General features: G+C 48.1%; 180 protein-coding genes and 2 pseudogenes (2 of these 182 running past the window's edge). 100 read left to right on the top strand and 82 right to left on the bottom strand.

Annotated features, from left to right (window positions below; genetic code table 11):
- From infB to GJR95_RS13525, 3 genes are all read right to left on the bottom strand, one after another.
- Window positions 1-2951, bottom strand: partial view of a translation initiation factor IF-2 gene (gene infB, locus GJR95_RS13535; protein WP_162386368.1) — the 5' portion only. The gene continues 526 nt to the left of window position 1, outside the view; the window shows 2951 of its 3477 coding nt (coding positions 1-2951); it begins with the start codon at window positions 2949-2951; its stop codon lies beyond the left edge, outside the window.
- A gap of 164 nt (window positions 2952-3115) precedes the next feature.
- Window positions 3116-4360, bottom strand: coding sequence for a transcription termination factor NusA (gene nusA / locus GJR95_RS13530; protein ID WP_162386367.1), 1245 nt, complete (start codon window positions 4358-4360; stop codon window positions 3116-3118).
- 80 nt (window positions 4361-4440) lie between these two features.
- On the bottom strand, window positions 4441-4953 hold the full coding sequence (locus GJR95_RS13525) for a ribosome maturation factor RimP (protein WP_162386366.1): 513 nt from the start codon (window positions 4951-4953) through the stop codon (window positions 4441-4443).
- Between the two features lie 137 nt (window positions 4954-5090).
- Here GJR95_RS13525 and GJR95_RS13520 point away from each other — a divergent pair, with 137 nt between their 5' ends.
- On the top strand, window positions 5091-6272 hold the full coding sequence (locus tag GJR95_RS13520) for an endonuclease/exonuclease/phosphatase family protein (RefSeq protein ID WP_232541182.1): 1182 nt from the start codon (window positions 5091-5093) through the stop codon (window positions 6270-6272).
- Window positions 6273-6369: 97 nt separating this feature from the next.
- On the opposite strand, the gene GJR95_RS13515 is transcribed toward GJR95_RS13520, so the two are convergent.
- The 9 genes from GJR95_RS13515 to GJR95_RS13475 all read right to left on the bottom strand — a co-directional run bounded on the left by GJR95_RS13515 (window position 6370) and on the right by GJR95_RS13475 (window position 15442).
- Window positions 6370-6780 carry a molybdenum cofactor biosynthesis protein MoaE gene (locus tag GJR95_RS13515; protein ID WP_162386365.1) on the bottom strand — a complete coding sequence of 137 codons (411 nt, stop codon included), beginning with the start codon at window positions 6778-6780 and terminating at the stop codon, window positions 6370-6372.
- A 74-nt stretch (window positions 6781-6854) separates the two neighbouring features.
- Window positions 6855-7103, bottom strand: a complete 249-nt coding sequence (locus GJR95_RS13510; protein WP_162386364.1) for a MoaD/ThiS family protein — start codon at window positions 7101-7103, stop codon at window positions 6855-6857.
- 151 nt (window positions 7104-7254) lie between these two features.
- Window positions 7255-7536, bottom strand: a complete 282-nt coding sequence (locus GJR95_RS13505; protein ID WP_162386363.1) for a hypothetical protein — start codon at window positions 7534-7536, stop codon at window positions 7255-7257.
- Window positions 7537-7600: 64 nt separating this feature from the next.
- Entirely contained in the window at window positions 7601-8623 is a 1023-nt protein-coding gene (locus GJR95_RS13500) for a S1C family serine protease (protein ID WP_162386362.1), read from the bottom strand.
- Window positions 8624-8685: 62 nt separating this feature from the next.
- Entirely contained in the window at window positions 8686-9276 is a 591-nt protein-coding gene (locus tag GJR95_RS13495; protein WP_162386361.1) for an RNA polymerase sigma factor, read from the bottom strand.
- On the bottom strand, window positions 9273-9596 hold the full coding sequence (locus tag GJR95_RS42095; RefSeq protein WP_232541181.1) for a hypothetical protein: 324 nt from the start codon (window positions 9594-9596) through the stop codon (window positions 9273-9275). The genes GJR95_RS13495 and GJR95_RS42095 overlap by 4 nt, the downstream gene beginning before the upstream one ends.
- Window positions 9597-9950: 354 nt before the next feature.
- Window positions 9951-10214, bottom strand: a complete 264-nt coding sequence (locus GJR95_RS13485; protein WP_162386360.1) for a hypothetical protein — start codon at window positions 10212-10214, stop codon at window positions 9951-9953.
- Between the two features lie 113 nt (window positions 10215-10327).
- On the bottom strand, window positions 10328-12067 hold the full coding sequence (locus GJR95_RS13480) for a RagB/SusD family nutrient uptake outer membrane protein (protein WP_162386359.1): 1740 nt from the start codon (window positions 12065-12067) through the stop codon (window positions 10328-10330).
- An 84-nt stretch (window positions 12068-12151) separates the two neighbouring features.
- Window positions 12152-15442 (bottom strand): SusC/RagA family TonB-linked outer membrane protein, encoded by a 3291-nt coding sequence (locus tag GJR95_RS13475; protein ID WP_162386358.1) that lies wholly within the window; start codon window positions 15440-15442, stop codon window positions 12152-12154.
- Window positions 15443-15753: 311 nt separating this feature from the next.
- On the opposite strand from GJR95_RS13475, the gene GJR95_RS13470 reads away from it, so the two are divergent.
- The gene (locus GJR95_RS13470; protein WP_162386357.1) at window positions 15754-17430 is read left to right on the top strand and encodes an NFACT RNA binding domain-containing protein; all 1677 of its coding nucleotides are present in this window, start codon (window positions 15754-15756) and stop codon (window positions 17428-17430) included.
- Window positions 17431-17473: 43 nt separating this feature from the next.
- Here the strand turns inward: GJR95_RS13470 and GJR95_RS13465 are convergent, their stop codons facing one another.
- The 10 genes from GJR95_RS13465 to GJR95_RS13420 form a co-directional block, all read right to left on the bottom strand.
- A complete protein-coding gene (locus tag GJR95_RS13465; RefSeq protein WP_162386356.1) occupies window positions 17474-18688 on the bottom strand; it encodes a glycosyltransferase family 1 protein in 1215 nt (404 codons plus the stop codon).
- A gap of 148 nt (window positions 18689-18836) precedes the next feature.
- Window positions 18837-20441, bottom strand: coding sequence for a sensor histidine kinase (locus tag GJR95_RS13460; protein ID WP_162386355.1), 1605 nt, complete (start codon window positions 20439-20441; stop codon window positions 18837-18839).
- Window positions 20442-20756: 315 nt separating this feature from the next.
- Complete coding sequence (locus tag GJR95_RS13455) at window positions 20757-21215, bottom strand: VOC family protein (RefSeq protein WP_162386354.1); 459 nt, start codon at window positions 21213-21215, stop codon at window positions 20757-20759.
- Between the two features lie 15 nt (window positions 21216-21230).
- The gene (locus GJR95_RS13450; RefSeq protein ID WP_162386353.1) at window positions 21231-23237 is read right to left on the bottom strand and encodes a M1 family aminopeptidase; all 2007 of its coding nucleotides are present in this window, start codon (window positions 23235-23237) and stop codon (window positions 21231-21233) included.
- Between the two features lie 55 nt (window positions 23238-23292).
- Window positions 23293-23946, bottom strand: coding sequence for a DUF4230 domain-containing protein (locus GJR95_RS13445; RefSeq protein ID WP_162386352.1), 654 nt, complete (start codon window positions 23944-23946; stop codon window positions 23293-23295).
- Between the two features lie 181 nt (window positions 23947-24127).
- Entirely contained in the window at window positions 24128-25738 is a 1611-nt protein-coding gene (rny, locus tag GJR95_RS13440) for a ribonuclease Y (RefSeq protein WP_162386351.1), read from the bottom strand.
- A gap of 105 nt (window positions 25739-25843) precedes the next feature.
- Window positions 25844-26131 (bottom strand): cell division protein ZapA, encoded by a 288-nt coding sequence (locus GJR95_RS13435; RefSeq protein ID WP_162386350.1) that lies wholly within the window; start codon window positions 26129-26131, stop codon window positions 25844-25846.
- A 47-nt stretch (window positions 26132-26178) separates the two neighbouring features.
- A complete protein-coding gene (locus GJR95_RS13430) occupies window positions 26179-26517 on the bottom strand; it encodes a coiled-coil domain-containing protein (RefSeq protein ID WP_162386349.1) in 339 nt (112 codons plus the stop codon).
- 90 nt (window positions 26518-26607) lie between these two features.
- Window positions 26608-29052 (bottom strand): phenylalanine--tRNA ligase subunit beta, encoded by a 2445-nt coding sequence (gene pheT, locus GJR95_RS13425; RefSeq protein ID WP_162386348.1) that lies wholly within the window; start codon window positions 29050-29052, stop codon window positions 26608-26610.
- Between the two features lie 105 nt (window positions 29053-29157).
- Window positions 29158-29793, bottom strand: a complete 636-nt coding sequence (locus GJR95_RS13420; RefSeq protein WP_162386347.1) for a DUF1684 domain-containing protein — start codon at window positions 29791-29793, stop codon at window positions 29158-29160.
- Between the two features lie 194 nt (window positions 29794-29987).
- Between GJR95_RS13420 and GJR95_RS13415 the strand changes: the two genes are divergently transcribed.
- The 8 genes from GJR95_RS13415 to GJR95_RS13380 all read left to right on the top strand — a co-directional run bounded on the left by GJR95_RS13415 (window position 29988) and on the right by GJR95_RS13380 (window position 37137).
- Window positions 29988-30395, top strand: a complete 408-nt coding sequence (locus GJR95_RS13415) for a sugar 3,4-ketoisomerase (RefSeq protein WP_162386346.1) — start codon at window positions 29988-29990, stop codon at window positions 30393-30395.
- Window positions 30392-31483: a DegT/DnrJ/EryC1/StrS family aminotransferase gene (locus tag GJR95_RS13410; RefSeq protein ID WP_162386345.1), complete on the top strand. Its 1092-nt coding sequence runs from the start codon at window positions 30392-30394 to the stop codon at window positions 31481-31483. Before GJR95_RS13415 ends, GJR95_RS13410 begins: the two co-directional genes overlap by 4 nt.
- Before the next feature lie 4 nt (window positions 31484-31487).
- Window positions 31488-32426, top strand: a complete 939-nt coding sequence (locus tag GJR95_RS13405) for a glycosyltransferase family 2 protein (protein ID WP_162386344.1) — start codon at window positions 31488-31490, stop codon at window positions 32424-32426.
- Entirely contained in the window at window positions 32423-33196 is a 774-nt protein-coding gene (locus GJR95_RS13400; RefSeq protein WP_162386343.1) for a class I SAM-dependent DNA methyltransferase, read from the top strand. Before GJR95_RS13405 ends, GJR95_RS13400 begins: the two co-directional genes overlap by 4 nt.
- 69 nt (window positions 33197-33265) lie before the next feature.
- Entirely contained in the window at window positions 33266-33859 is a 594-nt protein-coding gene (locus GJR95_RS13395; RefSeq protein ID WP_162386342.1) for a riboflavin synthase, read from the top strand.
- A gap of 140 nt (window positions 33860-33999) precedes the next feature.
- Window positions 34000-34779: a PASTA domain-containing protein gene (locus GJR95_RS13390; RefSeq protein ID WP_162386341.1), complete on the top strand. Its 780-nt coding sequence runs from the start codon at window positions 34000-34002 to the stop codon at window positions 34777-34779.
- Window positions 34780-34802: 23 nt separating this feature from the next.
- A complete protein-coding gene (locus tag GJR95_RS13385; RefSeq protein WP_162386340.1) occupies window positions 34803-36770 on the top strand; it encodes a T9SS type A sorting domain-containing protein in 1968 nt (655 codons plus the stop codon).
- Window positions 36771-36843: 73 nt separating this feature from the next.
- Complete coding sequence (locus GJR95_RS13380) at window positions 36844-37137, top strand: rhodanese-like domain-containing protein (RefSeq protein ID WP_162386339.1); 294 nt, start codon at window positions 36844-36846, stop codon at window positions 37135-37137.
- A 54-nt stretch (window positions 37138-37191) separates the two neighbouring features.
- Here GJR95_RS13380 and miaA read toward each other — a convergent pair whose 3' ends face one another.
- Window positions 37192-38091, bottom strand: coding sequence for a tRNA (adenosine(37)-N6)-dimethylallyltransferase MiaA (gene miaA, locus GJR95_RS13375; protein WP_162386338.1), 900 nt, complete (start codon window positions 38089-38091; stop codon window positions 37192-37194).
- Between the two features lie 629 nt (window positions 38092-38720).
- Here miaA and GJR95_RS13370 point away from each other — a divergent pair.
- Both GJR95_RS13370 and GJR95_RS13365 read left to right on the top strand, forming a co-directional pair.
- Window positions 38721-39059 carry a winged helix-turn-helix transcriptional regulator gene (locus GJR95_RS13370; protein ID WP_162386337.1) on the top strand — a complete coding sequence of 113 codons (339 nt, stop codon included), beginning with the start codon at window positions 38721-38723 and terminating at the stop codon, window positions 39057-39059.
- A gap of 68 nt (window positions 39060-39127) precedes the next feature.
- Entirely contained in the window at window positions 39128-39736 is a 609-nt protein-coding gene (locus GJR95_RS13365) for a hypothetical protein (RefSeq protein WP_232541180.1), read from the top strand.
- 69 nt (window positions 39737-39805) lie between these two features.
- On the opposite strand, the gene GJR95_RS13360 is transcribed toward GJR95_RS13365, so the two are convergent.
- Window positions 39806-40582 carry an outer membrane beta-barrel protein gene (locus GJR95_RS13360; protein WP_162386336.1) on the bottom strand — a complete coding sequence of 259 codons (777 nt, stop codon included), beginning with the start codon at window positions 40580-40582 and terminating at the stop codon, window positions 39806-39808.
- Between the two features lie 226 nt (window positions 40583-40808).
- Here GJR95_RS13360 and lysM point away from each other — a divergent pair, with 226 nt between their 5' ends.
- From lysM to GJR95_RS13345, 3 genes are all read left to right on the top strand, one after another.
- On the top strand, window positions 40809-41282 hold the full coding sequence (lysM, locus tag GJR95_RS13355; protein ID WP_162386335.1) for a peptidoglycan-binding protein LysM: 474 nt from the start codon (window positions 40809-40811) through the stop codon (window positions 41280-41282).
- A gap of 138 nt (window positions 41283-41420) precedes the next feature.
- A complete protein-coding gene (locus GJR95_RS13350; protein WP_162386334.1) occupies window positions 41421-42332 on the top strand; it encodes a DUF937 domain-containing protein in 912 nt (303 codons plus the stop codon).
- 261 nt (window positions 42333-42593) lie between these two features.
- Window positions 42594-43478, top strand: coding sequence for a S1 family peptidase (locus GJR95_RS13345; RefSeq protein ID WP_162386333.1), 885 nt, complete (start codon window positions 42594-42596; stop codon window positions 43476-43478).
- A 64-nt stretch (window positions 43479-43542) separates the two neighbouring features.
- On the opposite strand, the gene GJR95_RS13340 is transcribed toward GJR95_RS13345, so the two are convergent.
- Window positions 43543-43797 carry a hypothetical protein gene (locus GJR95_RS13340; RefSeq protein WP_162386332.1) on the bottom strand — a complete coding sequence of 85 codons (255 nt, stop codon included), beginning with the start codon at window positions 43795-43797 and terminating at the stop codon, window positions 43543-43545.
- Window positions 43798-44044: 247 nt separating this feature from the next.
- On the opposite strand from GJR95_RS13340, the gene GJR95_RS13335 reads away from it, so the two are divergent.
- The 9 genes from GJR95_RS13335 to GJR95_RS13295 all read left to right on the top strand — a co-directional run bounded on the left by GJR95_RS13335 (window position 44045) and on the right by GJR95_RS13295 (window position 56916).
- On the top strand, window positions 44045-44488 hold the full coding sequence (locus tag GJR95_RS13335; protein WP_162386331.1) for an OsmC family peroxiredoxin: 444 nt from the start codon (window positions 44045-44047) through the stop codon (window positions 44486-44488).
- Window positions 44488-45129, top strand: a complete 642-nt coding sequence (locus tag GJR95_RS13330) for an SDR family NAD(P)-dependent oxidoreductase (RefSeq protein ID WP_162386330.1) — start codon at window positions 44488-44490, stop codon at window positions 45127-45129. The genes GJR95_RS13335 and GJR95_RS13330 overlap by 1 nt, the downstream gene beginning before the upstream one ends.
- Before the next feature lie 60 nt (window positions 45130-45189).
- On the top strand, window positions 45190-46275 hold the full coding sequence (locus GJR95_RS13325) for a M20 family metallo-hydrolase (protein WP_162386329.1): 1086 nt from the start codon (window positions 45190-45192) through the stop codon (window positions 46273-46275).
- Window positions 46276-46411: 136 nt separating this feature from the next.
- On the top strand, window positions 46412-47062 hold the full coding sequence (locus tag GJR95_RS13320) for an RNA polymerase sigma-70 factor (protein WP_162386328.1): 651 nt from the start codon (window positions 46412-46414) through the stop codon (window positions 47060-47062).
- Between the two features lie 44 nt (window positions 47063-47106).
- Window positions 47107-48159 (top strand): FecR family protein, encoded by a 1053-nt coding sequence (locus GJR95_RS13315; RefSeq protein ID WP_162386327.1) that lies wholly within the window; start codon window positions 47107-47109, stop codon window positions 48157-48159.
- A 28-nt stretch (window positions 48160-48187) separates the two neighbouring features.
- Window positions 48188-51778, top strand: coding sequence for a SusC/RagA family TonB-linked outer membrane protein (locus GJR95_RS13310; RefSeq protein WP_162386326.1), 3591 nt, complete (start codon window positions 48188-48190; stop codon window positions 51776-51778).
- Between the two features lie 18 nt (window positions 51779-51796).
- Window positions 51797-53230, top strand: coding sequence for a RagB/SusD family nutrient uptake outer membrane protein (locus tag GJR95_RS13305; protein WP_162386325.1), 1434 nt, complete (start codon window positions 51797-51799; stop codon window positions 53228-53230).
- A 140-nt stretch (window positions 53231-53370) separates the two neighbouring features.
- The gene (locus tag GJR95_RS13300) at window positions 53371-54534 is read left to right on the top strand and encodes a glycoside hydrolase family 88/105 protein (RefSeq protein ID WP_232541179.1); all 1164 of its coding nucleotides are present in this window, start codon (window positions 53371-53373) and stop codon (window positions 54532-54534) included.
- Window positions 54535-54615: 81 nt separating this feature from the next.
- Window positions 54616-56916: a GH92 family glycosyl hydrolase gene (locus tag GJR95_RS13295; protein WP_174260204.1), complete on the top strand. Its 2301-nt coding sequence runs from the start codon at window positions 54616-54618 to the stop codon at window positions 56914-56916.
- Window positions 56917-57030: 114 nt separating this feature from the next.
- On the opposite strand, the gene GJR95_RS13290 is transcribed toward GJR95_RS13295, so the two are convergent.
- Window positions 57031-57543 carry a DUF2911 domain-containing protein gene (locus GJR95_RS13290; protein ID WP_162386323.1) on the bottom strand — a complete coding sequence of 171 codons (513 nt, stop codon included), beginning with the start codon at window positions 57541-57543 and terminating at the stop codon, window positions 57031-57033.
- A 106-nt stretch (window positions 57544-57649) separates the two neighbouring features.
- Between GJR95_RS13290 and GJR95_RS13285 the strand changes: the two genes are divergently transcribed.
- The 4 genes from GJR95_RS13285 to GJR95_RS13270 all read left to right on the top strand — a co-directional run bounded on the left by GJR95_RS13285 (window position 57650) and on the right by GJR95_RS13270 (window position 63699).
- Entirely contained in the window at window positions 57650-58918 is a 1269-nt protein-coding gene (locus tag GJR95_RS13285) for a hypothetical protein (protein ID WP_162386322.1), read from the top strand.
- 58 nt (window positions 58919-58976) lie between these two features.
- Window positions 58977-61088, top strand: a complete 2112-nt coding sequence (locus tag GJR95_RS13280) for an outer membrane protein assembly factor BamB family protein (protein ID WP_162386321.1) — start codon at window positions 58977-58979, stop codon at window positions 61086-61088.
- Between the two features lie 100 nt (window positions 61089-61188).
- Window positions 61189-62553, top strand: coding sequence for an alpha-L-fucosidase (locus GJR95_RS13275; protein WP_162386320.1), 1365 nt, complete (start codon window positions 61189-61191; stop codon window positions 62551-62553).
- Between the two features lie 165 nt (window positions 62554-62718).
- Entirely contained in the window at window positions 62719-63699 is a 981-nt protein-coding gene (locus GJR95_RS13270; RefSeq protein ID WP_162386319.1) for a type I phosphomannose isomerase catalytic subunit, read from the top strand.
- A gap of 107 nt (window positions 63700-63806) precedes the next feature.
- Here the strand turns inward: GJR95_RS13270 and GJR95_RS13265 are convergent, their stop codons facing one another.
- From GJR95_RS13265 to GJR95_RS13255, 3 genes are all read right to left on the bottom strand, one after another.
- Complete coding sequence (locus GJR95_RS13265; protein ID WP_162386318.1) at window positions 63807-64163, bottom strand: nuclear transport factor 2 family protein; 357 nt, start codon at window positions 64161-64163, stop codon at window positions 63807-63809.
- Between the two features lie 115 nt (window positions 64164-64278).
- On the bottom strand, window positions 64279-65838 hold the full coding sequence (locus GJR95_RS13260; protein ID WP_162386317.1) for an FG-GAP repeat domain-containing protein: 1560 nt from the start codon (window positions 65836-65838) through the stop codon (window positions 64279-64281).
- 110 nt (window positions 65839-65948) lie between these two features.
- A complete protein-coding gene (locus tag GJR95_RS13255) occupies window positions 65949-67103 on the bottom strand; it encodes a glycoside hydrolase family 18 protein (RefSeq protein ID WP_162386316.1) in 1155 nt (384 codons plus the stop codon).
- A gap of 309 nt (window positions 67104-67412) precedes the next feature.
- Between GJR95_RS13255 and GJR95_RS13250 the strand changes: the two genes are divergently transcribed.
- From GJR95_RS13250 to GJR95_RS13240, 3 genes are all read left to right on the top strand, one after another.
- The gene (locus GJR95_RS13250) at window positions 67413-68624 is read left to right on the top strand and encodes an ROK family transcriptional regulator (protein WP_162386315.1); all 1212 of its coding nucleotides are present in this window, start codon (window positions 67413-67415) and stop codon (window positions 68622-68624) included.
- Between the two features lie 141 nt (window positions 68625-68765).
- A complete protein-coding gene (locus GJR95_RS13245) occupies window positions 68766-70238 on the top strand; it encodes a gluconokinase (protein ID WP_162386314.1) in 1473 nt (490 codons plus the stop codon).
- An 86-nt stretch (window positions 70239-70324) separates the two neighbouring features.
- Window positions 70325-70636, top strand: a complete 312-nt coding sequence (locus tag GJR95_RS13240; protein ID WP_232541178.1) for a hypothetical protein — start codon at window positions 70325-70327, stop codon at window positions 70634-70636.
- Between the two features lie 96 nt (window positions 70637-70732).
- On the opposite strand, the gene GJR95_RS13235 is transcribed toward GJR95_RS13240, so the two are convergent.
- The 3 genes from GJR95_RS13235 to aat all read right to left on the bottom strand — a co-directional run bounded on the left by GJR95_RS13235 (window position 70733) and on the right by aat (window position 73829).
- Window positions 70733-71983, bottom strand: a complete 1251-nt coding sequence (locus tag GJR95_RS13235; RefSeq protein WP_162386313.1) for a glutamate-5-semialdehyde dehydrogenase — start codon at window positions 71981-71983, stop codon at window positions 70733-70735.
- An 84-nt stretch (window positions 71984-72067) separates the two neighbouring features.
- Window positions 72068-73102, bottom strand: coding sequence for a glutamate 5-kinase (proB, locus tag GJR95_RS13230; protein ID WP_162386312.1), 1035 nt, complete (start codon window positions 73100-73102; stop codon window positions 72068-72070).
- Window positions 73103-73187: 85 nt separating this feature from the next.
- The gene (gene aat / locus GJR95_RS13225; protein WP_162386311.1) at window positions 73188-73829 is read right to left on the bottom strand and encodes a leucyl/phenylalanyl-tRNA--protein transferase; all 642 of its coding nucleotides are present in this window, start codon (window positions 73827-73829) and stop codon (window positions 73188-73190) included.
- Between the two features lie 505 nt (window positions 73830-74334).
- Between aat and GJR95_RS13220 the strand changes: the two genes are divergently transcribed.
- The 5 genes from GJR95_RS13220 to GJR95_RS13200 all read left to right on the top strand — a co-directional run bounded on the left by GJR95_RS13220 (window position 74335) and on the right by GJR95_RS13200 (window position 81902).
- The gene (locus tag GJR95_RS13220) at window positions 74335-76368 is read left to right on the top strand and encodes a DUF3857 domain-containing protein (protein WP_162386310.1); all 2034 of its coding nucleotides are present in this window, start codon (window positions 74335-74337) and stop codon (window positions 76366-76368) included.
- 7 nt (window positions 76369-76375) lie between these two features.
- The gene (locus GJR95_RS13215) at window positions 76376-78286 is read left to right on the top strand and encodes a DUF3857 domain-containing protein (protein ID WP_162386309.1); all 1911 of its coding nucleotides are present in this window, start codon (window positions 76376-76378) and stop codon (window positions 78284-78286) included.
- A 56-nt stretch (window positions 78287-78342) separates the two neighbouring features.
- Entirely contained in the window at window positions 78343-78960 is a 618-nt protein-coding gene (locus GJR95_RS13210) for a hypothetical protein (RefSeq protein WP_162386308.1), read from the top strand.
- 278 nt (window positions 78961-79238) lie between these two features.
- On the top strand, window positions 79239-80276 hold the full coding sequence (locus GJR95_RS13205; protein ID WP_162386307.1) for a DUF6807 domain-containing protein: 1038 nt from the start codon (window positions 79239-79241) through the stop codon (window positions 80274-80276).
- A gap of 96 nt (window positions 80277-80372) precedes the next feature.
- Window positions 80373-81902: a hypothetical protein gene (locus GJR95_RS13200; protein WP_232541177.1), complete on the top strand. Its 1530-nt coding sequence runs from the start codon at window positions 80373-80375 to the stop codon at window positions 81900-81902.
- Between the two features lie 60 nt (window positions 81903-81962).
- Here the strand turns inward: GJR95_RS13200 and GJR95_RS13195 are convergent, their stop codons facing one another.
- A complete protein-coding gene (locus GJR95_RS13195; RefSeq protein WP_162386306.1) occupies window positions 81963-82358 on the bottom strand; it encodes a hypothetical protein in 396 nt (131 codons plus the stop codon).
- A gap of 223 nt (window positions 82359-82581) precedes the next feature.
- Between GJR95_RS13195 and GJR95_RS13190 the strand changes: the two genes are divergently transcribed.
- Together GJR95_RS13190 and GJR95_RS13185 are read left to right on the top strand one after the other, a co-directional pair.
- Window positions 82582-84087 (top strand): 4Fe-4S binding protein, encoded by a 1506-nt coding sequence (locus tag GJR95_RS13190; RefSeq protein ID WP_162386305.1) that lies wholly within the window; start codon window positions 82582-82584, stop codon window positions 84085-84087.
- A 158-nt stretch (window positions 84088-84245) separates the two neighbouring features.
- Window positions 84246-84938 carry a type 1 glutamine amidotransferase domain-containing protein gene (locus GJR95_RS13185; RefSeq protein ID WP_162386304.1) on the top strand — a complete coding sequence of 231 codons (693 nt, stop codon included), beginning with the start codon at window positions 84246-84248 and terminating at the stop codon, window positions 84936-84938.
- 60 nt (window positions 84939-84998) lie between these two features.
- Here the strand turns inward: GJR95_RS13185 and rfbC are convergent, their stop codons facing one another.
- The gene (rfbC, locus tag GJR95_RS13180) at window positions 84999-85544 is read right to left on the bottom strand and encodes a dTDP-4-dehydrorhamnose 3,5-epimerase (protein WP_162386303.1); all 546 of its coding nucleotides are present in this window, start codon (window positions 85542-85544) and stop codon (window positions 84999-85001) included.
- A gap of 115 nt (window positions 85545-85659) precedes the next feature.
- On the opposite strand from rfbC, the gene pyrF reads away from it, so the two are divergent.
- Entirely contained in the window at window positions 85660-86511 is an 852-nt protein-coding gene (gene pyrF, locus GJR95_RS13175) for an orotidine-5'-phosphate decarboxylase (protein ID WP_162391692.1), read from the top strand.
- Between the two features lie 51 nt (window positions 86512-86562).
- Here the strand turns inward: pyrF and GJR95_RS13170 are convergent, their stop codons facing one another.
- Window positions 86563-86997 carry a cytochrome B gene (locus GJR95_RS13170; protein WP_162386302.1) on the bottom strand — a complete coding sequence of 145 codons (435 nt, stop codon included), beginning with the start codon at window positions 86995-86997 and terminating at the stop codon, window positions 86563-86565.
- 61 nt (window positions 86998-87058) lie between these two features.
- On the opposite strand from GJR95_RS13170, the gene GJR95_RS13165 reads away from it, so the two are divergent.
- The 12 genes from GJR95_RS13165 to GJR95_RS13110 all read left to right on the top strand — a co-directional run bounded on the left by GJR95_RS13165 (window position 87059) and on the right by GJR95_RS13110 (window position 110964).
- Window positions 87059-87361, top strand: coding sequence for a DUF4286 family protein (locus tag GJR95_RS13165; protein WP_162386301.1), 303 nt, complete (start codon window positions 87059-87061; stop codon window positions 87359-87361).
- Between the two features lie 240 nt (window positions 87362-87601).
- Window positions 87602-92101 (top strand): endonuclease/exonuclease/phosphatase family protein, encoded by a 4500-nt coding sequence (locus GJR95_RS13160; RefSeq protein ID WP_162386300.1) that lies wholly within the window; start codon window positions 87602-87604, stop codon window positions 92099-92101.
- A 293-nt stretch (window positions 92102-92394) separates the two neighbouring features.
- A complete protein-coding gene (locus tag GJR95_RS13155; RefSeq protein WP_162386299.1) occupies window positions 92395-92742 on the top strand; it encodes a WYL domain-containing protein in 348 nt (115 codons plus the stop codon).
- Between the two features lie 301 nt (window positions 92743-93043).
- Complete coding sequence (locus tag GJR95_RS13150; RefSeq protein WP_198424841.1) at window positions 93044-95365, top strand: glycosyltransferase family 4 protein; 2322 nt, start codon at window positions 93044-93046, stop codon at window positions 95363-95365.
- A 94-nt stretch (window positions 95366-95459) separates the two neighbouring features.
- The gene (locus GJR95_RS13145; protein ID WP_162386298.1) at window positions 95460-96953 is read left to right on the top strand and encodes a glycoside hydrolase family 130 protein; all 1494 of its coding nucleotides are present in this window, start codon (window positions 95460-95462) and stop codon (window positions 96951-96953) included.
- Between the two features lie 560 nt (window positions 96954-97513).
- Window positions 97514-100774 carry a SusC/RagA family TonB-linked outer membrane protein gene (locus GJR95_RS13140; protein WP_162386297.1) on the top strand — a complete coding sequence of 1087 codons (3261 nt, stop codon included), beginning with the start codon at window positions 97514-97516 and terminating at the stop codon, window positions 100772-100774.
- A gap of 49 nt (window positions 100775-100823) precedes the next feature.
- On the top strand, window positions 100824-102308 hold the full coding sequence (locus GJR95_RS13135; protein WP_162386296.1) for a SusD/RagB family nutrient-binding outer membrane lipoprotein: 1485 nt from the start codon (window positions 100824-100826) through the stop codon (window positions 102306-102308).
- 260 nt (window positions 102309-102568) lie between these two features.
- Entirely contained in the window at window positions 102569-105805 is a 3237-nt protein-coding gene (locus GJR95_RS13130; RefSeq protein ID WP_162386295.1) for a SusC/RagA family TonB-linked outer membrane protein, read from the top strand.
- A 21-nt stretch (window positions 105806-105826) separates the two neighbouring features.
- Window positions 105827-107374: a SusD/RagB family nutrient-binding outer membrane lipoprotein gene (locus GJR95_RS13125; protein WP_162386294.1), complete on the top strand. Its 1548-nt coding sequence runs from the start codon at window positions 105827-105829 to the stop codon at window positions 107372-107374.
- Between the two features lie 803 nt (window positions 107375-108177).
- Window positions 108178-108699, top strand: a complete 522-nt coding sequence (locus tag GJR95_RS13120) for a hypothetical protein (RefSeq protein ID WP_162386293.1) — start codon at window positions 108178-108180, stop codon at window positions 108697-108699.
- Between the two features lie 89 nt (window positions 108700-108788).
- Window positions 108789-109172, top strand: a complete 384-nt coding sequence (locus tag GJR95_RS42090) for a hypothetical protein (RefSeq protein WP_232541176.1) — start codon at window positions 108789-108791, stop codon at window positions 109170-109172.
- 154 nt (window positions 109173-109326) lie between these two features.
- Entirely contained in the window at window positions 109327-110964 is a 1638-nt protein-coding gene (locus GJR95_RS13110; protein ID WP_232541175.1) for an ArnT family glycosyltransferase, read from the top strand.
- Here the strand turns inward: GJR95_RS13110 and GJR95_RS13105 are convergent.
- From GJR95_RS13105 to GJR95_RS13090, 4 genes are all read right to left on the bottom strand, one after another.
- Complete coding sequence (locus GJR95_RS13105) at window positions 110941-112452, bottom strand: PQQ-dependent sugar dehydrogenase (protein ID WP_162386292.1); 1512 nt, start codon at window positions 112450-112452, stop codon at window positions 110941-110943. The two genes, GJR95_RS13110 and GJR95_RS13105, sit on opposite strands and share 24 nt — an antisense overlap.
- Window positions 112453-112528: 76 nt before the next feature.
- Window positions 112529-113599, bottom strand: a complete 1071-nt coding sequence (locus GJR95_RS13100; protein ID WP_162386291.1) for a plastocyanin/azurin family copper-binding protein — start codon at window positions 113597-113599, stop codon at window positions 112529-112531.
- 205 nt (window positions 113600-113804) lie between these two features.
- Window positions 113805-114800 carry a methylmalonyl Co-A mutase-associated GTPase MeaB gene (meaB, locus tag GJR95_RS13095; RefSeq protein WP_162386290.1) on the bottom strand — a complete coding sequence of 332 codons (996 nt, stop codon included), beginning with the start codon at window positions 114798-114800 and terminating at the stop codon, window positions 113805-113807.
- 5 nt (window positions 114801-114805) lie between these two features.
- Window positions 114806-115681 (bottom strand): LysR substrate-binding domain-containing protein, encoded by an 876-nt coding sequence (locus tag GJR95_RS13090; RefSeq protein WP_162386289.1) that lies wholly within the window; start codon window positions 115679-115681, stop codon window positions 114806-114808.
- Between the two features lie 114 nt (window positions 115682-115795).
- On the opposite strand from GJR95_RS13090, the gene GJR95_RS13085 reads away from it, so the two are divergent.
- Window positions 115796-117238, top strand: coding sequence for a pyridoxal phosphate-dependent decarboxylase family protein (locus GJR95_RS13085; RefSeq protein WP_162386288.1), 1443 nt, complete (start codon window positions 115796-115798; stop codon window positions 117236-117238).
- A gap of 39 nt (window positions 117239-117277) precedes the next feature.
- On the opposite strand, the gene GJR95_RS13080 is transcribed toward GJR95_RS13085, so the two are convergent.
- The 3 genes from GJR95_RS13080 to GJR95_RS13070 all read right to left on the bottom strand — a co-directional run bounded on the left by GJR95_RS13080 (window position 117278) and on the right by GJR95_RS13070 (window position 119553).
- Window positions 117278-117961 carry a 2-C-methyl-D-erythritol 4-phosphate cytidylyltransferase gene (locus GJR95_RS13080; protein ID WP_162386287.1) on the bottom strand — a complete coding sequence of 228 codons (684 nt, stop codon included), beginning with the start codon at window positions 117959-117961 and terminating at the stop codon, window positions 117278-117280.
- Between the two features lie 68 nt (window positions 117962-118029).
- Window positions 118030-119073, bottom strand: coding sequence for a tRNA preQ1(34) S-adenosylmethionine ribosyltransferase-isomerase QueA (gene queA, locus GJR95_RS13075; RefSeq protein WP_162386286.1), 1044 nt, complete (start codon window positions 119071-119073; stop codon window positions 118030-118032).
- 120 nt (window positions 119074-119193) lie between these two features.
- The gene (locus tag GJR95_RS13070) at window positions 119194-119553 is read right to left on the bottom strand and encodes a hypothetical protein (protein WP_162386285.1); all 360 of its coding nucleotides are present in this window, start codon (window positions 119551-119553) and stop codon (window positions 119194-119196) included.
- Between the two features lie 308 nt (window positions 119554-119861).
- Between GJR95_RS13070 and GJR95_RS13065 the strand changes: the two genes are divergently transcribed.
- On the top strand, window positions 119862-120875 hold the full coding sequence (locus GJR95_RS13065; RefSeq protein ID WP_162386284.1) for an SMP-30/gluconolactonase/LRE family protein: 1014 nt from the start codon (window positions 119862-119864) through the stop codon (window positions 120873-120875).
- Between the two features lie 86 nt (window positions 120876-120961).
- Here the strand turns inward: GJR95_RS13065 and GJR95_RS13060 are convergent, their stop codons facing one another.
- Window positions 120962-121600 (bottom strand): 3-keto-disaccharide hydrolase, encoded by a 639-nt coding sequence (locus GJR95_RS13060; protein WP_162386283.1) that lies wholly within the window; start codon window positions 121598-121600, stop codon window positions 120962-120964.
- Window positions 121601-121782: 182 nt separating this feature from the next.
- On the opposite strand from GJR95_RS13060, the gene GJR95_RS13055 reads away from it, so the two are divergent.
- Together GJR95_RS13055 and GJR95_RS13050 are read left to right on the top strand one after the other, a co-directional pair.
- On the top strand, window positions 121783-122691 hold the full coding sequence (locus tag GJR95_RS13055; RefSeq protein WP_162386282.1) for an LEA type 2 family protein: 909 nt from the start codon (window positions 121783-121785) through the stop codon (window positions 122689-122691).
- Window positions 122692-122761: 70 nt separating this feature from the next.
- Complete coding sequence (locus tag GJR95_RS13050; RefSeq protein ID WP_162386281.1) at window positions 122762-124228, top strand: dihydrolipoyl dehydrogenase family protein; 1467 nt, start codon at window positions 122762-122764, stop codon at window positions 124226-124228.
- Between the two features lie 3 nt (window positions 124229-124231).
- Here the strand turns inward: GJR95_RS13050 and GJR95_RS13045 are convergent, their stop codons facing one another.
- From GJR95_RS13045 to GJR95_RS13025, 5 genes are all read right to left on the bottom strand, one after another.
- A complete protein-coding gene (locus tag GJR95_RS13045; protein WP_162386280.1) occupies window positions 124232-125797 on the bottom strand; it encodes a DUF1501 domain-containing protein in 1566 nt (521 codons plus the stop codon).
- A gap of 101 nt (window positions 125798-125898) precedes the next feature.
- Complete coding sequence (locus tag GJR95_RS13040) at window positions 125899-127449, bottom strand: DUF1800 domain-containing protein (protein ID WP_162386279.1); 1551 nt, start codon at window positions 127447-127449, stop codon at window positions 125899-125901.
- A gap of 192 nt (window positions 127450-127641) precedes the next feature.
- Window positions 127642-128364, bottom strand: coding sequence for a hypothetical protein (locus GJR95_RS13035; protein ID WP_162386278.1), 723 nt, complete (start codon window positions 128362-128364; stop codon window positions 127642-127644).
- Between the two features lie 123 nt (window positions 128365-128487).
- Window positions 128488-129351: a LytR/AlgR family response regulator transcription factor gene (locus tag GJR95_RS13030; RefSeq protein ID WP_162386277.1), complete on the bottom strand. Its 864-nt coding sequence runs from the start codon at window positions 129349-129351 to the stop codon at window positions 128488-128490.
- Between the two features lie 96 nt (window positions 129352-129447).
- The gene (locus GJR95_RS13025) at window positions 129448-130698 is read right to left on the bottom strand and encodes an MFS transporter (RefSeq protein ID WP_162386276.1); all 1251 of its coding nucleotides are present in this window, start codon (window positions 130696-130698) and stop codon (window positions 129448-129450) included.
- 434 nt (window positions 130699-131132) lie between these two features.
- Here GJR95_RS13025 and GJR95_RS13020 point away from each other — a divergent pair, with 434 nt between their 5' ends.
- The 6 genes and pseudogenes from GJR95_RS13020 (at window position 131133) to GJR95_RS12995 (ending at window position 135646) form a co-directional block, all read left to right on the top strand.
- Window positions 131133-132266: a Gfo/Idh/MocA family protein gene (locus tag GJR95_RS13020; protein WP_162391689.1), complete on the top strand. Its 1134-nt coding sequence runs from the start codon at window positions 131133-131135 to the stop codon at window positions 132264-132266.
- An 80-nt stretch (window positions 132267-132346) separates the two neighbouring features.
- Complete coding sequence (locus GJR95_RS13015) at window positions 132347-132724, top strand: four helix bundle protein (RefSeq protein WP_162386275.1); 378 nt, start codon at window positions 132347-132349, stop codon at window positions 132722-132724.
- A gap of 50 nt (window positions 132725-132774) precedes the next feature.
- Window positions 132775-133920 (top strand): Gfo/Idh/MocA family protein, encoded by a 1146-nt coding sequence (locus GJR95_RS13010; RefSeq protein ID WP_162386274.1) that lies wholly within the window; start codon window positions 132775-132777, stop codon window positions 133918-133920.
- Between the two features lie 124 nt (window positions 133921-134044).
- Window positions 134045-134214 (top strand): annotated as a pseudogene (locus GJR95_RS42795) (DUF433 domain-containing protein); the annotation flags it as partial.
- A pseudogene (locus GJR95_RS42085) lies at window positions 134211-134564 on the top strand (DUF5615 family PIN-like protein). The pseudogenes GJR95_RS42795 and GJR95_RS42085, both read left to right, overlap by 4 nt.
- Window positions 134565-134593: 29 nt before the next feature.
- Window positions 134594-135646, top strand: coding sequence for a sugar phosphate isomerase/epimerase family protein (locus tag GJR95_RS12995; protein WP_162386273.1), 1053 nt, complete (start codon window positions 134594-134596; stop codon window positions 135644-135646).
- A gap of 545 nt (window positions 135647-136191) precedes the next feature.
- Here the strand turns inward: GJR95_RS12995 and GJR95_RS12990 are convergent.
- Both GJR95_RS12990 and GJR95_RS12985 read right to left on the bottom strand, forming a co-directional pair.
- Window positions 136192-136827 carry a Uma2 family endonuclease gene (locus tag GJR95_RS12990; protein ID WP_232541174.1) on the bottom strand — a complete coding sequence of 212 codons (636 nt, stop codon included), beginning with the start codon at window positions 136825-136827 and terminating at the stop codon, window positions 136192-136194.
- Between the two features lie 144 nt (window positions 136828-136971).
- Window positions 136972-139404: an endonuclease MutS2 gene (locus tag GJR95_RS12985; protein ID WP_162386272.1), complete on the bottom strand. Its 2433-nt coding sequence runs from the start codon at window positions 139402-139404 to the stop codon at window positions 136972-136974.
- Window positions 139405-139629: 225 nt separating this feature from the next.
- On the opposite strand from GJR95_RS12985, the gene GJR95_RS12980 reads away from it, so the two are divergent.
- The 3 genes from GJR95_RS12980 (at window position 139630) to GJR95_RS12970 (ending at window position 142082) form a co-directional block, all read left to right on the top strand.
- Entirely contained in the window at window positions 139630-139935 is a 306-nt protein-coding gene (locus GJR95_RS12980; protein WP_162386271.1) for a hypothetical protein, read from the top strand.
- A 232-nt stretch (window positions 139936-140167) separates the two neighbouring features.
- Window positions 140168-141103: a polysaccharide deacetylase family protein gene (locus GJR95_RS12975; protein ID WP_162386270.1), complete on the top strand. Its 936-nt coding sequence runs from the start codon at window positions 140168-140170 to the stop codon at window positions 141101-141103.
- Window positions 141104-141221: 118 nt separating this feature from the next.
- The gene (locus GJR95_RS12970) at window positions 141222-142082 is read left to right on the top strand and encodes a polysaccharide deacetylase family protein (RefSeq protein ID WP_162386269.1); all 861 of its coding nucleotides are present in this window, start codon (window positions 141222-141224) and stop codon (window positions 142080-142082) included.
- Between the two features lie 57 nt (window positions 142083-142139).
- Here the strand turns inward: GJR95_RS12970 and GJR95_RS12965 are convergent, their stop codons facing one another.
- Genes GJR95_RS12965 through GJR95_RS12955 form a run of 3 tightly spaced genes read right to left on the bottom strand, consistent with a single transcriptional unit; the run spans window position 142140 to window position 146872 of the window.
- A complete protein-coding gene (locus GJR95_RS12965; RefSeq protein ID WP_198424840.1) occupies window positions 142140-142982 on the bottom strand; it encodes a ThuA domain-containing protein in 843 nt (280 codons plus the stop codon).
- Between the two features lie 21 nt (window positions 142983-143003).
- Window positions 143004-144029, bottom strand: coding sequence for a sugar phosphate isomerase/epimerase family protein (locus GJR95_RS12960; protein ID WP_162386268.1), 1026 nt, complete (start codon window positions 144027-144029; stop codon window positions 143004-143006).
- Window positions 144030-144082: 53 nt separating this feature from the next.
- Window positions 144083-146872, bottom strand: a complete 2790-nt coding sequence (locus GJR95_RS12955; protein WP_232541173.1) for a PQQ-dependent sugar dehydrogenase — start codon at window positions 146870-146872, stop codon at window positions 144083-144085.
- An 86-nt stretch (window positions 146873-146958) separates the two neighbouring features.
- Between GJR95_RS12955 and GJR95_RS12950 the strand changes: the two genes are divergently transcribed.
- Entirely contained in the window at window positions 146959-147732 is a 774-nt protein-coding gene (locus GJR95_RS12950; protein WP_162386267.1) for an NUDIX hydrolase, read from the top strand.
- A gap of 117 nt (window positions 147733-147849) precedes the next feature.
- Window positions 147850-148809, top strand: coding sequence for an ABC transporter substrate-binding protein (locus GJR95_RS12945; RefSeq protein ID WP_162386266.1), 960 nt, complete (start codon window positions 147850-147852; stop codon window positions 148807-148809).
- Between the two features lie 75 nt (window positions 148810-148884).
- On the opposite strand, the gene moaA is transcribed toward GJR95_RS12945, so the two are convergent.
- Window positions 148885-149865 carry a GTP 3',8-cyclase MoaA gene (moaA, locus tag GJR95_RS12940; protein ID WP_162386265.1) on the bottom strand — a complete coding sequence of 327 codons (981 nt, stop codon included), beginning with the start codon at window positions 149863-149865 and terminating at the stop codon, window positions 148885-148887.
- Between the two features lie 200 nt (window positions 149866-150065).
- Here moaA and GJR95_RS12935 point away from each other — a divergent pair, with 200 nt between their 5' ends.
- The 8 genes from GJR95_RS12935 (at window position 150066) to GJR95_RS12900 (ending at window position 160489) form a co-directional block, all read left to right on the top strand.
- Entirely contained in the window at window positions 150066-150842 is a 777-nt protein-coding gene (locus GJR95_RS12935; protein ID WP_162386264.1) for a DUF2490 domain-containing protein, read from the top strand.
- Between the two features lie 90 nt (window positions 150843-150932).
- Window positions 150933-151472, top strand: coding sequence for a hypothetical protein (locus GJR95_RS12930; protein ID WP_162386263.1), 540 nt, complete (start codon window positions 150933-150935; stop codon window positions 151470-151472).
- A 263-nt stretch (window positions 151473-151735) separates the two neighbouring features.
- Window positions 151736-152857 (top strand): hypothetical protein, encoded by a 1122-nt coding sequence (locus GJR95_RS12925; RefSeq protein WP_162386262.1) that lies wholly within the window; start codon window positions 151736-151738, stop codon window positions 152855-152857.
- A gap of 182 nt (window positions 152858-153039) precedes the next feature.
- The gene (locus GJR95_RS12920; protein WP_162386261.1) at window positions 153040-155262 is read left to right on the top strand and encodes a TonB-dependent receptor family protein; all 2223 of its coding nucleotides are present in this window, start codon (window positions 153040-153042) and stop codon (window positions 155260-155262) included.
- Between the two features lie 70 nt (window positions 155263-155332).
- Window positions 155333-156229 carry a hypothetical protein gene (locus GJR95_RS12915; protein WP_162386260.1) on the top strand — a complete coding sequence of 299 codons (897 nt, stop codon included), beginning with the start codon at window positions 155333-155335 and terminating at the stop codon, window positions 156227-156229.
- An 11-nt stretch (window positions 156230-156240) separates the two neighbouring features.
- Window positions 156241-157788, top strand: a complete 1548-nt coding sequence (locus GJR95_RS12910) for a phosphatase PAP2 family protein (RefSeq protein ID WP_162386259.1) — start codon at window positions 156241-156243, stop codon at window positions 157786-157788.
- Between the two features lie 199 nt (window positions 157789-157987).
- Window positions 157988-158899, top strand: a complete 912-nt coding sequence (locus tag GJR95_RS12905; protein WP_162386258.1) for a hypothetical protein — start codon at window positions 157988-157990, stop codon at window positions 158897-158899.
- Between the two features lie 105 nt (window positions 158900-159004).
- Window positions 159005-160489, top strand: a complete 1485-nt coding sequence (locus GJR95_RS12900; protein ID WP_162386257.1) for a phosphatase PAP2 family protein — start codon at window positions 159005-159007, stop codon at window positions 160487-160489.
- Between the two features lie 73 nt (window positions 160490-160562).
- Here GJR95_RS12900 and GJR95_RS12895 read toward each other — a convergent pair whose 3' ends face one another.
- The 5 genes from GJR95_RS12895 to GJR95_RS12875 form a co-directional block, all read right to left on the bottom strand.
- Window positions 160563-161846, bottom strand: coding sequence for a lanthionine synthetase LanC family protein (locus GJR95_RS12895; protein WP_162386256.1), 1284 nt, complete (start codon window positions 161844-161846; stop codon window positions 160563-160565).
- 9 nt (window positions 161847-161855) lie between these two features.
- Window positions 161856-162842: a T3SS effector HopA1 family protein gene (locus GJR95_RS12890; protein WP_162386255.1), complete on the bottom strand. Its 987-nt coding sequence runs from the start codon at window positions 162840-162842 to the stop codon at window positions 161856-161858.
- On the bottom strand, window positions 162839-164047 hold the full coding sequence (locus GJR95_RS12885) for an aminoglycoside phosphotransferase family protein (protein WP_162386254.1): 1209 nt from the start codon (window positions 164045-164047) through the stop codon (window positions 162839-162841). Before GJR95_RS12885 ends, GJR95_RS12890 begins: the two co-directional genes overlap by 4 nt.
- Complete coding sequence (locus tag GJR95_RS12880) at window positions 164044-164817, bottom strand: hypothetical protein (RefSeq protein WP_162386253.1); 774 nt, start codon at window positions 164815-164817, stop codon at window positions 164044-164046. The genes GJR95_RS12885 and GJR95_RS12880 overlap by 4 nt, the downstream gene beginning before the upstream one ends.
- A gap of 135 nt (window positions 164818-164952) precedes the next feature.
- Window positions 164953-167127 (bottom strand): hypothetical protein, encoded by a 2175-nt coding sequence (locus GJR95_RS12875; RefSeq protein WP_162386252.1) that lies wholly within the window; start codon window positions 167125-167127, stop codon window positions 164953-164955.
- Window positions 167128-167439: 312 nt separating this feature from the next.
- Here GJR95_RS12875 and GJR95_RS12870 point away from each other — a divergent pair, with 312 nt between their 5' ends.
- Window positions 167440-169554 (top strand): alpha-1,4-glucan--maltose-1-phosphate maltosyltransferase, encoded by a 2115-nt coding sequence (locus GJR95_RS12870; RefSeq protein ID WP_162386251.1) that lies wholly within the window; start codon window positions 167440-167442, stop codon window positions 169552-169554.
- Window positions 169555-169618: 64 nt separating this feature from the next.
- Here the strand turns inward: GJR95_RS12870 and GJR95_RS12865 are convergent, their stop codons facing one another.
- A complete protein-coding gene (locus GJR95_RS12865) occupies window positions 169619-170854 on the bottom strand; it encodes a M16 family metallopeptidase (RefSeq protein WP_162386250.1) in 1236 nt (411 codons plus the stop codon).
- 30 nt (window positions 170855-170884) lie between these two features.
- Between GJR95_RS12865 and GJR95_RS12860 the strand changes: the two genes are divergently transcribed.
- Window positions 170885-171904, top strand: coding sequence for a glycosyltransferase family 9 protein (locus GJR95_RS12860; RefSeq protein WP_162386249.1), 1020 nt, complete (start codon window positions 170885-170887; stop codon window positions 171902-171904).
- Between the two features lie 54 nt (window positions 171905-171958).
- On the opposite strand, the gene GJR95_RS12855 is transcribed toward GJR95_RS12860, so the two are convergent.
- The 3 genes from GJR95_RS12855 to GJR95_RS12845 all read right to left on the bottom strand — a co-directional run bounded on the left by GJR95_RS12855 (window position 171959) and on the right by GJR95_RS12845 (window position 178177).
- A complete protein-coding gene (locus tag GJR95_RS12855; protein ID WP_162386248.1) occupies window positions 171959-173551 on the bottom strand; it encodes a hydrolase in 1593 nt (530 codons plus the stop codon).
- Between the two features lie 211 nt (window positions 173552-173762).
- A complete protein-coding gene (locus GJR95_RS12850) occupies window positions 173763-175304 on the bottom strand; it encodes a sensor histidine kinase (RefSeq protein ID WP_162386247.1) in 1542 nt (513 codons plus the stop codon).
- 227 nt (window positions 175305-175531) lie between these two features.
- The gene (locus GJR95_RS12845) at window positions 175532-178177 is read right to left on the bottom strand and encodes a DUF7133 domain-containing protein (protein WP_162386246.1); all 2646 of its coding nucleotides are present in this window, start codon (window positions 178175-178177) and stop codon (window positions 175532-175534) included.
- A 561-nt stretch (window positions 178178-178738) separates the two neighbouring features.
- Here GJR95_RS12845 and GJR95_RS12840 point away from each other — a divergent pair.
- From GJR95_RS12840 to GJR95_RS12815, 6 genes are all read left to right on the top strand, one after another.
- Entirely contained in the window at window positions 178739-182083 is a 3345-nt protein-coding gene (locus GJR95_RS12840) for a SusC/RagA family TonB-linked outer membrane protein (RefSeq protein WP_162386245.1), read from the top strand.
- 92 nt (window positions 182084-182175) lie between these two features.
- Window positions 182176-183771, top strand: coding sequence for a SusD/RagB family nutrient-binding outer membrane lipoprotein (locus GJR95_RS12835; RefSeq protein ID WP_162386244.1), 1596 nt, complete (start codon window positions 182176-182178; stop codon window positions 183769-183771).
- 99 nt (window positions 183772-183870) lie between these two features.
- On the top strand, window positions 183871-184698 hold the full coding sequence (locus GJR95_RS12830) for a tyrosine-protein phosphatase (RefSeq protein ID WP_162386243.1): 828 nt from the start codon (window positions 183871-183873) through the stop codon (window positions 184696-184698).
- 318 nt (window positions 184699-185016) lie between these two features.
- Window positions 185017-185496, top strand: coding sequence for a hypothetical protein (locus GJR95_RS12825; protein ID WP_162386242.1), 480 nt, complete (start codon window positions 185017-185019; stop codon window positions 185494-185496).
- Window positions 185497-185604: 108 nt separating this feature from the next.
- On the top strand, window positions 185605-185799 hold the full coding sequence (locus GJR95_RS12820) for a hypothetical protein (RefSeq protein WP_162386241.1): 195 nt from the start codon (window positions 185605-185607) through the stop codon (window positions 185797-185799).
- Window positions 185786-187945, top strand: coding sequence for a xanthine dehydrogenase family protein molybdopterin-binding subunit (locus GJR95_RS12815; RefSeq protein WP_162386240.1), 2160 nt, complete (start codon window positions 185786-185788; stop codon window positions 187943-187945). The genes GJR95_RS12820 and GJR95_RS12815 overlap by 14 nt, the downstream gene beginning before the upstream one ends.
- A 74-nt stretch (window positions 187946-188019) precedes the next feature.
- Here the strand turns inward: GJR95_RS12815 and GJR95_RS12810 are convergent, their stop codons facing one another.
- The 6 genes from GJR95_RS12810 to GJR95_RS12785 form a co-directional block, all read right to left on the bottom strand.
- On the bottom strand, window positions 188020-189060 hold the full coding sequence (locus tag GJR95_RS12810; RefSeq protein ID WP_232541172.1) for an endonuclease/exonuclease/phosphatase family protein: 1041 nt from the start codon (window positions 189058-189060) through the stop codon (window positions 188020-188022).
- Window positions 189061-189255: 195 nt separating this feature from the next.
- Window positions 189256-190206, bottom strand: a complete 951-nt coding sequence (locus GJR95_RS12805; RefSeq protein WP_162386238.1) for a hypothetical protein — start codon at window positions 190204-190206, stop codon at window positions 189256-189258.
- 76 nt (window positions 190207-190282) lie between these two features.
- Window positions 190283-191668 carry a sensor histidine kinase gene (locus GJR95_RS12800; protein WP_162386237.1) on the bottom strand — a complete coding sequence of 462 codons (1386 nt, stop codon included), beginning with the start codon at window positions 191666-191668 and terminating at the stop codon, window positions 190283-190285.
- Window positions 191668-192348, bottom strand: coding sequence for a response regulator transcription factor (locus GJR95_RS12795; protein WP_162386236.1), 681 nt, complete (start codon window positions 192346-192348; stop codon window positions 191668-191670). Before GJR95_RS12795 ends, GJR95_RS12800 begins: the two co-directional genes overlap by 1 nt.
- 435 nt (window positions 192349-192783) lie before the next feature.
- Window positions 192784-194286, bottom strand: a complete 1503-nt coding sequence (locus GJR95_RS12790; RefSeq protein WP_162386235.1) for a catalase — start codon at window positions 194284-194286, stop codon at window positions 192784-192786.
- Between the two features lie 197 nt (window positions 194287-194483).
- Window positions 194484-195188 carry a lysoplasmalogenase gene (locus GJR95_RS12785; RefSeq protein ID WP_162386234.1) on the bottom strand — a complete coding sequence of 235 codons (705 nt, stop codon included), beginning with the start codon at window positions 195186-195188 and terminating at the stop codon, window positions 194484-194486.
- 149 nt (window positions 195189-195337) lie between these two features.
- Between GJR95_RS12785 and GJR95_RS12780 the strand changes: the two genes are divergently transcribed.
- A complete protein-coding gene (locus tag GJR95_RS12780) occupies window positions 195338-195640 on the top strand; it encodes a hypothetical protein (protein WP_162386233.1) in 303 nt (100 codons plus the stop codon).
- An 84-nt stretch (window positions 195641-195724) separates the two neighbouring features.
- Here the strand turns inward: GJR95_RS12780 and GJR95_RS12775 are convergent, their stop codons facing one another.
- A complete protein-coding gene (locus tag GJR95_RS12775) occupies window positions 195725-197269 on the bottom strand; it encodes a serine hydrolase domain-containing protein (protein WP_162386232.1) in 1545 nt (514 codons plus the stop codon).
- Between the two features lie 179 nt (window positions 197270-197448).
- On the opposite strand from GJR95_RS12775, the gene GJR95_RS12770 reads away from it, so the two are divergent.
- Together GJR95_RS12770 and GJR95_RS12765 are read left to right on the top strand one after the other, a co-directional pair.
- A complete protein-coding gene (locus tag GJR95_RS12770; RefSeq protein ID WP_162386231.1) occupies window positions 197449-197853 on the top strand; it encodes a BlaI/MecI/CopY family transcriptional regulator in 405 nt (134 codons plus the stop codon).
- Window positions 197854-197859: 6 nt separating this feature from the next.
- Window positions 197860-199860, top strand: coding sequence for a M56 family metallopeptidase (locus GJR95_RS12765; RefSeq protein ID WP_162386230.1), 2001 nt, complete (start codon window positions 197860-197862; stop codon window positions 199858-199860).
- A 19-nt stretch (window positions 199861-199879) separates the two neighbouring features.
- Here GJR95_RS12765 and GJR95_RS12760 read toward each other — a convergent pair whose 3' ends face one another.
- The 4 genes from GJR95_RS12760 to GJR95_RS12745 all read right to left on the bottom strand — a co-directional run bounded on the left by GJR95_RS12760 (window position 199880) and on the right by GJR95_RS12745 (window position 204215).
- Window positions 199880-200197, bottom strand: coding sequence for a DUF3817 domain-containing protein (locus tag GJR95_RS12760; protein WP_162386229.1), 318 nt, complete (start codon window positions 200195-200197; stop codon window positions 199880-199882).
- An 18-nt stretch (window positions 200198-200215) separates the two neighbouring features.
- Window positions 200216-200683, bottom strand: coding sequence for a hypothetical protein (locus GJR95_RS12755; RefSeq protein ID WP_162386228.1), 468 nt, complete (start codon window positions 200681-200683; stop codon window positions 200216-200218).
- 71 nt (window positions 200684-200754) lie between these two features.
- Entirely contained in the window at window positions 200755-201669 is a 915-nt protein-coding gene (locus GJR95_RS12750; RefSeq protein WP_162386227.1) for a helix-turn-helix domain-containing protein, read from the bottom strand.
- Between the two features lie 2 nt (window positions 201670-201671).
- Entirely contained in the window at window positions 201672-204215 is a 2544-nt protein-coding gene (locus tag GJR95_RS12745) for a M1 family metallopeptidase (protein WP_232541171.1), read from the bottom strand.
- A gap of 380 nt (window positions 204216-204595) precedes the next feature.
- Between GJR95_RS12745 and GJR95_RS12740 the strand changes: the two genes are divergently transcribed.
- The 6 genes from GJR95_RS12740 (at window position 204596) to GJR95_RS12715 (ending at window position 211286) form a co-directional block, all read left to right on the top strand.
- Window positions 204596-205786 carry an asparagine synthetase B gene (locus GJR95_RS12740; protein ID WP_232541277.1) on the top strand — a complete coding sequence of 397 codons (1191 nt, stop codon included), beginning with the start codon at window positions 204596-204598 and terminating at the stop codon, window positions 205784-205786.
- A 281-nt stretch (window positions 205787-206067) separates the two neighbouring features.
- Window positions 206068-207150 carry an aldo/keto reductase gene (locus tag GJR95_RS12735; protein WP_162386225.1) on the top strand — a complete coding sequence of 361 codons (1083 nt, stop codon included), beginning with the start codon at window positions 206068-206070 and terminating at the stop codon, window positions 207148-207150.
- An 80-nt stretch (window positions 207151-207230) separates the two neighbouring features.
- Window positions 207231-208025: a helix-turn-helix domain-containing protein gene (locus tag GJR95_RS12730; RefSeq protein WP_232541170.1), complete on the top strand. Its 795-nt coding sequence runs from the start codon at window positions 207231-207233 to the stop codon at window positions 208023-208025.
- A 403-nt stretch (window positions 208026-208428) separates the two neighbouring features.
- Window positions 208429-209097: a class I SAM-dependent methyltransferase gene (locus GJR95_RS12725; protein WP_162386224.1), complete on the top strand. Its 669-nt coding sequence runs from the start codon at window positions 208429-208431 to the stop codon at window positions 209095-209097.
- A gap of 166 nt (window positions 209098-209263) precedes the next feature.
- Window positions 209264-210166 carry a 3-keto-disaccharide hydrolase gene (locus GJR95_RS12720; RefSeq protein WP_162386223.1) on the top strand — a complete coding sequence of 301 codons (903 nt, stop codon included), beginning with the start codon at window positions 209264-209266 and terminating at the stop codon, window positions 210164-210166.
- Window positions 210167-210320: 154 nt separating this feature from the next.
- The gene (locus GJR95_RS12715; RefSeq protein ID WP_162386222.1) at window positions 210321-211286 is read left to right on the top strand and encodes a Kelch repeat-containing protein; all 966 of its coding nucleotides are present in this window, start codon (window positions 210321-210323) and stop codon (window positions 211284-211286) included.
- 61 nt (window positions 211287-211347) lie between these two features.
- On the opposite strand, the gene GJR95_RS12710 is transcribed toward GJR95_RS12715, so the two are convergent.
- Entirely contained in the window at window positions 211348-212688 is a 1341-nt protein-coding gene (locus GJR95_RS12710; protein WP_162386221.1) for a Gfo/Idh/MocA family protein, read from the bottom strand.
- A 205-nt stretch (window positions 212689-212893) separates the two neighbouring features.
- On the opposite strand from GJR95_RS12710, the gene GJR95_RS12705 reads away from it, so the two are divergent.
- The gene (locus tag GJR95_RS12705; protein WP_232541169.1) at window positions 212894-213481 is read left to right on the top strand and encodes a Uma2 family endonuclease; all 588 of its coding nucleotides are present in this window, start codon (window positions 212894-212896) and stop codon (window positions 213479-213481) included.
- Between the two features lie 118 nt (window positions 213482-213599).
- Here GJR95_RS12705 and GJR95_RS12700 read toward each other — a convergent pair whose 3' ends face one another.
- Together GJR95_RS12700 and GJR95_RS12695 are read right to left on the bottom strand one after the other, a co-directional pair.
- The gene (locus tag GJR95_RS12700) at window positions 213600-215216 is read right to left on the bottom strand and encodes a catalase (protein ID WP_162386220.1); all 1617 of its coding nucleotides are present in this window, start codon (window positions 215214-215216) and stop codon (window positions 213600-213602) included.
- A gap of 141 nt (window positions 215217-215357) precedes the next feature.
- Window positions 215358-215963 (bottom strand): 2,3-bisphosphoglycerate-dependent phosphoglycerate mutase, encoded by a 606-nt coding sequence (locus GJR95_RS12695; RefSeq protein WP_162386219.1) that lies wholly within the window; start codon window positions 215961-215963, stop codon window positions 215358-215360.
- A 261-nt stretch (window positions 215964-216224) separates the two neighbouring features.
- Between GJR95_RS12695 and GJR95_RS12690 the strand changes: the two genes are divergently transcribed.
- From GJR95_RS12690 to GJR95_RS12680, 3 genes are all read left to right on the top strand, one after another.
- Complete coding sequence (locus GJR95_RS12690) at window positions 216225-217223, top strand: type I glyceraldehyde-3-phosphate dehydrogenase (RefSeq protein ID WP_162386218.1); 999 nt, start codon at window positions 216225-216227, stop codon at window positions 217221-217223.
- Between the two features lie 189 nt (window positions 217224-217412).
- A complete protein-coding gene (locus tag GJR95_RS12685) occupies window positions 217413-218363 on the top strand; it encodes an alpha/beta hydrolase (RefSeq protein ID WP_162386217.1) in 951 nt (316 codons plus the stop codon).
- A gap of 171 nt (window positions 218364-218534) precedes the next feature.
- The gene (locus GJR95_RS12680; RefSeq protein ID WP_162386216.1) at window positions 218535-219347 is read left to right on the top strand and encodes an MIP/aquaporin family protein; all 813 of its coding nucleotides are present in this window, start codon (window positions 218535-218537) and stop codon (window positions 219345-219347) included.
- A 27-nt stretch (window positions 219348-219374) separates the two neighbouring features.
- On the opposite strand, the gene GJR95_RS12675 is transcribed toward GJR95_RS12680, so the two are convergent.
- On the bottom strand, window positions 219375-220415 hold the full coding sequence (locus tag GJR95_RS12675) for an endonuclease/exonuclease/phosphatase family protein (RefSeq protein WP_162386215.1): 1041 nt from the start codon (window positions 220413-220415) through the stop codon (window positions 219375-219377).
- A 186-nt stretch (window positions 220416-220601) separates the two neighbouring features.
- On the opposite strand from GJR95_RS12675, the gene GJR95_RS12670 reads away from it, so the two are divergent.
- A complete protein-coding gene (locus GJR95_RS12670; RefSeq protein WP_162386214.1) occupies window positions 220602-221390 on the top strand; it encodes a ThuA domain-containing protein in 789 nt (262 codons plus the stop codon).
- Between the two features lie 40 nt (window positions 221391-221430).
- The gene (locus GJR95_RS12665) at window positions 221431-223275 is read left to right on the top strand and encodes a glycoside hydrolase family 9 protein (RefSeq protein ID WP_162386213.1); all 1845 of its coding nucleotides are present in this window, start codon (window positions 221431-221433) and stop codon (window positions 223273-223275) included.
- A 233-nt stretch (window positions 223276-223508) separates the two neighbouring features.
- On the opposite strand, the gene GJR95_RS12660 is transcribed toward GJR95_RS12665, so the two are convergent.
- The 4 genes from GJR95_RS12660 to GJR95_RS12645 form a co-directional block, all read right to left on the bottom strand.
- Window positions 223509-224909, bottom strand: coding sequence for a PQQ-dependent sugar dehydrogenase (locus GJR95_RS12660; protein ID WP_162386212.1), 1401 nt, complete (start codon window positions 224907-224909; stop codon window positions 223509-223511).
- Between the two features lie 66 nt (window positions 224910-224975).
- Window positions 224976-226748, bottom strand: a complete 1773-nt coding sequence (locus GJR95_RS12655; RefSeq protein ID WP_162386211.1) for an ABC transporter ATP-binding protein — start codon at window positions 226746-226748, stop codon at window positions 224976-224978.
- Window positions 226749-226933: 185 nt separating this feature from the next.
- Window positions 226934-227224 carry a protealysin inhibitor emfourin gene (locus GJR95_RS12650; protein ID WP_162386210.1) on the bottom strand — a complete coding sequence of 97 codons (291 nt, stop codon included), beginning with the start codon at window positions 227222-227224 and terminating at the stop codon, window positions 226934-226936.
- 15 nt (window positions 227225-227239) lie between these two features.
- Window positions 227240-228274 (bottom strand): M4 family metallopeptidase, encoded by a 1035-nt coding sequence (locus GJR95_RS12645; protein WP_162386209.1) that lies wholly within the window; start codon window positions 228272-228274, stop codon window positions 227240-227242.
- A 469-nt stretch (window positions 228275-228743) separates the two neighbouring features.
- Between GJR95_RS12645 and GJR95_RS12640 the strand changes: the two genes are divergently transcribed.
- The 3 genes from GJR95_RS12640 to GJR95_RS12630 all read left to right on the top strand — a co-directional run.
- A complete protein-coding gene (locus tag GJR95_RS12640) occupies window positions 228744-229301 on the top strand; it encodes an RNA polymerase sigma factor (protein WP_162386208.1) in 558 nt (185 codons plus the stop codon).
- 36 nt (window positions 229302-229337) lie between these two features.
- Entirely contained in the window at window positions 229338-230345 is a 1008-nt protein-coding gene (locus GJR95_RS12635; RefSeq protein WP_162386207.1) for a FecR family protein, read from the top strand.
- Window positions 230346-230506: 161 nt separating this feature from the next.
- On the top strand, window positions 230507-230686 hold the start of the coding sequence (locus GJR95_RS12630) for a SusC/RagA family TonB-linked outer membrane protein (RefSeq protein ID WP_162386206.1). Its footprint extends 3270 nt past the window's final position; the window shows 180 of its 3450 coding nt (coding positions 1-180); its start codon is at window positions 230507-230509; its stop codon lies beyond the right edge, outside the window.

The raw sequence follows: 230686 nt of genomic DNA, 5'->3' as shown, positions 1-230686 counted from the left end.
TCTTCCGTTGAGAGCTGTAGCAGCGAATCCGACAAGGCTTCAACTGAACCATCCACGTCACCCTTCACAATCACATTGAGCTCTTTGAAAGTACCAATCGCTTTCCGGCGACCAATTTCTTCAAGCGTAATGTGCTTGCGTGTGCGGAGTGTCTGTTCACGCAGGAGTTGCTCCCGTTTGTTCGCAATTTCGCGGGCCTCACGGTCCGTTTCCATTACGTTGAATTTATCCCCTGCCTGTGGAGCACCTGGAAGACCAAGAATCTGAACCGGCGTTGATGGTCCTGCTTCTTTAATCCGTTCTCCCCGGTCGTTAGTCATCGCCCGGATACGACCGTAGTGCGCACCGACAAGCATGATATCTCCCTGATGAAGCGTTCCATTTTCAACCAGTACGGTCGAAACATAGCCACGCCCTTTATCCAGTGATGCTTCGATAACTGTACCTAACGCACGGCGATCCGGATTGGCTTTTAATTCGAGCAGTTCGGCTTCAAGCAAAACTTTCTCAAGCAATTCGTCAACCCCCATCCCCGACTTCGATGAGATCTCCTGCGCCTGGTATTTACCACCCCATTCTTCAACGAGAAGGTTCATCGAGGCCAGCTCTGATCGTATTTTTTCGGTATCGGCTCCTGGTTTATCCACCTTCGAAAAGGCGAATACGATGGGAACACCAGCTACCTGGGCATGGTTGATAGCCTCACGGGTTTGCGGCATGACACTATCGTCAGCAGCGATAACAATGATAACGACGTCGGTTACCTTCGCACCCCGAGCCCGCATCGCCGTAAAGGCTTCGTGACCCGGTGTATCGAGGAATGTGATCATACGGTCGTCGCTGGTTTTCACGCTATAGGCACCAATGTGCTGCGTAATACCACCGGCTTCACCGGCTGCCACTTTTGCCCGACGGATATAGTCAAGCAAGGATGTTTTACCGTGGTCAACGTGACCCATGATCGTTACGATCGGAGCCCGTGGCTGTAATTCATCCGGCTCATCTTCACCAACATCGATACCCGCTTCGGTTTCATCTTCAGCCGATACAAACTGTACGTCGTAACCAAATTCATCAGCAATGACTGTGATCGCTTCGGCATCCAGTCGCTGGTTGATCGAAACGAACATTCCCAGGTTCAAACAAACCGAGATAACTTCGTTGATCGATACATCCATCAGGGAAGCCAGATCGTTAGCCGATACGAATTCGGTAACTTTCAGGATTTTTGCTTCCAGTTCCTCCTGTTCGCTGGCCAGGCGGTCCCGTTCGGCGCGGTCGGCACGACGATCCCGTCGGCGATCAGCACCCCGGTTGGGCGTATTGCCCTGCATCCTGGCGTTGGTCTGCTGAATGGACTTCCGTACGTCAGCCTGGGTTGGCGCTTCCCGGCGATTACCACCCCGGTCGCGGTTGTTGGTATTAGTATTACCCCCCCGGTTGGCATTATTGCCACCCGAGCGATTATTATTATTGTTGTTATTACCTCCGCCACCACCGGTCCGGTTGTTGGTGTTTGCACTGGCATTGTTTTGACCACCCCGGTTGGCCGGGTTCTGGTTATTACCCTGACCCTGACCTTGTGGCTGGCCATTGCCTGCTGCTGGATTGGCTGGCCGATTGGCATCGCGCTGACCACCTCCCTGATTGCGATCGCCTTGTGGACGATTACCATCCCGTTGTTGACCACCTCCCTGATTACGGTCGCCTGCTACCCGGTTGGCTGGTCCGCGATCGCCCTGACCCTCACGTGGGCCACGGTCGTTGCGAGGGCTATTGGTATTGCCCTGCCCTTGTGGCTGGTTACCGCCCTGGTTAGGTTGGTTGGTACCACCGACGGCTCCTTCGCGACCACCGCGAATTCGCTTCCGTTTTTTCTTGTCAGCATTGCTGTTTCCTCCCTGACGCGGATTGTTGACCGGCAGTTCGATTTTACCAAGAATTTTCAGACCGCCAAGTTGATGGCTACCAGCTGCCCGAATCGTTTCGGTTTTAGCGGTTGGCTCATCGACATCATTGGTAGCTGCTGGCGGTGTCGCCTGAGGGACATTCGCTTTGGGCTGATTGCTTATGGGTTTCTCGCGATCCTGCTGACGGGGCTGGGGCTGTTCAGCTTTGGGAGCTGGCGGGCTTACGGGTTCAGCTGGTTTAGGCGGTTCCACACGTGGCGCTTCTGTACGAGCTGATGGCTGTGGCTGCACTGGTTCAGGTTTCGGCTGAACGGGAGCAGTCTGTATTGGTTCGATTTTAGGCTGAGCTATTATTGGCTGTGGGGTTTCTACCTTAGGAACTTCGACAGGAGCCGGAGCTACTGTGGGTTGTGTAACGGCAGGTTTTACCTCTGTTGGCTGAGCTGGCTTCGGAACTTCTGCCTGTACCGGGGGCTGAACAGCTACCGGCTGAGGAATCACAGGCTTAGGAGTTTCCACCTTAACTGGCTCTGCACGAGGTGTTTCTACTGGCTTCGCTTCCTGCGGAACCGGTGCTTTCGCTACCGGAACAGGTGGCGGAGTTGGTTTTGCGTTAAGATCAATTTTGCCGATCACTTTTAACCCTGGTAAACCGGTTGAAACGGTTTCCGGGGTTGGTTTTGACTCGGTTGGCGCTGGTTTAGGCGCATCTACCCGAGGGACGTCTGTTTTAGGGGCGTCCGCCTTCGCGTCCACAATAGGACGGCCTGCGTCATCACGACGGTACAAAATGACATCTTCCTCCCGACGATGCGGTGGCTCGGCGACCGCAACCGACGGTTCGGCCCGGCGAGCTCCGTTCAGGAGTTCCGTTGATTTATACTCCTTCGCTAACACCTCCAACTGTTCCGTGTTGATTTTGGTGTTAGGATTAATTTCAACCTTAAACCCTTTGGCAGACAGACTATTCGCAACAGAGGAAAGCCCTTTGTTGAGAATTTTTGCCACTTGGCTTAGGCGCATTGACTTATCTTCTGCCATACGTTCGGTCTATATTCGGCAAATTTAATGGTTGTTGATATGGTATGAACAACAGTTTCTGCAATAAAAATCCCGTCTTTTTAAATGTAGAATGAATAATGTAGAATGGGCGATGCAGATTTGTCGATCATTTCCCATTTTCTATTATTCATTCTCCATCAATTTTATTCAAATTCCTGTTTCAGAATATTCAGAATCTCCTCCACGGTATCTTCCTCCAGATCCGTACGGCGAACAAGTTCTTCTTTGTTTAGGGCCAGAACACTCTTTGCCGTGTCGAGACCAACTTTGCGAAGCTCATCGATCATCCATTCGTCGATCTCATCCGAGAACTCCATCAGATCAACGTCTTCGTCGTCCTCGTGGCCTTCGTTATCGCGGAATACATCAATTTCCATGTCTACTAACCGACCCGCCAGTTTAATGTTCTGACCGCCCTTACCGATTGCCAGGGAAACCTGATCGGGTTTGAGAAAGACCGATACACGCTTTGCCTCCCGGTCGATCTGCATCGAACTGATTTTGGCGGGACTCAATGCCCGGCTAATTAATAGCTCGAGGTTTTCGGTATAGTTAATGACATCGATATTTTCATTCCCTAGTTCCCGTACAATGCCATGTATACGTGACCCTTTCATACCGACACAGGCACCAACGGGGTCGATGCGGTCGTCGTACGATTCAACGGCTACTTTGGCACGCTCACCCGGCTCCCGAACGATTTTCCGAATCGAAATAAGACCATCATAAATTTCCGGCACTTCAATTTCGAACAGGCGTTCCAGAAAAACGGGCGATGTGCGTGATAACACGATTTTGGGTGTACCATTCAGCATATCAACCCGGCTCACAACCGCTTTTACGGCTTCGCCTTTCCGGTAGCGATCTTTCGGGATCTGCTCCGTACGGGGCAGACTCAGTTCATTGTTCTCTGAGTCAACCAGAATGATTTCGTGCTTCAGGAGCTGATACACTTCAGCGCCGATCAGGTCGCCAACCTGATCTTTATATTTCTGATAAAGGAGCTCTTTCTCCATGTCCTTTATCTTCTGAATCAGTGTTTGGCGCGCCGTTTGTACAACCCGCCGACCAAAGTCTTCGAGCTTTACTTCTTCAGCAACCTGTTCACCCACTTCGAAGTCATCCTGAATTTTACGAGCTTCGGTGAGTGGTATTTTGTCGTAATCCCAAATGTCTTCGGAGTTGTCGTCCACGATTTCGCGTGTTCGCCACATTTCCAGGTCGCCACTTTCGGCGTTAATAATTACGTCGAAATTTTCGTCAGTACCGTATTTTTTACGAATCATCGTCCGGAAGACTTCTTCCAGAATAGCGATCATTGTAGGCCGGTCAATATTTTTCGACCGTGCGAAATCGGCAAACGATTCGATTAATAATCCACTGGTCATTTTCAAGTTAGCAGTTTACAGTTCACAGACAGCAGTTGTTCAGTAGAAGCGAATGCTTACTGGCAACTGCCTGCTGCCCACTATTTAAATGATACTTCTACATTAGCTTTCTTAATCTGCTCAAACGGAATTGGCGTAGGGCCAACCGCTGGAGCTTCAATAGACAAACTCACTTCTTTTTTCTTTTTACTCTTCGACTTTTTCTCTGGCTCAATTACCAACACAATGGAGGTGTCGTTTATAGACTCCAATTGACCTTTATATACGGTCCCATTCATCAGCGTAACGAGTAGATTCCTGCCTAAGTTACGAACATATTGACGCGGAAACAGCAGCGGATAATCTACACCGGGTGAAGAAACTTCAAGTGTAAAGGCAGATTCGCCAAAGAAATTTGACTCATCCATTTGCAAACCAAGACGACGGCTGATATCTGCACATTCGTCAATGGTTATACCGGCATCGCTGTCTACTAAAATTGTGACTTTGATTCGGCCACCTTGTCGACCAACTACCTGAACATCAACAATGTAAAACTGGCCATCGTTCAGATATGGTTGCAGTAGTTCGGTTATACGTGCTTTATCGTCCATAAGGTAGGGCTAACAAAAAAGGGAGTCCGACTCCCTTTCTTTACTAACGCCATACGGTAATTATGTCACAAATATACGACATACTTTAGTGTTTTGCAACCTCGCTTACTGTAGTGTATAGCGGGTTTGCGTGGCTAATGCCTAATTTTAGCCCGAAAACGAATTTTTGGCTGCTCAATGATGCTATGGCGGTAGGTGCTCAAGTTAGTCGGTTCATTACTTTTTTCTTTCGATCTTTATTCTGGTCGCTGAATTTACTCCTTGCTTTATATACTCTATTAAGCTACTGGCTATTGTATGCGCTGCCGATTCAGCACTGGTCGGCGGGAATGGTTATGATTTCGATTCCAGTTGCGTGGATCTTCAATCTCGTATGTGTCCTGATCTGGCTTACTATACGTCCCTGGCGAAGCTGGCTGTCGGGCCTTGTTCTTATTAGTGGTATCGTCCTGTTTGGTCAGCGTACGTTTGTCTGGAATTCTCCGGGTAAGCTAGTGAGTGCCAACACGCCACTAAAAGTATTTAGCTATAATGTTCAGTCATTTGGACTGGATAATGCATGGGAACGGAGCCATAGTTCGCCCAGAGTTCGTCGTATCATGAATTACGCCTTACGCTACGATGCGCCCGTAAAATGCTTTCAGGAGTTTTACACATCCACTGCTGTGACAGACTATGACGTTGTTCGTCGATTCCGTCAGAAGGGTTATGGATATTCGGCTTTCTTACACCCCGAACTGGCTGAAACGGCTGATGGTGGTGTTGGCGTAGCGATCTTTTCGATTTACCCGATTCTTCATTCTGGTCGGGAAGTATTTAGCCGGGGCAATGGGCTGGTGTGGGCTAATATAAAAGTCGGCAATGATACGATACGGATCATCAATGTACATTTACAATCGATGGGCATCCGGGTTGGTAAAGTATTGGATCAGGAAAAACTTACCGGTGTTCGACACGAAACAAGAGGAGTGTTGAGTGCCTTGCGGTTCGGATTTATTGAACGAGGGCAACAGGTTCAGCGGGTTGAGCGGCATATCCGTGAGAGCGAATTTCCGGTAATCGTCACGGGTGACCATAACGATACGCCTTATAGTGTTGTGTATGAACGGCTGCGACGGTTATTGCCGAACAGTTTTGAGGATGCAGGTCGTGGTTTTGGCTTCACCTATAACCGTCTACCTGGCTTCATTCGCATCGACCACCAATTTCATGATCCCAAATTGCCGCTACTAGATTTCGAGACAATCAATTATATCGCGTACTCCGATCATTATCCGATTGTAGGGACATATCTGTTAGGTCGGGCCGCGAAGAAATAAATGACTCGTTTGGTTAGTAGAAAATTCAGGGCTGCTTTTTCGTAACCAGGGGAATTCAGGTTCATTGCCTATTGATTCGACTTGCCCGATTCCTGACCTACGGATGGGCATTTACCCACACTTCGCCATCGGTAAAAACTTCTTTCTTCCAGATCGGTACAGTTTGTTTTATCGTATCGATTATGTACCGGCATGCCTCAAAGGCATCAGCGCGATGGGCTGTTGCTACACCAATTAGTACGGCTATTTCGCCCGTGAGTAATGTGCCTTTCCGATGAATAATCGTGTAACGCAGGATAGGCCAGCGACGGTGGGCTTCATCCGCAATTTTCTGCATCTCCATGATCGCCATACGGTCGTAGGCTTCATATTCGAGCCGATCAACCGGGCGCTCCTGCGTATTATCGCGTACAACGCCCAGAAATAAGTCGAGTGCTCCAGCCTGATCGGTTTGTAGGTAGCTCAGTGCCGAAGCTACATCAATTGGATTCGTAACAAGTGAAATCATCGCAGATTGGTAATTAGCAGCCTACAGTGGTAGCTTATAGATAAATTCGGTAAGCTTACCGGTGTTAATCGGATTTATCCTCCGCTAACGGGTGGAATCAGGGCAATTTCGTCTTTACTGGTGAGTAGCTGATCTGTTTCGGCATATTCGCCATTGACTGCTACCAACAATGATCGAATACCCGAAAGGCTGGGATACGCTTGATAGAGTTGGTTTAGCAGATCACTCACGCGGGCTCCTTCGCCAACCGGCACTGAAACGGCCGACTGGCCGGTCAGATCACGGGTTATACCAAACAGAAGTACTGAAATAGGGGTGCTCATTAGTCAAAATAACACTTTAAAGGAACAGCAAACAATTGTATGCTGGTAACGTAATAATCGTTTAATGAAGTTTCTCGTAACCAATAAAAATGGTGACACCACCGTGAGGTAATGTCACCATTTTTATTGGGAGAGCCAGAAAAATTGCCGATTAATTGGACTTATCTAGCTTACGCTCAGTCTTTTTTAACTTTTTGTCGGTTTTGTCGAGCGCTTTATTCGTACCGTCCTTTACGTCTTCTTTCGTATTTTTAGCCGCTCTCGATATTTTTCGCCCTGCTTTTTTGGTCTCACGCCCAGCTTTATCGGCAGCTGCGTCAACTGTTTGACCAGCCTGCTTGGCTGTTTCTTTAGCTTTCTCTTTTGTATCCTGAGCCCAGGCAACAGACAGGGTAAAGACCAGCGCTGCGGCTAGCGTCATTAACTTTTTCATAGTCATTGAGTGTTTGCGAATTTACGCCTTTACAACCGCTCAACGCCGTTAATTGTTTAATGAGTTATTCTTTATGCTTGAAAACTTTTACCTGATAAACATAAGACTGCATCCGTTTAATCTGCAGTTTGCGTGGTAGCCGGGCAAGGGTACTTTTCCGGTTCAGTCGTAAAGGCAGACCCTTTAAGGAGTCAACCGGTATGTTATTCAGCGCTTTAAGGAGATAATTGGTTTTTACCGCAAAGCTAACTCCTTCCGATGTTGTTTGCTTACCGCTGATAATACCAATCACATTGCCTTTTTCATCGAGCAAGGGTCCACCCGAGTTGCCTGGGTTAACGCCAATCGCTACCTGATAAGCCGTCGAATCGCCCCGGTAGCCAGTACCAGAGCTTAGATAACCTTCACCATAGACAATTTCTTCGCGGGGATAACCGAGTGTGTAGACCCGCTCACCCAGATCTGACTGGTGTGCATCGAAACTGTAGGGAACTGGTGTGAGCGCCCGGAACGCACTGTCGTCGCAGAGTTGTAGAAATGCCAGATCGTATGTTTGATCGGCATGAACAACACGCGCTTTGTATACCTCTCCAGTAGGGCTTTGTACGTACACCGAATCAGCATCCCGGATGATGTGGTTATTGGTAACCATATAGCCGTCGGCTGTCAGCATAAACCCTGACCCTGAAACCTGGGCCGGATTAACAGAGAGAGCCCGGCCTCTGCCGTTAAGATCGCTTAGTAATTTGCGCTGAGATGATTTAACGGCCTGAATCTCTTTACTTAATAAGCTGTATTGCTGTTCCTGCTGTCGATGGCTCTGTTGATAAGATCGGTACAGGAAAATCGAGCCGAACGTCGTAATAACGGCAACAGAGGCCGCAACGGCCAGTGTAGTACGATAGGTGCGCCAGAGCGAACGAATCTGACCTGATTGCTGTGCTTCGACCTGGTATAAACCAGCCTCCTCACGTACCGCGTCCATATCCAGACTGGTGTGAATCGCGGTCAGCTTCTGCTGAAGCCGAACTCGTTCGCCATACGCTCGCAATGTGCTTTCAATGTCTTTTTCGTCATTAGTCTCCATTGTTGTTGTGCAGACTTTGCAGTCAGTTAAGTATAACGGTTGGCGGAGGTGCCGAAGCACCCTTAGCTTTGTTTGTACTCGGAAAAAAACAATCGCTTAAGCCGCATCAGGCATTTATACTTCTGCGTTTTTGCGTTGTCAGGATTCGTATAGCCAAACTTGTCGGTTATAGCCTGCATACTCAGATGCCGGATATAAAAATCTTCCAGCAGTGTGCGGCAGGGTTCCCCAAGTCGATCGAGCGAATCAGCCATTAAATCGAATTGCCGATCCCGCTCTTCGTGTTCAGTTAAATCAGCATCGATTTGCTGCCCCGCAAAATCATCAGCGGCAGGCGTTTCTATATCGCGTACCATGAATCGATTACGTTGCGTCAACTGCTTCAGCCAAAGACGACGACCAACAGAATACAAGTATGTCTTTAGTTGGCAATGCAACTCCAGCGTACCACTCTGTGCTTTTTCGTATAGTATGACGATGGTTTCCTGATAAATGTCTTTAGCATCGTCTTCGCTACCGCTATTGCTGGTTACGAAGTGTAAGACCATCGGAAAATACCGTCGATACAATTGGTTCAGCACATCGTCGGAACCAGTTGACAGGCCCGCCAGCAATTCATCGTCGGTTAATACGGGCCGCCTACTTTCCTTCATTGCATTGCTTCATTACTTAATACAAAATCGCTCCGAACGTAACCCAAAAAAAAATTAAAAAAAATTGGGTTACCTTTTTTCCAATGGCGTATTAACGTTGACATTGTTCCATTAATCACACGTAAACAAAAACACCCCAAACTTATGAAAGCAATCACGAAATCTGCCTTCTTTTTCATGGCTATGATCGCCCTTGCAACCTCTTGCAGCTCGAAAAAGACTGAAACTGAGACGACTTCGACCGATTCTACTTCGACCATGATGTCTGACTCGACGACCGCTACGGACTCGACGATGGCTGGTGATTCGGCTTCGACCATGTCGTCGGATAGCGCGAAGTAATTTTTGCTAAGGCACAACTGCCGGTAATAATACCGACAACGCTATAAACGATTGGAAGCCCCTCGATAGTCGAAGGGCTTCTTCTTTTTTATATACATTACAAGAATAAAGTAAAAGACGTTCGCGGTAAAGCAGGAGCCGACAGGTATTGGCCTACGCATAAATCGTACCGATTATAGCTAATACAGAACGTTTATCAGTCGGTGCCTATTTTTTATAGATGCCCAATCTTCACTTCTTCAGGTAAACGTTTTGTCAGCTATAACAACTGGTAAAGGTCTACTAAGACGAATGGTGACCGATAATCAGGCCACCATTCAGTATCTTATCCGCTAATGCTTCCGACTGCCATTTCGGCTATCGCTATGCCCGGAGTGGCCATGACCTCCTCGTTCTTCGGCTAATTCGCTTTTGGTCTTACCCTCTACGTTATGCTCCTCTTCGGGACCTTGTTTGCTTTTATTGGCATTGGTCATCGTTCGCTCGCCATTAGGACGTTGACCGCCTGTATCGTGAGCATTCTGATTACGGGTCCGACCATCATTTGGCTGCAAATTATTGGAGCCTGGTTGGTTCGTGGTTTTGTTGTTAGCCATGATTTTAGTCTTTTGTTGAGTAAACTAAAAACTGGCTGGCATCTGAAATGTTCATAAACAAAAAGACCCGCCTTGCAGCGGATCTTTTTGTTTATGACTACTGAACACTACGATTAGTAGCCAGGATTCTGTTTTAGAATGCCTTTCTGATAGTCAACCTGAGTTTGTGGAATTGGCATATACTCATCTTTACCGGCGGTGAATTTTCCTCCGCCATAAGCTACCGTCAACCGTGCGCCTTCGTATGCTAAGAATGCGTTAAGTGAAGTAGCAGCGATGCCCCAACGAACAAGGTCATAGAAACGGTGGCCTTCGCCCGATAGTTCTAGTTTACGTTCAAACTGAACGGCGGTGCGAGCAGCTGCCTTATCGGCAAAGGGGGCCGTATAGTTAGCGATCAAATAATTGGCCGCTGGCTTACCATCTGCACCTTTCACAAAACCGTCGGCATTGGCTGCCCGAGTACGAACCTGGTTAACATATTTACGAGCCGTTTCTAAACTACCCACTTCGACTTCGGCCTCTGCCGCCATCAGCAGTACGTCAGCATAACGGATAATGCAGTAGTTAATCGCTGAATAGCCATCGGTCCAGGAGCTACCATCGGTAAGGGTTTTATCCTGCGATTTGTAGAAGACGAACTTTTTAGGTGAATAAGGGCCAGCAAAGCTCTGATCACGAATCCAGTCAAGGCCTGGGTGAACCATCCAGTCAAGATAAGGAATACCACGACGTCCGATAGACCAGTCTAAACGTGGATCAACCGTACCAGCGTCTGGTGTAAAGGCAGCGCTTGACGCAAGACCCTGATCTGTTTTCAATTGATTAGCTCCTGTATTATAAGAGCCGTCCAGCAAAGGAAGCCCTTTGGCATCCACCCGGAAAGAATTACCTAACTCGAAACTCGGTGCAAAGAAACCGCAGCAACCAGCAGGGCCATTAGAACCCGTGTTGTACGGGAAGTTCAGAACCAGATCGGGGTTGGCATTGTCGGAGCTACCGGTATTGGCCGCAGCCTGCGTTGCAAAAATCGATTCCTCATTGTTATCGTTTGCCGCATTGAAGACCTGAGCATACTGAGGCACCAGACCATATTTTTTGCCGTTGGTTGTTTGACCACTGGCAATAATCAGATCGAACAGCGCTTTGGCTTCCGCATACTTCTTTTGATATAGGTATGTTTTCGCCAGGTACGAAGCAGCCGCCCATTTATTGGCACGACCAGCAGCCGTCTGTGTTTCGGGCAAATTGTCATACGCAAATTTGAAATCGGCTTCAAGCTTAGGCCAGATATCTACATCGTTCTTGACCTGATCGATACCCGTTCCATAATCAACTGTTTCGTCGACGTAAGGCACCATGTTGAAGGCTCTCTTCAACTCGAAGTAATAGTGACCCCGCAGAAAACGGGCTTCACCGGTGAGCCGTGTTTTATCGGTAGCTGTTACATCTGTCCCAGCTGAAGGCAGCGAGCGAAGAACGATGTTAGCGCGGCTTACTCCTTCATACATGGCGTTCCATTTGGCGTTTACTTCACCGCTGGAAGCAAGGAGCTGGTACGTGCCGTAGGGAGTTAGTGCGTTAAAATCGCCGGAGTTTGAGCCTTTGTTCGCATCTCCGCCTGAGATACTACCCCGAACCCAGTTATAGGAGCTGGCCGACTGGCTAAAGCCCCGAGCGTTTAACTGCGCATAAGTAGAGAGCAATAGTCCTTCAAAACCCGCTTTAGACGTTAACTGGGTACTGGCTAACTGGCCGGTGGCCGGCACTTCTAAGAATTTTTCTTTGCAAGAAAACGTAGCCAACATGAGCACTGCTGTGGCTATGGTTCCTTTTGTAATAGGATTTTTCATAGTGAAATGTACCTGAAAAGTTAGATTTGTAGATGGGGAGATTACCCGATGTCAGTTAAGCTCCCCATTTCTTACCAAAGTCGTTTAGAAACCAAAGCTCAAGCCAACGTTGTAGCCGCGAGTGACTGGATAGTTACCAACATCAATACCAAAGTTAGTATCGGCTGATCCACCTACGGCTGGATCTAAGCCAGCGTATTTCGTGATGGTAAACAAATTGGTAGCCGAAGCCGATACACGCAACCGGCTAAATTTGATCTTGTTCAGCAAAACAGCAGGGAACGTATAACCAACATTGAGGTATTGCATCCGGCCATACGAGCCATTTTCCACGTAGTAAGAATTGGCCTGTGTATTCGTGCTGAAGTTCGATGTGTTTTCGAAAATGGGGACACTCGTATCCGTGTGTGTTGGCAGCCACGAATCTTTCACCCGAGCGCTAACCGCAGCTCCCGTAAATGAAGGATAGAAATCTGTAAACCAGCGTTGGTTGTTAAAGATCTTATTGCCCAACGATGCATACAGGTTTGTGTTCAGATCGAATCCTTTGTATTTCAGAGTCAGCGTTAAACTACCCGTAAATTTAGGAATCGGGCTACCCAGATACTGCCGGTCATTGTCGTCGATCTTGCCATCGTTATTCGTATCGGCGTAGCGGAAACGGCCAGGAGCTTTACCATCTTGTGTTGGAGCAGCAGCAACTTCCTCTTTGCTATTGAACAAACCAATAACTTTATAGCCATAGAACGAAGACAGATCATGACCAGGCTCATTCCGAACAACAGGAGTACCCAGGCGTGTACCACCACCCGTAAAATAGGGAACCGATGGAGCAATAGCCGTGATTTTGTTATCCAGAATACTACCAATGGCCGTAACCTCATAGTTCAGGTCGCCGGTAATGTTGCCACGTGTTGTAATTAAGAGGTCAATCCCTTTGTTACGCATACTGGCAACGTTAACATAAGGGGCATTGGCACGTACACCCACTACACCAGGAAGAGCCAGCGGATAAAGCAGATCCTTGGTATCTTTTTGCCACAGATCGAGTACAACTTCTAATTTATTGTTGAAAAACGCTCCATCGATACCGATGTTAGACGTGACGCTGGTTTCCCATTTAGCATTGGCATTACCAATCTGGCTCCGGAAGAAACCAGGAGAGATTGATGTATTGGCACCGCCAATGTCATAACCATTCCCTGCGTTAGAGGCAAAAAGGTTATACTGGTTGGTAGAGCTCAGGTAATTTGAGTTACCCATCAATCCATAACCGCCCCGAATTTTCAGATCGGATACCCAGGGGAGGTTTTTCATGAAATCCTCCGACGAAAGCCGCCAGGCTACCGAAGCCGCCGGGAAAACCCCATACCGATTGTTGGCACCAAACTGCGACGAACCATCACGACGAACAACTCCTGTCACAATGTATTTATCATTGTAGGTATACTTGAGTTGGCCAAACAGCGAGTAGAAATTGTTGCCTAAGCTATAATAACTACCAACCTGGCGCGTAGCTCCTGGAGTGGTTGTACTGATCGTTACGTAGTTTGGATCGGTTATGAAGGGGTTTAAACCCGAACCACTAACACCCCGACCTTTTCCTGTATTCAGGGCTTCGATACCTGCTAAAGCGCTAACATCGTGAATGCCGAATTTTTGCTTGTAAGAGGCCGTATTGGTAAACGTCCAGGCTAAGCCAACGTTCGAGCCTTCGCTATAGGTATAGTTCGTATTATTCTCGGAGTTTTCGTACTGGGCACGTGAGTAGTTATTGCTGTAATTACTGAAGTACGTGCCACCGATGCTACTGCGGAGTGTTAATGCTGGAATAACATCGTACTCTAAGTAAGCATTACCAAAGCCAAACACCGTGAAGTTTTTGTTATTGGCAGCTGCAATCCGGTTAGCTACTGGGTTCCGTGCATTGTTGAAACCAGGAGCAGCCGTTCCTGCATAACCACCAAACGCGTTATAAACCGGAATGATTGGTGGCATCCGGAAAGCTAACAGAATGTCATTTTCATCAGACGATACACTCGAGTTGTTGTTGGTGTTGTTACCAAGTAATCCCCCGGTGCCGCCCTGTAGACCCGTTGCCGAGACATAGGCAAACTGGATGTTTTCACCAAAACGTAATTTCTTCGTAATGTCAAATTCCGTGTTTGCCCGGAAGTTGTAACGAGAGAAATTGTTATAGGTGATAATCCCTGACTGCTGTTGTACACCAACGCTGATGTAGTAACGGCTGGATTCGGTGCCTCCCGAAAAGCCTAATGTATGCCGGGTCAGTGGAGCTACGTGGGTAATTTCCTTATACCAGTCTGTACCTTGCTTGTTGGCGGCTATAACATTGTAAATAGCTCCGTTGGCTGGGTCGGTATTGTATTTTAGTTTTTCAGCAGCTAAATCAACACTACTGGCAGCCAGACCTGACCGGCCGCCTACCAGGATGTAATCGGGTAGAACTGGAGTCTGACCGGTGCCATACTGATTACTGGAAATACCCGTAAAACTATCCGGTCCAATAGGGGTGCCGGTCTGGAAATTATCATTTTTGCGAGCCTGCCATGTCCAATCGGCTTGTTCTTGCGGAGTCAAAATTTTGGGACCGTGTCCTGGATCTGTAACACCGTATAATCCATCGTAACTAACGCTTAGTTTTTGGGCCCGGCGCTGACCTTTCTTGGTCGTTAAAACAATAACCCCAGCCGCAGCACGCGCTCCATAAATAGAAGCCGAAGCGGCATCTTTCAGTACGGTGGTTGTTTCGATGTCATCTGGTGCAATGAACTGAGAAGTCTGGGTAGGAACACCATCGACAACATATAAAGGCTGGTTACCACCAAAGGAGCCAAAGCCCCGAACCCGAACCTGGCTGGTCGTACCAGGCTGTCCGTTTGTGATAACGGTTACCCCGGCAACACGACCCTGTAGCTGTTGCTCAACGTTTGTTGAGGGAACAACTTTAAGTTGTGCTGGCTTAACGGTCGAAACAGCACCGGTAACATCCCGGCGATTTTCGGTCGAATAACCCGTTACTACTACTTCGCTCAGGGCGGTGGATTCGTCCTCAAGCGTAACGTCTACGGCCGTGCGATTACCCACGGTTACCTCCTGCGTTTTAAAACCAATCGCGGAAATAACGATTATCGGGGCAGCACCCCGAACATTCAAACTGTAAGCACCATTTGCATCGGTGGCGGTACCCGTAGTTGTTCCTTTCAGAACGACGTTGGCACCTGGAACTGGTCCATCTGCGCCGGTGACTTTACCCGTCACCCGACGGTCTTGAGCGGAAGCATTTAAGCTCCACAGCAGCATGACTGCACCTAAAATTGAGGCATGCAGAAGTCTGTAAAGTGTTGACTTCATAGGTTGGCAAAAATTGGTTTAAAGGGTTGTACTAATTCTATAGAGAAAATAATCTTACAAATATTATAGCTGTTTAATCATATTCCAAAGTAGAATCAGAATAAAATTTAGCGTATCGGCCTTCGCGAAGTACAAATTCTAGGTAATATCACTTATTGTATTTTTGCAAATACCTGAAAAACAATCAATTACTATATAGTAGGTATAGATAATGCACTATCAATGAATTTTTAAAATTTCTAATAAAATATTTCAGAAGGTGGCAGAAGGGCCGAGGATTGGCTGTTTTGACGGTTTACCTTTGTCAACTTATGCATACTAATTATTATTTTCTTCGCCAGCTTGCGCCTGCTCTTGACATACAGTTAGCAGGGCTTCGATTTGTCGAATGCTTTAGTCAGGATCGCGACGAAGTCGTGCTCGTATTTGCTCAGGCGAAGGGGAGGCTGAATTACTATAAACCCTTTTATATCAAGGCAACACTACGCCCGGACTTTTCGGGTTTATTGTTTCCGGAACGAGTGCAGCGCGCCCGGACCAATAGTATCGACCTGTTTGAGGAGGTGATCAATCCTGTGCGAACACATGAGCATGATCAATTAGCCAGCAATGTTGCCGAAGAAGCTACTGCCAATCGACCCGGACGAGCGGTGGTCAGTGTTCGTTTTTTTCTGAACGAACGTTGTCTGGCAATTTTGCTCGAGGATCACTATACGTTGCTGTTTAAGTTTTTTGGTAATCGACCCAATTTGCTGGCCTTTCACGAGAATGCAGTTATTGACCTCTTTAATCAGAAGCTAGCCGCTGACCAGCAACTCGTACTCGACGCTTTTGACCGGCCTATCGATCAATCCTGGGAGGCATTTGTTCGGGCAGAATTCGACTACCGAAAACTCTTTCCGACATTTGGCAGAGTAGTAAATGAGTGGATTTCGCAACAAAAAGCAGGGCGTGAAGAGAAGATAGGACCACAGGAAGAGTGGGAAATAATTCAGCAAACGTTACGCCAGCTTGAACAACCCCGCTACTACCTGACCCGGCTAAATCACAGACCAACCCTTAGCCTGGTGCCCCTTGGCGAGATACAGCGTGAATTTGATAATCCGATAGAGGCTGCCAATCGCTTTTTTATCTCCTATAATGGCTTAAACATCTTTGAGCGCGAAAAAGGGGATTTATTACGATTACTTGAAAAAAGGAGGAAACGAGCTGAGTCACTAATTGAAGTCAATCTTCAACGAATGATTGATCGGGAGGATGGGACTAGCCATGAAGAAATAGGCCATATCCTAATGGCCAATTTACACGACATTCCGAAAGGCTCAGGAACGAAGTCGCCTGAGACGGTAACGTTGGTCGATTTTTATCGTGATCAACCGATTACAATCAGACTAAAGCCCGATCTAAGTCCGCAGAAGAATGCCGAAAATTATTACAGAAAAGCCAAGAACGAGAAACTGGAGGCAGACTATCTAACAGCACAGGTAACGGCCCGTGAGGAAGAAATTATTCGACTTGATCGGCAAAAAACCGATCTGGAAGCTATTCAGACATTAAAAGAATTACGCCGGTATACTAAACAGTATAATCTACTGGGCGATCAGCCGGGCAAGGGAATAAATGAGGATGGCACCATTCAGCTTTTTAAGGAAGTTACAGTGGATAATTTCCGAATTCTGATTGGGCGCAATGCCAGGAACAACGATTTATTAACGCAGAAGTACGCCTATAAAGACGATTTGTGGCTTCATGCCCGCGATGTGGCTGGCTCACATGTTATTATAAAACATCAGGCTGGTAAGCCATTTCCTAAAAACGTGATCGAGCGGGCCGCTGAATTGGCCGCTTGGTACTCTAAACGCCGAACGGATAGCCTGTGCCCGGTTATTGTGACGCCTAAGAAATTCGTTCGTAAGCCAAAAGGGCTGGCTGAAGGGCAGGTGATCGTAGAGAAAGAATCTAGTATACTGGTCGTACCTAAAGAATAAATCAGTACGTGAGCAATCCGGATTGCTCACGTACTGAGCATCACTACTGCTCTACAGAGAGGCTCATTGTTGCAACGATAAGCCGGTTCATTTCACTCCAGGTATGATCCCAGGAGTTTTCCATGAGGAATTCGTCAATGGCGGTCCAATCCGTTGGATGTCCACCCGTAAGGGCTGTTTCAATTGCTGATTCGAAGGCTGATGCCGAATCGGCAATTTGTACAAAGTCGGCATTACCATACGTTCGTACAACGTCGCGGATGGGCGTTGATACGACTGGTAAGCCAGCCGCCAGGTATTCAGGCGTTTTAGTCGGGCTAATAAACCGGGTCGAGTTGTTAAGGGCAAATGGCAGCATGGCAACATCCCAGTTGCTGAAATAGGCGGGCAAGTCTTTATAGGACTTCATACCCAGATAATGTACATTGGAGCTACGGGGCAGTATAGCCGGGTTAATCTTGACGATTGGACCCAGCAGCATAAACTGCCACTGTGGTCGGCGTTGTGCGAGTTCGCGTAAAAGCTCATAATCGAATCGTTCGTCAATGACACCGCTGAAGCCAATACGTGGCCTGGGTAATGCCTGTTGATCGATCGGGTCAGGCTGTGGCTGTCGAGCTACTGAGAAATGTGAAAAGTCGATGCTGCTTGGAAACGCAAATACATCTGAATGCCGATTACATTTCGCTTCATAAAGGCTGTGTCCGCCAGTAAAAACAATATTGGCCCGCCCCATGAGCCGTTTCTCCTGTTCCAGCAATTGCGGGGGTGCTCCCCAAAATGCCGATAACTCATCCATACAGTCATAAACGGTTAGTCGGGGAGTAAGATGGTCACTGAACAGAAGAGCCATCGGTGTGTAATACCAGGCTATGAAGTTGCTAATGCGTTCATTCGCCATGAAGGTATCGATCAACTGTCGTTGTAAGCGAATTGCTTCGGCAGGCTTGGTTCCGTGGGGTAAATGAGGTACCAGAACCGTCAGACGATCGGTTTGATGGCAACGGGTAAGTGTCAACTGGTCTCCCCAAATTGGCTCTTCAATAAACCAGACCCGGTAGTTTCTGGTAGCCCGGTTTAACAAATGCTGAGGCCGCTGATACACAAAATTCCAGCGGAGGTGAGAGAAACAAATCAAATCCTGGACATCATCGACTGGGAATGAAGTGGAACTGTGATTTACTGTAGCCGGGTTGAGCTGCCGACTGGATAGATTAACTACCTTCGTTGAATCAGGTGTTGATTCCGTTATTTCCATAAACAGGTTGTAGAAGAAAATTGATTGAATAGTCTGACCAGAACTTGATTAGACATATATTCCTCCAATTTAAAAAACCTGACCGTATATGAAATGTTGATTGGGGAAATAATTAATTGAGGGAGTGGCCAGCGCCTACTCCCGTGGCCTACATCATGGGTAGGAAGATGCTGAAAGTTGCTCCATTTCCTTCCTGGCTTGTAGCTGTAATATGCCCGCCATGAATATCAACTACCTTTTTACAGATAGCTAAACCCATGCCTGTTCCGGCATATTGCATCCGTCCGTGAAGCCGTTGAAAAATAGTGAAAATGCGATCCAGGTACCGTTCGTCAAATCCAATACCATTGTCGGAAACAGTTAGTACGGCAAAACGACGACCTGCCTGCGACACATCCGATTGGGATAAGGCCGCAGGTAGTTCAGACTCAGTGGCTACGTAACCGCTAATACTAACTCGGGGAGGTATTGGCCCGCCAGTCGGATTGATATTCTGAAACTTGAGCGCATTACTTAATAAATTCTGGAATAATTGCCGAAGCAGAGAGGCATCACCCCAAACGGCTGGCAAGATATTAATCGTCAACTGGGCTTTTCGATCATAAATTGTTAGTTCAAGATCGTCGGCCACCGATGCGACCAGATGATTGAGATCCACTAAGCCAAACGTAGTTGAATTGCCCGACAATCGGGAGAAAGTCAGTAAATCCTGTACCAATGATCGCATGCGCCCGGCTGATGTCTGCATTCGCCGGATCAGGTCAGCTGCTGATTCGCTCAATTCATGGGCAAACTGATCGTTCAGTACATCGCCAAAGGAAACAATCTTACGCAAAGGCTCCTGCAAATCGTGTGAAGCTACGTAGGCAAATTGCTCCAGATTATGATTTGAACGATGGAGTTCCTGAACCGTAACTTCGAGTTGCTGGTGCATCTGTTTGGCCGTCGTAATATCCTGAACAGTAGCCACAAAGCCATCGTTGAGGTGATTCAGCGTAACATCGAACCATCGGCCCAATGCTGGCACAAATTCTTCAATCCGGATCGTTTCGTCAGTGGCCAGCATTTGCCGCAATCGATCCATGCGCTGGGGTTTAAGCGGATAGATATCGGTTAATAACAGACCCGTAAAGCGCATATCAGCTTGCCCGACAAGTTCGTCAAACTGCCGATTCGTGAGTGTTATTTTAAAATTAATAATTTCCTGTTGAGCATTACGAACTGCTTCAAACACCACAATGGCATTAGGCGATGAATTCAGAACTCCATTGAGCAGCGTAGTTTGCCGGGCAAGTCGGCGGGCAGTCTGGTGTAAATCACTCGTTTCGGTATAGGAAAGCAATAGACCATCCCGACCAAATGGAGCAGCTGATTGAACTACCCAGACCTCTCGATCGTCAATCTTGTAATTCTGTTCGATGCGATGCGCTTCGCCTGTTTCGATCACCTTAAGGTAGGTTTGCCAGAGTTTTGTTTCACGGACGGAAGGGAAAAAATCAGTCAATAACCGCCCTATAATATCCGTTTTTTCGCTCTGGCTACCAGGAAACGTGTCTTTCAGTGCTGTTTGGTTCGCAAAATGATATTGAAAATTAATGATTGGCCCATCAGGAGAGGAACCTTCACGGACGGCTATCAAACCAACTAATCCATTAATTGAATGAGCCAGTACCTGTTGCCAAAGGAATGCCTGCTCTTCGGTGGATAGCTCAAATCCAGGAGGAGCTGCATTAAAAGGAGATAGTTGATTCATGAAGGTTACGGTATAGTTAAGGATAGATACGCATCTATAGAACTTCAGGATTTATAAATTTGGTATAAAAAAAACAATAAAATCAGGAGAAATGCGTACTGTTTGCCCTAAAAAAAATGCCCTGGCACTCTCAATGAGCGTTTTGGGCATTGTGTTGATAATGAATGCGTTGTTACTTGGTTCTAATCGCCCTATTTAGCAGAAATACCGTTAAATAAATGAATGAAAATTGCCCATAACCAAGTTTCTATCGAGCTATGCGTCGACGCAACTTGATGGTATAACAGTAACAGTATTCGGGCAGGGACAAACGGATCAGGACCCTGGCGTCAATTTTTTACCTTCATTCAGTTCAAACAAATAGCCATCAAGGTCAGAAAAGTATACCTGGACCACGCCATCGAAACGCACCTGTTTGTGAAAGGGTATGTTCTGGGCTTTCAGATATTGTTCTGCCTTGCTAATATCTGCGACAAACAGCGCAAAATGGCTTCCGTTTTTGTCGTGCGTAATTTGTTCTGTTCGACCGTCCATGAGGTGAATCTGCTGACCATCACCTAAATCGAACCAGGCACGGATCGCTTTCAAATTATCGGGAACAGGAATTGGCTTTAAACCCATAACATCGCGGTAAAAAATGGCACTCTTCGCTACATCTTTTACGTGAATAGCCAGGTGATTGTGCCGGATAATCCCAAGTTTATCCTGGCCGAAAAGTGTACCGGATGTTAAGCCAATACATACCAATAGAAATAAAACGAGTCGCTTTTTCATAGTCCACGAAAGTAATCAATGAATTAAAACGACTTGGGTAGATTGACTATTTTTTTGATCAATTTTAAGCATATAACGCCCGGACGGAAGCCCGCGTAAATTAACTGTTCGGGAATAATCGCCAGAGCCGGGAATTGACTCGGTTTCGGTTCGCAGCCGCTGCCCGAGCATGTTCGTCAGCGTTAATGTGACAGGCCCGGCCGACTGAGCTGAAAAATCAATGGTCAACGTTTCGGCTGTTGGATTCGGGTATACGCGTATTGGACTCGACACGGGTTCGTTGATCGCCGTTATGGGGGATAGAACAACAGTTTCTACCGTTTTCAGAATTAAATTGCCCGGATCTATCAACACGCCCGTTACCGCTCCGCGCGTAGGTAAAGTATAGATCTGATCGGCTTGATCGTTAAAGACTGTTACGGTTGTATCGCCTGAGGCCGATTGCACCCGTATTTGAACCGGCATTGTAAACGAAGCAGGATTAGTGGCAACCGTATTTCGTTGTTCAAGCCGTAGTTGTATTGTACGGGACCCATTAACGATCGAAGCCGTAGCGCGGTAGGTTGGATACCCTTCGCCGTAAATCCACTGCTGGAAGAAATAGCCTAATTTTTGGCCAGAAACCTGTTCTGCAACAGCCTGAAAATCGTCTGTTACGGCCGATTTGTAGGCAACGGCTGGTGAAGCTGCGTATGCACGAAGAATCTTGAAAAATGTCTCCTCACCCACAACACCCCGGAGCATATGCAGGACAGTTGCTCCTTTTGCATAAGTGCGGTTACCATCGAAAATATTCCCGAAGTTGGTAATATTCTGGACGTAAATGGAGCCACGGGCGTTACGGGCACGATTCATGAAATTAGTGATGGCCGTTTGGTATCCCGTCATTCCAGTTGTCGATTCGGCATAGATTGCTTCGGCATAAGAAGCAAATCCTTCATTAAGCCATATATTCTGCCAGTCGCGGCAGGTGATCTTGTCGCCAAACCATTGGTGGGCCAACTCATGAGCGATAACATTCGGAGTGAGCGCCCTCTCTTCCATCGATGAAATCGTTTGATGCTCCATTCCACCCGTATTCAGGCCAATCTGGGCATGGCCATATTTTTCGCGCAAAAATGGGTATGGCCCGAAACGATCGGTAAATAACTGAATCATGGCGGGTGTCTGATTCAGGGCAGCTTTAACCTTCGGTAAGGTTTCCGGATAAATGTAGTGGGTAATTAGTAATGGTGGCCCACCCGTTGGGAGCGTTGCCGGGGTGTCGTAACGCTCGTAGTTTGTCAGCGCAATTGAGATCAGGTATTGGGCAATTGGGTAGCTGTTTCGCCAGCGATAGGTTCGGGTGCCATCAGGGTTGTCGGTGGTGCCGATCAGGATTCCATTGGAAACGGATACAAATCGGGCGGGTGCCGTAATGCTGACCGCTGACGAATCGGCTTTGTCGCCGGGAGTGTCTTTGCAGGGGAACCAGTCCGGCGCACCGTAAGGCTCGCTTAAACTCCAGATTACCGGATCGGCGGTCGATTCGTGTTTGCTGAATACAAAAGTGCCTAAGTCGCGGCTATTGGGAATGCCCTGATAGTAGACAGTTAACGTCAGGGCTTGCCCAGTGGCTAATGGTTGCGAAGGAGTAATGGTTAGTTGATTTCGTGCATGCTGATAGGTGAGTTTCTGGTTACCGGCTTTTACGGAATCAACGCGTAATCCCTGTCCTGTTGGAATCGTGGTTGAGTTCAGATCCAGAAAGAAACTACTGATTGAGGTTGTGCTTTTGAGGGTAATCGTGGCTACTCCCTTCAGGTAATTTGGCGTATGAGTCAGAGAAAGATCAAGGCCATAATAGGTAACGTCGATGGTCGGATCGCCAGCATAGGCAATACGCGCTTTAGGATTCGTGGCTAATCGATCATAATAGCCAACTTTACCTGCCCGACAGGCGACTCCGCCGTCATCAAGTGTGTCGGTCTGTGCCTGAGTAAGATGCGAAAGTAAAAGAAAGATAATAGTGACTAAACACATATAGAACCGCACTTATTGACGTGCTATACCCGAAAACGCTAAAACGAACGGAAAGTTATTGGCCTGATGATAGTTGTTTTTGCTCCTTTGCTTTTTCTTCTGCCCGTGCCTTCAAGACATCGAGTTGTCGCTGTTCAGCTTCGGGGAGCTGGAGTTGCCAGCCCATAGAACTGGCGAGTTGATACATCATGTACTGAATCTGATTGTTGGCAATTTTAGGCAGATCGCTTTGTAAGGCCCGATCATTCATTGCCTGCTTGGCTTCATCTAAAATCTGCGTATAATCGGCTCCGCTAAAGTGATTCAGGATACCCGCCTGAATGTCATAGAATTTGTAGTCGGTATCAATTGACAGCACTTCTGGCTCCGGAAACGATTCGATGATTAATTTCTTATCGCCAGTATCGGATGCCCGAAACCGGACTTTAGCAAAGTCAAAGCCAACCAGAACCTTTGATTTCGCAATGACCATTGCCTTTTTGGGGTCATTGAGCAGATAAAGAATTTTCTTTTGATCCTGATAATTATAAATTTCCGAGAAGTACCCTTCGGCCATAACGACCTTGAACACTTTCTCGATGCGTTCCAGCAGGAGGGTTGATTCATGCCGGACATCTGTGACACCTGAACGATTACGCAGAACATTCGCGAGAGTAATACCTCCGCCTGCGCCGACAATAAGAAGAAGTACGGTGGTTAAGAAATCCATTGGGTTAAAATCAAGTTATCGTTTGACGACTTACGCTTCCGGGTGTCACTCGCTGATTGGCAAAAAACAGGAAATAGCCGGACTTATGCGTTGGCAAAGAAACGGATTTTGCGCGGGTTTGTTGAAAACAAAAAGGGGCCAGCAATGACCCCTTTCGTATCTACAGATTTATCGCTGACGACTACTTCGCGTAGGCCACCGCCCGCATTTCCCGGATAACCGTCACTTTGATCTGGCCAGGATATTGCATTTCCTTTTCGATCTTCTGCGAAATTTCGTAAGATAATACGCCTGCCCGCTCATCTGAAACATGATCGGCATCGACCATAATGCGTAGCTCACGACCAGCCTGAATGGCGTAACATTTCGTTACACCGGGAAAATTGCCTGCTAGTTCTTCCAGTTCTTTGAGCCGTTTGATGTACGATTCCATCATTTCACGGCGGGCACCCGGCCGTGAGCCCGAAACAGCATCACAAACCTGCACGATCGGCGAGATCATACTCGTCATCTCGATTTCATCGTGGTGGGCGCCAATGGCGTTGATTACTTCGGGGTTCTCTTTGTATTTCTTGGCTAACTCCATGCCCAGAATGGCGTGGGGCAGTTCAGCTTCTTCGGGCCATACTTTGCCAATATCGTGAAGGAGACCGGCACGTTTAGCGAGCTTGGCATTCAGCCCTAACTCGGCAGCCATGGTGGCGCAGAGTTTGGCTACTTCGCGGGAGTGCTGGAGAAGGTTCTGACCATAGCTGGACCGGAAGCGCATCCGCCCAACCATCTTGATCAATTCGGGGTGAAGACCATGAATGCCGAGATCAATAACGGTTCGCTCACCGATCTCAACGATTTCATCTTCAATATTTTTGCGGGTTTTGGCAACAATTTCTTCAATGCGAGCCGGGTGAATACGTCCGTCCTGCACGAGTCGGTGGAGTGATAACCGGGCAATTTCGCGCCGAACCGGATCGAAACCGGAAATAATAATTGCTTCGGGCGTATCATCGACAATGATTTCGACGCCGGTTGCTGCTTCGAGGGCTCGGATATTACGACCTTCGCGACCAATTACCTTCCCTTTTACATCGTCGGATTCGATATTGAAAACCGAAACGCAGTTTTCGATGGCGTGTTCGGTAGCTGTCCGCTGGATGGTTTCGATAACCACCTTTTTGGCTTCTTTGGTAGCCGTTAGTTTGGCTTCCTCAACGATATTTTTGATGTACGATGACGCCCTGGTTTCAGCTTCGGCCTTTAGCGTATCAACAAGCTGTTCACGGGCCTGATCGGCGGAGAGGCCAGCTATTTTTTCGAGTTGCGCAACCTGATCGGCCAACATACGGTCGGCTTCCTGCTGACGGCGGTCAACATCTTCTTTCCGGCGGTTAAGCGCATCGATTTGCTGCGATAGGCTATTTTTTTGTTGCCCGAGTTCGTTCCGTTGCTGGTTTAATTCGTTTTCACGGTTTCGCTGCTGATCGGCCTGTTGGCTAAGTTGTTGCTCGCGCTGCTTGAGTTTTGTTTCGTTCTGAAGAAGTAGATTTCGTTTCTGATTGGTTGTCTCTTCAAATTCGGCTTTCAGCTTAAGGTATTTTTCTTTCGCTTCCAGCATCCGATCTTTTTTAATTGTTTCGGCCTGTAATTCTGCATTTTTCAATATAGAAGCTGCTTTTTCTTCAGCTTCCTGTTCGCGTTTGGCATGAGCGCCCGCCATCATCCGGCGGCCGATCACTAGCCCGATTCCGCCACCCGCAAGGGCGGCAAAGACGGCTAACCAAAGTGGGATATCCATTGTACTTATATCGTTTGGGGTGAACAAATAAACCATTCAACCTGCCGCGATACGAGTGCCCAGTATATGACCCGGGGCATTGTGGGGTGGGTGACCCGCCGTTTTTTATGTTGTTATGGCCGGCGTGACGACCTGATCTAACTGAGTTATTTTGTCAAACACCATTTGTTGTAATCGTTGCACCTGTCGTTCTCCTCTGAGCTTGGTAATCAGGCAATCGAAGGCTATCCGCGCTAAAGCATCCTGCGTATCGCTGATGCCCAGATCCCGATATTGCTTCAGTTCATCCTGAAGCAGTTTGGCGGCCTCGCGCACGATTGCTTCCGACTCCGATTCTACAAACAGTTTGTAATATCGGTCGGCAATTTTTACGCGAATAGACAGTTCTTCCATCGCTGCGGTCGGCTCAGAATAGGCTTAAGCCTGGAGCCAATTTGGGTTTATGACAAACTACTCAAGTGAGCTATACACCGTTCTAATTCCCGGATATACTCGTCGAGTTGTTTTTTTAATTCGGCATTCGTATCTGTCTCTGACAGATTGGTACTTACAATAATACCAAAGTCTTTTGACTTTAGTACCTTTTTCTCTGAATTATCTAATTTTTTCTGTAACTCTTTTGTTTGGGTTTGTTGTTCCTTCAGGCGATTATTTAGGTCGTTATTCTGACTTTCCAGTTGCTTGATACGCCTTTTTGCATCATCATATACATCTTTTAGCAACCCGATTTTGCGTTCGAGTTGCTCTACCAATGCCACGATTTGATGCTCACTAACCACGGTTTATTTGAGTAATTACGTAAATAAGTGATTGATCCATTGATTAGTGTACTCTCCCAAAATGCAATTTCTCTCGCACTTATTTACTCATTATTTACGAATCACCGCGCCCAGATCACGCTCAAAACCAGTCATGAGCCGCTGCATGGTTTTTTCGATAACTGCATCAGTCAGTGTCTGGGTCGGGTCTTGCAGCGTAAAGCTTACAGAGTATGATTTTTTACCCGCGCCCAGGCTTTCTCCCTCATATACATCAAAGGCATTTATCGAACGTAGCAATTTACGTTCCGTTTGATGAGCCAGTCGGCTGATCTGTTCAAATGTAACTGCCTTATCGAGCACTAGTGATAAATCACGCCGAACTTCAGGAAAACGGGGTACTTCTGCGTATCGGGTTTTAGTATTAGCCAGCTTCAGCAAGGCACTCCAGTCGAAATCGGCGTAAAATACGGGTTGTTTCAGATCAACCAGTTTGGTTAATTTTGGTTGTACCAGCCCCAAACTGACCAGTGGTTTCTTGTTAACCAGATAAGTCAAGCCATACTGGAATATAGCAGGGTCAGCTGGCTGTGTATCAACTGATTTTATTCGGAATAGATTCAATACTCGCTGAGCTGCCGTTGCTATATCATGATAGGCTACTGCCTGACCTTTTTGCAGCCAGCTTTCTGCTTCCTGATTACCAGACACTGCCAGGCTGAGCCGCATCCGCTCATTGTATTTACTGGTTCCATCGTCGTTCTGGATCTTGTGGTAAACCTTGCCAAACTCAAATGTCTTCAGATCTTTCTGCCTGCGGTTCAGGTTATAGACCAGCGTTTCGAGTGATGAGAACAACATTGTCTGCCGCATAACCGATAATTCCTCGCTCAGTGGATTCAGTAACGTGACGTCCTCACCAGGCAGCGTAGACCGGATTGCATCATTATAAGCTGGCCGGGTAAGCGAGAGTGTCAGAATTTCGTAGAAACCATTAGCCGCCAGAAGTTGACCCACGCGGCTTTGCCACTGATTTGGGTCGGTTTTGGGGAATTCAGATAGCGAGTCGGCCGAAAGCGTGACCGATAACGGCACATTGTCTAACCCGTATATCCGCAATATTTCTTCAATAACGTCGGCTTCGCGCGTAACATCTACCCGGTAAGGAGGAACAACCGCCATGAAACTGTCGGCACTCATTTCGCCAGCCTGAATATCGAGCGCGTTCAGGATACGGTGAATCTCTGTCCGGTCAATCGCTATGCCAATCAGCCGATCAATGTTTCGATAGCGTACCAGCACCCGGAACGGTTCTATGGGGTCTGGATACAAATCGGTTATTTCAGAACTCACCACACCGCCTGCCACTTCCTGAATCAGCAAAGCAGCACGTTTCAGCGCGAACACGGGTATATTGGGATCGGTACCACGCTCGAATCGGAAGGAGGCATCGGTTTTAAGGCCGTGATACTGGGCCGTTTTTCGAACGGATGTCGGTGAGAAGTAAGCTGACTCCAGAAAGATGCTTGTCGTCTCGGCAGTTACCCCTGAATTTTGTCCGCCGAAAACCCCTGCAATACACATCGGTTTTTCGGCATCACAGATCATGAGATCGGTAGCGCTGAGCTTACGCTCGACGCCATCGAGGGTTACGAAGGGCGTTCCTTCCGGCAACGTTTTAACGATAACCTGAGTACCTGCAATCTTACCCGCGTCGAAAGCGTGGAGCGGTTGCCCAAGGTCATGACAGACAAAGTTGGTCACATCCACAACGTTGTTGATCGGATTGAGGCCAATGCTGATCAATCGTTTCTTTAACCAGTCTGGCGATTCTCCAACGGTCAGCCCGGTAATGGTCAATCCTGCGTAACGTGGGCAGGCCGCAAGGTCTTCTACACGTACGTCGAGCGTAAGATCACGATTATTCACCGCAAAATCGGCCACTGATGGCATGGTCAGTGGTCGGTTCAGGGCGGCTTTCAGGTCGCGGGCAGTGCCGAAGTGCGAAGCGGCATCGATGCGGTTCGGAGTCAGACCGATCGCAATCTGGTAGTCAGCTTCAAGATTAAAATAGCGGGCGGCTGGTGTTCCATTGGGTATCTGAGCTGCGGGGCCGTTCGTGTCCAGCACAATAATGCCCGCATGAGAAACGCCTAATCCGATTTCATCTTCGGCGCAAATCATTCCCTCCGAAGCAGCCCCACGAATTTTGGCTTTCTTGATTTGAAATGGTTCACCCGATGTTGGGTGCAAGGTTGCGCCCACAAGGGCAACCACCACTTTCTGTCCAGCCGCAACGTTGGGCGCTCCGCAAACAATTGAAAGCGGTTGTTCGGCACCGACATCCACTGTTGTCAGACTCAGTTTATCGGCGTCGGGGTGGGGAGTGCAGGTCAGTACTTCGCCAATGACGACGCCTTCCAACCCACCAGGTATGGCCTCAATTTTCTCGACTCCTTCAACTTCAAGACCGGTTCCGGTCAGTATTTTGCCTACTTCTTCGGGTGACTCGGGTAAATTAATATACTCTTGCAACCATTTATAGGAAATCTCCATACGATGCCAATGCGATAAATGTCGCAAAGGTAAGGAGAAATAGGAACAAGGGGAGTGGAGTAGAAAGAACTATTTGCCCGGCTTGGCCAGTCTTGTCTTTTCTGTTTAATGATAGCGTTCTCCCGCTTTTACGGCTATAGGTAGTTTATTTTCGGCGGGAGGCAATGGACAGGCAAAAGTAGGATTGTAGGCACAGTAGGGATTGTAGGCCGAATTAAAGTCTAATAATGCCTGTGAATCTGTCAGTTGGGCCGGTGCAAGCTCCAGATAACGGCCTCCGCCGTAAGTTTCAGTCCCAGAGGTCACATCGCGGAAGAGTATCGAATAGGTCTTTTGGACTCTTACAATAAGTAGCCTGCATGTTTCGCCATTTAGGCTAAAAACGGCATGGGCAAATTTATCATATACTTCCTCAGAACCATCACTCATCCGAACAACGAGCTTCTGCGTTTTATCGGCGAAAGGCTCAAGTTTGGCGATTACCCTGAAGTTCGGATCAGACGGAAAGTAGGAGAGTCCTTTGAAATTCGCTTTATCGGTGATCGGTGAGTCGGCACCGTTTTTGAAAAGCTGATCCTTTTTTTTGCGTTCCTGCTGTAGTTGTCGATTGTATTCTTTGGGTTGAACGGACGCATTCAGCCCTTCTGATGAACCCGATGGATTACCATCGAAAAAGCTGAAATACAGAACGAGCAGGACAAGAAATGAAAGGCCAATTAATAAATATTTGTTCGTCAACATAATTGCAAACGTGCGAAATTTTATTTATAATGTGCTAAAATCATATAAATAAATCGCGCAACACTACACTTTCTTTGTGTAAAAATGAGTATCATTACAAATGATGATTTTTACTTAATTTAGTTTTTAATCCTACTTTAATATCTTTGGAGGAAATACAGCCTTCCTCTCTTGCTTATATTCCACATTAACCAATGGCTAAACTCTACGAGCTAAAAACATTTGTTTCTGATAACGGAAACCTGACTGTCTTCGAAAACGTGATTCCGGGGACAATTCAGCGGGTTTTCTATATATATGGAGCTGGGCAGAATCCACGCGCAGGCCACCGGCATGTGCGTGCCTGGAATGCGCTTATTTGTCTGAATGGAAGTTGCCGTGTATACAATCATAACGGAAAGGTAGAAACTACTTATTATCTGGACGACCCGCGGCAGTGCCTTGTTCTGGAGCCTGAAGACTGGCATATCATGGATGAATTTTCGGACGATGCGATTCTGCTCGTTGTTTCGAATGAGCTTTACGATAAAGACGACTATATCCACGAACCCTACCCGAACAGCCGACGTACTGATGAGTCGGTACTAGCCGATTCAGAATGATTCCTTTTCTGGACTTAAAGCGTATTAATCAACCCCATCTGGAGCGGATACGTGAAGCCAACGAGCGGGTATTGCATTCGGGCTGGTATATTCTGGGGCAGGAAGTTGAGCGCTTTGAACGCCAGTTTGCTGATTTTTGCGGAACACGTCACTGCATTGGTGTTGCCAACGGGCTTGATGCACTCACGCTGGTACTGAAAGCGTGGGACTTCCCGGCCCATAGCGAAGTAATCGTACCGGCCAATGCCTATATCGCATCCGTCCTAAGCGTTACACTGGCTAACCTAATACCTGTCTGGGTTGAACCCGATCCGAATACCTATCTGCTTGACCCTGTCTGTATTGAAGCGGCTATTACCGACCGTACCAGAGCGATTCTCCCCGTTCATTTATACGGGCGTTGCTGTGATATGGGGCCGATTCGTGAGGTAGCAGCGAAATATGGCCTGACTATTCTGGAAGATGCCGCACAGGCCCACGGGGCTACTTATAACGGAAAACAGGCAGGGAATCTTGGAGATGCTGCCGGTTGGAGTTTTTATCCCAGCAAAAATCTGGGTGCTTTAGGTGATGCCGGTGCCATTACCACCAATGACGATGTTCTGGCTGAACGGATCAGGGCGTTGCGAAACTATGGGTCGTCGCAGAAATACGTCAATAATTTTATCGGGCATAATAGCCGCCTGGATGAACTACAGGCTGCTATTTTGGCTGCCAAATTACCATCACTGATACCGGAAAATAAACGACGCAGAACATTGGCAGAACTGTATCTGACGGGTATTGCCAATCCTGATGTGCTATTGCCACCGGCCGATCAGCTTGAACAGGATGTTTGGCATTTGTTCGTGATCAGACACCCCCGACGCGACATACTGCGCACATTTCTGCTTGAACGAGGTATTGGTACGGATGTTCATTACCCAATTCCTCCTCACAGACAACATGCTTACAAACAGTATGCTCACTGCTCGCTGCCAATCTCGGAGCAATTACACCACGAAGTACTCAGTTTGCCGCTCAACCCATCGCTGACGAACGATGAAGTGATTTATATAATTGACACGATAAATCAATTTAGCGACTGATGACATGGAGTTAAGCATCGTTATACCAGTCTACAATAGCGAGCGGACAATTGGGCCACTGGTAGAACGGTTGCAGGCCTGTATAACGCAGCATACGTTTGAGGTGGTATTAGTGAACGATGGTAGTGCTGATGGTTCAGAAGCCGTTTGCTTACAAGTTGCCGAGAAGTATGCCAACGTTCGCATTATTTCATTACGCAGAAATTTCGGTGAGTTTAACGCCGTCATGTGTGGACTCAACCAGGCAAAAGGCCAGTATGTCGTTATTATTGACGACGATTTTCAGAACCCTCCTGAAGCCATACTGACCTTGCTCACGGAAGCGACAGTTGGTAACTACGATGTGGTTTACAGTTATTATGCCCAGAAACAACATCACTGGTTCCGAAATGCAGGCAGTTGGCTGGTTAACGCGCTGACTACGTATTCGCTGGGTAAACCCCGCGATTTGTATCTGTCCAGTTTCAAGCTCATTCGCCGTGAAGTTGTCGATGAGATAATCAAATACACAGGGCCTTACCCGTATATTGACGGGTTGATTTTTCGGGTTACAGCTAACATTGGCCGGGTAGAGGTACCCCATCATAGCCGTACGGAAGGTCGCTCAAACTATACGATCAGGAAACTGGTCGCTCTGTTTTTGACTGTATTTATTGGGTATTCGCTCTGGCCAATTCGTGTCTTTACGATGGTGGGCGTTAGTTTGTTCGGTCTGGGAGTAATGACTGGTACCGGGTTGTGGATAGGCTGGCTGACTGACCTTATAAACCCTGCCGGATGGGTCATGGTCAGTTGGGCAATTGGAACCGCCACCGGACTTCAACTCCTCTTTTTAGGTGTGCTAGGGGAGTATCTGGGCAAACTCTTTATGGCCTACAGTGGGTTGCCGACCTATGTAGAAAAGAAACTAAACCATCGAAACCCGACTGACGATTCACAATGATTGGGCATACCGACGAATACGAAAAAATGTTCCGGCTGGAAGGACAGTTATGGTGGTATCGTAGTCTGCATGAGCGTGTAGCTACGACCATCAGGAAGCATTTTGGCGAGCGCCGGGACATACAGATTCTAGATGCGGGCTGTGGAACGGGGGGCTTGCTGGACTTTTTGCGTAAACGCGGCTATACACATCTCAAAGGAATCGATGGATCGACGGATGCCGTAGCGTTCTGTCACGAGCGCGGGTTACCCGTTGTATTTATAAATCTGAATGAGCTGGCTGGCTTTGAGCCGGACGTGCGTTACGATGTCATTGTCTGTAACGATGTTTTTTGTTATTTCAGCGATGACGATTTGCCTAATTTAGTTAAAGCGCTGGCTCATCGACTTAAACCCGACGGCCTACTGATCAGCAACAACAACGCCTTCAATATATTTCGGGGAGAGCACGATCTGGCTGTAGGCAGTGGCCGACGGTTTGTTCAGTCCGATTTTGATCAGTTGATGTCAGATGCTGGATTACGCATCAGGAAAGCAACGTATTGGAGTTTTATTTTGTCACCGCTCATCCTGGCGATCCGGCAGTGGCAAAGCTGGCAGCTCCGATTTGGCTGGATAAAGCCCGAAAATGTCCAGTCGGATGTATATTTGCCCAGTACATGGCTTAACGAAACGCTTTATACGATTGTCAGCACCGAAGCAAAAATCCTTCCCCGAACCCCATTTGGAAGTTCACTGTTTATAGTTTCGAAGCCAGATTCTGCCGATTGAGGTGGTTTGCAGGATGCAACAATCAACGAATAGGTATAAGGCTGGAAGCTACGTAATTAACGATTAGAAATGTTTACTGGAATCATAGAAACCACTGGCCTGGTGGCAGGTATCGAATCTGAAGGCACTAATTTGACCTTTCGTATTGAATCGTCGCTGGCTACTGAATTGAAAATTGATCAGAGTGTCAGCCATAATGGCGTCTGCCTGACAGTTACGAGCGTTGCCGATGGAAGCTATACGGTAACGGCCGTTGACGAAACTCTGAAAAAAACCAATCTGGGGCAGCTTCAGATTGGCGAACGGGTCAATCTTGAGCGATGCATGCCTGCCAATGGCCGGTTTGATGGCCATATCGTTCAGGGTCATGTCGACCAAACGGGAATCTGCACCAATGTGCAGGATCTGGATGGAAGCTGGTTGTTCGATTTTCAGTACGATCCCGATATAGCGGGCAATGTAACGGTTGAAAAAGGGTCAATTTGTATCAATGGAGTGAGTCTAACCGTTTTCAATTCACAGGACGACGGTTTTCGGGTAACAATTATACCCTATACGTATGAACACACGAGTTTTCGGGATCTGAAACCCGGAGATATTGTTAATCTTGAATTTGACGTTGTAGGAAAGTATATTAAAAAAATGCTGGTGGGCTATCGGTAAGCGTTTTCAGATTCTGCTACTTTTGTGACCATTGGTAACTAATAAAATAAGAGGATACATAAATAGTAGTAGATTTCTTGTGACTTCGTTGACCATCCATCGTTTACTATTTATCCCTAATTCCGCAATTTATCACCTGAATGGCTAAAATCAGCACCCGCTCCCTTCCTGACCTGCTGATTCAGATTGGCATCATCCTGGCTCTGGTAGCCGTTTTATTTCTGGGTTTCTTTTTTGTGTATTTGCCATTTACGACCAATCATGGCCAAACGATCACCGTTCCGGATGTTTCCAAGTTGAGTTTTGACGAGATGAAAAATATCCTGAACGACCGTAACCTGCGCTATGAAGTCAGTGATTGTACATTTGTGGCGGGTGCGCAGCCACTGACGGTCTTTCAACAGTATCCGCGGGCCAATTCAAAGGTGAAAGAAGGTCGTAAAATCTACCTTACGCTTATCAAGCGCGTGCCACCGATGGTATCGATGCCTAATCTGGTCGACATGATCGACCGTAGCGCAGCCCGAACCTTGGAATCGCTTGGATTGGTTGAGGGCGAGCGGACCTATGTGCCAGATGTCGCCAAGAATTCGGTACTCCGCCAACTCTATAATGGCAAGGAAATTGTACCCGGTACTCCTGTGCCAAAGGGTGCCCGAATTGATCTTGAAGTTGGCGATGGATTAGGGAATACGATGTTTGAGGTTCCTAACGTTGTAGGATTACAACTTGATGAGGCCGAAGCGGCTATTCGTGGCTCGAATCTTAAAGTTGGCACGAAAATTTCCGTAGAAGATCCTGAAAAGGAAGTTGGTACGGTTGTTCGGCAACGTCCCGAAGCCCGATCGGGTGAGCGAATCCGCGTTGGCGAAACAATGGATTTGTGGGTTGTAGGACCAATTGAACCAAATCAGGAATAACCCGTTTCGGGAACCGATTATACATGGATATTGCGCTACCTGTTATTCCGCATCGATACATTCGTCGGGTGTTTTTATGCGGTTTTCTGCTTTGGGCTTGCTTGTTGTCAGCATCGGTTGGCTTGGCCCAAACGTCGTTGAACTTACCTTTCTTCGATGATTTCGCGAAACCATCCGGTGCAACAGGCGAGCAGCCGAATACGGCGCTCTGGATGCCGGGCAGTGGCGTTTACATCAACAATACGATGGGTATCAATCAGCCCACCGTCAACGTAGCCACCTTTGACGGACTTCGGGCCAATGGATTACCCTATATTCAGACAAATCAACTCGCTCAGGATTATACCGATACGCTCACATCCCGGCCTATTAATCTGGGAGCTATGACCGCCGGTAGCGGTGTTTATCTTAGTTTCTTTTATCAGATTAAAGGCTTAGGCGAGCAGCCCGATGGAGGCAGTATATCCATATTGCCAAGGAAGAGTGTTGTTCCCGGTGATACGACTACGAAATTTGATACCATCGTGAATCAGCCAGCCGATTCGCTATTGCTTCAGTTTCTGGGAAAAGACAATGTATGGCGAAATGTATGGGCAATTGCGGGGGATACAACCAACAATAATTTTATTCAGGCATTTGTATCAATAACTAATCCCATCTATTTCCACCCCGGCTTTGCTTTTCGATTTCGCTCGTTTGGGAGGGCATCCGGCCCATTCGATACCTGGCATATCGATTACGTATACCTGAATAAAGGTCGCTCACCGAACGATAAATTTGTGCTTGATGCGGCTATGCGACAGGCACTGAGCCCGTTTCTAAAACGATATACGGCTATGCCGCTGGCACAGTATCTGGTTAAGCCGGATGCTGAAACGGCTGACACGATTACAACCGATGTCAGGAACCTGAACAATGTATTGAACAACCTGAAATACAATTTCATCGTTCGTGATGAGGTCTCGGGCCGGGTTTTACAGGCCGATACATTAGAAGCTACGAACCGATTTCTGATTGGAGAGTCAGCTTTACTGCGTAAAACTGTCCGGCCGGTTTCGGCCAAGAGCCTGAGTGGGGCTACCCGCGCTGTTTTGCGGTATGAGTATAGCATAAAAACGTCCGATGAGCAGAATCCAACTATTCCAGGACGTGTACTGAAACAGAATGATACTATTTCAACCAGGGCGGTACTCGATAATTACTACGCTTACGACGATGGAACCTGGGAGTATGGCCTGCAGCTTGGACCACGCGAACGGGTTGCTGTGCGCTTTATCCTGAACAAACCCGATACAATGGCTGGCGTTCAGGCCTGTATCGTGCCGTTCCGGACCAATCAGACTGGTCAGCCATTTGTGATTACTGTGTATGGTAATTCTGGCCGAATCAATAACGGAAAGGTTGATGGGCAACCCGGCCCAGTCCTCTATCAAAAAGCCTTCACCATGCAGTATCCAGCCTCTCGTAATGGGTTTATAAACTTTCAGTTTGACAGAGGAATTACCGTTAACGATACGTTCTATATTGGTTATCAGCAGATAAGTACGATTGATACAACATTTCTGCGATTGGGTTTTGACAAAAACAGCCCCTTCGGTTCGCAGATTTTCTATAATGGAGGAAGCCTCTGGGAACAGAATTTAGCGAAGGCGACTAGCCCCAATAATGCAGGCGTGAATTTGCCCGGTGCGTTTATGCTTCGTCCAGTAATGGGTGGTAAAGGAACGGGCCTTGTAACGGCTATTGACGAACCTAAACCGCAGATTCCACTACAGGCCTACCCGAATCCTACAGCTGGCCTTATTCATTGGGACAGTCAACGAGTAAATCGGTTGGACGTAATCAATCTGACTGGCCGAATCCTGCATTCAGTCGAACCAAGTCGGGGGCAGCAAACGTTAGACCTGAGTCATCTGCCCGATGGTTTGTATCTGCTTCGATTCGTTGAGAGCGATCGGTCAGCTGTTCAAAAAGTAATTATTCAACACTAAACAGGTTGTTGTTTAAGGTTGCACTTTTCCGGGGCATAACCCCAAACAGAACATTTTATTGCTTAAGATAAACATGGATATTACAGTACAGGAATTGAAAGAACGTCTTGAGAAAGGCGAAAAATTGAACCTTATCGACGTCCGGGAGCCAAATGAATACGAAGCTGATAACATTGGCGCTCAGCTTATACCATTAGGCGATTTGCCGTATCAACTTGACGAACTCGACGGCCTTCAGGACGAAGAAGTAATTGTTCATTGCCGGTCGGGTAAGCGTAGCGCGATGGCTCAGCAAATTCTGGAACAGAACGGTTTCAACAATGTCCGCAATGTTATTGGCGGCATGCTGGCCTACCGGGCACAATAAACAACCGACAGTAGGCAGCGTTCAGTGAGCAGTAAGCAATGAGTATCAGACTGCCTACTGAAGACTGCCTACTGCCAATTCATAAATCGCTTTATCATCTTCAGGACCAAACCAGTGATAGTCGCCCTGATTATGAAACCAGGTGAGTTGCCGTTTGGCATAACGCCGGGAGTTGCGTTTAAGTAAACGTACCATCTCGTCGTAATCATAATCACCATCCAGATAAGGGAAAATTTCCTGATAGCCCACCGTTTGGAGTGCAGACAGATGCCGATAGGGAAGGAGTAATTGAGCTTCATCAACTAATCCGGCGTTGAGCATAGCATCCATTCGGGCATCGATGCGGTCGTAAAGTTCTTCGCGCGGTCGGTCGAGCGCAACAAACATCGACTGGAAAGGGCGGCTGGCCTTTCGTTTTTGTCGAAACGATGAATAGGGTTTTCCCGTTGATAAACATACCTCAAGCGCGCGTAATACTCGGGCGGGGTTTTGCATATCGGCAGTTTCTACATAGGTAGGATCGAGCCGACGCAATTCATTCTGAAGCACTTCTAACCCTTCTGTTTGCCACCTGAATCGTAATTGCTGGCGTAGGTTCGGGTCTACGGGAGGCATATCATCCAGACCAAAACATACGGCATTGATGTAAAGACCGGTTCCGCCCGATAAAATTATAATGTCTTTTTCCTGAAAGAGCTCATCTAATAAAGTCAGGCATTCACGCTCATAACGGCCCGCATTTACGGCGTCGGTTATCGAATGTGAATCGATAAAATAATGCCGGACACCCTGCATTTCATCAGGCGTGGGCTTGGCTGTACCAATGTTCAGTTCACGATATAGCTGCCGTGAGTCGGCAGAAACGACGTCGGTATGGAGTAACCTGGCGAGCCGGACGCAGAGAGCCGTTTTACCTACAGCTGTAGGCCCGGCTACGATGAGCAATGTCTTCAACTACTATAAATACGAAATACCAGAAAAGACAAAAATAGCAGCTTTTAAGCGTAAGGGCTCTATATGAATCTCGTTGTATTGCATCGGTATGGCTATCAGGTATTTACTGTTTTGCTCCGCAGATTCCTGAGAAGAATTGTAAATAAAGTGTATCAATTAAGGCTACACAATCTCTTAATTTCCATGGTTAATTATACTTATTTAGTTTAAAAAGATTAGCTCAGTTAAACGTATTTATTGTGGATTTCGAGTCTATGAACAATGGGAAATCTATCAGAAATTTATACGATAATAAGGGTCATCTAGTCAGAAATAGTGTTATGATCCATCTCTGATATGTAACTGTTATTTTCAAATTTTACATTAATTATTTTGCGTGATTTTTTAACTATATCCGAAGATGCCAGTTTATACAGATAACTACTAAAAAAAACGCTTTTTGCTGCTTACTTAGCTAAAGGGCTTTCTGCTGAATGGTAGGTAGTTATAAGTGCTTTTTTTGATATGGCTCAATCTGAGATTTTGTCATATATAATAAAGTTGGCATAATCATTTATATTTGCTCATGTTGGTACAATTACCTACTAATCAGTATGTTGCACACCAAAAGGTTAGTGTGATCCTTTCCCATGAACGATAATACCCATACACAAATCTTCTCTGACGTCTCGCATCCGGTTCTGAAAAAAACATTGGATATCATTTGCGGCAAATGGCGCCTTTACATTATTTTTCAATTAAGTGAACAGGATCGACGATATGGTGAATTGCGCCGAATGGTCCCTGATGTTAGCGAAAAAGTATTGATCCAGGAGTTGAAAGCTTTAGTAGCACTAGGGGTGCTACAGAAAAAATCGTATAACGAAGTGCCGCCACGTGTTGAATACGGTCTTACCGAAAAGGCACGGGAAGTTTTACCTATTTTACAACAGATAATGGTCATTGGAAAAACGTTTCTTGTGCCATAGTTGTAAGGACGTAACTATTTTTGGCTTCGTATCGTTATTCGATCTGAATCGCTGGGTACGAAGAATACATGAAACTTTTGATTAGCAGTTTTTTGGCGGGTGTGTTATGGTTGCTGAGGCCAAATGTTGCTCCTATTCAGAGCAACATTCATCGCCCGGCTACCACTGCTACAACTGTTCTGTATGAAACCTCATTACGTTTTAACATTTATACATTCACCATTACGGCTACTGACAGTGGTGCCGTTCGCGATCTGGCTGTAAAAGCGTATCGGGGCACTTTATTGCTCACCAATTTCCGCACTCGCGTCGATGGAGCAGTTACGGGTGCTGAAGTCGCCGATCTGGATAACAACCGATTTCCTGAGTTGTATGTCTACAGCACCAGCGATGGCAGCGGGTCATTTGGGCGAGTATATGGCTGGCAGTTCCTGCCCGAACGAATGGCTGCAATTCAAACCCCAAACTGGTTAAAAGGCTTTGAAGGATACATGGGCCATGACAGTCTGTGGGTCGAGCGGGACGTTCTGTGCCGTAAATTCCCGATTTATAATTCGGGGGATGCCAATGCTGAACCAACCGGCGGAGTAAAGATGCAACGCTACCGGTTGCGGCCGGGTGGGCAGTCATTTACGCTTGTTCCAGATCAGCCGACCGACCAATCGGCTGGCAGATAGTTCATATGTTTCAGGAAAAAGAAAACGCAGCCGTACGGCCGCGTTTTCTTTTTCCTGAAACTTCTCTTCCTAAAATAATCGAATGCCAAGTGATAATGTGGCAATACCCAGGTAACCGGTAATGTCTTTGTTTTTATAGATTCCGCCCACTGGGGCCGCATACCGGGCGTCGAGATCCAGGCGATTGAAGAATGTATACCCTACACCAATTTCGGCCGCGTAGGTAAATGACTTAACCTCCAGAATACTTTCCGTTGGGCTTTGCGGGTTCGGATTTTTTAGATCTGACGTCGTTTCCGGCGTTGGAATGCTAAGCGACAGAATTGTGGCTGTCGACGTTCGTTTAGCTTGGGCTTTGGTTGTAAACAGCAGATTTGGCCCAATGAATGCCCGTACTTTACCACCTGCCCATTTTTTTCCAAATAAGATTGGAACATTAACGGATTCAAGCACTGATTCCGAAACGGTATTGATGCTGGCGGGGGTTGAAGCCGGTATTTGTGCAGGAAGCGTTTGTCCCGCCAGAACGGCAGCAACGGCTGCGGGTACGGTGAAATCCGTTTTCTGATTGAGAACGAACCTATTGTAGTCAACTTCAACCTGTATAAAGAATTTGTTGAAATTCTGGCGACCCCAAAGCCCGAACGAATAGCCATAGCCAACCCCGTTATTCTGGTTGTTCAACTGAGGAATCGCAAGCGAAGCGGAGAGGGGGACTGACGGGATTGTCGTGTGACCATGTGTGAATGTGGCACCTCCTTTAAGGCCACCTTCAAAATTACCCTGAGCTAATGCAGTCACCGTACTCGTGAAGAACACCAGCGCAGCAAGTTTTAGTCGTTTCATGAATGAGTCAGCTAAACTACCAATAGTAAAAAAATGAGAAATAATTGACGTTGAAGCGCGAAAATAAGCGTTCCTGCATCTAGAACGGGCTTTATTATCGAATTGTTATTAGCCTTTCTGGCAAATAGAGTAAACATTAACAGAGTAGGATGGTTGTTTGAAATAGATTTATTGGCTTATTTGCCAACCGTTAAATTGATGTTTCACTATAAACCACGCTAAACGAATGGGTCTCTTATCGTTTTTCAAAGGAGTTGGAGAAAAGATCTTCCATAAGGAGCAAACGGCACCGCCCGCTGATCCGGTACAAGCCGAAAAGGTCGAGCCAGTACGTGCCCAGGCATTACTTGACCATGTCAAACAATTGGGATTGTCGTATAACAGTCTGACTGTTAAAACGAAAGGGGATACTGTCACACTGACGGGTTCTGTTAAGTCGCAGGAAGACTCAGAAAAGATCGCTTTAGCTGTTGGTAATGTAGAAGGTGTTAGCGCAGTTGATAACCAACTGCAAGTGGATGAGCCAACGCCAGAAGGTAAATATTATACCGTAAAATCAGGTGATTCATTGTCAAAAATCGCTAAGGAGGTTTATGGTGATCCAATGAAATACGGCGTTATTTTCGAGGCTAACAAGCCAATGCTAAAAGATCCTGATCTGATCTACCCGGATCAGGTATTGCGCATTCCTACGTTGTAATTGTATTGAAATTTTTTTTGGCGGTGGCGTTATCTGTATAACGCCACCGCCCTTTTTCTTTTATAGTGCATTGAATAGCCTTTCCGAACATTCATACGAATGGACCAGTTTTAGTAATCTCAACTGTATGAAAGACTTATGGCTATTCATTTATTATCCTACCTGAAAGAGCAGTTCACACCGGGCGTAATTGATCAGCTCAGTGGCGATCTTGGCGAAACACCTGCAGGCACCCTTAAAGCTGTTACGGGTTCGTTACCCACGTTGCTGGGTGCTTTGACCCGGCGTATTCAGACAACCGGGGGGGCTATGGCAATTATTAGTTTTCTGGAAAAAGGCGATTACGGCGATACGCCCCTCGATGTGGGGCAGGTGACCGATTCTCGGCCGAAAACTGCCGACACATCTGCCGCTGGACGTGCTTTTCTTGATGCGGTTTTTGACGATAAACTCACCCGAACCACCGGCCTTATCAGTACATACAGTGGGGTGAAACCAGAGTCGTCGCTGATAATTCTGGAATTAGCAGGCTCTGTACTAATGGGCGTTCTGGGCAGGCAGGAGCAGGAAAAGGGCCTGACCGCCAACAGCCTTACCACATTGTTGCAGGGACAGGCTTCCGATTTCAGAACGGCGCTGCCCAGCGGCCTGGATGCCGTTGGTAGTTTGCTTGGGTTTGACGAACTGGTAACAACATCAGGACCAACAACCGAAGTGCAGGGTGAAGATAATTTCAGTGGCACGGTTCTAAATCCTAATATTCCAAAAAGCGATGAAGGCGACCGCCGACGTGAAAACGTTAGCTGGTTGCGCTGGGTTATGTTTGCCATTGCCGCTTTGGTTCTGGCCTTACTCGTGCAAAAGTGCCGCGAAAACCAAAACGGTGTCGATGGTATTAGTACTGACTCAACCAGTCGGGTCGAATCAAATGCTGTAGAAGATACGTCGGCAGCAACAAAGCAAAGTATAAAGGAAGCCCACGGACAGGTTGATGATTCAACCGCTTCTGGCCCATTAGGGAGCCGTGATTCAGCTCGGTCCCGTCCATAAACAAAGGCTATGACGTTAAAGTAGGAGACAGCCCTGACTGTAACAGCAAACAGACTAACCTGCGATCATGTTTTCGTCGTCAGGTACTACTATGCGCTCAAGCATGAACGCGCCCATTCAGGCCCCTCCCGATAGTGCCGATGCTCGGGGAGCCGTTGTGCCTGCCGAAATTAACGTGAAAGCGAAGAAATAACCCCAGGAGTCGGTGAGTCAATCCCTATATGACCTATATTGCCGTCTGATTGACTTACCGACTTCATTATGTTTGTTGACGCCATTGAGCGCATTGATCTCTTTACCCGACCTCTTCATTCCATTGTCCGGCTATATGGCCACAACGAAATTGTACCGGGTAGTGCCACCCTGTTTTTTGTAAACGAACAAGGCTGTGCTGTTACCTGTAAGCATGTTGCCGAACTGGTTGCCAAAGCCGATGCCATTTATCATAACTATCGCGATTTTCAGGGTGCGCGTCGGGACGTTCTGCGCGAAAAAGATGCAGCACAGCGAATTAGCCAGCTGGAGGTAAAATTCAAGCTCCAGTCTGAAACGATTATCCGGGTCCGGAATAGTTTTGTGGGATGCGTTGATCAGTATAAAGAACTGACCATTGATATGCACCCTACACAAGATCTGGCTCTTCTACGGTTCAAAGGGTACAATCGATTGCTATACGGTTCCTATGCCACGTTTCTGGGTGATAGCAACCGGGTAAAACCTGGCCGGAGTCTTTGCCGCCTGGGTTACCCATTCCCTGAATTTACAAATTTTCGCTATAACGCATCCGTTGACGATATTGAATGGACGGCCGATGGTCGTGTAACATCACCCCGCTTTCCAATCGATGGTATCGTAACCCGATTACTGAGTGAAAACGGTGGTATAACCGGAATCGAACTAAGCACACCGGGTCTTAGAGGACAAAGTGGCGGACCTTTATTTGACACCAATGGCCTGATCTATGGCATGCAGTCAGCGACTCGCCACCTCCATCTCGGATTTGATATCGAAGACCGCGAAGTATTGGTCAATGGCCGTAAAAGCCGGGTGTCGAACTATCCATTTCTGAATGTCGGGCAATGCGTTCACGTTGATGTGATCAAGACATTTTTACGGGAACGTGGAGTGAAGTACTACGAGGGATAAAGTTGAGTTAAGCGCTTTTACGATACTTTTCATACCAGATGAGTGAAACAGTACCCTTACCTATTTAATGAATTGGCCTGGCTGGTTCTGTCGCAATCAGTTGGCCGTCGTTACCAAATACAGCTACAACGGGCTTGCCGCGCTGCGTAAAATGAGCAAATGAATAGTCGGCGTTTTCGGTCCAGTTAATGGCAGAAACATTACCGAATTTTTTGACGAAAGCCTGCTCAACTGTTGCGTTGGGTTTATCGGCCGATGAGCAGCTCACAAGCCAGCCACCGATCAGGAGACTGACAACCCACTTTTTTATTGCATTCATAACAAAATCAGTTTATTGAATTCTTGAATCGTTCAACGCATCAAAAGTGGCAAAATGGTCTTAAATGGCTTTTAAAATAAAGTTAAAAGGCTCTTAAAGTGAATGGATTAGCCGCATTTTTCAGGCGGATAGCTTAGCTATTTCAAGCAAATAATGGGATGGGTATTCGATCAGTGCCTCGAAAACCCTCGATAGCTTTTGGCAGTTAACAGGTTGGATGTCACTAATGCACATTCACTACTGAAACATGTTAAAACGCAGAGGTTCGGCCGTTTGGAAAGGTGGCTTACAGGACGGTACTGGTATTATTTCTTCTTTTAGCGGTGTGCTGAATAACACGCCGTATTCGTTTAAAACCCGGCTCGTTAGCGAAGATGGTAAAGCCGGTACTAATCCCGAAGAGCTGTTGGCCGCAGCCCACGCGGGTTGTTTTGGTATGGCCGTCAGCGCAGTGCTGGGGCAGGCTGGTTTTACCGCCGACGAACTGAGCGTTAATGCTACACTGACATTGGAAACCGATGGCGTGCCCAAAATAACAGCTGTCGACTTGCAGATTACGGGCAAGGTGCCTGGTATTTCGCAGGAGCAATTCGAGAAAATCGCATCGGATGCTTCCAAAACGTGTATCATTTCCCAGGCGCTGAACCCCAACATTAACGTAACGAAAGTTGCAACGCTCGAAGCGTATTGATGAAAGTACTGTCGATTATTGGTGTCGGACCAGGCATTAGCCTGGCCGTGGCACGTCGGTTTGCGCGCGAAGGTTTTGCCGTCGCTCTGATCTCACGTAATAGGATCAAGTTGGAGGGCTACATTCGCGATCTGAAAGCTGATGGAATTGAAGCCGCAGCTTTTCAGTACGACTCCTCTGATTCAGCCTCGCTCGAAACGGCTCTCAAACAAATTGAACAACAACTTGGACCAACTACTGTGCTTCATTATAATGCGGCTTCTCTCCATAATGGAAGCCTTGAGCAGGAAACGGCCGATTCGCTTATTGCCGATTTCCGGGTTAATACGGCAAATGTAGTTGCGGCTGTTAATGCGGTGCGTGGGAAAATGGTATCGGGCGAGGGGGGCATTCTGCTAACAGGTGGCGGACTGGCGTATATGACCGCAACTGATTACCTGTCGCTGACATTAGGCAAGGCAGCAACCGTAACGCTGGCAAACCTGTTAAATAAAACATTGAAGCCTGCGGGTATATTCGTAGGCACCGTAACCGTCAGCGGGAGTGTGCACCCAACTGCTCAGAAACACACGCCCGATAATATTGCTGAAGAATTCTGGAAATTGTATTCGGATCGCAGTACGGTGGAAGTGCGGTTCTGATCGGTTAGTGAACGAACAACCGGGTGTTGGCTGTATCTTTGAGCGGCCAACACTTTTTTTATGTCCGAACTAACAACGCTGACCTCCAGGCAAACGTCCCTTACGACCGACGCGCTTGCGTTGCTTAAACGTCTCATTGCAACCCAGTCGTTTAGTCGCGAAGAGGATCGAACGGCAGTTTTGATTGACGATTTTTTTCGCCAAAAGGGGATACCGTTTGAGCGGCTCAGGAATAATATCTGGGCCAAAAATCGCTATTTCGACGAACACAAGCCAACCGTGCTGCTTAATTCGCATCACGATACGGTTAGACCCAATAAATCCTGGACACTTGACCCGTTTGAGCCGCTAGAACGCGACGACAAACTATACGGCCTTGGCTCTAATGATGCAGGAGGCTGCCTGGTGTCGCTCCTGGCCACATTCGCCTATTTCTACGATCGGTCCGACATGGCTTATAACCTGGTTATAGCCGCTTCGGCAGAGGAAGAAATCTCGGGGCGCGATGGGTTGGAATTACTGCTTCCAGAACTACCCCCAATCGATTTTGCTATTGTCGGTGAGCCGACCGAAATGCAGTTGGCCGTTGCCGAAAAAGGCTTGCTCGTGATCGACTGCACCGCCCATGGCATCAGTGGCCATGCCGCCCGCGATGAAGGTGATAATGCTATTTACAAAGCGATTAAGGATATTAACTGGCTTACCACCTACCAGTTTCCGAAGGTGTCGCCAACGCTCGGGCCGGTAAAACTATCCGTCACGATCATTAATGCCGGTACTCAGCACAACGTTGTCCCCGATACGTGCACGTTCACGATCGATGTGCGCGTTACGGAGCAATACACGCTGGAAGAGGTTATTGAAACGATACAGGCCAATATCGAATCTGAAGTCAAACCACGCTCCATTCGGCTGAAACCGTCGAGCATTCCGATCGATCATCCTATCGTGAAAGCGGGCCTTGCGTTGGGGCGGCATACGTATGGCTCACCGACTACCTCCGATCAGGCTGTACTGAACTGCTTTTCGCTTAAATGCGGCCCCGGTCATTCGGGACGCTCGCACTCGGCCGATGAATTTATCTATCTTCGGGAAATTGCCGAAGGAGTGGATGGCTACATTCGGATGCTTGAACAGGTGTTGTAAGACCGTTTTCCGGAAGGTACCTACGGCTGTATCGCTTTTTTGTGAAAAAATCAGGAATATTTTTAATCAAATCGATAGATTAGACTAAGGGTAAGCCTTCTTGTTCGTGTCATTCTGGTATCTGACCGCCTAACCGATGACTGAATCTGAAGGCCAACCTCTATCTAATCAAGGCAATTTCCCGCGTCCGTTCCAGACACCTGACCGTGTTACGTCGATCGTGGATAACGAACATATTGTCCGATCTGCCTTTACCAACTCGCCCCAAAAGGGGTTCGAGGCATTATTCCGGCTTTATTATCTGCCTCTTTGCAGCCACGCCGTACGCTTTGTTTATACCCGTGAAGTCGCCGAAGATATTGTCGGCGAAGTGTTTTACCAGCTTTGGAAAACAGGTAGTTATGCGACGATTCAGCACACCTACCGAACATACCTCTACGCAGCCGTTCGGCATCGGGCCTATAACTACCTCCGCGACGAACTAACGGGTAATCGAACACCAGCGTCGCTCGACGACATAGGCGAAACAAGTCTGGGTGAAACGCCCCAAACGCTCATTGAATACGATGAGACATTCCAGCGGGTAGAAAAAGTAATTCACGAACTGCCACCGCAATGCCAGCGGATATTCCTGATGAGCCGCTTCGAGAATCGCAAAAATCAGGAAATCGCCGACGAACTTGGCCTGGCGCTCAAAACCGTTGAAGCGCATATGGCTCGCGCCCTTCAGCAATTGCGTCGAGTGTTTCTACCGATTGGTCTGTTTCTTTTTCTCCCATTTCACTAAGGGTAACGCTATTCGCTTGTGTCAAAATAAGCAAACGTCTGTTCATGGAAGACATCGTCAACAAAGCGGTTCTGTTCGACTATTTTTCGGGTCGGGTGAGTCCGTTACAGAAGAAGTCAGTGGAGAGCTGGCTATCCGTCTCAGGTAATCTGGAGCTCTATTATCAGTGGCTCCATGAGTGGGAACTGAACCGATTACAAACCAATGCCAACTGGCAGCATGCCTACGAAAGAACGTCGATGCGGATCACCGACACATCGGCTATAGGTCGGCAGGAAAATCAGCAGCCGCCAACCAACTGGCGATCTGGACGCGTGATGCAGTGGATAAGCCATGTCTGGTTAGCGGCTGCCTCCATAATGCTGGTACTGGGCCTGGCAGGCTGGCTGTTTCGCGATGTGCTATTGTATCAGACGATTCGCACAGAGTTTGGTGAAACAAAAAGCGTAACCTTACCCGACGGTTCGGTCGTAACGCTTAATGCGAATTCATCACTCCGTTTCCCGCGATGGTTTGACACACCGATTGGCTTTGGCAAGTGGACGATCAATACCGATGCCTCCCGTCAGAATCAGCGAACGGTGGAACTGACCGGTGAGGCCGATTTCTCGGTCCGGCATCTGCCGAATCACCAGCGATTTGTGGTGGTGACACCTAAAGGGCTGAACGTGATCGTATTGGGAACACAGTTTACGGTCTTCAGCCGCGAACGGGCTACGCGGGTTGCGTTACGGTCAGGCCGGGTTCAGCTAACTACACAGCAAAAAAACGAACCCCCACTCATCATGCACCCCGGCGATCTGGTAACGCTTAACCGACAGGGACGACTGGCGCTGACCCGGATTACGCATCCGGAAGCAATGGCTTCCTGGAAAGACCATCGGTTTGTATTCGAGCAGACACCCCTGCGAGAAATTGCCGATATGCTCCACGAGAACTATGGTCTGGCCGTAACTATCGAAAATTCGGAGCTGGCTGGCCGGACTATTTCGGGCTCATTTACCGCCCGAAACGCGAATGAAGTACTGCAACTGATCGCGCAATTACTACAAATAAATTATATCCGCGAGAATAACCGTGTCTCGTTCACTGATTGACTCCTAACCACAAAAACCAATCACTTAAATGATGTACTCTGTACGCGTATTCCGTGCCTTACTGATCAGTTTGCTGCTGGCAGGAGGCCGTCCCGGACTGGCACAATTTGTGGCAACAGCCAAAGCATTTCCCCGAACGACCCATCAGGCCGAACGCCCTCAGACCCAACAACTGCGTGAGGTGTTGAATCAGTTTAAAGTTCGTTATCAGGTTGATATTCTGTTTGAAGATCGCCTGGTAAGCGACCAACTGGTCAATCCCGGCCTAATTGATCTGTCGGCTTCGCTGGAAAAAAACCTGACGAAACTGTTAAAGCCACAGGGGCTTCGCTTCTCGAAAGTGAAAAACGGCGTCTATGTCGTACTGGAAGAGAACAAAGCCAGAAAACAGACATCAATGGCGGATATCAATACGCTGCCAATGGCCGTAGCAGCGTCTAACGAACAACCGCAACCCATACAGCCGGGACAGATCCAGACCAAAGAACTGACGCTAACTACCGTCGATCAGACAATAAACGGGCAGGTGACCGACGGCGCAACGGGTAATGGCCTGCCCGGAGTAAGTGTAGTTGTGAAGGGAACGAGCCGGGGAACCACAACCGATGGCGAAGGAAATTACCGGGTAAATGTACCGGACCAGAATACCGGTAGCACGTTGACGCTGGTGTTCTCCTTCATTGGTTATACCACGCAGGAAGTCGTTGTTGGGAACCGGAGTTCGGTGAATGTGACGCTGGCCAGCGACGACAAAACCCTGAACGAGGTTGTGGTTGTGGGGTATGGCACCCAAAATCGGCGTGAATTAACCGGTTCTGTGGCTTCTCTGCAAACACAAACCATTAAAGATCAGCCCGTAACGAATGTGGTTGAGGGGCTTACGGGCCGAATGCCGGGTGTTTTGGTACAACAGAATACGGGAGCACCGGGCAATGCGCCTTCTATTAAAGTACGCGGATTAGGGTCGATTAGCGCGGGTAATGGCCCGCTGGTGGTCGTCGATGGACAGCCGCTCAACTCGGGTGGACTAACCAATGCGGGTGGTCTAAACCAACTCAATCCGAATGATATTGAGAAGATCGACGTGCTCAAAGATGCGTCGGCAACGGCTATTTATGGGTCGCGTGGATCGAATGGCGTGGTAATGGTTACGACCAAACGGGGAAAATCGGGGCAAAGCCGGATCAACTTCGATTACTTTACCGGTACGCAGCAGGTGAGCAAGAAAATGGATATGCTCAATGCACAGCAGTTTGCGGAGTATTCAAAAGAAGCCTTTAATACGGCTTATCTGGAACGCGTTCCGGGCGCAAAAATTACCGACCCGAACAGTGCCCGACCCGCCCTGCTACGTTATCGGTACCCAAGGGGTGAATTTCCAGGTGCGAATTTCGACGATCCGACCAGCTTAACGTCCTACGATTATCAAGATATGATTTTCCGGAAAGCACCCATCAGCAACTACCAGTTGTCGGCTTCGGGAGGTACTGAAAAAGTACAGTATTTCATCTCCGGAAATTACCTGAAGCAGGATGGAATCATTAAAAAGTCGGGCATCGACCGCTACACAGTTCGTTCGAATATTGACGCACAGCTCTCTTCCAAACTTAAAGTAGGCTTGAGTTTCAGTCCATCGTTCATGGCCGAAAATCGGGTCAACTCCGATGGTCACTGGGCCAGCAATGGGGTTATCAACGCGGCTCTTTCGTTACCACCGTTTATGCCGATCTATCAGGCAAACGGCACCACTTACAACTCTCAGGCATTTTATGCGGCCCCCTACGACTGGCCCGGCATTACCAACCCGGTTGCTAACATAACCGAAGTCGATAACCGTGTAACACAGCTTCGGTTGCTGGGTAACGCATACGCCGAACTATCGATCTGGAAAACGCTCCGTTACCGGGGAACCATCGGGGGCGATCTGAACTACCTTCGCCAGAATCAATACCAGACATCGGCAATACCCCTGAACCAGTTGCTGCCGCCAAACGTAAGCACCGGTTCGGCTTATACCAACCAGAACATCAACTGGGTCACAAACCATACGCTGAGCTACACGCTCGATCTGGGAACGACCCACCATCTGGATGCGCTGGTTGGTCTGGAGTCGCAGCGAAACGATTATGAAGAGAGCCGGGTGAATGCCAATAACTTCCCCAATGATATTGTTCGCTCGGTCAATGCGGGTACTATAATAGGAGGAACTTCCTACCGGGATCAGTGGTCGCTGGCATCGTATTTCGCCCGTGTCACTTATAGCTACAAAGACCGGTATCTATTCAATGCCTCTGTTCGGCGGGATGGTTCATCGCGGTTTGGGCAAACCAGCCGTTTCGGTACATTCCCCTCGGCTTCAATTGGCTGGCGGGTTATTGAAGAGTCGTTTATGAAAGCGGTGCCACTTATTTCGGAGCTGAAACTGCGGGCCAGTTATGGCTTATCGGGCAATAATGCGTTCCGGAATAACGACGGCTCCACGAACAACTACCCGGCCATTGGTGTGCTGAGTAAAGACAATTATGTATTGGGTAGTGCACTGGCAAATGGCCTGGCCACCAGCAGTATTGCCAATCCACAACTGAGCTGGGAAAAAAGTCGGCAGACGGATGTTGGCCTTGATCTGGGGCTCTTTCAGAACCGCATTCTGTTGACGGTGGATTATTACAAACGCATCACCACCGATTTATTGCTCGAAGTTCAGGTGCCAACGCTGACTGGCTTCTCAACGGCCGTTCGAAACATTGGACAGGTTGAAAACAAGGGCATGGAGTTTGCCTTGTCGACCCGGAATATCAATGGATCGGGTGCGGGTGCCTTTACCTGGACAACAGACCTGAATATTTCCTTCAACCGGAACAAAGTACTGGCACTCGGACCCACGGGCGATCCAATCCGGAGCGGCACTGGTGTAGGCGAAACCAATATCACGGTTATTGGTCAACCACTGGGGAGTTTCTTTGGTTACAGGCAGTTGGGCATTTTCCGCGATCAGACCGATCTGGATAGTTATCCGCACTTTGCCGATAGCCGACCCGGCGATGTGAAATTTGAGGATGTGAACGGGGATAAAAAGATTGATGCCAATGACCGGACAACGATCGGCAACAACCAGCCTGATTTTATATACGGTATCACCAACTCATTGTCATTCAAAGGGTTCGATCTGAACATTGTTGCGCAGGGTGTTCAGGGTGGTCAGATTCTGAACCTCTCCCGCCGATTCTACGAAAACCTGGAAGGGAATGCCAACGAGCTAACGACCGTACTAGGTCGCTGGCGTTCTCCGCAGGAACCCGGCGATGGCGTAACCCCACGGGCCAATACGCGCTCAACGGGTAACAACAATCAGGTGTCGAGCCGCTGGGTAGAAAGTGCGACCTATTTCCGGATTCGGAACATCACCCTGGGCTATAACGTGCCGCGGCCTTTCCTGCAAAAAATTAAAGTGCAGTCGTTGCGGGTCTACGCCGGTGTGCAGAACGCCTTGACTGTTTCGAAATACCTGGCCTACAATCCGGAAGTGAGCGGCTACGAAGGACCACTGACGGGCGGTGTCGATTACGGATCGTATCCGCTGGCGCGTACCTATACCATTGGTTTAAACCTGGGCTTTTAATCCTTCTTTCTGATCATCATGAAAACAAAATATATCCTTGCGGGTCTGCTGATGCTAAGCCTGACAGCCTGCAAAGAGCAGTTTCTGGATCTGTCGCCGGTTTCTGCGGTTGGTACCTCTACTTTTTTTAAGACCCAGTCCGACGTGCTAACGGCCCTGAATGGCGCTTACGGAGCGTTGCAATTCAACGGGCAGTATGGGCAACTGTATGTCGTTTCGGAGATCCCCTCCGACGATACCAGCCCGGTTTTGTCCGGGTCAGTAACGGACCAGGATGAGTTTGATAAATTCTACGTCCGGACAACAAACCCTTACACACTGGCTCGCTGGAATGATGGCTATAAGGGTATTTATCGAGCCAACGCTGTTATCGAACGGATCGGCGGGGTTACGATGGACGAAACCCTCAAAAAACGAATTGTTGGTGAAGCCAAATTTTTGCGGGCGCTGATGTATTTCAATCTGGTTCGTGTTTTTGGTGATGTTCCGCTGGTGCTGACCGAAATTACCGATCCCCTGCAAGGCTACGAATATGGCCGGACTCCGGTTGCCGATGTATATACCCAGATCATCAAAGATTTGAGCGATGCCGAAGCAGTTCTCTCGGTTAGTTATACGGGAGCCGATGTGGGCCGCGCCACGGCGGGTGCCGCCAAGAGTTTACTGGGCAAAGTGTATCTGACCCAAAAACGGTATGCCGATGCGGTTACCAAACTCAAAGAGGTGATCGATAAGGCCACCTATTCGCTGTTGCCTGCCTATGCCGATCTGTTTAAAGCGGCTAATAAAAACGGCAAAGAGTCGGTATTTGAGGTACAATACAAGAAGGGGAATATTGGCGAAGGAAGCCCATTTGCCAATTCGTACGCACCCGAAAATTCGGGTAATGCGGTGATTACGTTTGGTGGCGGAGGCAATAATCACCCAACGCCCGATCTGGATAATAGCTACGAAACCGGCGATCCCCGCCGGAATGTCTCGATGGCCAGTAGCTACGTGAACACTAGCGGAGTTAAGATCGATTACTATTACATCAAAAAATACGCTGATCCACCGGTTGTAAACGGTGATTCGGACGATAACTGGTATGTGCTTCGCTATGCCGATGTGTTGCTGATGTATGCCGAAGCGCTGAACGAAACCAGTAAAACCGCCGAGGCATTACCCTATTTGAATCAGGTACGGAAGCGGGTTGGGCTGGCAGACAAAGCCATTACCGCTCAGGCCGATCTGCGACTGGCTATCGAGCAGGAACGACGGGTCGAACTGGCCTTTGAAGGACATCGCTGGTTCGATATCGTTCGTACAGGAAGAGCTTTGCCAATTTTACAGGCTAAAGCAACGTCGATTGGGATCAAAACGGCTTTGACGGAGAATAATCTCATATTCCCAATTCCCCAAAGTCAGATCGATATAAACCCAACCAAGATCAAGCAGAACCCCGGTTACTAATCCCTGAATAGGTAGGAAGGGAGCAACGACTGCCATGACGGTTAAGTTATGGCAGTCGTTGTTTTATCTCGCCGGGCATTTTACCGGATGAGTAGTCTCTGCCCCAACTTATTCTTTCTCGGAGAAATAGACGATTGAAAATGGATAATTTGCCGAGCTTTAAACGATTATTGATTGCAGTTCTGAGTGTAACTCTACTCGTTGGAACGGGATTTGGCAATGTGCCAAAAGAAAAAGGTCGGAATCCCATCCCGATGCGCCGAAATGGGGTTCGTGATGAAGTTTTTTCTCCGAAATACATTAAAGAAGTCCTGCTGAAAACAACGCAGTGGCAATTGCAGCATCCCAAGCACAGCCCAACCGACTGGACCAATGGAGCGTTCTATGCAGGTATTTTTGCCGCTTATGAAACTACTAAATCGCCACTGATTCTGGATTCATTGATGGCGATCGGTGAGCGAAATCAGTGGCGTCCCGGCAAACGCTTCGACCATGCCGATGATATAGCGGTTTGCCAGATGTATATCGATTTGTACCGGCTTAAAAAAGATCGGCGGATGATTCAGCCAACGATCGATACGGTCCAGAAAATGCAAAAAGTGGCAGGGCCCGAACTTGCCAAACATGGCCAGACCTGGTGGTGGTGTGATGCCTTATTTATGGCACCGCCCGTGCTGGCAAAATTGAGTACGACGTTAAACGATCCTGCCTATAATACCTTCTCTGATTCGTTGTTCAAACAGACGTATACTTTGCTTTACAACCAGCAGGAGCATTTGTTTGCCCGCGACGCGAATTATCTGGTCGATGCAAACGGTGTTGGAAAGAAAGAAGCAAACGGTCAGAAAATTTTCTGGTCGAGGGGCAATGGCTGGGTTATGGGTGGCCTGGTGCGCGTTTTGGAGGAACTTCCCGCCAAACACCCAAGCCGACCTTTTTATCTGACCCTATATCGGCAGATGAGCGAACGCCTGCTGGCACTTCAGCAAGCCGACGGATTGTGGCGTGCCAGTTTGCTGGACCCGGCTGCCTATCCGGGTGGCGAAGCGAGTGGTTCTGGTTTCGATTGCTATGCCCTCGCCTGGGGTATCAATCAGGGAATTCTGCCCAAGAAAACATACCAGCCCGCTGTCGAAAAAGCATGGGTTGCGTTAACAAAGCTGGTTTCGCCCGAAGGCCGGGTAGGGTGGGTACAGCCCATTGGCGGAGATCCCCGTCGTAATTTCAGCGAAGACAGCTGGGAGGTTTACGGCACGGGTGCTTTTCTGCTGGCTGGTTCACAAATTATCAAGTTAAAACCGTAGAGATGCCCTACGGAAGCGGCAAGGTATCATGTCTCTACAGAAATGGTTTGTATGACCTTGTTTAGCTCAAGTCAACGTCAAATGCGTAAAATTCTCTTCCTGTTTCTGCTGGCTGGACCACTCTTTGCCCAGACAAAACAGCCGGTTGACTATGTTAATCCGCTGATTGGATCAGCACCCAGTCAGACACCGACCGCCAAACGCCATAGCGAAGCGGGAAGTGAACTGAAAGGGCAGATTGCTCCCGCCATCGGGCGACCGCACGCCATGACAACCTGGACACCGCAGACACAGGCAACAGAAACCAAGTGCATTGCTCCCTATTATTACAACGACCCCAAAATCAATGGGTTTCGCGGAACACACTGGCTCAATGGTAGTTGCGTTCAGGATTATGGTAGCGTCAGCATTATGCCAGTTTCCGGGAAACTCGCGTTACGTCCGGCTGAACGAGGGTCGCGCTTCGATCACAAAACCGAAACGGTTACGCCTGCTTATTACGATGTTCGGTTAACCGATTCGAATATTCGGGCAGAGTTGTCGGCGCATACACGAGCGGGACTGTTGCAGTTTACGTTTGGTACGGGTGGCGACAACGCTATTCTTGTTGAACCGAACAGCGATGAAGGGGAAGGGTATGTCGAAATTCACCCTGAACGGAACGAGATCGTAGGCTATAATCCGGCTCACCGAATCTATCAGGGTGCGGGGCAATCGGCAGGCTTTAGCGGCCATTTTGTGGTGCAGTTCGACCGGCCGCTCACCACCTTCGGAACCTGGACAAATTATGAACCATCGGCCGGATCGAAACAGGCCAAAGGAGTCGGCAGGAAAGAGTCCGTTGGCGCTTATGTTCGCTGGAATCTGAAACCGGGCGACGTTGTTCGCGTTCGGGTTGGAACATCGTTCGTGAGTGAGGCTGGAGCACGGAAAAACCTGCAAACCGAACTGTCTGACTGGAATCTCGCTCGCGTTCGTCAGCAAACCGAGGCAGCCTGGAATGCCGAACTTGGCCGGATGCAGGCTACGGGGCGCGATACGGATAAAACCATGTTTTACACGGCTCTTTATCATGCGAATCTGACGCCCCGTATCTTCTCGGATAGTGATGGAGCCTATCCTGGTTTTGCGGATGATACGGCCATTCACAAGGCCAGCGGCTTCGACTATTATTGTGATTTTAGCCTTTGGGATACCTTTCGGGCCTGTCAGCCGCTGCAAAATCTGCTGAATCCGAAACGGTCGGGCGATATGATGCAATCGCTGGTGAAAAAGGCCGAACAGGGGGGATGGATGCCTATTTTCCCCTGCTGGAATAGCTATACTGCGGCCATGATCGGCGATCATGCGCAGTCTGCTATTGCCGATGCTTACAGCAAAGGAGTCAGGAATTTTGATGTAAAAGGGGCTTATAAGTACCTGCGTAAAAACGCATTTGATGTAAACAGCGATCCCAAAAGCTACGAAGCCGGTAAAGGGCGACGAGCGCTGGCATCCTACCTTCAATATAAGTACATTCCACTTGAAGATTCGGTCTGGCAGGCATTTCACAAGCGGGAACAGGTTTCGCGGACCCTCGAATACGCATACGATGACTTTTGCCTTGGCCAACTCGCTAAAGCGCTTGGTCAAACGAGCGATGCCACTATCCTGAATCAGCGTGCCCGAAACTACCGGAATGTGCTGGACCCGGCAACGGGCTATGTACGTGGACGTTATGCCGATGGACGATGGATTGCCCGATTCGATCCGTTTGCGTTGCGCGTGTCGTTTATTACCGAAGGTTCGCCCGCTCAGTACACGTTCTTTGTTCCGCAGGATGTGCAGGGGCTTGCCAGACTCGTTGGCGGACGAGAGCGGTTCGTGGCCAAACTGGATACTCTGTTTAACGACGGGCACTACTGGCATGGTAATGAGCCGAATAACCAGATTTCATACCTCTACGCCTGTGCTGGTGCTCCTTACAAAACACAGGCTCGCGTTCGTCAGCTTGTTCAGGACGAATACGATACGTCGCCGGGGGGCTTGAGCGGAAATGAAGATGGCGGACAGATGTCGGCCTGGCTGGTGTTTAGCATGGCGGGACTGTATCCTGTATGTCCCGGAACGCCATATTACGTGCTGGGCAGCCCGACGCTCGATGCCGTAACGATCCGGCCGGGGGCAGGCAACGCTTCATTTACAATCAAAGCGCTGGCTAATTCATCCCAGAATGTCTATATCCAATCGGCTACACTGAATAGAAAGCCATTTAGTCGTACTTATCTGACCCACAATGAGCTAGTGCAGGGTGGAGAGTTGGTTCTTCAGATGGGCCCTTTGCCGAATAAGAATTGGGGAAGTAAGCCCGAAGAGGCCATGCCATCGGTTTTGCCGGAATAAATAGACTGGTTAGAGTCTTGTTGTGGTCTCAGAGTTGAGGATAACGCCCTTTGAAACCACAACAAGATCCTAACCGGTCTATTCAGGATACGAATACACTACATTGTTTCTAAATCACTTTACCGTAAAATCGACTTTTGCGTTGCCCCATACCAGCGATACCACACCCTTGGGCGAAATCGAGAATGCCATTTTTTCGGCAAATTCTTTTGACTGTTTCACGGGTACATTGACCCGTAACACATCTTCATCCTGTTTATAGGTGAAAGCGCCCCATTTGATGGTTTTGTTAATGATAATCGTCCATTCTTTTTCATTCGGAATGGTGAACAGCGCATAGCGGCCTTTGGCAAGTGGTTTACCTTCGAGCGTTACATTGTCCGAAAAGTCGATGGAGGTAGTTTCGTTGGCACCCGTACGCCATACCTGACCATAGGGAACGAGTTTCCCCCAGAGCTCCCGCCCTTTCACCGAGGGCTGGCTGTAGTTTATCGTGATGGTTTTACCACCAACTGTCGCTTTAGCCTGTGCAGGTGGACTGGGTCGTTTGGCCGGATCGTCCTGAGCGTTGATCGTTAAGGTAGCCAGGAGGCAGGCAAGGGTGAGCAGAAGTTGCTTTGCGTTCATTTTGTTTATCTTTGTTTAAGAACCTCACAAAGGTGTTCTGCCATTATTGAAGTGAGGTAAGCAGGTGTTGTTCATGTTTATTCAAGTGCGTTCACACTGATTAATAATGATTTCTGAAGAGGATACTTGGATACGTTGCCGTCGGCTGGTAGAACAGAAAGTTGGCTGGGGCGATAGTGAACACTGGCAGAACCGCGACTTTGAGCAACTTAGCGAGCTGATCCTGGCCGAAACGGGTGTGTCGTTAAGCGTCAGCACGCTAAAGCGGCTTTGGGGGCGCATACGCTACGACAGTGTACCTACACCCACTACCCTCGATACCGTCGCTCGTTTTGTTGGATATGACAGCTGGCGATCTTTCCGGCAAAAGGACACCAGCAGCCAATCCATAGGTATTCCTGAACCTCAGAAAGAGCCTTTGCCAGAACCAACGGTGTTGCCCGTCATCCCTCGCCCTGCCATCGGGCGCTGGCTGACGGGATCATTGCTGGGTTTACTAGTGGTTATTTGCATCGTATGGGCATATCGCCAGCGGGATACTACCCTGCGGTATGGCCCGGTGTCGTTCGTGAGCCGCCCGGTGGCAAAAGGTGCACCCAACACGGTTATTTTTCAGTATGATGCGACCGACTCCAATGCCGATAGCGTTTTTATTCAGCAAAGCTGGGACCCCAGGCTCCGTGCCCGTGTCGATAAAGCAGGTCATACGTACACCAGTACTTATTATTATCCCGGTTATTATCGGGCTAAATTGGTTCTGAACGATTCGATCGTGCGGGAACATGATGTTTTTGTTGCTTCAGCAGGTTGGCTTGGCACTGTCGATCGGGAGCCGATTCCACTCTATCTTCGTGCAAACACGGTTAAAAAGTCGGGCGAGATATCGATTACGCCAGCCGACCTACAGACAGTTGGTGTATCACTAACAGGTGAGGTACCCGAAACAAATCTGTTTATGGTCGATAGTACAGGGATCGTCGATGGAAAGCATTTTGTGTTTGAAACAGCCGTACGAAGCACATTTAGCCAGGGGAAAGCGGTTTGCCAGCCCGTTAGCATAGCGCTGTTATGTTCAACTGGGTTCCATCGAATTCCGTTATCAGTGCCGGGTTGTGTGGGCGAACTGCGACTGGTGACAGGGAACACGATAGTTAGTGGTCAGACCACCGATTTGTCTGGTTTAGGGGTAGATTTCAGCCGTTGGGTGCTTGTTCGATACGAGGTCAATGGGAAAAAGGCTTCTGTCTACGTCAACGATCGACTGGTTTATCAGGGCAACGAAAGTGGTGAGGTTGGACAGGTCGTCGGACTGCGTTTCGGATTTCTGGGAACAGGAGCCGTAAAATTTGCCCGTTTTCAAAATCTAGACCTATAAGGTTTTGGAAACCTTATAGGTCTAGACGAACCTTACAAGTCTAGACATTTTTCGTTGCATGAAACACCTGCTACTGTCTGCACTGACTATTGGCGCTTTTGTTTTCCTGGGAAACCAGTTTCGGCTTGAGCCTACTCCTGATACCAACTGGGCCGAATATAATGGTGACGGCACCCGCAGTCATTACTCCCCGCTTACTCAAATCGACCCGCAGAATGTCAATCAGCTTCGAATAGCCTGGACATATTCATCGGGCGGAGCCGATACGGTGCTGAATCGTACTCAGATGCAATGCAACCCTATTGTTATTGATGGTACATTGTATGGTGTTTCGGCGAATACGCAGGCATTTGCACTGGATGCGGCAACCGGCCAGGAACGCTGGAAGACGAGCATCAGCGATAACGGCGGAACAACGAGCCGTGGTGTAACCTACTGGACCAACGGTTCACCGAATGCAGACAATCGCATTTTTTTTGGTGCCGGTAGGGGGCTCTATGCGCTCGATGCCCGTACCGGCAAACCGATTGAATCGTTCGGTGAGCAGGGACGTATCGATCTCAAAAAAGGCATTGAGCGACCCGGTGCCGACAATTATGTGCTGTCAAATACACCCAACACAATTTTCAAAGACCTCATAATTGTTGGCGTACGAGTGGCCGAAAGCGAAACCGCCTTACTGGGCGACGTTCGGGCTTACGATACACGAACGGGGAAGCTAGTCTGGACATTTCATACGATTCCACAAGCTGGCGAGTTTGGTTATGAAACGTGGTCACCCCAACCGGCCCGGCAGCACATTGGCGGGGCAAATGCCTGGGCCGGAATGGCCATTGACCGCCAGCGTGGCATCGTTTATATACCGACTGGCTCTGCTGCTTATGATTTTTACGGCGGCAACCGGAAAGGGAATAACCTGTTTGCCAACTGCCTGCTGGCTCTGGACGCCAGTACGGGCAAACGGCTCTGGCATTATCAGCTCGTTCACCATGACGTTTGGGACCGAGATCCGCCCGCACCGCCCAATCTGCTCACGATTGTGCAGAACGGCAAGCGCATCGATGCGGTGGCTCAGATCACCAAACAAGGTTATGTTTTCGTCTTTGATCGGGTAACGGGCAAGCCACTATTTCCGATCAATGAACAGGCCGTTTCTCAGCAGGCCATAGCCGGTGAACAACTGAGTCCAACACAGCCAATTCCGGTAAAGCCGTATTTTTCCCGGCAGTCGTTCACCGACAAAGACTTTAATTCATTCGCGGCTAACCGCGATTCACTTTTTACTGTCCTGCGAAAAGGGCATACTGGGAAAGCCTACATTCCGCTTACGCAGGATATGACCGTGTTTTTCCCCGGTACGGATGGGGGTGGACAATGGGGTGGAGCGGCTACGGATCCAGAAGGAACCCTCTATGTTCCGTCGAAGGAGATTCCGGTCTATACATCGTTAGTGAAGCGGGAACAGAATACCGGTGGAAGCGCATTGACCGGGGCAAAATTGTATAGCCTTCGTTGTGCCGCCTGTCATGGAGCCGACCGTCGCGGTAATCACGATGGTTCCTATCCGTCGCTTATTGCCATCGATAAACGACTTTCCGACGGGCAGATTAATCAACTATTGTTGAAAGGACGCGGTATGATGCCTTCTTTTGGGCACCTACCCGAAGCAGAACGGAAAGCAATTATCGACTTTCTGGATCAGAAAGCTGTGCAATCGACGGTGGCAACGACTCAGCAGACCGACGTTCCATATCAGCACACGGGTTATAATCGATGGTATGACGCCAATGGATACCCTGTCAGCACCCCGCCCTGGGGAACGCTGACCGCTATTGACCTGAATACGGGCGATCGTCGTTGGCAGGTGCCCTTGGGTGAGTATCCGGAACTGACAAAGCGGGGTATTCCGCTGACCGGGACGGATAATTACGGTGGACCATTGGTTACGGCCAGTAAACTGCTTTTTATTGCTGCCAGTCGTGATGAGCAGTTTCGGGTGTTTGATGTAAAGACGGGTAAGCAACTGTGGCAGACAAAGTTACCCGCAGCTGGTTATGCCTCGCCCAGCACGTACTCGATCAAAGGAAAACAGTTCGTAGTTATTGCCTGTGGGGGCGGCAAGTTGAATACGAAGTCTGGCGACAGGTATGTGGCCTTTGCGCTGCCGTAGGATGCGGTAAATTGTTTTTTCCGGGAAGAAGCCTCATCACACTGAATTTATTGGCTTCTTTGTAGTTCATACAAAACCGCTCTACTTTTTTTTTGACTCTATGACACCAGTATGTCGTGTGGGCTTGTTTTTGATCAGCCTGCTATTCGAAACGGTATGCCAGGCGCAAACCAGTCCTGCGTTACCCCGTCCATCTGCCCGCCAGCTTGCCTGGCAACCCCTTGAAACAACGGCCTTTCTGCATTTCACTGTCAACACCTATACCGACAAGGAATGGGGTGATGGCACCGAAAGTCCCAGCATCTTTAATCCAACTAAACTCGATGCCCGGCAGTGGATTAAAGCACTGAAGGATGCGGGTTTCAAGATGGCTATTATTACTGCCAAGCACCACGATGGATTTTGCCTGTGGCCATCGAAAATGACGGAGCATTCGGTTAAAAACAGCCCCTGGAAGAACGGGAAAGGGGATGTTGTCCGGGAAGTAGCTGATGCCTGCCGCGAATTTGGGTTGAAGTTTGGGGTGTATCTTTCGCCCTGGGACCGCCATGAGCCGCGTTACGGAACGGCCTCATACAATGATTATTACAAAAGCCAGCTGCGCGAACTGCTGACGAACTACGGCCCCATTTCGGAGGTCTGGTTTGATGGTGCTAAGGGTGAAAACGCTAAAGACATGACCTACGATTTTGCGGGTTACTGGGCTCTGGTTCGTGAATTACAGCCCAATGCTGTGATGTTTTCGGATGCAGGGCCGGATGTTCGGTGGGTAGGTAACGAAGCAGGAAATGCGGGTGAAACCTGCTGGTCGACCATCAATACCGAAGGGCTGGCTCCGGGTAAGGCAGACTCAAAATACCTGAACCGGGGCGATGCAACGGGTAAACAATGGGTACCAGCCGAGACCGATGTATCGATACGTCCGGGTTGGTTTTATCATGCTGCTGAAGACGCTAAGGTACGGTCGGGTAAGAATCTGGTAAGCCTGTATTATCAGTCCGTTGGGCGGAACAGCCTCCTGTTGCTCAACGTACCACCGAATCGGGATGGGTTGTTTTCGGAGCCAGATATTGCCAGCCTGCGGGAATTCCGGAGCATTCTGGACGAGACATTCAAAACCAATCTGGTGGCTAAACAGCCTAAGCTGACCGATAAACAACTGAATACCTTCTTAACCGTGTCGGCTAACCAGCCATTGATTATTGAGCTTGGATCGGAAAAATCCTTCGATCGGATGTCGATTCAGGAGAACATCGCCACTGGCCAGCGGGTGGCTAGCGGCCGGGTTGAGTATTGGAATGGCACCGATTGGCAACCCCTCCAGACTTTCACGACTGTAGGTTATAAGCGTCTTCTGCGGTTCCCTGAGGTGAAATCATCGAAACTCAGACTGTTCATTACCAACGCAAATGGCCCTGTTCAACTGGCTGAGGTTGGCGTATTTAAGGCATCGGCACGGGAATAAAATTGACTACATGCATAGGCCCAATGAGCGTGGAGAAAGTAACAGCTCCGCATTTGTTGGGCTTATGTATTGAAAAAACTACCTTTAAAAATACATACAGACGGTAACAAATGCCGTTCTTTGGAGTTATTCTTCATTGTTCATTATACATTTCTCAAGTACATCATGCTATATCCTCTTACATTCGAGACCATTTTTAAAGACAAAATCTGGGGTGGACAGAAAATAAATACCATTTTGGGGAAAGACTTTTCGCCACTGCCAAATTGTGGTGAAACCTGGGAAGTTTCTGATGTAGAAGGTAATGTGTCCATTGTAAAAGAAGGCGTTTTGCAGGGAAAATCCCTTCGCGAGTTAGTGGAGCAATACAAAGGTGAACTGGTCGGAAAACATGTTTACGATACCTACGGCAACCGTTTTCCTTTGTTGATCAAGTTCATTGACGCGAATGATGACCTTTCGATTCAGGTGCATCCAGATGATGAATTGGCAGCCAGGCGCAAGAGCGGTTTCGGCAAAACCGAGATGTGGTATATCATGCAGGCCGATGAAGGTGCGAAACTCAATTCGGGCTTTAATCGGGAAGTGACAAAAGACGAGTATGTTAAAGCCGTCGCTGACAACACCATTCAGAATATTCTGAACATCGAACCAGCCAAACCGGGCGACGTATTTTTTCTGCCGGCTGGTCGCGTTCACTACATCGGCAAAGGGCTTCTGTTGGCCGAAATTCAGCAGACGTCCGATACCACGTATCGAATTTATGATTTCGATCGAGTCGACGCTACGACGGGCCAGAAGCGCGAACTCCATACTGAACTGGCGGTCGATGCGATCGATTACCACCATTACGATCACTACAAAACGCAATACGAAAAGAAACTTAACGAAAGTGTAAACACCGTAGCGAGTGATTATTTCGTTACGAACGTGCTCAATTTCGATGAAGAGGTAGAGCACGATTATACGCATATCGACTCATTTGTGGTCTTGATCTGTGTTGATGGTTCGCTGACCATTGAGACGAAAGGAGGCTATAGTACACCCCTCAAAATGGGCCAGTGTGCACTCATTCCGGCCTCTGTCGATATTGTTACACTCGTTCCCGATGGGTCGATGACGGTTCTGGAAACCTATGTGCCGTAGTTGACGTGCAAAAAGATAGAATCTAGCCTGAGATAAAACAGGGGCAGAGACACGATATGTCTCTGCCCCTGTTTTTATACACTGCTGTTTTGGCGAAAAACTTTGCCTCAGCTTTTTTTTGCTGCTGCCTCCAGAACGGGCCGTGGGTCAAAAAGCACCTTGAACTGCGTAATTTTCCCGTTCTCGACCTGATACCAGCCGGAGCTTAAAACCTTAACTCCAGACATATCGATCTCATACCACAGGCAGACGTCCTGTTCGTCTACGAAGACTTTCTGGATGGTGTATTTCAGTCTCATTTTTTTCATGTCCTCGATATAGGTATCCCCGCCCTGGCGAGTGCCTAAGACACCCACGAACGTCAGATCATCGCTAATCCAGTTATGGGCCTCATCAAAGTTCTCATTGTTGAGTGCCGTTATAAACGCAGATACTACCTCTTTTACACCTGTTTTGCTCGCCATGTTTATAACTCTTTAGTCGATTAAAAACACAAAGTTGCAGCACAAGAGTGACAGCCCTATGTCAGTATAATCACCAGATCTACTGTGTTAAATGCCTGGCAGGAATTATAAACGCTTACTTTTTTAGATTATTCTTGAGCAACAGAATACCCGTTCCCGGTTTTCTCCAGCGATTCATTAAGTCCATGTGTTCGGGACCGGTTGGCCGGAAAAATGAGCCAAGCAGAATATCGTCATCACCATCCTGATCCACGTCGCCAGTCTCCATGATTAACCAGCGACCCCGTTCTGCATCCGGGAATGTTCGGGGCAAAAAACGTAGATTCCCCTGATTTTCGAAATACACGAAGCCTTCATTGGGCTGGTGCGAAAAATCAGGGAAATGAGCAATTGTAGCAATGTCATCGTCGCCATCCTGATCGAAATCCCGGACAATGGTCTGCGTTACACCATACATCGGATAAAACCACGCCTGTCGAAAGTGAAATCGGCCGTCGTTCAGAAAAATACGAATACCGTGGTAGGGCTTCAGTACGATGGAATAATCGGCATTGTCGCCGTTCGTATAGATCAGGTCCAGGTCGCCATCGTGATCAACGTCTGCCACAGCAAGGTCACTGGAGCCATAAACAGACGGGAAACGCAAAACGGTTTCTTTTCTGAATTGACCATTTCGCTGATTATAATAAACCGAAACCTGTTCATTGCCCTGAGTGAGCAGGGCAATGATGTCGGGCCACTGGTCATTATTAAGATCCCGAATAATAAGTTGCCGTGCGCCGGGCAGGCTATCAAGTACGTGCTCACGATACCCTTCGGGCAGTCGTTCATGCCAGGTTAGCTTGCCTAAATGATTGCCGAACTGGCAGATAACTACATCGTCCAGCCCATCGCGGTTCAGGTCGGTTGGTATAGCCCGAACGGGACGTTGCAAGCCGCTCAGTAGGGCAGGAGGAACGATACCTGTTTGCGTGAAATGCCGCCATGTTCCCATTTGCCGGTCATTGGGGTTTAATACGCCTACCGTAAGCAGATCAAAACTACCATCCGACTGAGGGTGCAGATCGGTTGCCGGACTGTCCAGATGCACAGAATCCATCCGGATTAGATTCTGATTGAGGGCATATAGATTAGATCGTCCATCGCCAACCCAGATACGGTGCGAAATTGAATCAAAGCGAAGAAGCGTTACGAATGCATCGATGGCCTGCTTCGACTGTTGCACCTGAAAGAGCGGCAAGCCCACCTGCACAGCTGTATGAGCGGGTTGTGGTAGGAGTTTTGCTGGTGCTTCAGATGCATAATAATCAACGATTTTTTGCCAATCGGTGGTGTGGAGTAAGGGTGTTTCGGGAAATACCTTTGCTTCCATGAGCCGCGTCAGTTCATCGGCATGACTAATGCGCATATATTCCGCCATCGAGTTGCCCGATTGCCCCATCCGTAAGGCCATCTGGGGTAAGACACCCCGTTGCCAGGTTACTTTATCGAGCAATGACGGTTCCGGAAACTGGTGACAACTCCCACAGTAGCTCTGACTGAGTTGCTTGCCCGTAAGCTGAGTGGCCACCGGCGGGGTAGCCGGACTGGACGTTTCGTTTGACGAAGTTGACCGACAGGACGCAACTAACAGGAAGCTATAAAGGATGATGACCGCCAATCGGAGCTGAAACATAGTTTAACGTAAAGGCTACAACTTCATACTAAAGCCTCTGGCAATTAAAGTATACCATAACACTCCGTTTGCCGGTCATACGGGCAAATAGTCGATCAGCATGGCTTCCGTTATTTGCCCAAATCCTTAACCAATTTATTCAGGAGTTTCTGTTGGTGTAAATCATAGATGTATTCCCAGAACATCACACCAGCGAGGTGTTTTGACTTGACATAAGCAATTTTTGGCTCGAAAGACGCTTCGTCTGCGTAGGAAATGAACGTTCGCGTCGTTGGATTCCAGAGGTAGGGCGCTTTGGCGTCGTCGTCCCAATAGCGAACAAAGCCGTTTTTACCAATGTATTTATCCGCCAGTTCGTCGTAGCTAATGAACGAGTGCTTACCCGTTGACGGTTGGTAGAGACCGTTATCCTTTGGGTTAACCTCAGCCCAGCCCCGTCCATAAAACGGAAGACCCAGAACGATTTTGCTGGCCGGAACACCGGCTTTAATATGCCCGTCGACGCCATCGGCTGAGCTGTTTCGCGACTGGTTCCCCTTTTTCGACTGATAGAGATTGCTGTGGTGGCCGGTTACTTTATCGTTACCATGATGGATATCATACGTCATGATGTTGATGTAATCCAGGTACTTCTGTGCTTTGCCCAGCTCGGTGTGATTCACGAAAGCGGTATCGACTCCAGTAGCCGTTGTGAGTAGATAGTGATTGGCTCCTGTGCGATTATCCTGCTTGCCTGCTTCGTCCAGGCGTTCACGCAGGGCCTTAAAGAGGAGCGTGTAGTTCTGTTTGTCGGCGGGCCGGAAGATGTTATTATCGCCAATTTGGTCGGGATACTCCCAATCGATGTCGACGCCATCCAATTTGTGTTTTTTCAGCAAAGCAACCGCGCTCTTCGCGAATTTGAGACGGGATGCTTCAGTGAGGGCTGCATCGGAAAAATACTTGCAACCGCCCCAGCCACCGATGGAAATTAAAATTTTCAGGTTTTTATTGTCGGCTTTTAGCGTGTTTAGCGTTGCCAGATTTTCGGCATCTTTGGCGCTCAATGGGGCCAGTTCTCCATTAGCGGCCGGAACGGCAAAAGCATAATTGATGTGAGTAAGTTTCCGAGCTTCAATCTGGTTCTTTGTCCAGCCATTTCCACTAATGTAGCCAATAATGACGTAAGGGGAGGTCGGTGCTGACTGCGCTGATGCCTGATACGGGTAGTTGATGAAGAAGAATATAAGGATGATAAGCGAAAGAACGCGAATTTGATTTTTCATGCATTTAAGTTAAAAGAACATTGTACGAACAAGCGGTAAACGCAAAATAAGGTACTATACCGATATCAAGTGTATTTTTTGGGGAACAATAAAATAGGATATAGGCTAAAACCCTTTAGAAAAAAAACGAATATTTGGTAGAAGAATAGTAGAAAAGAAGGGTATTGAGCCTACCTTGTAGTGTTTATAGTTTAAGAGAAATGTTCTTCGAAAGAATCGTTTGCAAACTGCTTGCGGAGAAGATTTCGTAAATTCCAATAAAACCGGCAAGTGCAGGGTCGGTAAAATGACTTATTGCGCTATCTATATATGCAGGATAATGTCTTCTTTTCCGTCATAGATGCGAAAAAAAATAAGCTGAAACGCCAGATTATCACAGAATTATATCGTTCTGAGTCGCGTACTATTTCGCAGCTGGCTAATCGGTTACATACCAGTATTCCATCGACCACATCGCTGATCGATGAATTAAGTCTGGCCCATTGGGTACAGGGAATTGGCACCGGAGCGGCCCAGTATGGGCGAAAACCGTCGCTGTTTGCGCTCGATACCACTCAATTTGTGACCGTGGTTGTCGACATTAATATTCATGATACGAAACTGCTGGTTTTTAATCTGGCCAACCAGGTCGTGCATCGTCTGGAGGTAGATTTACGTCTGGATAAATCCCCTGCCTTGCTAAAAATACTGGCGGAACCGCTGGAACAACTAGCCCAGCGAATCAAAACCGACAAACTCCAGGTGATTGGCGTGGGGGCTGTCTTGCCCGGTTTGGTAAATCCCTGGGAAGCGGTTAACCATACCTATCCAAGTATAAACAGTCCTGATCAGCCTCTGGACCAGCTCCTGCAAACGATATTCAATGCTCCGGTTTACCTGATCAACGACACAAAGGCGACCATTTTTGGGGAGCACCGGTTTGGTCTGGCACAGGGTAAAAAACACGTATTGTCCGTCAATATTGACTGGGGTATTGGGTTAGGTGTTATTACCAACGGTGAGATTTTGCAAGGATCGGCGGGATTTGCCGGAGAACTGGGCCACATCCAGATGAAAACAGACGGTGAACTATGTAGCTGCGGCAAAGTAGGCTGTCTGGAAACGCTTGCATCGGCTTCTTCGCTGATTCGGAGGGCTAAAGAAGGGTTAGAGGAAGGTCGGGTATCGCTACTATCCGAAATGGATACGAATACCATTGATATAGAGAGTATTATCGCTAAAGCAAATGCTGGCGATGCGTTTTCCATTGATCTGCTTAGCGATGTCGGGAGTGCGTTAGGGAAAGCCTTATCGACTGCTGTACATTTATTCAACCCCGAACTGATTATTGTGAACGGTGTGCTGGCCAAAGCCGAAAAGTCGATTACACGGCCAATTGAGCAAGCAATCGATAAATACTGTTTGCCTAATTATCGGGATAATCTCTCCATTGAACTCTCCAAATTGGGGGAGATGGCTAAGTTTTATGGAACCCAGGCTTATGTTGTCCAGAATTTACTGCAACAGGAGTTGATACCGTAAAAATAAACCTTCGATAAGCAGTTCGCAAAGAACAGTAAATTGAAAACTGCTTATTGACGGTTGCCTGCTTTTTTCACTCTTTCGCAGCGATGAATCGGAAAAATACGTTGCTTTGGCATTTCGTAAATTATTTCTTGTTCTATGACTTGTCTGCTCGGCGTAGATATCGGCACCACCAACGTTAAAATCCTCGCTGTCACTCCCCACGATTGGAAGATCATTGCTCATACATCGTTGCCACTAACGACGCTGTCGCCCGAGCCAGGCTATGCTGAGCAGGAGCCTGAGGCCGTTTGGCAGGCGGTTCGGCAGGGGTTGAGTGAAGTGGTTATTGGCGCAAAAAGACAACAGGCTAGTATAAAGGCGCTTAGTTTCAGCGCTGGAATGCACAGCCTGTTGGCGGTTGACAGTGCAGGCAAACCGTTAACAAACGCACTGCTGTGGTCCGATAACCGGGCTGAACCACAGGCGACCGAGCTTCATACGGATCAAAAGGCACTGGGTGATTCTATTTACGCCCAAACGGGAACACCCATTCATCCGATGATTCCGCTTTGCAAACTAGCCTGGTTTCGAGCTAGTCAGCCTGACTTATTGAAGCAGGCCGCAAAATTTATTTCGCTGAAAGAATACGTCTGGTGGAAGCTGACCGCTCGCTATGATATCGATTATTCGATGGCTACGGCCACTGGATTGTTTGATATGGAAAAGCGAACCTGGTTTCAACCTGCCCTTGATTTTGCGGGTATTCGGCCTGGCCAGCTTTCGGAGCCGCAACCAACCACCTTTGTCGTAAACTATGATCCAGGCAAAGAAGGCGTTGTGAAAACGGCATTGCCTGCGGGGGTGCAATTATTTCCTGGTGCATCGGATGGGGTTCTCGCTAATCTTGGATCTGGCTGTATTGAGCCTGGTATCACGACCATTACGATCGGTACGAGCGGTGCGGTTCGACAGACGGTTCATAAACCTCAGCGCGATCCGCACGGACGGCTGTTTTGTTATTATCTGGACGAACGGAATGAAACCCCATACTATGTCGTTGGTGGACCGACGAACAATGGGGCAAACGTGCTGCAATGGCTGGCTGAAAAGTTGACGTTGCAGGAAACCGATGAGGTACTGACCGAAGCTGACACGATTCCGGTGGGTGCGGAGGACCTCCTTTTTTTACCCTATCTGTATGGCGAACGTGCCCCCCTTTGGGATGCCTCTGCGCGGGGAGCCTACCTGAACGTCGATTACAGGCATACACGGGCGCACTTTGTTCGGGCTGCGTTGGAGGGGGTTATGTTCAATCTGTTAAGTATCGAGAAGTTGCTGGCGAAGCAAACAGGTCCGACGCGCATGATTTATGCGAATGGCGGCTTCGCCAAGTCAACGTTTTGGGTGCAGATGATGGCCAATGTATTTGGTGTACCCGTACGGCTTAATGCCAGTAACGAAAGCAGTGCAATGGGCGCTGTTTTGTTAATTTCGGACCTGACCACATCGCTGGAAAAACTGGCCGGTGAGGTATCATTCGGTCAGGAGTTTGAACCAGATCCAGAATGCCACAAACGGTATCAAACGGTATTTGAGCAGTGGGAAAATGCTTTACAGAAACGGATATAAATCGTTTTTAGGTTAATCATAAATTTAGTGTTTCCGTTTTGTTAGGGTAAGGCGACTAATCAGGTGCACATAAACCCTTATATACTATGGCACTTCGATTTATTCGCGATCGGGTCGTATTCGATCCAACTCAGGGTCAGGTCCAAAATGAACCCCGGACGGTTAGTTTTCCTAGCCAGGTCCGCACCGCTCATATTGCCTTAAATGGCTTTGATGTTCGGTACACGAACGGAGACCACCACATTCTGAGGCAGATTGTGGACATTAGCGATCCTCGGATCAATGGTAATGCAGTAAGTTATGATGTAACCCTTTTGCTCAGAGATAGCTCGGGCAATATTGATGACCGTTACCAGGGAACAGTAGATACGCTTATCATTGCTGATACTGTTAATTAAGATTTGTAAACAGAACGTGGAGTCGAGTGTTCAAACCCGACTCCACGTTCTGTTTACAAAGAAAAAATTTTCTTATGGATTAGACGCCTGCTTTTACTACCATCTTACCTGCCCATCGCCGACAACTACCCATTTTTCGGTCACCAGCTTTTCGAGGGCAAAGGGCCCGCGGGCGTGTAGCTTCTGAGTCGAAATGCCAATTTCGGCCCCCAATCCAAACACCCCTCCATCAGTGAAACGGGTAGATGCATTGGCATAAACAGCAGCGGCATCAACTTCAAACAGAAAGCGGTCAATAAGCGACTGATCCTGCGATAAAATTGCTTCGGAATGCCGCGACGAATACGTCTGAATATGTGACAACGCGTCTTCGAGTCCGGCAACGACCTTCACGGCGAATTTGTAATCCAGAAATTCACGTCCGAAATCGTCAGGGCGAGCGTGCTGTAGGTTTTCGTATCCGGCTTTCTCGAAAATGTTGTATGATGGTTCGTCGGCAAAAACTTCAACGTTCCATTTCCTGAAATCATCCGTCAGCATGGGCAGAAAGGTATCCGCAATGGCTTCATCGACAAGGACGCAATCGAGCGAGTTGCAAACCGACGGACGTGAGACGCGCGCGTTAACAACAATGGCAGCCGCTTTGTCCAGATCCGCCGTTTTTTCAACGTAGGCATGACAGACACCAGCACCCGTTTCGATAGTAGGCACCAGCGAGTTTTTACGAACAAACTGAATCAGCGATTCGGAACCGCGGGGAATGATTATATCGACATAGCGCGTCGCCGTCAAAAGCTCATTAACAACGGCCCGATCGGGCGGCAACAGTGTTACAGCCGCTTTGGGGACGCCAAATTCTTCGAGAACGCCCTGAATTAGCCCGACCAGATAACGATTCGAGAAATCAGCTTCTTTACCGCCTTTTAGAACACAGGCATTACCCGACCGCAGGCAAAGCGATGCCACATCGACCGTTACATTGGGGCGGGACTCGTAAATGACCCCAACAACGCCCAGCGGAACCGCAATTTTTTTGAGTTGCAGCCCCTGTTCGATCGTACGCTCGAAAATGATTTCTCCAGCCGGATCGGGTAGCAGAGCCACATCCCGCAGACTTTTGGAGAGGTCAGCTATTCGGGGTTCTGTCAGCTTCAGCCGGTCGTATTTCGGGTCAGTTTCCGGCATTCGGTCAAGATCTTTCTGATTTTCAGTAATGATCTCAGCCGTATGAGATGTCAGAACGTCGGCAAGCCGGTTCAGGAGCTCGGCCTTCTGTTCGGAACTAAGCCGTCGAACAGCCGCAGAAGCCTGTTGCGCATCCTGAAGGAGTGGGGTGATCGGTGTCATAAAAGTAACCCGGACGGCTATGTCCGAGCGTAAAAGTCAGGCAACTAGTTGTATTACAACCGGACGTGACCATCCGGGCAACGGTTACAAAAGTACAATATCATTTGCATTTGCTACCTCAACATTTTGCTGATTAAGCTGTTGCGCCAGCGTTGCAGAAGAGATACGGGCTCGCGCAACAGCAATAGTCATTTCCTGTTCATCCAGAATTTCGACCATTTCGCCGGTAGCAAATTCACCGATCACGTCACGTACACCAACTGCGAGTAAGCTCCGGCGTTTTTGTAGAGCTCGTACCGCGCCTGCATCGACTCGTATCTGCCCGACAGCCAGGCTACCACTGCCCAGCCAACGATTACGCGCCGACAGGGTTGTTGGTTGAGGTGAAAATTCGGTTCCAATTTCACTTCGCAAGGCTTTTCCCAGGCTATCGGGTTCGTTAAGCCCAAAAATGACGACTCGAATTCCCATGCGTGTAGCGAGCTTGGCAAACGTCAGTTTAGACGCCATTCCGCCAAGGCCCAGTGATGATTTCTCGGTTCTGACGACACCGAAGATTCGTTCATCGAAGTTGGTGACTTGCCGGATAATCTGTCCCTCTGCATCCAGCAATCCACCAACGGAAGTGCATAACATCAGGGCTTCTGCCCCAAAACCAACAGCGATTAGTGTAGCCAGCTCGTCGTTATCCGAAAACTTAAGCTCGCGATTGCTGACAACGTCGTTTTCGTTGGCAATGGGAATTATATCATTGGCCCAAAGCTCTTCGTACGTTTGTTTGAGTTGCAGAAACTGGTCACGGTTGGCAAAGTGGTGACGTTCGCAAAGGCTTTGCGCAATGGAAATGCCGTAAATTGAAAAGAAGCGAGAGTATTGATTGAGTAGCAACAGATTACCAACTGCCGCAGCGGCTTTACGTTGACTGATATCACCTCGATAATCCCGGATCTGAGCTTTGCCCGCACCGACTGCGCCCGACGATACCAGTACAATTTTATAGTAGGGGTGCAGTGCCGCAATTTGCCGGGCAATGTCCACCATAACAGGTTCATTCGGTTCGCCCGTTGATTTCGTAATGGACGCCGTTCCGAATTTAAGTACAAGAACAGGTTTTGACATCTAAAAACCCTTTTGTTTAGCGAAGATGTTCCTGAACAAAAGGGGCACAAAAATAGTGATTGCTGGCAAGATGTGTGTATGCAGGCTATTCAGTTACCGAATCATCGGCATGGTTTCTGAATAAATGCTCCAGCACAGGTTCGGTAAAGCGGGCTTTCTTACGGAGGGCTGATTTGAGTTGTTTCATGTAATCCGTTTTGGGAATTTCAATAGCTCCATAGCGCCGAACATTGTCGTTAATGAACTGAGTATCAAGAAGTTCAAATTTCTGCTCACGAAGCGTCATGATCAGGTAATGAAACGCGACTTTTGAGGCATTATCGACAAGATGGAACATCGATTCGCCAAAAAAAACGGCTCCCAACGATACACCGTACAATCCGCCAACTAAACGGTTGTCTATATACGTTTCGATACTGTGAGCAAGGCCCATACGGTGTAATTCAGTATAGGCTTCAATAATTTCTTCTGAAATCCAGGTGCTGTCTGTCTCCGATCGGGGCAGCGAACAGAATCGCATAACCTGTTCAAAATCAGCATTTACCCGAATATCAAAATGCTTTTTATTTAATACAGGACGTAGCGAACGGGCGGGTTTGTAGGTATCGATCGGAATTACAGCACGCGGGTCGGGCGCATACCAGTAGAGCGTACCGTCTGCGTCGGCCATCGGAAAAATACCGTGGATGTACCCGTAAATCAGGTCGTCGGCGGTCAGCTTGTTCATTAAAATTGACGGTGCGTTCCAGGACAAAGATAGCGATTTCCATGAACAGTTATCATGCCTTTTGCGGCCTCTATTCGTGGAATAAAGGCATTTTTTTGAAGCGGAAGTAATAAATCGGGCATCTGGTATAAAATTTCAATTATAGCTACCTATTGCCAGCCTTATTTATCTGGTTTTTAGGGAAATCGTTATTTTTACTCTTTCTGACGGCTAGTTATTACTTAACTAAAGCTGATTTTACTACTCAGCTTAAATCAATGTAAGCTTTGGTGGCGAGGTAGCATTCGTCTCTAATTACGTCGACTATCGGCATTCTATTTTACATTGTCGATCAGTTGTTATTTTCATGAATATAGTGCTCAGGTTTTTTACAATTGATCGGCCAATGCAATTGATATATAAAGTAAAAATGGATAAATGATAAGTAAGCAGTGTGCTTTGTTTTGAGATAAGTTAACAAAATAATATCTTTCCGCCCGTAATTAATTTATATAACCCACCATTTATGTCCCCTTCTTTTACCTGGTATCGTCTACCTATAGTAGCCGTGTGTTTTTGGTTGTGCCTTTCTTTTGCATTTGCCCAGAAAAAAATCGACCCAGGACCAGCCATTAAATTTGGTAAGATCACCCCCGACCAGTTTGCTCATTCCATTTCAGATTCCAGTGCAGAGGCTGTGGTACTTTACGATTACGGAGAGGTAACCTTTGAACATAATGCCAGTGCTTTATGGCTTGTATCCCAGCATCATATCAGGCTCCAAACCCGTAAAAAATCGGCCTATGATCGGGCGACTATCGCACTCCTTACCCGTCGCGGAAAGGCAGGGCAGCATGAATTTGTCACGGATTTTGAGGGCTATACCTATAATCTTGTCAATGGAAATGTGTCTTTTGACCGACTGACCGATGCTGGCCACTTTACCGAAAAAGCATCAGATCAGTTTTGGATTGAAAAATATACGCTGCCCAATGTCCGGGAGGGGGCTATTCTTGATTATAAGTATACCGTTCATACGCCCTTTAGTGTTAACCATAATCCTCGAACGTGGCGATTTCAGCAGGATATACCGGTTAGCTGGAGCGAATATCGCATTACGATTCCTGATTATTTCTATTATAAAATGCTGATGAGTGGCTACCTGAGCATGACGGTTAATGAACATAAAAAAAGTTCTATTGATCTCCTGCCGGGCCAGGGGAGTGTGTCGGCCTCCTCCTATCGGTTCGCCATGAAAGATGTACCAGCTTTCAGAGACGAAGCTTACATTACGACTAATGATGATTATCTGTCCAAGATTGATTTTGAACTGGCCAGCTATCAGTTACCCGGCGCTGGTGGTATTCGGAATCATAATTTATCGGTTGGCTGGGATGCTATGGATAAAACGCTCCTTACTGAGGCCAATTTTGGCGGGCAGATTAAGCGGGCTGGTTTTATGCGGGAAACGGCCAAATCATTACTGGCCCAACAGGCAGATACGCTCTCGCGCATTAAAGCCGCGTATGATTTTATACGGAAAACCGTCAAATGGAACGATGAGGCCTCGCTATGGTCAATAGATGGCATTAAAAAGGTGTTCGATAACAAAAAAGGGAATGCCGCCGATATTAACCTGATGCTGATTGCGCTCCTGCGTGAAATGGACATCAGTGCCAATCCGGTTATTCTTAGTACCCGGTCGCATGGTCGAATTAGTGAAGCCTACGCGTTATTGAAAAAGTTTAATTACGTTATCGCTCAGGTTTCTGTTGGCGGGAAAGATATGCTGCTGGATGCTACCGATCCTTATCTAACACCCGGAATGCTACCCGTACATTGCCTGAATGGAACCGGACGACTTGTTCATGAGACGAACTCCCGTTTTATACCCTTGCTGGCGCTGGAGCGCGATGTTGATATACATACGGGTTCATTTACAATTGATGCTGAAGGAGAAGTATCGGGTAAGTTGCTCCATTCGTATGGCGGCTATAGCGCCTGGAAGGCCCGCAAGAAATTTGCCAAAGAAGGGAAATCGAAATTTCTTGAAAGCATTCAAAAAACAAGGCCTGCCTGGCAGATCGAGATGGCTGATTTTTCGGGAGCTGATGTATCGAGTAGTGCATTTAACGTCGATTATACAATGGCTATTCCTGAGGCCTGTTCCAGAGCGGGAGATCGGCTCTACTTCAGACCTATGCTGACTGAAGCATTCGCGGCTAATCCATTTAAGGAACTAGAACGACTTTACCCGGTCGATTTTGGCGTACCAATGGAGAAGACGTACTCAGTTACTTATACATTACCGACCGGCTTTCTGGTAGAAGAAATGCCAAAGCCAGTATCCATGATCCTTCCTCAGGATGGCGGACGATTTCTCTATCAGGTATCCGTCAATGCGGCTAATCAACTTCAGATTGTCAGCCGAATTGTGCTACGTCGTCAAATTTATCTCACCGAAGAATATGCCTCTTTACGGGAGCTGTTCAGTCGAATTGTGGCGAAACATGCCGAGCAGGTTGTTCTGAAGCGTGGAACTGTAGCCGAGAAGAAATAAGTAAAAAATGAAAAAACTTCTATTACTAGCCCTGTTGGTTAGTCAAACGGTCTGTGCCCAGGTAGAATACCAGGCCGGCGTAGTAGAGGCTGCGCTAAAAGAAAATGCACACGGTGTGGTTCGTCGGCACGAAACAACATTTACCGTCAAATCAGCAGGAGAGGCTACCCAGCGCGTGCGTAGTGTTATCACTGTGCTGGATGAACCGGGTGATGAGCATGCCAAAACGGTAGTCGGTTATGATAAATTGTCGAAAATAACCAACCTGGAAGGGGCTTTATACGATGCATCGGGGAAGTTGATCAGGAAGCTTAAAAAGGCTGATATTGAGGATTATAGTACCTATTCAGACTATAATTTATTCGACGATAACCGGCTCAAAGCAGCCTCCTTCCCGAAGCAGCCAACTTATCCGTACACGGTTGAATTTATCATCGAGAGTACCGAGCGTAACCTGATGTTTTATCCGACATGGATACCCCAGGATCAGGAACACCTATCGGTTGAACAGGCGACGTTTACCGTGAATATGCCGCCAGGACTTGCGTTGCGCTACAAAGAAGTGAATATCCCAACACCTGTGGTCGAAGAAACGGCTGCAAACGGAGGCAAAACGTATGTTTGGAAACTGGCCAATCGTCTGGCTGTAGAATTTGAACCGCTGTCGCCACCGGCACGAGAGCAGTTACCCATCGTTTATACAGCCCCGACTGACTTTGAAGTACAGGAATATAAGGGTAAAATTACCAACTGGAGCGATGTAAGCCGATTTTATCATAGCCTCAACGATGGCCGTGATCGCATACCAGATTACCTGCGTCGGCAGGTGATCGAGTTGACAAAAAATGAAACGACCACAGTCGGGAAAGTACGCAAGGTTTACCAGTTTTTACAGGAACAGACTCGCTACGTGAGTGTTCAACTCGGCATAGGCGGTTGGCAAACTATTGAAGCAGAGAAAGTAGCCGTTAGTAACTATGGCGATTGCAAGGCATTGACAAATTATACTAAGGCATTGTTACAGGCAGCAGGTGTAACGGCTTACCCGGCTCTGGTGCGAGCGGGTGAAAAAGAACCGGATACCATGTCGGATTTTCCAAGTTTTCAGTTTAACCATGTTATTTTATGCGTGCCTGATAAACGGGATACGCTCTTTCTGGAGTGTACAAGTAGCCATGATCCAGCTGGATATGTCAGCGATTTTACCGGGAATCGGCATGTTCTGCTTATTTTACCGGAAGGTGGCCGATTGATAAAAACGCCTGCCTATCAGCCAGCAGATAACCTTCAGCAGCGACGGATCGATATTAAAATCAGCGAACAGGGTGATGCTACTGCTACTGTGAGAACGCGCTATACGGGTCTGCAACAGGACGATTATGCCAGCATTCTTCATCGTCTGAACCACGATGATCAGCGCAGTTGGCTTATCAAACGTATTGCCATACCTGCGTTCGAATTAAACACGTTCGCGTATAGCGAGCAGGTGGGAGCAGTACCTGCCGTCATTGAAACGCTGGAGTTGACTATTCGACGGTGGGCGGATGCCAGTGGTACGCGCCTTTTTTTACCCCTTAATCTGATGTCATCGCTTTCGTCGGCGACCCCTCTAACGCAATCCCGTAAGACACCAATGGAGTTAGGGTCTGCCTATGATTTTGTTGATAGCGATACAATTACCTATCAACTTCCCAAAGGGTATTTGCCGGAGTATAGAATAAACCCACTGACAATTGACTCAAAATTTGGGACATATACAGCGCAGTTGTCGATGGAAGGTGACCGCGTTGTCTATATTCGACGCGTAATTATGCATCGGGGGCGCTTTCCGGCAACTGCTTATGCGGAATGGGTTGATTTTCGTAAAAAGGTGGCCAAAGCGGATCGGGCGCAGCTAGTGTTCGTTAAAAGTAATTAAACCAAACCCTTTCCGTACTGTCGAACGTTACGTGTAAAATGATTTAACAATTGACCATGAAAAAAGGACTTATTTTAGCGCTGGTTGCCCTGCCATTACTGTTTAGCCAGTGTAGTATGAACAAGCAGATTTCGCAGGCAAAAACCCTTGGCGATTGCCGCTACACCATTGCGTCGGCCGACAGTATTTATCTGGCAGGAATAGATGTCCGGCAATTGCGAAAGATAGAAGACCTCAATCCGGCCCAGTTTCCGCGTTTAGCCACTGGCCTGCTGACACGCAATGTCCCGCTGGATGCCCGAATTAACCTTGATATCACAAATCCAACCAATAAACTGGCCGGTATCAATCAGTTAGAATATAAAATTCTGCTGGCTGGTCAGGAATTGTTTAATGGTTTCCTGAATCAGCGGATTGAAGTGCAGCCCGGTGGAGGCCGGACCCGTGTTCCGGTTCGCCTAAACACCAATGCCTACCAACTTCTGACCGACCCTAAAACCCGCGATGCATTTACCCAACTCGTGCAGAATCTGTCGGGAGCTTCAGGTACACAGCCATCAAAACTGACCATCAGAATCAAACCAACGTTAGATTTGCTCGGCAAACAGGTCAATTATCCGGGTTATATTACCATTGATCAGGACGTGACGAACAAAATTTTGATGGGGAATTAATGGTTGGGGCTTTGGTTTCGCTTCGAGCCGTGCCACCGCAGCCGGTGGTGACTAATGTTCGCAAATAAACCGTGGCAAGGCTCGAAGCGAAACCAAAGCCCTAATAAGCATTTGACAACTGATATCTATCCAGATCAAGTCACCCAATCGGTAATCTCTTCCAATTCCCGACCGCGTATATCAGTAGCATTTCGTTGGCCCTGGCTTTTTAGGCCGGGGCTTTTTACAATGGCCCAATCCAGATAGGGCTTATTAAACCGATTAAACGATACAACCCGATGCGCCAACTCTTTTTTACCTTGCTGCTTGCTACTACAGCAACGCTAACGCAAGCCCAAACGAACCGGATTCAATTGACCCACGACGAAGCCAAAAAGCGAGTGGACGTTACTATAGATGGCAAGCCATTTACGGCCTACATTTATCCCGGCCCAACTGTGCTTAAAAAGCCCGTACTCTATCCGATTCGGTCGGCAGGAGGCAACTTTATTACGCGAGGCTGGCCAATGGACCCACGGCCAGGCGAACGGATCGACCATCCGCACCACGTTGGTATGTGGTTCAACTATGGCGATGTAAATGGCCATGATTTCTGGAATAACTCAACGGCTGTTGGCCCTGAACACAAAGGCCCATTCGGAACCATCGTTCATACGGGGGTTAAATCGATGAAAAGTGGTAAGGACAAAGCGGAATTGGTTGTTACGGCCGACTGGCTCGATAAAGACAGTAAAGTGATGCTTCAGGAAACGACAACCTACGAGTTTAAGGGAACCGCTGATAGCCGGACCATTGATCGCGTTACCACCTTGAAAGCGGTGGATAAGGAGGTGGTTTTCAAGGATAACAAAGAAGGGCTCATTGCGCTTCGCCTGGCCCGCCAACTCGAACAACCATCAACTAAACCCGAAGTATTCACGGATGCGCAGGGTGTAGCGACAAAAGTACCCGTACTCGACAATGCCGGTGTAACGGGGAAATACCATAGCAGCGAGGGTATAGAAGGAGATGCGGTCTGGGGCACACGCGGAAAATGGGTAAATCTGACCGGAACAGTTAATGGAGAAGCCGTATCGTTGGTGTTGTTAGACCACCCACAAAATGTTGGATACCCAACCTACTGGCATGCCAGAGGATATGGCTTGTTTGCCGCCAATCCGTTAGGGCCTTCGGTTCTTTCGGAAGGAAAGGCTCCCGCTCTGAACTACACACTCCCGACGGGTAAATCGGTTACGTTCAGATACCGGTTGCTGGTGCGGTCTGGCAATACGCCCAATACGTTTATTGATGAGCAAATTTCAGCATTTAACCGTTAATCATAAACGCGTTATTCTATAGGGTGCATTTGGCATATTTATTGTTGAGGATCATACAAGTACATACAATCAGTAGTACGTATGCCCTGCACCCTTATGCCTATTTTTTCTTTCCGACTTTGTGTTAGTATCTGGCTGATAACAGTAGGGGCGGTAAACGCTCAACTGAGGACGGTTCCGAACCCAACAAAGGGCCGAATTGGTACTTACACACCACATGATCCAGCTGTAACCGCGTTTAGCGGTTTACAAACGATTCAGAATAACCGTATAATGGTTGGTGTAGATTCCCGGTATGGGGGAGCTATTACCTACCTGTCGTTTGCCAATGGGGAGAACATGGTCAACAATTTTGACCTTGGTCGCCAGGTGCAGGTTGGCCTGTATAGCGGTCCTAATCCGTATACCGAGAAAGGCAAGCAACCCAACGCTAACTGGGTTGGATTAGGCTGGAATCCGATTCAGGCGGGTGACGTTTATGGTAATCCATCAGACATTCTGGCCTTCCGGAAAGAGGCTAATCTGTTGTATGTAAAGACCCATCCCCGGCATTTTGCCCTCAATGACGTTTTGGGTGAATCGTATATAGAACACTGGATACGATTAGAAGATAACGTAGTGAAAGTTCACGCAAAAGTGACGCTCTTTCGATCGGATCAAACCAAATATGAAGGTCGTCAGCAGGAAATGCCGTGTATTTATCTGAATGGCAATTATCACAATATATATGCTTACACAGGGAATAAGCCATTTTTAAACGATGGGCTAACGCAGATACGCCCACCTATTGGTTTCGGCGATATTCACCCGACAGAACCCTGGATGGCTTCAACGGATGACCGGGGTTTTGGGGTAGGGCTTTTTTCTGAGAATTCGTATGATTGGAAAAAAGGCTATTTTGGTACTGATCTGGCTGGTGATGAATTTACGGCTGATGCGTCTTATATTGCCAATACACCGTATATTGTTTTTGACCATAACATTACGCATGAATGGGATTATGAAATGGTCGTTGGTCATATTACCGACATTCGGCGGTATATGTACGATAAACCAAGACCAGAAACAGGCCCAAATTATCGGTTCGATACATCGCGCAAAGGCTGGCATTATTTCAATGCTGTCGATTCGGGGTGGCCTGTCCAGGGTAATTTAACTGTTCAGTTGACAAACAAACAGCGTGATCTTATTCAATCGCCGAATGTTTTCTGGCAGGGTAGCAGTAATCCTAAACTATACCTGCGGGCTGCCTTTCAAACGCAAAATAACGCCTTTCGCCTATCGTGGAGAAAGCCCGAAGATGCTACTCTTTATCGAACTGAGGATCAGTATATTGATTTCCCGATTATTAACGATGGTCAAGTTCATACCTATGAAATCGACCTGAGTAATAAGCAGGGTTGGCTGAATGCTAACATTGGGCTGATTGAGTTTCGGCCGCCACCAAACGGGCCGGATGTTAACGGTTGGGTAAAAATGGAATGGCTGGCCACCAGTGCCGATGGGCCTAAAGGGAATGGTAATTCTGTAGTTGTTGTGCCCAAAGATCCTCTGGCTCCCGCTGTTTGCGAACCCGGCATCGCCCCTGTAAGCGTACAAAAAGTCCGCCTGGTACGCGGGCATTAATAGCCTCACCAGTCCGGAATGGATAATGCAATAGGGCACTCAGCTGAGTGCCCTATTGCATTAGTTAAGATGTACCAGCGCCGAACGGTAGACGCGCCCTTCGAGCGTGTCCATCCATGATCGGAGAGTATCATTCTCGTAACTGGCGCGGTTGAGTTCCGCGTCGATCTGGCGAAGGAGAAAGAATAACTGATGAACATGCTGCCACTGTTGATGCAGTCGATTTGTATCCTGCAACGTACGTGCCTGCTGCCGTGCTTCCTGCGTTAATTGGCGCAGGCTCATTTTCAGGTGGTAGCGCAGGATCATCAACCGGCTGGCCATTGGTAGCTCTGCCGGATTACGTTCCATATGTGAAATTCCCTTAGCAAGCACATTATTGCGTTGCTGGAGCTGATCAGAAACAATCATCCAGGCATGTTCGGCCTGAAGTGCTTCATAAGAGACAGTTTTCATGGCAATTAGTACAATACGGTTTACGAACAAATATACATATTACGCCGACTTTTCAATGTGTTAATTCTTGGTTTTGGAAAATTTTAATTTGTTAAACGGTAGTATAGCCGATGATTAGACAAGAATAATGCAATTCGGTTTAATCGCCTTTCAAAAACTACCGCCTAATCAATCGCGTATATAAAAAGGTTGGCTTACCTTGCTATCCCAAATCACTTCTATTATGAAATCCCTGCATCGTCTCGGCCTTGTTCTATTCATTACTGGGTTCGCCTGTTGGATTTTTACGCTAACCTTAAGCCAATACCGCCTGACTGATGCGATTATCGATCAGGTTGTCAAAACAGAACATAAGGCTGTTGTACATAGGCAAACGGCCTTCATGAAGGATAAACTCTATTCGAATAACTGGGCGTTTATTAAGGATTTTCGGGGAGCAATTGATGCGTATAATGCCGATATGCGGGCTAAAAAAGCCTGGAGTGAGGTTATTTACGACAATTATACGTTCGACGTAGCGAAACGTGCATCACTCGGAATGCTGACGACTGGTAACGTCTGGATCTGGTTTTGGCTGAGTTTTGGGCTGGCTACTCTTGGTGGTTTACTGTATGCATGGGCCGGGACTAAACGGTTGCCCGGAATTCAAAATAATCGACAGTATCGACACCCGGCTACCGATCGGGGGTGGATCGGGATTAGTGTTGGTGTTTTTCTGATTGGATTTTATATCGCACTTTATTTTTATCCGGAGTATCTGACTAATTGGGTGTTGTTAGTAGACCCAATTAGTCGCGCGCTGAACGCTGGTCCTGCCAGCCGCTGGTTTCTGTATGGGTTTTTATATACGCTGGTGATTCTGGTAATGGGGATTCGGATGCTGATTAATTATCGACACAGCCGATACCAGCAATTGCGTACCTTATCGGTCATGTTTTTCCAGACGGCATTTGCGTTCCTGATTCCAGAAATCATGCAGCGACTTAATCAGCCGTATCAGGATCTGAAAAACATCTGGCCACTCGATTATACATTCTTCTTCGACTACAAGATAAATGAAAAGTTACAGGCCGGTTCGCTGGGTATTTTTATGCTCGTGTGGGGTATTGTTCTGGCGCTGGTAGCGGTGCCGGTGATGACCTATTTCTTTGGCAAACGGTGGTATTGTTCCTGGGTATGCGGTTGCGGGGGACTAGCGGAAACGCTCGGCGATCCGTATCGGCATTTATCGGACAAGACGCTAAAGGCCTGGAAGGCTGAGCGGGTTATCGTTCATGGTGTTTTAGTGTTTGCAGTGGTCATGACACTACTGGTGCTTTATACATACTTTACCGGACAGTCGACTGTGCTTGGATTTCTGGATAGTTATAGCATCCGCTCAACCTATGGTCTTTATGTCGGTTCTATTTTTGCGGGCGTGGTAGGAACGGGCTTTTACCCACTGATGGGTAATCGTGTCTGGTGCCGATTTGGCTGCCCACTGGCGGCTTACTTAGGCCTGGTTCAGCGGTTTAAATCCCGCTTCCGGATTACCACCAATGGCGGGCAATGCATTTCGTGCGGTAATTGTTCGGCTTATTGCGAGATGGGAATTGACGTTCGAGCCTATGCCCAGCGTGGGCAGGATATTGTGCGGTCGTCGTGCGTTGGATGCGGCATTTGTTCGGCAGTCTGTCCGCGCGGAGTGCTCAACCTGGAAGTTGGGCCAGTGTCATCGCGGAAGATTTGATCGCAACGGATCGCATTCACGAGGCTACAGAAGCGAGTAAGCTGATTGGTAGCGGACAGATTACAGGAAAACCCTTTATCTTCGTGTCTCCCGTGGGCGGTTGTATAGGGCAAACTGTTCACTTTCTGCCGAAGACTGTCCCTGCCTACTGTTGACTCATGGACCCTATTTATAAAGCGTTAATCGTTTGTACTAACCATACAGACTACCCAAGTAAACCGCATAAAACTGGACTTTGGTTGAGCGAAGCGACGCATTTTTACGATGAACTTGCTGACCGCAAATTGCCCTATGACATCGCAAGTCCGAATGGTGGTCGAGTGCCAATCGACGAAAAAAGTATTGACCGACGTGATACCATTAACGAAAAGTGGTATAACGATCCCCTATTTCGGCATAAACTCGATAATTCCTTACGGTTAGACGAAGTAAATCCGGCCGACTATCAAATCCTATACTTTACGGGTGGTCATGGTACTATGTGGGATTTTCCGAATAATCAGACCTTACAAAACATCACCCGGCATATTTATGAAAATGGAGGGTTGGTTGCCGCCGTTTGCCATGGAGTAAGTGGCCTGTTAAACGTCAAACTTTCCGACGGCTCCCAACTGATTGATAACCGGCAGGTAACCGGCTATTCAAATATGGAAGAAAAGCTAGTTCGTCTCGATGATCAGGTCCCCTTTCTGCTGGAAGATGCATTGCGGCAAAAAAATGCGCTGTACAGCAAAAGCATCATTCCATTTTTACCCTATATTGAAGTAGATGAGCGCCTGGTTACGGGGCAAAACCCACTGTCGGCTCGGAAAGTTGGCCGGAAGGTGATGGAAGAAATGTATGAGAAATAAGTAGTCAGTTTTATAAGCCAGCAGGCAGTATACGCTATACTGCCTGCTGACCTCTGGTCATTAAACGACTACATCGGGAAATACTTCGCGCAGGAATTTTAATTCCAGGTCCTTTTCAGAAACAATGGGATTGCTGACACCCCAATCAATATTCAGGTCAGGGTCGTTCCAGATAATACCAGTTTCAGACGCTTTGTTGTACACATTCGTACATTTATAGCTGAAAATACTATCTTCCAGGGCTATGAAACCATGCCCGAACCCTTCAGGAATGTAAGCCATATTGGCCAGTTTCGCGTCAAGCAGAAACGTTTCATATTGCCCGAATGTGGGTGAATCCGAACGTAAATCGACGGCTACGTCAAGTACCTGACCAGTAATAACCCGGACAAGCTTGCCTTGTGCAAAAGGTTCGTTTTGCATGTGCAGTCCGCGGAGTACACCTTTCACCGAAAACGATTGGTTATCCTGTACAAACTCCATCGGCAAGCCCAGCGCCGTAAACAGCGTTTTATTATAGGACTCGAAGAAGTAGCCACGTTCATCTTCAAACACGCGGGGAATCAGTTCAATCAGGCCACTAATAGCCGTTTCGCGAACCTGCATAGAGAATAGTTGAATAGTAAAAAATGCTGCTCTTTGGCTACAAAGCTACAAAACCGTAACCATAGTTTGTACCTTTGCCGTAAACCTATTTATTGAGTGGGTTTATCTTATGAGCATGACGTACAAGGAATTAAGTAGCCAAATTTTTAACAAAAAATCGTATCTCTGCGTTGGTCTCGATACCGATCCGCACAAATTGCCTCCTCATTTATTAAAAGAACCGGATCCGGTATTTGCTTTCAATCAGGCCATTATCGACGCAACCGCAGATCTTGCAGTAGCTTACAAACCCAACATTGCATTCTATGAAGCCCAGGGGCCTCGTGGTTGGGAAAGCCTGCAACGAACTCTCGAATACATTCCTGCTGATTGTTTCACTATTGCTGACGCTAAACGAGGAGACATCGGTAATACATCGAGCCTATATGCCCGTACTTTTTTTGACCCCGATGCCGCCGGTCTGAATTTTGATTCGGTTACAGTGGCGCCTTATATGGGTCGAGATTCTGTACTGCCTTTTTTAGATTATGCAGGCAAATGGGTAATTCTACTGGCCTTAACCTCAAATTCGGGTAGCGCAGATTTCCAGCGTCAGCGAATTCTTACAGACTCCGCTCGTGAACAGGAATTATTCGAGATGGTTATTAAAACAGCCCAAACCTGGGCAGGTCCCGATAAGCTAATGTTTGTTGTTGGAGCAACCCAGGCTGATGAATTGAGTCGAATTCGCGAACTGGCACCCGATAGTTTTTTGCTGGTACCCGGTGTAGGAGCACAGGGTGGTTCGCTGGCGGAGGTATCGCGCCGGGGTTTAACTGCTGCTGGTGGCCTGTTAGTCAATGCATCGCGGAGCATTTTATATGCATCGGGCGGAACGGATTTCGCCGATCGTGCACGAGCAGAAGCGCAGCTTTTGCAAACAGAAATGGCAGAGTATCTGGATGCAGGCGTATTGGCCATTAAGTAGTTCAGTAGGCAGTCAGTCACTGGGAACTGCCTACTGAAGACTGCTTCTAGTTTAGAACAGGCCGGCGCCTAAATCCCGAAACGGCCATGGAATCATAGCGAGAATGAGCAGTAAACCAAGTCCGTAAAAAATGGCAATTAAACGCTGTTTCGTCGTGGGATCGGAAGCACGCTTGGAGCGCGAATAGCCGATGGTAATTAATACGATAGCGACCAGCATGCCTGTGAGATGCTCAACTGTATAGAATCGATACAGTTTATCGCTGATCATACCGAAATTCACTTTAGGGCTGATGAAGTACAGAATCAGACCAATAACTAACTGAAGATGAATACTGATCAGCGTAAATAGATACAGTTTGCGATTGCCATCAGTGTAGCCGTTGCGTCCCTGCCATCTGCTAAGCGCAATAAATACGGCGGCAATCAATAAAATGAGCGCAATCCAGCGCAAGCCAGAGTGCATGTGAACTAAGCCGGTGTACATACAAAATTGATTTTAACCGTAAAGAAACAACCAAAACGCTAACTTAGGTTGTTTGATAAACATGATTCTTTACAACACAACGTATAGCGTTGCCAATGAAGTTGAGCGAGAGTGGCTTCACTGGATGAAAACCAACCATATTCCGACAATTCTTGCTACGGGATTACCCGCTGGCCATAAGATGCTACGGCTTCTGACCGAACTCGATAATGGAGGAACTACTTTCTCGGTGCAGCTCGATTTTAATGCAATGGAGGATTACTTCACCTATCAGAGTTTACACGCAGATACCATGCAACGGCGAATTCATGACCGCTTTGCCAATCAATTTGTTTCGTTCGATACCTTGCTGGAAGACGCTTAGGTGGCTGTTGAGCCAGTTCTCTTGTAGACTCTACTAATTGTTGGAGGGTAATTCTGTAAGTTCCTAAAATATATCATCAGGAAATATGAATTTTGTTAATCATGTTACTTGTCTGATTTAGTAACATGATTTTAGCTTTTATGATAAATGTTTAATAAAAAAATCGTAAGAGACAAATCATAAAATAGTGTTTATGAGGGAAGTTGGTAGATTTGCTACAATTTTTAATCCACTGATAGTATGAGCAATATCTACCGATTCTTTTATAATCAGTTCTGCCTGGTGGTATATTGTTGGCTTGCATTGGTGTTGCCAGCCGCAGCCCAGATTTCCATTACTGCTTCCGGTGTACCTGTTACGCAAACTTTCGATGCGTTGCCCAAAAGCAGTACGGCGACATTTACTCAGAACATAACTATACCGGGGATTTATACTGAATACGCTGGAACGGGCACTACAATTACCGCAAGTGACGGATCGGCAGCAACAAGTGCTTTATATAGCTTTGGTACGGGTATTGCCAACGACCGGGCCCTGGGGGCGATAGGGTCCAGCACGGCCACAACCGGCAATTTCGTTCATGGACTTCGCTTAAAAAACAATACAGGCTCTACGATTACTTCACTTCAAATTAATTATACCGGTGAACAGTGGCGTACTAGCCAGGCAGCAGCTCAGACGATTAGCTTTTCCTATCTGGTATCAGCAACGCCCATTACAAGCCTAAGTGTAAACGCTGCTCTTCCAGCCAGTTATACGGCTGTAACGGCTTTGGACTTTACCGGACCAATTTCTGGCACCAGCGTTGCTGTTGGGGCACTTAATGGGAATTTAGCCGCTAATCGTACTGCCAGAACAGCCACTCTTTCCGGCCTTTCTATTCCTGCTGGTTCAGAAATAATGTTACGCTGGTATGATCCTGATCAAACAGGTAACGATCATGGCTTAGCGATCGATGACATAGCCGTAACGGCTACAACGACCGGACCGACCCCGAATCAGACATTATCGGTTGCACCAGCCAATATAACCGGATTGTCAACTTTTGTTGGAGTCACCTCAACGCCGGGTTCATACACAATTACAGGACGTAACCTTAGTGGGCCTGTTACTCTGTCGGTTACGGCAGGAATAGAGATCAGTAATGACCCGATCGGTAGTATTTATACACCAACTATTTCAATAACGCCGATTGCAGGAAATATCGATCAAGCCATTAAGGTTCGTTTGACAGGAGCCGCTGTTGGCCCCGTTAGTGCAACTGTTACGAACACAGCTACGACAACGGCAGGAACGGCCCGTATTGTAGTCGTGGTAACGGGCACAGTCGGTGATCCTAACGTACCCAGAACGTCCATTGCAACTGTCCGAAGCCAGCGCGATGGGACATCGACGTTAACCCTGCCCGGTGGTAAAATAGGTGGTCGGGTCACAGTAAGCAGCCAGTTTGGGGGTAATCTGTTTTATATGCAGGATGTTACCGGCGGTATTTCTGTCTTTAACAGTACAACAGCTGTAGGAGGACTGGTTCAGTTAGGAGATTCCATTCAGGTGATAGGTACTGTTAACACCTATCAGGGTGCACGGGAGCTTGATATTACCAGCTATACGATCGTTGCCGGGACCCCCAAAATTCCAACTCCCAGAGTGATATCGGTTAGTCAACTGTCTTCGAATGAAGGCCAGCTGGTACAGCTTCAAAATACCACAATCGGTGGAACAGGAGCCACCTTTGCCAGCACGACTTATTCGCTTTCTGCCGTATCAGGTATCGGAACGCTCTTCATCAAAGCACAGTCGGAGTTGAATGGCGCTAGTAAGCCAGCGGGACCGGTAACGATCGTGGGTATTGCGGATCGTGTTACCAGTGGTACCGCCACGATCACCGAATTGTTTCCCCGAATTTTAGCTGATGTGTCCGGGTCCAGCCTGGCCGATCAGGCTTGTGGCGGAACGGGCGGGTCAGGTTTATCAACTGATCAGACATTTGACATTGCTACCTGGAATATTGATTTTTTCGGTGCCGATGCTGGTTCAATTGCCTGCACAACAGCACCCACTAGCCGACCTTACCCTGATCAGGGACCTACCGACGAGGACAAACAGGCACGAAACGTAAAAACAATCCTACAGCGATTAAACGCCGATATTATTGTTAATGAAGAAGTGAGCGATGAGGCTCGTTATGCTGGCGTTGTCAGATCGCTGCCAGGTAGTTACAGCTATGTATGCTCCGATAAGTTCTCCTATTATTTCCAGAATGAGTGCGATCAGGCAATCAATAGCGATGGAACGGTTTTTGGCCCGACCAAATTCGCCCAAAAAGTATGCGTGATGTATAATACGGCGACTGTAACGCCAGTTCTTGCCGAAAGTAAACCACTTTTGACAAGCAAATACAGCTACCCAAGCAGCAATAGTTGGGAATCGGGGCGATTGCCTTATCTGTTTGTTGCAGATGTCACGGTTAATGGACAGACCCGTAAAATTCACGTTGTCGGTATCCACGCTAAATCGGGAAGTGCAGCCGCCGATTATAGCCGCCGGAAACAGGATATTATTGATCTGAAGGCCGAACTGGATCAAAATTATCCGAAGGCGAATCTGATTATGATCGGTGATTTTAATGACCGGATTACAACATCCATGACAACTGGTCAGCCGTCTTCCTATGCTAATTTTGATCAGGATGCCGCTAATTACCGGATTATCACCAAACCGCTTGAAACAACGGGTTGTGTTACCGTCAATTCATCGGCTGGTTTTGTTGACCACATAGCCATTGCCAATGAACTCGCACAGGCTTACATTAGCAATTCAGCAAGCGTATTACGACCAACAACCGGTATTGAAGGGCCTTATGCCAGTACAACCTCCGATCACAATCCGGTGTTGGCCCGGTTTAATTTGGGTACTTTACAGGGTCCTTTGACGGTTAAACTCACGGCCGATCCTGCTCTGGTGACAACAGGTACAACAACATTATCCGCAACAACGTCGGGTGGTACCGCGCCATTCAGCTATACGTTTACCGGGCCAGGAACGATTACGCTAAGTGGCAATACGGCTAGTGTTACCAGTTTGACGGCTTCGGGGGTAAAATCATTTACCGTTAAAGTGTCAGATGCAGCCGGCCAAACTGCTTCGGCAATTACATCAGTAACGGTAACCAATGGTACGGGTACAATTGGCCTCTGCGATAACCTGTTTATGGGCACAGGAGCAGGTTTTTCGAATACAACGGGCTGTAACAATGTAGCGCTTGGTCCTGAAGCACTCTTTTTAAATCTGATCGGTAGAAACAATGTAGCCGTGGGCGACTCGGCGGGTTATCAGAATCTGGCATCTGGTAATACGTTTGTTGGTGCCAAAGCTGGTTTGAGCAATACGACCGGTGAACGGGCCACGTTTGTCGGCGATTCGGCTGGCTTTTCGAGCAATGGCTTATCGAATACGTTTATTGGTTACAAAAGCGGTCTTAACACGACCGCTGGCAGTTTCAATACCTTTCTGGGCACACAGGCCGGTTTGAGCAATACGACCGGTAGTTATAATCTCTTCGTGGGCGACAACGCTGGGGCAGGCAATACGACAGGCCGCGAAAACTTGTTTTTGGGACCTAGTGCAGGTTTCACGAACACCGCTGGCCGCTTCAATACTTTCTTAGGCCTTTATAGTGGTTATGGCAATATCAATGGAGAAAATAATGTCTTCCTGGGCTATCATTCGGGTTTTAACAACCTAAATGGAAATTTCAACCTGTTTATGGGAACTGAAACGGGCTATACCAACACGTCGGGCGTATATAACACGTTTGTGGGTAACGGAGCAGGATATTATAACCAGACAGGTAGTAATAACACACTGGTTGGGCTCAATAGCGGCTTTAAAACCACGGGTTCCGACAATGTGATGATTGGCGGAGCGGCAGGTCTAGAGAATACGCTTGGCAGTCAAAATACTTTTTTGGGTACCGGAGCTGGTGTAAGTCCAGCTAATCCTGCCCTGATCAATGCGACTGCAATCGGGTATGAAGCAGAGGTATCGGCCAATAATAGCGTTGTGCTGGGAAAGGGAGCCAACGTAGGCATTGGTACTTCAGCACCGACAGCTAAACTCGAAATTGTTAGCGGAAGCGCTGGAACGTCGGGTCTTAAATTGACAAATTTGCCAATAGGGACAGCTACTACGTTAAGAACCACCAAATTTCTTACTGTTGATGTAGCCGGTAATGTCGTTTTAGGTAATATCACTAGTGGAGCTCGAGAGGGTGAAACCACGACTGCCGCTTTCTGGGAGCGCAATGGTCAGGTACTTCGTAGTATGGATGGTAATTCCGTTGTTATCGGTACCAGTTTTAATAAAACCCCGAAAGGATATAAGCTTTTTGTCGAAGAAGGAATTCTGACTGAAAAAGTAAAGGTAGCGCTCAAAAATACATCAGAGTGGTCTGATTATGTATTCGCAACCGATTACCGGCTTAAGCCATTAGCTGAAGTGGCCGCCTACATCCGTCAGCATCGGCATTTGCCGGGAATACCTTCGGCTACCGAGGTGGTTGAGCAGGGTGTTGATCTGGGTAAGATGAATGCCAAATTACTGGAGAAAATAGAAGAGTTAACCTTATACAGTATACAACTGGAACAATCGAATCAAAAACAACAGCAGGAGTTACAGGCTGTTAAGGAGAAACAGGCTCATTTAGAGCAATTACTTCAGGAACTTATAAAAAATAAATAGCTCGTATATGCCTCTCAGGTAATGCCTGCCAAAATTATCTTACGTGTAAGTAGCAGTTTTGGCACGGTGTAAGCTGGAATATCCTTACTTATCGTGTTGTTACTGAAAACGCCACCTTTTTTAACGAATGGTGGCGTTTTGTTGATGGTATTTTTTTTGCATTAATACCGATCACGAAATATGAAAAAAAATACTTAGTTGAGCGCATTTGGCATGTTATGTGGTGCAACTAGGTCAGGTAATCAACGTCCCCTCAACATAAATTCTATGAAAGACCTCAAACTGCCAACACTATGACCCCACAATCACAAAATCACTTTCTGACGATTATTGGTACCGCAATAACTGACCATCGGGTTATCCAAATCAAGCATAATAGTATTTGGCGAACTGTTGAACCCTATATGGCCGGATTGCACAAAGAATCACAAATGCCAAGTCTGTATGGATTTTGCCGTGACGTAATACCAACGCTCTATACAGATAAGGATAATCGGTGGCAGATCTTTCGTTTTAGTGACATTGAAGACATTGAATTGACGTATTATGAATTTCGGCCTCATCTAGAATACACGGGTAACTACGACCGAATGCAACCCGTATATATGAAACTGGCCCCCGGTCTACCTGCTGGCCGATGATAAAGTGTGTACTGAAACCAGCTCGGGTCTGCTAAAGGTATCAAGCTGCAGTTGCCATTACGTTCGCTACAGGATACAGGTAGCGAACGTTTTTTTTATGGATAATACGAATGAGATTATGGTAAAATGTAGGTTTTATTGTATAATAGCTCTTTATGCTTATTAATTAGCGTCATATAAGACAAAAAGGTACTTTATCGCCGAACAAAAGCCCCCATAAGTCTATTTATTATAGACAAACAGTGCTCTAAGCAGCCTCTACAGTTCTATAGTTTGGGCTTAAAGACATTTCTCAAGGGCTATGACAACACATATGAATGATTCGGTAGTGTGGGCGCACAATCCTAAAAATGTAGCGTTTATTGGCGATTATCTCCCCCGTCAATGTGGCATTGCTACATTTACTTCTGATCTATATAAATCCTATAACTCATTCATTCCCGACTCGCGGGCAATGGTTGTATCGGTTAATGATACACCCGATGGATACGATTATCCCAGCGAAGTTCGATACGATTTTTATCAGCATGATCAGGAAGCTTACCGTAAAGCTGCCGAATTTCTGAATGCGAAGGATACTGAAGTCGTTTGTCTACAACATGAGTATGGTATTTTTGGTGGTCCGGCCGGTAGCTATATCCTGACGCTGCTACGAAACCTTAACATGCCGGTTGTAACAACATTCCATACAATTCTTAAAAACCCGAATGAAGAACAATTACTCGTGCTGAAAAGCATTGCAGACCTTTCGTCAAGAGTAATCTGTATGTCTGAAAAAGGCCGTGATTTTCTGATCAACATCTACGAAGTACCCGAAGAAAAAATCGACCTTATTCCGCATGGCATTCCCGACATGCCATTTGTCGATCCGCATTTTTATAAGGATCGCTTCGGTATGGAGGGAAAACAAACATTGCTGACATTCGGACTTCTGTCGCCAAATAAAGGCATCGAAAACGTGATACGTGCCTTGCCGCGCATCGTGAAGCAGTTTCCGAATGTGGTTTATATGGTACTTGGGGCTACGCATCCGCATCTGATTCGCAATGAGGGAGAAGTCTATCGTGATAGCCTGAAAAAACTGGCCGATGAGTGCGGTGTGCGCGACAATGTACAATTCTACAATCAGTTTGTTGAACTTGACGATCTGCTGGAATACCTGGGTGCGGCAGATATTTATGTAACTCCATACCTCAATCCAGCCCAGATAACGTCCGGAACGCTTTCCTATGCGTTTGGTTGTGGCAAAGCTGTCGTGTCAACACCTTACTGGCACGCTGAAGAGCTGCTGGCAGAAGGCCGTGGTGTTCTGGTGCCGTTTGGCGATTCGGAAGCTATTGCCGATCAGATCATTAACCTGCTTACCGACGAACCGACCCGCCATGCCATGCGTAAGAAAGGATACATGATGGGACGCGATATGATCTGGGAGCGCGTGATTCAGGAATATGCCGGATCATTTGCGAAAGCACGTCGGGAGCGTATGTCCACAATTAACAATCAGACTCCTTACGATATGGGAGGAAATGGCAGTGCCGCTTTCAAACTTCCTGAAATCCGACTCGATCATTTATACCGCCTGACCGATTCTACGGGAATTGCCCAGCATGCCCGCTATCATTTGCCTTTTTATGAAGAAGGCTATTGTACCGACGACAATGCCCGAGCGCTAATTCTGGCGATTACACTTCAGGAAGCTGGTCTGAGCGACCGTAAACTGAGTCAGGCTGCTGATAATTACTGTGCATTCCTGAATCATGCCTATACGGAAGATCACCGGCGGTTCCGTAACTTTATGAGCTATGACCGCCGTTGGCTCGAAGAATTCGGTTCTGACGACAGCACCGGACGAACCATCTGGGCACTCGGTGTTTGTATTGGTCGTGCAACGGATCGAAATGCCGTTACCTGGGCAATGAGCTTACTGGAAAAGGTACTTCCTACCATTGCCGATATGACATCACCCCGTGCCTGGGCATTCGCATTATTAGGCATTTACGAATATCAGAAACGGTTCAATGACGATCGGTTGGCGAAAACGATTCAACGTCAGTTGCTGGATAAGCTGATGTTCCGGTATTCGGAAACGGCAACGGAAGATTGGCCCTGGTTCGAGAACGTTTTGTCATACGATAACGCTGTGCTGGCTCATGTTCTAATCCGTTCGGGCGATGAACGGTTAGCTGAAATCGGGTTGCGGTCATTGCGCTGGTTAGTGAACCTGCAAACGTCGGAACGTGGTCATTTCCAGCCTATTGGGTCTAACGGGTTTTATACAAGAGGCCAGAGCCGTGCCTATTTCGATCAGCAGCCATTAGAGGCTCAAAGTACAGTATCAGCCTGTCTGGCCGCTTTCGATATAACAGGCGATGATCAGTGGCATCGTTCTGCAATCCGTGTGTTCAAATGGTTTACGGGTCTTAATGACCTGAGCCTGCCTATTTATGATCAGCAAACGGGCGGTTGCCGCGACGGTCTGCATATCGATCGGGTAAATCAGAATCAGGGAGCCGAATCGACCCTATCGTATCTATTGTCGTTAGCCGAATTATACAACACCCAGAAACGACGTTTGGAAGCAAAATCGGTGAATGTTGCCCTTACGTCGCTGGTAAACGGATAATGATTGAGTAATTGAATCGTTGACTTATTGAGTTTACGCAAAATCGGCTAAATTCAATCGTTCAACGATTCTACTATTCAGCAATTTAACGTACATGAGTATAAAAGCCACCCGAACAGGCATTGTGCTTAGGCCTGACCCCACCCGCGTTTTGTTTCGCCCTTTTGAATTGGGTAGTACTACGCGCAATCTTAAAATTATTGCTCGGGTTGGCGGTATGACCGACGAGGAAGCCGAACAGAAACTTGACGAAGTAATCCGCGAATTTGGGGGACGTCACTATAAGCTCGAACGTTTTTTGTTACAGCGTTTTGAGCAGATTAAACCACAATTGCTGACCGATGAGCCATTAACGCTCGAACGAAAGCTATTACTGGGGGCCTACTTCACAATGGAGTACTCGCTCGAATCGGCTGCGCTGTTTAACCCATCCATGATTTGGCACCCCGATCAGAGCAATGTGCCGCCAGGCTATAAGCGCTTTATTTTAAGCCTTCGGGCAACGGGGGAGGGGCACATTTCCTCAATCTCGTTTCGGATGGGGTATATTGATGAAGAGGGTAAAATTGTGTTGAGAAAGCCCTCCCGTTATGTTACATCGCCCGAAATTGTGTCGAACCACCGCTTCAATCGTGCTCAGTTTGAGCGTAAATTGTATGAACTACGGCTGGAAAACAGTATTCAGGAAAAAATGATGGCTGGGCTTGGGGATGAGTTTAGCCTCCCTGAACTTGACGCGCAGATCAAACGGGTTTCTGCACAATATCGTTATAATGCTGAATATGAGACAATTGCCGGTGGTTTGCTGGCGCTTGCCAAGTCGAACTACGAAATTCACTTCGAAGAGGATCAGAGCCTGGATGAGCGCTGTATTTTCCCGACCTCGCCTAATGAAACGAATGGTATTGAAGATGCCCGTTTCGTGCAATTCACTGACGACAATGGCGAAGTGACCTACTATGCCACCTATACGGCCTACAACGGTAAAGTTACTTTCCCGCAACTGCTCGAAACGAAAGACTTTACACACTTTAGCATCAGCACACTGAACGGCGCTGAAGTGTCCAACAAAGGCATGGCGTTATTCCCGCGTAAGATCGGAGGGCGATACGTCATGATATCCCGGCAGGATGGTGAAAATATCTATCTGATGTATTCAGATGATCTGTATTTCTGGCAAACAAAAGAACTGATCCTGAAGCCAACCTACAACTGGGAGTATGTACAGCTTGGTAATTGCGGATCACCTATTGAAACCGAAGCCGGTTGGCTGGTGCTCAGTCACGGCGTTGGTCCAATGCGGAAATATGCCATTGGCGCTTTCTTACTTGATCTGAACGACCCCGGTAAAGTAATCGGCCGTACCACAGAGCCAATTCTAAGTCCTGATGAAAATGAGCGCGAAGGCTATGTGCCTAATGTGGTGTATAGCTGCGGTGGACTACTTAATGGTCGTGAACTGATCATTCCCTACGCCATGTCTGACTATGCCAGTAGCTTCGCAACGGTAAATATTGATGAATTGTTGGCGGAATTGGTTGGGCAGAACAAACCAGAAGTCGTGAACTCGCAGGAAGTAGTTTCGTAAATACTGGCAAGGCTATCAGTTATAGTTTTGCCGATCATATAAGTAAAAGTAGATAAGGGCTTTGGTACTGAGTGTTTCTGCTGCCGGCGGAAACCAGTGCCAAAGCCCTTATTCATTTATATATATTTCGAAGAAAACGGATAATTAAAGCCATGTTATTTTTTACGAGTTAAATACTCCTTTATTTCTTTTAGGTATAAATACGCACTGATTAGCGCAATAGGTATTTTTCTAGGTAAATGTAACTAATCTAATTTTTAGATAAGATTTTTGGTCATTTGGTAAGATTTTTTAGACTCAAAAAAACAATATTATTACTCATTTAGTTACTATAAATTTTTAGGGAATTTTAATTTTTAATCCCATTTTAATGTGTATGTTATAGGTTGATTATCAAAATATTAAATTCATATTAAGTAAATATATCAGAAAAGGTAATAAGCCTTACTATTTATTCGGCATAACCTACAGAATAGGAAATTTTGTTGTGAATTAATTTTTGTACAATTTTGATATAAGTTTCTTTGTAAACTTATTATTAACCTAGACGAATTTGCTTTATGAGAAAACTTCTAATGGCGCAGCTAATGCTGTGCTTTTTCAGCTTGCCGTTGCTGGCCCAGGACATAGCAGTCAGCGGTAAAGTCACATCGACAGAAGACGGATCACTACTTCCTGGAGTAAACATTACCGTAAAAGGTACATCGCGGGGGGCAAGTACAAATGCCAGCGGTGAGTATGAGTTAAATGCACCAGCGGGCTCAACGCTGGTTTTTAGTTTCATAGGCTTCATCTCACAAGAAGTTAAACTTGGTAACCAATCAATTATTAATGTAAGTCTGGTATCCGATGCTGCGCAACTTCAGGAGGTTGTCGTAACCGCGCTTGGTATTAAACGGGATGCGAAATCAATATCGTTCGCTACGCAACAGGTCAGCGCTGAGCAACTGACTGTAACCCGTCAACCCGACGCGGCTAATGCACTGGCGGGTAAAGTGGCTGGTTTGCAGGTACTAAGCCAGGCGGGTTCAAAACTTGGTTCAGGGGCCGTTGTTCGTATTCGCGGAGCAGCTTCACTGGTCGATAAAAACCCGCTCTACGTAATCGACGGTACCCCGCTAACCAGTGATAGCGATACCCCTGGTTCACTGGATATTAACTCAGATGACATCGAAAATATCTCTGTTTTGAAAGGGCCTAACGCAACGGCCCTGTATGGTCAGCGTGGCGATGCGGGGGTTATTGTGATCACGACAAAAAAAGGGCTGAACCGAAAAGGGATTGGAGTCGACATTAACAGTACGACGACTTTCGAGCAGATTAACATTATCCCTAAGTATCAGAACCAATATGGGGGCGGTGGGGAGGCTGACTGGCGTACGTTTACCTGGGCAGCAGGCAATCCGGCAGAATGGAAGGCGCTTGATGGAAAGCGGTACCACGATTATTCGGATGATGCGTCGTGGGGCCCAAAAATCGACGGTGGTGAGTATATCCCGTGGTATTCCTGGTACCCGAACAATCCGTATTCGTTTAAGACGGCTGCTTATACCGCACAGCCAAACAACGTCCGCGATTTCTACAACACAGGCCGTTCGTTTAACAACAGCATTAGCCTGAAGGGCGGTGGGGCTGGTTATACGTTGCGTATGTCGTACACGAATCTAGACCAGACAGGTATTTTACCCAGTACGTCGCTGAAACGGAATTACATCACGGCGGCAAGTACCTTTGATTTAGGGCAACACCTGACAGCAGGGGTTAACCTGAACTTCACGACGGAGCACTTACTGGGCAATTTTGGTGATGGATACGGTAACTATTCCGGAGCGGGCTCATTCAACCAGTGGTTTCACCGTGATCTTGACATGGGCATTATCAAAGAGTTACAGGATTTCAGAACACCAACGGGAAATTTTGCCAGCTGGAACCACACGAACCCCACAGCAACAACTAACTTCACTTCGGCTGGTTTTAACAAGGGGAATTACTGGTACAACTGGTATTCGTATCTGAATAGTATTAACAATACGAACAACCGTGACCGACTGTTTGGTGATGTGAACCTGACATACAAACTGAACGACCATTTTCGCGTACAAGGCTGGATGCGCCGGAATCAGCGCAACTCGAATTACGAGAATAAATTGCCAACGATCATTGAAACAAGTGGTGGTCAGACAGGCCAAAAAGCGACCTATGCAACAGGTCAGATCACAGAGCGCGAAGATAACTACGAGTTCTTGGCTACCTATGATAATCACTTTGGCGAGTTTGATCTGAATGCCAACGTCGGAGGAAACATTCGCGACAATATGTACACACGCGTCGATCTGTCTACGAATGGTGGATTGTTTGTGCCGGATTTGTTTACCATCGGTAACTCTCTTCAGGCGTTTACGCAAACAAATAACCGCTTCCGCAAAACCGTTCGCAGTGCTTATGCACGGGCTTCGTTGGGATGGCGTAGCCTGGTATATTTAGAAGTAACAGGACGTAATGACTGGAGCTCGGCATTACCGGCCAATAACAACTCCTACTTCTATCCATCGGTGGGTGGCAGCTTCGTGTTCTCCGAGCTAACCCGAGGGGCGCTTCCATTTCTGTCGTTTGGTAAACTACGCGGTAGCTGGGCACAGGTCGGATCAGACCTGAATCCATATCAATTGGCATTGACTTATGCTGTTGATCAGGCCAAATACAATGGCGTTAATAGCCTGATGACAACGCCTAACTTATTGCCCAATGCTGGCATCATCCCGTCGTTATCGTCGGCTTACGAAGCGGGGATCGACTTGCGCTTCCTGAAAAGCCGTCTGGGTTTAGCGGTTACATACTACCACGAAAATAAAATCAATGAGATCCTGAACGTCGATGTAACGGCTACCAGTGGATTTACCCAAAAAGTAATCAATGCAGGACGGATCGAGCGGGATGGGATTGAAATTCAACTGGATGGCAAACCCGTTGTTGGTAAAAACTTCAACTGGGATATGACCCTGAACTTTGCCGTAAACAATTCGCGGATTATTAGTCTGGCTCCCGGTGTAAATTCCATTCAGGCAACATCAGCTATACCGTTCGGTCAGACCTCTCAGTCCTACACGACCAACGATGCGTTTAATTATGCCTATGTTATTCACTCGACCGGTGTCGATAATGGCGGAAACAACCGTTGGGGACAGCTTCGTGGTAATGGTATTGTCTACAAAAATGGTCAGCCTGTGCTGAATTCTGATGGCACATACCAGTTCGCGACAAACCAGTACTTTGGCTCTGTACTGCCAACGTTTACGGGTGGTTTTGTGAATACAATACGGTATAAAGACATTTCGCTTGCGTTCAGTATTGACTATCAGAAAGGTGGTAAATACTTCTCGTTGTCGAACTTCTGGGGAACCTATTCCGGGCTTTATGCTGAAACCGCTGCGACGAACGACAAAGGCAAAAATGTTCGGGATGAGGTAGCCGATGGCGGTGGTGTACATGTAAAAGGCGTTAACGAAAATGGCGAAGCTGTTGATACGTATGTTGGAGCCTATGACTACTATCACCAGTTTGGGAATAACTCAATCATCGACAATTCGGTGTTCGATGCGTCGTATGTAAAACTGCGTGAAGTAAGCGTGGGTTATCGGTTACCAATCAGAGCAAACAAATTTGTTCAGAGCATCAATGTCTCTGTAGTGGCTCGTAACCCCTGGTTGATCTATGCAACCAATCGTAACATAGATCCATCAGAATTGTCGCAGCGTTTTGGTGAGAATGGCCAGCAGCCTGGCACACGCTCACTTGGTTTCAACATTCGGTTAGGTCTCTAAAAACAGCCTGGGCTGATCGCATCGGCTCAGCTTATCCATAAGCTTTCACATGATAACGATAAAAAATAAAGTTCTGGCGCTCAGCCTGCTCACTGCATTGGGTTTTATGACCAGTTGCAGCGATTTTGGTAATGAAAACGTAACGCCCAATGCGGCTCTTACGCCAGTTACGTCGGCTCTGCTGACGGAGGCTATTACGGGCGTTCCACCGACAACCGCAACGGGAGCCTTGTTAGATGGGGTAGCCGGTCGTTTGACTGGATTGGCCCCTGAGCCACGTTTGTTTGCGCAATACTGGTCGCAGACTCAATACCCTGAAAACTCACTTTACTCGACAACGTTTGCCGACTGGAGCCGATACTATGCCGTTACGCTTGAGGATCTGCAAACGATTATCAATTACAATAATGATCCGGCTACGAAAGCTTATGTGGCACAGTTTGGCTCAAACAACAACCAATTGGCCATTGCCCGAATCCTGAAAGCGTATATATACTGGGTAACGACGGATCGTTGGGGCGATATTCCATACTTCGGTGCGTTGAAGCAGGATACACAGGTTAAATATGATTCACAGCAGGCCATTTATGCTGACCTCTTCAAGGAACTGAAAGAAGCGTCTGCTCAGTTTGACGGCGGTGCGGTGTTTAGCGGTGATATCATCTATAGCGGCAGTGTGGCAAAGTGGAAGAAATTTGCCAATTCGATGCGGATGCTGATGGCTCTTCGACTCACGAAAGTAGATCCGGCTACCGCCAAGACAGAGTTCACGGCTGCGTATGCGGATGCGGGGGGCTATATAAGCGCCAATGCTGATAATGCGCTTGTGGCTTATACGGATGCGAACCAATTCCGCAATCCTGATAACGCCTTGTTTGATGGTCGTGATGATTATGGCGTTAGTGATGTATTGGTTAATAAGCTGAAAGACCTGAGCGATCCGCGGTTACCGGTTTATGCCGCACCGACTACGGCTGGTGACTACTCCGGATTGCCTTACGGCCTGAACCGTAATCTGTTGATTCAGTATACAGGGGCGAATGATTTCTCGCGGCCGGGAACCAAAATCCTGGCAAAAACGCAGCCGGGCTATATAATTACGGCCTCGCAAATGTTACTTGCCAAGGCAGAAGCAGCCGTTCGTGGCTGGATTACCGATGATGCCACGGCTGCCTACAATGCGGCTATTCGGGCATCCTGGGAGCAGTATGGGGTGTATGACGCAGCTAAGTTCACGGCTTATACGACCAGTGCAAAAGTTGCCCCAACAACAGCCGACTTCCTGGCTAAAATCGGTGACCAGCGTTGGATTTCACTTTACCCGAATGGTACTGAAGCCTGGACAGAGTGGCGTCGTACGGGTTATCCCGATCTAAAACCAACGCCATATGCTGTAAACGAAAGCAAGCAGATTCCGCGCCGATATGGCTACCCAAACACCGAGCCAACACTGAATACAGCAGCCTATAATGAGGCAATAGGCAAGCTGGCAAATGGTGATAAAACGAGCTCCCGTATTTGGTGGGATAAGTAATTTTTGATAGTTAGTGGCACTTTTTCGAAGCGGAGACTTTTTTGGAGTCTCCGCTTTTGCTTTTAGGGTATATGGTTATCTGGTAATATGCTTTGTAATTCTATTGTGTATTCGGCTTTATGGCTTATTTATCTTGTTTTAGAAATTGACCTATCAATTAAGTATAAATATGGTGACTCATTGAGATGACTTTAAGCAATTCTTAATATCTTTGAAGCTAGTGCTAATAGAGTATTACTTCTTAACTTAAACTTTGTGATATGTACAAATTTCTACTGACACAGTTCCTACTGTGTTTACTAGCTATTCCTTTGCTTGCCCAAAATCGGGGCATCACTGGAAAGATCACTTCATCAGAAGACGGTTCGCTGTTACCGGGTGTTACCATCCTGATCAAAGGGACAAACCAGGGTACAACAACGAATGCCGATGGCACCTACCAGCTTAATGCCTCAAAAGGCGATGTAATTCAGGCCAGCTTTATTGGTTTCGCTACGGCCAGCGTTAAGCTTGAAAATCAAACAACACTTGATTTTTCTCTTAAACCCGATGCATCCCAGCTTCAGGAGGTTGTTGTAACAGCCCAGGGCGTCCGGAAAAGCCAGCGTGAAATCGGCTATGCCATTTCAAAAGTGCAAACCGAAGACGTAACGGTTGGTCGTTCACCACAATTAGCACAGGCACTTTCTGGTAAAGTAACGGGGCTAGCCGTGTACAACATCAACAACAGCGTTGATCCGGCCGTAAAAGTCGTTTTACGGGGCTATCGTTCACTAACCGGTAACAACGAAGCCCTGGTGGTTCTCGATGGTATGCAAACCACCTCAACCGTGTTGGCGCTTATCAATCCGAACGATATCGAGAGTGTAACGATATTGAAAGGTGGTCAGGCCGCTACGTTGTACGGGTCGGCTGGTATCAACGGTGCCATTTTAATTACAACCAAGAAGGGTGTGAAAGGAAAACTGAAGGTATCGTACTCGAACAGCACGAACTTTGACCAGATCAGCTTCATGCCTCAACTTCAGGATAAGTATGGCTCCGGATCACATTATGCAACAGCCTTTGGTACAACTGGCTACAAGGCCGATTACCTGGAGCGGATGAAAGACAACTGGCGCTCGTATGAAAACCAGCAGTATGGCGATGCATTCGATGGATCGATCCGGATGCAGGGCCGGACAACTGAAGACGGGGGACAACTTATGCTACCCTATTCAGCTATTCCAGATGCTCGTCGCAAAGCCTTTAATACAGGCGTGTCCGTAAACAACCAGGCTAGCTTCCAGGGGGGCGACGAAACCAGTTCGTTCTACATGTCGATTGAAAACCAGAAAATTGCTGGTATTGTACCCCATGATCAAAGCGAACGGACGGGTACCCGTATGTCGGCTACGAAAGAATATGGTAAAGTGACCGCCAGCTTCAACGCTGCTTTCACCCAGGCAAATTATGATCGTACGTCATCTGATTTTTACAATGATGTACTCAACCAGCCTTCCAACCTGCCGTTAAACGACCTGCGCGACTGGCAAAACAACAAGTTTGCCAATCCAAACGGTTTCTATAACGATTACTACAACAACCCGTATTTTAATGCCGACAATAACCGGATGAAATACAAAGATGCCAACCTGAACGGTAACCTGAACCTGAATTTCAGACCGACCAGCTGGCTATCGTTCAATGAGCGGATAGGGGTGATGAATAACTCCCGGACAGGCAAAAATACGACGGGTAAGTTTTTATATTCGGACTGGGCTAAAAGCAAGTCGTTTATCCCGGCTCCCTTTTTCCGCGATGGTGATGGAACGGGTATCTACCGCGCCATTACGGATATTCTGGGCTCGGTGCTGGATTATTCGGGAACGGAGAATGTTATTAACAACGAGTTTCAGGCTACGGCATCCAAAGATTTTGGACCACTGTCTACTAAACTGTTGTTAGGTAGCAGTTTATATCAGCGGACAACCAAGAGTATTGGTGTAGGATCGACTTCGATTGTAGTGCCTGATATCTACAACGTATCGAACCGTCAGGGCGAACTACAGGGCGGAGAGATTACGACGCAGGAACGCCGTTTGGGTTATTATGCTGACCTGACAATGAACTATAAAAACTGGTTGATACTGAATGGTTCGTTTCGTTTCGATCAGACATCCAAGTTCTTTAAACCCACTCGTCCAACCAACTACTGGTCTTATCCATACTATGGAGCAGCACTCTCCTTTATTGCGACGGATGCCTTCCCAAGGATACAGAGCTCATTCCTGAACTACATGAAGTTGCGGGCGAATTACAACAAAAACGCTAACGACAACATTCCGTTGTATGGACTGGATCTAACCTATCCGAACGGAGCAGGCTTCCCATACGGCAATACAGTTGGTCTGACAGTGGGTAACACGTTGCCCGATGCTAATTTAAGACCGGAAAACGTTTATTCAGGCGAAGTTGGAGCTGAATTCCAACTGCTCAACAACCGGATCAATATTGACGTATCGGCTTATTCGCAAACCTCTAAAGGGCAGGTTATTACGGTTAGAATTCCAAACACGACCGGGTTTCAGAACCTGCTGATCAACGTCGGCGAAACCAAAAACTGGGGTTACGAAGCTGAGTTTAAATACCTGATTGCCAGAGGAGGTAAATTTTCGTGGGATGCCAGCATACGGTATTCTTACAACGATAACAAAGTTGTCGATCTCTATCCGGGCATTACGGAATTCCAGTATGGTGGCTTTTCATACGCCAATACGAACGTAATTAAAGATATGCGTTTCCCTTACCTGAAAACCGACGGCTATCAATATGCGCCGGATGGATCAGGTCGTGTACTGGTCAACGCAACCACGGGCTATCCATTGCGTCAGACTACCTTAACGGGTCGGGGTGGTGTTCTGCCCCGGCATATTGCTGGGCTGGGTTCGAAAATCGAGTACGGCGATTTTGGCTTTACGTTTAACTTCGAATACCGGGGTGGCAACGTAATGTTCAGTGATTTGGGTCGGCAGATGACCTTTACCGGAACAGGCAAATGGACCGAAGACCGTGCACCGCACATCTTCGCGAATTCGGCTTATCTGGGGCCGGATGGAACAACGGTGATTCCGAATACGAGTGTTAATGTACGCGAAGCTGAGTATTCTTTATGGGTAGATAACTACCGGCTGATCTCGGAGAACTTTGTTACACCAGCCTGGTTCATCAAACTACGTGACATTAACCTGTCCTATCGTTTGCCCCAGAAACTGCTGTCTAAAACGAAAATCTTCTCGGGAGCCAGTATTGCCCTGTATGGCCGGAATCTGATCACCATTGTCGATAAGCTCAACTACTATACGGATCCTGAGTTTAGCTACCAGGGTAATCCGCTACCGGGAAGCCAGGCAACGTCAACGCCGACCACTACATCAGCTATTGGCCTTGGTATTAACACCACTGGTCAGACTCCGCCCGTACGTCAGTATGGTGTTAACATTAACCTTTCGTTTTAATCACCCAACGATTGACTTGACATGAAATTCAAAACAATAATTATAGCCGCTTTAGTGGCCGTGATTGGTACGAGCTGTGATCCAAAATCATATCTGGACGTTAACACCAATCCGAATCAGTTGCCAACCGCTTCACCGAGCTTTGTCTTTACAAATGCCCTGAATACGTCAGCCAGAAATATTGCTGGAAATACGGATGGGCAGGGATCAAGCGAGATCGGTTTCTACTGGTCCGGCCAATGGACGCAGGGCAATGGGTATATCATCAATACGGCTCAATTCGCCTATCAATTTACCAATGGCGATTTCAACTATTGGGACCCATACTATGATAATTTGCAGGATTACCAGTTTGTAATCGACAATGCTGACGCTAATAGCCAGAAGTATCTGAAAGGCCCCTCAAAAGTCATGAAAGCCATGCTGTATCAGCATCTGGTCGACATGTATGGGAACCTGCCGTATTCTGATGCATTGAAAGCGACAACGTCACTGGCCCCGAAATTCGATGATCAGAAAGCGGTCTACGAATCGCTTATTGCCTTGTTAGACGAGGCTATTACGGATTTAAAAGCCAATGCCTTCGCCAGTGCTTTTACGGGGTCCGATATTGTCTTCGCTGGTAATATTACCAAATGGGTTCAATTTGCCAACTCCCTCAAAATGAGGATTCTTATCCGTCAGTCTAAAGTTTCAGGGCGCGATACGTATATCAAAACTGAAGTTAATAAGATTGTTACCGAGGGTTCTGGTTTTATTACGGCATCAGAGGTTACGGTTGGGGGGCCTTCGTTCTTTTTAGCGACAGCCGGGAAACTAAATCCTGTATACGACCGCTGGGGTTATGACGCTAATGGAGCTAAACGAGCCCTTAATAACTATCCGCGCTTAACGCAGTTTCTCGTCAATAGCCTCAAAGCATCTGGTGATACTCTACGTTTGAAGCGGATTGCCTATGCCAATGGCGGTGAGAATTCCAGTACGCCCGGCGTAAGTACCCTCAAAGAAGTTGCTGCCAATTACTCAGGAACGCCGTTTGGGGCCAGCTCGGGTTACTTACCAGCCAATACAACCTCTCTGGGGCCAAGTCTGATCGTGAAAGGGGAATATAACCGTCCTTACATTCTTATGACAGCCTCTGAAGTGCAATTCCTGTTGGCAGAAGCGAAACAGCGCTTTACTGATGTAACACTACCTAATACAGCGAAAGCGTACTTTGAAGAAGGCATTGTTCAGTCCTTCCGCGTGCTGGGGGCCAATACGGCCGGTGCTGCGGCTTTTAAGGGTAGCAAAATCCAAAACTATGACTGGGATGCATCGACTGATAAATTGGCTGCGATAGCTATTCAGAAATGGATCTCATTTGTCAACTTCAATGGACTGGAGGCTTGGGCTGAATACCGACGGACGAACCTGCCGGTTATTCCGCAAAGTATTCAGGTGCCTGACAACAAACGTCCAGTGCGGTTTTTCTACCCAAATACGGAGTCTGGTTCAAATACAGCCAACGTAACTGCTCAGGGCAACATTGACGCATTTGCGACGAAACTGTTCTGGGACGTAGACTAAACGATCCGGATCGTTTTCTGAAAGGAGGCTCATCGATTTGATGAACCTCCTTTTTTTATGCCAAAACCTATTTACAGCCGTTTAGTCGGCAACAGACCAGAATTTGACCGATTTAGGCGGGTGTCGTGATGCCAATTTTGTAGTCAATAATGATGTTTCCTGCTTTATTTGATTAACTTCAGAACTACCCAATTTATACTGATTAAAAATTAACTGATAATAAAGTAAGTAGCAATTCTGGCTTTATTATTGCAGTGTTTTTAGAAATAATAGAATCGCGAGTTCGGTCAGGCTACCCTCATCATGGTGGCTGGTCGGCTAGGCTGATTGAGTAAAAAACAAAAAAACGAGCCGACAATGTCAGCCCGTTTTTCGCATTACGCTTTATCCAACTATTAAATTATTCTTGATCGAAGCAACTTACCCGATGGCCGAATCGATTTGGCCATTGAGATAGGGTATATGCGGCTACAAAGAACTTATCCTTTCTAACAGACTAACATACCGCCGAATAAATAAAGTCCCTGAGTACATGGCAGGCCACTAAATGGTTTACAAATAGAATAACTATTCTTCTATTAAATAGAATTATTATTTGTTTATGGTAATAGGAATGCGTAGTATTTACTAAGCGGTAGTTACTAATTCATAGCGAAAATATCTTATTTTTTAACCATATGGTCTAATTATGGGAAAGGGCGTTTTGCTGAAAATGGCTCCTACTTACCGGCGTATCAGCGATCTGAAAGACAAACCTTTTCGGAAAATACAAGTTATTCTAAACACAAATAGTACTCAACGCCATGGAAAACGACACGAAAGACGTAAAGCGCGACGATGCGCAAATTAACGGACGAACCAAAGGCCCTTTTGGTTCGGATGACGCCGATGTCGATCGGCGCGAACAGGATAATAAACACCAATACGAGCAGGAAAACTCAGCCAACGGTCTGGATAGTCAGCAGGTTCGTGGCGGGCAGAATGGCCGCAATGATCGTGCCATCGGAAGTACGGATATGGATGGTAAAAATGGTATTCTGCGCATGGGCGATCAGGATAACAGTACCATGGAGGTGACGCAGGAGGGCATCGATAGTGCGGTTGGCGGTCAGGAAAAAACAAACACGGCTATGGTCGATGTAACTACGAGCGGACCCGACGATTATGCCTCTGCCGACGAGGTAGATACTCCTGAAGCACAGAAAGAAGCTAAGAAACAGAACGATACAACAAAAGCTGATGAGTCTACTGATGACTCACAGGAGGAAACCGATAACGATATTGCGCAGACGGGGACCGATCTTAATAATCAGCCAACTTACTGATCTAGTCAACGAATACTGATTACGTGATGTGTCCGCGATTGGGCAGATTACCGATCAAATTACTAACTCAACACTAAACCAACAACGTTATGAGCGTAAGTAGTAAAAGCCGCAAAGAAAGCACGGAGTCGTATGCTGCTCAGCAGATGCACAATACAATGGGCATTGCTCCTGAATTGGCACAACTGAACGATAAGAACCTGGACAACGAATTGCCATCCCGGGTAGCATCCAGTAGTGATACAGATGTGCCGAGTGATGTTGAGGAAGCCGAAGCACGGGCGGCTACCGAGGGTGATCAGCCCACTGCCGCAGATGTAGAAGAAGCAAAGCGGGCGTCATGGGGGCAGCCGCCATTGTCTGTCGATGCCGACGACGCATCAACCGACGAAGACAATCCCATGACGGCCTACCAGCAGCCAACGAACGGTACTACAGTATCGGATTCCGAAAAAGTAGCCGATGCTGACTGAAACCGTAGCACGTCGGAAGGCTCAGTTCCGATAAGCCGGACCGATGAGCCAGACCGGACTCTGGGAAATTCATAAGGATTAATTTTAAGGGAAATGTAGGGCGAACCATCGGTTCGCCTTTTTTTTGTGGTAGAAATTTAAACTCAATGTAGTTGTGGTCAATAATTCAGTAACTCATCTTTCCTGGTTTCGTTACCTGATTCGCTGGCCTGCATTGACAGTTGGCCTGTTGCTGATCGCTTTACTATCACATCTGGGTTACCTGCCACTTGATACGAGTTCTGACGAGCCGCGCCGGGCATTGGTAGCGCTCGAAATGATGCTGTCGGGCGATTACATTACCCCAACCCTGAACGGTGAATTGTACTTCAATAAACCACCGCTTTACAACTGGATTATTATCGCTTCTTATAAGCTCTTTGGCAATTACTCGTCGTTTACGCTGCGGCTGCCGATGGTAGCTGCCTTGTTGCTGTTTGGCCTGACGATATTCGGTTTCGTACGGCGATACATGCCCGTTCGCGCTGATCGGTCATCTATGGTCGCTTTCGTTGTTGCGATGATGGTGCTGACGAATGGCCGGGTTCTGATTTATGACTCGCTCTGGAGTTCAATTGACATCCCCTTTGCCTGGTTGACCTATTCGGCAATGATGCTGGTTTACCACTTTGATCAACGCCGTAACTATTGGGCCTTGTTTCTGGCCACCTACACGCTGACAGCCCTTGGTTTTCTGACAAAAGGCTTGCCATCGGTTGTATTTCAAGGGTTTACCCTGTTAAGCTGGTTTGTTTATACCCGCCAGTTCCGACGGTTGTGGCATCCTGCTCATTTTGTAGGTATTGGCTTATTTCTCGTCATTACAGGAAGTTACTACGTCGCTTATTTTAGCCGAAATCAGATACCGCTGGAAAACGTAGCCAGCGTTTTGTTCGACGAAAGTACAAAACGCACAGTAGTTACATTTGGCGTAGGGGAGACGCTGCTCCATCTGTTGACGTTTCCGTTTGAGATGATTTATCATTTTGTGCCCTATCTTTTACTGATCTGTCTGCTTTTTCGTCGGGGTAGTCTGGATCAGATTAAAGCTGAGCCCTTCATTGCGTTTAATGCGATCATATTTCTGGCCAATGTGCTGGTTTACTGGTCATCACCACAGGTCTATGCACGTTACCTTATCGGCTTGTTGCCACTTTTGTTTACGGTGTTAGCCTACTTCTATTACGAAAAAAGTACGCCAGCTCATTCGCCACGCAAATGGGTCGAATGGATTTGGCTGGTATTAACAGGTATTGTTACTATAGGCTGCTGGGTAGCCATTTTTCACCCAAAAACGCGCGTAGTCGATGGCATAATCTGGAAAACGGGTCTCGTTTTTATCCTGCTGTCGGCCAGCACCTGGTGGTTGTGGCAGGATACCGAAAACCGGCTCGGGCGTATGTTGCTGGTGATGGTTGTGGTACGAATCGGAATCAACTGGATTGCCTTGCCAGGTCGGCTGGCGTCCCGACAGTTTTATAAAAATGAATCGGAACGTATTGCCAGAAAAACGATCGGTACGCCGTTGTATGGCTACCGGGAAACGATTGGCAGTACCGGAGCAACGGATGTAAATTCTTTTCACATTGCTGCGCTTAGAGGACAGATTCTACGAAAGACGGATCGTAAAATGGCCAATGTGTATTATATCGCCGATTCGGTTAGCCTGCTGGGTGAACGTTACGAGGCCATCGACACGATGCGTTTGTTTGACCGCCATCCCGCCCGATTAGTGCGTTTTACGGACCGATGAAGCGTCGTCTTTAACCAGCCGATTTAGTGTATAGCAAATCAAGTGATTCGCTAATTTCTTCTGCCCATTATTGGCCAGTAAACTGCCTAAATTCAGCTCATAAATACGGCTGGCTTTCAACTCATCGAGCGTAAGAGAGACCGTTTTACGGTCGGTGGATAGTTTAACTGCCGAAACGGCTACCGTATGAACATCCATTTGCGGTGAACCGTAGGCTCGATGGTATTCATAAAAATAACTCTTGAATCGATAGTTAGCCAGATCACGGGCCGTTGCTTCATCAAGCGGTTGAGTAAATGTCAGATCGAAACCGGTGGTCGTTAACTTCATACCCAGAATGTCTAGTGGAACGCCAGCGGCTGCACCCTTATATCGGATTCGCTGAATGCCCCGGTCTCCAAGCCACCCGTGATCGGTCTGGCCAAGCCACAAACTGCCGTCGGGTGCGAAAGCAAGCCGGTTATTGCCAATCCGAAGCGGAATTTTTCCTCCAGCCTTGTCATAGAATGGAATGCAGGCCCCTTGTATTTGCCCGTCCACTTCGTCGGGTAGTATGCGGATAAGGCGCGAAAAATCCATTTCACCCACAAAGAGTTGTCCGGCGAAGGGGCCAAATTTTCCTTCCGTATTATCCATAACGAGTTGCGTTGGCGAGTGAGCCATGACCTCATGCGGAAAAGAAATTGATTCAACCGTTCGCATGCTGTCCAGGGTTTTTAGGGACAATGTCAGTGGGTCAATGTCCGGGAACCCAGGCCGCCAGACCAGACTCGCCGGATGACCATAGAATTTGCCCTCTTCAACGTGGTATAACTTACTGGTTCCGAGCCAGTCGCCCTGGTTATCGGTAACGTATAGTCTACCCTGTGCGTCGAATCCAAGGCCATTAGGCGACCTGAAGCCACTGGCATAGGGCTTTACCTTGCCATCGGGCGTGATCTGCATAATCCAGCCCCGATAAGGCACGCAGGCATACATTCGTCCCTGTCGCCCAAGCGCGTCATACTGTCCCCGTACTTCGTCGCGGATACCAGCGCCATTCGACGCTGTATTGAGGCTGATGTATAGATTCCCTTTTGCATCGCGCACGGGTCCAAACGCGAACTCATGATAATTACCCGACATGCCGAACTGATCCGTTACGGTTTCGTATTGATCGGCCAGACCGTCGCCGTTTGTGTCGGTGATGCGTGTCAGTTCAGGCCGTTGAATAACTAATAGCTGATTATTACTAACGGCAACAACGCCCAGGGGGTCGTGTAAACCTTCGGCGAAGAGTTTCCAGACCTTTGTTTTTGGGTTGTAAAGCATTACCTCACCCCGATGGAAGCAAGCCGCCAGTCGCCCATCCGGCAAAAATGACAAACCACCTGTTTCAGCAACCAGACCTGGTGGCGTAGGAATGGTTTCGACTTCGTAATAATCAGTTATGGTGTCAGCCGGTGCCGAGGAAACAAGCAGAGCCGAGAGAAGAAGGGTAGCAAGCATGGTTTTGCAGGGTGCTGGAGGTATACAAGCGGCTATACAGCCATTCTAATGCTAATGACCTACCTCATCTGTAGGTTTAGAGTGTTGATACGGTTAGAGAGAACTGACGCGTTCCGTTGGGTAGCTGAATCGCTCCGTTCTGCACTCGACCGACTGAGGGTTTGAAACGGATGCCCGGCTGGGACGTAGTGACAAAAGTGACGGACTGTTTTGATGGACTAAGCGTAAAGATTCGGACAAGCCCCCGTCCACTCGCCATAGGTTTAATCAATTCCCGAATTTCGACACCGTTTACGATATACCGGAACTCAGGATATCGGTTGATCAATCGATAGCCTTTAAATTGGGGTACTTTCTGCTTTGTAGTACCGATTTTCCAGGGAAAACCACCCGTATCCCGAAAATAGATGTCGCCAACCAGTTTCGTAAATCGTTGCCCCTTGCCATCCCACTGCTCTGTGTTATCCACAAATCCACCCGACCAGGCATAGCGCAACCGGCACTGCCCAGCATCGAACACGTAAGACTGACCACCTTCAGGGTCAGGTAAACCTACCGCAATAGCTGCCGGGCCGCAATCGGGCATGAATGTTCGGTACACAGCAGGTAATTGTAAAGAGTAAGGGTGGCCAGACTCTGCCGCATGATGATGGGCCGCTTCGGCTGTCCGTTCGGGGTTCGGTAGATTGCGATCCGTTTCGGGAGCGGGGAGAAGTTTCGGCTGATTTGTTGCGTAAATGACGCCATACATGATCGAACCATGTCCGGGGTAGGTACATACAAACGGATAAGCCCCTTCGGCCAGGGTGACGGTGAGTGAGTCGGTGTTGCCCGGCTCAATGCTCGTTGTATGCGCCAGCACATCATCCATGATCGGTACATGATGCTGAGCCGGCCCTTTAGCGCCCAGAGCAAGGGCAAACTCAACCACCCGCAGACGCGAGTTTGGCCGCGTTACAACGAGATTATGGGCCATGTCATCTTTATTCTGAAAAATGAGCCGCAGGCGCGTATTAGGTTTAACAACAAGACGTTTCTGGTCAAACTGTAGGCCGCCCGATGAGGAGATGGTGATCAATGTATCTCGTTGAGCAGAAGCCGCCAGAGTTGTTAGCAGAAAGCTAACAAGGAATAGAAATCTGTGCATGACTGTAAAAATAAAAAAGAAGTAAGCAGGTTGCTGTCGTCGATAGGCGGTTCGCGGTGAATAGTCGTTGCGCAGCAGTTAACGGGTTACTTCTCTAAAGTAGTTAATGATCTAGTTACCAGTAAATTATATGTTTGGCCATTCGGTTTGGCTAATCGATATTTTTATTTCATTACTTACGCTACAATCAGTCAAATACAGCCCGCTAAAGGCTGGAATCCAGCAAAGTCTGTACGGCCGGAACGGGTAGCAAGGTGCCTGCTTTGACCTTATTTTCGATGGTTTCCAGCCGCTCGCGCATGCCTGCCTGGGCGTAAAACCGGGCATTTAGTTCGTGCTGGATTAACGAGCGAAACCAGGTTAATTGCTGTTCCTGTCTCCGTTGTTTACGATAGCCATTCGCTGTGGATAGCTGCTGGTATTCCAGAATCATTTGCCAGATGGCTGCTATGCCATCGCCAGTCAGGGCAGAGCAGGTCAGTACGGGTGGAAACCAGCCTGTACCGGTAGGCGGGAAGAGATGTAAGGCATTCTGGTAATCGACCTGGGCACGCCGGGCGTGCGCTATATTATCGTCGTCGGCTTTGGTAATGGCCAGTGCATCGGCTAGCTCCATGATGCCACGTTTCATTCCCTGGAGTTCGTCGCCTGCCCCTGCCAGCATTAACAGCAGAAAGAAATCGACCATGCCATGAACAACCGTTTCGGATTGACCTACGCCCACCGTTTCAACCAAAATAATGTCAAATCCGGCGGCTTCACACAAAAGAATGGTCTCGCGCGTGCGTTGCGCTACACCCCCCAGCGAGTCGCCTGCTGGCGAAGGACGAATGTAAGCATCTGGATTCATGGACAACGTTTCCATGCGGGTTTTGTCACCGAGTAAGCTCCCGCCCGAGCGTTGACTGGTGGGGTCAACGGCCAGCACTGCCAGTCGATGGCCAAGTTCGGTCAGGTGTTTACCCAGGGCTTCGATGAATGTGCTTTTACCAACACCAGGTACACCCGTAATGCCGACACGAATGGATGATTCGGAGCGTGAACTGGCCGTTTGAGCGACTACGTTTGCCAGCACCTCCTGTGCCAGGGCCTGATCGTCGGAGCGTCGGCTTTCTATGAGCGTAATAGCCCGGCTCAAAAGAAGCCGATCGCCGGCCAGAATACCAGTAGCGTATTGATCGGAAGATAGTCGGTTACGCATGTACGTTATAAAATCTGGTCGACTAAGGTAAAAAATGGTTGGAGCTCGGTGGTACGTTCGGTAAGCCATAGCATATGCATTTCTGCTTTCTGGGATACGTTGATTAAGTCAATGGTTTTGAGCCGAAGATTTTGACCACGCAATGCTGACATCGGTTCAATAGAAATACCCATACCTGCTTCTACCAGCCGTAAAACCGTCCCCGAGTAAGCCGATTCATAGGCAATATGCGGCAGAAAACCATGCTGCTGACACATCGCCTGAATGCTTTCGACATAGCCACTCCCTTCAGACTGGGGTGGCAAAATAAATGAGTCGTGGGCAAAAACAGACAGGTCCGAAAAGGATTCCGGGCTTACAGGATGATTTTCAGGCAAGATCACCACGAAGTTCTCTGTGTAAACAACTCGGCTACTGATGGCTGGTGGAGCAATGATGTTAGGCGAAAAGCCTACGTCTATTTCCCGATTCAGGAGTGCTTCCATCTGAAAGCGATTGGGCGTCTCCATCAGGATTGCCCGCAGATCAGGCGTTTTCTCGCGAATACTGACCAGTAACTTCGGCAGAATTGACTGCATGGCCGAACTGGCATGGCCAATCCGAATCTCGCCCGCTTCGCCCCGATGAATTTGTGCCGTTCGTCGAAAAGCCTGCTCCAGTTGTTCAATCAAACGACCTGCTTCCTGTTGAAGATAGATGCCCGCCGGCGTTAATGCAACGTTGCGTTTATCGCGCTTGAATAATAAGGCACCAACTTCACGCTCCAACTGCTGAATCTGTCGACTCAGGGCAGGTTGGGCAATGAAGACGTTCTCGGCAGTCTTCCGGTAATTTAGTGTACTGGCTAAGGCCAGAAAATGCTTGAGCTGATAAATGTCCACTGATGCGATTCTGCTATCAATTTATCAAAATTAAGCATTTCCGTGTATCAAAATTAAGTTCTTCTTTTGCTCGAAGAATGACACCAACAAAGCCCCAGTCAGGTAGCTAATGCCATGAATGATTCATTACTTGCTGCTTACTCTTCCGAGACATTTCGCCACCAGGCACACGCGCTGGTCGATCTACTGGCAGATCATCTCGATACAGTTGGAAAGGCCGAACAAGCCGTTTTGCCCTATGCTGAACCCGATGAACAATTGGCCTACTGGAAAGCCGATTTTCAGAAGCCAGCCAATGCTGATCCGTTGCCTTTACTGGCCGACATCGTGCAGCGATCCATTCATTTACACAATCCACGATTTATGGGGCATCAGGTTGCCCCGCCACTACCGCTGGCGGCACTAACCGGTCTGTTGACCGGCCTGCTTAATAACGGGATGGCCGTATACGAAATGGGGATGACGGCCAACGCGCTCGAACGCATTGTAACCCAGTGGCTCGCCCGGAAAATGAATTTTGGCAATGATGCCAGTGGGGTGCTAACTTCGGGAGGAACCCTCGCAAACCTGACAGCCCTGCTCACCGCCCGAGCCGTAACGGCCCCAACAGACGTCTGGGAAGCAGGGCATACAACCCGGTTAGCGATTATGGTTTCTGAAGAAGCCCACTATTGTGTAGACCGGGCCGCCCGAATTATGGGACTCGGTAGCGAAGGCATTATCAAAATTCCGACAAATGATCGCTTTCAGATGCGAACCGAGTTGCTGGAGAACTATCTGGAGCAGGCAAAGGAAGCTGGATTAACGGTTTTTGCCGTTGTGGGTAGCGCCTGCTCAACCTCGACCGGCTCGTACGATAATCTGGTAGCCATCGCCGATTTCTGTCAGAAACACAAGTTATGGTTCCACGTCGATGGGGCGCATGGTGGGGCTGTCGTTCTTTCGGATAAATACCGATTGCTGGTTCAGGGTATCGAACGTGCCGATTCAGTAGTGGTCGATTTCCACAAAATGATGATGATCCCCGCGCTGGTGACAGCAGTTCTTTACCAACGTGACGCCGACTCGTATCAGACATTTCAGCAAAAAGCACAGTACCTCTGGGCCGATGCCACCGCAAAAGACTGGTTCAATTCAGGTAAGCGGGCTTTTGAGTGTACCAAACTGATGATGAGCGTGAAAGTTTATACCGTTTTACGAACGTATGGTGAGGAAATCTTCACGGCCAATGTCGAAACACTTTACGGGCTGGCACGGCGTTTTGCCGATCTGGTACGACACCGGCCTGACTTCGAACTCGCTGTTGAGCCAGAAAGCAATATCGTCTGTTTTCGCTATGTTGGCGGTGAGCCTATGTCCGACGAACTCGATGCACTGAATACGCAACTCCGCGATCGGTTGTTGAAAGATGGCCGCTTTTACATCGTACAAACGACATTACGAGGGCGGGTTTACCTGCGGGTATCGCTGATGAACCCGCTAACAACAGACGTTCAACTGGAGGGGTTGCTTGAGCAGATTCACGATATGAGTAGTGATTACTGCGCTAACCTTTAGGCTGGTCAGGTCTCATCGGCTCCTTTTTGCTCCGTTCGGTTAACGCCCTCTCAAATCGTCGGGTGTTGTGATCTTGATATTCTCGTACGACCCTTCGATGAGCGTAATCGGGAAGCCAGAATATTCCATTACGCTGGCACAATCGGTAAAAAATGGTTGTTCCTCTACCTTAAACGCTTGCCGGAATAAACCCAGCTGGAAGGTTTGAGGAGTTTGTATCAGGCGATACAGACTTCGGTCAACAGCCTTGCTACTTCCGTCTGGCTCAACAACTCGCACCGAATCCTTCACGGGTACGCAGGTCACGGCCGATCCCGTTTGGGCAGCCGTCTCGAAGCTGGTACTAATAATATCCGGCGTAATAAACGGCCGGACACCGTCGTGAACAGCAACTAATCCTTCATCGACCTCAATGGCAGCCAGCCCGTTACGAACGGATTGAAAACGAGTGGCTCCACCCGTAACGATCTGTATTGAAGGATGAAAATTATGTTGGTCGCAGAGGGCTGACCAGATCATCTGATCGCGGGCAGGGAGTACCAGAATGATCCGGGAAGCCGGAATTACGGCCAGAAACTGTTCGAGTGTGTGTTGAAGAATGGGTTTTCCGTTGAGCAATAGAAACTGCTTCGGCACATCGGATTTCATCCGGCTGCCGCTTCCACCGGCAACAATAATCGCAAAATGATGATGGTTTGGCGCGTTGGTGCCTGAATTCGTCATAACAAAATGAGGGGCCATAAAGCCCCTCAAAAGTACTTATCAGGTGATTGACTCACCAACTAATTGTTTTAAAGAATCAGCATCGCGTCGCCGTAGCTGAAAAAGCGATATTTTTCTTTGATTGCTACTTCGTAAGCGTGTTTGATCAGTTCATGTCCACCGAATGCACTGGTCATCATAATCAGGATCGACTCTGGCAGGTGCAGGCTGGTCAGCAATGAGTTTGCAATTTTGAAGTCGTAGGGAGGAAAGATAAATTTATCTGTCCAGCCTTCTACGGGCTTCAGGCGGCTATTGGCCGATACCGACGATTCAATGGCTTTAAGCGACGTAGTGCCAACTGCACAAACACGTCTGCCGCCATCGAGGGCCGTATTGACGATCTGAGCCGCATCTTCGGGAATACGATAGTTTTCTGAGTCGGTTTTGTGCTTGGTGAGGTCTTCAACGTCAACCTGACGGAATGTGCCCAGGCCGACGTGTAAGGTGATGGGGGCAAAATGAATGCCTTTAATTTCCATCCGCTTCATCATGGCTCGCGTAAAATGCAAACCAGCTGTCGGGGCGGCTACCGCACCAACATGTTCAGCAAAAACCGTTTGGTAAAGATCGCGGTCAGAAAGCTCAGCGTCGCGATTGATCTCGCGGGGAAGTGGGGTTTCGCCCAGTTCATCAACTGCTTTCATGAACTCTTCATGATTGCCATCGAAGAGGAACCGGATCGTACGGCCACGCGATGTTGTATTGTCGATCACTTCGGCTACCAGATCACTATCACCGAAATAGAGTTTATTCCCAACGCGGATTTTGCGGGCTGGATCGACTAATACGTCCCAGAGCTTCATCTCACGGTTGAGTTCACGCAGCAAAAAAACTTCGATTTTAGCACCAGTCTTTTCTTTATTGCCGTATAATCTTGCCGGAAATACTTTTGTATTGTTGATGACCATCACGTCGCCGTCACTGAAATAACTCAGTATATCCGAAAACTGCTTGTGCTCAATGGTTTTTGTTTTACGGTCAACAACCATTAACCGTGATTCACCCCGCTCAACTGGGTATTTGGCAATTAAACTTTCGGGCAAATCAAATTTAAACTCGGATAACTTCATGGCGTATCAGTACGGAAAAGAACAGCGCGTTTTTGTGTAAAGGCCGCAAATATAGTGTAAAACCCGGAAAATTTGACATGTTCCGGGTTGTTTTCTTGCAAATATGATCAAAAACATTTATCAGCTTGCTGGTAAATGCGCAATTGGCTCAACAGAACCTTGTGTATTTACCTCCCGGCGGTCGGTTATATTGAACTTTGCCATCAATTCAGACGACACTTCGTTGGCATAAGTCCCCTGTGCCGAAACAAACACACCTTTCAGGCCGCCATTCGTCGTAATGGCATACAGGGTCATTTCATCACCGGGGTCGGACGTGCCTTCGAAACGGTGAAATTCGTCTACGTTAAATTCTTCACCGCGTAGTTTGGTTTCGGTGCTTTGTTCGACCAGAAAATCTTTCTTAGGAGCAAACTCATGCGTGTAGCCACGGCTGCGCAGGTCCTCCATCGCTTCAGTAAGGGTTTCAAAATGGTTCATAGCGTTGTAAGGAGTTATTTTTAGTAGGCTTTTCGCTCAAAAGCGTTGCCATGGCACGATTCTGAGCGAAAGACCTGGTATATATAGAACACAAAAACGAAGGGATAGTTTTTGTAATCACGATCGTATCGATTGGCCTCAATCTTGCACAGTTGAGTAAAAGATTAGCGGGATCAGGCTTCGGTATATAATTAGACTTTTTCGGGGAGCCAAACTCAACCGAAAGTCCTATATGTAAAAAATGAACAGTTAGTCTGTAAGTAGCATGAACGTATGAATTGATTGACCGTCTGTAAGATCTTATGCCAATGAATAGTTTCGTCAAAAGAGCCTGCCGACTGCTTACATTAGTTAGTTGCCTATCGGCCTGCAATACGTTGGATCCTGAATTTAACGCGTCGGTTTTTCCCGGCCGTATCCAGTTTTCGGCTAATCGACAGTACCCGGAAGGGGTTGCTTATTCGCCCGCGCTCGATAAATTTCTAGTCAGTTCAATCACTCAGGGAAAAGTTGGAACGGTCGATCAGAATGGTCGCTACATCGATATAAGCCCAATTGCTGATGATGCGATGCTCATCAGTGCGATTGGCATTAAAGTACGGGAAGGTAAACTCTATGTCTGCAATGGTGATTTGGGCGTATCAACCAAGAGTAAGCCAGAAACGACAGGCAAAACAGCAGGCTTGTTTGTGTATGATCTTGCCACAGGTCAAAATATCAAGCGGGTCGATCTGACCCAGTGGTTCCCGAATTCTGCTCATTTTGCCAATGATATAGCTTTTGACCCTAGCGGAAATGCGTACGTGACAGACTCGTTTTCCCCGGTGATTTATAAAGTCCCCGCCGATTCAACCCAACCCAGCATACTGGTCAATTCTCCCTTGTTTGCTGGAAATCAGGGCTTTAATCTGAATGGCATTGTCTATCATCCCGACAAATTTCTGATTGTGGCCAAATCCAACGAAGGGAGCCTATACCGGGTTGATCTGAATAAGCCGACCCTCCCTCAGCAGATAACCGGCCCAACATTGCTCAATGCCGATGGTATGGTTCTCTATAACAACGAGTTGTATATCGTGAATAATCGCAATCGGGTTTCGCGGGTGCGTAGTTCCGATGGATGGAATACATTCACTGTTGTGGAGACCGACACCAGTGGTTATGATCAGGCAACGACCAGTGCAGAGGTTAATGGTAAGATTTTCACGCTGAATGCCCGCATCGGTGAGGTAAATGCTGCCGTAGCGGCTAAGAATCCCAATCAACTACAGGCGAATGAGTATAGTATTCAGCAATTCAAACCGAGAGAAGGAGGGAATTAGAAACGTCAGCTACAAAACGGGGAATGGGTAATTAAGGTGAATATTCTACCTCAATTACCCATTCCCTTTTTTAGCTATTAACCAGATCAATCGGGCAGAACCTTTATCATGATGTCCTTGTAAAAGACTTTGCTTTTCGGGTCGTGGCCTTGCAGCGCAACCGTGCCCGTACTAAGCTTTTTCATTGACTTGCCCGTACTGATGCTGTCGGGTTCCATATACTCATTGATCGTCTTGTCATTGACCTTGATCGTCACTTTTTTGCCCTGCACAATGATGTGTTCGGTATACCACTCATTGTCTTTTACAAATACCTCTTTTACGTCCTGAAGACCATAAACGCTACCCGTTTTACGCCAGTCGGTGTGACTCTGGTTCACCTGGATTTCATACCCCTTTGACGGCCAGCCCGATGGCTGATAGGCTGTATGAATAAACATACCCGAATTCGAGCCAGGCGTTGTCATGACCTGTGCTTTCCACTCAAAATTTTTGAAATCGTGATTATGGACTGGACCCTCATAGAACAAGTGAGCGCGGGGACCTGCCACAACAATGGCGCCGTCCTGAACACTGAACGTTGCTGGACTCTCCTCGGTGATTTTCCAGCCGTTGAATGTTTTGCCGTCAAAAATGCTAACCCAACCATCGGCTGCCGGGCGAATGGTCAGATTCATAAAAATTCCGGCTAATCCGATTGCCAGAATGAACGAAAGTTTTCTCATGTGATAGAGTGCCATGTTTTGGAGTACTTAGGTAAGATTAAAAGAGTCAATCTTTACTCTTTTGCCGGTAAAAAAGATGAACAGGTCTACTCCGGTTCGCAACACGATCAGACAGGAAATGGACTGTTAAACAGTCTGCTTCCAACAAGCGTTACATTGTCTTACACGACTCGCGACACGTTATGAAAAAAGGATGGATCATTGCCCTGGCCGTATTGCTGGCCGGAGCAATCGGGGGGTATAGTTGGTATAGTAAACTCAAAAGCAACGCTGCCGCTGAGAACGGCCCTTACGATAATACGCTCAAACCCCGACTGGAACTTAGTCGATTTGATTTTACGGACATCAGCGACGATGCGATTACGATGAACATGTATATGCTGGTCGACAATCCGCTTCCTGTCGGATTTAAAGCACGCCAGCTTGACTATACGTTTTATATTGCCGATACGCCCGTGGTCGTTGACTCCTACAAAAAGCCGATTGAGGTCAAATCAGGAGATAGCACGCTCATTGTCATGCCTGCCAAACTATTTAGCAGGAAACTAACGAAGGTGCTGGAAACCCTGGAGCGCAGGAATATTGACAGTACTACCTACAAAATACGGGCTTCTTTTGCGCTCGATGTACCGATTCTGGGCGAAAAAATCTTTGCGGCCACAACCGAGCGACGGTTACCGACATATCACATTCCAACGATTAAGATTGAGGATATTGATTTCGGAAAACTTGGCTTCAAGCGGGCGGATGTAGCCGCGAAAGTCAATGTGAGGAATAAGAATAAATTTCCGTACAATTTTACGGACACTCATTATACGGTCACGATCGATGGAAAGCAGATTGCGGAGGGCGATCAGCCGGAACCTATCCTGATCAAGGCGCAGAGTACTACGCCCGTCGTATTTCCGGTAACCGGCAAGCCGGGGAAAACCCTGAGCGTGTTGCCCAAGATGCTTTTCGACAAAAAGGATACGCCGTATGTAATTGATTTTCGGTGTAAGGTTCTGGATAAAAATGATAATCCAATGTTTAAAAACAGCAAGTTTATTGCAACGATCAAAGGAACATTGGATGATTTTAAGAAGAAATGATGAAGCCATTTAAGCCGTAGACCAACTGCTTTTAGATGAACAAAGGCAGGCGTCAGCAGATTGCATACTTATGAAATCACATTACGATCTTATTGCTATTGGGGCTGGCTCGGCGGGCCTGGGGGTAAGTATTGCCATGAAGCGGCTCGGTTTTAACGTCCTGCTTATCGACCGTTATGACCATCGAATTGGGGGCGATTGCCTGAACGATGGCTGTGTTCCGAGTAAAGCGTTGATCCACGTTAGTCGACTGATTCATTCGGCTAAACGCTCGCAACCGTTCGGGTGGAAATCCGAAGGAAAGACAGATCTGGCGGCCGTAATGCAGTATGTACGGGAGCGTCAGGATAGTATTCGCGTTCATGAGAATGCCGCCTACCTGCGCGAAACCGAAGAACTTGATGTTGAATTGGGTACGGCCAGATTCGTTGGTAAACAGACCATTGAGATTAGCGGGGGTAACGGATCGCGGGTGGTTTCTGCCAAAAATATTGTCCTCTGTACCGGTTCAAAGCCAAAGACGCTGAACGCAACTGGTATCGATCAGGTAAAACTATACACCAACGAGACGATCTTTTCGCTCGAAACGCTGCCCGAACGGTTGCTGATCGTTGGCGCCGGGCCGATTGGTATTGAACTGTGTCAGGCATTTCAGCGGATGGGAAGCCAGGTAACGGTTGTGGGGGCAGAAGAGCGAATTTTGACAAAAGAACTACCTGAAGTGTCTGATCTTCTGCAGAAACGGCTGACAGAAGAAGGCGTGATCGTTAAACTGAATCGGAAAGTCAAGGCCTTTCATGATGCGAATTCGGTCGAACTACAGTTGGAGAATGGCTTAACGGAACTGATCGAATTTGATGCTGTACTGGTTGCTATTGGCCGTACGTTCAATTTTGATGACCTGAACCTTGCTGCTGCGGGTATCGAACTAAATGATAAGGGACAGATCAAACTCAATGATTACCTGCAAACTACCAACGAACATGTTTTTGCGGCTGGTGATGCCGCTGCCGGATTACCCGCCGGTCAGCGTTATTTCTCTCATGCTGCCGAATTACACGTGGCCACGTTGATTACGAATTTTATTACCCCCGGTCAGGTACTCGATAAAAAATTGAGCTACGACCATTTCTCGTGGGTGACGTTTACCGATCCGGAAGTAGTGACGTTCGGCTTGTCAGAATACGATCTAAAGACGCGCAAAATCAGCTACGAACGCATCGATTATGACTTCGCTCACGATGATCGTGCCGTGATCGAAGACTACGAATATGCCAGACTGATACTGTTTACCGAACCAACAGGTATCAACCCATTCAGCACCAAAATCTTAGGTGGAACCATGATAGCACCTAATGCAGGAGAATTAGCGCAGGAACTGATTCTGGCTGTTCAGCAAAAGCTGACCGCGGGCGATTTCTTTAACAAAATTTATCCTTACCCAACGGCCAGCCGTGTAAATAAATCGATCTGGGTCGATCATATTTCCGACAATCTGCCAGGCGTGGTCAGGAAGGCCGTAAAGTGGTTCTATTGATTCTTACCGGGCTACCAGCAGCCGTTTGGTCAGCGTTCCCTGATTGGTAGCCACATGAAGCACATACGAACCGGTAGGCAGCATGCCAACATTGAACCTTATGGCACCGGGAGTTAGTTGCGATGCATTGAGGACCAACAGGCGTCCCTGGGCGTCGGTCAGCGCAACCGATTGTAGGCTTCGGCTGATTCCGTCGGCCTCCAGAACGACTTCCGACGATGCCGGATTGGGATACAGTCGGGCATCGGAGAGACTTGGTTCAATAGCCGTGACGGTTTCCCGAAATACAGGCGCTACGGCAAAATCCCGCAGGAGCGTTGTGGTTTCGGTAGTCGCGTCGGTGCCGAACCAGTCGGTCAGAATAGCCGCATAGACTTGGCGAAAATCAGTCTGCATTTTCAGGTTATTATTATCCAGATCACTCAGGTTTGGGTTTTTACCGACCAATGGCGATTTGATTGCCGTACCGAAAACAAACATCGGGGCGGAGGTGCCATGATCTGTTCCCCGACTGCCATTTGAGATCGCCCGTCGACCAAATTCGGAGAACGTCATGCCCACTACCCGATCTTCAAGTTTCAATTTCCCTAAATCGGTTTGAAAAGCCAGAACGGCATCGGAGAGCGTTTTGAGGAGGTTGGCGTGCGTGCCAATGGTTGTGTCGGTAGCGTCTACCTGACTGGCGTGCGTGTCGAAACCGCCCAGTGTAACGTAATAAACTTTAGTTTGTAAACCACCACTGATGAGCCGGGCAATGATTTTCAGCTGATCGCCAAGTGCGTTACCGGTTGGATAGGTTGCCAGATTTTTCCCTTTTCCAGCGGCAGTCTTGATTTGCCCGGCATAACTAACCGAACTGGCCTGTTGCTGGCGGATGTAGTCAATTTGCGGCCCGGCATAGCCCGGAACGGTGCTTGTAGGATTGTTTGGTTTATCGCCAACCAGCCGGGCAAATGTATCCGGGTCCTGAAGGACAATGGCCATCGAGTCGGTTGGACCAAGCAGGGTTGTGGCCGTCACATAACCGATCTGAATAGCTGGCGGGTCCGGCATCTCGCTGGTCGGGTAGGCATCCGGGAAGTTAGGGAACCGTTTATCCAGGTAGCGACCAGCCCAGCCCGATGTGGAAGTCTGGCTCGAATCGACAGCGGTCATCCAGATATCACTGGCCCGAAAATGGGAGAAATTGGGCGTTGGATACGATACACCCTGAATGATGCTTAGTTTGCCGTCATTAAAGAGCTGCTGCATACCGGTCATGGATGGGTGTAGGCCCGTTCCCGAATAATTCTTCAGCTTTAGGGCCTTCGCTTCCGAAATAGCAATGTTTCCCCGAAAGCTCGACGAAGTGTATACACTCATTTGATCGAGCGGAATCACCGTATTTAACCCATCATTCCCTCCCTGCAACTGAATAATGATCAAAACCCGGTCGGTCTGATTGGCCAGATTGATTAATGACCGAACGAACGACGATGGCCGGGCAAACGCCTTTGCGCCATAGCCATCGATCAGAACGGGTAACACCAGCGACGAGGCCGCATATTGTAGAAAATTACGACGTTTCATAAGGATATGATTGACTGGTTAAATGATTGAATGATTGAGTGGTTGAATGATTGGACAGAGATTCTTCTATTCGATCATTCAGCCACTCAATCATTCAATCATTAACTTACCTGATACTCGGCCATGCGGAAAATGTACTGTAGAAAATTGGTCAGCTTCAGTTGAACGGCCTGTTTCTTGGCCGCATCGTTCGGATTTTTGACATAGTCGTTCCATTCGCCGGTCCATTCATAGCGCGGAATGGAGTTGAGCAGGATCGTATCGGTCAGAAAATCTTTCAGTGTTTGGGCGAGCGGAATGGCTAATAGCTGGGCTGTCATGTCGTTTACCAGCTTAGCCGGATCGGTTGGGTCCGACAGGGTTTTGACATAGCTCAGTATATCGACAACAGGTTTGCCCGCCAGTTTTAAAGCCCCGTTGGTGAGCGAATCACCGAAACTGCCACGCAGACCTAATGTTGTTGAATTAATCCACTGCTGGTAATATCCCGTTTGGTAGTAAGCCGTCCAGCCAAACACGGTTGGTGGGTCTAGCAGATCCTGTTGCTGCTCTTTCAGACGGGCGTATGCGTAATTGCCAACCTGATAAAAAGCCGTTATGTTCTGCTTAGGGTCGGGGGCCAGCATTCCCCAGAATCGCAACGTTCCCATAACCAGATCGGTTGGCGATTTGATGAGAGCACCCCGCAAATTCTCATCGAAAAAGTGCTGGCTCTGAAACAGGGCAGTCAATACAGGTTTGATCTCAAAATTGTTTTTTCTGAAGAGGTCGCCCAGGGGTTGAATAACGTTTGTTTCAATATCTGGTGTGATGTCCGAATTAACAAACCAGAGATAGAGCCGTCGGCAGATGTAGCGTGGTGTTTCCGCATTTCGAAGGATCATGTCGATCAGATCAGTCAACTCATCCAGCCCGGCACTGGCCACCGACCGCCCTTTGATGACGGTATTCTGATAGGTTGCCGAAAACGTTTTATCCGTCGTATCGTGCCGATTGGCCCGGAATGTACTGCTAATAGCGGCATTCACCGCGTCTCGATAGCCTATATCGGCCCAGCCAGTAAGCACTTTTGCCGCTACCCGAACATCATCTTCGGTATAGCCACCCTTGCGGCCGATGGTAAACAACTCCTGAAGCTCCCGAGCGTAGTTTTCATTGGCAGTTCCAACTACGTTTTGATTTCCGTTCAGAAACCGGAGCATAGCCGGGTCCTGCGTAATGGCTATTGTGAATGCCTTGAAATTTCCCAGTGCCTGTTGCCTGAGTAACGTATTATATCGATACATGTACCGATAGTCATTGACTGTTGCCGTATTGGTCACGAAGTGATTTGACCAGAACAAGGTCATTTTTTCAAGTACCGAAACGGGCTGGTTAAGCATAAGATTTGCCCACCAGTTTTTGATATACACATTTCGTTTGCCCGCATTTACCGTGTCGAACGGTTGGTCGTGAAAGACTTTGCCGGTTGTGAGATCCAGCGGAGGGTCAGGAGCTGGTTGATCGGCCAAAAGTTTGGTAACGATCTGGTTGGCCGTTTGGCCCGTCAGGGTTTTGATCTGTTCGGGAGTGGGGCCAAACGTCGTTCGCCGGAGCAAATGGCCGACTTGTGCTGCTGTCAGAGGTTGCGTATACGCATCGAGTAAAGCCACGGCATAGAAGAGTAAGGTCTTTAGAATAGGTCTGCAAAGCCATGACAATATACGACGATAAGGGTTTAGTTTGTTTGGGTTAATTAATTGATTTTTAATTAGTTAATTGAATTTATTTCTATTTTCGACTACTATTTGTTGGCAATAGTCTAATAGTATTAACTTAGGCGATGCCAATTTGGCCTGGATGGATTAAGCACGGAAAACAGTAGCGCGAAGCTGCCGAAGAGAAACGAAGTGTCCCAGGAGAATTACTGGAACAACGAAGCCAGGAAGCCAGATAAACGGAAACTTCAGAACGCCAATATTGGGCTGTTCAAAGGCTATTTGTTGTAATGGGGATGGTGCTGATAACATCGCATGAATCACGATATTGAGCAACAGGAGTAACGAACACACATTCCAGACAAATAGCCATCGCTTGGGCAGAATGGGTGTATTGAAGCTAAAATAAGCAATGACGGGCGCTGTCAGTCCAGCCAGAATATCGAAATTACGACCCTCGAAGGTCATGATTTCTGGAATCTGATGATGGATATATAAGCCGTAAAGTATTAACTCAACCAATACCCGGATGCTGTTCAGATAAGTAAGTGTCGAAAGGGGTAAGGCATCCAGAAACCGGCGGCCACCCGCCGAAACAAACAATCCGGAAATCAGTAGAAGTGGAACTAAAACAGCCAGGAAAAGACGGGGTGGTGTTGGGCCGAGCCTTGTAAAAAAGCCCTGTAAAGCTAACAGGCCAAGCAGGAACAGCCAGACAAACAGCCCGGCAAAAACGGCGACCGTTAAGCTGGGTTTAGCCAGATGAACAGCCCGAACAAAACCAGCTAACGTCAACGCGGTGATGATGGCGAAGCAAATAGACAGCCAGAAAGGTTGCTCGGTGGCGAGATAAGCTAAATTTGGTTGCATTGTTTCGATTGATTTAGTGTCGGCAGAATGGCCCGATGTTGCAAAGGAAACAATGACTAAAAGGTGGCTCCAATGTTTAAAAGCGCAAAATCAACGAATGGTAGCTGATTTTGCAATGAATGGTCAGACTAAAGTGGCTTGACGAAACCACTTTTTAAATTCAGCCCTGCGATAGCGACTAATGACAACCTGTTCGTAGGGTTGATTTTTGTGGAGAGCAGGCACCAGGTCGACAATAAGCTTCTGGTTACTATCATCCTGAACCGATCGAATTGCATTTAGATGTACGATAAACTGACGGTTAAGCTGAAAGAAAGCAGCAGGTAATTGGTTCTCCAGTTTATTGAACGAGTTATAGGCAGTCGTGACCTGCTGACCGTCTGCTCTGGTGAGTAACACCACTCCTCCAGTTGAGTAGAAGTAAGCAATCTCATCGGGTACTAAACGAATCTGCCGTGTTCCGGTTTCAATCAGAATGGATGAAGGCGATGAAGGGAGTTGTAGCTGCTTTAACTGAGCATTCACCTCATCGGTGCTCTGTTGCTTTTCGAGATAAATGGTTTGTAGTAAATATAGACCTACGTAGGCTCCATTAACGACGGTAGCAATGGTGGCACAAACAAAAACGCCTGATGTAACGATAGGCAGTGAAGGCCAGTTGCCCGAATAGAGCCTGATTGCGACTGGAAAGACTACCGAAAAGGTGAGCATAGTCGCTATACCACCCAGCAGAATCTGTTGCTGAACCCGCCTGACCGGGTTTCGGTAGAAAGGAGATCGTTGATCCAGATAGCGGAAAACGGCCAGATTGACTTCCCAGCAACTGAGCATTACCGTCGACACCGTGAGAAAGTAAGCCCACGGAAACTGGTAGCTGATTTCGTAAGGAAAGTGCCGATAAAATACCAGGTGGGATGCGACAAATGCAGCTACAGGTACTGCAATGAGTCGGGCATAACGGTGTTGCTGACGAGTGAGAGGAGCCATAGGGGCAAAAATAGCGCTATGCCGCATCCATTTTTAAACTAAAATCCCCGCAACGATCACATTACGGGGATTTTAATAGCTGAGCTAAAGTTGAATTTACAACTGTGGCTGTTCAAGCACGATGTTCTCATCTATATGGCCTGCTTTGCGGTTGCGCATCCAGAACCATAAGCCCGTGAAGGCAAAAATCAGAATAATCGGGAAGGTCATCATTGTAGACAGCGTAGCTTGTCCCGCTGCTAGTTCCAGCGCTGGTCCGGTAAGGCCCTTGGCTGCCGCTTCAGCGTGGTCTGCATCGATCCAACTCCCAATAAAAGGCTGGAAGATGGATGTAGACAGCATGCCGACCCCACCAATGATAGACATACCTAAGGCTCCGCTTAGGGGAACCCGCTGGGCAACAAAGCCAATCATGGTTGGCCAATTGAAACATACACCCAGACCAAATATAACAGCGGCCAGATAGGCTATTGGGCCCGTAACGGTGCTGAACATATAGATACCGACAGTGGCTAAGATCGCACCGCCAAGTAATACGCCCGTCTGACCCAATGCAGACACAACGGGTCCAGTGAAAAGCCTGCCAATCGTCATGACGCCGAACGTCAGCGCTAACACTAACATGGCATCAGCTCCGCTGCTGCCTAACACTACAGCTACCCACTGGTTAGGACCAAATTCGGTAATGGCTGTCAGCGCCATGCAGCAGAAAAGAGCGATATACAAAGGAGTTAACATAGCCTGGAAGTTTTTCGCCAATGAGGTAACGCCCTCCACTTTTGGCTTCGGGAACGCCTGGCCGAAAAACAGGAATGCATAGACCACGGTCGGCAACATAAGCACCCAAATCTGAGCCTGCCAGTTAAAGCCTCCTTCAGTCATAAACTTGGATATTAAACTACCGATCACAATACCTCCTGGAAACCACATGTGGAACCGTCCTAACATTTTGTTCAGCTTGTTGTTGGGATACATGTCGGCGATCATCGGGTTACAGGCAGCTTCCGTACAACCATTACCAAAGCCGATGAAGAACGTTGAGAATAACAGACCAGTGTATCCACCCGCATAAATGGTTAGCAGAATACCCAATGTATGCGCAACAACGGCAACCTGCATAATCAGTTTAGGCCCTACCGTGTGATAGACGATACCACCAATGATCATCGAAATGGGGAAACCAAAAAAGAACATTGAATTGATAAAGCCTAACTGCTCGGCAGTCAGCCCAAACTCAGTACCTAACTGAGGCAGAATACCCGCCCGGATACTGAAGGAAAAGGCTGTTGTAATAATGGCAAGGCAACTGGCCAGAAAGAGCCGCGAAGGGTTAACGGTTTGATTCATTTTGAAAGAAGGGGATTTAGTGGTTTGTAATCCGTTTAAAAGTTAAAGGGTTGTTGCTGGACAGGCGAGCGAAAAGAAGTGTTATCAGGAATTTATTGAAATTTATAGCCCTTATTTTCTGCTTCTTTTTGCTTTATCCAGTTGTTTGCTAAAGGCCGCTGGAAGAATAAACTCCCCGCAGCCAAGCTGTATTTGTGCAAAATTTCCGAAAAATAATAGAAAACAGCTAATTTCCGGCCGCAAAGACAAGAGTAGGTCCCTTAGAAGGGAGCCCTGGCGTAGTAAGATTACGATTTCTTTTTTTGCATTTCCCTGTTGTAGAGTCTGTTGGCGTCGGACTCGTGCAAATACTGCATAACAAAAACGCTTATGATCAATCATAAATTATCCTTTACGTACATTCAACTCTAACACTGATGCACAGAAAATTGCGAATGGGTATGGTAGGCGGGGGGCTTGATGCCTTCATTGGGGCCGTTCACCGACGGGCAGCTGGTTTTGATAATGAAATCGAACTGGTGTGTGGCGTCTTTAGCGCGTCGTCCGACAAGTCGAAAGCCACTGGCCATGCGCTCTATCTACCCGAAGACCGCGTTTATACGTCGTTTGAAGAGATGATCGAACGCGAGAAAACCCTGCCCGATGGTGTGCGCATGGACTTCGTATCCATTGTTACGCCTAATCATTTACATTTCCCTCCGGCCAAAATGGCCCTCGAAAATGGCTTCCATGTTATCTGTGATAAGCCGATGACGCTGAATCTGGAAGAGGCTAAAGAACTGGTAAAAATCGTAGAGAAATCAGGCCTGGTCTTTGGGTTGACCCACAACTATACGGGTTACCCGATGGTGAAAGAAGCCCGTGATATGGTCCGTAATGGCAAACTTGGGAAGCTTCGGAAAGTAGTGGTCGAGTATCCACAGGGCTGGTTATCGAAGAAAGAAGAAGATAACAATTACAAGCAGGCCATCTGGCGGACAGACCCGGCCAAGTCGGGAGCGGCTGGTTGCATGGGCGATATAGGTACTCATGCCGAAAATCTGGCCGAATATGTTACGGGCTTGAAAATAAGTGAATTATGTGCTGATTTGAGCACATTCGTGCCAGGGCGGCAACTGGATGATGACGGCAATGTATTGCTGCATTTTGAGGGAGGAGCCAAAGGCGTTCTGCACGCCAGTCAGATTGCCAATGGAGAAGAAAATGCCTTGAAGATCTACGTTTATGGCGAACTTGGTGGTCTTGAATGGCATCAGATGGAGCCCAATACACTGAAATACAAAACGCAGGAAGGGCAGCGGATCATCCGTCCAAACGTGGGCGATTTGTCGGCATCCGCTAAAGCGCACTGGCGGTTACCGTCCGGGCATCCCGAAGGCTTTTTCGAAGCATTTGCGAACATCTATCGCAACTTTGCCTACGCTGTGAAGGCACACATGGAAGGTCGTCAAGCCGATCCAGTTTACGACTTCCCTGGCGTTGACGATGGCGTTCGTGGTTTGGCATTCATCGACACGGTCATTGCCTCCTCAAAAACGGAGGAGAAATGGACGAAGTTTATAAATTGAATTATTGAATAATTAAGTGATTGACTGCCAGGATATATTGACAATTCAGTCACTTAATCATTCAGTTTACCCCACCGTATATGAAGATGAATAAAGTTGAGTTTGTACAGCACATGCAACTGCGTACCAAAGATTTTGTGCTGCGGAGCATTCGCTTATTTCGTTCTCTACCGAGAACAGAAGAAGCAAGGATTATAGGAAGACAATTCCTTCGGTCGTCAACATCAGTAGGCTCTAATTATCGAGCAGTTTGTCGAGCGAGAAGCCAGGCCGAATATTTTGCCAAACTTAGTATTGTTGTGGAAGAAACCGACGAATCTCTATTTTGGCTTGAAATACTGGTCGAGGCAGAAATTATGGCGGGAACCAAACTTGGCAGTTTGATGAACGAAGCAGCTGAATTACTTGCTATCTTTTCCACTGCTCGTAAAAACACCCCAAACGACAAGCGTAGGTAAGGCATTATTCAATCATTTAATCAATCATTAATTCAATCACTTACCCTTACATGCAAAAAATCAATGTTGGTGTCGTTGGCACCGGTTTTATCGGACCCGCACACATCGAAGCCCTTCGTCGTTTGCCAAACACGAATGTGGTTGCCTTGTGCGAAGTAACCCCCGAACTCGCTCGTCAGAAAGCCGATCAGCTCGGTATCGAACGGGCGTATACGTTCGACGAACTTCTGAAACAGGATGATATCCAGGTAGTGCATATCTGTACACCTAACTTCCTGCACTATCAGCAGTCGAAAGCAGCGCTGGAGGCTGGCAAACATGTGGTGTGCGAAAAACCGCTGGCCAAAGATCTGCACGAAGCCGAAGAATTGGTCAAACTGGCGAAAGAAACCGGCCTGGTTAATGCTGTTCATTTTAACCTCCGCTATTATCCACTGGTTCGGCAGATGAAAGTCATGCGGGAGCGGCAGGAACTGGGTGATATTTATTCCATTATTGGTTCATACTTGCAGGATTGGCTCTTTTACGATACGGATTACAACTGGCGTCTCGAACCCGATAAGTCGGGTGACTCGCGGGCTATTGCTGATATCGGCTCCCACCTGATGGACAGTCTTGAATACATCACAGGGCTGAAAACCGTAGCTGTCATGGCTGATTTCAACACCGTTCATAAGGTGCGTAAGAAGCCCTTGAAACCGGTTGAAACCTATTCAGGCAAAATGCTCCAGCCAGAAGATTATGCTGACGTACCCATTAATACCGAAGACCATGCCAACGTGCTGCTACGCTTCGACAATGGCAATCGGGGTGTTATTACAGTATCGCAGGTATCGGCGGGTCGGAAAAACCAGATGAAACTGGAAATTGCCGGATCGAAGAAAACGTTTGCCTGGAACTCCGAATCGCCGAACGAAATGTGGATCGGTAACCGTGACGGTGCCAATGAATCTTTCCTGCGCGATCCGTCGCTGGCTCACCCCGAAGCCCGGTCGGTTATCAGTTTCCCCGGTGGCCACAACGAAGGCTTCCCCGACACGTCGAAGCAGTTGTTTAAGGAGGTTTATGATGCGGTTGCCGCCGGAAAGCAACCCGAGAATCCAACCTTCCCAACCTTTGCCGACGGTTACCGCGAATTGCTTATCTGTGAAAAAATTCTGGAGAGCAACCGCAAGCAGGCTTGGGTGGAGATTTAAATGGCGAATCGTTAACTTTGGTGAAGTGTCGTCTTCGGAGGGATTTCACCAAAATTAAACTATGCAGCATATGAATTATCGGGAAATTATTTCGATCAACCCCACTATTTGATTTGGCCGCCCTTGTATTACAGGTACACGTATCAGTGTGTATGACGTACTGGGCTGGCTGCCGGTAGGAGTATCGATGAAATCCTGTATGACTTTCCGCAGTTGACTCGCGAACAGATCCTGGCTTGTTTGGCCTGGGCAGCTGATCGGGATCATCATGTAAAAGTTGTCGTTAGCGAATGAAGTTACTTTTCGACGAAAATATATTGTGGCGGATCGTTAAGAAAATTACGCACTTGTATCCTGATTCCGAATCGTCTGTTCGCCTGCAGCTGATTGGGCATGAAGATGATATGGTCTGAAAAACAGAAAAGCGTGAACGTTATACGATTGTAACGTTTGACGATGATTATCTAAATCTAAGTCAACTTAATGGTTTCCCTCCGAAAGTAATTTTTATTCGACCCGGTAATCTGTCAACACAACAAATTGCCGATTTACTTATTCGTAATCATAGCGTTATACAAATTTTTCTGACCGACCCCGACGAGGAGCGTGGTTGTCTGGAATTATTTGATTTCGCTCATTTCTAAGCCAAATCAACTAAATTTATTTTGATCTTATGAAGACAATGAAAGGGCCTGGCATTTTTTTAGCCCAGTTTCTGGGCGATACGGCCCCATTTAATTCGCTCGATACGATTGCCAAATACATGGCTGATCTGGGCTATAAAGGTATTCAGATTCCTACCTGGGACCCGCGTATGATTGACCTCAAGCAAGCCGCTGAGAGCAAAACGTACTGCGATGAGTATAAAGGTAAACTTAAAGACATTGGTGTCGAACTCACCGAATTGTCGACTCACCTGCAAGGGCAGTTAGTGGCCGTACATCCGGCCTATGGCCCCATGTTCGATGGGTTTGGTCCGGCCGAACTGGCAGGCAAACCAAAAGAGCAGCAAGCCTGGGCGGTTGATCAATTGATGCTGGCCGCAAAAGCATCTAAGAATCTCGGTCTTACCGGCCACGTTACCTTCTCAGGTGCGTTACTGTGGCCGTTCGTGTATCCATGGCCGCAACGTCCGGCGGGTCTGGTCGAGACGGGTTTTACGGAACTGGCTACCCGCTGGTTACCGATTCTGAATGCATTCGATGAAGCAGGCGTCAATGTAGGTTATGAACTGCACCCCGGCGAAGATTTGCACGATGGGATTACATTCGAGATGTTCCTCGAAAAAGTGGGCAACCACCCTCGTGCGGGTATCAACTATGATCCGAGCCACTTCGTGCTGCAACAGCTCGATTACCTCCAGTTCATCGATTTCTACCACGAGCGAATTTATGCCTATCACGTTAAGGATGCCGAATTCAATCCGACGGGTAAGCAGGGCATTTACGGTGGATTTCAGGGTTGGGTCGAGCGGGCCGGGCGTTTCCGCTCGCTGGGCGATGGACAAGTCGACTTCAGTGGTATTTTCAGCAAACTGGCGCAGTATGATTACGATAGCTGGGCGGTTCTGGAGTGGGAGTGCGCGCTGAAACATCCTGAACAGGGAGCCGCAGAAGGGGCACCATTCATCGAAAGCCACATCATCCGTGTCACCGAACGCGCCTTCGACGATTTCGCCGGAACCGGTGCCGACGACGCGTTCAATAAAAAGGTGCTGGGATTATAAGTTGAATTGTATTCTTGTTTTTTTACGGTGTCGGGTTTGATAACCCGACACTTCTTTTATATCAGTTGAAAAGAGAATTTATTAGCTATCGAAATCAAATGGTCGGATAATATGATTCATTATAACTTGGTAAATGAATTGGAGATGATCAATTGACATTCACGTTTGTCTATATAGAACTAGAAGACAGTCTGACAGTGCAGCAACTTGAAGATCAGCTTCATCGATAATTGAAGCCTTTATTTGGAAAACCAGGAGGAAATAACAGGATAACAATACCAAGGTAGCTTTTAAAACTTAACACGGCTAAAACTATGGCAGGTCAAGGTTCGGGAGGCAATGTACTTGCAGCTCTTTGTAGTTTTTTTATTCCGGGTTTGGGGCAGCTTTTACAGGGCCGCCTGTTGATGGCAATTTTGCAATTTGTTTTAGCTGCCGGTCTTTGGTTTTTTCTGATGGGCTGGCTAGTGCACCTTTGGTCTATTATTGATGCCGCCCGATATGATCCCGGTAGATGAACTTGCAGGCTTTTTTAGAAAGAGTCCTCAAAACTCAATCCCTTCTTCCGTTAACAATTCCGCTAGGTTCAATACCACATCATCCAGTACGGGGATCGTTACATCCCAATCCTGAGTGGTCCAGGGGGCGATTTGGGTGGCAACAAAAATCTTTCTGGGTTGGGTTGTAATCCAGATCACTCGCTCAACGCCGAAATCGAGCAGACGCTGCGTTTTTTCATAGACATAACCCGATTCTTTTCCTTCAAATTCTTCGGGTTCAATACGCACATCCACTTCGATTGCAATTTTGGGGGCCGTATCGAAGTATTTATTGGTTAGTATAATATTGGCTGCTTTATCGAAAATGGCAATGTCGTTTGATAGGTTATTGCCTCGGTCAACGTGTACACCGGATTCATTCGTGACGACCAGGTACTTTTTTCGATTTATAGTACGACCTAAAAACATAACTAAAGTCGCTACCAAAGCGGCCTGTAGTGAACTGCTTCCCATAATTTCGGCGGGTTTTTTCTGGCCGGCAATAACGGCCTTATAGTTACGGTAGTATAAAGGCCGACCGTTAAGTGTCTCGTAAATCAGGTACGATGGCACCTTCGACCTTTTCCGCTTTTTGGGGGCGATGGCTACAGCTACTGGCATGACTTTGTCGATTCGGTTCATACTTTGACAATACTACGCATTTTACCCGACGATTTATTGTAAAAATCCCCTTATCCAGCAGCATCTAAACGCCAGATAAGAGGATTCTTATGATCAGGACTTTCACCAGAAATCGTGCCACGGTTCCCGGCTGTTTTACTTCACTTACTTCATTTTCACAATCGTTACGCCCGCGCCACCACGGTCGGCGTGTTCGTCTTCCATTTTGCCAACCTGTTTGTAGCCACGCAGGTGATTCCGGACGAGTGTCCGCAGGATGCCGTCGCCTTTGCCATGAACGATTCGTAACTCAGGGTAACCCAGCATCAGGGCGTCATCGACAAAGCGGTCTACTTCGCCCAGAGCCTCTTCGCCCCGTTTGCCCCGAATATCGAGGTTGAAGCTAAAGTTCTGCATCTTCTCGTTCATATCCACGCCCTGACTTCGTGGGCGATCATCCTTCGTTTCGGTAGCGTCTTTAAACGTTTTCTTGCTGACCCGTTCAAGCCGGTTCAATTTTACATTCGATTTCAGATCACCAATCCGTATTTCGGCGTCTTTTCCGCGCAGCGACAATACCTGCCCAATTGCGTTCTGACCGGCAATACGGACGTAGCTACCTACCGCAATAGTGCCATTGTCGGTTTCAAACTCCTCTTCGGTTTGTTTCGGTGCATCGACAACCAAAACTTCCGGCTTCAATTCTTTTTGTTCAAACTGTTCCAGTTCCTGCCGAACCTGCCGGGTTGGATCGCGTTCTGCTTTGTTTTCCTTGATCTCGCGGATTGTGTTTTCAATCCGCTGATTAGCTTCCTGTACCAACGCTTTGGCTTTCTGCTTGGCGTTATTGAGCAACTGCTTTTGCTCGTTGTCCAGGCGGGTTTTCAAGGCTGTATATTCAGCCAGCTGCTGGGCAAGTTTTCGTTGGTTAATGCTGATTTCCAGATTTTTCTCTGAAAAGACGCGCTTTTCAATATCCAGCTCTTTCAGCAATTTCTCGAAATTCACCTGTTGATTACCCAGCTTCTCTTTTGCCCGATCGATAACGTTTTTGGGTAACCCTATTTTCTGGGCAATTTCAAACGCAAAAGAACTACCCGGTCTGCCGATTTCCAGCTGGTAAAGCGGTTCCAGATGCTCGCCATCGAAACGCATCGCTCCATTGATCAGGCCCGATGTTTTGTCGGCAAAAACTTTCAGATTGGTATAGTGCGTGTTGATGACACCATAAGCCCCCGACTTGTTCAGCTCCTCCAGAATCGATTCGGCAATGGCACCACCAAGACCGGGCTCTGTACCCGTTCCAAATTCATCGATCAGAAAGAGGGTCCGTTTGTTGGCTCCGATCACAAACTGCTTCATGGCCGTCAGATGCGACGAATAGGTGCTCAAGTCATTTTCAAGCGATTGTTCGTCGCCAATGTCGATAAACAGATTCTGAAACACGCCCATCTCTGAATAATCGGCCATTGGTACCAGCAAACCGCATTGCAGCATGTACTGGATGAGCCCAATGGTTTTCAGAGCCACCGATTTACCACCCGCATTCGGACCAGATATGATCAGAATACGCGTCTTTTCTTCGAGTCGAACACTCAACGGCACCACTGATTTGCCTTGTTTCTGAAAGGACAAGTGTAGCAGCGGATGGCGTGCATTCGCCCAGTCAACAAGTGGGCGTTCGTTCAGCTTTGGCATGATAGCTTCCAACTGCACAGCTAACTTCGCTTTCGCGCGGATGAAATCGATCTGAGCCAGAAAATTAATTGCCTTTCTCAGTTCATCAAGGTTTGGCCGGATCAGGTCTGTCAGCGCCAGCAGAATACGGTAAATTTCCCGTCGTTCTTCGTATTCCAGCTCACGGATTTCGTTGTTGGCATCAAAAACTTCGGCCGGTTCGAGAAAGACAGTCTGACCCGTTTGCGACTCATCGTGCACGAAGCCTTTAATCTTGCGTTTGTGTTCGGCGGCAATTGGAATCACCAGCCGTCCACCCCGAATGGTCAGGCTCAGGTCATCAGGAATCCAGCCATTTTGCCGGGCCTGCCGCAGAATACTGTCCAGCCGTTTGCGCAGATTGGCCTGTTCGCTGATAATACGCCGACGAATGCTGGCCAGCTCGGGTGAGGCAGAGTCGCGGACAAGCCCGCGATCATCAATGACCCGTTCGAGACCATCAGTCAGCTTTTTATCGACGCCTACCGGACCGGCCAGCTCGCGCAGGAATGGGAAACTTCGGTCGGAACCACCACTGTTTTCTTCGCGTTTCGATAGAAACTTCAGACAGTCCTGAATGGTGCGAAGTGCCAGTTTCAGATCAAAGAACTCGGTCTCTGTCAACGCAAGTCCTTCAACCCGAGCACGATTCAGGTGCGGGCGAACGTCAATGTAATTACTGCTTGGAAAATCGGGTTCATACTGAACGATCTGTTTAAATTCGTCCGTCTGACGCAGTAATTTATCGATCAGCTGAATATTATCCGTAAAGCGAATCTTCTCAACATAGTCCTGACCCAGCTGGCTGATACAGGCATCTTTGAGCCGTTCGCGAATGGTGTCAAAACCTAATTTTAGTTCTAGTGTATTGGGGTAAAGCATTTAATCAGAGAAAGGGCGTTATGAATAGCCTTTTACATAACGTTTTTAAGAAAAGGGAGGTTCGTTATAAAAATATCATTCGTTAAATGTGACCAACAATCCTATTGGTAAGTCATAAAGTTACTTATTGGGTTTTAGGCATCCAATAGTTTACATTTGAGTTAGTAATTAGTGATTTAGCTTAAATAAAAGACAACTCCAATTCACAACACTTGTACCTCTGACATGAATAATTACTTAGTGGTTTACTACAGAAACAGTGAGCCCACATTTATCTATACAGAAACGGTTGATACAGCTCGTACATACGCCGTATCCATGGCGGCTGGCCAAAAGAATGCGAAGAATGATGTGTTGTCAATCGTCGAAGTGGCAACCGATAAAATTATTTATTACGGAAAAGGCAAAAATTTAGTGGGTGAGCTAAATGCGGTGGCACGTCAATCTCTACTAGACGGATTTACCAGTAGTTCTCTGGTCAAGTCATTCCTGAACTGGATCGGCATAAAATTTTTCAAATCAGCTGTTTAGAAGAGGTTTGTAGTAATTTTTTTGGCAGAAAGACTGATTATAGTAATTATTGCTCAATAAGGATTCGTAGACTGATAGAATAAAATAGCACCTATGTGGCTGCGCTGAACACATTTTATAGTTGGCGCAGCCTTACTATGTAGGGCCGTAGCATTAAATTCCACCTGATCGTTTAAAAAGTCTACTATCAGCCAAACTCTTTTCTGTATGTTTGGGGACATACTAGACTATTATGATTTCGCGTAACTTATTTCCATTCCTGGCAGCAATCTGTCTGTCTACGTTTATAGCCCGTGGCTTATCTGGATGCCAATCCAAAGGGTCCGATACGGCCGAAACAACAGACTCGACGGCTGTGACAGATGCGCCCAAAGCCGGGAAACCAGCTGAGGCTAAAGCCGAAACAACACCCACGGTTGATCCGGCAAGCATTCCGGCCAATAAAATCGCCGATGCGGCAACCATTCTGGCGCGTCCTCAGGTTCCGATTCTTTGTTATCACCAAATTCGCGACTGGCGGGCCAGTGATTCGCAAACGTCGAAAGATTACATTATACCCGTAGCGGCTTTCCGCGAGCAAATGCAGATGCTGGCCGACAGCGGTTACCATACCATATTGCCCGATCAGCTTTATGCGTATATGACCACAGGTGCACCGTTACCTAAAAAGCCGGTCATGCTTACCTTCGATGATGGCGACCTTGATCAATACACCGTTGCGGCTCCAGAACTCGAAAAACATGGCTTTAAGGGTACGTTTTTTATCATGACGGTTGCTATTGGCCGACATGGTAAGCAGCCCTACATGGATAAGACCCAGATCAAAGATCTGTCGGATCGCGGCCATACGATTGGGGCGCATACGTGGGATCACCACAACGTAAAAAAATACCAGGGCGACGACTGGAAAATTCAGATTGAAGAGCCTAATGCCAAACTGGAAAGCATTGTCGGTAAGCCGATCAAATACTTCGCGTATCCGTTTGGACTTTGGAATAAAGCGGCCCTTCCTGAGTTGCAAAAGCGGGGTTATCTGGCAGCCTTTACGCTGGCTGACAAGCGCGATGACCAGATGCCGTTGTTTACAGTCCGGCGCATTATTGCGGGTGGGCAGTGGAAAACGAAAACCATGTATCGGAACATGATCCAGAGTTTTGATGATAAATAATAGTGGGCTTCCTCCCAAACGAAGAAAGCGGCAGAGCAGCCGCTTTCTTCGTTTGGGAGGAATTCGTACAAAAGTTTAGTTTACTTTCGCTCATAAAATTAAACCCTTCCTACAACTGATGACTAGAAAATTTCTGCTTTCATGCCTGCTTCTGGCAGGTCTATATCCGGCTGATGCTCAGGTAAATCCTCCCCGTCTGATCATTCGTGGTGATGACATGGGTTATTCGCACGCGGGCAATGAAGCGATTCTGAAATGCTATAAAGACGGGATCGAAAAATCAATCGAAGTACTTGTGCCTTCGCCCTGGTTTCCGGAAGCCGTCGAGATGCTGAAACAGATTCCGAATGCGGACATTGGCATTCATTTAACACTGACCAGCGAGTGGGATAATATTAAGTGGCGACCGCTGTCCGACTGCCCCAGCCTTCGCGATGCTGATGGCTATTTTTACCCCATGGTTCGCCCAAACAAAAATTATCCTAAGCGTTCGGTGGTAGAAAATGACTGGAAACTGGCCGATGTAGAAAAAGAATTTCGGGCTCAAATAGAGCTGGCGTTCAAGAAAATTCCCAAAATAAGCCACTTCTCCGGCCATATGGGTTGTACCAGTCTGAATGACGAGGTGAAAGCACTTGTTAAGAAGTTAGCGCAGGAATACCATGTTCCTCACTACGATATGAGCCTGGCCAAGTCGGGAGTTACCTATACGGGTTATATAGGGGACCATGCGACTTTTGAAGAAAAACTACAAAGTTTTACGAAGATGCTCGAAAGCCTCGAACCTGGGAAAACCTATCTGTTCGTCGATCATCCTGGGCTTGATACGCCCGAAGTGCGGGCCATTCATCACATTGGTTATGAGAACGTTGCTATTGACCGCCAGGGTGTAACGGATATCTGGACCAGCCCACGTGTGAAAGAACTGATCAAAGTCAAAGGTATTCAGCTAATTGGCTACAATAACCTGACTAAATAAACGAAAGCGGGGCCAGGATCTGAAACCTGACCCCGCCAAAGCATCTGGCAATAGAGATTACTCAAACCGTCCTGCCCATTCGATACCAGCAACTATATGCGGCATTGCGTTTGGGTCTGTGAAGGTTTCGTTGGTATGCCCCATGCCCGTATAAAAAACACGCCCTTTCCCAACCACATTGGTCCATGAAATCGGATGATCACCACCCATCGCTTTAGGCCAGGTTGCTTTATAAGAGGCTTCGTTCAACGTCAGTAATACCTGAATGCTGTCTTTTCCCCGAACGCTTTGTTTGAAGTTATACCATTCATCGGCTTTCCGCCATTTGGCGGGTAAGTGCTTTGTGGTAGGGTGCGTACGGATGTCGGTAATTAGCTCAGCCTCAGGCGTATGTTCGGGATACAGGGGGTGATCGCGGAAGTGCGTACCCAACAGGTGATCATACCAATCCCAGCTATACTCGGTGTCGGAGGCTGCATGAATACCTACGTAACCACCACCATTTTCGATAAAGTTTTCGAACACTTTTTCCTGATCCGCAGTCAGAATGTCGCCTGTAGTGGAGAGAAATACAACCACTTTGAACCGACGCAGGTAATCATCAGTGAAAAACGCACCGTTCTCCGTGGTTCTAACGTCCCAGCCTTTTTCCTTTCCAGCTTTTTTCAGTGCTTCGATACCCGGCTCAATCGATTCGTGGCGGAAACCGTTGGTTTTCGAGAAAATCAAAACGCCTTTATCACCAACCTGGCCAGGATCGGCTGGTCGAACGGTGTCGAATATGGGCTTTTGCCAGGGAAGCTGACGGGTAACATACATGCCAAACACAACGAACCCACCTACTAACAGAGCCAGAAATAAGACCAGGCCCAGTAGGATTTTCAGGAATTTACGCAGCATAAAGGGTAGATTGTTAAGCGTTTAGGCAAGTTCTGTTCGGACCCGCTCAAGCAGCGTTTTGGTTGCTTTGATCCCTTCGGCACTCGGCAGATAGCCACCCGTTGGATTGTACATACTCATGATACCCCCTTCGTATTCTATGCCTACATAACCCTTAAATCCACCATCTTTGATGATCTTGAACATGCGCCGAAAATCAGTTTCAGTTTCATTGCCATTCGCATCGAACTTGTGCGTTTTCGCGCTGATACCTTTGGCGTAGGGCATCATTTTTTTTACGCCTTCATAGCGATCATATTCCTGAATGCATTTGGTGCCCATTATGCCTTTGATGTCGTTGGTTTCGGGTTTGCTACGCTGCCTGCAGAAGTTGCCGAAGTCGGGCAGTAAACCGGCATTGGGCATGTTTACCTGCTTAAGAATGCCCACCAGCCAGTCGATATCGGTTGAATTACCAAAGTGATTTTCGACAATGACGTTCATGCTCGATTTGGCGGCATATTCCAGTAATTTATGATAGCCATCGGCTGCGGTTTTGGCGGCTTCATCGGCCGGATCATCGGCAGCACCCGAAATGGCTTTTGACGTGTCGCCGAAATTGACCCGGATCGAACTACAGCCCAGGTACCTGGCCGCATCGACCCAGGCATAGTGTGCTTCCACGGCCTGCTGGCGTTTGGTTGCGTCCAGATCGGCAATATTAGCCCCATCAACCATGATGAGGTTGTTTTTCAGGCCGAGGTCATCGCATCGTTGTTTAAGTTCTTTCAGGTAAGACTGATCGGTATGCTTATTGTTGAAAAACATGGAAACATATTCGAGCACATTGATGCCAAAATCGTTTTTGGCCCTGGCCGGAAAATCCATGTTTGTCATCTTGCCCGACATCAGTTCTCCGGCAAACGAAAACTCGGCCAGCGAAATATCGAAACTGAATTTTTTCGCGTCCGTACTGGCCATGGTTGGCGATGGGAAAACGGTTGACAGGCTCATACCTGCGGCTGCCAGACCGAGCTGATTTAGAAATTCGCGACGAGATTGTGTCATGGTTCAATAGATGATAGCCCTTTCCTGACCTCAGGAAAGGGAAAGGAGCGAGGTTAGTTAGAAAATTGAACGGTTATGGGTACGAACAGGGGAGCTTTACCCGCTTTTTCGTTTTTAAAGACAAAGTAGAGGTTATGAAGTCCGGTGGCGGGGGTGATCGATGCCTTCACCACGCCGGGCTGAAACATAGCGGCCGGATCTTTGCTATCGGTGGGTAAAATATCGTCCGTTTGCCCCAGAAGCTGACCGGTTGGCGAGTCCATTCGGACCTCAATCCGCCCACCAACCGCATTTAACTGCGCTTTGGGTGCGGCTACCGCAAATGCCATCGATCGAATACCAGTCAGATCGAGCTGATTGAATTGTACGTAGGTATCAGGTGCCATCACGATCACCAGCGGATGAGGCTGACCACCCATCTTAAATAAGGTGATCCCTTTCGACTGGCTGTTGCTTGTTCCGAGGGCTACCAGCGGATTCCGCAGTACCAATACCTGCTCGTTTGTTTGAGGAGGCAGACCGTTTGCCCCTTTATCTTTATAGGAGGCCTGTAAAACCAAATCGCCTTTCTCGTTTTTGTCTGGGGTATACATCCCTTGCGTCGGCAGCGACGGACTGGCCACTTTCTTGTCCGACAGGGTAAGGATATACTTGACAATCTCGCCAGCGTCGGGTAAACCCAATTGAGGGTGGGCGGTCATGGCTGCATCGCCCCAGACACCACCACCGCCTTTGATAATTTTGTTCGACAGGCTGGCAACTGCATTGGCATCGCCCTTGTATCGTTTGGCGACGTCTGTAAATGACGGCCCAACCGACTTTTTATCCGTAAAGTGACACGCTTTGCAGTCGCTCTTTTCCATCAGCACCCGACCTGTGGACAAGTAGGTAGCTTCCGAAAATTTATGGCCCGCTTCGGTTGAATTTTGGGTGGTTGCTTCATTTTGAGCGTTTACCTGTACCAATACCTGTTTCGCCTGAATACGGCCATTGGCCAAACTACCGTCTTCTTTATCCGTTACGTTCACCTGATAAGCAATTGGCTGACCGGGAAAATAAAAGCTTTTGTTGCCCTTAACGAGATTCAACGCTACCTGGGGAGGCTGGTTGCCCGCCATGATGTCGATCTCGCGGGAATCTTTCAGCCCGTGTGCATCCGTAACAGTCAAAATAGCTTTATACTGGCCTGGTTTCTGAAAGGTAAACGTTGGATTTGGTTCGTTCAGAATCGTCGGCTGACCACCCACCCGACTGACAATTTTCCATTGATACGTCAATGCATCACCATCGAAATCTTTCGTGCCTTCGGCCGATAAATTTACCTTCAACGGAACCGCCCCTGCTTTCTGATTGGCTGCTACCTGCACATTCGGCTTGCGATTTCCGGCATTAAACTCAATTTTTACCAACCGCGAATCATCATTTTTGAGAAACCAGCCCGTACCATATTCCAGTACGTACAGGTCGCCGTTTGGGCCAAAGGCCATATCGATCGGGTGGCTGAACGGCATGTTGGGCAGGAATCGCTCGATTTTATCCATGCCGCCTTTCTCGTTGAAACTGACCGCCAGAATCATGTCGCGCATCCATTCAAACAGGAAGACTTTACCGTTGTAATAATCCGGGAAAGGCCGTTTCGCATTCCTGAAATCGTCTTTATAATAGACCGGCCCGGCCATAGCACTGCGGCCGCCACTGCCCATGATCGGAAACTTCTTGCTATCGGTTGCCGGATACGAAATCAGTGCGGGCTGGGCAGGAGGGAGGTCGCGCATGCCCGTATTGTTGGGCGAGTCGTTGAACGGATGTGCCGGGTCGAATAAGGCACCTGACTTGTTCGTTACAAAATCGACATCGTTATAGGCCTTATTATCGCCCACAAAATAAGGCCAGCCAAAGTTGCCGGGCTTTTTTGCCTGATTGTACTCGTCCTCGGCCGTTGGACCAACGCCCACAGAATCGGTTCCTGCATCGGGCCCAACATCACCCCAATATACGTAGCCGGTTCGTTTGTCTACCGAAATGCGGTATGGATTCCGGTGCCCCATCGTGTAAATTTCCGGGCGGGTTTTGGGGCGGTCCGACGGGTCGGTTCCTTTCGGGAAAAGATTTCCTTCCGGAATGGTGTAGGTGCCATCGGCTTCGGGATGAATGCGTAGGATTTTGCCGCGCAGATCATTGGTATTTGACGATGATTTTTGTGCATCCCAGGGGCTACGGTCGGGTCGTTCGTCAATAGGAGCGTAGAGTGTCGCACGGGGGCTGGTGTTGTCGCCGGTGGATAGGTAAAGATTACCGTCGCGATCCCAATCGATTGAGCCGCCGGTATGGCAGCAGGACTCGCGTTGGACAGGGACATCCAGAAGTACTTTCTTTGAGGAAAGAATTAGTTCATCGCCCCGGAGTTCATAACGGGTAAGGCTATTTTTTGATTCGTTACCAGCGGGTGAGTAGTACAGATAAATCCAGTGGTTCTTCTCAAAATTAGGGTCTATGTTGATGCCCAGAAGACCGTCTTCAGCTTCACTTTCATGGCCTTCCTTATCTTTATATTTCGTACTGACGGGGATGGTCGCAATCGTCCTGAGTTGTTTTGTCGTTGGCGAATAAAGCCGGACATCGCCATGCCGTTCGATAAATAAGACTCGCTCATCGGGCAAAATGGCCATTTCGAGCGGTTCATTTAGCTTTTCGGCCAGTACTACCTTTGTGAATCGATTCTCGTCTGGCAAACCACCAGGGTCAACAAGGGGTCTGGCTGAATAGGCCCATAGACCGATGGCGCCAATACACAGCACCGCCACCGTTCGATACGATTGTAGAGAAAAGGAATTGCGTTTCATTTTCAATGCGTAATTTTAACACAATAATAAAGACAAATATTTATTGTGTATTGAGAACACACTAAAAATATTTTTAAATATCCACGATGGAGTACAAAAAAGAGCTACAGCGGCTGATTGCTGAGTTTAAGACGAATTATCTATCCTCTGTGTCCATTGATTTAGTTATATTTGGTTTTCACGATGGTCAGTTAAAAGTTCTGCTTCTTCGCTGGAAAGGGACTGATGACTGGTGTTTGCCGGGTGGGCGAATTTTACACGAAGAAAATCTGGATGAGGCCGCGTACCGAAGTCTGCGCGAGCGAACGGGTTTGAGTGAGATTTTTCTTCAACAATTCCACACTTTTGGCGATGTCATGCGCTATAAAAATTTTAGTAAGCAGGAAACATTGCTTAAACTGGGATTACCCGATGAAGCACAGCGAGAACTGGTTTCGAGAGATGTTTCGGTTGGTTATTATGCACTGGTCGAGTTTGCCGAAGTGACACCTACACCCGATTTTTTTACAGAAGAGTGTCGATGGTGGGACGTGGATCAGATTCCGCTGCTCTTATTCGATCATAATGATATGATTACCATAGCATTAAAGACACTTCGGCGGCAGCTTAGCTATCAGCCGATCGGTTATAAATTACTGCCTGAGAAGTTCACAATGCCTGATTTACAACAGCTTTACGAAACCATACTGGGCCAGGAGCTTGACCGCCGGAATTTCCAGAAACGCATGCTGGGCTATAACATCCTGGAGCGACTGGAGGAACGAAAATTTGGGGGGGCTCACAAAGCACCCTATTTGTATCGATTTGATAAAGAAAAGTATGAAAAAGCGTTGGCCAATGAAAGCCTGTTTGTGGGCTAAATGATTTTTTCGGGCTGTGAGCCTGTTCGTAATACATACTATCAACTATTTCCATACGTTTGCAAAAAACCTTCCCACGTCAGGATGGTTAAATAAGCCGTAATAGTACCGAATACCATGAATACAAAAATTCGTTTGGCGCTTGACCGGACGCCTAACACTAACCACACCGGATTTTATGTCGCTCTGGCGAATGGATCTTACCAGAAGGCTGGCCTTGATGTAGAGTTCATCTCTCCTGATCAGGATGAGTACCAACTGATGCCAGCCCGGCGAGTGGCTCAGAATAGGTGCGAACTGGCTATTACGCCTTCAGAAAGCGTTATTAGTTATCAAACGAACGGCAATCCGTTAGTGGCATTAGCCACGGTGCTTGCTCGTGATGTCAGCGCAATTGTGACGCTTCGGGAAAGTGGAATCGACCGGCCGCAGCAGTTAGATGGGAAAGTCTATGCATCCTATGGCGCTCGGTATGAGGAAGATATTATCCGGCAATTGATTCAGAACGACGATGGGCGTGGCCAGTTCGTTGCCCATAAATCAGCGTGGTCGGGCATCTGGCGTGCCTTGTTGACGCGTGAAGTTGACGCAGCCTGGTTCTGGTTAACATGGGAAGGCGTTCGGGCCGACATCGAAGGCATCGACATAAATCAGTTTCTGTTCGATGATTATGGAATACCTTACGGCTATAATCCAGTGCTGACAGCGCACCGCTCCTGGATCGATCAAAATCCCGATGTTTTACGCCGGTTTCTGGAGGCAACAGGGGCTGGATTTCGGTTTGCCGTCAGGAAGCCTGATGAAGCGGCTCGCATGCTGATCAAAACGGCCGGACATGCATCATTAGCCGACCGAAATTTTGTTGAGCAAAGCCAGCGTTTGGCATCGTGTTACTATCTGGATGGTGAGGGCAATTGGGGCTTTATGCACCGAAGTGTTTGGGCGTCGTTTGCCAACTGGATGATTCGCAATCACATGCTGATCGATCGCGAAGGCGAACTAATCCAGCAAATGAATGCTGACACGCTGTTTACAAACGAATATCTGGAAAACGTGTCGGTGCCAATTCGGTTATAAAGACGACCGGTGCAGCCTTGTTCGCGTTAGCAATACGTTCCGCCCGACAACACAATCAGGTGGTACGACAACTGATCAGCCACCGATTGTCGACATGGATTCGGTAACGGTATCCCGGCTTTGTTCGGCTTCAAAACCGTTGGCCGGACGATGGGCGAACGCCCGAAGAAACGCACTGGTCAGTTCGTCATCCGATGCACCCGATCGGATCAATGCACGAACATCCAATACTCCGTTGTCATACAGGCAGGTTTTAAGCGTACCCTGCGCTGTCAGGCGAATGCGGTTGCAGGTGCCACAGAAGGTACGGCTGAAGGCTGCAATAACGCCAATTGTTCCCTGATGGACCGGAATCTGGTAATTAGCCGATGTGGAAAACTGCGGATCGGGTATTTTTTGCAGATTGGGGTAATAAGTCCGGATTTCGTCGACAATACGCCGGTGGGTCCAGTGTAATACCGGGTAATGACTACCCTCGCCATTAAATGGCATCTCTTCAATAAACCGCACATCGACGGGTAATGTCCGGGTGAGGTCGGTCAGTGGAATCAGATCCTGGGTATTCTGCCCATCCATCACAACGGCATTGATTTTTGTCTGAATCCCGGCTTCCAGCAGCGCATCCAGCGTTTTCAGCACAGCGGGCAATTCATCACGTCGGGTAATTTGCCGGAACCGTTCGCGGTCGAGCGTATCCAGGCTTAAGTTGACGGAGCGAACGCCAAGGGCAACCAGATCAGCTACATGTGGTGCTGTCAATACGCCATTCGTTGTGAGCGAAATATCCTTCAGACCGTCGATTTCAGCCAGCCGACGCAAAAAATCCATCAGACCTGCCCGAACGAAAGGTTCTCCACCCGTAATCCGCACCTTCTGAACGCCCAGTCGGGCCAGAACCAGCACGATTCGCTCCATTTCTTCATATGTAAGCAACTGGTGCTTAGGAAGATATTTGATCCCTTCCTCAGGCATGCAGTAAAAGCAACGCAAATTACAGCGGTCTGTCACGGCCAGCCGAAGGTAGGAAATGGGGCGATTGTGGTTGTCGTAGATCATACGGATGTTGAACCAACACAAAAATATGCAATTTGATTGCATTGACCGACAGATATCATCGTCTACAATAACAGGATTTACGCGCTTACCAGTCAGGCTGAATCGATAAATTCTGTTTACCGAAGAAGTAAATGCGTAAAGTGGCATACATTTTGATTAGTGTATACTTATGGAATGATGATTATCTTCCTGATCAATGAATGAGATACACTCTTTTGTTCGGATTGTTACTGGCTGAGTCAATTTGCTTCGCGCAACAGTGGACTTTTTACGGGTTTTTTCCGGCTATGTCGCAATCTGGAAGTTTGAGCAGGAAAATCCAGTATAACTTCTATGCATCGGCTACGATTGATGCCGTCGGACGAACCGTTAACGCAAAGGAATATCCGGTTACTATGCTTCAATACTATTTGCAACCGAGTCTAAGCTACAAATTATCGCCCAATTTTCAGATTGGTCTGGGCTATGCTTACGTAAAGCATAATCTGTTTGGCTTACGCGTTAATGAAAATCGTCTGTGGGCGCAGACGGTTGCCACTCATGATTTACCCATTCTGGGGCATCCTAAATTGTCTCATCGATTACGCTATGAAGAGCGATATCCGCTCAATAGGCACACTGATCAATGGTCGTATGCGACTTTATTGCGGTATCAAGTTGGTTTTAACTGGTTACTGTATGATCCCCAAAAGAAGAAGACTGGATTCTACATTTCAGCGTCAAACGAATTTTTTTTCTGCCTGGCAGGAGCGAAAAACAGCCCGATCAGTTCAAAAAATGCGTTTTATGGCGAAGATTGGATCTATGGTGGATTGGGTTATACTACGAACAGACTTGGTAAGCTTGAAGTAGGTTATATGTTTCAGGATTTGATTCGTAATCCGCAACAGGATCATCGCCATCTGCATTTACTGCAAGCTACCTGGGCTATGAGTTTTGATTTGTCGGAACTAGGTGTTTGGCTCTATACGCCATAAAAAAGTGAGTAAAAATACGCTGTAGTCTAGCTTTGTTAGAGTTTGTTTAATTTTTAGTATTATTTTTGGGATAAATTTAACTGATTTCTGGTGAAGAAACTCGTTTCGATCGGTCTGTTTGTACTACTTCTGTACCATACACTAGCCTATGTGCTCGTGGGCGTGGGTGCATGGTGGCAGGCAGAACATGACTTATCTGAGCGACTTCTGGTTTATCGGTCGGTAGATAGTATCGTTGAGTTCCAGATTCCGCTCAAAGACAAGCCCGATGAGCGTACCATCACCAGCACAACTACAGATGGATTTACCTATCGTGGTCATTACTACAGTGTAGTAAGTCTGGAAATTCAGGGCGATACCCTTCACATTGCGGGGCTGGAAACGGAAGGCCGCTCGTTCTGGCAAAGCGATTTGCTTTCGTTCCTGAACGATCGTATTGCCGGATCTACCGAGTCCAACAAGAAGACAAATCAACTCCTGAAGTTCCTGTTGAAAGAATATTCGCCTAATCCGCGAACCATATTTAGTTTCCTGCCTCCAACCTGGCGTGATGCCATTCGTATTCCCGGAGTCGTATTCGTGATTGCGGCTCGCTCCCTGCCCGTTCATTCCCCTCCGCCCGAAGTCTGAGGCATTTCCTGAATCGTTGTGTCGTGTATTTTCAGTTAGTCATGCTGATCAGATGGCTGTGCCATTGAGTACAGTACCATCAACTGGTATGAATTCAGTAGGTTTTATTACCCACTGGCTGAGTCATATACATCGAACACGGCACAACCTATTGCCTTTACTGACGAGCCGACATATTCCCCTGATTTTTGGGCAATAGGTTCCGTAAATGCACATCCTGCCTGCATTGGGCATTCAGTTAGTTTAACTCACACATTTCAAGTATGAAAACGATTTCTACTATCGTTCTGGCGGTAGCCTATACACTAATTTCTTATTCGCAATCCTCGGCACAAGGCTGTGTGGCTGTTCGCCATATGAGCTCTGCAGCACCAGCCGGCGCAAATTCTGCCGATTATTTTAAACAACGTACCGGACATTGGCAAGTATCAGCGGGTTATCGCTTCTTTCGCTCCTACAAGCATTTTGTGGGCGATGAAGAGCAGAAACAGCGCGTTGAGCAGGGAACTCAGGTTATCAACGTGTCGCATGCCATCGATTTGGGTCTGACCTACCTGGTCAATCAGCGACTTTCGTTTTCGGTCAATCTGCCAATTCAATACAACGACCGTTCTTCGCTCTACGAACATTATGGCAACGCAGTAGCGCAAAATCCGGATCAAAAGCGGTTCCATACGGGCTCAGACGGCATTGGCGACCTGCGCCTTTCGGGTAGCTACTGGATCGTTAATCCGGTCAGGTTACCAAAAGCCAATCTGGCTGTTGGGCTCGGCGTTAAATTGCCGACGGGCAATTATCAGGCAACCGACCAGTTTCATAAACTGAATAAAGAAGGTAAGGATTATACCATAGAACTACCGGTCGATCAGTCGATTCAACTCGGTGATGGAGGTGTTGGTGTGAGTGTTGAATTACAGGGATATGCTCAATTGACGAAGGGCCTGACAGCTTATGCGAATGGTTTTTATCTGTTCAATCCGCGCGAAACCAATGGGGTGTTGCGCAATCCACTGGCCACTACCATTGATCTGGTAACGGGTACGTTCTCCGTAGCTGACCAGTTTGCAGCCCGTGTTGGCTTAAGCCAGTCTATTTCGGCCATTCCGGGATTGTCGGTGATGCTGGGCGGTCGTGTCGAAGGTGTGCCTGCTATCGATGCGTTTGGGGGCAGTGCGGGTTTCCGTCGGCCGGGTTACATCGTGTCTGTTGAGCCTGGACTGGCTTATATGCGCCACAAAACGTCAGTTGCCGCTACGGTGCCGATTGCCGTTTATCGTAACCGCATTAAGAGCTATGCTGATCGGTTAGATCCATTAGGTCTGAAACACGGCGATGCGGCCTTTGCCGACTACTTAGTATCTATCAGTTTATCCCGCTGGTTCTAACTGCTCCGCCGAAAAGGCATTTTCGGTGAAAAAATGGCCTTTATAGCTACTAATCAGCTTACTCACAATGATCTGATTAGTAGCCATAAAGCAAGGACTTATCAGTAGAATAAAAAATCAATACGGCCCGGAATACAGGATTAGAACTGGAATGAAATAGTGATCAACGTTACTGCCTGATTATGAAAAAAACTCAACTAAAAATAAGGTTTATTGGCTTTGTGATTTTTCTATCCACGCAGTTGTCTGCTCAGGATATGACTGGTAAACGGGAATTAAGCCCCAAACAGGACACTGATTCACTACCAGCCCGTATGCTAAACCAGGTAACGGTAAAAGGAATTAAGTCAACAGTTATTGACGCGCTCCCCGAAGTGCATGGCACCTATCTGATGGGTGGCAAGCGTAGTGAAGTGATTAAGTTATCGGATATTGATGCCAATGTGGCCGAGAAAACACCCCGGCAGGTGTTTGCCCGGATTCCGGGCGTGTTCGTCTATGATATGGATGGAACTGGTAATCAGGTCAATATTTCGACGCGGGGACTGGACCCACACCGATCCTGGGAGAATAATATTCGCCAGAATGGGGTCATCACTAATTCCGATATGTATGGCTATCCGGCCAGTCATTATTCGGCACCCATGGAAAGTATTGAACGAGTTGAGTTCGTTCGCGGAACGGCTTCGCTTCAGTATGGAGCCCAATTTGGGGGTATGCTGAACTACGTAACCAAGCGGGCCGACAGTACACGGCGCTTTGGGTTCGAGACGGTTAACTCGATTGGGTCCTATGGCTTACTGAGCACCTACAATGCCATTGGGGGGCGGGTCGGTAAATGGACGTATTATGCGTATTACTATCGGCGTCATTCGGACGGCTATCGGCAGAATAGCGAATCCAAAGCAGACGCTCAATTTGGACGATTACACTATCAGGCAAACCAGCGGTTGGGAATAACGGCCGAAATGGGACGATCAGCCTACACCTACCAGATTCCTGGCCCCCTGACCGATGCGATGTTTGCCCAGGACCCGCGTCAGTCGACCCGGAGCCGCAACTACTTTAACCCCGATATTTATGTCCCATCGCTAAAACTCGACTGGCAGCTTTCCGACCGGACGCGGCTGCTCTGGACATCATCGGCCGTGTTGGGAGCCCGAAACAGCGTTCAGCTGGATGCCTTTGCGACGGTACCCGATACCATCAATCGGGCTACGGGACAGTATAGAGCCCGACAGGTTGATATTGATAATTTCAATAGTTATACCACCGAAATCCGGTTGTTGCACCACTATAAGCTGGGTCCTGTACAGGCAACGGCGGCTGGAGGTGTTCAACTGATGAGCACCGATTTGCACCGGCGGCAACTCGGCGTTGGAACCACTGCCAGCGATTTCGATCTATCGCTGACCAGCCCCTTCAAACGCGATCTGCACTTTCAGACGAAGAATTTGGCTGCCTTTGCCGAAAGCCAGTTTCATCTGACCGATCGGCTAACAGTTTCGCCCGGCATTCGGATCGAAAACGGAACGACTGAAATGCGGGGTATCATCACGTATTATGACCCTGAGAATCTTCCGACTAACATCAGCCACAAGTTTGCTTTGTTGGGGATCAACGCACAATACCAGTTTAATGAAACGGTCAAAGTATACGGTGGCTGGGCGCAGGCTTATCGACCGGTGGTGTTTAAAGACATTATCCCAACGTCGGTCTACGAACGGATTGACAAGAATTTGAAAGACGCCTATGGGTATAATGCCGAATTAGGCATTGAGGGTCGCTGGCAGGGCTTGCACGTCAACATAACAGCCTTCGATTTGCTCTATCGAAATCGGCTGGGCACGGTGCTGCTAACGAATACCGATGGAACGAACTACATTTTCCGGACGAACATTGGCGATAGTCGCAGTACGGGTGTCGAAGCACTGATCGAATCACAAATTCTTCGGACCGAGAAAGTGCTGATTAGTGGCTTTACATCAACAGCTTACAACAATGCCCGCTACCTGAACGGGCGTGTATCGGCGGGAACCGAGAATCGGTCGGTTACGGGTAATCGGGTGGAGTCGGCTCCTCGCTGGACAACGCGGAATGGGTTGACGGCCCGCTATGGAACGGCGAGTCTGACGCTCCAGTACAGCTACGTGAGCGAAACCTTCTCGGATGCGCTCAATACGGGAGTAGCATCGGCCAATGGAGCCGTTGGTCCTGTACCGGCTTACAGCCTTTGGGATTTGAACGGAACCTGGTCTATTGGTCGTCAACTAACCCTACGGGGCAGTATCAATAACCTGCTCAACAAGCAATATTTTACCAAACGCCCGACTTTTTATCCGGGACCTGGCGTGTGGCCTTCCGATGGTCGAAGTGCCGTGCTGACGGTTGGGTTTAGGTTGTAACAACCAGTTTTTCTAATGACAAACGAATTGAAGGATTACCATCGTGAACTTTTGACTTACTGAATACCAAATGAAAACAATTCTAAAGTGCCTGATTAGCGCATCGTTGCTGGCCCCATTCTTGGCAAAAGCGCAGATGCCGAATGATGCGATTTACATGGGTAAAGGTTCCGTCTGCGTGGCCGGGATGTATAGCCAAAGTACCTGGACTGAGTACTGGGAAGGTTCGCTCAAACGCGAAAACCTGAATATCGGTAAGCATACAACCCAGAGTGTTATGCTGATGCCTGCCATCGGAATAAGCAACCGGGTAAATGTAATTCTGAGTCTGCCCTACGTCTGGACCAGCACCAGTGCCGGTAATTTGATGGGGCAGAAAGGGATTCAGGATCTATCAGGCTGGCTGAAAGTGAAAGCCTGGCAAGCGGGTGGTTTTTCGGTACATACCATCATCGGCGGATCGTTGCCTGTTGGTAATTATGTGCCGGATTTTCTGCCGATGTCCATCGGCTTACAGGCACGCACTGCAACAGGCCGCTTATTGCTTAACTACAGGCATTCCAAAACCGGCCTGTACCTGACGGCCCATGGTTCGTATAACTGGCGGAGTACCATTAAGGTTGACCGCGATGCCTATCAGGCCGACGGCCGGGTTTATAATACCAACGAAGTAAATGTACCCAATACCTACGATGCCGGAATACGCCTGGGTATTTTACGGAAGACCTGGCAAACCGAAGTTTGGGCTGAGCGAATGGCTGGACTAACTGGCGACGACATTCGCCGGAACGATATGCCTTACCCAACAAATAATATGGAAGCAACATCAATAGGCTGGTATGGCAAAGTACAGCCCCGAAACATCGGTGTCAACGCTCGTATTGGCTATGTCGTTGATGGGCGTAATGTTGGCCAGAGCACCAGCTATACTGTAGGATTATTATACCAAATCGATTTCAAGAAATAGACCGTAACGTCATGAAAAAGTATATTCACTTTCTGGCCATTTGCAGTGCAGTAGCAGGCATGTCAGTCGCGATTGTTTCCTGCGACAAAAGCATTACAGAACCGTTGCGCGTAGGCTATACGCCGACTAGTGTCGATGAAAAAGCGGGTACGTGGAAAACCTACGTGCTGAGCGCACCCACCGATGTGACGGTTGCGGAACCAACATCAACCACGTCGACAGCCTATCTGGCCGAACTGGCTGATCTAAAGACAAAATCAGCCAGCCTGACAACCGAACAGCAACAGGCCGTTGTTTACTGGGGAACCGGTGCCGTTTACCGGTGGAATGAGATCGCTCGTGAACTAGCGGCCCGATACAATGTGCCGCCCGCTTCAAATGCTGATGGTAAATACCCGGTGCCCGATGCCGCCAATCCACTGGCTGATCCCAGGTTTCCGTTTGCCAACCCGCCCTATGCGGCCCGTGCCCTGGCCTATCTGGATGTAGCCCAGTACGACGCACTAGTGGCTGCCTGGAGCTATAAATACAAGTATAAGCGATCGGCTCCCGGCAAAATAGATGCCACGATTCGGGTGGCATTGCCCACATCGTCGTTGCCATCGTATCCATCCGAAGATGCCGTTGTGGCTACTGCATCCTACACTATCCTGAAGGCTATGTTTCCTGGTGAAGGTCCTTTTCTGGATGCCAAACTGGCCGAACATCAGAATAGCCGTTTGTGGGCGGGTATGAATGTAGCGAGTGATCTTACGGCTGGCGCTGATCTGGGTAATCAGGTAGCGGCAAAAGTAATGACCCGCGCCAGAGCCGATGGTATGGGTGCCGCTAATAATCAGGCGTTAACGGCTGGTATGATTGAATCGGCTAAAGCCCGTGGTCTGGCCGACGTCTGGTTAAGCCAGGAGAGCCCGCTCCGGCCGCCGATGCTGCCAAACTACGGGGCCGTCATCACCTGGAACTTTGATGCGGCAACCAAAGTGAAACTACGGCCCGAGGCACCACCAGCCCTGAACAGCCAGGAGTTCACGACGGCACTCAATGAGCTGAAAGATATCAACAAAAGTCAAACGCGTGAACAGGCCCGGATTGCTAACTATTGGGCCGATGGCGCAGGTAGCTATACACCGCCGGGCCATTGGAACCGTACGGCAGCCAACGCGGGCATGGATGCCAAATATAGCGAGGTGCGTATGGCGCGGACACTGGCTTTGGTCAATACGGCGCTCATGGATGCCGGTATCTGCTGCTGGGAAACGAAGTACTACTATTACTATCCTCGTCCGCAGCAATTTGGGGTTAAAACGTCCGTCGGATTACCCAACTTCCCGTCCTATACATCGGGCCACTCCACCTTTTCAGCAGCTGCCGCTGTTGTGCTGGGCAGCATATTTCCTGATCAGGCCGATGCCTTCTGGGCACAGGCGCAGGAAGCGTCAGACTCGCGGATTTACGGATTAATTCACTACCGGTTCGATTGCACAGTAGGACTGACGTGTGGTAAAAATATTGGGTCTTATGCAGTAGCTCGTGGCAAAGCCGACGGGTCAGGCCTGTAAAAGACACTCAGAGTTTTCTTAATCATAGGTTAATTATAAGTCCCCGACTACTTTGTGGCCGGGGACTATTGTTTTTGGTACGTATCATAAGACATTCCTGATTCTGATCGTTACTAGCAAAGACCACTGGCACAGAATCCCCCAATTTAATGGGAACGATACGGGCTAACGGCTACCTTTACCTGCCTAAAGCAGAATTATGCGATTCATACCATTCACATTCGTTGCTATTGTCCTGCTGAGCCTAGCCCGGCAAACACACGCTCAGGGCTTAGTTGACGGCTTTATGCGCGGTGACCGCAAGGCCAATTTAGGGATTTCTTATTCGCAGGAAACCTACGATTCCTACTACATCAACAAAACCCAGACGCGTGATCCTAATCTGGGCACGGTCACGTCGCAGGCGGTTAATCTGTATGGAAGTTTCGGCCTGGGTTACGACCTCGATCTGATCGTGTCGGCTCCCTATATTCGAACCGAATCCAACGCGGGTTATCGGCAGAAACAGGAAGGGTTTCAGGATATTTCGGCGGCTTTACGGTGGGAAGCCTATGACTACAAGTTCGGGAAAGCCCGGCTATCGTGGCTGTTTGCGATTGGTTATTCCATGCCACTCCAGAATTACATTAACGACGATCTGATTGCGATTGGACGGGGTTCTAAAAATCTCGATGGTCGTACGATGCTTCACTTTAAAAGCGGACCGTTCTTCCTGACAGGCCAATACGGCTATATTCGGCGTGGTCAGGTGACACTCGATCATGTCGTTAATTACTATGATCCCGATCAGCTAAATTCAAACAGTGGTTCCAAAGTCAATGTGCCTGACGTGACCGAGCTAATTATCCGGACGGGGATTGTTACCAAGCCACTTTATGTAGATGCCTGGTTTCAACAACAAACGCCTTATGGTGAAGGAACGAATATTGCACCTGGCATTCCATTTCCAACAAATGCAGTTGGTTTTTCGCGGGTGGGTGCTACAGTTTATCTGAAAGTAGTGGGCCAGCTCGGTTTAACGGCAGGCTACAGCACAACCCTCGATGGGCAAAATATTGGTAAGTCTACCCGAGTTACGGGTGGGTTGGTAATTGGGCGAATCGCCCGATAATTTAGAGAAAAACAGGGGCACAATGAGTACAAAAAAGCTCAATGGTCTCAAGAAATTCGTCGTGTACATTTCATCTACTTCGTACGCTTTGTGATCAAGTCAAGAATGAATAAGTTACTTTCTATCGTTTCTTTAAGCGTTCTCTTCCTGTGGGTATCGGGTTGTAAAGAACCCGTTATCGACGAGGGTGTTCTGCCGTTCAGCGAACCTGCTACGGTGGACCCCAGTGGCGGTAACTGGCGAACGATCGTGCTCAAATCCACAGGTGATATTAGCGTTCCGCAACCAGATGCGATCACCTCCGATGCCTACAAAAGCGAATTCGCTCAGGTCAAAAATGGCGTAGCGAGTCTGGAGCCGGAAAAAATTACGGCCATTAATTATTGGGCAGTTGGCGGAGTGACCCGCTGGAACCAGATTGCCCGTCAATTGGTGGCTAAATACAATACGGAATCAGGTAATCCGCTGGATGCAACGAACTCACCGGCCAGTGCGCCGTTTGCGGCCCGGCTCTATGCTGCGCTCAGCGTTGCACAATATGATGCATTGGTCGTTGCCTGGCGGGCCAAATACCAATACAACCGCCCATCGCTGGTCGATCAGGGGGTGATCACCCGCGCACCGGTTGCCAACGTACCATCGTATCCGTCAGAAGATGCCGCTGTTGCCGAGGTTTCGTGTCAGATGCTGGCTTATTTCTTCCCGAATGAAGCACCCTGGCTTAAGACGAAAGCCGCCGAGCATAAGCAGAGCCGGATCTGGAATGGGGCCAACGTTTCGAGCGATATAAAAGGTGGCGAGGCTATTGGGGCTGCCGTAACGACAAAAGTGGTTGATCGGCTTAAAACCGACCGTTTCAGCACTGCCAACGACCCCAATAACACCTGGACCACCTTGCTTGCCAAAGCACCATACGATGTTAAATGGACAAGCCTGATTATTCCGACCCGACCCCCTATATTGCCTTTAGCGGGAAAAGTAAAAACCTGGTTCGACTCAACGGCAATTGCCAAAAACCTTTCTGCTGCGCCCCCAGCGACAACATCGGCGTCATTTCAAAAGGATTTGACAGAAGTTCGCACAATGGCCGACGCCCGCACCCGCGATCAATCACGCATTGCGGCTAAATGGGACGATGGCACGGGCACATACACGATTCCAGGCCATTGGAATATGATAACTGAAGAGTTTATTCATCAATATCGTCAGAACGAACTTCGGGCAGCCCGTACCTATGCGCTCGTGAATCGTGCCCTGCAGGATGGGGGCACGGCCTGCTGGGCAACCAAGTTTACCTATTTTGTACCCCGCCCTTCGCAGATCGACCCAACGATCAAAACGGCAACGATTATTTCCAATACACCGGGTTACACATCCGAGCATGCCACCTTTGCGTCGGCTGCTACGGCCGTATTACTTTATTTATTCCCGGACGAAGCCACTACGCTGAATGCACAGCTTACGGAAGCAACGTTGTCTGAATTGTATGGCGGCACTTCGTTTCGTTTCGATAATGAAGCCGGGGCAAAACTTGGTACGGCTGTTGGTACCATAGCGGTTGAATCAGCGAAGGCCGACGGAGCGAAATAGCGCTTTTTAATAAAATCACGAAGTAAATCCAGTTTTGTGCTATTTGACCATCTCAAATAGCACAAAACTGGATTTATCGCATAATGAGTGCCGATTTATAGGTCGTTGCATCAGCCAGCCGCAGGTAAAAATAGCCTATACCTGATAAGCCAAGCATAAAATCAGGAATCTGAAAGGTGTTGTATAAGCCGTTCGCCCACAGGCCCGTCTGCTGGTAGCGTTCCTGTCCCAGTTGGCCAATGGCTGTTGCCTGCGCGTGCCAGTCGGGCATAGCCAGAATGTCGGCGGCTTCCAGCAGCACGTCCGCATTACCCGCCAATCCGTGGCAGAGCGAAAAATTCATTTGCTGATCCCAGGTGAGCTGTTTTGCCGTTGTATGCAGAGCCGTGAGCGCTTCGGTTTTCAGCGCCGGATGCCGGGTGAGTTCATACCCGCGCAACCGCGAGAGGGCAATACCGGGTGCACCATGACACCAGGCACACGAACAGGTTGGGCCAGTCGACTCTTCAGTAAGGTTATACGTAGTCGGCTGGCTTTTCATGCGGAAATCGGGCCAGTTCTGCTCCTGCTGATTGAAAAAGGTATTTTCGTACCGCAAGCCCTCAAAGGCAGTATCCCGATAACGAACATCCTGGGTCAGCGTGAACGCTTCGAACAGGGCGTTAACAATGCCTGCAACCCCATGAGCCAGCCCGGTTAGATTCCGATGGTCGGCACCCATGACGGTATTCCACGACGTGCCTTCTGGCGACCGTTCGGCTTGACTCACCAACTGATCGGCGAGCTGAACGATGAGTGAACGAAGCGTGGGCGACGGCTGGGCGCGTTCTAGTTTAATCAGGGCCGGAATGGCACCGGCCGTTCCGTCAATTACATCGATTCCAGCCTGTTGCACATCGAGTTTCGTAATCCTGTCGAGCAGGTGGTGGCCCCGAACGGTCAGTTCGTCATCATGTAGCCACAGCCCCGCCTGAATCGTTGCGTAGGCAATACCTGTCCAACCGGCAAAGAAACCTAAAGTCGAGTGTGCGGGAATGAGCTGTGCTGTTTCCAGCGAATTTTGTAGGGTTCCTATCGCTGTTTTTCGGATAAGGCGGTCGCCGGTGGCGTTGTAGAGTGCTGCCAGAAAAAAAGCCACACCCGCTGATCCTGAATAAAAATCGGCTTCGAGCGATTTGAAATAAGGCTTGGGATACTCAAAAGCCGGGTCGTTGGTCGATGACAGAAAGTTGCAGCGTGAACCAAACCAAATCGCATCACGGCATAAAGTCCGGCCAATTTGAGCGGCTGTTTCCATAAAGCTCGTTTCGAGCGTCGTAGCTGTAGTTGAAACCTGAGGAGCGGTAAGCGTTTCCATGAGCAGGATTTAGTTAGTCGAATGAGTGGGGAACGTGTAAGTGTATTTTGACTGAGGATTGCGGTAAGGCTGATCAAGCGAAAGACCTAGCTTGTCGAATAGCGACTGCACGGCTTCGTTGTATGTTTCGCCAGGTTGCTGTTTCGCTACGGCATTGGCAATTCCCTGCGCAATAAGACCACTTCGGCTTGTTCCAAAACTTTCGCTGGGGTTGGGTGGACTTTCGGCAAAGCCAATGCCCGGTGCGATCAATCGGGTGAAGAGCGGAATGGACGGTTGTAGCCAGGGTTCCAAATCAGGCAGTGCTTCCGTCAATAAATCCAGCACAACGTTCACGTATGGTTTTGACAGATAAAGCACAGCCGAGTCGCTGCGACCATACAAATCGGGATGGTTGAGGCATTTAAATTGAAAGGGTATCCGATACTTATTGAGCATCTGCGTCACCCAGGACACCAGCCGAAGACTGCCCTCTGGTGTCGAGTGAAAATAAAGCCGGGTCTGTAGGGTGATCGAATCCTCGCCGGGCGTTTGGCCGAACACGTAATAAAAGCCACTCTGTAAATCCCGAAGTTCGCGGTGCATGAGTAGCCGGACCGTATCGCCAGCCTGAGCGGGTCCTCGTTTTGGGGTGTCGTAAACGAACTCGCCCGCATAGACCATCCGTCGGTCATTGCCTTTCGTGACGTAGGGTATTCCGGCCTGGTCTACCGTTTCGACAGACCAGGCCGTGTCGAACGTTTCAACGCTATGGTTGTTTCGACTCAATTCGTCCATAAACGAATCGTCGGACGGCAAACCAGCGAGGGCCGGGGCAGCTGGATCGGCGGCACAGTAAAAATGTTGATAGATCAGACCCGATAAGGTCGCCTGTAGCGTATCCGGTTTATACGTAGTCTGAGAACCATCGATTTTAAGCGTAATCTGGCACTGAGCCTGGTCGATGTGTAATCCGTTGAGGATCGCATCGAGTTGGTGTTCGTAGTGGGTTTTCATAGCCGTACTGCGTTTGGAATACCCAGCACTGACCAGATAGCTTCGTCAGGTGAGCGTAGCATGTTTAAACTTAATTGAAGCAGACGGGCGCTGTGGAGCGGCATGGTCGAAGCCTGCTGGATCGTTTCATAACAGGTATGAATCAGTTTCAGGGCGCAGTACCCAACAATTTTACTCAGGTTGGCTTCAGCTTCTTCGGCCGTCCAGTCCATTAAGCGGATGTAGGTTTGCCAGAACTGACGCATGGACGGTTGCATGGTTTCGAGCGAAAAGCCATAGCTGGCATACGAATTTTGTGCCGACTGGCCCTGTAGCGGTTCGTGGTAAATCCAGTAGAATAGATAGCTCTGAAAAATAGCTGCAACATCCCAGCAGGGGTCGCCAATATCGGCAGTTTCCCAGTCAATCAGGCGCAGATCGTAATGACCTGTTGACGGAGCATCCTGATTGATCAGGAAATTAGCCGGTTTAATATCGCCGTGGATGAGGCTGGTTGCCTCCCACTTCTCCCGAACGGCTGACAGCCGTGTCATATAGTCCTCGTTTTTCGTAATCAGTTGTACCATCTGGCGCTCGGCCTGACTTTGATGGCCCGAATAGGCGGGGAAACCCGATGAACTCCACAAAAACACCACTGGCTCCTGCTTCCTGAACAGTCGAAAACTTGGTGCATCCTGTACGGATCGGGCAATGGTTTTGTGGAATGAGCCAAGCAGTTCGGCCTGACGTGTGGCTAATTGTAACGGAAACGACCGCTGTTGTAAATAAAAATCGTTGAGACTGATGGCTCCCTGTACGGCCTCTGTAATCAGAATGTGGTTCTGTGAATCGAAGGCGAGGTAGGGGGGAAGAAATTTCCGGAGCTGGGCGTATTCCGCTTCATTTTCAGCTAGCCAGTAGCAGGTAGCTTCTGTACGTAGGGTCTCTATTTTCTCCTGGTCCCAGGCTTGTACCTGTTTGACGAATAGTGAGCCCTTATTGGCATCCCGATTGATGAGGTAGTTCGTATTGCGGCTGGATGCCAGATGAGCGGTAAACCGACCATCGAGTATCGACTCGGAAGATAGATAGCCTTTATCCAGCAGATAGTGGGCGATAGTAAAACCTGTTAGCAGCATAGCCTGAGTGGGAGTTAAGAAACAGCGACTGGCATCTGTAGCCATTTGGGTAGCTTCGGAATAGCCAGTCGCTGCCAGTCTAATCAATACATATACGGGTTGAATGTGCCATAATAGCCACCCATCTGCGTCGTGTCTGGCTGACCACCCATGAATCCGGCACCACCCGGCTGTCCAAATGGCCCGGTGGGACCGATCGTTGGCTCGGTGGTTGGGAAGGTAGGCGTCTTGGTGATCGGGAACCGATCCGCTGGAATGCAGCATACGGTTCTGAAGCACGATTTACCGCAGAATGTAATCTGACAGGTTGCCAATCCACACTGGGTTACGAAGCAGGTCCGTAATTGACAGATTGAGATTCTCGTCCGGCAAATGATTGGCGTGGAAACGCAAATCTGACAAACAGAAACTCGGGTTAATGGCCCGCACGCAATACCAATCGTTGCCGCCTGGAGCGTTGTGTCGGGCTGTCCGGCAGCCGCAAATCCCTGCATCTGCGTCGTATCCGGCTGACCGAATGCGCCGTACTGCTGCATAATGTCACCTTCCAGAAAGGTACTCTTGGGCCGGTTGGCCAGCTTCGGGTCACCGTGAGTAACAACCGTATCGGACCGTATCCAGATTCGACTTCCACCCAGCGATGATTCGGTCGAACTTAGTTTAAGGGCATACACGATGGCTTCTTCGGGTACTTCGACGAAGCCATTCAACGAATCATCAGAGTATACGCGGATATGGCCGCTCTCCGACGATTGGCCAATATAACCCTGAAGGAGCGTTACCTGGTCGGTATTACGTGGATCAGGGCGCACGGCCCCCACCCAGTCGTCGTATTCGAACTTTGCTTGATCTGCCATGATAAAAAGGGTTTAGAATTAGTCAGTATAATCCGGTTGATTGGATTCGATGTAGGTGCTGGTAACTAATGAGCCTACAGAATTACCCCGCGTTTAGGCAGAACAATGCTGTAGGCTACAGGGCATTAGCTGGGTCTAAGGCTCTTTAAGGGCGTTTTTAGCCTGCTCCCGAATCAGCTTGCGCACGTGTGGGCGACTGGTTTGTTTGCCCAGAAAGTTCACCATATCGGTCAGCGTTTCTTTGGCTGCCTCGTCGTTTCCTTCCATCGATTGCGCTTTGGCCAGTTTGCGCATAGCCATATTCAGTGAGATGTTATCCAGCCCGACACTCGCTTTCGACTCGACACCCGCTTTCGACTGGTCGACAACGTCAGTTAACAGGGCTGCACTCTCGGTTGGCTTGGCTGATCGAACGGTCAGTTCTTTATCTTCTGTGATCGACTTAAAGGTGCGTTGATCATTCACGCCTTTAGCCAATTTGGCATACATCGTGAGCGGATGCGTTGGGAATTGATCGATTATCTGATCAAATGCCTCATTGCCAGCCTTGAGGTAGGGAGAATCAGAACCTAACAGATAAAAGAGCTGGCCCTGATCATCGCCCAGAAGCAGGTCGGCTACCGAATCATCGTCGGCCGATAGGGGCGATTTGACCCGGATTTTGATAATGTCGGATACAATTCGTGATCCATCGAGGTGGAAATAAGACGCCCGAATCTGGTAGGTGCCCGGCTGATCGAAGTAGAACCCGTCTTTGCCGTAGCCGATATAAGCACTATCGTAAGCCGAAGGGCTTTCTTCGGTAAGCAGTTTTATATCCGGTTCCATCAGGTATTCGGCCAGCGGTTCATACGTGACCACCTTTCCGCCTGGTTTCACAATCCCGATGTGTACGTAGCCGAACTTGGGATGGATACAGGTATTGGCCGATTTGCCGAGGGTGCTGGTGGTGCGTAGACGAATCTCGACTACTACCGGTTCGCCCAACGCAAAACTTGGTTTCGCTTCCAGCTCGATTTGCAGACCCGTATTGTTCTCAATGGTATCGGCAAACAGATCGCCCGAATCAAGGGCAGCACCTTCTGTAAAAGGATTACCACCCATGATGACCTTATCGCGGAACGCATGCCGTAAATGAATCAACTCCTGACTATCGAACCGGAAATCAAAGGAATTCCAGAAAGCAGCTGGCCCTCCGGGGAAATTCCAGGGATAGTTCATCCAGGATAGAGCCGATGGGCGATTGGGAAGCGCTGGCTGGGCATAACTTTTCTGCCACGAGTGCATCAGGTTGAAGCAGTGGCCGAGTTCATGCACGTTGGTATACAACTGAAGCCTAAGCTGATCATTGGTGGTGCCACCGATACCCCGGTAGAACGTTGCGCAACCCTGACGCTGCCGCCCCTGCTGATCGAACATGATGCCATACAAACCGGGTCCCAGATCGTGCTGATACGAATGAAACAGCCACACTTTCCACTGCGGAATGTTTTGCCACAGCGCGAAATTTGCCTGCATCGCGTTGTGTAATTCGGCGTCGCTCCAGGTTCCATTGGCGCCAGCACCGCTGTTGGCGATCACATTGGTCGTACCCCCAACCTGTATATCGATGCCTGCTTCCCGGTAGGACGGAATAACACCCAGGGTTCGGGCGGCCCCACCCGATGGTAAGCCGCCGGTATTGTAGGAGCCAAATGGTGTTACGCCAACCAATGAATCCTGTTCCAGCACGACCGTGCGGAAGTAGCGGGATATATAATTACACTGATAGGCGGCACCCGGAGTATTGTTTGTCACTGAAAACCAACGCAGTTGTGCGGGTGCCGGTGATTGAAAGATCGTTGTTCGCTGAATCGTAATCTGCAACCGGCGAAAATCCGTTGTCCACGTACACTCGGCAGTACCCGTAAGCGTGGCTTGTGCAGTGGTGAACGTTACACTAACTACATTGACGATAAACGACCCGAAATAGGTTTTGGTCGCGCCCGATACCGAGTAGTAATCACCACTCACACGCTGGGTTGGCCCAACGCCATCGACATCGACTCGCAATTCCAGTTCATAGCCGCTCGAAGCAGCACTACGGTAGCTTCCACTCACGCGGTTCTTTACCAGGGGTATCGGCGGAATCGGCAATTCAGGAATCAGTTCCTGAACGGTATCATGAAATGTTTCCGGATCGGCAACAATGGGTGCGGCCGGATTCGGATCTGTAGGGCCAAACAACTGCTCTAACGCAAATTCGGTTGCGTTATGGTCAGACAGCATTGTCCCGTTTTCTGGGTCATTGGGAGAAGGTGATGTGAACATGAAAAGGGTTTATTTAAGATGGCCCGTGACAAAATCGTTCCACAGGAATGAACGCTTCGCCGAAACCATATTGGCGAAGTAGCTGTATTTGTGTAGTAAAAGTATGGTGTTGGCAGTCAGTGTTTTAGCGCACAATTACTCGTTTTTGCCGCGCAGGTAAATGGTAGGATTTTGAGGGGTATATGTACGCATTATGGGGGGCAGCTGTTTGCCATTTAGGAGCAAAAAACGACTAATGTGCGTTTTCTTCGTAACATTGCTTAACGGTCAGAATTACCCCCGAATGGATTAATTAACATACATGAATTACGAATGAACTCACCGAAAAAAAGCTCGAAGGCATCCGCATTACGTACCCCCGGCACAGAGTTAGCCGTAACAGCAATATCAGTTGTCGATCATACACCCCCAGCCTCCGACCATCCGGCCCGATCCGGTCAGGTACGCGTTGCTATTGAGCATGTAACGCCCGAACTTGACGGTGGCCGGTTTCCGATAAAAGCAACTGTGGGTGATGTGATCGCTATTGAAGCTGATGTTTTTGCTGACGGCCATGATCATTTAGCGGCTTTGCTTCTCTACAGGCATAGTGATGAGTCTGACTGGACCGAAATGGCCATGACGCTGCTCAACAATGACCGTTGGGGTGCATCCTTTATTGTTGAAAAGCAGGGCCGTTATGTTTATACAATTGAAGCCTGGGTCGACCATCCGGCATCGTGGCAGCACGAAGTTCATCTGAAAGTGGCCGATGGGCAGCGGATTACGAGCGAACTGCTGGCTGGTGCGCAATTTCTGGATGGAATGTTCAAGCGGGCTGGCGGGCAGGAGATAAAAGCAGGAAAGGGGAGAAAGAAAACGCCCGTGGCACCAGTTGACGAATCGGCCGATGCCGCAGCACTACGGGAGATGGCTGCTTTGTTTCGGGATGAGAGTCGCTATGACGAAGCCGTTTCGGTGGCTGAAAGCGATCAGTTTACGTTCTACGCAAGCCGGTATCCCGAACGCCAGTTCCCAACCCGCTATGTTCATGAACTCGGTATTGAGGTAGACCGTACTCGTGCTGCCTTTAGCACCTGGTACTGCCTGTTTCCTCGTTCGGCTTCGCAACAGGAGGGTGTTCATGGTTCGTTTAAAGACGTGGAAGCCTTATTGCCCCGTATTTCGGGGATGGGTTTCAATGTGCTCTATATGCCGCCCATTCACCCGATTGGTACGGCTTATCGTAAGGGGAAAAATAATTCGGTTGTTTGCCAGCCCGGTGAGCCGGGGGTTCCGTATGGGATTGGCTCACCCGAAGGCGGGCATGATGCGATTCACTCCGAACTGGGTACGGTAGATGATTTTAAGCATCTCATTGCTATTGCGGCCAACTACGGCATGGAGGTCGCGATGGACCTGGCTATTCAGTGTTCGCCCGACCACCCGTGGGCGAAGGACCACCCCGAATGGTTTAAAAAACGGCCCGACGGCACCATTCAGTATGCCGAGAACCCGCCCAAGAAATACCAGGATATCTATCCGATTTATTTTGAGACCGACGACTGGCAGAACTTATGGGACGAATTAAAGCGGGTTTTGCTGGTTTGGGCTTCGTGGGGTATTCGCATCATTCGGGTCGATAATCCGCATACGAAACCGTTTGGTTTCTGGGAGTGGATCATTGCAGAAGTAAAGCGTGAGTTTCCGGATATGTTGTTTCTGGCCGAAGCGTTTACAAAGCCCAAGGTGATGCAGGAACTGGCCAAACGAGGCTTTTCGCAGTCTTATACCTACTATACCTGGCGCAATACGAAGGCCGAGCTGGAGGAATACATGACCGAGCTGACACAAGACGAGATCAGCTATTTTTTTCGTCCGAATTTCTGGCCAACAACCCACGACATCAATCCCAATATTCTTCAACCGGGACACGAGCCGCAGTTCCTGATTCGCTATTTCCTGGCGGCAACCCTGTCGAGCAACTATGGTATTTACGGACCATCGTTTGAGTTGATGGAATACGTTCCGTTCCCCAATAAAGAAGAGTATTTAAACTCGGAGAAATACGAAATCCGCCATTGGGACTGGAATAAAACCAATAAACTGACGTATCTCATTACGCTGGTGAATCGCATCCGGAATGAGAATGTGGCTTTACAAAAGACAAATAACCTGACGTTCTGCACCGTTAGCGACGATGCTATCATGGCTTACCTTAAAACGTCGGGCGAGAATCGACTGCTTATTGTAGTCAATACGGAAGCTTACGGCCGTCGGGCGGGTATGGTACAGGTTCCGATCTGGGAGCTGGGTATCGAACCAGACCAAACCTATTCAGTCCACGATTTACTGACGGAAGCCTATTATACCTGGAAGGGTGAATGGAATTACGTGGAACTGGACCCGTATGTGCTTCCTATGCACCTGCTCCGGATTGAAGTGTAGGTAGGCGTGGTGACGGTTTCTGGAATACCAGCTTAACCGAAACCGTCATCACGCTCCCGAATCGCTACTTTTCGGGTACAAAGGTCAGTGAGCTAAACTGGCCTTCGTCGAAAATTTCCTGAGCCAGCGTTTGTAACTGATTGGCTGTTACGGCTTTGATGTCGTTAAAGATGTCATTCAGCGCTTCTACCCGGTCGATGTCGAGTAAACTCTTGGCCATCATGAGCATAAAGCTGTTGTTGCTTTCTTCGGCCATTGCCAACTGACCAATAAGCTGCTCCTTGGTTTGGTGAAGTTGCAGGGTCGTGAGCGGTTCTTCGCGGAGTCGCTTTAGTTCCTTGTTGATCAGTCCGATGGCTTTCTCCACTTTCTTGGGGTCGGTTCCGAAGTAAATACCCAGAAAACCCGTATCCAGATAGGGTGTATAACTAGCGTCGATGGAATAGACCAGCCCGTACTTCTCGCGTAAATTCAGGTTTAGCCGGGAGTTCATGCCGGGTCCGCCGAGGAGATTGACGAGCATAAAAAACGGTAGCCGACGCGGATCGGTCAGGCCATAAGCCGGGCGACCAATTGCGCATTGGGCCTGCGTAATCGGGCGTTCTACCCGGTTGTGGCGTGGTACGTAATCCGTAGGCATCTTGCGAAGGCGTGTCGTATGCTGGGCCGGTACATCGCGAAAATATTTTTCGGCCACTTTAACAACTTGCTTAAACGGCAGGTTGCTTACGGACGCAAATACGATTCGGCTGGTGTCATAATTCTCGGCAATGAAGCTCTGCAGATCTTCGCGCCGGAACGAGCTGACGGTTTCGGTGGTGCCGAGGATGTTGCCACCGAGGGCATGGTTAGGAAAGACCAACTCATCGAAATCGTCCTGAATAGCATCCTCAGGCGAATCGTAATACATGGCCATTTCTTCCAGAATAACACCCCGCTCGCGCTCGATCTGCTTTTCGGGAAAGACCGAATGAAACGTTATATCCGATAGCAGTTCAGTTGCTTTCTCAAAATGAGCACCCAGGACGGATGCATGAAAACAAACTTTTTCTTTCGTCGTATATGCGTTTAATTCACCGCCAACCGTTTCTAGTCGTGTAATTATGTGGTACGATTTTCGTTTCTCCGTACCTTTGAATGCCATATGTTCCCAAAAGTGGGCCAGTCCCTGCTGGTGTGGTTGTTCATCTCGGCTTCCGATATCAAGCATGATACCACAATGAGCAATCTGGGTATGCGGTATCTGTTTGTGAGCGATCCGGATTCCGTTTGGCAGGGTATAAACTTCGTAATCTTCCATTCTTAAGCAATTGACGCTCTAGGCGCACTAATGATAACCGTAACTAATTCGCCCCGGTTCCTGATTAGTCAAACAGCCTTTATTGGCGACGTGATTCTGGCAACGGCTCTTCTGGAGCAGTTGCATCAGGCCCAGCCCGATGCAGTGCTGGATGTTTTGGTTCGCAAAGGTAACGAGAGTCTGCTGGCTAATCACCCATTTGTGAATGAGGTATTGATCTGGGATAAAAAAGGAGCCAAATACCGAAGTCTCTGGACACTACTTCAAACCATCCGTTCCCGGAAATATGATGCTGTGCTTAACCTTCAGCGGTTTGGTACAACTGGTTTATTAACTGCCTTTTCGGGTGCGAAAACAACCGTTGGCTTTACGAAAAACCCCTTTTCGCGATTTTTTACTCATCGGATCGAACACCGGATCGAGCCCGGTATCCATGAAATACAGCGGAATGCTGAATTACTGAAACCGTTAAATCTGGCCTCACCCATCGTACGGTTGACTCGCCCAAAGCTCTACCCATCAGTAGCTGATTTTAATGCAGTCAGGATTTATCAGCATAAACCTTACATCTGCATTGCGCCAACGTCGGTCTGGTTTACAAAGCAATATCCATCCGAACGCTGGATTGAATTAATTCAGAAATTGCCGGACAACACCGTAATTTATTTATTGGGAGCGCCCGCCGATGCCCAGGCCTGTAATGCGATGATCGCACGGGCCGGGTTAGCACCGGGAACGGTCATTAATCTGGCGGGTAAGTTAAGTTTATTGCAATCAGCGGCTTTGCAGGCCGGAGCAGTGATGAACTATGTTAACGATTCGGCTCCCCTGCACCTGTGTTCGGCTATGAATGCGCCAACAACCGCCGTTTTTTGCTCAACGGTGCCCGAATTTGGCTTTGGCCCACTGGCCGATCAATCGAGAGTCGTACAGACGGCTGAAGTGCTCGATTGTAAACCGTGTAATTTACATGGCAAGTCGGCTTGCCCACTAGGACACTTCCGCTGTGCCTGGGGAATATCGGTTGACGAAATGGCCCATTTCCAGTAGGCTGTCTGCTGAGAACTGCCTACTGGAAACGGCCCACTGATTACTAAGAATTTCCTACTGAACTTTTGCCAGCCACAACGATGCGTTGATATGCAAGGCCGGGTGAGACGTGTACCCCGATGGAACATCGCCCGACCATCCGTTGAATAGATTGTCGTTGGTGTCGCCGGTTCCGTCATCGGCCGGAGAGCTATCGCCAATAAAGACGACACGACCATTTCCGTAAGTCGATAGGAGGGCCATTACACTGGTGGTGCTGCCTACCGTACTGCTCATCCGCCAGAACAAGCCCTGAACGGTAGCATTATTGGCCGGGTAAAGCGTGGCAGTAGTGCCATTATAAAAGGCCAGTTTGGACGCTGTACCGGCTAAACCACCTAACACCTTCTGGGCATTGGTGTTTGTTCCGGTATATACCTTCGTTGTCGGTTGTTCGCTGATGTCAATATAATCGACGGTGAAGCCAAAGGGCTTGTTGTTGTTGATGCCATTGTTTGCCATCAGATCGTTCCAGACCCGTGGCGAATCATAGCCATCGCCATCCCTATCTGATGGATTGTAGCCATTTGGGTCGGTACCGGTTAGTGAAGGAGCCGTATGATCGGCCACCATCATCAGTCCGCCACCATTCGAGATAAAGTTCATCAGCGCAGTCTTTTCGGCTGTTGTGAAAAGCCGATTGGGCTCCACGACAATAAACACATCGTAATTACTCAAATCCTGCGGGTTGGATGCATTTCCATAGGTAAGCGATGCCGTGTTGGGCAATGTTTCTACCAGATTGCCGCGTTTTACCAGATCAACCGCCCAGGCCGAAATACCCCCTTTCCAGTAGGTTTCGGAAGTTGTAGCGGTGATGCCTGTATAAGAAGGCGTTGGATAGCGCTGTGCCTTGGTTTCTACCGTAGTTCCACCGGTGTAGATCGGGACGCTTTCGGTGCCGTCAGCATCAATCTGCCAGTCGGCACTACCTGCATTCTCGCGTTTGCTGGCATCAAACAAAAACTTTTTGCCCGTAGGCGTACCACCCCCAGCGTTATCGTTGATGACAATGTCGTCAATATTGATGCGGTTTGTTGAGCCGGATAGTTTTCTGATCTCCAGGCGAACAGTGCCCGACACATTCAGCGTAAAGGTTTGAGTCTGAAGAGTCGTTGTGGTCGTAATGGTTGAACCAGCCTGGGCCCAGCTACTGCCACTGTTAACCGAGTACCACAGCCCCCATTGACTCGCGGCATCGCTGCCGTAAGTGCCATGTTTGATCGTAACGGTGCTGGCACCTGTTGTGACATCGAATAGCATGGTGATCTTCCCTGTATTCCGAATCCGGGCCGACCAGGAGCCTGCTTTTAAATCGCCACTTAAGTTGCCGATTAAGGCATCGTATAGATTCCAGGATTTCGATTGGAGTGTAACGTTGTCGCCACTGGATGAGCCCGTTGGAGTGACGTCATAGGCTGTTTTGGGGCTACTCGCTCCCACTTCAAATCCTTCTGATAAAGTGATTGCCTGAAGCCGTGCTGAGCCCAGTTGACTCACATTTGTAACCGCAGGGGTAAACTCGTCAAGAGAATGACAACCTGCCAGTACTGCCCCAACAACCAGGCAGGCAATGAGGGTGTTCTTTGAGGTGAACAAATTGAGCATCAGAATAAACGTTTTAGTGATTTACAAGTAAAAACCCTGCAAAAATCTAAATTCTTACTGACGACAATTTAGGTAAAGTATTACTATTCTGTTACGTTATAAATCAATATGTTTCTTTACGGACATTTTCGAGGTAGCCATAATCTGTTCAATATGGAGAAACATGGTGTTTATGGTACTTAAAATAAAGTAATAAAAATGGACCCGTAGCTTAGGCGTTTTGTGCCGTTGCGGGTAGATACACATCAAACGTAGCCCCTTCTCCTGGCGTACTCGTTGCCGTGATGGCTCCCCCGTGATTTGTTACCACCTTCTCACAGATAGCCAGCCCAATGCCCGTTCCTGCGTACTGGCTTCGTGTATGGAGTCGTTGAAAGACCTGAAAAATGCGCCCGAGATACTGCTCATCAAACCCAATACCGTTGTCTGACACACGAATGCGGTAGTAGGCTGGTGCCTGCCGACTGGGCTTGATGGTTGCTGGTAACTCTGTTGCGGTTACCAGTTGTGAACAGATACGAATGTGAGGTGGTACCGCTGGTTGATGAAATTTGAGGGCGTTGGACAGCAGATTCTGAAACAACTGCTGTAGTTGCGATGCGTCGCCTGATACGGTAGGCAATGACTCTACCTGCACGTCGGCCTGCTTTTCCTGAATACTCAAAGCCAGATCATCCAGAACCCGCTCCACAACCCGCTCCAGAGGTACAGCTTTTGCCGTGTCATGATGGGTAGAAATTCGGGAGAAATTCAGTAGATCCTTGATCAGAACGGCCATACGCCCAGCGGCTGACTGCATGCGTTCGAGATGGTCAATGCCACTGCCTAGCTGGTCGGCATAATTGTTCTTCAGGATATCGCCGAACGATTGAATTTTACGAAGAGGTTCCTGTAAGTCGTGACTGGCGATATAAGCAAACTGCTGAAGACTTTCGTTGGATCGTACCAGTTCTTCGTTGAGCGATTCAAGCTGAAGCTGTGTTTTCTTTAGCTCGGTAATATCCAGGAACGATAAAACGATCCAGTCGCCGTGCCGAACTCCCTGTACCTCATACCAGAGATCATAACCTTCATAGGTGTAATGATTCTGATAACGAAGGGGAACGCCAGTTTGTGCCAACTCTTTATACTGTTGCCAGACACCACTAAGGCCAATACCGGGGAAGACTTCCAGCATGGTTCGGCCAATTAAATCGTCGGCTGGCCGGCCCGTCATTCGTTGGGCCATTTGGTTAATAAGCTCATACCGCAAGTCGATCACTTCACCCGTTTGGCTATCCCGAATGATCGAATAAAGACCAATGGCTGTAAGCGCACTATCGGTAATAAATTTGAGTTGCTCGGCCTGCTGCTGGCGGGCCATTTCAGATACCTGCTGCGTTATGTCCTGCATAGCACCGACCATCCGCACGGCCTGGCCGTCCTGAAATAGCGTATAACCCCGGTCATGTACATAAGCATAGGAGCCATCGTTTTTCAGGAACCTATACTCGTCAGACCAGTTCGTTTTTCCTTGCCTGATGGTTTGATAAATACTGTCGTGAACACGCTGCCGGTCGGCAGGATGAATCCGGGTAATCCAAAAGTTTGCTCCGTCCTTGATGGTTCCGGGCTGATAGCCAAATAAGTCCAGAAAGCCTTCATTCCACCAGACCTGATCGGTTATCAGGTTCCAGTCCCAAACCGCGTCGTGGGTAGCTTTGGCCAGCAATTCAAACCGTTCATGGGCTAATGCAGCAGACGGCTCATTCATGTCACTCATGCATTACAAAAGGGATGCTATACAAAAATAAAAGATTATTCATTCATCTGCTTAAGCACAGTTAACTAAGTGAGTGTATGTCTGATCCCTCAACATCATCGGGATAATCCGTCGATTCCTGTAAACGCTGAATAGGCATTCAACAGCCGCCCGGTTGGCTCGACACCAGGGCGGCTATTGAATGCCTATTGAGGTACCAAGGCGTAAGTTAGTTTCGCTTACTTTTTCTGTTGGGAGAGAAAGGTGATAAGCGAGGCAAATTCCTCGTAAGACAATGCATTGACCAGCCCCGTCGGCATCATCGAGGTTTCCATTTCCTTACGACTGGTTATATCCGAGGCTTTTAAGGTATAAACCTGTCCGGTGATATCGCGAAGGACTACTCGTGTTGACGACTCTTCGGTAATAAAGCCCGTATAGCTTTTGTTGCCTTTAGCCGTGATGAGAACCGTAGCAAATCCCTGCGAAATGGATGCATTCGGTTTGAGAATTGACTCGGCAATCTGGTCCCGGTTCATAATCGAACCGATTTGTCCCATAAAAGGACCTTTCATGGTTTCGCTCTTACTCAGACTGTGGCACGCCACGCAACCTTGCTGGGTAAACAGTGTTTTACCCAAAGCGGCATCGCCTTTAATCCGGGCCATTGCCAGCATCACATCTTCAATAGACGACTCCCCAATCTGACCCTTTTTATTCCGGATTTTATCGAGATCTATTTTCACTTCTTCTTTGGCAACCACTGGCTCATCTCCGCCAAATTCACTGATCTCCATTCGGTGCCTGCTGTTCAGGTCAGCAAAAAATGGCTTATCGCTGGATTGATTCCACTCCTTGATCAGAAAATCCTTGATTGTGGGCGATGATTCCCACGTAATGGCTTTGTAGTAGGGCCCATGCGTATCGGGCCGGGTACTCCACCACCACGAACCGTCATAATCGGCTTCTTTTTTATAAAGACGTGACAGCGTAATCAGCAGTTGCTTTTTTAGGGCTGCATCGGCTGTAGGAGTATAGGCTGCCATCAATCCATTGACTGCTTTTGGGTCGTGCATGTAGCGTAATGCCCAAAGCGCGAGCGTTGAGTTTGCTGACCCGATGGCCTTCACACAGGCGTCAACGGCCTGAAGACTAACCAATGCCCGAACCGCCAGGTGGGCCGGAATAATGGCCGAATTAGGTGTCGCATGTGGCCCTTCTGTGCCGATGGCTGGGGCTGTGAACGAAGCGGGGACACTGACCTGCAACAGCGCCGGAGCAGCTTCCTGCCGACCGAGTCGGCCAAGACCAATAATAGCCGCTATCTGAACGCGGGGCGAAGGGTCTTTTAATCCAGCAAGGAATGGTTCAATCGGCACCTTACTCAGCATCGGTTTCTGATCCGAGAGGGCACGGAGGGCAAATGCCCGCATCTCGCTGTCGGACGTCAGGGTTGCCAGTTTATCGATGCCACTGATGCCAGCTGCCTGAGCGTAGGTATACATCCCGGCGACCCGCGCATAAAGTGGTATGCTCTTATCCGCAGCAATTTTCCAGGCTATGGGCGCTGTTTTCTCGGATGGTCGGGTCAGTAATTCCTGCTGGGCCGCTAAACGAGCCACTCCACTACCAGATTTTAAAAGACTGGCCAGTTTTTTTACTGACATTTTTTTTAGGACTGGGAAGGGTTTATAAACCCAGTTCTTAGGTACAGCCCTTGCCACAAATCCTTTGCTGGGATTTCCCGAATAGCCCGCACCATCCCAGGCCGATAGGTATACACGGCCCGAAGCATCGACATCCACGTCCGTGATCTGTGCCAGTTTGATAAACTCTTCCTCTTTTTGGGTGAAACTAGCTGCATCTGGCGTAACGCGGTGAATAAAGAGCTGACTTCGGCCCCAATCGGCCATCATCGGAACGTGGTTGTACTGGTCCGGCCAGCTAGAATCGTCCATGAACAAAGCTCCGGTACCCGAACCTCCTCCCAGATCAATCAGAGCGGGTATAATTTCGTCCGTAAAATGTTTGAACAGAACCGGATACCCATATTCCCCCGACTGGATCTGATTGCTGAACCGGATGTTCCAGCCTCCGCCATCATTGGTGTTGCCTCGGGTAAATATATTCATGTATGGGTCGATAGCCACGTCATAAATGTTCCGCAGCCCGTGTGTGTAGACCTCCATTCCGGTTCCATCGGGTCTTACTCTGACAATACCCCCGCCGAGCATGGTTAATTTCTTACCAGAGCGGTCTGTTGCATTATGAAAGCCAAAATCACCGACGGCAATGTAAATCCAGCCATCGATTCCCATGCGGATGCCATTGGTAGCGTGGTCGGTACCCCGGCTTTGCAGAAATTTAGGTGAACTAATGTGTTCAATGAGAGGTCGTGAGGGTCCATCCGCAAGGCCGTCGTGGTCTTTGTCGTCAAAAACGACCAGATCCATACCCGTAGCGATGCCCGTTTCTTTTGAGAAGATGGTGTGCAAAACAAATAATTGATCGCCAACAGGCAGGATGCCCCGTGGATTATCAACCATTGCAAATGTGGTATGCTGATCTATTTTACCATCGTTGTCGGCATCGACCAGCCTGACAATACGGCCTTGCCCCGGCTTTTTACCGAGCGACCCGATCATATCGACGCCTACGTAGACCTCGCCAGCTGGTGCGACCGCCAGACAGGCAGGACTTGGCGTCAGATCGGAGCCAGCAAACTTGGTTAAGCTGAGTTCAGGCGGCCAGGTGGTTGTTTTGGGCAAGGAATCAACCCGGTTAAGACTGTTTGAGGTTGCCCCTGTTTTAGCAGTCTCTCGATTTGTGTTATGCCAGAATAGAATAAAAAGAGCCGAAAGAAGCGTTAATGTAGATTTTATCATGATTTGCAAAGAGCATGTATTTGTTCCAGATCTAGCCGACTGGTGTTAAAGGAAGCTCATGCTAATAAAAGCCCTTTCACATAAAAATCATACTCTATTTGCCCGGCCATACTGTTACTGTTGATTTAGTCTTTCAGTTATTCTGACTGTGGGTAATCGGAGAATACGTACAGACTCTTGGGCCTTCATAGTCGGTCAGGTTAAGCGACAGATGCATGGGCGAACAAAACGTAACAATCGCTTGATCAATATTAAGTCACACAAAGTGCATAACCGCACACATTATGTGTAAAGACCGGGGGTTTATGAAGTACTGCTATATTATTTACTGTTAGGTTTAGATTAGAATGGGGTTAAAATACTGATTTTCTTACTGTTAAGGGTCGTTTTGCAATCATAAACGATTCATAATAATTACACCTCAGTGGGATAAAACTGCCCGTCTACTTTTGCTGGACTTTATTCGGGCGCTACAATCACTAACCGTCTAATGCCTCCTGGCGCACCTAACGGTCGAATCCTAATTAGTAAATCACTCTTCCAGTAAGCTACCCCAAACGTATGAGACAAAATGCTACTTATCCTTGTGGCAGGCATTATGGGCAATTTCGGTTGCCGCTGTTCCTGCTTCTATTGAGCTACCTATTGGTAGGTAGTCAGACCTTTGCCCAAGGCCGGTTCGTTAAAGGTAAAGTCAGTGATGCTAAATCGAACGGTCTTCCGGGGGTTAGTATCATCATTAAAGGCAGCAATAACGGGACAACTACCGACGCTAATGGCGATTACTCGCTAGCGGTTCCTTCTGCTGAGGCCGTTTTGACCTATTCCTATATTGGTTTCGATCCACAGAGCATAGCGGTTGGCAACCAGACCGTTATTAATGTCTTGCTCGCTGAAAATACAGCTCAGCTAAACGAAGTAATCGTAACGGCTTTAGGGATTAAGAAAGAAGCCCGAACCGTTGGGTATACAGCCCAGGAGATTGGGGGAGACCAACTTACCAAAGCTCGGGAACCTAACCCAATCAATGGGCTGACGGGTAAAATTGCCGGGCTGACAGTGTCTCCAAGTGCCGAATTGCTGGGCCGTCCGCAACTGATTCTACGGGGCAACAGCGACCTGCTATTTGTGGTTGATGGTGTACCGATTAACTCCGATACCTGGAATGTATCTGCCGACGATATTGAAACCTACACGGTACTGAAAGGCCCTAACGCAGCAGCACTCTACGGTTTTCGGGGCCAGAATGGAGCTATTCTGGTGACGACTAAAAAAGGCACGAAAGATAAACGCAAAGTGGCTGTCGAGTTCAACTCCAGCACAATGTTTGATCCCGGCTATCTGGCAATTCCGGAGCGGCAGAGCGAATACGGGTTTGGATCTAACTACCAGTATGCCTATGCCAATAACCTCTATGATGTAGGAAATCCGAACCGTCGGGCCAACATATGGGGTCCACGTTTTGAAGGGCAAAATGTACCGCAGTACGACAGCCCGATCGATCCTGCCACGGGCATTCGGCAGGGGACACCCTGGGTAGCGCGGGGAGCCAATAACTTCCGCGACTTTATGCAGACCGGAATGTTATCGAACAATAACATTGCGATTTCATCGAGTGGCGAAAAGTATGACCTTCGGATGTCGATCTCCAATAATTACCAGAAAGGCATGGTGCCCAACACGCGGTTGAATGTCACCAATTTTAATCTCAGCACGGGGATCAATTTCACCGAACGGCTCAAATTCGATGGGAGTCTGAACATGAGCCTTCAGAACTCGCCAAACATTCCGCAGTCAAGTTCGGGTCCGGAAAGTGAAACCTATATTTTTCAGGTGTATGGATCGAGTAGCTGGTCGGTGAACGATATGCGCGACTACTACAAAGCTCCGCTGGGTGTGCCGGGCGTTCAGCAATATTACGCCGAATATGGCCGGGGCAACAACCCCTATTTTGTAGCCTACGAATGGCTCTATGAACACCGCAAAACGGATATCTACGGCTATGCCCGACTGAACTACAAGATCAACGATTTCCTGAATCTGTCGGCCCGCACGCAGGTTACAACCTGGAACCAGCTCCGTAGCGAGAAAGTACCTTACTCAGCCATTACCTACAAAATACCCGACCTTCGGCTAGGTGATTACCGCGAAGATCGTCGGAATCTGTTCGAGAATAATACCGATCTGTTGTTGACGTTCAACAAGCAGGTGTCAAAGGATTTTCACGTCAGTGCCGTATTGGGCGGTAACGCACGGACTTTCAATTACAACTCAAGCTGGGCCACGACCGATTTCCTGATCGTACCGGGTGTGTATGATTTCAGTAACTCGAAAAACCCGGTTCAGGCCTACAACTGGCGCTCGGATATGTCGGTGCTTAGTGCGTATGCCACGACCGATTTGACGTACAAAAATTTCGTAACGTTGGGCCTGACGGGGCGATTCGATAAACTGTCGACTCTGCCAGCTGCTAACCGGACGATCTTCTATCCATCGGCCGCGCTTAGCACTGTCGTTACTGATTACCTGAAATTGCCTGAAGCCATCTCGTTTCTCAAACTACGCGCTTCGTATGCCGACGTAAAAGGTGGGAACACCATGTCGACAATTGGTTCGGCCTATCAGCAGGTAACGGGTAATTCTGTATCCACGTTGCTTGGTTACGGCACAGAGGTTACGACTGCCTACGATGGGCCAAGCTACGTGAATCAGAATACGTATACAATCAGCAAGCCGTATAACAACCTGCCTGCTGCCGGATTTACCAGCAGTCTGGCGAATCCGAACCTGCAGAGTTTTAACGTAGAATCGTATGAATACGGTTTCGATGCCAAATTCCTGCGTAACCGGTTGAGCCTGGATGTAACGCACTTCTCCTCGATCAACGGGCCGCAGATTTTCCCGCTGCCAGTAGCTTCATCGTCGGGTTATAGCAGCCAGATTGCCAATGCGGTTACGACCCAGAAGCGCGGCTGGGAGATTTCGCTGACGGGATCAGTGCTCAAAAATCCGAATGGTCTGAACTGGGATGTGCTGGCCAACTGGTCAACCTATAAAGAAACGCTGAAGTCGATCTACGGGAACGAAACAAGTATCTACCTGGCTGGGCCTAATCACGTCTTTACCGTTGGCGATCGGTTGGATGGCTACTACAGCTACAACTACCTGCGTAGCCCCGATGGCCAGATCATTCAGTCGTCGACGGGAACACCCCTGACGCGCCCTACTGGCACGAACACCCTTCAGTTTATGGGCTACACCAACCCCGATTACGTATGGGCACTCAACAACAAGTTCTCTTACAAGGGCTTTAACTTTAGTTTTCAGTTCGACGGTCGTGTGGGTGGAGTGATTCGCGATCAGGTTTATGCCTATGCGCTGAACGCAGGCAATCAGGTCGAAACGGTACAAGGCGATCTGGGAGCGGCTCGTCTGAAAGAGTGGCAGAGCACGGCACTGGGTACGACATCGCCAACGGCTGCTTATGTAGGCCCCGGCGTAATGGTTGCGAGTGGTTCGGTTAAATTCGACGCCAACGGCAATATCAGCAACATGAGCGAGCTTCAGTTCGCACCTAACAACAAAGCCGTAACGGTGCAGACGTATGTACAGGGCATCTATAACAGTGGTATCGAAGAACCCTACATGGTTAGCAAGACGTACGGTAAGCTGCGTGAGGTAATCCTGGGTTATACGTTTACGGGAACTATGCTCCCCCGTTTTATCAAGGCTGCCAACGTTTCATTTGTAGGTCGTAACCTGCTTTATTTTGCTCAGCGTAAAGATTTCGATCTGGATCAGTACGCTCAGGGTTACAGCGCATCGACGCAAAACACGTTGAAGAACCCCAGCCTGCAATCGGCCACTACACGTCGCCTTGGATTCAACATCAATCTGACATTTTAATGAACAAGGGATCATGAACAATGGGCAATGCCCTGTTCAGCACAGCATTAGCCGTCGTACATGATCCATCATCTATTCTTTCAAGAAAAGCCATGAAAGCAAGAGTTTATACTTTAGTACTGGCCGTGGGTGTGATGTTGGCCGTAGGTGCCTGTAAGTCATACGATGAGTTGCTGCCAAACCCCAACGTAGCGGGTGAAGACAAAGCCGTTCCTCCGTCGTTAATTTTGCCACAGATTCAATTCGACATCTATAGTCAGGGCGATGGCGGACCATTTACACAGGTTCATCGCTGGAACCAGTTTTCGGTGTCGAATAACCTGTATTATGGCGGACAGAACCAGTATAACTGGACTAATACCACTACCTTATACGGGACGCTGAAAAATGTAAATCAGATGGATCTACAGGCTACCAAATCGTTGGGAACAGCGATCAACGCCTATACAGCGCTGGCCAAATTTTTCAGAGCTTATATATTCGTCTGGCAGGCTGCACGGACGGGCGATACGCCAGCTTTGCAGGCCGGACAAGGTCTGGCCGACCTGGACCCAAGTTATGATGCCCAAAAGGCAGTTTATGCCCGAAGTCTGGCGTTACTAGACACGGCGAACACTATTCTGGGTTCGCTCGCTGCTTCCACGGCTTTACCGGCTACCATCAGTGGTGATATTTACTATAACAACGACCTTACTAAATGGCGCAAAGTAATCAACACCTTCAAACTACGGGTGTTGGTTAGCCTGAGCAAGCGGGTTGCCGATAATGCCGATCTGACTATTCCTCAGCAGTTTGCGGCTATTATCAACAACCCAACGCAATACCCGATCATGGCCAGCAATGCCGATAACCTGAACTTTGTGTTCAACTCGGCTTATAACACGTATCCACACACGCCCAACGACGCGAATAACCAGTACCAGTTCGAAGGATTGCCCTATCTGAGCATAACGACCGCTACGCAGGACCCTCGTACGTTTGTTTTCGCAACGCCAGCACCAGCGCAACTGACGGCAGGCAAGAAAGTAAGCGATTTTACTGCTTATATAGGGGCTGATATCTCTAAGGCAATTGGTGATTTGTATACCGAAGGTGCCAGTGCTGGCCCATCGGGAAAGTATTCCTATACGAATGATCAGCGTTACTACGGGTCGGTCGTTGGGCCAGAGCCTTACATCATCATGGGTTACTCCGAAATGAACTTCAATATTGCGGAGGCTATCAACCGGGGATGGGTGCCGGGTGCTTCAGCTGAGACGTATTATCTGAAAGGTATCAATGCTTCGCTGTCGTTCTATGGGCTGACCGAAGGGCAGACATACACCATCGGCGACCAGGGCGGTAAGACACTTGGCACAACAACCATCTCGATCAGCAACTTCCTGGCAAATCCCGGTGTGGTCTACAAGGGCAATAATCCCGAGGGCCTGGAGCAGATCCTGAACCAGAAATACGTGGCTTTTCACCAGAATTCTGGCTACGAAGCCTTCTATAACTGGCGCCGGACAGGTTTGCCTAAATCATTTGTCGCCACAGGTGGTGGTATCAATTCGAGCGGTAAAATTCCACGCCGGTGGCAATATCCGGTCGATGAGCAAACCTATAACACGGCCAACTATAAAGCGGCTGTGATGAGCCAGTTCAACGGAACTGACGATTTGAACATGGACACCTGGCTGACGAAATAATCGCCAGTTTTTACCGAAACCTATACGAAACCTATAAGGTCTCAAAAAGACCTTATAGGTTTTTCAAAAGTTCTCCAACTTTTTATAAATCTTATTTTCATGAAGAAGCTCACACTCTTTTTCTGCATCCTTGTTTCCAGTATTGCACTTGGTCAGAATAACGATACCCTGGTCTATAATGCAAAACGAGCCGTTGTTCTCGAAGGAGCCAGCAATTTTCGCGACCTGGGCGGCTACCCAACTCAAAATGGTCATCACGTAAAGTGGGGGCACCTCTATCGTTCGGCTGATATCAGCAAGCTGACCGATGCCGATTTAAAGATTCTGGCCGACCGCCATATTGCAACGGTCTGCGATCTGCGTGGTCCTGAAGAAATTAAGACGAACCCCGACCGATTGCCTGCCGGATCTGCCTGGTTTAATATGCCTGCGGGGAGCGAAAGCACGCGGGCCACGACAGCATCGTTAATGGGAGCCAAACCGGCTAACCGCGATTCAATGATGTTGGCTTTTTATGCTCGAACCGATCATCTTAAAGCAAAATACAAGCCGATGTTCGATCAATTACTGGCTCTGAATAATGATAAGGCGCTGCTTTTCCACTGTACAGCCGGAAAAGATCGTACGGGAGTCGGAGCGGCTTTGATATTATCGGCACTCGGTGTTGATCGTCCGTTTATTTTGAAAGACTATGCCGCAACGAATGAATACTGGAAGGGAAATCGTGAGCAGGTAATTCAATCGATGACCAAACAGGGTATGGATGAAAAAACAGTAAAAAGTATGCTGGCTGCTAATCCATCTTATCTGCAAAATACCTTCGATGCTATTGATCGCCAATACGGGTCAATGGACAAATTTCTGGCCCAGGAGATGGAATTAACGCCCAAAAAGTTAACCCAGTTAAGGAGCGCCTATGTGCAATAGGTATGGGCAGGGCGTTGGGATAAAATGTCACTAACGAAGCAGAGTAAGCAATTAGACTAATAAGTCGGGCAATGATACCTGTCTGCCCGTATCATTGCCCGACTTATTATTTAGGGTTTTTGATACAGGACTAAGGTATATGTTTGCCAAATTGACGGCCTTTCAACCAAAAGCGAATCGCTTTTGGTTGAAAGGCTAAAGAGTAAATTACAGTGGAAATGACCAGAAGACCAGCTAAGTTAGCATGGGTCGGTTGAAGTCGGTAGAAAACAGTATCCAGCTTGCTTTTAAGGCTAAACCCTTCTTCCATTTTCGACTATGGCACGTTCTCAATCGCTGCTTCGCACTTGTTTACAGGCCGGTTTGCTAGCCGGTACCCTTGACGGGATAGCGGGGCTTTGGCTGTATTATAACGCTACCGGTAAAAACCCGCTGGGCGTGTTCCCATACATCGCTAGTGGCGTTTTTGGTCGGGCAGCCTTCAGTGGAGGATGGCCAATGCTGGCATGGGGTGTTTTCTTTCACTACCTGATTGCTACACTTTTTGCCGTGTTTTTTGTCTTGCTCTCAGGGCAGGTAAGGTGGCTACGCCAGCACTGGGTTTTAACTGGATTACTCTACGGAGCCTTCGTCTGGGCGGTAATGAACCTGGGAGTGGTTCCTCTGTCCAACGTATCCAGAGGTCCGTTCAATCTGGCCAATGCTATTCTCAACCTTGGTATTTTATTGGTGAGTGTAGGCTTGCCGATTTCATGGATAACCAGCCGGAACGAGCCAATTGGTCAATTGGGTAAATGAAAAAGCCATTTAGGGGCTTTAATGCCCATCTCTTCTGTGAATAGATACGAATGGCTGATTGGGTGTAGGCATGCCTTGTAGGAATGAGGAACGATTATCAGCCAAAAAATGCATTTGATCCCTGCTGGTACGCCGGTGGTCAATCTCTTTTTTTCCTTCTCAACTGGTTACTTTCTTTTGTCCGGTTGTGGTAACCAGGCCATGTCGGGCATCTCTTACCGGTGCGGTACGTATCAGCGTATCCGTAAAGCCATTCATCTTGCCGCAACGCCTAAACAAGCTGGCAAAAATGACAAAAGCTAATCCTATTGATCGTAGAGATTTTCTGAAAATCGGTACTTGTGCTGCTGGAGGCCTGTTAATCTCCCTGGTTATACCTGCCAGCGCTACTCCGCGCTTAGCCATGGTATCTGCGCCAGTAACGGCTACCCTGAATGCATTTCTGCGGATTAGCGAGGATAACAGCATTCATATTAGTCTGTCAAAAGTGGAGATGGGGCAAGGTATCTGGACAACCTTACCGATGCTCATTGCTGAAGAACTGGATTGTGACTGGAACAATATAAAGGTAGAACACAGCCCTCCGGGAAAGGCGGCTGATTTTACTGAACCTTTAATCCGAAGCTCTACTGGCGGATCGGAGTCAACTGTGTCTGAATTTGATCGCTATCGTCAGGCGGGTGCAACGGCCCGAACGATGTTGGTCAGTGTCGCGGCAAAACGATTTGGCGTCTTGCCGCAGGATTGCAGAACAGAAAATGGGTATGTCATAACTGGTGCCCGGCGTATCAGCTATGGTGAAGTGGCAACCGAAGCCTTAACGTTACCAATCCCTTCGGTTAAACTTCGAGACCCTAAAGACTGGAAGTACATTGGTAAATCACAAAAGCGTCTGGATAGCCCCGACAAGCTGAATGGTAAAGCAAAATATGGCCTGGATATTCAGTTCCCTGGTTTACTGGTAGCCCTTGTTGCCCATGCTCCTGTTTTTGGAGGAAACGTAAAATCAGTTGATGCTACGCAGGCAAAAGCAATACAGGGTGTTCGTGAGGTAGTCCAGATTTCTTCGGGCGTTGCTGTACTTGCCGATCATTTCTGGGCCGCCAAACGTGGGCGGGATGCCCTGAAAATTGACTGGGAACCTGGCGAAAACTCGGCTATAGACAGTGACGCACAACGGGAAGAGTACAGAAAGTTAGCCAGCACAGAAGGAGTTATCGTTCAGAAAAAAGGCGATGTGGCTTCCGCGTTAAAAAATGCTGTTAAAACGATCGATGCGGAGTTCTATTTTCCATACCTCGCCCACGCACCGATGGAACCCCTGAACTGTACCGTAAAAATTTCTGACGACAAATGCGAACTCTGGGCGGGCACTCAATCGCCTTTACTGCATCAGGCCGAAGTCGCTGCATTTTTGGGGTTAAAGCCTGAGCAGGTAGCGTTTTACACACCTTTTCTGGGAGGCAGTTTTGGTCGGCGTGGTTCCTTTAGTTCTGACTGGATCATGGAAGCTGTTCATATCGCCAAAGCAAGCGGCAAGGCTATCAAACTGGTATGGTCGCGGGAAGACGATATTCAGGGTGGCTATTACCGACCGGTTTATGTACATCGTGTCCAAATTGGTGTCGGCTCCACTGGATATCCTGTAGCCTGGCAACACCGGATTGTTGGGCAATCTCTTTTCGTGAACACACCCTTAGCCGATGTAATCGTTCAGAATGGGATCGATTATAGCTCCGTAACGAGTGGAGGGCCTTACTCCGAAGCCATTCCCGATCATTCGTTTGAGTTGCACACTACTACTGTTGGCGTTCCGGTCCTGCCCTGGCGATCCGTAGGGAATACGCATACTGCCTTTGTCATGGAAACGCTGATTGATGAACTGGCGGTGCTTGCCTCAACAGATCCTGTTGCCTACCGACGTATCCTGTTGGACCATCATCCACGACACCTGGCTGCGCTCAATCTGGCGGTCGAAAAAGCGGAATGGGGCAAAACTTTGCCTAAAGGGACATTTCGTGGTGTAGCGGTTCACGCGGCAATGGGCAGTTATGTTGCGCAGGTAGTTGAGTTATCGATTGACAATCAGCAAATACGGATACATCGTGTCGTATGTGCCATTGATTGCGGGCTGGCGGTAAATCCCGATGGCGTTCGCGCCCAGATGGAAGGAGGGATTGTCTATGGTCTGACGGCTGCGCTCTATGGCGAGATAACGCTAGAGAAAGGACGGGTAAAACAAAGTAATTTCCACGACTACCGCATGCTGCGGATGAATGAAATGCCAGTGATCGAGGTGCATATCGTGCCGAGTACGGATAGCATGGGCGGGGCTGGTGAGCCGGGTGTTCCTCCCATCGCCCCGGCGCTTGCGAATGCACTTTTCGCAGCTACCGGCAATCGATTTCGTCGCCTGCCGATTCGACTGGACGATATTGGGAAGCCCTAATGTTGGCGAACAGATTTGTAGAAGGCACTCGTCTCGTAGTAGGAGGAATTTCGCTCAGAACCGTATACGTGCTATCAATTCCTGGCCATTGTATGGGTAAGCGGTTTCCGCTGAGCCAGTATATTCGCTGGAATAGCTAACGATTTTTTGAGCACGTATTGAGCCACGACCGGAAAATGGTCAGAAAAGGAGATACCTGACAGGGTCTGACAGGTTTTAATGTGCCAGTCACTGCTAACGAATTGTTGGTCTAGCCGTACACAAAAAGGATGACGGTTCAGTGTAAAGCCCAATCCCTGGCCAGCTTCCTCAAACGCATTCCTGAAGTTTTGACTAAGCTTTCCGTACGAATAACCCATCGGCGTTTCGTTGAAATCGCCACAAATAATGACCGGATAGCGACTGCCCGCTACGTATGATTCGACTTCCAGTAACTGCTCGTTTCGATTTTTAAATCCTTCTTTCAATCGACGGAACGTATCGATCACCTCAAAGCAGAACTGGCCGATATGGCCTGCTTTCAGGGCACTTACGGCCTGATTGGTCCGAACGCCCATCGACCATAGATGCACATTGACTACCCGAATGGTATCGGTTCCGTAAGCGATATCGGCACACAGGAAGCCGTTGATATCAGGACCATGAATTCTGTTCCAGATACGGCCATATTGATTCACAATGGGGTAGTTGGAAAATAACGCCAGTCCAATTTCCCGATCTTTATCAAAACAGGTCAGCTTTTCTACTTTGGCCGCATACTGACGTTCAATCTGTTGGTTGGGCGAATATTCCTGAAAACAGGCAATATCGGCCTTCAGCGGAGAGGCATCGAAGCCGTTATTGATGTTTGTTGGAAATGTTTCGCTGTTAAAACTCAGTACTTTCAGGGTCTGTGTCTGACCCATATCGATATCGCCAACACTTGTTCCTACCAATCTTTTTACGACCAGAAATGAGAATAAAACCCAGATCAGACCGGCCGTAGCAATCATCTTCTGTTGTTTGTAAAGCAGATAAATGCAGGAAATTAAGCCACAGGGAATGGCCAGGGGTAAGCTCATCATAACAAACCCGGTCAGCCAATGGCCAACAACGGGATAGTAACAAAAAGCCATTGTAAAAAAGAAGTAGCTGAGTGTTGTATAGGCGATAGGGAACTGACGGTATCTGTTGACTAATAGTCTGCCCGCGTTCGTTAATGTTCCCCAAAGTAGCTGTAGGACCCCCATTAAAAGACCGGCAAATTTGTGAAAAATTGACATAGCGTGAACGTTGAGATAAATGAATAGAGCGGCAAAATGCAGCCCTGCCTACTTTACATCGAAATGACCATCGCCAATTCTGATGCCTTCCGAGTACAACTCTACGGTGTAGCTGCCTGGCTTGTAAGAAGTATCCCGGCGGAAAAAGATATCGACCTGTTGGTCATTGTTTTCGAAAGGGATTGACTGGCGTGTACTATAGCCAATCTCGCGTCCTTCGAACCACAAAACACCACCAAGGCCGCTTTCGTTGACAACAGCCCCGTTGGTGTCTAATATGCGCACGTAGATGTCTTTGTTCGTTTTGAGTGCCAGCGGATTCGACGGCATGATGAACGCAATTTTCAATCGGTCGATGCGCGACGCTTTATACATACCCCCCCGACGTTCTTTGCCGTTGGCAGCCAGGGCGATTACTTCCACATTGACCGCTTTCATGGCAGAAGCCAGCGTCACTTTATCCTGCAGGTCGGCATTCTGGAGAGAATAATCAACGACCGTTCTGGCTAGTGCTGCCTTTTCGTGCTTTAACCCTTCATTTTCAGTGATGATGGTTTGCTTTTCCTCTTCGAGGGCGCGGGTTCGGCTGAGTAGCGAGCCATTTTCGTCTTTCAGCTTACGATTGTCATCCTCATGAAGAGCGAGGAAGTTTTTATAATCCCTGATTTTTAGATTGTATCGCTGAACCGAAAAGGAGAGATCGTACTTCAGTTTCTTCTTGTCGTTGTTTAACTGTCTCCGGATTCGCTCGAGTTCGGAAACGCTGCCGCCAAGCCGACGCACTTCGACAATTTTCTCATCCAGTACGTTTGAAATGGAGTCGAGCTTAAGCTGAGTGGTGGCAAATTGTTCTACTTTGGAGGTGAGTAGTTTCTGTACTTCCAGGGTTTCGTTCCGGGAACCAATGAACAGATAGGCCAGCAAAGCCAGAATTCCTGCCAGCGCCCCGATGGTCATATTTAATACTCCCTGCTTATTATTCGTCGCTTCTGCTTCCATCGCCCTCTTTCAGTAGGTAGTGCACAAAGCAACAACACTGAACTTAAGGAGGACTTAAGCTGACCTTAAATTTACCTTAAAATGAAAAAATAGTAGAAAGTGTCAGGGTAAAGGTGGTTCCTTCGGGTGTAGAACGCACCGCAATGTTGCCCTGATGGATCTGGGTGATCTGTGAAACAATGGCCAATCCTACGCCATGCCCCTTGCTCGACAGTGCCGTTGAATTACTCCGAAAGAAAGGCTGAAAAATATAAGGTAAATCAGCTTCAGGTATCTGGACGCCCTCGTTGGAAACAGCTATAGTGAGCGTTCCTCCGTTGGATTTAAAGTTAACCTTCGCGGTTTTTGTCGGCGAAAACTTACAGGCATTATCAATCAGATTCATCAGCAGTACCTGGAGCGATGCTCTGTTTCCCGGTGTAATCAGGGCGTCTTCATCGTCGGGGAAGTCGGTGAAGGTCAGTAGGATTCGATAGTCTTCATGCCATTCCTGCAACTGCGTTTTCGTTTCCCAGAGCAGCTCATCCATCCGGACTGGCTCAAATGGCATCGCATTGGCCTGAATCGACGTGTTGGCCAGTTCCAGCAACGTATTGGTTAGCTGGATCAGTGTACGGGTATCTTCCTGGAGCGATTGAAGAGTCCGCTCATAAACCTCCGGATTTCGTTTCTGAATAAGCGCGACATCAATTTGCGAATTGATCTTGGTCAGCGGGTTTTTTAACTCATGCGAAACATTGGCGATAAACATTTTTTGCGTGTTCAGCGCCTGCTCGATGCGGTCGAGCAATTGATTGAAGGTGGCAACCAGCAACCCAATTTCATCCGAACGATTCGGGTGTTCAACCCGCTTGGCCACATTGGCCGGAAAAATGGTGTTCACCTGCTGGATAATGCGCGACATCGGAGCCAGCGCCCGATCGGCAAAAAGCCAGCCCGAAATGCCCAGTAAAAGAATGGCGGCCAGAATCATGACCATCAGAATTTTCTTTAAATCATCCAGCGCTTCTTTTCCGGCCTGGTCAATACCGCTAACGATCACCCAGTTACTGCTCTTTCCTCCGCCGGTCAGGTGGATGGCTACGATCTGGTACTCATTCTGATGCAGATACAGCGTTTGGGCTGTGGAGTCGAACTGCGGAATGAATTGCTCGTGGAATTGGGTGTTTGCCGGGTTTGTGGAGAACAGAACCTCTTTGGTTTTTTCATTATAGACCGAAATGTTCTCGTTAAGCAGCGGTTCTTTATTAGCCGCGTCAATGAGTCGCAAAACCGTGCTATCGGTCTGCTGTAAATCGAATAGGAGGGTAGTTGTGGTAATGGCCCGATCCTGAAGCCGCTTAAAAAACCGCTTTTCGAGGTAAAGCTTGCTGAAGAAATACACACCAAGCGAGAAAAATAGCAGAATTAGCGTTACCAGAAAGGAGAATTGGTAGGTGAGCCGGGTACGGATATTGATCATTACGACAATAACTTTACGACATATCCCATCCCAATCTGGGTATGGAGCAATTTAGGATCGAAGTCTTTATCTATCTTTTTGCGGAGGAAATTTATGTACACTTCGATGATGTTCGTGCCGGTATCGAATGTCAGATCCCAGAACCGCTCCGCTAGTTCAACTTTAGAGATTACTCGTCCCTGATGACGCAAAAAGTACTCAAGCAACTGAAACTCTTTGGCTGTCAGCGAGATTTCTTTACCCGCCCGTACCACTTTTTTAGTATCCGGATTTAATTCCAAATCGGCGATTTTGAGTAGATTGGTCGTTTGAACCGTACTGTTATTGCGACGGGTCAGCGCTCTGACGCGGGCCATCAGTTCGCGAAACTCAAAGGGTTTCATCAGATAATCATCCGCGCCTGCATCGAGCCCAACGATTTTGTCATCGGTCGTTCCAAGGGCGGTCAGCATCAAAATTGGGGTAGATACATCGGATTCTCTCAGCTTTCGGCAAAGCTCAAGACCGTTCATGCCAGGCAAAATAATGTCTGATATAATGAGTGCGTAGGACGATCGGGAAGCCAGTTGAAAACCCATAGTCCCGTCATAAGCTACATCAACCTCCCATTGATGTTCTTCAAGGCCCTGTTTAATGCTCTGAACGGTTTTGACCTCATCTTCAATAATCAGAATTCTCATGTTACTGCTATTTCTGCAGTCGAATTTATAGAAATAAAGCATTAGATAAGCTTTTTCGATCAATAGCGGGCCTTTTTGCCACTTCCGAATCCGCCATTTTTACCCAGTTTGACTACTATTGGCTTTCTGATGAGTTATAGACAGGTTCTTTCTGCACCGAGGCAATGCAAGACCCTATGGGCACAATTCGCAGTGAGCTAACGAACGATTTCCATTGGTAGACATGCCTAGCTATAAGGCAGTTACGCTCCTATCAGAAATTAGTAACTAAAGGTATAGCTATGTCGATGGAATTAGGAGAAAGAGTAAACGATCAGCGCTGATCGATGAATAAAAATTCTGGTAATACCAGCTACTGACTATAAAGTAAATTTTTGCAAAAAACAACGCCGGACAAAATTGCCCGGCGTGTTTACATATAGAGAAAGCTAAAAATTATGCGTGTTGTGCAGGCATTGCATTCTGGATCGTTTCCATGTTGATGCCTAATCCCTGGGCAATGCTCATCCCCAGTGAGAGGTCAGCGCGGAACCAGTGACACAATTGTAAATTAATGATCTGATCGCGTTTAGGACCATCGATACCGCTCATCGCGCCAACAATGTTATTGATCGTATTGCGCTTCTGGTCGGGCGTCATCAGGCGAAACAGGTTGCCCGGTTGCGTATAATGGTCGTTTTCGCCCGGTGCATTGCGGTCATACCAGCCTGCCAGTGAATCACCCAATTCCCAGGACGGTTGTTTGTAGCTCTCGTCGGCCACGATGTTGTCAAAGCTATTCGGGAAATAGTTTGGATTGCGGCCTCCGTTGCCATCGACACGCATCTTACCGTCGCGCTGGTAGTTGGTAACGGCAAAAGGACAGCGGTTTACCGGAATCTGCTCGTAATTTCCGCCAAGCCGGTAACGGTGAGCATCGGGGTAGGAGAGAATACGACCCTGAAGCATTTTATCGGGCGAATAACTAATGCCATCGACAACGTGGGCCGGAGCAAATGCTGACTGCTCAACATCGGCAAAGTAGTTTTCCGGGTTTTCATTCAGTTCCAGAACGCCAACGTCGATCAGCGGGAAGTCGCCATGTGGCCATACTTTCGTCAGGTCGAAAGGGTTCCAGCGGAAGGTTTTGGCCTGCTCTTCGGTCATAACCTGAATTTTTACGTTCCAGCGCGGGAAGTCACCGCCATCAATGGCTTTTACCAGATCCCGCTGTGCATAATCGGCGTCAAGCCCTTTCATTTTTACAGCCTCATCGTTTTCAAAGTTTTTGATACCCTGGGCCGTTTTGAAATGAAATTTCACCCAAACCCGCTCATTGTCAGCATTGATCAGCGAGAACGTATGTGAGCCATAGCCATTCATGTGCCGGTAACCGTCGGGCGTGCCGCGATCCGACATCAGAATCAAAACCTGGTGCAGACTTTCAGGATTCAGGCTCCAGAAATCCCACATCATCGTTGGCGACTTGCAATTGGTATACGGGTCGCGTTTCTGAGTGTGAATAAAATCGCCGAATTTTTTCGGGTCTTTGATGAAAAATACGGGCGTGTTATTGCCGACCAGATCCCAGTTGCCGTCTTCGGTGTAGAATTTCAAGGCAAAGCCACGTGGGTCGCGTTCGGTATCAGCCGATCCTTTTTCACCACCAACCGTCGAAAAACGTAGAAATGTCCGTGTTTGCTTGCCAATTTCACTGAACACTTTCGCCCGTGTATACTTCGTGATGTCATGGGTTACGGTAAACGTTCCGAATGCCCCCGATCCTTTGGCGTGAACGACACGCTCCGGAATACGCTCCCGGTTGAAATGAGCCATTTTCTCGTGCAGAATATAATCCTGCAACAACAGCGGACCACGCGGCCCGACCGACATGGAATTTTCGTTTTCGTAATAAGGGCTTCCCGATGCCGTAGTGAGTTTTTTAGGTTGGTTTTCCATACGGGTAAACGAACGGTTTAGTAGTGAATGATAGCCACGCCAGATGGGTGACGACATGTTTAACAAGACAATAGTAAGAGTAAGCTACTTATCAATCAAATTGATTTAATTGATTATAGTATCGAGAACGACTATGAGAGGGGGGAGTTTTATAGACTATAAACTAATGTCCTGCTTCTGATCAGCCATCACGCTTTTTAGGGCTCCTCGGAAACCAGCTGCTGCACCATACCAACCACAATCAGATACTGGGCGGCTGCGTAGGTACTCATAATTATCCAGGCAGCTCCCGTAAAAGGCTGGAGGAATTTATCGATGGCAATAGTTGAGTCGGAAAGAATAAATAGCAATGCGCCAGCTACTACCCATGCGAAGCCCGGTAAGCTTCGGCGTTGGGTAGCCAGTATGCCCATTAGGCTCAAACAGACTACATAAACAACAACTGGCCACCAAAGTCCGGTTAGCAGCGGGTTTCCGACAAATTCAGGTCTGAGTAAGATTAGAAAGATGGTATCGTACAAGGCGAATCCGGCAGCATACAACCAGACCGATTTTGCTCCGCTCCGCTGTCTGTTCTGACGCATTGATAACCAGAAAGCCCTGCTGTAGCATACCTGCATCAACAGGAAAGCACCGAGTCCTAAGGCGAATAGATCAACTTCACGGATCATTAGAAATATATCGCCGATCAGCGCGAAAACCATGCCGATCATCAACCACCGTATGTAGGCCGAATAGCCAATCGATTGGCAGCACTGGCGGACATAAAGAATGAGCAGAGCCATAATTAGTGGTTTACAGCCGTAGTGAAGCACCCGATTGGAAAGGGTATCGCCGATGATTTCGAGCAGGGTAATAGCGGCAAACGTAAGTGTAAATGAGCGGGTTGGCTTTGCCGACATGTTGTTTGATGGGCTGGTTTAGGCTGATCAAAAGTACAGGTTAATTGGCTTAGATAACCGTTGCCATAGCGACATCTAAAAAGCTATTATCAAACCATTTGCCGGGAAGCGCGTTTATCTATAAGCACTCAACGAAAAATAACACCATCATGGATAAGGCACAGAAGTTTGAGTTGATGAACAAAGTTGTTCGTGAACTGGAAGACCTTCAAAACAGCCAGACGGCACTTATTACTAAAATCAGTCAGATTGAAGTAGACAATATGAATGGGCTGAATGATTCGTATCTGGAAAAAAATCTGGGCGATATGCATTCGAAAATCGCGGAAAACGTCGATTCAATCAATGAGATTTTCTCTCACTTTGAGACCCAGCGTGATGCTTATGCGGAAAAGAATGGTGCTGCCATTGCTGCTGCCGAAGCCGCTGCGGCTATAGAAGCAGTGAAGTAGTCTATACATAATCACAACAGGACAAGCCGGGCCAATGGCCCGGCTTGTCCTGTTTAAGGCAACTTTGGCAAAGAAACCCTAAGCTTATTCTTTCTGCCCGACTAATTTCTGCAATGCCTTCTTGCCGTCTTCATTATCTGGCCACAATAGAATAGATTTTCGATACATGGAAACCGCTTCTTCCTTTTTGCCATTTTGCTCCAGGGCAATCGCATAACTATCATAGGTATTGCCGCTTTTCGGGTAGAGTAGCGTGTTCAGTTTGAATGCCTCCAGAGACAGCTCATTGTGATTAGGCAATGCTGCTTTTAGTAAGTCAAATCCTAAGCGGTTCATTTCCAGTTCATCCAGGTAATAATGGCTGCTGTCATCTTTCAACTCGTTGAATTTGCTAATGGCATAGTCGGGCCCTTTCGTTACCAGAGCCTCTCCGTATACCCTGACAAGCGATTGCCTGAGCTGAATGTTAACAGGAGCAAGGTCATTCAGGAGGTTAGAAACGGAAACCATGACCTGAATGGGATTATTATCGGTATTGTCGTAAAAGAGTATGGTTTGATCGTTCGTGAGGTTATGGTGCAGAAAGGTGGTCAGGCCAACGATATGCCCATCGTGAAAAATGAATTTGTTGACAGGCTCCGTCTTACTGTTATAAACGCTCCAGCCTAAACCGTAGGAACGACTGCTACTACCCATGTGGTAAATCTTTCCGTTTGTTAATGTTACTGGTTGAAAGGCTGCTTCCAGTAAGGCCGGACTGATCAGTTTGCCGGTCAATAAAGTCTGGTCAAAGCGCCATAAATCCTGGATGGTGCTTACAACATTACCTGGGCCTGCCAGGCTACCCAGATGATAATAGGTATAAAACTGGTTGTGATCCAGCGAATCGACGTTTAGGTAGGCCGAAATGTACTGAGTCGGTCGGGTATATCGAATCGTATTGCGCATACCTGCTTCCCGGACATACGTTCCTGTCATACCAGCAGGAGTGAATACGTTTTTTTTCAGGTACGTAGCGAACGGTATTCGACTGATTTTTTCGACCAGCATAGTCAGCAAGACATAGTTGGTATTGTTGTAGCGCCAGTTATCACCCGGTTGGAAAAGGAGCGGTTTGTTCTGCTCGACCAGATGGGTGTAGACTTTTTGACTGCTTAGAAGTTCATCCGGATGGGCACTTATATAGGCATCTTCCTGACGCTCGAGAATTGGCAAACCGGAGGTATGAGCTAACAAATGCCGTATAGTAACGGTGGGGTATGGGAAGTCCGGAAAGTAGGTTGCCAGCATATCGTCTGGTTTTATTTTTCCTTTTTGCACCAATTGCAACACGGCAATAGCCGTAAAGGGCTTGGACAGAGAGGCCAGATTAAAATGGGTCGTATCGGTGTTCAGGACACGACGGTCGAAATCGGCATAGCCCACTGATTTTTGATAAATAATCTTCCCATGCTCGGCGACTAAAATACTGCCATTGAATAAGCGGTGATCGGCCAGGACCGTTATAAACGAATCGATCCGGGCAACTTTGGGGTGCTGGGTCTGGGCGGGCATTTGGGCAAAGCCGGGACTATTTAATCCCATCAGGAGCAGGCTCAATAAGCGTTTGATCATTGTTTTTGTCATCATTGTCTGTAGCGGTTTTTGATTAGCATTAAGTGATGAAGGGTCGATCCGAGCGCCTTAAGTAAGAAATTATTCTTATATTTAAAGCGCTGATAGACAAACTTCGAGGCAAGGTTAATTATTTTTTTGCAGCTAAGAAAATTTTCTTAGTACAATTAAGAAAACTTTCTTAGGTTTGTGTCATGAAAGCGACTAAGCATGAAAATAGCGCTCCATCGGAGCCAACCAAATCGGAGCTTGAGATTCTACAGATCTTGTGGGAGTTTGGGCCTTCAACGGCTCGTTTCGTAAACGATCACCTCAATCAGCATACCCGAAAAGTCATCTATATGTCCACGCTGAAATTAATGCAGATCATGGTGGAAAAAGGATTGCTGAAAAAAGACGAAAGTCAGATGAAACACATTTATTGGGCAGCCGTCGAAGAAGCGAAAACAAAAGGATTTCTCCTGGATCGGGTGGTGGATACGTTGTTCAATGGTTCGGCGGGTAATCTGATGATGCAACTGTTAGGCAATAAAAAAATCTCCCCACAGGAGATCGAGACGTTTCGTGAGTTACTGAAAAAAATAGACCAAAAGCAATAGCATACGATGGAAGCGCCGTTTTTAACCCACTGGTTGTCCGGGCCAATAGCCAAAGCCATTTGCTGGACACTGATTCATTCCTTATGGCTAGGCGTAATCGTTGCCTTGCTTGCCGGACTAATAATTATCGGTACGCAAAAATCGTCGTCTCGATTGCGGTATCAACTTTTGTGCGGTAGCCTGCTGTTGTTTGTCTTGTTGTCAGGATTTGCCCTCTATCGGGAGCTGACGATGTACAGGGAAGTGCTGCCCGTCATTAGCTCGACCTCAGCAAGCACTGCTCCATTTAATTCGGTATCAACCCCGCCTAACGATATAATCGTCGGAAATACAAATCTGGTTAACGGGCTGATCGCCTTCATCAATCGTGAATCGGGCTGGATTTTAGCGGTCTGGTTCCTGTTTTTCGTACTGAAAAGCCTGAACGTAATTGGCGGACTGTTCTACATTCATCGCATCCGAACGCATCAGGTTTATGCCCCCGCCGAAGAATGGCAGCATAAAGTACTAGCCTTTAGCCAGCGGCTGGGCATTCGTCAGTCGATCACCTTGCTACAGTCGCAATTGGTGAAAGTACCGGTAACTGTGGGGCTTATGAAACCGGTTATTTTGTTGCCAATGGGCCTGCTGATGCAATTGCCGCCCGAGCAGATCGAAACAATAGTATGGCATGAACTGGCGCACGTTTGGCGACGCGATTACTTCATGAACCTGCTGCAAAGTCTGGTCGAAACAGTTTTTTTCTTTAATCCGGCCTTGCTATGGATTTCTGCGCTGATTCGCGAAGAACGGGAAACCTGCTGTGATGACATCGTACTGGCTCAGACGACCAGTAAAAGCAATTACCTGGAAGCATTGCTTGCTTTTCAGGGCTACAACCGCCCGCCCGCCGACTTTGCTATGCCGCTGGGTTTCAGGAGTCAACAGTTAGTAGATCGTTTAAAGCGGATTATTACACAGGAAAACAAACGGTTAAATGTGGTTGAAAAAATTGCACTGGTAGCCGGATTACTCCTGGTTATGACCTCCTTCCTGATCCCAGAATCAAAGCCCGAACGTAGACCAGCTACAATAGCTATAAAAAAGCACAGGCTGGCGACAGCAAATGACAAACCCGAAGCAAATCCAATTCATGAACAGGTTGGCCTTCGTGCGACCCCATTGCAACAGCCCACCAGAAGTCGTCCAGTCGCCAGGCCAGCCATCGAAAAGGTAAAGACTGAACTGCCAAAGGACACGACAATAGAGTTTACCAGTATTCTTTTTGTCAATAACAATCAGGATATGATGAACCGGGAGATGGATGTGCGCGACGTAAGCGGGAATCGCTATCAGCTGAAAATCGTAGACAATAAGCTTAAATCGCTGGTAATAAATGGTGGTGTTGTCCCAGATTCAGATCTGAATCAGTACCAGAATTTGTTTCGTCAGATCGATGCTGTATTGGCCGAAAAAAGGCAGCAAAAGCAGGAGGCAATCGCTGGAGCTAACTTGAAAAGAGAAACGGAAAGGCAACAGCAACTACAACGCATGAAGGAAAGCCAGGTGAATAAGGCAAACCATCAGCAACTGTTTAACAAGACTGGCAATCCGGAAAAAAAATGGGCCGATCCAGTAAGTAAACAAAAACGACTGCCTGCCGAAACAGATAAGATCGGGAAAGTGCCCGGCGACAAAAAAAGATACATCGCACAGGCCGACAGTGCGGCTAAACGACAGTCATGGCCGGCGAAAAAACGGCCATCGCCACCGGATATAAGCCGGGATCAGGAGCGTGTACGCGGCATAATTGCAACGCTGGTCGATGAAAAGGTTGTTACTGATCCGGCGTCGGTGGATTGGTTCGGTCTGAGTGAAGACGAATTGATCGTGAACGGAAAGAAACAGCCGGATGAACTGCACCAGCGATTGAAAGCGCACTACGACATAAAACCCCGATACGGACTATACTATGGACCCGTACAGATGACTGGCTCTGGTATATTTCTGGATAAAGGCGATTTATGACGTAGCGCGAAGCCCAAAATCATACCTGTTCGGTTGTTGCCGGTAGGTGGCGAAAGACTTTGTAATCAGCATAGAACGTACCACCGGGAATAATGGACGCCAGCAGCGCTAAGGCTGTTTTACCCAATGGCCAGCCGTATTCTGTTTTTGCCTGAATGACGGTCAGGACATACATCACAAAGAGTAAGCCGTGAATCGGACCGATGATCTGTACTGCTTCCGGATGGCCACCAATTCGTTTTAAAGGCACAGCGATAAATAACAGCAGAACATACGAAAGACCTTCTGCGAAACTGACGAAGCGTAATCGGATTTTGGGCGAATTGAAGAAATGCATAGCTGGTATGTTAACGAATTAGAATGAACGAAGCCAGGGCCGTGCTGCCAGGGGCGAAAAAGGCCACGGGATAGCGACTAAAATAAGCAGGAGACTGATGGTAAAATAAAGCGCAGTTGTTTTAAATTTCTGTTGGGCCAATCGCTGGCGTTTGGCCTTGCTTGACCCAATGGTCATAATAACTACCGATATAATCATCAGGCTAATGTGAATCAGGGCAAAAAAACGAAATTCGGGCGACTGGCTGGCGTCGGGCGAGAATTTCCAGTAGTAGCTGACAATGGGACTTTTGGCGTAAAGATAGAAACCAACGAGTAATTGTGTGTGTGCCAGCGACGTAGCAACAACACGGAGTGTCTGGTCAATAGGCCCATAGGTACGTTTTTTTGCCCAGCCCCAATAGCTTCCGCCAAGGGATGCCAGTAAACTACCGAACACGAGCCAGCGCAGGGCGTTATGAACAACTAAAAGAATAGGATAGATCATTGAAGCGACAAGTCAGGTAAATCGACGCAAAGTTCTGTCAGTCTGACTTGTTATAAATAGTCGCAAACCGGCTAAGATTGGTCTGAATCAATCATTCGACGGAAATCAGTTGGACTAACCTGCGCATATTTTCGGAAAAGCTTGCCAAACGTCGACTGGTCGTCGAAGCCCATCTCGTGAGCAATTTGAGCTATAGTTAAGCCAGATTGAAACAACAATACTTTAGCTTCCAGGACAACCCGTTCGTCAATCCATACCGACGGCGATTTGCCGGTTCGGCTCTTGATTACTTTGTTGAGGTGGTTTGGGCTGACATTCAACTGTTCAGCGTATTGACTGGCTAATCGTGTTTCGCGGATTTGCGTCGTGAGCAAATCCATAAATCGCTGCACGAGCCGGTCGCCTGCATCGATTTTTGTCGCGACGGCACCCGTGTACACCCGGTTGATTTCGGTAAGCAGCGCTAAAAGGTAGGGTCGAATCAGGTCCGTTTTTGCCGATCCGTTTTCGGTGTATTCAATCGTTAGTCGATCCAGAATATTGTTTACGAATGTCGTTTGCTGGGCCGACAGCGAAATATGGGGATTGCTGGTCAGTTTTAGAAAATCAAAATCGGCATCGCCAACCGTGCTCAGCACCAATTCCTGACTAAAAAAGCACATAAACCCCACCGAATCGTTACGAATGGCGTTTAACGTGAAAATCTGTAAGGCCGGAACAAGAACCAGGTCCTGCCCGGTGAGTGTATACGCCTGATGACCAACGGTCAGATCGACCTGACCGCTCGTAAGCATAATCAGGGCGTGATTGCTGGTTCGGGAAGGAGGAAGAGGAAGTTTAATGACCGGCCAGCTATACTCAAGGGGTGCAATAATGAACTGGTTAAAATTGTCCTTAAACCGCTCTGACCACGATTCGTTTTTTATCAGAAACCGTTCGCGGGCCATCTCTGGACTAATGGCCGGAAAAACATCACCGTTCGTCATGGCTAATACAGTAATTTACTGGCCCGAAACGGACTGTCGGCTGCCTGGAGCAATTTAGCCCGCAGACGTGGGTTATAGGTTGGCCGTTCTGCCAGAAATTTACGTACCAATTGCGCCGTTTCGGGCGTCTGGTAGCCTGACAGAATGGACCGAAGCCATGATTCCGGAAAGAAAATATCGCCCGTTCGCTGAATTTCTTCCAGTAACTCCAGACTCTTCGCGAGGTATTTTGCCGAGGTTTGTACCCGTAACGGATGGTGCAGATAGCCCAGCGCGGCCGTTACCCAGGCTTCCCGTTCGCGGTTTGTTTCACTGGACAACGACGCAAAAAAAGCATCACGTTCGGCAACGTTGGATGATAGAGCGGGCATCATGAATTCTAACCGTTTCTTCCGGTCCGGGTTTTTGATCCGGATTAATTGCCTGGCCAGAATGCCCTCGGCCGCATAGTCACGTACCGCCAAAGCGAGAGCCAGGCTGGTATAATCGTCTTCCGTAAGCGTGACGCCCGCTGGTGCTTTCTGGTCGTTCCAGATGGTATAGAGCCTGTCGCGGGCTTCTGGACTGGAGGCAATGGCCTGATACAGACGGAACAGTAACTTCTTCTTGCCGGAAGCGGTTTCCCGTTCCATTGCGCGCCAGGTATCCTGCTCAACGCTCGCTGCAAGGGTCAGGCGCTGGTCTGGTTTCGTGAAATTCCAGACGATGTCCGATAACTGGCTCGTTAACAGGCGAAGATTCAGTTCTTCCGGTTCTTTGTCCAGTAAACTTTGGTAGATTTTGGCTAAACGTGCCGGGTCGATCACCTGCCTCGACAGCATATTTTCGTAGAGGTTAATGTAGGCCGCAGCCCGCGTTACCGGATTTTTAAGCGAAGCCAGTTGCAAAATCATGGCTGTATCGACCGGAAAGAGCCCATACCCTTGCCCCGATGAATTGAATACCACGAAAGAAGGAGCCGATTTGCCGACTGCCTCCGGCAGCTCGATCTGCGACTGCGTCATGGCTACGGTCAGTTCATCGACTCGATCCGGATAAACCAGCGAAACCTCAAAACCCTGCGGCCATAACCGGTTCGAGCCATCTTCTCCCTTCTGCGTAATAACGAATCGACTGATTTTGCCGGCCTTCTGATCGAGCTGATACGTGAATGTTGGCCGACCGGTTTCATTGACCCAAACCCGATTCCAGGCTTTTAGGTCGGTGGGCGTGTAAGGGTCCAGAATGGCAATGAGGTCGGCCCAGGTAGCATTATCGAAGGCATATTTTTTGAGATACGCCCGCAACCCGTCGCGCAGGGCTGTTTTGCCCATCAATCGCTCCAGTTGCCGCATCATAATGGGCGCTTTGTGGTAGATGATGCCGCCATAAAGCGTACCGGCTTCTTTCAAATTTGCCAGTGGCTGCCCGATTGGGTTGGCCCCCTCGGTACGATCGACGGCATAGGCCGCAGGGAAATGATCGACCACAAACTGAAGATCATAATTCGCATCCGGCGAGGAAACTTCGGTGATTTTGTCGGCCATGAAGTTGGCAAACACTTCTTTTAGCCAGACATCGTCGAACCAGCGCATCGTTACCAGATCGCCGAACCACATATGGGCCGTTTCGTGCGAAATCAGCGTGGCGCGGGACAATTTCTGATCGCGGGTAGCCCCATTGTCCAGAAATAAACTCGACAGCTTGTAATCGATGGCTCCCGCATGTTCCATCCCACCGTACTGGAAATCGGGAATGGCTGCGAAGTCAAACTTCCGGAACGGGTAAGGAATCTGGGTATAGTCTTCGAGAAACGTTAAGGCATCAGCATGGAGATTGAAGATCGGGTCCAGGCTGAGCCTGATTTTGGTCGTATCCGTTTCGCGATGAAGTAACGTCATCGGTCGACCTTTCATCGTCCGGGAAATGGGCGTGAATTTACCGGCTACGAACGAGAATAAGTACGTCGGGATGACTTCCGAAGCTAGAAAGTTGATCGTCTTTCGGCCGCTCGTTGCCGATGAATCCTTTACGGAAGCATTTGTCATGGCCTGCCAGCCTTTCGGAACGGTCAGGGACAGTTGAAACGAGGCCTTTATATCCGGTTGATCGAAGCAGGGGAACACCGTTCGGGCGCGGTCAGGAACGAGCAATGTATAGAGGTATTCATCGTTACGGTTAAGTGATGAATTACCTGCCGTAAACTGAATCGAAATCGTATTATTTCCCGGTTTCAGAAAAGCAGTAGAAATTAGCAAATGTTCGCTCTCAAAGACAATAGGAATGACGGTTCCGTTGATAGAAACTGACTGCAAATGAGCACGTTCTTCCTTAAAATCAAGTTGAAGTGAAGCCGTAGTTTCATTTTTACTATTGCGGGAGGCCACCCAGTTAAATGTAATTGATTCACTCGCTGGAATAGGTTGGTTTTTTTGCTCCGGAATGTCGAACTTTAAAGCATAAGTCACTTTACTGATGGTTTGCTTCCGGGTTTTTGCCAAAGCCTGCGATACACCGGTTTCGACCGGTGGCGATTGAGCAAGTACAGGGTGGTGACCAGAAAGCATAGTAAGTACATAGAGTAGGCTTGCAGTAATGCCGTAACGAGTATTTCGTGGAGAGTTCCAGACCATTTTACGTAGTTGAAGGAAGTGCAAAGTTTGTTGATTATCGCTCATTGACGGCCGATCAACCGGAAATGATAAACAACAAACCCTTAAGCTACAAACTAAACCTGGTTTGGCAGTGAGTTCGCAACGTTGGGTCAAAAATAATGCACACTATGAAATGGCATCTTACTTTTCGTGGTGATTGGTCGAATACAGCCGAAATAAATCCTTTATCTGCTGGTTACGGCATTCGTTTCAGCCGTTTCCGATCAATTGCTTTCTCTTTCCTGTTGCTTCTGCTGGTTGTTACCAGCCGAGCTGGTTCGGTGTTGATTCCGATGGATAACCAGCAGAGCAATCACCTCAAAGCCTACGGCATTGCCTACAAAGTGTTGAAAGACGGCGAAGATGTTGACTGGCTGTTAAATTATCGGGGCGGTAGTTTTCTGGTTAAGCAGACGCAGGCTGTTGAAACAGAATGTCGCGTTCGGGGTGTTTCGTTCGAAGCCATATCGGATGCCAAAGCCGCGTCGATCAGGCAGCAACTGTCTGATCCTGATCTGAACATGAACGTCGTGACGTTGCAGAAGGCGGCTAAAATTATCGTGTACTCACCGATTAAAGTTAGCCCGGCGGAGTTCGAGAATACCGATGCCGTATTGCTGGTGCTGACGTATGCCGAAATTCCGTATGAACTCGTGTATGATGAAGAAATACTGAAAGGCGACCTGCCCAAATATGACTGGCTTCACTTACACCACGAGGATTTTACCGGTCAATACGGCCGCAACATGCATCGGCAATCGCTGGCCGATATAAAAGCGCAGGAAGACATTGCCCGGAAATATGGCTACTCGAAAGTATCACAGATGAAGCTGGCCGTTGCCAAAGGGATTAAGGAATTCTGCGCCGGTGGAGGTTACCTGTTTGCTATGTGTTCGGCCGCCGAAACGCTCGATATTGCGTTGGCCGCCGAAGGGGTCGACATTGTAGGCAGCGCCTACGATGGCGATGGAGCTGATCCCGACGCTCAGGAAAAATTGGATTTTACAAAAACGTTAGCCTTCGGAAATTTTACGCTGGAAGGCGACAATGGTTACCGCGGTTTTTCGACTTTCTCCGACATTAACTCGGCGGGTGGACGCGGTTTCGATCAGCCGGGCGGTTTCTTTGAACTGTTCAATTTCTCGGCCAAATGGGATGTTATTCCGGCCATGCTCACGCAGAACCACGAGTCGATTATCAAAGAATTTTTCGGGCAGACAACTGCTTTCCGAAAGGGAGCTGTCAAGCCGAGTAGTCTGGTAATGGGTGAAGGTAAAACCTCCGATCGCTACATCTATGGTGAAGTAGGCCGAGGACAGTGGACATTCTACGGCGGTCATGATCCGGAAGGAGCACGCGGTGGGGGCGGGGGGAACTTTCGTAACCCGACGGACCTGAATCTACATCCTCATTCGCCGGGCTATCGGCTGATTCTCAATAACGTACTCTTTCCATCGGCCCGCAAGAAGAAACGGAAGACATAAGGCGATACAGCCAGATAAGCACAAAAACACCAAAGGGCTGATAGTAATCGGCCTTTTGGTGTTTTTGTGCTTATCTGGCGTAACGCTTTCGATACTTACCAGCTTTGTGAATTATTCTGGCCTTTAAAACAAAGTAAAATCGGTCTTTAAAACAAAGTTGATTGCCTGGGCGTCGCCTACTTTTGTTCCATCAAAACGGCAGAAACTGATAGAAACAGAGCCCTGCTCTGTACGCAAGATGAACTGTCGAATTGCCTGGTATTTAACACAAACAAAAGGAGATGAATTACAAAACAGTAGGAAGGTCAGGGCTGCGGGTAAGTCCGATCTGTCTTGGAGGAATGACATTAGGAGATGATTGGGGTTGGGGTGCTGACGAGGCCGAATCGGAAAAAATCATCAAACGATTTATGGAACTGGGCGGCAATTTTATTGACACCGCAAACATCTATTCCAACAATCATTCAGAAAAAATAATTGGCAATGTCGTTGGCAGCCAGTCGTCCATCCGTACCGGTATGGTACTTGCTACCAAATTTGGATTCAATGTTTTTCCGGGTAATCCAAATGGTGGTGGTAGTGGCGCAAAAGCCATTCTGGAAAATGTTCATCATTCTTTACGGCGCTTACAAACCGATTATATTGATCTGCTCTGGATACACGCCTGGGATTGGAACACACCCCTGCAAGAAACCCTGAGAACGATGGACGACCTGGTCTCGGCCGGGAAAGTCCGATACATCGGTGTTTCCAATACACCCGCCTGGAAGATTGCACAGGCGCAGATGACGGCTCATTTTAAGGGATGGACACCATTTGTCGGTCTGCAAATTGAGTATTCTTTATTGGAAAGAAGGGTTGAGGATGAACTGATGCCGATGGCTGAGGAAATGGGGCTTGGCATCACTACATGGTCGCCGTTGCGCGGTGGATTGCTTTCCGGGAAATATAATCGCCGGAATAACGGGATGGTGGACGACAGCCGCAGACAAAAAACCGGTGACGAAGCACCCTTGAAAGAGAATGAACTGGCCATTATTGATAAGCTGGAAGAATTGGCGGATGCACATCACACTACAGTTGCCTCTGTTGCATTAGCCTGGGTGTTAAGTCGTTCGGGTGTCTGCTCAACTATTATTGGCGTCAGGAATATAAACCAGCTGGAAGCAAATGCAGCCGCTATTTCCATTGGGTTAAACGAAGCTGAAATTGCTGCTTTAGATAACCTCAGTATGCCACCAGTCTCATTCGTAAATGCCAATAAAGCGGCCACACAAATGTTTCAGCACGGTGGTATTAACCTTAATGGAGTGACACCACCCGCTTTACCACAACTGGCAACGCTGCAAGTAGGAAAATATTAAAAACGCATAAACCAAAAGAGAGATACAGCAGGCATCTCTCTTTTGGTTTTACCTTCGTAATTGGTCAATTTGGGGAAATTGTGGAGAAAAATAGTAATGCTGATATCGTATTTTCCTGTGAAGTAGAAAAGCACTTTCATAGTGAAATCATAATTGAAGACCATGCCCTGATCCGGATTCTTTCCGGAGAAATGCGTGTCGTACAAGCCGACCAGACGTATGCGTTCGTGGCCGGTGATACATTTTTATTGCCCCGCGACCTCCCGGCCGCTGTTATTAAACGACCGAAGGATGGCCGTCCTTACAAATCGATATCGATTTCCCTGAAGCCAGACCGGTTGCGGGAATACTATCTGAAGCATCCCGTAAAAACAATACAATCACATAGGCCCAAAATCAAAACGTTCGATAAACACCTGTTGCTCGAAAGCTTTTTTGCTTCTCTACTGCCCTACTTTGAGATGGAACTGGTGCCCGAAACCATTATCTCCGTAAAGGTGGAAGAGGCTATTTCAATTCTCCAGAACATCGATGAACGCATCGATACCGTGCTGGCTTATTTTGGCGAACCGGGGAAAATCGACCTGGCCGATTTTATGGAAAAGAATTTTATGTTCAATATGACCATGGAAAAATTTGGTTACCTGACCGGCCGAAGTCTCACCACGTTCAAACGTGATTTTAAGAAGGCATTCAATACGACACCGCAGAAATGGCTTACTCAGAAACGGCTGGAACTGGCGCATTATCAGCTGACGGAGAAAAAGCGGAAACCAGTAGAGGTTTATTTTGAAGTAGGTTTCGAAAACCTCTCGCATTTTTCCTTTGCATTTAAAAAACAGTTTGGCTATCCTCCTAATGCTTTGGTAAAATAGCGATTCTGAAATCACCAGATTGACCAATACGGCTGGTCCCATCGTTTTGCCAGTTAGTGTAAAGCTGCCCACTCGCCCACTGTCCCAAATTTGATAGAAAATGTCCCGAATAAGTAAAGCGACTACAAAAAGTGGCTATACTTTTACGCAATAGGTCGCAACGGCTAATACGGGTCCGATTTCAGGCGGATAACAACGGATGATCGTTGCCATTGCCATAGAAATAGAACGACTTAATGGCTAATCCATGCCTTTTTGGTTCGGCTTACTGCTAACTAAAAACGGATCTTGCCTGGCTATGTAGTTCGTTAAAAACGATTTTTCAGAATTTCATTTAACTCAACGAGACTACCGTGTCAATGAGTTACGGCCTGTTATCTTTAGGGTTGAAAACCAGCAGACTATGAGCCAAAAGGGATTATACGTACAATATGGTTGTGGGTTATCGGCACCCACAGAATGGATTAACTTTGACACCTCCCCAACCCTACGTATTCAAAAAATACCCTTATTGGGCCGTTTGCTTAAAAATCAGCTCCCCTGCACGTTCCCCGCCAATGTCCGTATTGGTAATATTATCACGGGATTGCCCATACCAGCCGATTCCTGTCTGGGTGTGTATAGTTCGCACATCCTGGAACACCTTTGTCTGAACGATTTCCGGAAGGCGTTGAAAAATACGTATACCATTCTGCAACCGGGTGGTTTATTTCGCTGCATCGTTCCCGACCTGGAGACGTATGCCCGACAATACGTTGCCGAACTTGAATCGGGCGACCCCAGGGCGAGTCACCGGTTTTTATCACCCTGGGGTGAACGCGCCATGCTGGGTGTCGAGAGTCGTCCGCGCGGGGCGAAGGGCATACTAACGGCTTTGTTGGGTAATTCGCACCATCTGTGGATGTGGGATCGCCATTCGTTAACCAACGAACTGCAAGCCGCTGGTTTTGTCAGTATCCGGCCCTGCGCATTTAACGACTCGACCGATCCGATGTTCCGCTATGTAGAGGACCCGGACCGCTTTCAGTCGGCGGTTGTGCTTGAATGCTCCAAACAGCAAAGAAAGCCGTAAGCCGATCGATTGTTATCAGGTCGTTAATCCTCACAAATCAAGAGACCAATTGTCAACATTTGTTGCGGCAGGTTGAAAGGATTGACGAAATCACTCCATTCTGCAACAGTAGGCAATGCTTGCCAATCGCCTTTGGTAAGCGTATTCTCCCGAAAAACGCTGATTTATGAACGTAGTCGTACGTGTGTTCGCCAGTCTTGTCCTGCTTATGATGTCTCTTCCTGTTGTTGCACAGACCAACGCCAGTAAAGAGGAGTGGATTCAACTATTCAACGGCAAGGACCTGCGCGACTGGGACATCAAGATTGCCGGGCTTCCCCTGAATGATAATTACAAAAATACCTTCCGGGTCGAAAACGGGGTGCTTCGAATTGCCTACGACCAATACAAAACGTTCGATGGGAAATATGGGCACATGTATTACAAGACGCCCTTTTCATACTACATCGTCCGGTTTACATACCGTTTCGTTGGCAACCAGACGCCCGGCGGAGATTCGTGGAATGTTCGGAATAGCGGGGTCATGGTACATTCGCAGTCGGCTTCGAGTTTATCGCTGGGGCAGACGTTTCCTGTATCGCTGGAATTGCAATTACTGGGCGGATTAGACAAAGGAGAGCGTCATACCGCCAATCTGTGTACGCCCGGTACACAAGTACACATGGGTGGCAAACTCCGGGCCGAACACTGCATCGACTCCGATTCTAAAACCTACAATGGCGATCAGTGGGTAACATCGTCGGCCATTGTGCTGGGCGATTCCATAGTCCATCATCTGATTGGCAGGGACACCGTTCTGACCTACGAAAAAACACAGGTTGGTGGTGGGTTTGTCAGCCGTGATCACGACTGGAACGCCGGACACTTCAGCCAGGAAGCAGCCGCCTATTGGGTTAGCCGGGCCAACACGCCTCTGAGCGAGGGCTACATTGCTCTTCAGGCCGAAAGCCATCCAATTGATTTCAAAAGCGTTGAAGTGCTTAATCTGAAGGGTTGTACCGATCCGAAAGCGCTGAACTACAAGTCCTATTTTCTGAAATCAGATAATACGCAGTGTCGATATAAGTAGGTCTTTGACTTGGAGCCGTAGAGCCGTGCCACGGTTACTGATCCACTTGTTATAACCGTGGCACGGCTCTACGGCTCCAAGTCAAAGACCTGATAAGAAAAAATAGGTGTACCGGATTTAACCAGTTTCTCAATCTTCCTTTACGTCAAACCTGATGAATCGTTCTTGTCTTTATACACTTGGTCTACTGATCGGTGGACTTTCTGCTCATGCCCAGTCCTGGCAACCGGTTACCCCGAAAAATACGTGCGAAACCCGTCATGAAAACGCAGCCGCTTTGGTTGGCGACAGCCTGTATGCCATTGGCGGACGAGGTATAAAACCGCTGGAAGCACTCAATCTGAAAACATTGATCTGGAAACGTTTACCGACTCCGCCGGTTGAGATGAATCATTTTCAGGCAATCAATTACAACGGCGAAGTTTATGTAATGTGTGCTTTTGAGGGGAAATACCCGCACGAAACGCCCATTCCGAACATTTATATCTACAGCCCTAAAAAGGGCGAATGGCGCAAAGGACCAGAAATCCCAAAAGAGCGGCTGCGCGGTTCGGCAGGCGTCGTGGTTTACAAAGACAAAATTTACCTGAGCTGCGGGATCATCGATGGCCATTGGGACGGTCATGTTGCCTGGCTGGATGAATATGACCCGAAAACCAATACCTGGAAACGACTGGCCGATGCTCCCCGCACCCGCGATCACATTTCAGCCGCTGTAGTCGGCGACAAAATGTATCTGGCGGGTGGCCGAAATTCGACGGCTCGTATTAATAAAGTACTTGAAACGACTATCGCGGAGGTCGATGTGTATGATTTCAAGACCAATCGCTGGGAAACGTTGCCAGCCACATCCAACATTCCAACGCAACGGGCCGGTAGCACAGCGGTTACGCAGGGTGGAAAAGTTTGGGTAATTGGCGGTGAAACAACACAGCTACTGGCCCACAACGAGGCCGAAGCACTCGATCCCAAAACCAATCGCTGGACATCCGGCCCAAAAATGAAGCAGGGTCGTCATGGTACTCAGGCAGTTGTGTACGACGGGAAAATTTATATTGTTGCCGGTTCGGCCAATCACGGTGGAGGACCTGAACTGAATACGGTTGAAGTCCTGAAATAAGAATTTGCCCCACTGGCATTAGGAAAATGTTCTCCTGGTGCCAGTGAAACTGTTAGTTAACTTAAACGGTCGGCAATTGCCATGAATTGCGGTAGTGCGCTTTTACCAGTTCATTTGCTTTAGGATTGCTGGTAACAGTGGCTGTCGCATCGTCCCAGAATAATTGTTGTCCCAGCCGATGGGCCATGTTGCCTAACTGCGCATGCACCGCTACGTTACGCCCCACATCGACCGGGCAGTTGGGCTGCTGACGGCTTCGAATGCACTCAACAAAGTTAAGTGTGTGTCTGTCGAGGTCTTTGCCATCGCCGAACCGCGCGGGCATAGCGGGCGTGAGGTACTTGCCCGCTTCAACCTCCGGCAGCACCTCCCACTTGCCCCGATCAATAACTACTGTCCCCAGATTACCAATAAAAGCCACTCCGTGATCGCGGTCGTAGGGGCCGCGCCCGGTACCGAGTGATTGTTCCCATGACAGGGAGAAATTATCATAATCATAAAGGACCTGCATGGTGTCGGGTGTTTCGCCATCGTGATCCGGAAAGCCAAATCGGCCACCCATCGCCATCACTGATTTAGGCGTAGTGACCTGCATTCCCCATAACGCAATATCGATCATGTGAGCGCCCCAATCGGTCATCAGGCCACCAGCATAATCCCAGAAATAACGGAAAGTTCCATGGAAACGGTTGCGGTTGAAAGGATGTTGGGGTGCCGGACCCAGCCACATCGCATAGTCGACACCTGCCGGAACGGGCTCGTTGGCAACTACCGGAAAGGTTTTGCCATAGGGCATGAAAGCCCAGGTTTTTACCGACCTGATTTTGCCAATCTGGCCAGACCTGACAAAGTCGAGAGCTGCTTTCCAATGTTCACCACTTCGCTGCCATTGCCCAACCTGCACAATGCGCTTGTGTTTTCGCGCGGCTGCCACCATCAGATCACATTCCTCAATACTATTGGCTAATGGCTTTTCCACATACACGTCTTTCCCCGCCTGACAGGCATAAACCGTTGGCAGACAGTGCCAGTGGTCGGGTGTTCCGACGATAACCGCGTCGATGTCTTTGTTTTCCAGGAGCTTTCGGAAATCAGAATAGAGCGTAACCTTCTGACCCGCTGCTGCGGGTCGTTTTTCCAGCTCGGTCGCTCGTTTATTGAGCACATTCTGATCAACGTCACAGAGCGCGATACAACGTACACCCTGATGTTTGAGCATCGATGTCAGGTCGGCCCAGCCCATGTTGTTACAGCCAATCAAGCCAATCGATACGGTGTCGGCAGCTGAGAACTTTCGTTGCTGATCAGTTGCCGTCAGCTCATTCGGAAGCAAGGTGGTCAAGCCCGTAGTAACAGCCAGCTGAGTAGAGTTTTGTAGAAATTGTCGGCGCGTCGTAGTCATGAAAAAAGGGAGTAAGAGCCAGGAGTTAGTCAGGAATACTACCATAAGTCAGCGAATCATTTTTTCTTTACGATTCACTGTAAGTTTTGAGCTAAGAGGCAAACGTGATGGATCGGAGATCTATAAAAAATGGCCCACATTGCTACAGTTAGCTTTGATTCAGCTTGCTGATTGGCGATTGAATAATTTATTGTCTTTGTTTGTTATGTCACTTTTTTGGGCTATGCAATCACCTTCGCCCATACCTCAAATCGAACAATTCTCTGATGACGAACTGGTCCGGTTTTGCCTTGCTAATCCAGAGTTGAATGTTGAGCGTGACGAGAATGGCACATTGTTTATGACTTTGTCTCTCACCCACCTTCTAACCAGTTCAAATAATAGCGAGTTAATTGGCGAATTTGTCATTTGGAACCGAAAGGCCAAAGCCGGGAAAGTCATAGACTCGAATGGTGGATTTTTTCTGAAAGATAAATCCTTGAAAGCGCCGGATGTAGCCTGGATTCGTAAAGATCGTTGGGATGCGCTAAGTCTCGATGAAAAAAAATCATTTCCATACCTGGCTCCTGATTTTGTCCTGGAATTGCAATCTGATTCTGACAACATTAATGACCTGAAGAGTAAAATGGAAAAGTGGGTTCGGTTGGCGTGGTTAGTGTCAACCCGTGAACAGCAGACGTATCGTTACCAATCAGGTCAGGAAGTCAGCGTGATTCCTTTTGCCAGTACACTTTATGGCGAGGATGTGTTGCCGGGCTTTGAGACGGTTTTGGCTGATATTCTGGAATTATAGTTTCTTACTCAACCTATAAAAAATGCCCCGACTGATATCAGTCGGGGCATTTTTTATGACATGACCGAAAGCCCGCTAAACCGGAAAACCTTTGTAGTGCGGACCTGCAAGCCGTAAATTAATACGGTTGAGCCGACTGCGATTCTTCAGCTGCCTGACGGACTCCTTCTGCCTGCGTTTCATTCGGTGTAGCATGGCCGGTATTATCCTGTCGAATGCCTTCTGCTACCCGACGCCCGTAATCCTCGTCGCATTTCGTGAACAACTCAATCATCTTATCCTGAACGACTTTATGGGCCGGTTTCAACGCCCCAACCAGGTTATTGATCAGATCGTCGCGTTCCCAGTCTTCAAACGACCGATACCGTTCGCCCGCCTGTTTAAAATCGTTGGTACGCTCAATTTTTTGCCGAACCAGATTCCCGGCAACGTAAGGCGTGTGGTCGGGACCGGGTTTTGTCGATTCTTTCAAGCCGCCCAGTGATGATGGCTCGTAATTGACATGTGGATTTTGTCCCGGCGCGGTGTCTACGACATACGCCATCTGTCCATCGCGCTGGTTGGTTGCCACTCGTTTTTTCGGTGCGTTGATCGGGAGTTGCAGGTAGTTGGCGCCAACGCGATACCGTTGCGTGTCGGAGTACGATAGTGTCCGCCCCTGAAGCATTTTATCGTCTGAAAAATCCAGACCGTCAACGAGTACCCCTGTCCCGAATGCTGCCTGCTCTACCTCTGCGAAATAGTTTTCGGGATTACGATTTAGCACCATCCGGCCAATGGGTAAAAATGGAAATTGGTCAGTTGGCCAGAGTTTGGTATCATCTAAGGGGTCGAAATCGAGCTCGGGATGGTCGTCGTCGCTCATGATCTGTACGCAGAATTCCCATTCCGGAAATTCACCCCGCTCAATAGCTTCATACAGATCCTGCGTCGAGTGGTTGAAATTCTTGCCCTGAATCTGCTCTGCCTGGTCCTGGGTCAGGTTTTTGATCCCCTGTTTCGGTTCCCAGTGGTATTTTACCAGAACCCCTTCGCCTGCGTCATTGACCCATTTGTAGGTGTTGACCCCTGATCCCTGCATTTGCCGGTAAGTGGCCGGAATACCCCAGGGCGAGAACAGAAACGTAATCATATGCATGGCTTCCGGCGTATTGCTAATGAAGTCGAAAATACGCTCGCCATCCTGCCGATTCGTTACCGGGTCGGGTTTGAAAGCGTGAACCAAATCCGGAAATTTCATCGCATCCCGAATAAAAAACACTTTCAGATTATTTCCGACTAAATCCCAGTTGCCATCTTCCGTGTAAAATTTGGTTGCAAAACCCCGTGGGTCGCGTAGTGTTTCGGGAGAATGGCCACCGTGAATGACTGACGAGAATCGCACAAATACGGGTGTCTGTTTACCTTTTTGCTGGAACAATTTCGCCCGGGTATATTTCGCAATGGGTTCGTTTCCCACCAGACTATAGGCTTCAAAATACCCATGTGCACCTGCACCACGGGCATGAACAACCCGCTCCGGAATCCGCTCCCGGTCGAAATGGGTAATTTTTTCCAGAAACTGATAATTCTCCAGCGTCGTTGGCCCGCGGCTCCCAACCGTGCGCGTGTTCTGATTGTCGCTAATGGGGTGGCCTTGCCGGGTTGTTAGCGTTTGATCATCCGTATTGGCATTGTCCTTTTCTGACTGGCCATTTGCCGGATGACCATTGCCATTCTGGTTTTTCGTTTCCATAGTGAAAAGATTAAACGTAGTATCTAGTTAACCACCAGACTTTGCAGGGTGTTTAAGCAGTCACGGAAATTTAATGTACGAAGACAGCATCCTGAACGGGCTATGCCATCGGGAAGCTGGCAGGCCAAAAGTTGATTTTTGCTATTTGGGTAACAGGTCAAATGAACCAGTCGTCGGGTCGAAATTGTATTGGCGCGGAATACCCGTGGCTAGTTCAACTTTCTCAATGTCTTCGGGACTGATCGCTTCCAGTTTCATAACCAATGTCCTCAGACTGTTGCCGTGGGCGGCAACGAGCACATTCTTTCCGGCTTGCAGGCAAGGAAGAATAGTCGATTCAAAATACGGAATGACGCGGTTGTAGGTATCGGCCAGGTTTTCGCCATTAGGGGGTCGGTCTGTGAAACCACGTCGCCAGCGGAACACCTGTTCTGCGCCGAAACGTTGTTCGGCTTCGTCTTTATTCATACCCTGTAAATCGCCGTACATGCGTTCGTTGAGGGCTGCATTGCGTTGGATGGGGAGGTCGGTCTGTCCGGTTTCCTGCAGGATAATAGCCATCGTTTCAATAGCTCGCTGCAATTCGGATGTAAATCCAATGCCGAACCGATCGTCTTTTAGCAGGATTCCTGCTTCTCGGGCTTCATGCCGACCAAGATCAGTCAGGGGCGTGTCTACATTACCCGTGAATCGGTTTTCCAGATTCCACTGCGATTGTCCGTGTCGGACGATGACAAATAAAGGCATGAGGTGGGCGAATGGTCCTGTTTACTAGTACTCGTTTGAGTCACAAAGTGTTTGCCAAAGGATTGGTTCCCGGCTAAAGTGATTCTAATGGCTTCTTACTTCTCCTTGCCAACTAAATCTGTAGGGACGCCCTGCGAAAACTGATTTTTTTGAAACCGCCACCTGATTTAGTGTGTTGTCAAATTGAGCTAATCTCAATTAATGGTGCGTCGGTTGCCGTTACTAACCGGCGATTTTTCCTTCACATACCAACCAATTATTATGAGCAAAATTGCTTTGTTTGGTTTCGGCCGGATTGGTCGTACAGCTCTCCGAATCGCTCTGCGCGATAACCTCTTTACGCCTGTCGCTATCGCCGACATCAAAGATGAATCTACACTGGCAGCCCTTTTTTCTGTAGATACCAACTACGGTCGCTGGCATGAGCCTGTTAGTGGAACAGAAGGCCATCTGAAAATTGGCGATCGTGACATCCCCTATTACAATTCGGCAAAAGAAATTCCAGATTGGGGCGCTATGGGCGTCGATCTGGTAATTGACTGTACAGGGCGGGCGACAGTTCGCTCGATAGCGCAGGCTCACATCGACCGGGGTGCTAAACGTGTCCTGATCAGTGCGGCCAGTAAAACGCTGGACGATTGTGATGCCGTATTGCTGAAGGGTATTAACCTGGAAACATTCGATCCGGAAAAACACAAAATCATCAGCATGGCCAGTTGTACAACCAATGCGCTGGCGGCTGTTGTAAAGGTTATTAAAGATAATTTTGGCATCAAATCGGGCCTGTTCTCCACGGTTCATGCCTATACCAATACCCAGTCGCTGACCGACCAGCCAATGAAAGACCGGCGCGATTCGTGGGCAGCGGCTGAGAACGTAATTCCGTCTTCGTCGGGTGCGGCCAAGGCACTGAAATTCATCTGGCCAGATTTGCAAATCACGGGTAAAGCCTATCGCGTACCGGTTCGGACAGGCAGTATCGCCGAATTGAACCTGCTGACCGAAAAAGACTGCTCGGTTGAGGAAGTAAACGAGGCATTCCGGAAAGCGGCCGCTGAAGGTCCGCTCAATGGTGTCATGGATGTACTCGAAGGCGAATGGGCATCGAACCGAATTGTGGCTGATCCACACTCATCGATTATTGACCTGCCTTTGACGGCCAAACAGGGTGACCTGTTATCCGTTGCGGCCTGGTACGATAACGAATGGGGTTATGCCACTCGTTTAGCTGAAGTAGCCGCTCATTTAGCGTCGAAATAGAGTAATTTAGATTAATTGGAATCAGGATTCGAATAGGCTATATTTTCATAATATGATCTATCCGGACCCTGATTTTTTTGTTTAGCGTAGAGCAATGAAACTGTTGATACTATCTGTTAAATCCAGGAAAAGTATGTATAATTATAAATTTTATATATTTAAAAAAATCTGATACTTGGCTATTAGCAAATGAACAGACAGAAATCAAAAAGACGTACACTTTGGGCATTAGCCTTTGGCTTCATTTTGGTGAATATTGTTGCCTTTTTTCACGCCTACAAGTTTACACATTTCGCTGATACTGAAGGTAAAATCACGGAAAGCCCGGACAAACTCTCGGTGATCGATAAAATAGAACCGTTGCTTTTTGGCATAAATAATCCAAGGCCAAAAAATAAAATGAAGCCAACACAGCCGTTTGAAACCGTAAAGCTTCAAAGCAACAAGGCAATCGGATGCTGGCATATAAAGGCCGATAGCGCGAAAGGGACTATAATTTTATTCCATGGCTATGCTGGTGATAAATCAAGAATGCTTGATAAGTCGGATGAGTTTATAAAACAGGGATACAATACTTTTTTGGTGGACTTTATGGGAAGTGGCGAGTCTGAGGGGAATCAAACAACCATTGGATTTAAAGAAGCCGAGGAAGTAAAAACTGCATTTGATTATTTGGTCAGGAATGGAGAGAAACGCATTTATTTATTTGGAACATCGCAGGGAGCCGTTGCGATTTTGAAGGCACTTTATGATTACCCACTTAGTCCAAAGGGAATCATACTTGAATGCCCCTTTGGGTCAATGTATCAAACGACTTGTGCAAGGTTTACGGTTATGAAAGTTCCTTCGTTTCCAATGGCCGGACTGCTGGTTTTTTGGGGAGGTTTTCAGAATGACTTTTGGGCGTTCGGGCATAACCCAACCGACTATGCAACGCGCGTAAAATGCCCAACACTACTACTTTACGGCGAACAGGATAAGAATGTAAGCAGGCAGGAAATTGATGCCATTTATAAAAATCTAACCGGCAAAAAGGAGCTGATAACGTATCCGCTTGCCGGACATGAAAATTTTTTAAAACAATACAAACAAGCGTGGATTCGAGATACTCAGCATTTTTTACAAACCATTGGCAAATAGCTTAGGCTGCCTTAGTAAGACACACGATTTATTTGTGATATAGTTAGAAATGTAGGGAAATAATTGTTTTTATTTAATTATCTATTAGATAGATACAACTAATTTAAATTGTACTAAATCAATTTGTGCCAGGGCTTGCCGATCTTTGTATTTTGATCAGATACAACCCTTATGGCATCAACTCGTTCTAATACAGCGCTTTTCGGCGCCGAATTGGTAGGGACCGCTCTCTTGCTTTTTATCGGGTTGAGTGTTGTTATTTTCAACTGGGGAACAGGATCTGTCATGGCAACGCTCGTACCCTCAGAATCGTTACGTCGGGTCATAACCGGTTTTCTGTTTGGTTTAACGGGTTGCCTGATAACACTGTCGCCAGTCGGTAAAATCAGCGGAGCACACATCAATCCGGCCGTAAGTATAGCTTTCTGGCTTCGGGGTAAAATGAAAACCCGTATCATGATTGGCTACGTCTGTAGCCAGTTAATTGGGGCCATCATTGGCAGTCTGCCGTTGTTATTTTGGGAGCAACAAGGCCAAAGCATACGCTATGGAATTACGTTGCCCGGTGATGCAGGCATACAAGTGGCATTTATTGGCGAAGCGTTGACCACGGCCTGCCTGATTATTCTTCTGTTCCTGTTTGTTGGCAATAAAAAACTTCGGAATTATACGCCTTATACGATCCCTTTTCTATACGGATTTATGGTTTGGGCCGAGGCTCCTTTTTCCGGATGTAGTACGAATCCGGCGCGTAGTTTTGGGCCTGCCATCGTTAGTCAGTACTTTACTGATTACTGGCTATACTGGCTGGCTCCTTTGACGGGTGTCATTGCGGTAGTGTCTGTATTCCGGTTGCTCCGGTTACACCATTATTACCATCTTGAAGCGGCTCGGGTTAGTTACCACAACAGTTATACCCCTAACTGTTTAAAAACAACCGATAACCTATTCAAAGAAACGGCTCCGGTTGGAATAAGTTCTTGATTTACAGGTAAATATACTTCCTATGCGCTATCGTAATTTTAGATCGACCACAATCGCGCGATGATCAGAACCAGCCTGATCGAGGGTTCGAAATGATAGTGGAGTGAAACCGCTGTTCACAAACGCATGATCGATCGGGATCATCATTGGCGGTAAAAAGCTTGGCCATGTAGGTTGCGTTTTGATTTGCCGGGCAGCTGTCAACATCCCTTTCTGGCCCGTTTTCATACGGCCCGCATCAGGCTTGAACAACTCTTCGTAAATAGGCGAAAACGGACTAATGTTAAAGTCGCCAATCAGGACCGTTGGCCTTGCGTTATACCGGGTTTTATGGGCAGCAAAAGCCAGTTGCGCATTCCGTTCACGAAACCAGCTGGGAATTACCGGTGTATGTGGATGGACTGTAACCAGCCCTATCGCCTGACCTCGCACCTGGGTCGTCAGCGAAATAATGTGGCGTTTGCGGGCAAGCGGCAAATCGATCTGGAAGGCAGTGCGACTTCCAACCAGCGTCCAAACCTGCTGCTTCGACGGGCAGGCAAACCAGTAGGGAAATTCGGCTGCTACCTGCGTCGTCACTAAACGAATTTTATCGGGCGTCATCTCCTGCAATACGTACAGGTCAGAACGTTGCTGTTTGAGCATGGCTACTGTAGTCGCATATTCGTCGCGCGAGTAGAGAACATTGGCATGAACCACCCGGACATTGCCCTTTGCTGATGGAATTGCTGTATCGTAATCGCCCGGTATCCAGGAGGTTTGGTTCAGGTAAGCCGTACTGACCAGTGATGCAATTGCCAGAACTGATAGGACTGGCTTTACTTCTTTCCAATAGATAAGCCAGTAGAGTAGCCATAGGCCAATGAAGCCATACGATACCCATTGGTATTGAATGGTAAAATGGCTGAACAGTTCAAAAAAATAGAAACGCCCCAGAAACCGACCCGCCAGTGAACTGGCAAAAAGGCTAATGGACAAAACCGCTAACCAGCGATTGAGCCAGTGCGCGTTAACGAGTTTTTTGGGTAAACGAGATCGGTATGTGGCAGATGAAGTCGAGGCAAGCATAGAGTAAAGCTATCATACCCGACACCGGTTTTTGACTAACGAATAGCCTGGTTGGTCGGGTTTCTCGTCGTTATCAACGAGTAGTTTTATCCGTCGGTTGATCTTAAACGTGTTGGTTACTTCTCAAATATAGCTAAAAAAGGCTCATTGGCCGCTTTACGATCTGGCACACGCCTAAAAACAAGTATGAAAAAACGGTCCATCGGGCGACTTGTCACCAGCTGTCTATTTACTCTTCTGATTATCTGTTCGGAATCGATAACCTTTGGACAAACCTCGAAACCACAGTTTCGGGTCCTGGCCATGACCGAAGCTGGTGGCATCCATGCGCCTTTTGTGGCTGCGGCTAAAGTCTGGTTAAAACAGCTGGCCGACGAAAACAACTTTACAATTGATTACATCGAAAACGCAGAACCTGTCAATGATGCATTTCTGGCTAATTATCAGCTGTTTATTCAGTTAAATTATCCCCCATATATGTGGAGCGATACGGCCAGGGAAGCCTTCCGGAACTACATCACGCAGGGCAAAGGAGGCTGGGTTGGGTTTCACCACGCTACGTTGCTGGGCGAGTTCGACGGTTACCCGATGTGGCCCTGGTTTTCGGAGTTTATGGGCGGCATCCGGTATAAAAATTACATCGCCAGGTTTGCCAAAGCAACCGTACAGGTCGAAGCTAAAAACCATCCTTGCATGAAAGGCGTACCGGCCACGTTTGAGGTGCAAAAAGAGGAATGGTATACGTACAACAAAAGTCCCCGCCCGAATGTCAACGTGCTGGCAACCGTTGATGAATCGAGTTATTCGCCCGATTCGGAGATAAAAATGGGGGGCGATCACCCGGTTGTGTGGTCAAATGAGCACGTGAAGGCGCGGAATGTATACGTTTTTATGGGGCATCATCCCGATTTGTTCAGGAACGATGCCTTCACGACTATTTTCAGAAATGCTATATTCTGGGGTGTCGGAAAATAAGTGAAGAGATTCTTTTCGGAACCAAACGATACACAGACAAATGCCGGGACAATTAATCAGGGCGGGATTTTTTCTTTGCTTACTGTATGCTTCTCAGACACTGAGTGCACAATCCGTTAAGGTGCTTGCCAATCAGGTTGGTTATGAGGGCAGTAAAGCAAAGAAAGCGATTGTTGTTGCTGATCGACAGCTTACCATTTCGAATTTTCAGCTCATCAATACGGGAACCGGTAAAGTCGTTTATTCGGGGAAACCGGTATTCAGTGGTCCGGTAAACAAATGGAAAAACTGGCGATTCTGGACCATCGATTTTTCGCCCTATTCAACGGAAGGTAGCTATCAGGTGCAGATTACAACGGCGGGGAAAACCATTGCGTCGTATCCGTTCGCGATCGGGCGGAACGTTCTGGAGCAGTTTACGCTGTCCGATGTGATTTATTATTTTAAAGGACAGCGCAGTTCAGGACTACTGGACAAAGCTGATCACCACTTGATACTGGCTGGGAGACCTGCCGATACCCTCGATGTTCACGGCGGTTGGTATGATGCGTCGGGCGATTACGGAAAACATCTTTCCCATCTTACGTTCTCGTCCTATTTTAATCCCCAGCAAATTTCACTGACTGTCTGGAGTCTATTGAAAACACACGGGCAATTAACGAATCGATCGGGAACCGACTTTCGTCAGTATGTCCGTCGGTTGTTGGACGAAGCCATGTATGGAGCCGATTATCTGGTTCGGGTGCAGGCAAAAAATGGTTCCTTTTATCGATCGGTGAAAGCGCCCGGTCCCGGTAAACTGGCTAAAGACCGGGTTATTCAGGCCGAAGACAAAGCTTACCGCATCAAGCAAACCAAAGACCAGACACTGACGACCACCGCCGACGAAACCAACTGGCGTAGCTATCAGGTTAGTTATCGGTCGGGTGGGGGAGTTGCCATTGCTGCGTTGGCGATGGCATCGACTTACGACATCGACATGACGGGCGACTATAGCCCAACGGATTATTTAAAAGCAGCCGAAACCGCATTTGCTTTTCTGGAGAAAGAAAATGTGGCGATGACCAACGACGGTAAGGAAAATATTGTCGATGATTACTGTGCGCTGACCGCAGCAACGGAATTGTATAAGGCCACAAAAAAAGACGTTTACAGGAAAGCGGCTGATAAACGGGCAGGCCAATTACTAAACCGACTTGCGTCCTGGAAAAACTACAGGGATTACTGGCGGGCCGACGATCAGGACCGGCCTTTCTTTCATCCATCCGATGCGGGTTTACCAGTGGTTAGTCTGGTCTATTACTATCCGCTGGCTTCGACCGATGTCCAAAAAGCGATCAAACGAGTCATAAAACGGTCAATGGCTTATGAAATGGCCGTGACTCAGGAAGTAAATAATCCATTTGGCTATAGCAGGCAGTTGGTGCAGGATACGCTCGGAAACCGACGCACAACGTTTTTCTTTCCGCATGGCAGTGAAGCCTCTCCCTGGTGGCAGGGCGAAAATGCCCGGCTCGGTTCGATGGCAACCGCGGCCCGCCTGGCAGCTACCCTATTCACCGACGATAAGCTATTTCGTAATCAACTGGAAAGTTTTTCGCTCGATCAACTGAACTGGATATTAGGACTTAATCCATACAATGCCTGCATGGTGCAGGGGGTTGGCCACAACAATCCAGCCTATGGGTTCTTTGGTACATTCGAATATACCAATGCACCCGGCGGCATTGTAAACGGCATTACGTCCGGTTTTACAGACGAAGATGACATCGATTTTAACCTCGCGTATAAGATGACCGGTAAAGATGCCGACTGGCGATGGGCTGAACAATGGTTGCCTCATGCTGCCTGGTATCTGATGGCAGTAGCGGTTAAGGAAGAGTGAACGAACGGCTGCGTGAAATAAAACAGGACTTTCGCAAAAAGCCGTGCCACGGTTTGATTTAGCCCGATAGATTACCGTGGCACGGCTTTTTGCGAAAGTCCTGTAAAATTAGAAAACGGAGCCGAAATCCTTTGCCGTGGCCTCCGTGTTTACAAATGGAGTTACAACTGTTTCACTATCATAAAAAGCAAAAACGCCGGACATTTCTGCCCGGCGTTTTTGTGCTTTCAGGTTTACTGATTTACGGGTTGCAACCTGAATATATAGCCCGGATCTTCGACTGATACATACAGATAACCATCTGGACCCTGTTTGATGTTGCGAAGGCGACCGACGTTCTTCAGCAGGTTTTCCTGCTTAACAACTTTGTTACCCTCCATCACACAACGATTCAGGTACTGGAACCGAAGGGATCCAATCAATAGATTGCCTTTCCAGCCGGGGTATTTAGGGCTGTCGACGAAGGCCAAACCGGATGGTGCAATAGACGGTAGCCAATAAGTAAGTGGCTGTTCCATACCTTCTTTCGCCGTAAGGTTAGTGATGGGTTTGCCATCGTAGTTGATGCCGTAGCAAATAATCGGCCAGCCATAGTTAGCTCCCTTTTTAACGATGTTCAATTCATCGCCCCCGCGCGGGCCGTGCTCATTCGTCCAGATTTCGCCCGTAACCGGATGTTTGAGCATGCCCTGTGGGTTGCGGTGCCCGTAGGAATAAATGGAGCCGCGAGCGTTTTTGTCCTTTACAAACGGGTTATCTTCCGGAATTCGGCCATCGTCGTATAAGCGGTGAACTTTACCCAGATCGTTGGCGATTGATTGTGGGTTTTCCTTTTCATTGCCTCGCTCTCCCACCGATACAAACAGATAACCTTTGTTATCGAAAGCCATCCGCGAGCCGTAGTGGTGACGGGTTTTCGAGTAGGGCATCGCTTCAAAGATGACCTTTTGATCGGTCAGCGTGTTGCCTGCTAATTTGGCGCGCATGACGGCCGTCGTAGAAAGCTTCTGATCGCCTTCATTCTTGACCGCAGAATACGAAAAATACACAAGCTGATTTTTGGCAAAATCAGGATGCAATACAACGTCGAGAAGGCCACCCTGCCCTTCGGCCAAAACCGTTGGGCCACCTGAAATTTTGGTCTTTTGCTGGTTCTGACTAACCCGGTAAATATCGCCGGAGCGAGTGCTCACCAGCATGTCGCCTTCGGGTAAGAATGCCAGCCCCCACGGAGAGCCTAAATCCTTCGCAATCGTATCGAGCTTAACGGTCTGGCCTTCCGATGAAAAAACGTTTGACGTCGGTTTGCTGGCAAATTTATACTGGTCAACGTTTTTCAGGCTTTCCAGAATCAGGTCAGCGAGGTCGCCGATTTCTTTTTCATTCAACGTAGCTTTCCAGGTCGGCATTCCCAGGTCAGGGTATCCTCCCGAAATACTCGTCATGAGTTCGGCTTTTCCCGTACCATGTTTCCACTTCCGATCCACAAAAGCTTCCACTTTTTCGCCATGACACGAAGAGCAATAAGTCTGATAATTCTCTCGGGCGGTTTTAACGACTGGTTTTTGGTCGATAAGAAAACTGCTCAGACAGAACACGACCGCAAAGGCAGCACCAATGGTATAGCGTAGCATACAGACAGGTTGTTTTAGGGGTGAAGCGTGGGATGCGGTATTTTTACTAACTAATTTTTTGGGTAGTTACAGTACTGCAAGCTCTTTGCGTTCACCAATCTGTTGCCGCCACATGGCATAATATAGCCCTTTTTGGGCTAATAAATCAGCATGGCGACCCTGCTCGACCACCTGACCCTGTTCCAGAACGAAAATCCGGTCGGCGTGGAGGATGGTGCTCAGCCGGTGAGCGATCAGGATTGTAATATGTTGTCGTGAGCCTGATAATTCGCGTACGGTTCGGCCAATTTCTTCTTCGGTAAGGGAGTCGAGGGCCGAGGTAGCTTCATCGAAAACCAGGAGTGCCGGTTTGCGGAGCAGGGCGCGGGCAATGCTCAGCCGTTGTTTTTCGCCCCCGGATACTTTGACACCACCTTCGCCAATCACCGTATCGAGACCCTGCGGTGCGCGGGAAAGCAGCGAATCGGCAGCCGCCTGACGCAGTGCTGTCAAACATTCGGCATCGGTAGCGTTGGGTGCTACGAACCGGAGGTTTTCGCGGATGGTTCCGGCAAAAAGCTGCGTGTCCTGCGTCACAAATCCGATTTGCTCCCGAAGCTCATCCAGATTTACATCAGAACCAGGAATGTTGTTGTACAAAATCTGGCCACTCAGGGGTTTGTACAGGCCGACCAGCAACTTCACGAGTGTGGTTTTGCCAGAGCCGCTCGGACCAACAAACGCAATGGTTTCGCCGACTCCTGCATCGAATGAGATGCCATCGAGCGCCGGTTTTTCGGCGGTCAGGTGTTTGAAATGCACATCCTCGAAAGCCAGTGTTTTAAGCGATTTGACCGACTGCGGGTGAGCCGGTTGAACATCGCGGGGTGTATTCAGGATTTGCTGAAAATTAGCGAGCGAGGCTTCCGTTTCACGATAAACGTTGATGATATTACCCAATTCCTGCAACGGTCCGAAAATGGCAAACGAATAAATGAACAATGAGAAAAATTCGCCCACCGTAATGCGCTCCTGCACCACCAGAAACAACATGAGCAGCATAATGGCATTGCGGAGCAGGTTTACAAACGTTCCCTGCACAAACGAGAGCGACCGGATGTAGCGTACTTTTTTGAGTTCCAGCTTCAGGATTTTTCCGGTTGTGGCGTTCAGCCGTTCGGTTTCCTGCTGGGCCAGACCAAGGCTTTTTACCAGCTCGATGTTGCGAAGGCTTTCCGTCGTAGAACCGGCCAGCGCCGTGGTTTCAGCCACAATCGTTTTCTGTACGGTCTTGATCTTTTTGCTCAGCAGCGAACTCACAAAACCGAGCAGCGGAATGGTCAGAAAATAGGCCGGAGCAATGGGCCAATACACCGTGGCAGCATACCACATCACAAACACAATGCCCACCACCGATGTAAAGAGAACATTGACAAACGATTGAATGAGCTTTTCGACGTCGGATCGTACTTTTTGTAGTTTACCTAATGTTTCGCCCGATCGTTGGTCCTCAAAAACCTGGTAGGGCAGTTCGAGCGAATGCCGGAGACCATCGGTATAGAGTTGTGCGCCGAGCCGCTGGGTAATTACATTGACGTAATAATCCTGAAAGTTCTTGGCGATACGGCTCACCATAGCTACACCGAGTGCCTGCAAAATCAGGACACCAGCGCCGTTTTTAAGAAAGCCCCAGAAGTCGATGGTGCGTAGTGTACCACCGGGCTTCACAACATACTGGTCAATGATTTTTCGGAAGATATAAGGGTCGAGCAGCGAGAAAATCTGATTGATAGCTGCCAAAAATAGCGCAAGCGCCAACAGGCCCCAATAGCGCCGTAAATAGGTGTAAAGAAGTTGCATAAATGAGTTTGTAGTAAATGCAGTTCGTATTTGTTGTTATGCCGACTGTCCAGAATGCCGGTCTACTCTGTTTCTATAACACAAAAAAAAACGTATTGAGTCAATAAAATGAAAAAAAGCCGGATGTTTCCACCCGGCTTTTTTGCCATACTATAAGCGTTCTATCCGCAGGCCGGATGCCTGCCTTACGGCTTGCCGGTGCGTTTTTGCAGGAAATGAATTAACGGCTGAACGTCGTCGGGCAGACTCGTGTCATCGAAAGTCAAACTGACCTTCTTTGAGCCGTCATGCAGATCGAGCCGGTATTGGTAACCATCCCGCAAAGCAGGATTCCCTGAATCAGATGCATAGGCATCGGGATGCGCTAACACATGATCTACCAGCTTTTGTAAATCGGCTGGTAACTCCGTGGTTTTAACTTCCGTTTGGGCTACCTGAGGAAATAATCCCCCTTCGCGCGAATAAACTAATTTCATGATTGGCACCTTTCTTTACAAACCGACTGCCTCAAACGATTGTTTCACGGTTGCTTCGGTCGTTGCCGGTACGCTTCCGGCCTTCGCCAGTTTTTTTGCCAGTTTAAGCATCGCCGTTTTGAAACTCTTAAAGCTTGTTGTTGGCTTGAGCGTTTTCAGCGTTTCGAACCATAACAAAGCCGCTTTGTCGGTTTGAATGGCCGTAGCGACCAGAAAGAACACTTTGTTGGGAATACCGCTATTGATGTGTACTCCGCCATTGTCTGCCGATCCTTTGTAGATCGTAGTCATGTGATCGGGCTGCGGGTCTTTCCCCATCAGTGTATTGTTATACGCAGTGCCGGGCGCTTTCATCGACCGTAGCGCCTGACCCTGAAGCGCTGGCCCCATAATTTCATCACCAATCAGCCAGTCGGCCGTTGCTGCGGTCTGATTTTTGGCAACCTGTTTGATCACCGAGCCAAACACATCGGCATAGTGCTCATTGAGCGCTCCCGACTGCCCCTGATAATTCAGTCCGGCCGTATATTGCACAACTCCATGCGTAAGTTCATGCGCCGTTACGTCCAGCGCATTCGCTAAATTGATGAAAACCTGACCGTCGCCATCGCCAAAGGTCATCTCATCGCCGTCCCAGAACGCATTGGCGTATTCCTGCCCGAAATGCACATTCAGAATCAGATCGGCCCCGTGATTGTCTACTGACAGGTAATTGAACGCTTTCTTGTAATAATCGCGTACGGCTCCCGCATTTTCGTAGACTTTATTGACTACCTGATCGGTAGAAGCGACACCTCCTTCTTTACGAACGAGCAGAAGGCGCTGATGCTGCGTCGTTTTGGAGTCATAGACAAACCGGTCGGAATTTTTTGTTGGAGGAGCCAGCAGAAAGGGCTGGCTGTTGCGTAACGAGATCTGCTCAGCACGACGCGCTCTGAATTCGCGGCTAATCGTTTTCGTTTGGGTTGAGATATCAACCCCTGATTTTTTCAGTTCATCGACCACAAATGGCGGTATAATGTGGCAATTGCAGGCATGATAGTTTTTCATAAAATAAAGGGATTTAAACTGTGTTGACGTGCTGGGGTGAAATAGGGTAGTTGATCAACTGATTAATCTATAACAGATTGAATGCCAGTGATGAATATCATACTTACTAATTTGTTTGCCTTAATTCGGCTACTTATATAAACTATACGTCTGGTATTGAGGATACGAAAGTTGCCAGAAAATCAATAGAATTAGGCTTAACTTTCGACAATGGTTACGCCCGGATCGTGGTAGCTTGTCAGGTCGAAAATCGATCCTGAATCAGAATTGCCTGTGGTAGTATACGATTATAAAAGTGGCCAATCGATTCGTATTTGCCAAATTATTTTTCATAAATACATCGTACGATAACTTGAAAAAGTTATAAATTAGTTTGTTTAATTGAATTATAAGGGGAATCTTTAAAATCATTTAGGGATTTTCTTCGCTGGATTGACTATACATAAAATCACAATAGACAGCATCTCGGATGAATTACCAATCAGTCCTGGACGAGCAGTTGTTGACCTTCCTGAAAGAAGACGATGCTGAAGCTTTTAAAGAGCTTTATAATCGCTATTGGTATAAGCTTTTCAGTGTGGCTTATCACAAGATTGGTATGAAGGAAGAAGCGGAAGAGCTGGTTCACGATGTGTTTGAGAGTATCTGGAATAAGCGCCAACAACTTGTGATTAGTCATCTGGGCGCTTATCTGGTAGTCGCGATCAAGCATCTGTCAACGAATTACATTAAATCGCAGATCAATTATCGGAAGCTTCAGGAGCATCTCATTTTTCATCAGATTCAGCAATCCTTCTCGACCGAAGAGCTGGTTAATTTTTCGGAACTATCGGAGGCTCTGAAACAGGTAATGAAGAAACTTCCCGAGCAAAGCAGTGAAATTTTTAAATTAAGTCGGTTTGAAAATCAATCGGTGAAAGATATTGCCAGTCGCCTGAATATATCCGAAAAAGCGGTTGAATACCACATTACGAAATCGATCAAACTACTCAAGGAAGACCTTAAAGCCTACCACAATTATAATTAAGTAGGTCTCTTTCAAGCACTCCAAATTGTCTGTATCATGTCACAATATGACTTTGATGAATTGCTTCAGAAATACCTTGCCGGAAACTGTGATCCGGCCGAGGAGAAGCTAATTCTTGACTGGTATCAAGACATGATTGTTCCGGGCCCCGAACCCGTCGATCCACAGACGAAAGAGGTCATTCGTCAGCGCATCTGGAAAAAACTTTCCGCCAATACCATTGACAGATTAAAGACCATACCCCGGCATTGGCTTTCGCAGCATTGGATGGCCATGGCAGCCTGTGTAGCGCTCCTGATGGTGGCCGGTATTTGGCTGACCTATTCGTTCAGAACGCAGACTGGCGCGATCGCTCATCTGAATGGCAGTATAGAAATAAAAAATACAAGCCATAAGTCGCAGATAATCAAGCTTGAAGATGGTACCGTCATTCGTCTCAAACCAACCGGTATCCTGAGCTATCCGGAGCATTTCGGGGATAAGAATCGAACCGTTTACCTGAAAGGGGAAGCTTTTTTTCAGGTGAAGAAAAATCCGGCAAAGCCATTTATTGTCCACACGGGCGAGTTAGTGACAGAGGTTCTGGGAACGAGCTTTACCATAAAATCGTACGAAGGAGCCAAAGACATTGAGGTTGCAGTAACCACTGGCCGGGTGTCGGTTTATCAGGCCACCGAAAATTCGTCTGTAACCCGTAAAGAGGTGATACTGAAGCCGAATGAACGAATTACTTACAATACCCAGAGTAAAGAATTGATTCCAACGCTGGTTGAAGCGCCCCTGAAGGTAATGCCACCGAGCCAGCCCGAAAGTTTTGTCTTCAACGGAACGCCTTTACCCGATGTGCTTGCCCGGTTACAGTCGGTTTATGGAATTGATATTTTTACGGAAAGTGATGCCATGAATAGTTGCGTGCTGAATGCTGATTTGACTGAGCTTCCGATGTACAGTCAACTCGAATTGATCTGCAAATCTATTAATGCTACTTATGAAATACGAGGAACAAGCATTTTTATAAAAGGCAAAGGTTGCCAGTATGATTAGTCCTCTCAACCACTACTAGTTCATACCTAAATCGCTGATAGTACGTTCCTAAACCCTTATCAGCTTTCATCCATTTTTTCACATCCATTGGGCTGGTGTTTATCAGCTACAGGGAAGCTTTGTTTTACTCTATACCGATTACTTAACTCTTTTGCTTGACTATGAAAAAAAAATTCTCCGTAAGAACACTTCTGCTGGGGTCTTTACGGACGTCGCACACCCTTTTACTGCTCATCGCTCTCTGTGGCGGTGTGTCAACGGCCCACGCAACCCACGGACAGGAAATTTTGAATAAACCGATTTCGCTGACGCTGGAATCTGTCGACGTAAAAAGTGTACTG

It is taken from the genome of Spirosoma endbachense, from assembly GCF_010233585.1.
GTDB classification, from domain to species: Bacteria; Bacteroidota; Bacteroidia; order Cytophagales; family Spirosomataceae; genus Spirosoma; species Spirosoma endbachense.
The sequence above is the reverse complement of the archived record's forward strand: the minus strand, read 5'-3'. Positions and strand labels throughout refer to the sequence as shown.

Bases quoted from the DNA above. Each gene is read 5' to 3' on its own strand.
- GJR95_RS13325 (WP_162386329.1), top strand. From the start codon at position 45,190: ATGTCCGAACTAACAACGCTGACCTCCAGGCAAACGTCCCTTACGACC.
- GJR95_RS12635 (WP_162386207.1), top strand. From the start codon at position 229,338: ATGTCACAATATGACTTTGATGAATTGCTTCAGAAATACCTTGCCGGA.
- pyrF (WP_162391692.1), top strand. From the start codon at position 85,660: ATGACGTACAAGGAATTAAGTAGCCAAATTTTTAACAAAAAATCGTAT.
- GJR95_RS13255 (WP_162386316.1), bottom strand. From the start codon at position 67,103: ATGAAAAATCAAATTCGCGTTCTTTCGCTTATCATCCTTATATTCTTC.
- GJR95_RS13435 (WP_162386350.1), bottom strand. From the start codon at position 26,131: ATGGAAGAACTGTCTATTCGCGTAAAAATTGCCGACCGATATTACAAA.
- GJR95_RS12750 (WP_162386227.1), bottom strand. From the start codon at position 201,669: ATGACGAACGGTGATGTTTTTCCGGCCATTAGTCCAGAGATGGCCCGC.
- GJR95_RS13485 (WP_162386360.1), bottom strand. From the start codon at position 10,214: ATGGCTAACAACAAAACCACGAACCAACCAGGCTCCAATAATTTGCAG.
- GJR95_RS12765 (WP_162386230.1), top strand. From the start codon at position 197,860: ATGGAAGCGCCGTTTTTAACCCACTGGTTGTCCGGGCCAATAGCCAAA.
- GJR95_RS12905 (WP_162386258.1), top strand. From the start codon at position 157,988: ATGCGATTCATACCATTCACATTCGTTGCTATTGTCCTGCTGAGCCTA.
- GJR95_RS13055 (WP_162386282.1), top strand. From the start codon at position 121,783: ATGAAAAAAGGATGGATCATTGCCCTGGCCGTATTGCTGGCCGGAGCA.
- GJR95_RS13360 (WP_162386336.1), bottom strand. From the start codon at position 40,582: ATGAAACGACTAAAACTTGCTGCGCTGGTGTTCTTCACGAGTACGGTG.
- meaB (WP_162386290.1), bottom strand. From the start codon at position 114,800: ATGCGTAACCGACTATCTTCCGATCAATACGCTACTGGTATTCTGGCC.
- GJR95_RS13065 (WP_162386284.1), top strand. From the start codon at position 119,862: ATGAATAGTTTCGTCAAAAGAGCCTGCCGACTGCTTACATTAGTTAGT.
- GJR95_RS12960 (WP_162386268.1), bottom strand. From the start codon at position 144,029: ATGACACAATCTCGTCGCGAATTTCTAAATCAGCTCGGTCTGGCAGCC.
- GJR95_RS12945 (WP_162386266.1), top strand. From the start codon at position 147,850: ATGAATACAAAAATTCGTTTGGCGCTTGACCGGACGCCTAACACTAAC.
- GJR95_RS13305 (WP_162386325.1), top strand. From the start codon at position 51,797: ATGAAAACAAAATATATCCTTGCGGGTCTGCTGATGCTAAGCCTGACA.
- GJR95_RS13340 (WP_162386332.1), bottom strand. From the start codon at position 43,797: ATGAATGCAATAAAAAAGTGGGTTGTCAGTCTCCTGATCGGTGGCTGG.
- GJR95_RS12920 (WP_162386261.1), top strand. From the start codon at position 153,040: ATGAAAAAAACTCAACTAAAAATAAGGTTTATTGGCTTTGTGATTTTT.
- GJR95_RS12950 (WP_162386267.1), top strand. From the start codon at position 146,959: ATGGAGTACAAAAAAGAGCTACAGCGGCTGATTGCTGAGTTTAAGACG.
- GJR95_RS13025 (WP_162386276.1), bottom strand. From the start codon at position 130,698: ATGAATCAAACCGTTAACCCTTCGCGGCTCTTTCTGGCCAGTTGCCTT.
- GJR95_RS12880 (WP_162386253.1), bottom strand. From the start codon at position 164,817: ATGGCAGATCAAGCAAAGTTCGAATACGACGACTGGGTGGGGGCCGTG.
- GJR95_RS12790 (WP_162386235.1), bottom strand. From the start codon at position 194,286: ATGGAAAACCAACCTAAAAAACTCACTACGGCATCGGGAAGCCCTTAT.
- GJR95_RS12655 (WP_162386211.1), bottom strand. From the start codon at position 226,748: ATGCAACTTCTTTACACCTATTTACGGCGCTATTGGGGCCTGTTGGCG.
- GJR95_RS12785 (WP_162386234.1), bottom strand. From the start codon at position 195,188: ATGTCGGCAAAGCCAACCCGCTCATTTACACTTACGTTTGCCGCTATT.
- GJR95_RS12865 (WP_162386250.1), bottom strand. From the start codon at position 170,854: ATGGAAGATTACGAAGTTTATACCCTGCCAAACGGAATCCGGATCGCT.
- GJR95_RS13445 (WP_162386352.1), bottom strand. From the start codon at position 23,946: ATGGATTTCTTAACCACCGTACTTCTTCTTATTGTCGGCGCAGGCGGA.
- GJR95_RS13205 (WP_162386307.1), top strand. From the start codon at position 79,239: ATGCGCCAACTCTTTTTTACCTTGCTGCTTGCTACTACAGCAACGCTA.
- GJR95_RS12845 (WP_162386246.1), bottom strand. From the start codon at position 178,177: ATGATAAAATCTACATTAACGCTTCTTTCGGCTCTTTTTATTCTATTC.
- GJR95_RS12955 (WP_232541173.1), bottom strand. From the start codon at position 146,872: ATGAAACGCAATTCCTTTTCTCTACAATCGTATCGAACGGTGGCGGTG.
- GJR95_RS13285 (WP_162386322.1), top strand. From the start codon at position 57,650: ATGATTTCTGAAGAGGATACTTGGATACGTTGCCGTCGGCTGGTAGAA.
- GJR95_RS12910 (WP_162386259.1), top strand. From the start codon at position 156,241: ATGAAAAAGTATATTCACTTTCTGGCCATTTGCAGTGCAGTAGCAGGC.
- GJR95_RS13130 (WP_162386295.1), top strand. From the start codon at position 102,569: ATGTACAAATTTCTACTGACACAGTTCCTACTGTGTTTACTAGCTATT.
- GJR95_RS13510 (WP_162386364.1), bottom strand. From the start codon at position 7,103: ATGAGCACCCCTATTTCAGTACTTCTGTTTGGTATAACCCGTGATCTG.
- GJR95_RS13165 (WP_162386301.1), top strand. From the start codon at position 87,059: ATGATTCTTTACAACACAACGTATAGCGTTGCCAATGAAGTTGAGCGA.
- GJR95_RS12720 (WP_162386223.1), top strand. From the start codon at position 209,264: ATGAACGTAGTCGTACGTGTGTTCGCCAGTCTTGTCCTGCTTATGATG.
- GJR95_RS12895 (WP_162386256.1), bottom strand. From the start codon at position 161,846: ATGGAAACGCTTACCGCTCCTCAGGTTTCAACTACAGCTACGACGCTC.
- GJR95_RS13085 (WP_162386288.1), top strand. From the start codon at position 115,796: ATGAATGATTCATTACTTGCTGCTTACTCTTCCGAGACATTTCGCCAC.
- moaA (WP_162386265.1), bottom strand. From the start codon at position 149,865: ATGATCTACGACAACCACAATCGCCCCATTTCCTACCTTCGGCTGGCC.
- GJR95_RS13235 (WP_162386313.1), bottom strand. From the start codon at position 71,983: ATGACACCGATCACCCCACTCCTTCAGGATGCGCAACAGGCTTCTGCG.
- GJR95_RS13370 (WP_162386337.1), top strand. From the start codon at position 38,721: ATGAACGATAATACCCATACACAAATCTTCTCTGACGTCTCGCATCCG.
- GJR95_RS13460 (WP_162386355.1), bottom strand. From the start codon at position 20,441: ATGAATCAACTATCTCCTTTTAATGCAGCTCCTCCTGGATTTGAGCTA.
- GJR95_RS13015 (WP_162386275.1), top strand. From the start codon at position 132,347: ATGAAGATGAATAAAGTTGAGTTTGTACAGCACATGCAACTGCGTACC.
- GJR95_RS13195 (WP_162386306.1), bottom strand. From the start codon at position 82,358: ATGAAAACTGTCTCTTATGAAGCACTTCAGGCCGAACATGCCTGGATG.
- GJR95_RS12660 (WP_162386212.1), bottom strand. From the start codon at position 224,909: ATGCTACGCTATACCATTGGTGCTGCCTTTGCGGTCGTGTTCTGTCTG.
- GJR95_RS13120 (WP_162386293.1), top strand. From the start codon at position 108,178: ATGGAAAACGACACGAAAGACGTAAAGCGCGACGATGCGCAAATTAAC.
- GJR95_RS12965 (WP_198424840.1), bottom strand. From the start codon at position 142,982: ATGCTGCGTAAATTCCTGAAAATCCTACTGGGCCTGGTCTTATTTCTG.
- GJR95_RS12760 (WP_162386229.1), bottom strand. From the start codon at position 200,197: ATGCATTTCTTCAATTCGCCCAAAATCCGATTACGCTTCGTCAGTTTC.
- GJR95_RS13390 (WP_162386341.1), top strand. From the start codon at position 34,000: ATGGCTAAAATCAGCACCCGCTCCCTTCCTGACCTGCTGATTCAGATT.
- GJR95_RS12715 (WP_162386222.1), top strand. From the start codon at position 210,321: ATGAATCGTTCTTGTCTTTATACACTTGGTCTACTGATCGGTGGACTT.
- GJR95_RS12925 (WP_162386262.1), top strand. From the start codon at position 151,736: ATGAAAACGATTTCTACTATCGTTCTGGCGGTAGCCTATACACTAATT.
- GJR95_RS13010 (WP_162386274.1), top strand. From the start codon at position 132,775: ATGCAAAAAATCAATGTTGGTGTCGTTGGCACCGGTTTTATCGGACCC.
- GJR95_RS13135 (WP_162386296.1), top strand. From the start codon at position 100,824: ATGATAACGATAAAAAATAAAGTTCTGGCGCTCAGCCTGCTCACTGCA.
- GJR95_RS12690 (WP_162386218.1), top strand. From the start codon at position 216,225: ATGAGCAAAATTGCTTTGTTTGGTTTCGGCCGGATTGGTCGTACAGCT.
- GJR95_RS13250 (WP_162386315.1), top strand. From the start codon at position 67,413: ATGCAGGATAATGTCTTCTTTTCCGTCATAGATGCGAAAAAAAATAAG.
- GJR95_RS13275 (WP_162386320.1), top strand. From the start codon at position 61,189: ATGACACCAGTATGTCGTGTGGGCTTGTTTTTGATCAGCCTGCTATTC.
- GJR95_RS13465 (WP_162386356.1), bottom strand. From the start codon at position 18,688: ATGGAAATAACGGAATCAACACCTGATTCAACGAAGGTAGTTAATCTA.
- GJR95_RS12795 (WP_162386236.1), bottom strand. From the start codon at position 192,348: ATGAGAATTCTGATTATTGAAGATGAGGTCAAAACCGTTCAGAGCATT.
- GJR95_RS12990 (WP_232541174.1), bottom strand. From the start codon at position 136,827: ATGAACCGAATCGACAAAGTCATGCCAGTAGCTGTAGCCATCGCCCCC.
- GJR95_RS13070 (WP_162386285.1), bottom strand. From the start codon at position 119,553: ATGAACCATTTTGAAACCCTTACTGAAGCGATGGAGGACCTGCGCAGC.
- GJR95_RS12830 (WP_162386243.1), top strand. From the start codon at position 183,871: ATGAAGAAGCTCACACTCTTTTTCTGCATCCTTGTTTCCAGTATTGCA.
- GJR95_RS13050 (WP_162386281.1), top strand. From the start codon at position 122,762: ATGAAATCACATTACGATCTTATTGCTATTGGGGCTGGCTCGGCGGGC.
- GJR95_RS13365 (WP_232541180.1), top strand. From the start codon at position 39,128: ATGAAACTTTTGATTAGCAGTTTTTTGGCGGGTGTGTTATGGTTGCTG.
- GJR95_RS13350 (WP_162386334.1), top strand. From the start codon at position 41,421: ATGGCTATTCATTTATTATCCTACCTGAAAGAGCAGTTCACACCGGGC.
- GJR95_RS13170 (WP_162386302.1), bottom strand. From the start codon at position 86,997: ATGTACACCGGCTTAGTTCACATGCACTCTGGCTTGCGCTGGATTGCG.
- GJR95_RS13420 (WP_162386347.1), bottom strand. From the start codon at position 29,793: ATGTTGACGAACAAATATTTATTAATTGGCCTTTCATTTCTTGTCCTG.
- GJR95_RS12805 (WP_162386238.1), bottom strand. From the start codon at position 190,206: ATGGAAGCAGAAGCGACGAATAATAAGCAGGGAGTATTAAATATGACC.
- GJR95_RS12975 (WP_162386270.1), top strand. From the start codon at position 140,168: ATGATTTCGCGTAACTTATTTCCATTCCTGGCAGCAATCTGTCTGTCT.
- GJR95_RS13215 (WP_162386309.1), top strand. From the start codon at position 76,376: ATGAAAAAACTTCTATTACTAGCCCTGTTGGTTAGTCAAACGGTCTGT.
- GJR95_RS13470 (WP_162386357.1), top strand. From the start codon at position 15,754: ATGCATACTAATTATTATTTTCTTCGCCAGCTTGCGCCTGCTCTTGAC.
- GJR95_RS13200 (WP_232541177.1), top strand. From the start codon at position 80,373: ATGCCTATTTTTTCTTTCCGACTTTGTGTTAGTATCTGGCTGATAACA.
- GJR95_RS12980 (WP_162386271.1), top strand. From the start codon at position 139,630: ATGAATAATTACTTAGTGGTTTACTACAGAAACAGTGAGCCCACATTT.
- GJR95_RS12675 (WP_162386215.1), bottom strand. From the start codon at position 220,415: ATGCTTGCCTCGACTTCATCTGCCACATACCGATCTCGTTTACCCAAA.
- GJR95_RS13380 (WP_162386339.1), top strand. From the start codon at position 36,844: ATGGATATTACAGTACAGGAATTGAAAGAACGTCTTGAGAAAGGCGAA.
- GJR95_RS13155 (WP_162386299.1), top strand. From the start codon at position 92,395: ATGACCCCACAATCACAAAATCACTTTCTGACGATTATTGGTACCGCA.
- GJR95_RS13190 (WP_162386305.1), top strand. From the start codon at position 82,582: ATGAAATCCCTGCATCGTCTCGGCCTTGTTCTATTCATTACTGGGTTC.
- GJR95_RS12775 (WP_162386232.1), bottom strand. From the start codon at position 197,269: ATGATGACAAAAACAATGATCAAACGCTTATTGAGCCTGCTCCTGATG.
- GJR95_RS12705 (WP_232541169.1), top strand. From the start codon at position 212,894: ATGTCACTTTTTTGGGCTATGCAATCACCTTCGCCCATACCTCAAATC.
- GJR95_RS13185 (WP_162386304.1), top strand. From the start codon at position 84,246: ATGGACCCTATTTATAAAGCGTTAATCGTTTGTACTAACCATACAGAC.
- proB (WP_162386312.1), bottom strand. From the start codon at position 73,102: ATGTCAAAACCTGTTCTTGTACTTAAATTCGGAACGGCGTCCATTACG.
- GJR95_RS12985 (WP_162386272.1), bottom strand. From the start codon at position 139,404: ATGCTTTACCCCAATACACTAGAACTAAAATTAGGTTTTGACACCATT.
- GJR95_RS13500 (WP_162386362.1), bottom strand. From the start codon at position 8,623: ATGGAGACTAATGACGAAAAAGACATTGAAAGCACATTGCGAGCGTAT.
- GJR95_RS13240 (WP_232541178.1), top strand. From the start codon at position 70,325: ATGGCACTTCGATTTATTCGCGATCGGGTCGTATTCGATCCAACTCAG.
- GJR95_RS13330 (WP_162386330.1), top strand. From the start codon at position 44,488: ATGAAAGTACTGTCGATTATTGGTGTCGGACCAGGCATTAGCCTGGCC.
- GJR95_RS12745 (WP_232541171.1), bottom strand. From the start codon at position 204,215: ATGCTTTCTGGTCACCACCCTGTACTTGCTCAATCGCCACCGGTCGAA.
- GJR95_RS12640 (WP_162386208.1), top strand. From the start codon at position 228,744: ATGAATTACCAATCAGTCCTGGACGAGCAGTTGTTGACCTTCCTGAAA.
- GJR95_RS13020 (WP_162391689.1), top strand. From the start codon at position 131,133: ATGGGTATGGTAGGCGGGGGGCTTGATGCCTTCATTGGGGCCGTTCAC.
- GJR95_RS13335 (WP_162386331.1), top strand. From the start codon at position 44,045: ATGTTAAAACGCAGAGGTTCGGCCGTTTGGAAAGGTGGCTTACAGGAC.
- GJR95_RS12970 (WP_162386269.1), top strand. From the start codon at position 141,222: ATGACTAGAAAATTTCTGCTTTCATGCCTGCTTCTGGCAGGTCTATAT.
- GJR95_RS13035 (WP_162386278.1), bottom strand. From the start codon at position 128,364: ATGCAACCAAATTTAGCTTATCTCGCCACCGAGCAACCTTTCTGGCTG.
- GJR95_RS12680 (WP_162386216.1), top strand. From the start codon at position 218,535: ATGGCATCAACTCGTTCTAATACAGCGCTTTTCGGCGCCGAATTGGTA.
- GJR95_RS13310 (WP_162386326.1), top strand. From the start codon at position 48,188: ATGATGTACTCTGTACGCGTATTCCGTGCCTTACTGATCAGTTTGCTG.
- GJR95_RS12710 (WP_162386221.1), bottom strand. From the start codon at position 212,688: ATGACTACGACGCGCCGACAATTTCTACAAAACTCTACTCAGCTGGCT.
- GJR95_RS13495 (WP_162386361.1), bottom strand. From the start codon at position 9,276: ATGAAGGAAAGTAGGCGGCCCGTATTAACCGACGATGAATTGCTGGCG.
- GJR95_RS13140 (WP_162386297.1), top strand. From the start codon at position 97,514: ATGAGAAAACTTCTAATGGCGCAGCTAATGCTGTGCTTTTTCAGCTTG.
- GJR95_RS12695 (WP_162386219.1), bottom strand. From the start codon at position 215,963: ATGCCTTTATTTGTCATCGTCCGACACGGACAATCGCAGTGGAATCTG.
- GJR95_RS42095 (WP_232541181.1), bottom strand. From the start codon at position 9,596: ATGGTCGAAGCCGAATCACCAGCCATCGTCGAGTCCGTAGCGGTCGTC.
- GJR95_RS13045 (WP_162386280.1), bottom strand. From the start codon at position 125,797: ATGAAACGTCGTAATTTTCTACAATATGCGGCCTCGTCGCTGGTGTTA.
- GJR95_RS13415 (WP_162386346.1), top strand. From the start codon at position 29,988: ATGGCTAAACTCTACGAGCTAAAAACATTTGTTTCTGATAACGGAAAC.
- GJR95_RS12935 (WP_162386264.1), top strand. From the start codon at position 150,066: ATGAGATACACTCTTTTGTTCGGATTGTTACTGGCTGAGTCAATTTGC.
- GJR95_RS13030 (WP_162386277.1), bottom strand. From the start codon at position 129,351: ATGGCTCCTCTCACTCGTCAGCAACACCGTTATGCCCGACTCATTGCA.
- GJR95_RS13220 (WP_162386310.1), top strand. From the start codon at position 74,335: ATGTCCCCTTCTTTTACCTGGTATCGTCTACCTATAGTAGCCGTGTGT.
- GJR95_RS12875 (WP_162386252.1), bottom strand. From the start codon at position 167,127: ATGTTCACATCACCTTCTCCCAATGACCCAGAAAACGGGACAATGCTG.
- GJR95_RS13410 (WP_162386345.1), top strand. From the start codon at position 30,392: ATGATTCCTTTTCTGGACTTAAAGCGTATTAATCAACCCCATCTGGAG.
- GJR95_RS13455 (WP_162386354.1), bottom strand. From the start codon at position 21,215: ATGAAAAAGCGACTCGTTTTATTTCTATTGGTATGTATTGGCTTAACA.
- GJR95_RS12685 (WP_162386217.1), top strand. From the start codon at position 217,413: ATGAACAGACAGAAATCAAAAAGACGTACACTTTGGGCATTAGCCTTT.
- GJR95_RS12995 (WP_162386273.1), top strand. From the start codon at position 134,594: ATGAAGACAATGAAAGGGCCTGGCATTTTTTTAGCCCAGTTTCTGGGC.
- rny (WP_162386351.1), bottom strand. From the start codon at position 25,738: ATGGATATCCCACTTTGGTTAGCCGTCTTTGCCGCCCTTGCGGGTGGC.
- GJR95_RS12855 (WP_162386248.1), bottom strand. From the start codon at position 173,551: ATGCTCAATTTGTTCACCTCAAAGAACACCCTCATTGCCTGCCTGGTT.
- GJR95_RS13270 (WP_162386319.1), top strand. From the start codon at position 62,719: ATGCTATATCCTCTTACATTCGAGACCATTTTTAAAGACAAAATCTGG.
- GJR95_RS12665 (WP_162386213.1), top strand. From the start codon at position 221,431: ATGCCGGGACAATTAATCAGGGCGGGATTTTTTCTTTGCTTACTGTAT.
- GJR95_RS13280 (WP_162386321.1), top strand. From the start codon at position 58,977: ATGAAACACCTGCTACTGTCTGCACTGACTATTGGCGCTTTTGTTTTC.
- GJR95_RS12700 (WP_162386220.1), bottom strand. From the start codon at position 215,216: ATGGAAACGAAAAACCAGAATGGCAATGGTCATCCGGCAAATGGCCAG.
- GJR95_RS12825 (WP_162386242.1), top strand. From the start codon at position 185,017: ATGGCACGTTCTCAATCGCTGCTTCGCACTTGTTTACAGGCCGGTTTG.
- lysM (WP_162386335.1), top strand. From the start codon at position 40,809: ATGGGTCTCTTATCGTTTTTCAAAGGAGTTGGAGAAAAGATCTTCCAT.
- GJR95_RS13295 (WP_174260204.1), top strand. From the start codon at position 54,616: ATGCGTAAAATTCTCTTCCTGTTTCTGCTGGCTGGACCACTCTTTGCC.
- GJR95_RS12850 (WP_162386247.1), bottom strand. From the start codon at position 175,304: ATGAATGAGCCGTCTGCTGCATTAGCCCATGAACGGTTTGAATTGCTG.
- aat (WP_162386311.1), bottom strand. From the start codon at position 73,829: ATGAACAAGCTGACCGCCGACGACCTGATTTACGGGTACATCCACGGT.
- GJR95_RS12900 (WP_162386257.1), top strand. From the start codon at position 159,005: ATGAATAAGTTACTTTCTATCGTTTCTTTAAGCGTTCTCTTCCTGTGG.
- GJR95_RS13395 (WP_162386342.1), top strand. From the start codon at position 33,266: ATGTTTACTGGAATCATAGAAACCACTGGCCTGGTGGCAGGTATCGAA.
- GJR95_RS13450 (WP_162386353.1), bottom strand. From the start codon at position 23,237: ATGTGTTTAGTCACTATTATCTTTCTTTTACTTTCGCATCTTACTCAG.
- GJR95_RS13405 (WP_162386344.1), top strand. From the start codon at position 31,488: ATGGAGTTAAGCATCGTTATACCAGTCTACAATAGCGAGCGGACAATT.
- GJR95_RS13105 (WP_162386292.1), bottom strand. From the start codon at position 112,452: ATGCTTGCTACCCTTCTTCTCTCGGCTCTGCTTGTTTCCTCGGCACCG.
- GJR95_RS13300 (WP_232541179.1), top strand. From the start codon at position 53,371: ATGGATAATTTGCCGAGCTTTAAACGATTATTGATTGCAGTTCTGAGT.
- GJR95_RS12740 (WP_232541277.1), top strand. From the start codon at position 204,596: ATGGATAACCAGCAGAGCAATCACCTCAAAGCCTACGGCATTGCCTAC.
- GJR95_RS13260 (WP_162386317.1), bottom strand. From the start codon at position 65,838: ATGTTTCAGCTCCGATTGGCGGTCATCATCCTTTATAGCTTCCTGTTA.
- GJR95_RS12645 (WP_162386209.1), bottom strand. From the start codon at position 228,274: ATGAAAAACTATCATGCCTGCAATTGCCACATTATACCGCCATTTGTG.
- GJR95_RS13520 (WP_232541182.1), top strand. From the start codon at position 5,091: ATGCCTAATTTTAGCCCGAAAACGAATTTTTGGCTGCTCAATGATGCT.
- GJR95_RS13290 (WP_162386323.1), bottom strand. From the start codon at position 57,543: ATGAACGCAAAGCAACTTCTGCTCACCCTTGCCTGCCTCCTGGCTACC.
- GJR95_RS12650 (WP_162386210.1), bottom strand. From the start codon at position 227,224: ATGAAATTAGTTTATTCGCGCGAAGGGGGATTATTTCCTCAGGTAGCC.
- GJR95_RS12860 (WP_162386249.1), top strand. From the start codon at position 170,885: ATGATAACCGTAACTAATTCGCCCCGGTTCCTGATTAGTCAAACAGCC.
- GJR95_RS13160 (WP_162386300.1), top strand. From the start codon at position 87,602: ATGAGCAATATCTACCGATTCTTTTATAATCAGTTCTGCCTGGTGGTA.
- GJR95_RS12835 (WP_162386244.1), top strand. From the start codon at position 182,176: ATGAAAGCAAGAGTTTATACTTTAGTACTGGCCGTGGGTGTGATGTTG.
- GJR95_RS13475 (WP_162386358.1), bottom strand. From the start codon at position 15,442: ATGAAGTCAACACTTTACAGACTTCTGCATGCCTCAATTTTAGGTGCA.
- queA (WP_162386286.1), bottom strand. From the start codon at position 119,073: ATGAAGTTATCCGAGTTTAAATTTGATTTGCCCGAAAGTTTAATTGCC.
- GJR95_RS12815 (WP_162386240.1), top strand. From the start codon at position 185,786: ATGACAAAAGCTAATCCTATTGATCGTAGAGATTTTCTGAAAATCGGT.
- GJR95_RS13125 (WP_162386294.1), top strand. From the start codon at position 105,827: ATGAAATTCAAAACAATAATTATAGCCGCTTTAGTGGCCGTGATTGGT.
- GJR95_RS13145 (WP_162386298.1), top strand. From the start codon at position 95,460: ATGAGTATAAAAGCCACCCGAACAGGCATTGTGCTTAGGCCTGACCCC.
- GJR95_RS12780 (WP_162386233.1), top strand. From the start codon at position 195,338: ATGGATAAGGCACAGAAGTTTGAGTTGATGAACAAAGTTGTTCGTGAA.
- GJR95_RS12840 (WP_162386245.1), top strand. From the start codon at position 178,739: ATGAGACAAAATGCTACTTATCCTTGTGGCAGGCATTATGGGCAATTT.
- GJR95_RS13265 (WP_162386318.1), bottom strand. From the start codon at position 64,163: ATGGCGAGCAAAACAGGTGTAAAAGAGGTAGTATCTGCGTTTATAACG.
- GJR95_RS13080 (WP_162386287.1), bottom strand. From the start codon at position 117,961: ATGACGAATTCAGGCACCAACGCGCCAAACCATCATCATTTTGCGATT.
- GJR95_RS12800 (WP_162386237.1), bottom strand. From the start codon at position 191,668: ATGATCAATATCCGTACCCGGCTCACCTACCAATTCTCCTTTCTGGTA.
- GJR95_RS42090 (WP_232541176.1), top strand. From the start codon at position 108,789: ATGAGCGTAAGTAGTAAAAGCCGCAAAGAAAGCACGGAGTCGTATGCT.
- GJR95_RS13150 (WP_198424841.1), top strand. From the start codon at position 93,044: ATGACAACACATATGAATGATTCGGTAGTGTGGGCGCACAATCCTAAA.
- GJR95_RS12755 (WP_162386228.1), bottom strand. From the start codon at position 200,683: ATGATCTATCCTATTCTTTTAGTTGTTCATAACGCCCTGCGCTGGCTC.
- pheT (WP_162386348.1), bottom strand. From the start codon at position 29,052: ATGGAGATTTCCTATAAATGGTTGCAAGAGTATATTAATTTACCCGAG.
- rfbC (WP_162386303.1), bottom strand. From the start codon at position 85,544: ATGCAGGTTCGCGAAACGGCTATTAGTGGCCTGATTGAACTGATTCCC.
- GJR95_RS13345 (WP_162386333.1), top strand. From the start codon at position 42,594: ATGTTTGTTGACGCCATTGAGCGCATTGATCTCTTTACCCGACCTCTT.
- nusA (WP_162386367.1), bottom strand. From the start codon at position 4,360: ATGACCAGTGGATTATTAATCGAATCGTTTGCCGATTTCGCACGGTCG.
- GJR95_RS13505 (WP_162386363.1), bottom strand. From the start codon at position 7,536: ATGAAAAAGTTAATGACGCTAGCCGCAGCGCTGGTCTTTACCCTGTCT.
- GJR95_RS12870 (WP_162386251.1), top strand. From the start codon at position 167,440: ATGAACTCACCGAAAAAAAGCTCGAAGGCATCCGCATTACGTACCCCC.
- GJR95_RS13385 (WP_162386340.1), top strand. From the start codon at position 34,803: ATGGATATTGCGCTACCTGTTATTCCGCATCGATACATTCGTCGGGTG.
- GJR95_RS13315 (WP_162386327.1), top strand. From the start codon at position 47,107: ATGGAAGACATCGTCAACAAAGCGGTTCTGTTCGACTATTTTTCGGGT.
- GJR95_RS13525 (WP_162386366.1), bottom strand. From the start codon at position 4,953: ATGGACGATAAAGCACGTATAACCGAACTACTGCAACCATATCTGAAC.
- GJR95_RS12810 (WP_232541172.1), bottom strand. From the start codon at position 189,060: ATGGCTTTTTGTTACTATCCCGTTGTTGGCCATTGGCTGACCGGGTTT.
- GJR95_RS13400 (WP_162386343.1), top strand. From the start codon at position 32,423: ATGATTGGGCATACCGACGAATACGAAAAAATGTTCCGGCTGGAAGGA.
- GJR95_RS13480 (WP_162386359.1), bottom strand. From the start codon at position 12,067: ATGAAAAATCCTATTACAAAAGGAACCATAGCCACAGCAGTGCTCATG.
- GJR95_RS12670 (WP_162386214.1), top strand. From the start codon at position 220,602: ATGAAAAAACGGTCCATCGGGCGACTTGTCACCAGCTGTCTATTTACT.
- GJR95_RS12735 (WP_162386225.1), top strand. From the start codon at position 206,068: ATGAATTACAAAACAGTAGGAAGGTCAGGGCTGCGGGTAAGTCCGATC.
- GJR95_RS13100 (WP_162386291.1), bottom strand. From the start codon at position 113,599: ATGCACAGATTTCTATTCCTTGTTAGCTTTCTGCTAACAACTCTGGCG.
- GJR95_RS12890 (WP_162386255.1), bottom strand. From the start codon at position 162,842: ATGAAAACCCACTACGAACACCAACTCGATGCGATCCTCAACGGATTA.
- GJR95_RS13515 (WP_162386365.1), bottom strand. From the start codon at position 6,780: ATGATTTCACTTGTTACGAATCCAATTGATGTAGCTTCGGCACTGAGC.
- GJR95_RS12915 (WP_162386260.1), top strand. From the start codon at position 155,333: ATGAAAACAATTCTAAAGTGCCTGATTAGCGCATCGTTGCTGGCCCCA.
- GJR95_RS12725 (WP_162386224.1), top strand. From the start codon at position 208,429: ATGAGCCAAAAGGGATTATACGTACAATATGGTTGTGGGTTATCGGCA.
- GJR95_RS13245 (WP_162386314.1), top strand. From the start codon at position 68,766: ATGACTTGTCTGCTCGGCGTAGATATCGGCACCACCAACGTTAAAATC.
- GJR95_RS12770 (WP_162386231.1), top strand. From the start codon at position 197,449: ATGAAAGCGACTAAGCATGAAAATAGCGCTCCATCGGAGCCAACCAAA.
- GJR95_RS13210 (WP_162386308.1), top strand. From the start codon at position 78,343: ATGAAAAAAGGACTTATTTTAGCGCTGGTTGCCCTGCCATTACTGTTT.
- GJR95_RS13320 (WP_162386328.1), top strand. From the start codon at position 46,412: ATGACTGAATCTGAAGGCCAACCTCTATCTAATCAAGGCAATTTCCCG.
- GJR95_RS12820 (WP_162386241.1), top strand. From the start codon at position 185,605: ATGCATTTGATCCCTGCTGGTACGCCGGTGGTCAATCTCTTTTTTTCC.
- GJR95_RS13060 (WP_162386283.1), bottom strand. From the start codon at position 121,600: ATGAGAAAACTTTCGTTCATTCTGGCAATCGGATTAGCCGGAATTTTT.